Source organism: Lentzea nigeriaca, from assembly GCF_016907955.1.
Classification (GTDB): Bacteria; Actinomycetota; Actinomycetes; order Mycobacteriales; family Pseudonocardiaceae; genus Lentzea; species Lentzea nigeriaca.
Genome location: NZ_JAFBCX010000001.1, coordinates 1,149,967 through 1,380,652 on the forward strand (window position 1 = coordinate 1,149,967; position 230,686 = coordinate 1,380,652).

Genomic DNA, 230,686 nt, shown 5'->3' on the forward strand with positions numbered 1-230,686 from the left:
GGGAGAACGGTGCCTGGCGAGTGGACGACTGCTGACCCCGTTCGCTGCCGGCCGGCGTCGGATCTGGACGGAACCGGATCAGCGAGCTGCCCTATTTCGCGTGGCGTGGCATAGGGTCACGACCGGGCAGAGTCGAGGGTGGCGTTGCATGACCGCTCAGTGCTGTTGGTCCTGACAGGCAGGATCGTGGCGGCCGCGACTCCGGTCGTGGCCGCCCGTCAGGATCCGCCGTCGAGCCGACCGCAGATCCACTGTGGATGGTTCGTCCACGGTGGAAACCGCAGCGCTGCCAACCCTTCCACGTCACCGGCGGCGTCGACGGTGCCCTGTGGGCGAGCGCCTGCCGACGACGAGGCGTGGGGTGAGGAAGAGCGGTCGGTGGCCAGGCAGGTCACCGTCCCCTCCTTCGGTGTGTTGGTGCCATGAGCCGCGGCCAGGAATGCCTCGATCGCGGCTTTGGACTCCTCGGCCGGCTCGTCTTCGTCCATGTCAAGCAGGGCGTCGTAGTCCTCGGGACTCTGCATGGGGACGACGAGCACGAGGCCCTCGCGGGTGTGGCACGTCGGCGGCGCAGGTTGGCCGAGTGCGCAGCGGAGCACCGGTCTCGCGCCGTGTCTGGGGAACGCCTGCCGCAGCCATTCCGCGGGCATCACCCGGACGTCCTCGTCGGCATGCGCAGTCAGACCCCCGGAGGTGGTTCGAAGCCGATGTGGACGAACCGTGCTCGGGGGGTCTGACGGTGTTGTGGATCAAGTGGAAGTGCTGGTCAGAGCTCCCACCACAGGGCGGTGTCCGGCGGAAGGAGCAGCTGGCCGTCGCGCACCCCGTAGTACGAGGAGGCCAGCAGCACCGCACCCGGATCCGGCAGCGCGACGACCTCGCCGGACAGGTTCACCGCGCACGAGAAACCGTCCCGCTCGAACCACAGCACGTCCGCCGGCCCGTCGACCCACTTCACACCGTCGCCGGCGCCCAGCGAGGGGTGCTCGCGGCGGATGCGCAAAGCGGTGCGGTAGAACGACAACATCGAGTCCTGGTCGCCCGACTGCGCCTCCACGCTGAGCTTCGCCCAGTCCGCGGGCTGCGGCAGCCACGACCCGCCCGTGCCGAACCCGAGCGAAGGACCGGAGGACGCCCACGGCAGCGGCACGCGGCACCCGTCACGGCCGCGTTCGGTGTGGCCGGAGCGCTCCCACATCGGGTCCTGCAGCACCTCGTCCGGCAGGTCCAGCACCTCGGGCAGACCGAGCTCCTCGCCCTGGTACAGGTACACCGACCCCGGCAGCGCCAGCATCAACGCCAGCGCGGCGCGCGCACGCCGCAGGCCGGTCTCGCCGCCGCCGTACCGCGTCACGTGCCGTTGCACGTCGTGGTTCGACAGCACCCACGTAGTAGGCGCACCAACCGGAGCCACAGCCGCCAACGACGAGTCGATGACCGACCGCAACGCCTCGCAGGTCCACTCCGCCGTCAGGTAGTGGAAGTTGAACGCCTGGTGCATCTCGTCGGGACGCAGGTACAGCGCCGTGCGCTCGGCAGAAGGCGTCCACGCCTCTGCCACAAGGACGCGCTCACCGGGGTACGAGTCCACCACGGCACGCCACTCGCGGTGGATCTCGTGCACACCGTCCTGGTCGAAGAACGGCAACGGCTCCGTGCCCAGCAGCTTCAGCTGGTCCGCGTGCCCGATGTCCGGAAGCCCCGCCGCCTTGATCATCCCGTGCGCCACGTCCACCCGGAACCCGTCGACGCCGAGGTCCAGCCAGAACCGCAGCACGTCGCGGAACTCCGCGCGCACCTCGGGCAGCTCCCAGTTCAGGTCCGGCTGCTCCGGCGCGAACAGGTGCAGGTACCAGGACCCGTCAGCGACCCGCGTCCACGCCGGACCGCCGAACACCGACTCCCAGTCGTTCGGCGGCCCCTCGCCCACGCCCTCGCGGAAGATGTAGCGCTCCCGGCCACGGCCGGCCAGCGCCTCCTGGAACCACTCGTGCTGGTCCGAGCTGTGGTTCGGCACGATGTCGACGATCACCCGGAGGCCGAGGTCGTGCGCGTCCGCGACCAGCGCGCGCACGTCGTCGAGCTCGCCGAGCTGCGGGTCCACCGCGCGGTAGTCCGCCACGTCGTAGCCGCCGTCGGCCATCGGCGAGGCGTAGAACGGCGTGATCCACACCGCGTCGACGCCGAGGTCGCGCAGGTAGGGCAGGCGTGAGCGGATGCCGGGCAGATCACCGACGCCGTCGCCGTTCGAGTCGGCGAAGCTGCGCACGTAGACCTGGTAGATGACGGCGTGTCGCCACCAGTTCTGGGACATGTCCTGAACCTTCCGACGGGGTGTGTCAGCGGTCCAGGAAAGACGTTGCAAATATTTTCCGCAAGTCGACATGAGGAACACTTGAGAACATGCCTCAATCCTGCAAACTTTTGCAGCTCGAATAATGCGTTGCGGCACCTCCGTGACGTCCGTCAGAGTGGATCGCAACGAACCGGAGGAAGGAGCCCAGCCGTGATGCAGCACATGTGTCATCAGCACGTCTGGTGCTCCCCGACATGAGTTGATCCATGTCCCGGGGAGCCGTCCCGTCGCCGCTGCGACGAGACGGCTTTTTTGTTGCCCGTTGGTCCAATTGGCACGGACGCCGCGCTCTGGACGCGGAGATCGAGGTTCGAGTCCTCGACGGGCAGCTGTGACCGAAGCCGAAGCAGTCGAGGCGCCAGGTTGTGGTCCTGGTCGAAGCCGGTGCGAGTCCGGTCGGTCACCCCATCGCGCGGGACCCGGTGGTCACCTGGGCCTCATAAGCCCGGGCTGCCTGGTTCGACACCAGGACGCGCGATGCCCGACCCACGTCACGACGGCCGTGGAACGCTCTGCAAAAGCGTTGACACTGGGTTCGACTCCCAGGTGGGTCTCGACAGAACGCCGAGGAACGCGTCGTGCAGGACACCGTTGGTGGCCAGCACGACGTCCTCGGTGATCGTCACCCGGCCACCGGCCTCCTGCACGAGCACCGGCAGACACGCCAGGTCGAACTCGTCCAGCTGGGCACCGGCGACCACGATCGCGTCGATCTCTCCGGTGACGAGGCTCAGCACCGAAACGCTGTCGTCCACCACGACACATCCGTCCAGCGCGGGCTTCTTCTTGCCGTGCAAGCACACCCGAGCGCCGAACATCGAGTCCTGTGTGGACACGCGTCCCGCGGTTTCGGCGGTGCCGTCGAACACACGGCACCCGATGCCGCGCCCCGCCGCCATGATGCGGCCGAGCGACGGCAGAGCCGACACCGCGACCGCCGGGCCGCTTGTGTCCGTCATGGCCAGGTCCACCGAGTACGTCGGCCGTCCGCGCACGAAGTCGGCGGTTCCGCTGATCGGGTCGACGAGCCAGCGCCTGCCAGAAGTCCCGTACCTCTCAGGGCGTTCCTCACCGGCGACGCCGTCCTCGGGCACGGTCTCGGCCAGCCTCCTGCGCACGAGGTCCTCGATCGCGAGGTCGATGGCGGTGACCTCGCTGCCGTCCGCCTTGTGCCGCGGGTGCAGGGTGTCCGAGGCGAACGCGGCCGCCGCCACTTCCGAGGCCTCCCGCACGATTCGCAACGCCAGATCCAGATCGGTCCACATGGCGGGGAGCTTGTCGGCCCGCGCCGGTGCCGGGTAACTGATGTAGCGTTCTGCTACATGATCGAGTTCGTGCTCGGCGAGTCCGACCTGGTCGACGTGCGGTTCGCCGTGTCGCCGCTCAACGAGCTCACGCTCAGCCTGCGCGTGCTGAAGCTGCCGGCCAGGTACCCGCTGCACCTGCCGTTCGCGCGCCGGGTGCGCGACGTCGACCTCGAGGTACTGCTCGCCCTGTCGAACGAACGGGGCTGGACGCCGGACTTCCTCAGCCCGCGCCCGCTGACGCCGTTCACGAAGATCGAGGACGAGTTCGCCGCGCTGCGCGAGATCCCCACCCGCACCATGCGACGCGACCTGCGCGCGGTGCTCGGCGAGGTGCCGGCCGTGCTGCGGGACCGCAATCGCGTGTTCGACGCGCTGGAGACCTACTGGCACGTCGCGTTCTCCGGGCGTTGGGAGCGCATGCGCACCGTTCTCGAGGCGGACATCGCCCACCGCGGGAGGGAGATGGCCCAGCACGGCCTGGCGACGATGCTCTCCGGGATCTCCGAGCGGATCACGTTCGTCAGCCCCGTCGTCATCGTGCTGATCAAGGGGGTCGAGCCCAGGCGGGTCGAGGCCAGGGGGCAGGGGCTCACCCTGGTGCCCAGCCTGTTCGCGCTGCGCACGGCGGTGCCCGTCGACCCCGGCGCGCCGCCGTTGCTGATCTACGCGGCCCGCGGGCTCGGCACGGTGTGGGAGACCGGTCGCGGCCGCGGTCCCGCCGCGCTGGCGGGTGTGCTCGGCCAGGTGCGGGCGGACCTGCTCGCCGAGCTCGGCGAACCGCGGTCGTCCACCGACATCGCGCGCCGCACCGGCGTCACGACCTCGGCGGTGAACCAGCACCTGCGGGCGTTGCGCGACGCCGGTCTGCTCGCCTCGCAAAGGCACGGCCGCAGCGTCGTGTATGCCCGCACCGAACTCGGGGAAGCCCTCGTTTCCCACTCCGTGGGACAGGGAAGCAACAGCACGCGCCCGCCGTTGCCACGGACATGAGCTTCGAGGACGACTGGCAGACCTGGAAGACGGAGCGGGAGAAGAGCCTTGCCGACCCGTACGGTTGGCTCGCGCTGGTCTCGCTCGACTGGCTGGAGACCACCCCACGCGCCTATGACGGCCTACCGGGCGTGTGGTGGCAGGACGACGACGCGGCGTACTGGCAGAACGACGGCGAACCGCAGCGGTTCGAACTCGTCCAGAGCGGCCCCGGCACGCGCGTCACAGCGGGCGACGTCGAGATCGAGATCGCCCGCCGCGGCGGATACCTGATCCGGGTCCACGACCCGAAGGCAGAGGTACTGCGGAACTTCCACGGCGTGCCGTCGTACGAACCGCGGCAGCAGTGGGTGATCGAGGGCGTGTACGAGCCGTTCGACGCGCCCATCCCCACGACCGTTGGTGCGGTCGTGGAAGGACTCAGCCACGTGTACGAGGCACCGGGCCGTGTGCGGTTCACGTACGACGGCGCCGAGCACGCGTTGACGGCGTTCAACGGACGCAACGGCGGCCTGAACATCCTCTTCACCGACGCCACCAGCGGTGTGACCACGTACGCGGCGAACCGATCTCTGGCCGCGACCCCGGTGGACGGCAAGGTCGTGCTCGACTTCAACCGCGCGACGAACCTGCCGTGCGCGTTCACCGACTTCGCCACCTGCCCGCTGCCGCCCGCGGGCAACCACCTGCCGTTCGGCGTCGAGGCGGGGGAGAAGACGCCGTACGAGCGGGGTTAGAAGAACTCGTCGAGCAACCGGTACCAGGCGAGCTTTTCCGGGCGGGGGGTGAGGCCGTAGGCGCGGTCGAACGCGTCTGCGGCCTCCTCGCCCAACTCCCTGTGCGCCAACGCGATGTCGCGGTGCCGGTCGGACACGCCCAGCCGGGACACGTCGATCAGCACGGTCGTGCCGTCGGCGCGCAGCAGCACGTTCGGCGGGCAGAAATCGCCGTGCGCCACCACGAGATCCTCGTCCTCCGGCGCGGTCGCGACCAACCGCTCCAGCAGCTCCGACGGCGTGGCCCCGAGATTGTCGTCGTCGAAGTCGCCCGGATCGACAAGGCCCGCTTCGACGTTGTGCCGTGCCTTCTCGATCATGACGGCCATGCGCGCGTCGAACGGGCACGAGGCCACCGGCAGCGCGTGCAACGACCGCAGCACTTCTCCCATCACGGTCCCCGCGAGCACCGGATCCGCCGAAGCCAGCGAAGGCGCACCGACGTCGGCGAGCACCAGCCAGCCGTCCGCGAACGCCTTGACCTCGGGCACCTCGACGCGTTCGCCCAGCCACGACAACCGGTCCCGCTCGTCGACCCCGGCGCGCTTCACCCAACAGGAGCCCACTCGCCAGACGTCACCGGACAGGCCTTCGTGGGCGAGCGACCACACCGCGTCCGTGCCGACCGCGCGCACCACTTCCGCCGGAATCTCCACGCCTTGATCAAACCACCACGTCACTCGCAGGCGATGCCGTCCTTGTCGTTGTCCAGCCGGTAGATGTCACTGCCGATCACGCGGATCGGACCTTTGACGTACGCGGGCCCGTCCCCGCTGCCACCGGCGCAGTCGACGTCGGACGCGATCGGCACGCAGCCGCTGTAGTTCGGGTCGCACTTCGGCTGCGGTGCCGGAGCGGGCACCGGTTGCGGCTGCGGCTGCGGCTGGGGCTTCGGCTGCGCCACCGCCGGGGGAGTGGTGGTGGTGGTCGTCGTAGTGGTCGTTGTCGTGGTGGTGGTAGTCGTCATGGTCGGCTGCACCGTCGTGGTCGTCGTGGTGGGTGAGACCGTCGTCGTCAAACTCGACGCGGAACCCTTGTCGGAACCGCCGACAGCAGCGCCGACGATGCCGATGACGAAGAAGAACCCCAGCAGGCTGGCCGCACCGATCGCCACCGGCGCCACCCACGCCTTCGGCTTCGACGCGACCGGCACCACCGCGCTACGTGGAATCTCGCGCGGCATGCGCAGCACGATCTGCAGCAATCCGTTGGTGCCGCGCTGGACCAACGCCGCGCACCCGGTCGAGCCGCCGCCGGATTCCACGTGCATCAGCACCGGCGCATACCGTTGCGACATCAGGAAGGTGAGCTCGCCCACGCGCTGACCGTCGAGCCGCACCTCGATGCCACGCTGACCGCGGTACTTGCCGGCGGCGATCGCGCACCACGTCAGGTGCACGGCGACGTGCCGCGTGACGCCGTCCGGAACGGCGTACCTGGCCAGTGCGTCCTGGTGGTGCTCCTCGCCGGTGACGGTCACCGTCACCTCGCCGGGCACCATCACCAGACCGGCGGCCGAGTTCTCGATCACGTCGCGCTCCCTCGTGGTCGTTCGTACGCCTGACCATCGAGCGGCCGCGCCAGGTGTTACCGAGAGTGCCGTGAGGTTGTGCCGACCGGGTGAAAATCAGGCCTCAGGTGTGACGCAGAGTCGATGATCACCGATGTAAGCCCTTTCCCGGGGCTCAGGCGCTCGTCCGCAGCACGAGCGAGGTAGGCAGCAGCACGGACGGCGGCAGGCCCTCCTCGCCCTCGATCTCGGCGAGGAGGCGCCACGTCAGCATCCGTCCGAACTTCTCCACGTCCTGCTTCACCGTCGTCAACGGCGGCACCGCGGGCACCGAGTCGTCGAAGCCCACCACGGCCACGTCGTCCGGCACCCGGCGACCGGCGGCGTGCAGCACCTGCAACGCCCCGAGCGCCATGATGTCCGCGGCCACGAACACCGCGTCCAGCTCGGGCTCGCGGGCCAGCAGCGACGTCATCGCGGCAGCTCCGCCCTCCGGCGTGAAGTCCGCGTGCACCACCAGATCCGTGCGCCGGCCGGACATCGCCCGCCGCCACCCGGACAACCGGTCGAGGCCCACCGCCATGTCGGCGGGACCGGCGATGGTCCCGATCCGCTCGCATCCCAGCGAGACCAGGTGCTGCGTCGCCTCCACCGCGCCGGTGAAGTTGTCCGAGTCGACGTACGGCACGGGCCCGCCCGCCAACGGCCGCCCGCCGGCCACCACCGGCAAGCCGTTGTCGTGCAACAACGACAGCAGCGGGTCGTGACCGTGCAGGCTGATCACCAACGCCCCGTCGACGTGCCCGCTCGTGAGGTACGAGCCGACGTCGCCCGGCTGGCTCATCATCAGCACCAGCTGGGTGCGATGCCCGGCCAGCTCGGCGTGAACTCCGCGCATGACCCCGGCGAAGAAGGGGTCCGCCAGCACGCGGCCGCTCGGTTCGGAGACGACCAGCGCGATCGCGTGCGCGCGATGGCCTGCCAACGACCGTGCGGCCTGGTTCGGCGAGTAGTCGAGCTGCATGACCGCTCGCCGCACCGCCTCCCGTGCCCGAGCACTCACGTGCGGTGCACCGTTGAGCACTCGGGACACGGTGGACTTCGACACCCCGGCAAGCCGGGCGACCTCGTCGATGCCGGGGCGCCGGGTCATGAGGCGATTGCGTTGCTGCGCGCCACCGCGGAGAACCAGCGGGCGCTCATCTTCGGCGTGCGCACCTGCGTCTCGTAGTCGACGTGCACGATGCCGAACCTCTTCGCGTAGCCCTCGGCCCACTCGAAGTTGTCCATCAACGACCAGCAGAAGTAGCCCCGCAGGTCGACTCCGGCGGCGATGGCGGCGTGCGCGGCCCTCAGGTGCGAGGCCAAGTACTCGGTGCGTTCCGCGTCGTCGACTCCCGGCTCGTCCGGGTACGCGGCACCGTTCTCGGTGATGTACAAGGGAATCGACGGGTAGTCGTGGTGCACGCGCAGCAGCACGGACGTGAGCCCGTCCGGCCGCACCTCCCAGCCCATGTCGGTGACCGGCGCGTCGCGGCGCGGGAACGAGTGGTCCCCGACGCCGACCCACGGCGACGGCCCGATCTCGCCGGGCTTCGAGCTGACGAAGTGCTCGGTGTAGTAGTTGACGCCGAGCATGTCCATCGGGCCGGAGATCGTCTTGAGGTCGCCCTCGTGGATCACCGACGAGAACCCGAACGGCTCCAGGTCCTCCACGACGTCGGCGGGGTAGTGGCCGTTCAGCAACGGGTCCAGGAAGATCCGCTGCTGCAGGCCGTCGAGCCGCCGCGCCACGTCCCTGTCGGCCTCGGACGACGGATCGGCCGGGATGATCGGGTACATGTTGAGCGTGATGCCGAGCTGCTTGTTCGCGCCGCGGATCACCTCGCCCGCGAGGCCGTGCGCCAGCAGCAGGTGGTGCACCGCGGCCACGGCGGCGTCCGGCTCGGTGCGGCCCGGCGCGTGGATTCCCGCGGCATAGCCCAGGAACGCCGCGCACCACGGCTCGTTCAGCGTCGTGAAGCCGTCGACGCGGTCACCCAGCGCCTCGACGACCGACTCGGCGTACTCGGTGAACCGGTAGGCGGTGTCGCGGGTCGCCCAGCCACCGGTGTCCTCCAGCTTCTGCGGGAGGTCCCAGTGGTAGAGCGTCGGCCACGGCTTGATCCCGTGCTCCAGCAGCGTGTCCACGAGCCGGCGGTAGAAGTCGAGCCCTGCCTGGTTGACCGCCCCGCCGTCGGGCCGCACCCGCGGCCACGCGATCGAGAACCGGTAGGCGCCCAGGCCGAGCTCGGCCATCATCCGCACGTCCTGCTCGAACCGGCGGTAGTGGTCGGCACCGGGTTCACCGGTGTGGCCGCCCACGACCTTGCCGGGTACGCGGCAGAAGGCGTCCCAGATCGAGTCGGTGCGACCGTCGACGTCGGTCGCCCCTTCGACCTGGAACGCCGCCGTGGCAGCACCCCACAAGAACCCGTCCGGGAAAGCGATGTCCTTCACCTTCACCCCTTCACAGCGCCCTGCATCACGCCCGCGACGATCTGCCGCCCGAGCACCAAGAACACGATCAAGACCGGAACCGTCGCGAGAGTCGTTCCGGCGAGCACGAGCGAGTAGTCGACGTAGTAGCCGCTCTGCAGCTTCTCCAGCGCGACCTGGAGCGTCGGGTTGTCGGCGTTCAGCACGACCAGCGGCCACAGGAAGTCGTTCCAGGACTGCATGAACGTGAACACGCCGAGCATCGCGGCGGCCGGGCGGGCAGCGGGCAGTGCGACGTGCCAGAACACCCGCCAGAGGCTGCAGCCGTCCATCCGCGCCGCCTCGACGAGCTCGTCGGGCACCGCGTCGACCAGGTACTGCCGCATCCAGAACACGCCGAACGCGGTGACGAGGTTCGGCACGATCACGGCTTCCAGCTCACCGGCCCAGCCGAACTCCGCCATCGCCATGTACAGCGGGATGATCCCGAGCTGCGTCGGCACTGCCAACGTTGCCACCACGAACAGGAACAGCACGCCCCGGCCGCGGAACCGCAGCTTGGCGAACGCGAACCCCGCGAGCGCCGACAGCAGCACCACCGACAGCGTCACCGTGCCGGACACGATGAAACTGTTGCCCAGCGCCTTCCAGAACGGGATCGTGTCGAACACCCGCGCCGCGTTGGCGAAGAAGTTCCCGCCGGGCACGAGCGTGAAGTCACCGGTGAGCACCGAGTTGTCGCGGCTGGCCACGAGGTAGGACCAGTAGAACGGGAAAGCCGAGCCCAGCACGAACGCGGCCAGCACGCCGTAGACCACAAAGGACGGACGTTTCACCGCACGGCCCTCCTCGTGAGCCAGAAGTTCAGACCCGCCACCGCGATCACGACGAGGAACAGCAACCACGCGATCGCGGCCGCGTACCCGAGGTTCAGCTGCTGGAACGCCGACTGGTACAGGTAGAGCACCACGGTCTGGTACTGGTGCTCGGCGCCGCCGCCACTGCCCGCGGACGGGTCGTACAGCTTGGGCTCGGTGAAGATCTGCAGACCACCGATCGTCGACGTGACGATCACGAAGATCAGCGTCGGCTTGAGCATCGGCAGCGTGATGCTGAAGAACCTGCGCAGCGGGCCGGCGCCGTCGACGACGGCGGCCTCGTGCACCTCACGTGGAATCGCCAGCATCGCGGCCAGGACGATCAGCGCGTTGTAGCCGGTCCACCGCCAGTTGACCATCGACGCGATGGCCACATGACTGCCGAACGTGTTGGCCTGCCAGTCGATCGGCGGGATCCCCACCGTCGTCAGCACGCTGTTGACCAGCCCGAACTGCGGGCCGAACAGGTTGCCGAAGATGATCGTCAACGCGACCAGCGACGCGACGTACGGCAGCAGCACGCCCATCCGCCACGCCGTCCGCCCGCGCAGGTTGACGGCGAGCAGTGCGGCGAGCACCACCGCGACGATCACCTGCGGCACGCTGGAGAGCAGGAAGATGCTGAAGGTGTTGAACAGCGCGTTCCAGAACTGACCGTCACCGAACAGCTCGCGGTAGTTGTCGAGACCGACGAACGGCGTCTCGTCGGCGCCGAGCTCCCAGTCGAACAACGACACGTAGGCCGTGTAGAGCAACGGGAAGAGCCCGACCGCGCCGAACAACACGAAGAACGGTGCGACGAACAGGTACGGCGACACCTTGGCGTCCAAAGCGGACAGCCGGTGGCGCGGCGACCGCGAGCGGGTCTGCGCGACCCGCTCGCGGTCGGACCTGGTGAGCACGGCGGTCACTTAGCGACCTTCTGTGCCTCCGCGACGGCGGTCTTCCAGCCCTCGTCAGCGCTCTTGCCCTGCTCGACCGACTGCAGCGCCGGGCTGAACACGTTCTCCTGGATCTGGCCGTCCTTCGGGCCCTTGTACTGCGCGGCGGCGACCTTCTGGGCCTGCGCGGCGAACAGCGAGCCCGCCTTGATGTCACCGAAGTAGGCGTTCGTCTGCTCCAGCAGGGCGGGGTCCTTCAGCGCCTGGACCTGGCTCGGGAACGTGCCCTTCGCCTTGAACGCCTTGATCTGCTGCTCCGGCGCGGTCAGCCACGCCGCGACCTCGGCGGCCTTCTTCGCGTTCTTGCCCTGCTTCGGCACGGTGAGGTACGAACCGCCCCAGTTGCCGCCACCGTTCGGGAACGCCTCGGTGACCGCCCACTTGCCCTTGTTCTCCGCGCCGGCCTGTGCCTCGATCACGCCGAGCATCCACGACGGGCAGGTCTTCGTGGCGAACGCGCCGGCCTTGAAGCCGGAGTTCCACTCGTTGCTCCACGCCACGAGCTTCGCCGACTGGCCCTTCGCGACCGCGTTCGTCACCGCGGTCCAGTCGGCCTTGATGGCGGGGTTGGTCTCGACGACGAGCTTGTCGGACTTGTCGAAGTAGCCCACCTCGTGCTGGTTGTGCATGGCGTTGAAGACCTGTGAGGCGCTGTCGAACCACGCCACCCCGCCGGACTTCGCGATGAACTGGTCACCGGCGGCGAAGTAGCTGTCCCACGTGGCGAACAGCGCCTTCACGGCCTCGGGGTCGGACGGCAGACCGGCCTTCTCGAAGAGGTCCTTGCGGTAGCACATCGCGAGCGGCCCGATGTCCGTGCCGTAGCCGATGAGCTTGCCGTCCTTGGTGGTGGCGGCGTCGGTCTTCCACTTCAGCCACCGGTTGTCGACGTTCGGCCCGATCTCCTTCAGGTCGTTGAACTGGCCGGCCTTGTCCATCACCTGGCTGAGGTAGCCCTCCTCGACGGCCTCGATGTCCGCGAGACCGGAGCCGGCGCCCAGCTTGGTGAAGAGGTTCTGGTGGTGCGGCGCTCCCTGGCCGGTCTTGCGCTGGGTGAGCTTCACGTCCGGGTGCGCTGCCTCGTACTCCTTGAGCAGGTCCTCGTACCCGAACTCGTTGAACGTGGCGATGGTCAGCTCGGTCTTGCCGTTCTGCGTCGCTTCCCCGGACGAACAGGCGGTGGCGGCGGCTAACAACAGGAGCACGCTGACCCAACTGCGGTGGCGCACGGAGAACTCCCTCGGTCTCGGCGGGCGGGTTTCTGGGAGCGCTCCCAGAAGTTTCGAGGAGTGTTAACCGCACCACATGAGGGTGTCAAGGCTGGGAGGGGGTACTTTCTGGGAACGCTCCCAGTTCGTTATGCGCTGACCCGCCGAACGAGCGTGGTGGGCAGCAGCAACGACGGCGGCAGCCCGGCCTCACCGGCGAGCTCCGCGAGCAGCCGCCACGTCATGGTGCGGCCGAGCTCCTCGACGTCCTGCCTGATCGTGGTGAGCGGCGGCGACGCGCTGGAGGCGAACACCGAGTCGTCGAACCCGATCACGGCGACGTCCTCCGGGATGCGCTTGCCGTGCGCATGGAGCACCTGCAATGCGCCCAACGCCATGATGTCCGCTCCGACGAACACCGCATCGAGATCGGGCGCCTTGTCCAGCAACCGTTCCATCGCCTGCGCGCCGCTCTCGGGCGTGTAGTCCGCGTGCACGACGAGTCCGGCTGGAATCTTCGCCTCGCCGAGCCCGCGCTTGAAACCGCTCAGCCGGTCGGAACCCACAGCCATGTCCTTCGGGCCCGCCACCGTGCCGATCCGCTTGCGGCCCAACGAAACCAGGTGCCGCGCGGCCTCGAGTCCACCGGTGAAGTTGTCCGCGTCGACGAACGGGACCGACGTCTTCCCGAGCGGCCGCCCGCCGACCACGACCGGCAGGCCGATCTCGTCGAGCATCGGCACCAGCGGGTCCTCGCCGTGCAGGCTCACCAGCAACGCGCCGTCGACGTGCCCGCTGCTGAGGTACGTGACCAGGTCGCTCGTGTCCGACGGCTGGCTCATCATCAGCAACAGCTGCAGGTGCCGCCCGGCGAGCTCGGCGTGGATCCCGCGCAGCACCCCGGCGAAGAACGGGTCGGAGAGCACGCGGCCGGACGGTTCGGAGACGACGAGCGCGATGGCGTTGGCGCGATGGCCGGCCAAGGCCCGCGCGGCCTGATTCGGCGCATAGCCCAGTTGGGCGATGGCGGCGTGCACGGCCTCGCGGGCCTTGGCGCTCACGTACTGCTCGCCGTTGATGACGCGCGAGACGGTCGACTTCGACACCCCGGCGACCCTCGCGACCTCTTCGATCCGGGGGCCGGGACGTCGTTTGGCCGTCTCCGTCATGCCGTCATCTTAGGGACGTGTCGACGCATTGGTCGAACCACGTCAGCGTGCGGCCTGTCCTGTCCACGATCTCCGGTACACGGCGGTTCTCCCTCGGTGCGGCGGTGAAGGAGAAGTTTGGAAGATCGTCCGCACAAATTCCGCACAGCGGACCGATGTTCTGGCACCATGCCCCCCGATGAGGAGGGTCAGTGCGGTATCGGCTTCTTGGGCCGCTGCAGATCTGGCGTGGGGGCGTGGAACTGCGGCTCGGCGGGCCCCGGCAACGGGCGCTGCTGGCGGCGTTGGCCCTGCACGCCAACGAGACTGTCAGCTTTGAACATTTGAGTGAAGCGGTGTGGGAATCTCCGCCCGCGGCACCGGAATCGAACATTCGGACCTACGTCGCGGCGTTGCGCAAGCTGGTGCTCGACGAACTGGTCACCGTCCCAGGTGGATATCGGCTGGTCCTACCCGCCGAGGAGGTCGACTCCTTCGTCTTCGGACAGCTGTGCGCGGCCGGGGACGAGGCGCTGCGACAGGGAGATCACCGGACAGCGGTGACCCGGTATGAGGAAGCGCTCGCGTTGTGGCGCGGGCCCGCGCTCGACGGACTGGTGGTCGGGTCGCGGCTCGACGCCGAGCTGACATTGCTACAGGAGCGCAGGCTGACCGTCGCCGAGCAGCACGCGCGGCTCGCGATCGAGCTCGGGCAGGGTGAGCGGCTGATCGCCGAGCTGCGGCGGTTGACCAAGCAGTTCCCGTTGCGCGAACAACTGTGGCTGCAGCTGATGCACGCGCTGCAGCGGGCGAACAGGCCTGCCGAGGCGTTGCAGGCGTTCGAGGAACTGCGGGTCGTGCTGGCCGAGGAGCTGGGCACCGATCCGGGGTCTGAGCTGCGCGAGCTGCACGAGCGGCTGCTGCGCGGGGACGAGCCGAGGCCCGCGTTGAACACGTTGCCGCGTGACGTCGCGGACTTCACCGGGCGTGCCGCCGAGATCGAACGGCTGACGAGAGCCGTCACCGGGAAGTCGGCCGTGGTGATCTCCGCGATCGACGGCATGCCCGGTGTCGGCAAGACGACGCTGGCCGTGCACCTGGCGCATCGGCTGGAGTATCCGGACGGTCAGCTGTTCATCGACCTGCACGCGCACACCGCCGGTCGTGCGCCGGTGGAACCGACCGATGCGCTGGACGTGCTGTTGCGGGCGCTCGGTCTGGAGGAGATCCCGGTCGGCCTGGACGAGCGGGCCGCGTTGTGGCGGGCCGAGTTGTCGCGCCGCCGGTTGCTGGTCGTGCTGGACAACGCCGCGCGCGCTGATCAGGTGCGGCCGCTGCTGCCGGGTGTGCCCGGCTCGTTGGTGCTGGTCACGTCACGGGCACGGCTCGTCGAGCTGGAAGGCACGTCGACGCTCACGCTGGACGTGCTGTCCGAGGCGGAGGCGCTGCAGCTGTTCGCCACGATCGTCGGCGACGAACGCGGAACGGATCCCGCCGCCCGCGAGGTCGTCGAGCTGTGCGGCAGGCTGCCACTGGCCGTGCGTCTCGCCGCCGGGCGGTTGCGGTCCCGGCCGACCTGGACCACGGCGCACCTCGCGACGCGGTTGCGCGAGGGCCGATTATCCGAACTGGACGCTGTCTTCGCGTTGTCGTTCGGCCAGCTGCCCGCGGGGCACCAGCGGCTCTTCGGCCTGCTGGGCCTGCACCACGGCACGGACTTCGACGTCCACCAGGCCGCGGCGCTCGGCGACCTCGACATCCTCGAGTGCGACGGAATGCTCGAGGACCTCGTCGACGTGCACCTGCTGGAGGCGACGACGGTCGGCCGCTACCGGATGCACGACCTGCTGCGGCAGTACGCGCAGTCCAAGGTGGACACGGCACACGAACCCTTGACCCGGTTGCTGGACCACTTCCTGGACACCTCGAACCAGGCGACACGGCTGATGTCGCCCGCGGCCCGCAAGTACGAGGTCGACATCAGCTACCGGCCCGAGTCGCGGCTCGTGCTGCGCGACTACGACCACGCGGTGGAGTGGCTGGAGACCGAACGCCAGACGCTCGTCGCGGCCGTGGCGTTGTCGTTGGACGGTGACTGGCGCACGCACACGTGGCAGCTCGCGCGCGCGTTGACGTTCTTCTGCATGGTGCGCGGCCACACGAGAGACTGGGCCACGATCAACGAACTGGCGCTGGAGGCCGCGAAGGACAACCCGGCGGCGCTCGCGATCACCACGAAGAACTACGCGATGGTGTTCTGGCAGACCGCGCGGTACTCCGACGCCATCCACCACAACGAGCGTGCGATCGAGATGCTCCGCGAGCAGGGCGACCTGCAGGGCGTGGCGGGCACCCTGAACAACCTCTCGCTGGTCTACCGGACGCTGCAACGGCACGCCGAGGCCGCCGAGCTGCTGGAACAGGCGATCACGGTCGCGCGGCAGCTGGGCGACCGGCACCTCGAGTCGCAGGCGATGAGCAACGTCAGCAACATCTACAGCGCTCTGGGCCGCTACGACGAGGCCCTGGAAGCCTGCAACGGGGCGCTGGCGTTGATGCGCGAGATGGGCAGCCGCCGCGACGAGGCCGACACCCAGAGCGCGCTGGGCATGATCCTGCACGCCATGGGCAGGCACGACGAGGCGCTCGACGCGTTGGACTCGGCCCTGACGGCGGTGCGCGCGATCGGTGACGTCACGACCGAGACCGTGGTCTTGAACTACCTCGGCGAGGTGCTGACCGCTGCCGGACGTCCCGCTGAGGCCGTGGTGCGCCTGCACGAGGCACTGGACCTGGCCGAACGGATCGACGACCGGCGTGAGGCGGCCAACGCCCACAAGCACCTGGCGAAGGCGGTCGCGGATCCGGCGGAGGCGGCGCGGCACGAGAAGGAGGCGGAGGCCCGGTTCGCGGCGCTAGGTGCTGACTGAACGCGGTCCCGGCCTGCCTCCCGTCAGCACGGCGCCACGCGGCAACCCGTCCCGCAGCAACGGCAACAGCTTGGGGTGCTTGCTCATCAGCACCGCGGCCGTGCCGTTGCGCTGCTGGATCCTGCGGCAGAAGTGCGAAGACAGCGGGACGCCGAGGTAGGCCTCCGCGCGCGGCCCGTAGACGACGTGGTCTTCGAGCCCGCACCACCCGGCCGCGACGGGGCGGTCGTCCAGCCAGATGAAGCCCTCCACGTACACGGCGCCGCGCACACGGGTGGACTCGGTGAAGGCGACGCTGAACGTGACCTGGGGAGACAGCCTGGTGTCCGCGTCGGCGGTCCACCACGTGCCGAGGTCGAGGACCAGTCCTTCCATGCTCGCGTGCGCCCAGCCGGAGTCGTCGACGAGCGTGCGGAACGGTGCTTCGAGCACGGTGAGAGCCGCGGTGAGCTGCTCCATCCGCACATGGTGCGGCCATTCGGGCTATTTCGCCGGGCGACGTGGAATATCCGGCTGGCGATGAACGGCGCATTTGTCACCTGAAGTGGACAAATGTGCCGTTCATCGGTTGCTCGTGTGCCGCGACAGCCGCGGCACTAGCTGATCGTGACGTGAATGGTCACGTGCACCGATCCCGCGGTTCCGGTGATCGTGCCGTTCTGCGCCTTCGGCCCTGCCTGCAGCCGCACCCTGAACGTCATCTTCTGCCCCGGCGCCAGCGTCTGGCCGCCGGTGCACGTGACGGTGCCCTTGCCGGCCGGACAGCCGACCGACCCCTCCGGGACCTTGCCCGGCCCGACCGTCTTGATCTTGTCCGGCAGGTTCAACGTCAACGTTGGCACGGTGGCCGGGGACGAGCCGGTGTTGGTGATGCCGATGTCCATCTCGTCGGGCGGGCCCTCGGTGGTCATCGCGATGCTGCTGGGTGCCTCGCCGGACAGCGTGGCGTCGCTCGGCGCGCCACCGGCGGTGGTCGTGGTCGTCGTCGGTCCGTTGGGCCCGCTCGGCACGATGATCGGCGTGGCGCCACCGGTGGAGGTTCCGCCGGTCGTGGTGCCGGAGGTCTGAGAGGAGGGCGTGGTGGTCGGCGTGACTCCGGCCGTGGCGATCGTCGACGTGGACGGCGCGGCGCCAGGGGGAGTGACGGTGGGTTCCGTGGTGACGACACCGGAACCGGCGACGACCACGACCGCCGCGGCCGAGGCGGCCACGCCGAACCACGACGTCGCGCTGATCGACACGGCCGCGCTCTTGCTCGCCGCGGCCAGGTAGCCGGCGGTGCCCGTGCCGAGCACGATGGGGGCGACGAGACCGCGCAGCGCGCCGTTGACGTCGGCCAGTTCCCTGGCGAGCGACCGGCATTCGGCGCAGTCGTCGAGGTGGGCGTCGAGTTGGATGGCCTCGCGGCCCTTGAGGCCGCCGCGGGTCCAGGCGCCGAGCTTGGTGACCGTGGTGCGGCAGCGTTCCGGTGGCTCCTGGGCGACGTGCGCCTGGAGGAACGCCTTGCGCAGGCCTTCGCGGGCGCGGAACGCCATCGCCGAGACGCCGTTCGCGGTCAGGCCCAGCAGCGGGGCGATCTCGCCGGGGGACTGGCCCTCGATCGCGGTGTGCCACAACACTGTCTGCCAGCGTTCGGGCAGCGACGCGAACGCCGTGGCCGCGAGCGCCTGGTCGAGGTCCTCCACCGCCTTGTCGCGGAACGGCACGCTCGTCGCCCGCACGGCGCCGGGGACTTCCTCGACGTTGCCGGCCAGTTCGAGCCGCTTCTCCTTGCGCGTCCGGTCGTACGCCGCGTGGCGCACCGCCGTCAGCAAGTACGGCCGGAACGCCGTGCCGGGACCGCCGCCGGTGCGCAGTGCGGCGAGCACCTTGGCGAACGCGTCGGCCACCAGGTCGTCGGCGTCGGAGGGTGAGGACGACAGCTGCATCGCGAGAAGGTTGGCGGCGCGCACGTGGCGTTCGTACAGCTTGCCGTAGGCCTCGATCTTGCCTTCGCGGACAGCATCGATCAGGTCGGCGTCCGACGGCGGTCGACCACGCTGCCCGATCAAAGAATGCCGCCTCACGTCATGCCCACCACTGATATGCGGACCCTATCGAGATGACCCAACGCGAACAATCCACGCATCCGAACCTGATGTAATAAGAAACCTTTAGGCCGGGCCTAAGTCTTGACCAACTCAGGCCGGATGGCCCTGTCGCGTTCCTACTTTCGCTGTCGTGACGGACTTCCTGACCGAGTTGCCGGTGCGCGTGGCCGTGCCGATCGAACGGCACAGCCTGCTCTCCGACCGCCGTGCCCTCGCCCTTGTCACGCCCGGCGCGGACGTGACCTGGCTGTGCCACCCCTCGCCGGACTCACCGGCGTTGTTCGCCGCGCTGCTCGGCGGCTCCGGCCACTTCTCGGTGCGGCCGCAGAAGGATCAGCTGCCGCTCGGCCAACGGTACGTACCCGGCACGATGACCGTCCAGACCCGCTGGACCGGTCTTCAGGTCACCGACCATCTCGCGGCGAACCTGGTGCGAACCGTCGAGGGACGGGTGCCCGCGGTCGTGGAGTTCGCGCCACGCCCCGACTTCGGCCGCGCGCCCGTGGTCCTGGAGCGCGTCGCCGACGGTGTCAAGGTCGCGGGAACCTCGATCGTGCTGCGATCCCCAGGTGTGGACTGGGAGATCAGCGACGGCACGGCCACCGCTGTGATCATCCCGCCCTTCGTGCTGGAACTGGAGCTCGGCGGACCGTCCGAAGTGGACACCGACTGGCTGGACTGGTCGGCGGAGCTGCGGCTGCCCGCGACCGAGCCCGCTCTGGTGCGAAGATCCGCACTCACGTTGCGCGCTCTGTGCCACCGCGACACCGGCGCCGTGCTGGCCGCCGCGACCACGTCGTTGCCCGAGCAGATCGGCGGTGTCCGCAACTGGGACTACCGCTACTGCTGGTTGCGCGACGCCGCCCTGACCGTGCAGGCGCTGGTGTCACTGGGATCCACCGCCGAGGCCGAAGCGTTTCTGGACTGGTTGCACGGCGTGCTGGAAACGGTCTCCGGCCCGGAGTCGCTGAACCCGCTCTACACCGTGCACGGCACCGCGCTCGGCCCGGAGACGGTGATCGACAGCCTCCCCGGCTACGCGGGCTCCGGTCCCGTGCGTGTCGGCAACCTCGCCGACCAGCAGGTACAGCTGGACGTCTTCGGCCCGATCACCGACCTCGTCCACGACCTGGCACTGGCACGCGGCTCGCTGGCCGGCCGCGAGTGGGACGTCGTCACCGCGATGGTGCGCGCCGTGGCGGTGCGCTGGTCCGAGCCGGACCACGGCATCTGGGAAGAACGCCACGTGCCGCGCCATCGCGTCTACTCCCGCGTGATGTGCTGGCAGACCCTCGACCGCGCCATCGCCCTGGCGTCGCGCTTCGACCGTCCGCTCGACCCGGACTGGCTCGTGCTGCGCGACAAGATCGCCGCCGATGTCCTGCAGAACGGCTGGAACCCGGATGTCGGCGCGTTCACCACCGCCTACGACGGCACCGATCTCGACGCAGCCTCGCTGCACGTGGGTCTCTCCGGCCTCCTCGACCCGTCCGACGAACGCTTCCAGGCCACGGTCGTCGCGGTCGAGGAGACGTTGCGCAGCGGGCCGACCGTCTACCGGTATCTGCGCAACGACGGCCTCCCCGGTGACGAGGGCGGGTTCCACCTGTGCACGACGTGGCTGATCGAGGCGTACCTGAAGGTCGGGCGCCGGGCCGACGCCGAGGAGCTGTTCGAGAGCTTCGTGCGGCTGACCGGGCCGACCGGGCTGTTGCCCGAGGAGTACGACCCGGTTGCCGAACGATCACTGGGCAACCACCCGCAGGCCTACTCGCACCTCGGTTTGATCCGGTGCGCGCGGCTGCTGGACGTCACCGCGACCCCGCGGCCGCCAGCTTCGCGCTGATGGGTTCGAGCTCGGTGATCAGTTCGTCGAGCTCGGCGGGAGAGAGGGACTCGTACGGCGCGGCGGCGAGGTCGTCGGTGAGGGCTTCGATGCGTTGCTGCGTCTCGCGGCCCGCGTCGGTGAACCACCCGTCGGCGTCGACGAGTCCCCGCTCGCGCAGGCCGGCCATGACCGCGGCCAGCCGTCTCTTCGGCAGGTGGTGGATGCGCCCGAACGACTCCGGCGGGTGGATGCCCTGCGCCAGCGCGGAAAGCACGTGGGCCTCCGTGCCGCCGATGCGTGCGCCGACAAGGGCGGCGATGTGCCCGTCACCGCGGTGCTCGCGCAGCATGGTCGCGGAGTGCCAGAGCCGGGCGACCGGGTCGCCCGGCACCGGCAGCGTGCGCATCCCCGCGTACATCACCCGGCCCTCGGTGGGTGCGCTCGTCGCGGCCTTCGTGGTCAGGTCGGCCGCGCGCACCAGGCCGGGGGAGCCGTCGTCGCCGAGGATCCGCCGGAGAGAGGCCGCGCTGCCCCGTTCCCGTGCGGCGACGGACGCCTCTGGCGGGATCGTCTCCCACGCGCTCGGGATGTGCCGCGCGGCCTCCCCTTCCGCGAAGTTGTAGAAGGCCGCGTGCACGACCTCCGCCGGCACCCGCCCCAACGGAGCGGCGCGGCTCGCGAAGTAGCCGTCCCAGTAGGTGCGGTGGCCGAGCGCGGTCAGCTCGTCGTTGCACTCGTCGGCGAAGAAGGTGACCAGGCAGATCGGCTCCAGGAGCTCGTGCAGGCGCCGAGCGATGTGAGTCATGGCCACCATCATGCCGATGGATCAGTGGCAGTGGCCGTCCCTGCCGAGCGTCTCCACCGGCCCCGCGCCCTTCCTGCCCCACTGCGCCGCGGGCCGACTCGTCGGTCCCCAGGTCGGTTTGCCCTCCGCGTCGGTCCGCCAGTACCAGCAGGCGTCACGGCCCTCCGGCCAGCCCTCCGGCTTGTCCTCCCACTTCTCGCCGCGGCCGTAGGGCGTCATGTCGAGCAACGCGAACGTGCCGCTGAACCGCTCGGTGCCGCGGCCGGTCGTCCGGTACGTGAGGAACACGCGGTCGCCGTCACGCAGGAAGCACGAGAAGTAGCCCATGTCGCCACCGATCGGCGCGGGCACGTCCCGCACCGAGTACCAGGGCTGCGGGTAGCCCATGAACTCGACGAACGGCTTCACCTCGTCCCACGCGCCCACGGTGAGGATGGCGAACGAGACACCGCGCGCGTGGAGATAGGCGGGGTTCGTGAGGTGCACTGGCACCCAGGTGCAGCCCTCGCACTGGCCTTGGTGCGGCGCGCCGTCCCACCACATGTGCTGGTAGACCACGAGCTCGTCGCGGCCTTCGAACAACGAGACGAACGGCACCGGGCCGTTCGCCCCGGTGACGAGCGCCTTCCCGTCCACCTCCACCATCGGCAACCGGCGGCGAGCTGCGGCGATGGCATCGCCTTCGCGCGTGTGCGCCTTCTCGCGGACCAGCAGCTCTTCCCTGGCGGCTTCCCAGGTGGCGAAGTCGACAACGGGCGGTTTCATTGGCTGTCCTCCAAGCAAGTCCGTACCGCTTACCCAGAGGGGTCGAAGCTGATTCCGCCGTTTCGACATCACGGATGACCGCGCCACAACCTCCAGGCACGCGGGCTGGCCGGCGAGTGGTGGCTGTTGGCCTCTCCGAATCTCAGGCGCACCCGTGCCCCGCCCAGCCGTCCGCGTTCGAGGTGGATCGTCCCGCCGGTGGCCTCGGCGGCCGCACGGGCGATGTCCAGCCCGAGCCCGGTCGACCCGTCGCCGCTGCTGCCGCGGTGCAACGCCGACGACGGATCCGCAACGCCGGTGCCGCCGTCCTCGACCACCAGCGTCACCCATCCGGCGTGCCGCACGACCGACACCCCGACCGGCGCGGCGGCGGGCGTGTGCCGGAAGACGTTCTCCAGCAACGCGTCCACCACGGCGCCCAGCGCGTCGGGGGACAACGGGACCCAGGCGGGCTCGCCGACGTCGATCTCGCACACCCGACCCTGGTTGGCGGCGTGCGCGGACCAGAAGGCCATCCGCGCCTCGACCACCGATGCCACGTCGCACGTGCTCGACAGCTCACCCTCGGCGGGCTGCAACGCCTGGATGATCCGGTCCACGTCATGGCCCAACGTGCTGACTGCGCTGCGAATCCGGTCGGCGACGGGCCCGGATCCCACCGCGTCGGCGTCCAGTCTCAGCGCGGCCAACGGGGTGCGCAGGCGGTGCGACACGTCCGCGATCATCTCGCGTTCCTTGGCCAGCAACTGCGAGGTCCGCTCGGACGCCTCGTTGATCGACGCGGCCAGCGCCTCCAGCTCCTGTGGCCCGCGCAGCCGCACGCGCCGTCCGCCGGACGAGGCGAGCACGCGCAAGGCCCTGATCACCGGCGTGAAAGGCCTGTGTCCCAACAGCACCGCCGCTCCCAGCGTCACCAGAGCGACACCGGCGACCAGGAACACCTCGAACGGAAACCGCACCGAACCGGGCACGACCGACACCACGGCCCCGCCAGCGGAAGTCACCGGAGAGCCACCGCCCGCACCGAGCCGAGTCCCGTCGGCGAGCACCACCGAAAGCCGTCCCTCAGCCCCGGCGGCAGTGCGCGCGATCGTTCCCCGGACGTCGTCGGGGTCGGACGAGACCGCGAGCACGGCGGCCACCACCGCCGCGTCGCGCTGATCAGCGGCGGCGACCTCGGCGGAAGCCCGGGAGAACACCAGAAACCCAGCGGTGGCAAGGAACACCACCGTCACCAGCCCCGCCGCGACGAGCAGCGCGCGGGTGACGACCGATCTCATTCCGGCGCTGCCAGCTTGAACCCGACGCCGCGGACCGTGTGCAGGTAACGAGGATGCGCCGCCGTCTCACCCAGCTTGCGCCGCAACCACGACGCGTGGACGTCGATCGTCTTGTCGTCGCCGACGTACGGATGTCCCCACACGGCCTGGATGAGCTCCCGCCGCGAGATCACCCGCCCCGGCCGTTGCGCGAGATAGGCCAGCAGGTCGAACTCCCGCCTGCTCAACGCGAGCGGACAGTCACCGAGCGTGGCGATCCGCTGGGCGAGGTCGACCGAGAGATCACCGAGGACCACGACCTCCGAGGGCGCGACCGAAGAACCACCCGTCCGGCGCAGCAGCGCGTTGATCCGCGCCGCCAGGTGTTCGGACGAGAACGGTTTCACGATGTAGTCGTCGGCCCCGGCGTTCAACGTGCTCACGACCGAGTTCTCCGCCCCGCGCGCCGTGGCCACGATGACCGGCACGTTCGACACCCCGCGCAGCATCCGCAGGGCCGCGACGCCGTCCAGATCGGGCAGCCCGAGGTCGAGAATCACCAGGTCGAGCTCGTTCGTCCCGGCCTCCCGGAGAGCCGCGACGGCGGTGCCGACGGCCTGCACGACGTGCCCGAGGTCGGTCAGCGCGTGCACGAGCGCCGCCTGCACCACCGGGTCGTCCTCGACCACCAGCACCTTCGACATACACGCAGCGTAAGCAGCGAACCCGCCGATTGGGAGAGGTGTTTCGAGCTTATCGAGATCGTGTTTCGTCCTTAAATCTCCCTTAGGGCGGACGGCCCTACCGTCTGCAGTCACACCGAACCAGGGAGTTGGCGTGGCAGAAGTCGTTCTGACGGGTCTGGGCAAGGCGTACGGCGACGGCACCCGTGCGGTCACCGACCTGAACCTCGAGATCCGCGACGGTGAGTTCCTGGTGCTCGTCGGCCCGTCGGGCTGCGGCAAGACGACGGCGCTGCGGATGATCGCCGGGCTCGAGCAGATCACCGAGGGCACGATTCGCATCGGCGAGCAGGTCGTCAACGACGTGCCGTCGCGTGACCGCGATGTGGCGATGGTGTTCCAGTCGTACGCGCTCTACCCGCACCTGAACGTGTACGACAACATCGCCTTCGGCCTGACGTTGCGCAAGCTCGCGAAGTCCGAGATCGACCACCGGGTCCGCGAGGTGGCCGAGGTCCTCGAACTGACCGAGCACCTCGACCGCAAGCCCCGCAACCTCTCCGGCGGCCAGCGGCAGCGCGTCGCGATGGGCCGTGCGATCGTGCGGGCGCCCCAGGCGTTCCTGATGGACGAGCCGCTGTCCAATCTGGACGCCAAGCTGCGCGTGCAGATGCGGGCGCAGATCGCGCGGATCCAGCGCGAGATCGGCGTGACGACCGTCTACGTGACGCACGACCAGACCGAGGCCATGACCCTCGGCGACCGCGTCGCCGTGATGAGACGCGGTGTCCTGCAGCAGGTCGGGCCGCCGCAGGAGCTCTACGACCGTCCGGTGAACCTGTTCGTCGCCGGGTTCATCGGCTCGCCGGGCATGAACCTCGTGACCGCGCGGCTCGACGAGAACGACGGCAGGTTCTGGGTGTCGCTCAACTCGGACGCCCTGCTGCTGCCGGAGTCCGTGCTGCGGCAACGGCCCGCGTTGCGGCAGTACGTCGGCCGCGAGGTCGTGGTCGGCATCAGGCCCGAGGACATGGAGGACACCGCGCTCGCCGACGCTCGCGAAGGCCAGATCCTGCACTCCGTGGCCGACCTGGTCGAAGCGATGGGCTCGGACGTCCTCGTGCACTTCCCGGTCGACGTCCCGCCCGTGGTCACCGACGACACCCGTGAGCTGGCGCGGGACGCCGGCACCGACGACCTCCCGAAGACCGCCGGCAAGGGAACCGTCCTGGTTGGACGGTTCAGCCCGCGCACCCGCATCTACGAAGGACAACCCGTCGCCGCCTGGGTGGACACGTCCCGGCTGCACTTCTTCGACCCGTCGACCGGGTCCTCGATCTGGAGGTAGGAGCTTCAATGAGGAAGCAGTTCATCGCGTTGCTCGCGTTCGCCGCGGTCGCAGGTTCGGCCGCGTGCTCGGGAGGTGCCGCGGGAATCGGCGCGGAGGACCTCAAGGGCCAGACCGTCGAGATCGTCGGCCCGTGGACGGGTGACGAGCAGAAGAACTTCGAGAAGGTGCTGGCGGCGTTCACGAGCAAGACCGGCGCCGAGGTCAAGTACACACCGGCCGGTGACGAGCTCCCGACCGTGCTGCAGACCAGAATCTCGGGCGGCACACCGCCGGGCGTCGCGCTCATCGCCCAGCCCGGCCTCGTCGCCCAGTTCGCGCGGGCCAACGCGTTGAAGCCCGTGAACGCGGACGTCGAGAAGGCCGTCACCAAGCACAACGCGGCCGTGTGGAAGCAGCTCGGCAGCGTCGACGGCAAGCTCTACGGCTTCACCTTCAAGACCGCCAACAAGTCCGCGTTCTGGTACAGCGAGAAGGCGTTCAAGCAGGTCGGCGCGACGCCGCCGGCGACGTGGGACGACCTGATCAAGACCAGCAAGGCCATCGCCGAAACGGGTCTCGCGGCCGTGTCGGTCGGCGGTGCGGACGGCTGGACGCTCACCGACTGGTTCGAGAACGTCTACCTGCGCACCGCGGGCCCGGAGAACTACGACAAGCTCGCGAAGCACGAGATCCCGTGGACCGACCCGAGCGTGCGCAAGGCGTTGGAGGAACTGGCGAAGCTCTGGGGCGACCCCACGCTGGTCGGCGGCGGCGCGCTGCAGACCGAGTTCCCCAAGTCCGTGATCAACGTGTTCGGCGACCCGTCCACCGCCGCGATGGTCTTCGAGGCCGACTTCGTGGCGAGCGTGATCACCACGAACACCAAGGCGAAGGTCGGCCAGGACGCCAAGTTCTTCCCCTTCCCGTCGGTCGCGGGCAGCAAGGAGGCCGTGGTCGCCGGTGGTGACATGGCCGTGCAGTTCAAGGACGACAAGGCGACGACCGAGCTGATGAAGTTCCTCGCCTCGCCGGAGTCCGGGGAGATCTGGGCCGGTCTCGGTGGCTTCCTCTCGCCCAACAAGGACATCAAGGAGTCGGCGTACCCCGACGACGTGACGCAGGACCTCGCCAAGCGGATCGTCGACGCGGGCGACAACGTGCGGTTCGACATGTCCGACCTGGCGCCTGCCGCGTTCGGCGGCACGAAGGGCGCGGGGGAGTGGAAGGACCTGCAGGACTTCCTCGCCGACCCGAAGAACGTCGACGGCATCATGCAGCGGCTCGAGGCCAACGCGGCGAAGGCCTACGGCAAATGAAACCCAGGAAATTCGGGCTCAGTTCGAGCGTGGACGCCGCGCCGGGGCGCTCGCCCCGGCAGGCGATCCCGTTCCTGCTCCCCGCACTGGTCGTGCTCGCGGCGCTCGTGCTGTACCCGTTGGTGTTCTCGCTGATCCGCAGCTTCTTCGACGCGAGCGGTGACGAGTTCGTCGGCCTGCGCAACTACGTCGACACGTTCACCGACCAGCGCACGCTCACCGCGTTCCGCAACAACGTGATCTGGGTGGTGGTCGCTCCGGCGGCCGTCACCGGCATCGGTCTCGTCCTCGCCGTGCTCACCGAGCGCATCAAGTGGGCGACGGCGTTCCGGCTGGTGCTGTTCATGCCGATGGCGATCTCCCTGTTCGCGTCGGGCATCATCTTCCGGCTCGTCTACGAGGAAGAACCGGACCAAGGCGTGGTCAACGCCGCTCTGGTCGGGGTGCACGACCTGTTCAGCCCGTCGTCGGCGTATCCCAAGGCGCGGCCGCGTGATGGTTACACCCCGACGGATGCGGGCTACGTGGCCACCGCCCCTTCGCGGGCCGGCGACACGATCATGGTGCCGCTGGTTGGTTTTCCGCCGCAGGACGTGCCCGCCCAGGCGCTCCCCGCGTCGCAGCCGACCTCCGGCAACGGCGAACTGCGCGGCTTGGTCTGGCTCGACGTGTCGGTCGGCGGCAAGGCGGGCAAGGTCGACCCGATCGAGCGCGGCCTGCCGGGAATCCAGCTGGAAGCGGTGCGGGACGGCAAGGTCGTGGCCCGCACCACCACCGGTGACGACGGCAGGTTCACGTTCCCGGACCTGGCCTCGGACGAGGTCGTGGTGCGGCTGCCTGAGTCGAACTTCGCGCTGCCGTTCCGCGGCCTGACGTGGCTCGGCCCGTCGCTCATCACGCCGGTGATCATCTCGTCCTGGATCTGGATCATGACCGGGTTCGCGATCACGTTCATCGCCGCCGGGCTCTCCGCGATTCCCCGTGACGCGCTGGAGGCCGCGCGGGTCGACGGTGCGACGGAGTGGCAGGTGTTCCGCCGCGTCACGATCCCGTTGCTGTCGCCGGTGTTGCTGGTGGTCTTCGTGACGCTGGTGATCAACGTGCTGAAGATCTTCGAGCTGGTGTTCGTCATCGCGCCGGGCTCGGTGCAGTCCGAGGCGAACGTGCTGGCCCTGCAGATGTGGCAGGTGTCGTTCGGCACGGGCGGCGACCAGGGTGCCGGCAGTGCGCTCGCGGTGATCCTGTTCCTGCTGGTCGCCCCGGCGATGCTGTTCAACATCCGCAGATTCCGACGGGAGCGGTCGTGACCCTGGTGGCAGAAGAGGTCCGCATCGAGGTGCCCGTGTCCGGCGCTCCGAAACGGGGCGTGGTGTCCCGGCTCGTGTCCCGCCTCGGCAACGGGTTCGTGCAACTGCTGCTCGCGCTGGTGGCGCTGTTCTGGCTGGTTCCGGTGTTCGGCCTGCTGATCGCGTCGTTGCGCGACGAGTCGGCCAACACCGCGAGCGGCTGGTGGACCGTGTTCACCAAACCCTCGGAGCTGACCCTGGACAACTACGCGGACCTCGTGGCGAACCAGGCGGTGTGGCAGTCGTTCCTCAACACCTTCTACATCGCCGTTCCCGCAACGGTTCTGGTCGTCGTGATGGCGTCGCTGGCGTCGTACGCGCTGTCGTGGATCGAGTTCCCCGGCCGCGAGACGCTCACGGTCGTGGTGGTCGGGCTGCTGGTGATGCCGATCCAGGTGGCGCTGATCCCGGTCGCCAAGCTGTTCGGCACGTTCGGGCTCTTCGGCACGATCACCGGCGTGGTGCTGTTCCACGTCGCGTTCGGTCTGCCGTTCGCCATCTTCTTGCTGCGCAACTTCTTCACCGGCATCCCGCGCGACCTGATCGAGGCCGCGCGGATGGACGGCGCGACGGAGTGGGTGATCTTCAAACGGGTGGTGCTGCCGGTGGCCAAGCCGGCGATCGCCTCGCTGACGATCTTCCAGTTCCTCTGGGTGTGGAACGACATGCTGGTGGCGCTGGTGTTCGCGGACCAGGACTCGGCGCCGATCACCGTGGCGCTGCGGGCCCAGCTGCGCCAGTTCGGCACCAACATCGACCTGCTCGCCACGGGCGCGTTCCTCTCGATGATCGTGCCGCTCGCGGTGTTCCTGGTGTTCCAGAAGTACTTCGTTCAGGGCGTACTGGCAGGGTCGACGAAATGACCGCCGTCGCGCTGCGGGACGTGAGCCTCGTCTACCCCGGCGGCACGGTCGCCGTGAAGGACGTCAGCCTCTCCGTGGCCGACGGCGAGTTCGTCGTGCTGCTCGGCCCGTCCGGCTGCGGCAAGTCGAGCATTCTGCGCATGGTCGCGGGCCTGCAACGCCCGACCCGCGGCCAGGTCGTCCTCGACGGCACCCCCGCGGACGACGTGCCCGCCCGCTCGCGCGGCGTGTCGATGGTGTTCCAGGACTTCGCGTTGTACCCGCACCTGACCGTGGGGGACAACATCGGTTTCCCGCTGGACGTCAGCGGTTGTCCCCGTCCGGAGCGCACCGAGCGGATCGCCGAGGTGGCGGACGCGTTCGGTATCGGGGACCTGCTGGAACGTCGTCCTGCGGAGTTGTCCGGCGGACAACGACAGCGCGCGGCCATGGCACGGGCGATCGTGCGCGGCCCCCGCGTGCTGCTGATGGACGAGCCTCTGTCCAATTTGGACGCCGTGCTGCGTTCCGGTCTGCGAGCGGAGATCGTCGGCCTGGCGCGTTCGCTGGGTCTGACGGTGTTGTACGTGACGCACGACCAGATCGAAGCGCAGACGATGGCCGACCGGATCGCGGTGCTGCGCAACGGTGTCCTGGAGGACGAGGGCCTGCCCGACGAGGTCTACCGGCACCCCGCGACCATGCACGTGGCCGCGTTCCTCGGCAGCCCCAGGATGAGCCTGTTCAAGGCTTTCGTGCAGGTCGTCGCCGACAGCCACGTCGCCCTGCACGTCGGCGGCCAGGTGATCGACCTGCCGTGGCCGGACATGCGCGCCCGTGCCGTCGCCCACTACGACGGCGAGGACATCGCGGTGGGCGCGAGAACCGAGGCGCTGCGCCCCGCCGCACCCGGCTCGTCGGGATCGGTGCTCACGGGCCAGGTGCGCCACCTGGAACACCACGGCCACGAGACGCTGGTGTCGGTCGACGTCGGCGCGTGGGGCGTGGAACCGACGGGCCTGCACGAACTGCGCACCGGTGAGCTCGTGCTGCGGGTGCGGCCGGACGCGCGGCCCGTGCGGGGCGAGCACGTGGGCGTGCACCTGTGCCTGGAGCAGCTGCACTTCTTCGACCTGGCCAATGGGCGGCGGATAGGGCCTCGCGGCCGCCGCCGCTGAAAGTGGGGGTGTGAAGGCCGGTTGTGCTGGTCGCGCAACCGGCCTTCACTTGGACAACGCCGCAGCCAGCTCGCCCGCCGTCCTCCCGCACCGCGGACGTGTCGTACCGGTCGCACTCCGCCAACGCCCGCACCCGCAAATCCCGAGCCTCCGCAGGCAGCGTCAGCGAGTTCCGAGCGCCACCATCAGCGGGGAAGGGAAGTCCCCGGGATCAACGCGCCGGTGGCGAAGCACGCCACGACGAGCGTCGCCGCCGTCCAGAACGCCGCGCCGGCGCCTGAACCGAGGTACACGCTGCCGAGCAACGCCACTCCCAGCGTGCCGCCGAGCTGCTGCACGGCGTTGAGCAGACCGGCGGCTGAGCCGACCTCCTGCGGGCGCACCACGTTCAGCGCCGCGGTGAAGAACGACGAGGTGAACAAGCCGACCCCCGAGCCGACGACGAGCAACGCGACGAGCCGCGGCACAGGGCCTTCGACCGCTCCCAGCAGCCCGGCCAGCACCGCCACCAGCCCGGCGAACATGACTCGGATGCCGTACCGCGGCACGAGATGCGCCCCCGCGATCCACGACGAGACGGCGAGGCCGATCGACCAGGGCAGCAACGTCAGTCCCGCCGCCAGCGCGTCACCGCCCTCACCCAGCTGCCGCTGCAGCACGACCACCAGCGACACCCCGGTGGTGACGCAGAAGAACAACGTGGACGTGAGCAGCGCGGCCGGGAACACCCGGCGGGTGAACAGGCTGACCTCCACCAGCGACGTCCGGCCGCGTGCCGCCGAAACCCGTTGGTGCACCGCGAAAACAACGCAGACGACCGCACCCGCGGCGACGGACAGCCAGCCCCACGCCGTCAGGTGGATCGACTCGACCAACGGGTAGATGATCAGCCCGATGCCGATGGCGGCCAGCAGCGTTCCCGCGGGATCGAGGCCAGGCCTGCGCGGCGCCCTGTCCTCGGCGAGCTTCGGCGCGATCGTCAGAACCAGCACGGACAAGGGCACGTTGACCAGGAACACCGACCTCCACGACGACCCGAACAGGTCCGCGTGGGTCAGCACACCGCCGAGCACCGGGCCGAGCACCGCCGACAGTCCCATGACGGGCCCGATGGTGCCCAGCGCCCTGGACAGCTCGGGACCGGCGAACAGCGCCCTGATCAAGCCGATGACCTGCGGGATGATCAACGCGGCCGCCGCACCCTGCACAGCGCGGAACGTGATCAGCACTCCCGCCGACCACGCGAGCGAACAGGCCACCGACGCGAGCGCGAAACCGGTGACGCCGGCCGTGAAGACCCGTTTGCGCCCCCAGATGTCGCCCAGCCTGCCGCCGGTGATCAGCAGCACCGCGAACGGCAGCGTGTACGCGGCGCTGAACCACTGGATGTCCGACGCGCGACCGCCCAGGTCCGCGTGCATCGCCGGCGCCGCGACCTGCACGATGGTGGCGTCCACCAGGTTCATGGCCTCGGCGGTCAGCAACGCGCTGAGAGCGAGCCGGCGGTGGGCCGCCGCAACGGTCTCCTGCATGGAAAATCCCTTCGCTGATGATGTTCGGGCACCAGCGTCGGGACTGTGACGGCGTGGGTTCCAGCCAACGCCGGGACTTTGCGGATTCCTTCCACGCGAGGCCTTCTGCGTGTGGATTTCCCTCATCCGTGATCAGGAAGGTCGTGCCGGACCCGCTGTCTTGAGCGTCCTCAGCAAGGGCGCCGTCTCGAGGGAAAGGATGCCGGCCAGCGCACCGAGCTCGTGCGTCAGATATCGGTGCAGGTCGGCGGGATCCGCGCACACCGCGGTCGCCACGAGGTTCGCCTGGCCCGTGGTGGACGCGAGGAACGCCAGCTCGACGTGCTCGGACAGCGCCGTCGCCACGTCGTGCAGGTACGAGGGCGTGACGGACATCCACAGCATCGCCTGGGTCATGGTGCCGAAGAACGCCGGATCCACCTCGACGTCGAAGAAGATCGCCCCGCTGACCTGCAGGTCGGCGAGCCGGCGCGCGACGGTCGGCGGTGACCACCCGGTGGCCGATGCCAGCTGCGTGAGGCTCGCCCTGCCGTCGTGCCGCAGCGCGGCCACCAGATCGCCCGCGGCGGCGAGCGCTTCCCGCGCGGTCGGCGCCTCTTCCGGATCCGGCAGCTCCACGCCGAGCGACGACTGCTGCTCCTCGGTCAGCGTGCTCGCCCTGCGCCGCCACCCGATGCGGCCGCCCACGTACATGTGCAGCAGGCACTGCGCGGACACCGACGAGATGGTCGACATCCGCGGAACGTCCCGCAGCAGCAACGAAGGCGCGCCACCCGCGGTGTCCGATCGGACGATGGTGATGATCTCGGTGCCACCCGACGCCAGCTTCACCCAGGCCGTGTCCTCCCGGCGCACCAGCGCGTCCGCGAGCCGTTGTGCCGTCTGCGGACTGGCCGTCAGCCGCACCAGCCACTGCGACCACCCCGCCGGTTCCGGGTTCGGCAGGCCGACCACCCGCAGGGCGGCCTGGGCGCGCAGGCGCTGGTAGTGCCTGGCGACCGTCTGCGGCGAGGTGTCCAGCGTCGTGGCGATCTTGCTGAACGGCGCCCGCGCGTCGATCTGCAGCGCGTGGATCAGTCCCCGGTCGATGCGGTCCAGCATCAGTCACGCACGCGCAGCACGGACGGTTCGCCGCGTTCGAGCGCGCCGACGTGGTCGGCGACGTTGAACGCGTCACTCAGCGTCTCGTTCCTGTCGAGCCGCTCGATCACCCCGTGCTCGGCGTTCTTGATCGCCAGCGCGGCGTCGAGGAGGGACTCGGCGCGCCGCGGGTCGACCACGACGAGGCCTTCGTCGTCGGCCAGCACCAGGTCGCCGGGGTTGACCACGACCCCGCCGCACGTCACGGGCACCTGGAGCTCCCCGAGCTGCGTCGCGGTGCCGGCGCGGGGCGTCACGAACCGGCTGTAGACGGGAAGCGCGCAGGTCTTCACGTAGCCCATGTCGCGGTAGCCACCGTCCACGACGATGCCGCCCAGCGACCGCACCAGCGCCGCCCGTGCGAACATCTCGCCGCCCAGAGCGGTCTCGCGCGCGCCGCCGTCGACGACGATCACGGCACCGGGCTCGGCCGTCTCGACCGCGCGCAGCACGGCCAGGAAGTCTTCCCGGCACCGGACCGTGAACGCGGGCCCGCAGATCCTCCTCGTCGCGGAACGGGCGCGGATCGCGCTGTGCATGACCCTCGTGGTCCGGTCCGCGTCGCAGATGGCGGTCGTGTCGACGGCGAGAAACCGTTGGAGCAGTTCGTGGTTCATTCGGCCTGGTTCCCTCGTGTTCGGCGAGCCGGAGATCAGCAGGAACGATCGCACACGCGGTTCCCGTTGGGGTGACTGAGGATGTAGAAGGGAAACCGTGCAGTCACGGGTTCGCGGGCACGTCGTCAGGTTTGCCGGATGGCTCGTGTGTGTGATCGGCGGTTTCGGCGGTCTTGTCGCATACGGCGTGGCACAGCAGCCAGCGAGCGTGCCGACCAAGCTGTTGTGGGTAGGCGTGGGAATGACGGGCGTGGCGACGTTCATCGGCGGCCGACGCCTGGTCGTCCGCGCCCGGCGGCACCTGGCCGACGTCCTCGGCTCCGCCGACCAGCTCGAGTCCGGTTCGTTCGTGCTCTACCTCAGAACCTTCGACGACGACGCGGCGCGACGAGCCACCCAGCACACGCATCTGTGGGACGCGGGCGGCCTGCTCCGCCTGTTCTTCCTCTCCGGCAGGACGCAGGAGGAGCAACTCGCGGTGGCCCTGCGTCCAGCGGGTGCTCTGGTGGCGGTCGGCCGCCCCGGCGAGGACCTGCCGGAGGTGGGCGCGCTCCGGCTGTACCTGCCCGACGACGCCTGGCAGACCGCGGTCCTCGACCTGATGCGGCGGGCGCGGCTCGTCGTGCTGGCCGTGGGCGGTGGCCAGGGCCTGCTGTGGGAGCTGAGCCGGGCCGTCGAACACGTCGCACCACACCGGCTGGTGCTGTTCGTGGATCTGCTCCCGGACGGCTACGCCGAGTTCCGCGCCGCGGCCGCCGGTGTTCTGCCGCAGCTGCCGGACCACCCGCTCACGAGCCCGTTCGTCATCCTGTTCGACACCGGCTGGACGCCCGCGGTCGCCCTGCCCGCTCGTCGTTCCGGACTGGAACGCCGCAACCAGCTCGCAGCGGACCTCACCGAGGTGCTGGGGCCCGTTTTCCACCGGTTGAACGCGCGCGACTAACCGACGGCGCACACTGGAGCCGTGGACAGGAAGGCGGTTCACGACGACATCGAGCGCACGCGGGCGACGTTCCGCGCGCTGCTGGACAGCGCCACGAACGACCAGCTCCGCCGCCGCTCGAACGGCACGCTCTGGACCAATCGGCAGCTGCTGTTCCACATGCTGCTCGGGTTCCTCGTCATGCGCGCCCTGCTGGCCCTCGCGCGCGTCGTCGCCGCGTTGCCGGACTGGGTGGGCCGAGGCTGGGCGCGGGTGCTGAACGCGGGCACGAAACCCTTCGACACCGTCAACTTCGCGGGCTCCTGGCTCGGCGGCAGCGTCATGCCGCGCGCGGCGATGGTCGCCCTGTTCGACCGCACCGCCGCGGACCTGCACCGTCGCCTCGACCGGGAGGACGACCGCAGTCTGGCACGGGGCATGCCGTACCCGACGCGGTGGGATCCGTTCTTCCGCGAGTTCATGACGGTGGCCGACCTCTACCGCTTCCCGGTGCAGCACTTCGACTTCCACCGCGACCAGCTTTCGCTGGGCTGACCGATTCCTTCAGCGGCCGCTCGGAGTCTGTTGTTTCAGGAAGCTGTTCCACGAAAAAAGGGGTAGTCGGTGTCCGACCTGAAAGCACACGCCGAGCTGCTGCGCGACCTCCACCACGGCAAGATGCTCGTGCTGCCTAACGCCTGGGACGAGCCCAGCGCCCACCTCGTCACCGAGATGGGTTTCCCGGTCGTGGCGACCTCGAGCGCCGCCGTCGCCGAGACGCTCGGCCACCGTGACGGCGAAAACGCGCCCTGGCAGGAGATGTTCGCGGCCGCCGCCCGGATAGCCGCCGCCGTGCCGGTCCCGGTGACGGTGGACGCGGAGGCGGGCTACGGCCTGGAGCCGGACGAGTTCGTGGCCCGGTTGCTCGAGGCCGGTGCCGTCGGCTGCAACCTGGAGGACACCGATCACCGGGCGGGCGGCCTGGTCGACGCGGCGGCGCAGGCCGACCGGCTCGCCGGGGTGCGCGCGGCCGCCGACGCCGCCGGGGTTCCGATCGTCATCAACGCCAGGATCGACGTCTTCCTGCCGTCCAGCCCGATTCCGGAGCCCGACCGGCTCGGCGAGGCCGTGCGGCGCAGTCGTCTCTACCGGGACGCGGGCGCGGACTGCGTTTACCCGATCGGCGGCTCGACGCGCGACACGCTCACCCGGCTGGTCGCCGACGGACCGGTCAACGGCAACACCACCGACTCGCTGGACCTGCACGCGTTGCGGGAGCTGGGCGTGGCACGGGTGTCCTACGGCCCGCGGTTCTACCGGGGAGGTCTGGCCGCCATGCGGGACGCTCTGGAAAAGCTCGCGAGTTAGTGGTGCGACTTGGAACGTTGGCGAGGTAATTCACGCTCAGCAGGGCACCTCGCGGCACCGCCCCCACGCCCCCGTACAACCAGTACGAAGGCGTGGGGGCTGCACCACGATGTCACCCGTCTGACCGCAAATTCCCCGGGCACCATTCCGCGCCACACCACTGGTAGAGCGTCGCAGCTATCTCTTGGGATGTGATAGTGAGAGTGATGCCGGCAGGCAGCCGCGTTTCGATCATGAAGATCGCGCTCTCCTGGCTGCCAGCTGCACGGTTGGCAGCAGTTGGAGTGATCAGCGAACGTTTGCGTCAGCATTTCTCTACCGCCATCTCGGCAGCGGACGTGCATGAGAACGCGACCATCCGGGCTTTCGGAGACGAGCACCAGACCGCCCCTGCCCGACTCAACGGAGCACAACCAAGCCGCGACGCTCTACTAGCGATTCCTTTCGCCGGTCGCCGGAGTCCAATGAGAAGGTGACGACGAGGAGGGTGCCGTGACGTCCGTGGCCAGCGTGCCGCTGCACGACGAGTTCGAACTGGTGCGCGACGGACTGCTCGCGCACTGCTACCGCATGACGGGCTCCTACCAGGACGCCGAGGACGCCGTCCAGGAGACCTACCTGCGGGCGGTGCGCGGCGTGGCCGGTTTCGAGGGCCGGTCCTCGCTCAGGACCTGGCTCTACCGCATCGCGACCAACACGTGTGTCACCGCGCTCAGTCACCGGAGCCGGCGGGTGCTCCCCGCCGGCCTCGGCACACCGGCGACGGACCCCGGCGTCCGCGTCTACTCCGACGAGTCCATCGCCTGGCTCGAACCGCTGCCCGACGCCGTGCTGCACCACGACGAGCCGGGCGAGACGGTCGTGCTGCGCGAGTCGGTGCGGCTCGCGCTGATCGCGGCCCTGCAGTACCTGCCGGTGCGGCAACGCGCGGCGCTGCTGCTGCGCGAGGTCCTCTCGTGGTCCGCCGCCGAGATCGCCGAGACGCTCGACGTGAGCGTCCCCGCCGTGAAGAGCCTCCTGCAACGGGCCCGTCGGCGCCTCGACGAACTGGACCTGACAGGCCTCCGGCCGGAGCCACCGGACCTGGAGATCGAGCGCGCCCTGCTCGACCGCTACGTCACCGCGTTCGAGGCGGGCGACTCCGCCGCCATCCGCGCCGTCATCCACGACGACTTCAGCCTCGAAGCCGTGCCGCATCCGGTGTGGTTCAAGGGCGTGCACGTCTGCATCCCCTTCCTGGAACGCGTTTTCGCCTCTCCCGGCTGGAAAGTCCGGCTGCTGCCGACCCGCGCCAACGGCCAGCCCGCCCTGGCCGGCTACGACAGCGCGCTGCGAGCCGAATGCCTGTGGGTGCTCACCGTCGTCGACGGCCGCTTCGCCGGCGCGACGAAGTTCGAGAACCCCGCCCTGGTCACGGCCGCCGGTCTGCCTGCCCGACTCCCGGCGTGACGTGCCAGCCGGTGATGGCGATGACCTCGCTCGCGACCTCGGCGACGGTCTTGCCGCCGGTCGGCACGCGAACCACCCACGGAGGTGCGTTCGCCTTCAGGTGCTGGGCGGCGGCGGTCCCGCGGGTCACGTGCGCCTCGTACTGGCTGCCCGTCTCCCGCACGCTCAACCGCCGGTCGGCGATGTCGTTCGCGGCGGTCAGCAGAACGCCGACCACCTCCGCGTTTCCGCCCATCGCGTCGACGACGAGGTCGCGTTCCAGCACGCTGACGGTGTTGGTGTAGATGAGCCGCCGGTAGCCGAGTGCCGCGTAGTTCGCCCAGAGCGACGCCAGATTCCTCCTGGTCATCTCCGTGCGGCTCGGATCGTCCGGTGGCGCCGGGTGGGCCTGGTCGAGGAAGTCGCCCTCGATGAAGCAGTGCGCCACGGACGCTTCCTGCAACTTCGCCGAGATCTCCCAGGCGACCGTCGACTTCCCGACGCCGGACCGGCCGCCGATCAGCAACACCGAGAACCGTTCGTCCTGCATGCGAACCCCCTTGAGTCAGTGTGCGACCGCACAGGAAACAGAGTTGCGGCATCCCCGAGCCGAACGTTTACCTGATGGGCATGAAGACCTGCGGACGAGCACCCGATGCACGCTGACACCACGGTGCGGCCCGGTACCGACGCCGGACTGCGCCGCGTGCTGATCGTCCTGTGTATCACCGAGATCATCAGCTGGGGCGTGCTCTACTACGCGTTCCCCGTGCTGCTGCCGACGATCAGCACACGAACCGGGTGGTCGTTCGCGGCGATCACCGCCGGGTTCTCCGCGAGCCAGATCGTCGCGGGGCTGGTGGGAGTGCCGGTGGGCAGGCTGCTCGACCGGCACGGCCCGCGCCTGATCATGACCATCGGGTCGGTCCTCGCCGTGCTCGCGCTTCTCGCGCTGGCGACCGCGCGGTCGCTGGTGTGGTTCTCCGCCGCGTGGCTGCTGGCGGGTGTCGCGATGGCCGGGGTCTTCTACGCTCCCGCGTTCGCCGCGCTGACCCGCTGGTACGGAGCCCGCCGGGTGGCCGCGCTGACCGCGGTCACGTTGATCGGAGGCCTGGCGAGCACCGTGTTCGCGCCGCTGACCGCCGTGCTGAACGACCATCTGGACTGGCGCGGCACCTACGTCGTGCTCGCCGGGTTCCTCGCCGCCACCACCGTTCCGCTGCACCTGTGGGGTCTGCGGCTGCCGTGGCCCGCGATCGAGCACGAGACCGCCCACACCCCGTCCGTGGTGGCGCGCAGCAGACCGCTCCTCGTGCTCGTGGTCGCGATGAGCCTGGCGGCGTTCAGCGTGTACGCCGTCGTGATCAACCTCGTCCCGCTGCTCACCGAACGCGGCATGACGACCTCGGCCGCGGCGGTCGCGCTCGGGCTGGGCGGGGTCGGCCAGGTGCTCGGTCGGCTCGGCTACGCCAGACTGTCCGCGCGGACGTCGGTGCGCGCCCGCACCCTGATGATCCTGGTGGCCAGCGCGGTCGTGACCATCCTGCTGGGCGTCGTGCCCGGCCCGGCCCTGCTGCTGATCGCGGGCTCGGTGCTCGCGGGCGTCACGCGCGGGATCTTCACGCTGGTCCAGGCGACCGCGATCACCGACCGGTGGGGCTCCGTCCACTACGGACAGCTCAACGGCCTGCTGACCGCGCCCGTCATGCTCACCGCCGCCGTCGCGCCGTGGGCGGGCAGCGCCCTGGCGGCGGTGCTCGGCGGCTACCCGGCGGTGTTCGTCGTGCTCGGGCTGATCGGGGTGCTGGCGGCAGCGCTGTCGACCGCCAGCGTGCCGCGTTAGGCCGCTCGTGATCGTTTGCCTGTTCGTGCAACGGCGCCTGGTACAAGGGTTGTCCGAAGGCGCGATCAAAGGCTGATGAAGGGCTTCGATGCGACTAGACCCGTTTCTCGCCGCGAAACTGCACCTGCTCGGCAGGCTGACGTGGCCGGACCTCGCCGACCCCGCCGCCGCCAGGCGCCTGGAGGAGTTCGCTGCGGACCCCGCGCCCTGGGTTCCACCGGACATCACCGTGGCCGACCGCACGATCGACGGACCGCACGGCGAGATCCCCGTCCGCGTGTACACCCCGCAGACCGATCCGGCCACGCTGCTGGTGTGGCTGCACGGCGGGGGCTTCGCGAACGGCGATCTCGACATGCCGGAGTCCCACGTGGTCGCCAGCGAGCTCGCCGCGCGGGCGGGTGCCGTCGTGGTCGCGGTCGGCTACCGGCTCGCCCGTGACGGCGTGCGGTACCCGATCCCCGTCGACGACGCGGAGGCTGCCTGGCTGTGGGCCGTCGAACGGGAGTTCGCCGGCATCGGCTCGTGTGCTCTCGGCGGTGCCAGCGCGGGGGCGGCGATCGCGCTCTCGGTGGCGTTGCGGCAGACCTCCGCGCGGCCGCAGCGGTTGCTGCTCGCCTATCCGTTCGTGCACTTCCCGGTTCCGGCGCTGGACGACGAGACCGCGGCCGTAGTGCGTGATCTGCCGCCGCTGATGCGCTTCCACCCGTCGTCCATCGAGGACATGGTGCGCACCTACGTCGGCAGGCTCACGAACCTGCCCGCCGAGGCGATGCCGGGCGCCGCGGACCTGACCGCGCTGCCTCCCACCTCGATCGTGCTCAGCGAGCTCGACGAGCTGCGCCCCTCCGGTGAGCTGCTCGCCCACCAGCTGGAGGAGTCGGGGGTGCCGGCAAGCGTGAGCGTCGCGACCGGCATGCCGCACGGCCACCTGAACCGGACGCCCGCACTGTCCGGAGTGGACGATTCGCTTGAGTTCCTGGCCCGCGCCCTCGAGAACTAGCGCCGCCCAGGAGGACGGTCAGCTGTTCGAGCAGCCCAGCCACCGCAGCCCCTGCCGGTGCCGCCCCCGTCGTGACGGCACCGGCAGTGGATCATCATCTCGGCAAGTGCGGAATTAATTCCGCAGAGACGGGAAGTTGCCCGCGGTGCGCAGACAGACCTGGTTCGATTCCTGAATTCGGCCGATCCGGCTGATCCGATTGTCCGGCGTGACCTGGAGCCGACCGGCTCGGTCACGGTGGCCGTCCGCGACCGGAACAAACCATCTGTCGAAGAAGAGGAAAGACGAAAGTGAAGCTCGCCAGCTTGGCGGTGTGCTCGCTCCTGGCGCTGGCCGCGTGCGGCGCAGAAGGATCGACTCGGGGTGGTTCCGGTGAGGAGATCCGCATCGGGTTCGCCGTGTCCACCTTGGACAACCCGTTCTTCCTGGAGATGAAGGCAGGCATCGAGAAGGCCGCGGCCGACCTGGGGGCGTCCGTCATCGTCCTCAACGCGGGCAACGATGCCGATGCCCAGGTCAAGCAGGTGCGGACGCTCGCCGAGCAGGGTGTGCGCGCGATCGTGATCAACCCGGTCGACTCGGTTCGCTCGGCCCCGGCGGTGAACGTCGCCAAGACCGCGCTCATTCCGCTGGTGACCGTGGACCGGACCATCGGCGGCGACGAGGTCGCCTCGGAAGTGGCGTCCGACAACGTCCAGGGTGGTGCGCTGGCGGCGATCGCGCTCGGTCGTGCCGCCACCGGTGACGTCGTCCACCTGCGCGGAGTTCAGGGCACGTCGGCGAGCGCCGACCGCGGTACCGGATTCGAGCAGGGGCTGAACTCCGGTGCCATCAAGGTCGCGGTGCGGCAGACCGCGGACTTCAACCGCGACCGCGCACAGACCGTGATGACGAGCCTGTTGCGCACCAACAATCGCATCAAGGGTGTCTTCGCGGAGAACGACGAGATGGCGCTCGGTGCGATCGCGGCGCTCGGTGGTCGCGCGGGCAAGGACGTGTACGTCGTCGGCTTCGACGGAACGCGGGAGGCCATCGCGGCGATCGAGGCGGGCACGATGGCGGCGACCGTCGCCCAGCAACCCGATCTCCTGGGGCGCAAGGCGATCGAGCAGGCCGTGAAGGCGGCGCACGGCGAGCGGATCCAGCGCGTGGTGGACGTTCCCGTGAAGGTCGTGACGAAGGACAACGTCGCCGAGTTCAAGAAGTAGCCACGGCGGGGAGGGCCTGCGCGCAGGCCTCCCCGCCATACCGTCAGCCGACTCAGTCGTGTCGCCACTGCTGGCCTCGTACGTAGCGACGAGGCGACCGTTGCTCCTCACTCTGTGGGGACGGCGGCGAACACGCGCACGTCCCAGGCACCCAGCTCCAGGTGGGCGTGGGCAGGCAGGGTACCGCCCGCCAGGATGTCGGTCAGATCCACGGGCGCCGTGACGCGCACCGGTTTCCAGCTCCAGTTGTGCACCACGTGCACGCGGCGTCCGTCGGCGGCGGTACCGGTCGTCGCCGTGACGGATGGCGGTAGGTCACGCCATCCGCTCAACGGGAGCGGTGTCAGCCACTCCGCCAGCGCACGAGCCAGGTCACGGCCGGGCACCGTGCCGACGCACGTCACGCGTCCCTTGCCGTGCGCTCGGGTGGTGATCGCCGGCCAGCGGCCGAAGTGCGGGTGGTCGTACTCCGCGACGACCTCGGCGTCGATCGCGGTGAGGCCGTCGACCCAGTGCGTCGCCGTGGCGTTCTCGGCCGGCCCGCGCACGGGGATGGGCGCACGGAGGTTGCTGAACTCGTCGTACCACACGCCGGCGGCGTCGACCAGCCGGGCGGGCGCGACCTCCGGGCGGGCCCGTGCCTCGTGGTCGGCGTAGGCCGTGCGCGGCCCGAGCACGAGATGACCGCCCGAGCGCGCATAGGCCTCGAGCCAGTCGATCGTCGCGTCGTCCACCACGTACAGCGCCGCCGCGATCAGCACGGGATGCCGCAGGGCCGCCACTTCCGGTGTCATGCCGTGCAGCTGCGCGGCGTGCACGAGCCGCACCTGTCGGCCCGCGTCGAACGCGCCTCGGTAGAACGGGTCGATGATCCGGTGGTAGGAAGCGGGGTCCGGCTCACCGTCCGAAGTGGACAGCGGAGGGTACTTCTGCATGAGCCACTTGCTGGGTGTCGAGTAGACCATCGTGATGTCGGCGTCCGGTTCGAGCCCGGCCACCAGCGCGCCCGCGGTGTCGAACTCGGCGCCCAGTGCGGCGAGCTGCGCGTAGGTGCGGCCCGGTTTGCCGTTGTGCGGCAGGATTCCGCCCCAGTAGGTCTCGGCGCCGAAGTGCAACGTGTGCCAGTGCCAGTACTCGATCATGCGCGCGCCCCGCGACACGAGCGCCCACGCCGCCTGCCGCCACTGGCCGTCGTACGCGGGCCGGTTCTCCCACGAGTGGCCGATGGCACCGGCGTTGGTCTCCGTGACGAGGAACGGTTCCTGGCGCGAGGAGAACATCCAGTCCGCGGTCTGGAACAACGACCACACGCCGGTGGTCTTCCACTTCTGCTCGAAGTCGTCGGGAGTCAGGTCCGGAAGCGCCAGGCCGTCCTGCATGTCGTAGTACGGGTTGCCGGAGGCGATGTCGAGGCGCGCGCTGAGCTCGTCGTCGGCCACCGCGGGGCGGGTGTAGGAGATGCACGTGGTGACGAACTGGTCCGGGCCCGCGTACTCGCGCACGATGTCGGCCTGCCAGCCGATGAACTCCGTCACCTGCCGGGCCTGGAACTCCCGCCACGCGACGTCGTACTGCGGCTGGAAGTTGCCGTCGGGCGTCCACAGGTCCGCCCAGGTGGACAGCCGGTGCGACCAGTAGACCAGGCCCCACTCGCGGTTGAGCGTCTCGACGTCGCCGTACTTCTCGCGCAGGTGGTCGACGAACCGCTGGAACACGCCGTGGTTGTGCAGGAGCTCGTTGCCCGGCTCGTTGTCCACCTGGAACCCGATGACGGCGGGGTGCCGGGCGTACCGGCTCACGATCGCGCGGATCACCCGCTCGGCGTGGAAGCGGAACGCGGGATGGGTGAAGTCGACCTCCTGCCTCGCGCCCCAGCCGATGCGCTGCCCGGTGGCCCGTTCGCCGGTGATCTCCGGGTACTGCCGGGCGAGCCACGGCGGCACCGCGTAGGTCGGCGTCCCGAGGACCACCGCGATTCCGCGCTCGTGGGCGCCGTCGAGCACCGGCTGCAGCCAGCCGAGGTCGAACCTGCCGTTCTCCGGCTCCCAGGTCGACCAGACCGACTCGCCGACCCTGATGACGGAGAAGTGCGCCTCCACCATCAGATCCAGGTCTTCCTTCAGCCGGTCGCGCAGCTGGTACTCGTGGTAGTAGGCGGCGCCGAACAGGACACGGGCGGGCAGAACCGCCATGGGCTGGACCTCCGAATCGACTTTCGTTCCTTGCCGGCGCCGGTGGCCAGACCGGACTGCGAGCAGCGGCGACCGGCACGCGAGCCGAGCCGCGCTGGTGAAGGACGACCGCGAGTGGCTACGCGGGTGGGGGAGCGGTGGAGCCGCGGACGACGAGGTCGACCGGATGGCCTGCCGCGGCGGGCGGCGCCTGGTCGGGTTTTTCGATGGCGTGCACGAGAAGGCTGAGCCCGTCCCTGGCCACCGCGTCGAACGGCTGCCGCACGGACGTCAGGGGCGGGGTGACGTAGGGAGCGATCGGGATGTCGTCGAAGCCGACGACGCTGACGTCCTCCGGCACGCGTCGGCCGGAGTCGACCAACGCGCGGATCAGACCGATCGCCATGTCGTCGTTCGCCGCGAAAACCGCTGTGACACCAGGGGTTTTCGCCAGTTCGCGACCGGCCGCGTACCCGGAGTCCGCCGACCAGTCACCTTCGAGGACCGGTGGCTGTGGGGCCTTGCGGCCGGCCAGCGCCGCGCTCCAGCCGTCGAGCCGGTCCCTGGCGCCGTGCCAGTTGCGCGGCCCGGCGACGTGGTGCACGGTCTTGTGGCCGAGGTCGAGCAGATGATCGGTGGCGGCGCGCGCCATGTCGTGCGCACGAACGCTCGCACGCAGCACGCGGGGCGCGGCGACCGACGGTGGCGCGCCGAGCACGAGCACCGGTACGCCGATCTCGATCGGCACGGGACCCTCGTCGATCGGCTCGGAGATCACGATGCCGTCCACACCCTGGTCGAGCAGCGAGCTCACCGCGCCGGCCACACCGCTCGGGTCGCCTTCCACCGTGGTCACCACGCGCAACGCGTAACCGAGGTCCCGCGCGGCCCGTTCTATCCCGATGAGCAGCGACGCCGGGCCGTGGAGAGCGGTGCCGAGCGCGACCACGCCGATGGACCGGGTACGGCCGGAGGCGAGGGCGCGTGCGGCGCTGTTGAGCCGGTAGCCGAGCGTTTTGGCGGCTTCCAGCACGCGGCGGCGGACGTCAGCCGACACGTACGGCTCGTCGTTGAGGACCCTGGACACGGTCTTCTGCGAGACCCCGGCCAGACGGGCGACGTCGACGCTGCGCGGCATGGCAGAGCTCCCACCCGGACTCATCTGTCGCGTCATGCCAGCCCCCAACCTTGTCGCCGATCTCGCGCTGTCTCGTATGACTGCGCAGTCATAGTGCGGTGGAGAGGGGGCGTCGTCAAGTGCCCGAAGTGAGGGGTGCGGAGGCCGCATGGCCTGCGCACCCCTCGGTCACGAGCTTTCCCGGCAGGTCAGGCGGGCAGGGTGTTCCACTGTGGACTGACGCTCACACCGCGCAGGACAGCGGGCCTCCGTTGTAGGCGATCGCGTCACCGAGCGCGGCGGCGATGTTGATCTCCACACCGTCGGCGTCGGCGTAGGCGCGGTGCAGGTTGAGCACCAGCCGCTCGGCGTCCGGCAGGTCCGCGAACTCGCCGAGATCGGCGTGGGTCGCGGCCTCCAGCGGCGTCCAGCCCTGGTCCCGCCCGGTTTCCGCGGTGCGGGCGACGAACTCGTAGTACCTGCGGTGGGCGTCCAGCACCTCGGCGAAGGCGGTACCGGGAACGACCGGGCCGTGGCCGGGCACCACGACGGACGGCTCGTACCCGGCGAGCCAGTCGAGCGAGCGCAGCGCGCCGTCCAGCGACCCCATCGCGATCATCGGCGTCACCTGGTGGAACACCAGGTCGCCGGTGAACAGCACCCCGTCTTCCGGTAGCCACGCGACCGCGTCGCCCACGGTGTGAGCGGCGTAGCCGGGATGCCGGACGACGACGGGCTTTCCTCCCGCGTGGAGGGTGATCTCGTCGCGGAAGGACACCGTCGGCGCGCGGACCGCGTCGACGCCCCACTCGGGCGTCGGCGACCACGCCGGTGGCGTGTTGGCGAGGATGAAGTCCTGCAGGATGCCCTGCCGGGTGCGCTCGTGCGCCACGATCACGGTCTCGTCCGGCAGCAGCGCGTTGCCGTACACGTGATCTCCGTGCAGATGCGTGTTCACGGCGAGCCGGATCGGCGCACCACCGGTGGCGGCGTCGAGCGCGTCGAGAAACAGCCTCGTGCGGCGAGCCGTAGCGCACGTGTCGACGAGCACGACCTCACCGCCCGAGTGGACGGCGCCCGCGTTGTTGATCCACCAGGTGCCGTCCGGCTGGATCCACGCGAAAACACCGGGGACGAGCTCCTGCAGCTGGGGTTCTGAAGTCACGTCCGCAATCTACTTCCGGTGGAACTGGACGGGGACGTGCACGTCGGGCGGACGTTCACCGGTGGTCGTGGATTCCGACCTCGTCATCACGACGCCAGGAGCTACGGACTGCCGGACGGTCCGGGAGGGGTGGCAGAACCGCTTCTGGTTCGCTTTCAAGACGCGCGCGTCGGATCGCGCTTGTCCGAAGAGGACAGATGGTTTTCGCGTTCCCGAGTGGACGAGATCGAAGCCATGAGCGGCCCGGAATACCGCGGCGCGATCACCGAGTTCGGAGCTGTCGGCTACCTGGATCCGCAGTCGATTCCCCGGTTCGACGGCGGTGGACACGTTCCCGTCGATGGCGGCACTGCTGGAGCACACGGCGGCGGAACCGCCACCGCGACCGTGGAGAACGAGCGCATCAGCTGGACTGACCGAACCCGCCCGCGGCGTCACGACAGCGACGAACGAGTGACCGTCATCAACTCCGGTGACCGCGCTGCGGACGTACCGCTGGACGGCCGTTGGCGAGTGATTGACGGGAGCGGCGCGGGCGGGTGAGCGACGCGGGCTGGAGCGGATGCCCGGCCGGGTGCGCGACACCGCGCTGCCGGCGCAGCACGCGGTGGGCGAGCGCCGTCCGCCGTTGCGGCGACGCCCCGAACAGAGCCGCCGCGCTCAACGTCGTGAGCAGGGTGATGGTGCCGGCCAGCACCAACGTGGTGCCGGCTCCGAGCCGCTCGCACAGCCAGCCGAGCAGGGGAGCGCCGATCGCACCCGCGGCGGCGCCGGCGGATCCGCCGATCGCGAGCATCCGGCCACGCATGCCGTCCTCGGAGTCGAGCTGCAGACGGGTGCTCATGGTCGTGTCGATCAGCACCGCCGCGGCAGCGATGGGCACGAGCACGGCGGCGAACGCGACAGGCCCCGGCACGAGCCCGCCGATCACCTGAAGCAGGCTGGCGAGTGCCGCGGCCACGAGCAGAAGCCGCACGGACAACGTTCGCCGCGCCGCCGCGAACAGCCCTCCGAGCACGGTTCCGACGGCGAACACCGATGACAGCACTCCGTACATCGCCGCGTCGGTGCTCATCGCCGCCATGGTGACCTGGTAGTTCCGGCCGAGACAGGACAGGACGAACCCGAGCGTCACGAGCAGCAGCAGACGTCCGCTGGTGCCGACGTACCGCAGGCCGTCCCCCACGCCCGCGCGACTCGGGGCGCTCCGAGCGAGGGGATGGAGCTCCTCGCGGCGAATGGTCAGCACGGCGGTGATGACGGCAACGAAGCTGAGACTGTTGAGCGCGAACAAGACCGGCGCGCCGACGAGCGCGGTCAACACCCCCGCCATGCTCATGCCGACGATCCGCCCGACGGAGTTGATCACCGAGCCGAGTGCCACCGCGTTGGCGAGACTGTCCCGCGGCACGATCTGGCTGCTGAGCCGCCCGAACGCGGGACCGTCGAACACCGAGATCAGGCCGGCGGCGAAGGTGAGCGCGTAGATCGCCGCCATCGGCAGACCGGACCACACGGCCATTGCGAGCATGCCCGCCATCACAGCGTGCAGCGCCTGACACACGAGCACGATCCGGCGCACCGGGAACCGGTCGGCGAGTGCACCCGCCCACGGCCCGAGCAGGACGGCGGGCAGCGTGCTGAGCAGCACCGACAGCCCGACCGAGGTCACCGATCCGGTGCGCTCCAGCACCACCCAGTTCACACCGATGACCTGCATCCAGGAGCCGGTGACGGAGACCAGGTCCGCGGCGGCCCACCGGCGGTAGTTCTGCTGGCGCAGCGCACGGAACATCGGCGGCATCGTTCGCCGCAAGACACAACTCCTCGAACGGGGGGACTGGGCCAGACACCACATGGCCCGGACCGCGAGAAGCCTACGTGCGCCCACGCGCCGTCCAAACGTGAGAACGTTCACGCCTCGGCGGGTAACGCGGCCGCGGCGCCTGTTCAGTACAGGTCGAGAAGGACGAGCGTGCTCTCCTCGGTGCCGGCGTGCCCGGTTTCGATCAGATCGGCGGCACGGGCGAGGAACGCGGCGAGCGATTGCGCTTTCGGCTCGCCCAGGTCCGGGACGTTGGGACGGAACACGACCTGACCGACGGTGCCGCGCTCACCGGGATCGAGGTCCAGGAGATAGCAGTCGCCCTCGAACGCGAGGAACGGCAGCCAAGACTCCGACCACACGGTCCATCGGTAGTACGCGGGTTGCTCGACGGGGGTGGCCATGTCGCCGACCGCGTCGGTCAGCATGCGGTGCATCTCGATGATCTCATCGATGGTCAGGAAGTGGTGGAAGTTGAGCGGGCCGTACAGCTGGTCGGGGTCGTCCTGGCCGGCCGACGCACGCAGCAGCGCCACCAGGTCGGCCGGCAGGACGAGCCCGGTCTCAGCGGCGAGCCGGTCGAGGTCGTGATCGGTCGCGCCGGGCAGGAACGGCGCCGTGTCGGGTAGCAGTCGCTCGAACAGGGTTCGCAACCGGCCGAATTCACGAGCAGCGTGGTGCACGGTGGCCAGTCTGCCGAACGCTCGGCCCGGTCAGCCCACGAAGGTCGCCACGACGGAGGCGGCGGCGGGGGTGACCTTGACCTCGGCCGCGCGCAGCTGTGGATGGTTCAGCCAGTACATGCGGGCTTCGTCTGGGTGCCCCTGATGCACGGGCGGCCAGCTCGTCATCGGGGCGAAGTCGTCCAGGACGACCACGCCACCCAGCCGTAGCCAGCCGGCCGGCTCGAGCGGTGGCTCCGTGCCTTTGCCCTGACCGCCACCGTCGAGGACAAGCAGATCGAACGGAGCGCTGCCGGCCGGCTCCCGCCAGTCCCCGGCACGCACCTCCACCCGTGGCTCACCGGCGAACACCGCGGCGGCGATCTCCGCCCGCGCCCGGTCCCGTTCCACACTGACGATCCGAACGTCCGGGCGCGCCGGAGACCAACCACGCCAAGCCGACCCCGCAGCCGGTCCCGGTCTCGCCGATCACCCCGCCACCGACGCCGCCCGCAAGCGTCCGCAGCAGCCGGCCCTGCTCAGGAAGGCAGGAATGGGCGAAGCCCGCCTGGCGAGCCGCCCGCACCGCGGCCGCGACCAACGGCGGAAGATCGGCGCAGTGGTCGTAGGCGGCCGTCCCCGAATCCGTCACGAGCCAATCGTGCCCTGCCTGATCCGGCTCCGTCAGCCACAACTGAGATCGGGTCAGGTCTTGGGGTGCTGCTTGATCTCGGCGGTCGGGGCTGGTCGCACCCGCCCCGACCGCCGATCACCTGCCGGCGGTCAGACGCGGCTCCACTTCTGGTTGGTCTGGCCGTTGCAGTCCCAGATCACGACCTTGGCGCCGTTGGCGGTGCCGGTGGCGTCGAGGCACTTGGCCGCTCCGACGGCCCGCACCGTGCCATCGGTGTTCATGGTGAACCGCTGGTTGGCGCCGCCGTTGCAGTCCCAGATCTCCACCGCGGTGCCGTTGGCCGTGGCGGCGCCGGTGACATCGAGGCACTTGGTGTTGTTGTAGGCGCGCAGTTCGCCGGTGGTGGTGCTGGTGAACGCCTGGTTGACCTGGCCGTTGCAGTCCCAGACCTCGGCGAGGGTGCCGTTGGCCTGCGCGCCACCGGTGATGTCCAGGCATCGGCCGGAAGCGGTGCCGCGCAGGGCGAAGGTCGACCCACCGGGGTTGCCGCCACCACTGACCACGTACATCGCCGCGCCGTGCGGCGGAACGGAGGCGCTGATCGTGCCGCTGGTGCTGCCGGTGGTGTGCGCCCACAGGTCGCGCACCGAGTAGCTGCTCGCGGAGCCCAGTCCGATCTGCGACGCCGAGGTCGACACGGTCGTGGTGGAGGAGTTGCGGTTGAGCAGGACGACCGCGACGGAGCCGTTGGACATGGGCTTGGTCCACACCTCGGTGTTGCCGTTGTCCACGATCCGGTTGCCCTGACGGCCTCCCCAGTCCTGGTTGACGCCGATGACCTCGGTGTTGGTCAGGATGGCCTTCGTGGCCGCGCTCATGGTGCGCAGGTCGTTGCCGGCGATCAGCGGCGCGTTGAGCAGCGCCCACAGGCTGAAGTGCGCCTGCGACTCGGTGTCGGACAGGCCGTTGCCGACCTCCAGCATGTCCGGGTCGTTCCAGGCGCCGGGCCGGGACACGCCCGCCCAGTCGGGCTGGAAGTCCAGGATGGTCATCACCGAGTTCCAGTTCGCCTGGATGTCACCGGTGGTACGCCAGGAGTTGCCGGTGGCCGGTCCCCACTGCCTGACGTTGTCGTTGCCCCAGTTGCAGATCGCGAAGAAGATCTGCCGGCCGGTCCTCGCCAGCGCGTCACGCATCGCGATGTAGCGGTCCTGGCCGCTGATGCCCTTGTGGTCGCCACAGTTGTCGTACTTGAGGTAGTCGATTCCCCACGAGGCCCACAGGTCGGCGTCGCGCTGCTCGTTGCCCAGGCTCGCGGGGAACCCGGCGCAGGTGGTGGTGCCCGCCGAGGAGTAGATGCCCAGCTTCAGGCCCTTGCCGTGGACGTAGTCGGCGACCGCCTTCATGCCGTTGGGGAACTTGGTCCGCGAAGGCACCAGGTTCCCGCTGCCGTCGCGGGACATCTCCGACCAGCAGTCGTCGATGTTGACGTAGGTGTAGCCGGCGGCGGCCATGCCGCTGCCGACCATCGCGTCAGCGGTCTGCCGGACCAGGCTGTCGGTGACATCGCAGCCGAAGCTGTTCCAGTCGTTCCAGCCCAGCTGCGGAGTGCGACCCAGGCCGTTGTCGAGTGCCTGGGCGGGGGGAGCCAGCGACAGCACGACGGGTGTGATCGCGGCGATGAGCACCGCCGACAGCATCGTTCGCAGGGTTCTCGTCACAGGGATCTCCTTGCCGACGCGGCGGATGTCGGAGCAGCGGCCCCGGCTGTTTTGTTGTGTTCGAATTTGCTCGAACTTGTCATATAGATTGCTGAATTGTCAACGATGTGTCTCAATTACCGCACCGATCGGTGACATCCCGTGCCGTGAGCTGATTTCCGACCAAAAACAAGTCCTTGTGGACGCGTCGCCGTTGTGTTAATTTGCGCGCCCCGGCGCGGCGTGTGCTCGACGGAAGCCTTTGCTGGCAAGAAAACCGCTCATTGGCCGGTTCAACCACCGTTCGTGTGACATTGCCGCCGGACTTCCCCGGAACAGGCTCGGCCGGTCGAATATCAGAACTGTGACGTGTCGTTCTTGGTGGGGTCTTGCCTCCCCAATGGGGCGAGTGTTCGGGTGTCCTCAGGCTGAGGAATGCTCGTTTTTTGCGAAAACGTTTGTTTAGTCGTGTTCGCTTCATGGCCGGCTTTGCCGGGCCAGGGTAAGTCCACAGTGGACAAGGACGAGGTGATTGCCGAGGGCGAAGCGCGTCTTGCTGGTCGATGCGGAGTCGACCACATCGGTCGACTGCCCGTCAGGACCTGGCGACCTGGCGACGCGAGCGGTCTGTCCACTGTGGACTTTCAGGGGTCGGTGCGAACCCTAAGTGTCGTTCGCGCCGGCGGCAGACGTAGCTCTGGTCCATGTGCCCGGCGCGCACCCTGCCTGGCGGACGACCTCTGTGCCGCCTTTGTCCCGCCGGGCGACTGCTGAGGTGCTACGGCATTCGCCGTAGTCGTTCGTGTTCGCGAGCGCTGGCCCGCCTGCCGGCGCTGGAGTTTGGTGATCGACGAATCAGTGATCCAATGCAACCTGATCGGGTGATTGAGAGTCCCTATGGTGTGAAGTGGTGGGGATGGTTGACCACGGGGGTGGCGCTCACGCTGACCCTCGTGATGCTGCTGGTCATGGATTTCGGCGCCGAGCGGGAGGTGACCGATTCGGCGGCGACGTCGTCCGCGCAACCTGAACCTCCCCCCTCACAGCCGAGCGACCCCACCTCGGCTGTGCCCGCGCCGTCGCAGCTACCGGCCTGGATGCGCAAGCTCGCCGTGGGGGAGAAGCCTCCGCAGTTCGTGCTCTTCTCGTTCGACGGCGCGGCGTCGAAGAAGCATTGGGACCGCGTGCTTCCGTTGGCCCGGAGGAACAACGCGCATGTCACCGGTCTGCTTTCCGGCGTGTACCTGGTCCCCGACGAGGAGAAGGACACCTACCTCGGGCCGGGGCACCCGCGCGGGCGCTCGTCGATCGGGTTCGGTGGCAGCAGGCAGGACGTCGCGGAACGCGTCCAGTACCTGAACACGGCGATCGAAGCCGGGCACGAGATCGGCACCCACTACAACGGCCACTTCTGCCGGGGCGACGAACCCAGTGTCGGCCGCTGGAACACCGAGCACTGGAAGGCGGAGCTCGACGCGTTCAAGGCGATCCTCGACAAGGCGCGGGCCGCCGGGCTGAAGCTGCCGGAGGAGACGATCCGCGGTGGCCGCACGCCCTGCCTCGAAGGCGACTGGCAGAAGGCGTTCCCCGCGATGGCCTCGCACGGTCTGGTCTACGACACCAGCCACGTGAGCCTCGGCGTGCAATGGCCGTCCATCCAGAACGGGCTGTGGGAGTTCCCGATGCCCGAGGTGCGCGTGCCCGCGCTGGGCAGGCGAGTCGTGATGATGGACTACAACTTCTGGTACGTGCTCAACGGCGCCAGGGAGGAACCCGCGCGGGCAGCCGAGTTCAGCCGGATCGTCGTCGACACGTACCGATCGGTGTACCAGGCGGCGTTGGCCGGCAACCGTGCGCCGGTGGTCATCGGCAACCACTTCAACGAGTGGTCCGGGTCGGCGTTCTCGAACGCGATGGAGCAGTACCTCGGTGAGGTGTGCGGACAGGCCGAGACCGTGTGCGCGACCTACACCGAGGTCATCCAGTGGATGACGCTGCAGGATCCAGCGGTCCTCCGGCAACTGCAGCAACTTCCCGCCGCCCTGAACTGAGGGCCGGGCGCACGGCGGGAACCCGCGTCGCCTGAACCGGTCGACTCGCCCGGACGTATTCACTGGTGATGCTTTGCCGGTGACCACGCGCGCGGTCGCAGGCGCCGGGTCGGGGGAGGAGCTCACGTGAACAGTCCCCATGCGCAGATCGCCTTCCGGGTGGCTCTCGCCCTGGCGGCCGCCGGACTGGGTGGAGCGCTACTGGCGGCGCTCGTGGGTGTGGCGCTGGCCGTCGTCGGCCCCTCGGGAAGCGCTGTCACCACGTTGTGCGGCAAGACCGACGTCGCGCCCGCCGGCGGGAGTGACTACCTCGGGCAGAACAACGTGTGGGGCGCGGACACCGCGCAGTGCGTGGCCGTCGGCGACCAGTCGCTGCGAGTGGAGAGCGCCGCGCACGACCGTCCGCCCGACGGCCCTCCGGCCGCCTCGCCCTCGTTGATCAGAGGGTGCCACTGGCAGGACTGCACGGACGTCGGCGACCTGCCGGTCCGCGTCTCGGAGATGCCGGACATCACGAGTGACTGGGTCACCCGGCAGGTCGACACGGGGATCTTCAACGCGGCGTACGTGGTGTGGTTCCACAGTGGACCGGTCGCGAGCGGCACGCCGGACGGCGCCGAGATGGTGATCTGGATGCGCAGCCGGGGCGGAGTCAGGCCAGGAGGCTCGGTCGTGGCCGAGAACGTGCTGATCTCCGGCGCCCGCTGGAAGGTGTGGCTCGCCAGGGACAGCGGCCGCGTGCGCATCACCTATGAACGCCTCGGTGAGGTCACCTCGGTACGGGGACTGGACATCCGCGCGTTCACGATGGACTCGGTCGCGCGCGGCCACGTCCTCCCCGGCTGGTACCTGGTCGCGGTCGAGGCGGGGTTCAACCTGTGGCGTGGCGGCGCGGGCAACGTCATCGAGAGCTTCTCGGTTTCCATCGCCGACCGCGTGCGGTGACGCTCTCGTCCGCTCCGGCCGCCCGCCTCGACCGCGACCGCATCCGCCTACGGCTTTGTGACTGAGAGAACTCACAACAAGTCGCGGGTCATGGCCGTGCGGGGCCAGGTGAGGTACGCGGACCAGGACGGCGAGGCCAAGCTGATCTACGGCAAGGCGGTGCTCACCCGGTCGGCCAGCTGGGACCTGCACGCGTTCAAGGCGCGAGGGCCGGTTTCCGAACCATTCGACCAGTCGGCGGTTGAACATCCCGGAAGCGCTGCTGCGTCCGGTGCGCATCGTGCGAGGGTGAACGGAGGGGCGAGCCATTCGCCCCTCCGTTCTGGCGAAGCCGATACGTCACAGCATCCCGGCGGCACCCGAGGACGGCGGCTGGATGACGAAGTCCGCGTCGTTGAGGTCGAAGAAGACGTTCCCGACCGCCTCGATCTTGATCCTCGCCTTGGACGTGCCCACCCGCGGCAGGCAGACGGTCGCGCTGCCGTCGTTGGGAGTGCGGTGCGCGAGCACGTGCGGGAAGGTCAGCCCGCCGTCGAGCGACAGCGAGATCTTCACGTCGCGCACGCCGACCGGTGCCACGTTGGTACCGGCCACGTCCCAGGTGATCGTCTGCTCCGTGCCGCCCGCGAGCGTGGTCGGGGCGGCCTGCGAGGTCACGAGGAACGGGCCCGCCGACGGCGCCAGCACGAGTGCGGTGTCCGCGCTGCTGATGCCGCCGCCACCGGGACGTCCGTCTCTCGCCGTGAGCCGGAAGTGCAGGGTCCGGTCCTTGCCGACGCCGACCCAGTCCGCGGTGGGCAGGAACTCCGAGTAGCAGTCGACGAGCTCGGGCGGCACGTTCGTCCCGCCGCCGGTGGTGGGCGGCGGCGGTGCCGCGGGGCAGGCACCGGTGCGGGCGTTGGTGTTGTTCGCCGCGATCTGGGCGAGGTCCGGGAAGACCCTGGCGGGGTTGGTGGTCACGGCGTTCTCGCCCGGCGAGTGGTACTTGAGCGCGTCCTCCTTGCTGACGACGGCGGCGGTGCCGAACTGGCGGAACAGCGGCCCGTCCGTCTTGGTGTTGCTCACCAGTGCCGTGCCGGTGGTGCCGCCGAGGTCGTTCTGCTCCCACATGTACGTCACCGTGTCGCCGTCGACGTCGATCGCGCGCCCGTTCAACGCGAACGGCGTGCGGACCGGGATGGTGTACTTCGGCGCCACGTTCACCACGGGCGCGTGGTTGCCGGTGTTGGTGACGCGCCGCCCGCCGTTGTCGGGCTTGCCACCCCTGATCTCCTCACCCACGAGGCCCGACGTGCCGTGCGCGTCGGTGATGACGAGCGGTGCCACGTCCTTGCCCGCCAGCGGACCGCCGGTGAAGCTCACCCGGAACCCGGCGTCGGTCATCTCGTGACCGCCGAATCCGAGCACGTCGACCGTCGCGCCGGCGGGCCAACCGGCGATCGCCTCGATGGCCTCCTTGATGCCGGTGTCCGTGTAGTTCGTGCCGCGCACGATCGGCGCCGACTCCCTGCCGCGGTAGCTGATCCGGAAGGAGTCCGTGCCGTCGAAGTCGCGCAGCGCCACGTTCTGCTGCTCGTTCATCGCGGGCTGCGTGCTCGTCACGTACGAGGTGATCTCGGTGAAGCTGCGCTGCGACCAGTACGGGTCGCTGTGCGGCTGCAGGTTGTCCTGCCGGCAGATCCCGGCGTAGGCCATGATCGACGACCCGCTGCCGGGCTCGACGGAGGTGCTCGCGTTGCGGTTGTCCGACGCGCAGTTGTGCTGCGTGCCGTTGAACGTGTGGTTGGCGCCGAACTGATGGCCGATCTCGTGCGCCACGTAGTCGACCGCGTAGAAGTCGCCCACCGGCGTCGGCAACCCGGTGCAGCCCAGTGCCTTGTCCTCCCGGCCGACCACGCCGAGGGCCGCCAGCCCGCCGCCGTTGACCCCGAGGCCGATGTGCCCGACGTCGTAGTTGCCCGCGCCGACGAGCTGGCCGAGCACGGTCGGGTTGCGGTAGAGAGCGGGAACATCGCACGCGCTGAGGTCACCGGGCGCGAAACAGGCTTCCGCACCACAGGGCCCGTTGGGTTCGAAGGCCATCGCGGCGGTGTTGAGGTTCGTCTTGTCGGTGTCGTTGACCAGCAGCAGCCGGATCGCCGTCTCGTCCTCGTAGACCTGGTTGACCCGGTTGACGAGCGTGACCTTCGCGGCGGTGACGTTGGCGGCACCGAAGTACGTTGCGTACGACGGATCGGTGACGAGCGCGAGCCGGTAGGTGCGCAACCGCACGGGGCCGGCGACCCCGCTCGCCTGCACGTCGGGCGCCGATCCACGGACGGAGCCGCGTTCCACCAGTGACTTGGCAGGCTTGGCCAGGTCACGACCGTAGTAGCTCGCGTACAGGCCCTGACCGGTGCGCTGGTACGGGTCGACGTACCACTGACCGCGCGGCGACCGGACCGACGCGTGGAAGCCCAGCGGCGTGAGGTCGGCCCGCACGGTGGCGGCGGGATCGTCGACGCCTCTGCCCGAGTACGTCCTGATGTCGGGGTGCGCCGCGGCCAGCCCGGCCTCCATCACCGGCGCGTCCTCGAGCCGGAACCGCTGGAAGCCACCCTCCGGAGTGGGCAGGAGCACCTCACGCGCGGCCTGACTGTCCAATTTGGACGCCATTGTGGCTCGGTCGAGCGCATAACCGGCGAACCGGCCGATTCGGATCTCGGGTTGCTCAGCGGACAGGGAAGCCGCCCCCGGTGCGGAAACCGCGGTCCACGGGTTGTCCGGCGCCGCTGTGCTCACCGTGGGCAGTCCCGCGAGCGCGGTCACCGCGATGACCGCCGCGGTCACTGTCCTCAGTCGATTCGTTGACGATTTTCTTCGCACGCTGTGAAGCTCCTAGTTGCAGGGTTGGCGTGTCGCATGGACAGTTGTGCGCCAAGGACGTTATCGGCACGGTGTTGCTCGGCGATAACGTCTTCTGCAGTTGGACAGCGCTTTCCGGGCAGCGGGATCCTCCGGGTTCACCGCGCCGTGCAGGCCGTTGTCGGCAAGGGGAGGCCGGCCCCCGTGACAACGGCGCCCCAGCTGGCGCTCGCGCCCGCGGCCAAGTTCCCGTTGTAGGCCTGGTTGCTCGCCGTGACCTGTCGTCCGGTCTGGCTCACGACCGCGTTCCACGAGTTCGTCACCCGCTGGTCACCCTCGAAGGACAGCGACGACGTCCACCCGGACAGCGCGCTGGAGCCGGAGTTCCTGACGACGACCTCCAACTGGTAGCCACCACTCCAGGAACCGGTGATCGTCGCGGTGGCGGTGCACCCGTTGGCCGGAAGAGGCGTGGTCGTCGTCGTGGTCGTGGTCGTGCTCGTGGGACCGTCGCTGGTGGTGTAGGTGACGCCCGTGTAGGCGGCAGAACACGTCGACGAGCACTGGCCGGGCAACGAGAACCGGTAGGTCCGCCCGCCGTTCACCAGTGCGTCGGCAGCGTCGCGCACCCTGATCTCGTATGAGGTTCCCGCGTTCGTGGTCGGACCGATGATGAACGCCTGCCCCATGTCGCTGTTGGGCTTGGCCTGCGTCCATGTTCCGTTCTCACTCAGGTACTCCACGCCGTGAATGCCGTTCGCCAGATGCGATACCGCGATCGCGGGCCAGTACCGCTGCGCGCCCTGCAGGAAGCCCAGTCGCAGGTCACCGGTGTAGTTCGGACTCGGGACGTAGGACCAGGACACCTTGCGGTTGTTCCAGTGCGCGGGGTTGAGATCGCCGACCGGAACGCCGTTGCGGAGGAACCTGTTGAGCGAGGCGGTGGACAGGTCGAGGTGGTTCGGATCATCGCGGCACCAGGCGTTCGAGTCCCCGCAGCTGTCCGCCACCACCATGGTCAGCGTGGCGCCGTTGTAGCCGTCGGCGATCCAGGAACCGTTGCGGCAGAACGGCTGTCCGGCCGCGCCGTCATTGGTTCCCGTGCAGTAGTCGCCGATGGTGACCTGCACGAACCGGCCGCAGTTGCGCCCGTTGTCCCACAGCCCGATCTTGGCCGCCTGCGAAGGAGGTATCGGCCTCGGGTAGAAGTTGTAGTCGCCGGGCGTGTTGTAGACGTTGAGCGCCACGAAGTCCTGGGAGTCCAGCATTTCCTGGGGCAGCCCGCAACCGCCGTAGGGTGCGCCGAGCCCGTCGAAGTGAGTGGCCGTGCCGACCACCGGCGCCGCGGGGGCGGCTGCCGTGGGTACGAGCGAGCCCGCGACCACGACGAGTGCCGCGAGGGCAGCACCCGCTCCCCGTGCCAGCCGACGTGCGGACAGCCTGCTACGTCGCAGTTTCATGGCCACCCCTTGGCAACGCCGCCGACATTCTGGGAGCGCTCCCAGAATGTCGGGGAACCTCTCACGGTGTCAAGGAGGGCGAATGGGGGGTGGGCCTTCCGGTCGCCCAGGCGAAGGACGTTCGCGGGCTGGTCACGCGAGTGGCGGTGCTCGCGTGACAGCGCACGGTCGGCCCGGCGCTCAGCCGCTGACGGAGGCCGAGAAGTTGTCGACCGCCAGGCCCACACCACCGTTCCACGGTTCGAACCCGGCCTGGATGCTGGTCAGGTACCAGGAGTTCGTGATCGCACCGCGGGCGCGCACGTCGTTGATGAAGTCGAGCACGTTGAACGACCACGAGTTGATCGCCGACGGCGCGACGTAGGAGATGACGTTGTTGGAACCGTTGCTGCCGCGCCACACCTGCCAGCCGCGGCCGCCGATCGTGGTGTTGCCGACGACGCTGCCGATGGGCTGGATCGGCCCCTGGCGGTGGAACCAGATCATGATCTCCATCTGGTTCACGCCGTTGGTCTTCGGCGTGGGGTCGAGCCAGATGTCGTAGGCGGCGTCGTAGGTGCCGCCGGCGTACCGGTAGGAGATCGAGGACGTGGCGTTGCGGATCCGGCTGACCTGCATCGGCAGGGTCGAGCCGGGGGAGCAGTTGGTGTAGTGGCACCCGAGGAACACCGACGGGTACGACACGGGCGCGCCGTTGGTCGGGGCCGAACCCTGCTGGGTGGTGATCTGGAAGCCGGACGACGTGGCCCTGATGCACTGCTGCGCCGAGGTGCCCCACCGGTTGTTCTGGACAACGTAACGACCCTGGATGGTGGTCGAACCGTACTGGTCGCAGATGGTCACATCTGCGTGAGCCGGACCCGCTGTCGCGATCAACGTGCTCGCGACCAGCAAGCCGGCAGCTGTGACGGCACGGATGGTCCTTCGCATCATGACTCCTGTCGCAGACTATGGGAGCGCTCCCAGGGTAGCGATCTGTCAACAGGCGGGCAGACTGTCGAATGAGCTGCCGAATGTTCCAGAGGAACAGAAGTGGCTGGTATTCAAGGGGTTCTGGCCAGTCTTCTCCGGATGAGGGCGAGCTGTCGAACACCGCGTCGAATCGACGGTTGAATCCGGCCGGACGCGCTCAGGACGGAGTGGCTTCGATGAGCAGGGCTTCGAACTCGGCCCTGGTCCGTTCCTTGCCGCCTAGGTTGACGAGCATGTTGAGGTCGCTGAGGTAAACCGCGGGCGATGCGGCGTCCTGGACCGCGTCCGGCAGCACCGGCTCGATCACCAGCAGCCGGCAGCGCCTTTCGGCAGTGCCCCGCAGAATCGCCGCGACGCGTGTGCTGACGACCTGGGCCGACATCGAGCCGAAGACGAGATCCATCGAGACGCGGCGCGCGTCGGTGGTCGTGTCAGATGACGCCGGCATGACTTTCCCCCAGAACATCCGGCAATGATTATCAAAAACAACCATTGTCGGATGTTGCCCCGATGTGCGGCGCGTTCGGCGGATCCGCGCTCAGTGGCAGGGCCAGCGTTGTGGGCCGAGGTCGAGGGTCTTGCGCATCGAGCTGAAGCCCAGCGCGTTGGCCTCGGGGCAGAACTGCGCGGTGTCGAGCTTGTACTCGACGTGGAAGACAGCTTTTCCGGCTTTGATGAACGGGATCAGGCGAGAGCATTCACGGTACTCGGCGCACTGTTCGTCGATCGCGAAGTCGAAGTCCGCCAGCAGGTCGGGGATCTGACCGAGGTCGTTCTTCAGGCCGATGGACAGGCCGCGTTCGTGGGCGAGCGCGGCGATCATGCGGTTGTAGGTCAGCTGGTCGGCAGCCGTCAGCGGGAATCCGGTGTCGTTGGTGTAGCCCTCGACGTTGTCGGGCTCGATCGCGTCGAAACCCTTGTCGCGGCAGGTGTCGAAGCGTGCCGCCATGATCGGGCGCAGGATGTCGGATCGCCGGATGTCGAGCCAGTTCTCACCCGGCCAGCCGTCGCTCTTGCCCTTGACGGCGGCGGGGAACGCGGCAGCGTCCGGCCGGAAGTCCTCGGCGGCGCCCACGTTGACGTAGCAGATCACCTTCCGTCCGGCACGATGCAAGGTCTCGACCACGTCGCTGCCGTTGTCGACGCCGTCGATGTCGTACACCGGCACGTTCACGCTGGTGTCCACCTTGCCGGACAGCTGCCACTGCCAAGCCGTGCCCGGTGGCGGCACCCAGCGCGTGGCCGGGGGCAGCGCCGGCGGCGACGCCTGAGACGGAACATGAGACGAAACCTCAGACGGGGCCGGGGGCTGTTCCTGGGCCGCGGTGGCGCTCGGGACAGGGGCTGGGGCCGGGGACGGGGCCGGGGGTGTCGGCACGGCCGTCGGCTCAGCGGAACCGCATGTGAAGCACAGCAAAGCGACCAGGACCGGGCCGATCACGGAACGAGAGAGGCGAGCAGGCCGCCGGGCATGCGGTGCCATGGATTGCGCCCCCCTTGGTCGGTGAGGAAGAGGCTGCCGGCGTGGCGATGCTCGGCGAGTCGGCGCACCTTGCCGAAGTAGTTCTCCGGCACCTTGTACACGAGGTGGAAGAAGCGGTCCGCGGGCCATCGCCGCACCCAACGCGGCACCACGGCGTCCAAATAGGACGGCAAGGTGCCCTCGAAGGTACCCAGCAGGTCGGCCTGCGCGGCGTAGCCTTCCGCGGGATGGGCGCCGTGGTTGAACGCCACCGTCGCCATCCCCAGCTCGCGCGCCGCCCCGGCGAGCGCGGTGTAGTGGGCGAGGTCGGTGGGCAGGGCCGATGTCCGGTCGAAGAGCACGCCGGTCACCCCGTACCAGTCGGTGTAGCGCCGGATCTGGGCCAGCACGTCCTCGGCGGGACAGCTCCCGTAGCCGGTGTCGACGTACCCGGCGACCGCGATCCCGGCTTCGGTCAACCGCTCGAGCGCCGGCAGGAAAACGTCGTCGCACAGCGTGCCAGGGCCGCTCGCCGGGTTCAGCACGACCAGCCGGACCTGCTCCGGATGTCGCGCCAGCTCGGCCCAGTCGCCAGGACGGACGGCGGGGTGGAAGTACGCGGGCACGACCAGCCGGGTCACGACGACCACCACAGGTCCGCCACCGCGTTGGCGAGATTCCGGCGTGGCCGCCATTCGAGCACGGTCGTGGCCAGCGTGATGTCGGCCTGCTGCCAGGACACTCCCGCCGAGCGCGCCGACCCGCCGTCGTCCTCCCGGACGGCGCAGCTGGCACCGCTGATGGCGAGCAGTTCCTTCACCAGGTCCCGGCAGGACAGGCCACGTCCGCTGCCGATGTTGAGCACCGGCGGCAACCCCTCCGCCGTCACCGCCGCGAGTGCGGCGTCGGCGACGTCGCGCGCGTCGACGAAGTCCCGAACCGCGTCGAGGGGGCCGAGGCGCAGGTCCTCGCGGTTGGCGACGGCCACCCGCAGTGCGGCCGCGGCGCGGCCGGGCAGGCCACTGCGCCCAGCCCCGGCGCCCACGGGGTTGAACACCCGCAGCACCACGCCGTCGAGGCCGTCCATCCTGGCGCGCTCGATCATCCGTGTGCCGAGGAGCTTCGTGTGACCGTAGTCACCGATCGGTTGTGGCGGCGTCGATTCGGTGACGGGGATTCCCGGCAGCCCGGGACCGTACTCCGCCGCCGAGCCGAGGTGGACCAGCCGGATCCGGCCGCCGGCCAGTGCCAGTGCTCGCACGAGCGTGGTCACACCGTCCACATTGGTCATCGCCAGGGTGCGTTCATCACCCTCGATCGCCCCCGCGCAGTTCACGACCGCGTTCGGTTCGAGCCGGGCGATGAGCTCGGCGAGGGCGGCCGCGGTGACGGTGCCGAGGTCGATCCGGAGGTGCCGGGGCGACGAGGCCAGTGGTGACCGGCCGGCGGTCACCACGTCGAACCCCGCGTCGAGGGCGGCCCGCCGGACGTGCGCGCCGAGGAAGCCGCCGGCGCCGATCACCAGGACGCGCATCGCGCACCCCTCAACAGGTTCTCCTTGATCAGGTCGAACTCCGCGTTGGCACGGTCGTAGTCGTCAGGTCGGCCGATGTCGAGCCAGTAGCCGCTGAACGGGTACTCGTGCGGCGGGGTGCTTCTGGCGAGCAGGTCGAGGACCAGGTCGTCGAAGCCGAACGGAACCCCGGGCGTGTAACGCTTCAGGGCCCGCCGGCTCACACCGTAGACGCCCATGCTGACCCGGTAGTCGACGGTCGGCTTCTCCACGAAGTCCACCACCACACCATCCTTTGTGGACAGCACGCCGAAGTCGACCTTGACCTGGCGCTGGTAGGTCGCGACGGTCAGCGGCGCGCCGCTTTCCAGGTGCTGGTCGAGAAGGGCGCCGTAGCGGATGTCGGTCAGCACGTCGCCGTTCATCACCAGGAACTCCTCCGGGAGCCGGTCGAGCAGCTCCAGCACCGGGCCCATGGTGCCCAGCTCCGAGTCCTGGGTGTGATAATCGATCTCCAGGCCCCAGCGTCTGCCGTCGCCGACGTAGGAGCGGATGAGCTCGCCCAGGTGCCCGATCGCCAGGGTGATCCGTTCGAAGCCGTGGTAGGCGAGCTGGCCGAGCACGATGTCGAGAATGGAGAACTTGTCCCCGATCGGTACCAGCGGCTTCGGCAACAGGGTCGTGTACGGGCGGAGTCTGATGCCTTTGCCTCCGGCCATGATTACCGCGTGCATGTTGTCCTCCAGAGGTCACTGGTTGTACTCGCCGGGCCGGTAGCGGGCCAGGTTGCCGGGATCGGACATCCACTCGACGGTCTTTCTCAGACCTTCCTCGCGGCTGTGGCGCGGGTGCCAGCCGGTGCGGTCGGTCAGCTTCGTCGCGTCGCACACCAGTCGCATGACCTCGGAGTCCTTGGGGCGGATGCGTTGTGTGTCCTCGTCGATGACGGCGTCGGCGCCCATCACCCGCGCGATGTCGCCCGCGAGGGTGCCGATCGACACCTCTGTCCCGGTGCCGGCGTTGAAGACCTCACCGATCACGGCCGACGCCGGCGCGGTACCCACTGCGATGAACGCCTCCGCCGTGTCGGTCACGTAGGTGAAGTCCCTGGTGGGCGTCAGCGCGCCGAGCTTGATCCGGTGTGCTCCCGCCGCGAGCTGGGTGATCACCGCCGGGATGACGGCGCGCGCCGACTGCCGCGGCCCGAAGGTGTTGAACGGCCGGAGCGTGACAGCGGGTACCTCGAAGCTCAGGTGGTAGGACTCGACCAGCGTGTCGGCCGCGATCTTCGACGACGCGTACGGCGACTGCGCCTGCAACGGGTGCTGCTCGCTGATCGGGACCGTCTTGGCGGTGCCGTAGGTCTCGCTGGTCGAGGTGTGCACCAGGCGCGAGGTCCGGCAGGCGCGCACGGCTTCGAGCACGTGCAGCGTGCCGATCGTGTTGGTGTCCACAAAGGACCTCGGAGCGGCGTAGGAGTACGGCACCGAGCCCAGCGCGGCCAGGTGGTAGACGACTTCGGCGCCCTCCACCACGCGCAGAACCGACGCGGGGTCCCGCACGTCGCCGAAGACCACGTCGACCTGTGCCCGGATGTCGTCGTCGAGCGTGTCCAGCCAGCCACGTGAGCTGAACATGTTGTAGAGAACCATGGCGCGGACCCGATGCCCGCGCCGCACGAGCGCCTCGACCAGGTGTGAGCCGATGAAGCCCTCGGCGCCGGTGACTGCGACAAGACCCGCCATGAACCGATCCTTTCTCTGTTCAGTGCCCTACCCGTGCCGGATCGCCTTGCCCAGGACGGCCACGGCGTACAACGTGAGGAACAGCAGCAGCCCACCGGTGGCGACGAGCTGGGCGGGAACGCCGAACCCGCGGCCGGTGAACTCCGCGGCGAACGCGGCCCCGCACGCGACCAGGGGCACCAGCCGGCAGCCCATCGTCTGCAGCAGCAGTGCCAGGAACATCGCACCGCCGAGCGCCAGGTAGGCCACGACCTGAGGCGCTGATGTCCATTTCGGATCGACGAGCTCGAGTGCCGTCGCCCCCGCCACGACCGCGGCGACGAGCACGACGGTGGCGGTCAGGTACTGGGCGAGCGCGGCCAGCAGGATCAACGTGGACCGGCGGCGGAACCGGCCGATGTGGCCGGTGCCGCGAAGCAGCCTCGCGCAGCGGCGGCGGTACCAGTACAACGTCCACTCGGCGGCGCCCATGCTCAGCGACAGGGGTATCGCGGCCAGCAGTGCACCGGGGTTGACGCCCGATCCGCCGGCACCCCAGCCCGGCACCACCGGGAAAGCGATCAGCAGCGCCGCGAGAAGACCGAACAACGCACTCGGCAACGCGGCCAGCACCTCGTTGCCGGACAACGCCTTCCGTTCGCCACCGCGAGTCAGCCACAACGCGAGCGCGGCGCCCAGCAGCGGCGTCGCGGCCAGCGCGCACGCCGTCGCCAGCGCGAGTCCGGACGGCTTGCCCAGTACCAGGAACCCGGCGCCTGCCAGGCATCCGGGTGCGAGGACGACCAGCATCAGCCGTTCGGCCCGCAGCACCATCAGCACCGTCGCGCTCAGCAGGTACAGCCCTTGGCCGACAGCGAAAGCCAGCGCCGGCGGCCGCGCGGAGGCGATCGTCCCCGCCACGCAGACCGCTCCCGCGGCCCCGGCGAGCAGGACGAGCATCCCCCAGCGCAGCACGTGTCTGGTGCCGGCGTCGTCGCCTCGGCCGAGTCGCAGGTAACCCAGGTAGGCCAGTCCCTGGCTGGCCGACCAGGACGCCAGCATGGACACCAGCAGTACGGTGATCGCACCGGGACCGCCGAGAAGGCCGGTCGCCGCGGGGAAGCACACCGCGGGCAGGCTGTAGAGGAGGCCGTGCAGTGCGGGGTGGCCGAAGCCCTGTCGCCACGGGTCCGGGGGGCTTTCCGGTTCGGTCGGCCGCACGGGCACGCGCCGGTGCATCTCCTCGGCGAGCGCGAACACGTCCGGGAAGCCGTACTTCGCTTGCACGGCTTGGTCGTTGAGCCCGTCGAACTCCAGCGACGCGGCGATCTCCAGTGGATCGGTCGCCGACCGGCACACCTCGGCGAGCCGCTCGCACAGTTCGTCGACACCGTCCGGAGCGGGGACGGCGAGCGGGGCGTCCAGCAACGCGCCGGTGACTTCCGGCTGCTGCAGGCCCGACAGGGTTCCGGCGCTCATCGGCCGTCTCCGTCCGGACCACCGGGGATGAGCCCGGCGGCGACGCGCACGTAGAGGTCGTCGAAGGTTTCGACCGCCTGGTCCACGGTGAAGTACTGGAGCGCCCTGCTGCGGGCCGTGGCGCCCAGCCGCCTGCGCAGCTCCGCGTCCCGCAGCAGGACCAGACACGCGTCGGAAAGCGCTTCGGGGTTGCGAGGTGGCACCACGAGCCCGGTGTCGGCGATCGCCTCGCTCACCCCGCCGACATCGGTCGCCACGCAGGGACGCCCGCAGGCCATCGCCTCGATCACGCTGTAGGGGAAGCCTTCCGAAAGGCTGGAGAGCACCACGACGTGGCCTGCTTCGTAGGCGTCGCGGATGTTCTCGACCCGGCCTTCGAACGTGGTGGCCTCGCCGACGCCGAGTTCGGACGCGAGTTCCCTGCACTGCTGCAGATAGCCTTCGCGGCCACCGGGTGGCGAGCCGAACAGGCGCAGCCGCGCTCCCGGCAGGGCCTCATGCACCAGCGCGAACGCGCGGATCAGCGTCTCCAGGTCCTTGATCGGATCGATGCGCCCGACCCAGGAGATCGTGGGCACCGCCGGTTCCTCGTCGAAGGCAGGGAAATCGGCCGGGTTCACTCCGTTGTAGACGGTCTTGACGGACTCGGCACGTGCGCCGAGCCGCCGTTCCCACCGGGTGTTGTAGACGTTTCCCGGCGTGATCAGGGCCGCCTCGCGGTAGCCCAGTGCGCACAGGTGGTGGAGGAAACGCAGGTACAGCGCCTTGACCGGCCACCGGTACGGCCCCCTGCGGGCGTGCAGGTACTGCTCGCGCAGGTAGATGCCGTGCTCGGTGACGATCATCGGACGGCCGTGCCGCCACTTGACGGTCAGCGCGGGCAGCACGCCGAGGCCGTTGGTCACCGCGTGCACCACGTCCGCCGGAGCCGGTGGATGCGACAGCGCCCGCAGCGAGTGGTCGAGCAGCTGCAGCGCGGTCAGCATGTCGTGCAGGCTGGGCCGGCTCGGAGCACCGTCCGGCCAGCGCTCCCGCCACCGGTGCGCGAACTCGGTGAACGCCTCCTCCGTCGCGAACGCGCCGCTGAGGCTTTCCTCCTGCGCGTACTCGAACAACTCCCGCAGCACCAGGCCGAAGCGTGCGGGTGCCTCCGGGGAGTCGTCCATCAACGCGCCGACGAGCTCGGCGACCAGCGGCGTGAACCGGCGCCGCCCGGCCCGGCCAGGCTTGCGCCCGGCCGGACCGGTACCCCACAAAGGCACGCTGACGACCGAGGCGACGTTCGCCGGAAGCTCCCACGCCGGCCGTTCGGCCCCGGTGGCGACCAGCGCCACCACGTGGAAGTCGTGCTCCGGCATGCCGCGGACCAGTTGGTCGCACCACACGCTCACCCCGCCGAACTGGTGGGGATAGGTGCCCTCGGTCATCATCGCGATCTTCATCGTCAACCCGCCTCGCGGTCCGCTAGGGCGACGTCGGGAACGGCGTGGACGGCAACGTGAACTTCGCCCCTGCCGTGCCCAGCGTCGTGTAGTCGGATCGCTGACCGGCGTACGGGCTGCCGAAGGTCGAGTTGCCGAGCTTCGTCTGGTTCGGCACGGTCATCGGCACCTGGGTGCCCGCGGGACCGGTGACGACGACGGTGTTGCCCTGGATGTAACCCGAGACCGCACCGGCGTTCTGCGTGTTGGCCCAGGCGTTCTGTGCTGCCAGCGCCTGCCCTTCCTGCGTCATCGTCGCGTTCACGACCGGCGTGTTCGCGTTGTAGACGCCCCGATAGGCGCTGAGCACACCGCTCATCACCTGGTAGGCCAGCCGGTCCTGCACCAGGTTGCTCTGGTGCATGTAGAACGGCCGCGGGTCGTTCTGCAGCACGTATCCGAGCGTGATCTGGATCTGTTGCGGCAGGATGTAAGAGCCCCAGCCGGTGTTGCGGTCCAGCGGCGCGATGCAGCTCGTCGTCGGGTTGTTCTCGCAGATCCCGCTGCCGCCGTTGGCTTGTGAGGTGTAGAGCCAGTTGTACTCCGAGACCTCGTCCGCCTCTTTCGCGACGTTGTAGAACACGTTGATCGGATGCCGTGGCAGACCGGCGGCCGCGCCGACGGAGCGCAGGTTCGGCTCGCGTGAGGCGTCCAGCCCGACCCACTTGATCCCGTTGGGACCGAGCGCCGCGGTGAAGTTCGGGTTGTCCAGCGGCTGCTGCGGCAGGATGAACGTGCCGGAGTGCTCGCCGGCCACCAACTCACCGCCGCGCACCGGGATGCCGTTCTGCCTCGCCCACGAGACGTTGTTCTTGATCTCGCCGTTGATCGTGGCGCTGCTGACCCAGACGGTGTTGCCGGCCGCGTCGGTGCTGCACCGCCACGGGATCACCGTGAAGTCCTGCACGCAGCCGAGGAACGGGTGCGTGTAGGTGTGGTTGACCCAGCGGAAGCGGTTGGGGCCGGAGAGCTGGAACGACGTCAGCAGCGGGTCGAGCAGGCCGCCGTTGTCCTGGATGTACTGCGCCGACGCCCCGCCGTTGTACAGCAGGTCGAGCGTGAAGTTGTTCTGCTGCTGCCACTGCGCGGCGTAGTTGACGTCGGAGCCGGTCATCCGCACCGGTGTGGTTTCCGGGGTGCCGGGCGGGCAGGTTCCGTCGCCCGGGGTGCACTTGCCGATGTCGCTCCAGATCGCGTCGTAGCTGAACACGTCGTCGATGTGGACGCTGAAGTAGTTGCGCCAGTATCCGAAGTGGACACCCTTGGTGACCCAGTCGATGATGCCGTGCGCGAGGTAGCGGAACTGGCCCTGGAAGTAGTTGTAGCCGAAGCTGATCTCCAGCTGCTGCCGGGTTCCGGTGGTGTAGACGCCGGCGAGCGTCGCCGTCGTGCTGGTGCCGGGAATCGTCGCGGTCAGCATGGGTGTGAACGACGACGTCGCGGTGTTCGGCAGCGGCTGGCCCAGGTAGCCGTACGAGGTGGGGCCGCCGGGAGTGCCGTCGAACTTGAAGGTTCCGCCGAGATAGCGGAACGCGTCCGATCGCGCCGCGCTGGTCACGGTGACCTTCGTGCCGTCGAGCGAACCCGCGTAGGTGGGCGTGTTCATGCCGACGTTCGGGGTCGGGTAGACGAAGCTGTCGACCTCACGGATCGCATACGACGTTTCGTAGGCGGTCAGCGCGGACCGCTCGTCGGAGGACAACGCCAAGGGGGAGTCGCTCGGCAGCACCACGCCCTGGAACTTCGCGTGCGGCGTGCCGTCGGCGAGGGTGTCGGCCAGGAACGAGCTCGTGATGGCCGGGCGCGCGCCGTCGTTGAGATCGACGACGGTCGCGGCGACACCTTCGGACGCCATCTGCTTGCGAATCGCCTCCACCCACGGCGTTCCGTCGGTGACCACGAGGACGTTCAGGTCGACGCGCGGCGGGCCCGCCGCGACGGCGCTGGGCGCCGTCGCCCCCAGCCCGCAGACGCACACTGCTGCCATGATCAGAGCGGTGGCGGGACGCCACCTTCTTGGATGTTTCACGCCAACCCCTCTGGGTCGTGGTCGAAGCCCGGCGAATGGACACGCAGGCCGAAACCGGTTGCTGCGACGCTAGGCCGCGCCGCGGCGGGACAACTCATCAAGCAGGACTACTGCGGTTACGACTTCTGACCGCTCGCCCGCGAAGCGGAGGGCGGCCGCATTCCCGACGACATCGCGATCCGGATCGCGTCGAGGCTGCTGCGCACACCGAGCTTGGTCAGGATCTTGTGGGTGTGCGTGCGCACCGTGTTGGTCGATACGCTCAGTTCGCGCGCGATCTCCGCGCGCCGCTTGCCTTCCACCATGCTGGCCAGCACTTCGCGCTCGCGGCGGCTCAGCGTGTCGAGTGGCCCGGTGCGCTCGCGCGCGCGGCGGACGTCGGCCCGCAGTGCCCGCAGCACCTCACCGAGATGAACCGCCGGGTAGCTGGCCTGCCCGAGACCGGCTGCGCGCAGGACACCGATGAGATGGTCGATCGTGCTTTCCTTGGGCACCCAGGCGATCACGCCCGCCCTGGCCGCGGTCACCGCGAGCTTGGTCTGCGTGCAGTCGGTGAGTGCGACGACGTGTCCGTCGGGAATCGCGCCGGCCAGTTCGTCGAGCAGCTGCGCGGGTTCCGCGCCGCAGTGTCCTATTTCGACGGTCACGACGTTCGGGCGGAGGGCGGCGATTCGCTCCAGCAGCAACGGATCGTGCACCGCCGCCCCGCCCACGACGCACACGCCCGGTGCCAGGGACAGCCGCGCGGCGAGCGCGTCCCGCAGCATCTGGTGGTCGTCGACGAGGAAGATCCGGGTCAGATCCGGCGCGTCGAGCCGCCTGACGGTTACCTCCACGCCGTTGTGGAAGTCATTGTGCGTTCGCATGGTCCCGCTCCCGATTCCTCGCTCCGGGGATACCGCGCCGCAGCAGTCGTTTCCGTTGTGCCAGCCCCTCGTAGAGGTCGTCGATCCTGGCCGCGACGGACGCGATGCCGTAACGGTCGATCACCTCGGACACCGCCTGCCTCGGACGCGGCCAGGCTTCGATCTCCTTCGCGATCTCGCCCCGCAACTCGGACACATCGTCCGGCACCTGCCGCGCCCGGTCGGTGGCGATCCCGTCCAGCGCGGGGCAGGCGGTGAACAGCGCCGGCATCCCGTTCGCCAGCGCCTCGAGCACCGACAGGCCGAACGTTTCCTGTGCGGAGGTGGAGACGTACAGGTCGAGCGCGGACAGCATCGCGACGCCGTCGGCCTGATAGCCCGCGAAGATCACGTGGCCGGCCACTCCGGCTTCGGCCGCGACCCCCTCCAGCCGTTCCCGGTCGGCACCCTGGCCGACGATCAGCATCTTGCGGTTTTCACCGAGCAGCGGGGCGGCGGCCCGGATCGCGATGTCGATCCGCTTCGCGGCGTCGAGGCGGCCCATGACGCCCAGCACGAACGCGTCCGGTGGAATCCCGAGGCGCTGCCGCGTTTCCACGCGCTTGGCCGGGTCGAACGCGAGCTCCCCGAACTCCAGCCCGTTGGGGATCGTGACGATCTTGCGTGTCCGCACGCCCCACTTGACCAGCCGTTGCCGGACCGTTTCCGACACCGCGACACTCACGTCGGAGAACAGGTCCGTCGCCAGGTACAGCGCCCGCACGCCCAGCGTCATGCGGCGGCGCTCGATGTGGGTCTCGCCGATCGAGTGCTCGCTCGTCACCACGACCGGGGTGCGTGCCAGCCAGGCCGCGGCCCGGCCGTAAACGCAGGCGCGGAAGAGGTGGACGTGCACGACGTCGAACCGTTCCGACCGCAGCAACCGGGCGAGCCGCAGCACCGCGGACAGCTGGGTGTTGCGCCGCATCCCGAGATCCCGCACGCGACCGCCGTCCGCCTGGATCATTCCGGCCACGGTGGCGGGGTTGTAGAGGGCGAGCACTTCGGCGTCGTGGCGGGTGTGCTGGAGCAGCATCCGGACCTGCAGCTCGGCGCCGCCCACGTCCAACCCGGTGATGATGTGCAGAACTCTCACTGTCGCTCTCCTTCGGATCGGCGCAGGACGGCCAGCGGTGTGGTGAGGGTGCGGACGAGGACGACCAGGTCCGTCCACAGTGACCAGTGCTCGACGTAGACGTTGTCGAAGCGGACGCGTTGGCGGATCGAGGTGTCACCGTGCAGCCCGTGCACCTGAGCCCAGCCGGTCAGTCCGCCTGGCAGCCGGTGCCGGTCCGCGTACCGGGGGATGGTGGCGGCGAAGCGGGCGGCGAAGTACGGCCGTTCCGGACGTGGTCCGACGAGCGACAGATCTCCGCGCAACACGCACCACAGCTGCGGCAGCTCGTCGAAATGGGTCGCGCGCAGCCACCACCGCAGCCGGCTCCCGGATTCCGGCACTGCCCAGCTCGTGTCCGGAGCCGGATCGTCGAGCGTGCGCAACTTCAGGATGGGCACGCACTCGCCGTCCCGGCTCAGCCGCATCTGGCGGAACAGCACCGGGCGGCCGTGCCGGACCAGCAGCGCGGCCGACAGAACCGCCAGCAACGGTGCGAGCAGGACCAGGAGCGCGGTGCCGACGACCAGATCGAAAGCCCGTTTGGTGACCGGATTTCCCGACGGCGCCCGGAGGGTGACGAGCGGGATTCCGTGGATCTCGTCCCGGTGCCGCGCGGGGATCGTCGTGCCCAGCTCGTACAGTCGTGGCACCAGGTGCACCCGCGCCGCCCGGCGAGCGCGCAGGATCGGCACGAGTTGGGCGTCGCTCACCGCGGGGAAGCAGACGATCACGTGCCGAACCTGGTACCGCGCCACCACCGCGGCCAGTTCGCCAGGCGCGCCGAGCAACGGCAGCCCGGCAGCCGGCCCTGGCGGGAGGTGGTCGACGAAACCGACCGGGCGCAGCCCGAATTCGGCATGGGCGCACAGGATGTCCGCGAGCTCGACGGCGAGCGTTCCGGTGCCGATGATCACCGTCGGCTCGGCCAGCCGGTGCCGGCGGCGGGCCGCGCGGAGCACCGCATAGCAAAGCGGCCTGACCACCACCGCCGCCGCGCTGGTGGCGACGACGAGTGCGATGTCCACCCAGGACCGCATCAGCACGGCGGGCACCGCCACCGCGAGCGCGATCCAGGGCAGTTCCTCACCGAATCGCGGACAGATCCGCACCCGTTGCGTTCCGGACGACCGCAGCACCGTGAGCACCGCGGCCGCGTACGCGATCGCAGTCCACTTCCACCCTGTCACGCCGGCCGCCACGAGCACGGCGACCGCGTCGCCTGCCGGGATCACCGCGGACGCGGCGCTGAACCTGCCCGAGGCGTGTACCGGTTCCCGCACGCCTTGCGCACGTGGGTGGGTGACGGCCGCCCTGGAGCTCATGCGAGTTCCCGCGCAACGGTGCGGGCCGCGTAGTCCGCGCCGTAGACGAACCGCATGACCGGCCCGAACGAGGCGGCCACCGCGGGTCCGGCGAAGAACAGGCCGGGCACGTTCGAGTGGAAACCCGGGCCCACCCACGGGGCGCCGTCGATCAGCCGCAGCCGTGCCCGCAGCCCCTGATCCAGGAACGACAACTGCCGCACGGCAGGCCGGTAGCCGGTGGCCGCGATGACGTGCTGGGTCTCCAGGTCCGTGAGGCCGTCCGGTGACGACACCCGAAGCCGCACCCCGCCGAAGACGGCCTGGCATCCGAGCACCGAACGTCCCAGCAGCACCGGGAACTCTCCTTCGGTCCGCGAACGCAGCCACCACGCGCCGGCCGGTCCGAGCGCGGTGCGTGCCCGGTTCACCCGCAGGCGCGAGGGAAGGCGGCGGTACAGCCGCGGGCGCGTCGAGTAGAACCAGGTGGACCAGCCCGATCCGAGCCCCGCTTCCGGTTCGCGCCAGCGCTGCAGCAGCGGGCGGTCGGGTGCGAGCGGCCGGCCGTTCCAGACCAGCCGGTCCGCGCGGGCGACCAGCCGCACGCTCGCGCCGTGCTCGTGCAGCAACGTCGCCGACTCCAGCGCGGACTGGCCCGCACCGACGACGATCACGTCCTTGCCGTGGAAGGCGCTCAGATCGGTGTGCGCGGAGCTGTGCGAGCACACGCTCTCTGGCAGTCCGGCGAATTCCCTTGGCAGATGGGCGAAGTACTGCACGCCAGGGGCGAAGACCACCTTGCCGGCGCGGACGAGGTCGCCCCCTTCGACGGCGAGCTCGAAGCGGTCTCCCGCGGGGCTGACCAGTTCGACGAGCCGCTCGTCGAGGTCGGGCGCGTGCGCGTGACGGAACCAATCGCCGTAGGCGATGAAGGTGTCAAGCGGGACCGGGACACCGTAGTCGCCGTAGTCGCGACCGGTTTCGCGGCAGAACTCGCGCAGCGTGTGCTTGCCGTCCGGGTCGGACAGATTCGACGCGAACCCTTGCGACTTCAGGAACATCCCCTCGGGCATCGCGCTTCGCCACAGCTGCATCGGAACACCGAAGTGGCGGAATCGCACCCCGAGTGCCTGCAGGTGCGCGGCGATCGACAGGCCGTACGGCCCCGCGCCCACCACGGCGACGTCGGTATCGATCATCGGTTTCCCCTTTCCAAGTGGCTGTCTGCCCTGCCCCGCCGGTACCGCGGCGGCGCCGGTGTGCGGGACCTGCTTCCCGGCGGAAACGGCCGGCGCAGGACCCGCCAGCCCATGCGGACGCACATCAGCCCGAACGGCCGCAGGTCGTCGCGTGCGAACCACGCCAACTCGTCCACCTCGCGCAACGAACGCAGCCAGGCGCGCAGGTCCAGTTCGCCCCGCCGCCAGTACCCGGCGGCGGCGATCGGGTCGTAGTTCTCGACGAGGAAACCGCGGTCGACCGGCCGGCCCTGCGGGATCTCGCGGCCGGTGAGGTCCAGGTGCGCTGCCACCGCCACGTCCACCCCGGCGTCGTCGGTGAACAGCCGGAACTGCGCACCCAGGCGCGGGTTGAAGTCGAGCAGCTTGTACTCGCCGTCGCGCGGGTCGCGGCGCAGGTCGAGATCCATGATCCCGCGGTAGCCGACTCGCAGGAGCAGATCCCGCACACCCGCGGCGAGTTCGGCGTTCGGCTCCGCGCGGCCGAACGCGGTGAGCCCGGCGTGCGCCGGGTACGAGCGGCGCTTGCGACCGGTGAAGGCCGGGCGGCAGATCGAGCGCGCGTCGCAGTAGCCGTGGAAGAACCAGTCGGCGTCCGCACCGCCGGGCAGGTACTCCTGGAGCATCAAGGAGGTGCCACCGGCTCGGTCGAACAGCGCGCCGAGTTCCTCGCGCGTGTGCACGAGAGTGGTGCTTCGCTGCTGCCTGCCACGCCCGTGCCACGGCCGGACGAGCTTGACGATCACCGGAAAGCCCGCCGTGCTCAGGAATTCCGCGGCCTCGCCGAGTGACGATGCGAGGGTCGTCGCGGCACAGGGGACACCGAACCGGCGGCACAGCTCGTACAGCGCGTACTTGTCGGCGACCTGCCGGGGCAGGCCCGGATCGAGCTTCGGGAACAGGAACGCCTCGCGCAGTTCTGCTTCGTGCTCGGCGACGAACAGCGCACCCGCGTCGTCGGTGGGCAGCAACACGCTCCGGCGTCCGATCCGGTCGGCGAGCCGCAGCAGGCCGAGCAGTACCCGGTCCGCGTCCTCGGTGCCGGGCCGCCACACCCAGCCGCCCCGCAGGTACCGCGACGCACCGGCCGGGGTGAACCGCTCCTCCTGCACCGCGTAGACCGCGACGCCGAGGCGTCCCAGGCTCCGGATCACGCCCAGCCCGCCGTGGTGGAACACGTTCGCGTCGAGCTTGAGCACGAGCGCGGGCGTGTCCCGGTCCAGTTCGGGTGGGCAGGGCTGCGGCATGAACGGCTCCTGGAGATCTGGTGTGGGAGGACAGTCACACGGCGGTCGGGCGAGGGCCTCGTTCAACCGGATGAGGTTTCCTATGCCCAACGCATGGGTTCGTGGACCGGGCCGCGGTCTCCGTCACCTCGGCGAGGCGTGCGAACGTCTCGCGCACGTCGAACTCCCGTCGCACCAGCTGGGCCCCGGCCCGGCCCTCCGCTTCGGCGCGGGCGGGATCGGCGAGCCGGCGGAGGATCTCCTGACCGATCGCCGCGGGGGCGACCGCCGCTCCGGTACCCGGCCGGACCACCTCGGCGAGCCCGTCGACGTCCGAGGCGACCACGGGCCGGCCACAGGCCAGCGCTTCGAGCGCGCTCAACGGCAGGCCTTCCCATCGCGACGGCTGCACGACCACGTCCGCCGCGTAGAGCCACGGACGTACGTCGCCGACCTCGCCGGCACAACGCACTCCCTGCACGTCGCGCGGCCACGTGCCGTCGAACGGACCGACCAGGACGAGCCGTGCGTCCGGGCGGAGGGCGAGCACCCGTGGCCATTCGGCGAGCAGCAGGTCCTGCCCCTTCTGGCGGCAGATGCGCCCGACACAGACCACCAGCGGCACCTCGGGCTCGACTCCGACTGTTGCGCGAGCGTGCTGTCTGGACATCCCGTCCGGGCGGAACCGCCTCAGGTCCACTCCGTTCCGGACGACGGCGAACCGGCCACCGATCCCCGACCGCCGCCCCAGCCGGGCTTCTCCCTCACCCACGCAGACGACGGTGCCGGTCCAGCGGGTCGCGAACCGCTCCCAGCCGAGCGCCAGGTGCGACAGCGCACCGGTCGTCGCGAGCCACGACCAGCCGTGCGGCTGGAACAGCGTCGGCAGCGCGCCGCGCAGTGCGATCCGGCCGGCGAGACCCGCCTTGGCACAGTGCAGGTGCACGACGTCGGGCCGGAAGACGCGGATCAGGCGCGCGAGCTGGAGGGTCTCCCGCACCGTCGCCGCGCCCAGATCTCGGGTCGCGGTCCAGGGCCGGAGTGGAACGCCTTGACGGGCAAGGGTGTCCGCGAGCCACCCGGTGCCGGGAGCCGCCACCGCCACTCGCCACGACCGGGCTCGCTGCTCGGCCACGGCAGCCGCGACGTAGGCGGCGGCACCACCGGTAGTGGGCTGGATGACGTGCAGGACGGCCACCACCGGTCTCAACCCGGTACGCCGAGCTCGAGCCGGGTCCGGCGCATCGCCAGTCCGTGGCGCAGCACCTTGGCCGTCAGGCGCAGGGTCTTGTCCCGATCGCCGACGTAGGTCCTGGGGATCGCGAACCTGCCGTCGAGGTCGGAGTGCGTGACCGCGCACGCGTAGTCGTATCCGGCGTCGCGGACCGCGGTGATCGTCTGCCCGTCCACCGCGCCGTACGGGTAGCAGAAACCCGTCACCGGGGCTTCGATGATCGATTCCAGAATCGTTCGGCTGCGCATTATTTCGGTCCAAATTTCGGAATCTCCGGCAGTCGGGAGGCGGGTATGCAGCATTCCGTGCGAACCCACCTCGTTACCCAGCGTGACAATGGTCCGAAGCGCTTTCGCGGTCATGAGCTTCTTTCGCGGGCCGTCGGAGTCCCATTCGTTGACGCCGCCGAGCCGGCCGGCGACCGCGAAAACCGTCCCGGTGAATCCGTACCACGACAGCGTCCGCGTGACGTGCTCGAGGAAATCCGCGTACCCGTCGTCGAAGGTCAGCCCCACCAGGCCGGCCGCGGCACCCTGACGATGCGCCTCCAGCAACTGCCGCATCGACACGCCACGCAGCCCGCGCCGCCACAACCAGCGCATCTGCTGGTCGAAGCGGGTCGGCCGGACCGTGATCCGGTACGGATCGGACCTGTACCGGTCCACCGAGTGGTACATCAACACCAGTGGCATGCCGGAATCGGAGGTTGTCACGTGATCTCCCGGTGCGGCTCGTGGTGGCCGCGCCGCGGCCAGCGTGGGCCGACGATAGAAGTCCGGACATCGTCGTGGTTCCTTCACGAGGATGAGGATTTCTAGACCCGCCGGGGGTCAAGGTGCCCGGTCGGTTGGGCCGAACGACCCTAGTAACGCAGAGCGACAAATCTGCGATTGACAGCTCGAAAGCACGCATGCATTCGGATGAGGGCTGCCATGACATCGGAAATTCACCAATTCCGCCCGTCGGGGGCGGTCGAATGGCGTGATTCCGCCGGTCTGCTGCACGACCTCGGGCACGGCCTGTTCACGTTGTCGTGCCTCTCCGAGTCCCTGCTGGCCACGGAGCGAGTCCCCGCGTGGGTGCGCCACCAGCTGAGCCTGATCGCGGACGAGACGGAACGGCTGCTCGAACTCGTCCAGCACGCGGCCGGCGACGTCGCCGAACCGCGCCCGGTGGCCGTCCTGACGATGCTCGACGCGATCGCCGAAGTCGCACAGCACACCAGCGGAACCGAAGTGACTGTCCGGCCCGGCGCACCGGTCTGGCTGGTCACCGACGAGCTTTCGCTGTGGCGGATCGTCACGAACCTCGTCGGCAACGCGGTGCGTGCCGCCGGCCAGGGCGGGCTGGTCGAGCTGTCCGCCGAGCAGGGACCGCCGGTCGCGATCACCGTCGCCGACAACGGCCCGGGTTTCGGCATCGGCCCGCACGGCTGGACGGGGCAAGGCCTGCGAGTGGTGTCCGAGGCCGCGGACGCCGGCGGTGCCGTACTGCACTTCGGGCGGCGTTCGCCCCACGGAACCAGCGTGCGGCTCGAATTCACCAGCGCATCGCCGAACGCGGCAGGAGTCGTCGATGGCCACACTAGTGATCGGTGACGACCACCGGCTGTTCGCCGACGCGCTGGGTACCGTGCTGACCCAGCAGGGTTTCACCATCCTCGCCATCGAAGCGGCACTCGCCACGACTATCACCGCGGTCGCGCAGAAACGCCCGGACCTCTGCCTGCTCGACCGGCATTTCGCCGATGGCGAGGGCACGCGGGCGATCGCCGACGTCCGCCGCGCCGGAGGCGGCGCGACCAAGGTGATCATGCTGACCGCGGACCACGACCCGGAGGGCATGGGCTTCGCGATGGCCTCCGGCGCCGCCGGGTACGTGCACAAGTCCTGCGGGCTGGCCGCGCTCGTCGCCGCCATCCGGAGCGCCTACGCAGGCGACCCGGTCGAACTGCTCTCTCCACCGCCGGGCCATCGTGCCCCGCACGGCCGGGACATGGACGCCTTCCGGCTCGCGTCCTTCCTGACCCAGCGGGAACGGCAATGCCTGGCCTTGCTCGCCCACGGCTACAGCACGGCCGCGATGGCACAGCGGCTGGGCGTGTCGGCGGCCACGGTGCGCACCCACGTCCAGGCGGTGCTGACCAAACTCGGCGTCCACTCCCGGCTGCAGGCCGCATCGCTCGCGGTCCAGAACTCCCTTGTGGACAGTGCGGATCTCCTGGAATGGCTGGAGAAGGGGCCGCCCGCGCGTCCGAAGCGCTGACGCCCGCAGCAGTCTGCACGCGAGGTCACTCCACGCGGAGTGACCTCGCGTTCACAACAGCCCGCCCGGCGTCAGAAGTCGCCGGCGTGCTTGAACGTCCACCGCTGGTTCGTCTGCGTCTCGTCTCCGATCAGGTACCAGAGCTGCACCGGCGTCCCGTTCGACCCGGTCGTGTGGGCGTCGGCGTCGAGGACCTTGGCCGAGTCCTGGCCCATGATCCAGCGGTAGCCGGGCGTGTTCGTGGACAGCGCCTTCCAGACCTGGGTCAGGCTGGAGTTGCAGTCGAGCAGCCTGACCCTGGTGCCGTCGTTGCGGTCAGGAGCCCACAGGCAGCGGTTGGCGGCGACGTTGATCAGCTGGAAGTGGTAGTTGTCGACCCAGTGGACGCGCCACATCTGGTTGTACTGGGTGGGCGGGTAGCAGTCCCACAGCTGGATAGGCGTGTAGTTCGCGCCGTTCCATTCCGCGGGCGCGTCGAGGCAGCGGTTGTTGGCGCGGCTCACGATGTACACCACGTCGTCTTCGGCATGCGCTGTTCCGGCGCCCGCCACCACGCTGAACGCGATCACCCCGAGCGCGGCCGACAATTTTCTGAACACGGTTCCTCCCTCGTCACACCTGTAGGGCGTCCTCGACTGTCGAGTGGGTGAACCTGGTGGTCAACGGCTTGGGAAGCGTTGAGAACAGGTGAGAAGCTCTCCCGGTGGAACTGCCTGGTGACCCGCGCACGTGGCGGGAATTCCGTGCCGCTTTGAAACACCTCATGAAGAGGGCGGAGGTCACCGCGTTGGCGGTGGAGCGATTGTCCGTCGATTCCGAGGCACGGAGGCGGGGAGCCGAGAGCATCTCGGACGCCACGGTCGGGCGGAAAATCGCGGACAAAGATGAAGTCGTCGATGCGAGGGCGGTTCGCACGATCGTGGTCGTCTGCGGTCTGGCACTGGAACGCAGGGGCCGGACACCAGCCGACGTCGAGGTGTGGCTGCGGGCCCGCACGCGGCTGGTCGAGCAACCGGTCGAAGTCGTTCCCGCGGTGGCCGAAGTCGTTCCAGCGGTGACCGAACCGCCGCAACGGAAGATGCGCACGGGATGGCTGGCCGCCGCGCTGGTGATCACGGTAGCCGGGGTCGCGGCCGCGTCGGCGGATCGGCCGCCGCACAAGCAGTCGTGTGCGAGACCGGACCAGGCGGCCGGGCCCGGGTTGTCGATGGGAGCGCCGGCGGCGGGCACGATCGTGCGGGGTGACTCGGTCGAGGCGAGCGGGACGGTCGAGCTGAAGCCGGGGGAGCGGCCACCGTGGTTGCTGCTGCACGCGATCGGTGCGTGCCGGTTCTACCTCGTGCAGCCGGTGGTCGTCGATGGCACGTCGTGGAAGAGCACGCTGTACGTCAATCCCGACGAGCGCGGGATGTACGGGGCTTACGTCGTGGTGGTCGGGGCTGCTGACGACGAGCGGTTCCACGAGCTGGCCGCGGCGGGTGGATCACCGTCCATCGAGCGGTTGCCGGAGGGCGCGCGTTCGGTGCACGTCACCGTGCGGTGTTGTTCCTAGTGGTCAAGAGACTCCTGGCGGCCCCGTAACCGACGTGCGCTCGCAGGAACATCGGCAACGAGTTCGAGTGCACCACAGTTGGGTCGCTGGACCAGTCCGTCGTGCCGGTGGGGCAGCCTTCACGAGTCCAGGGCGTCGGCGATGCAGGCGAGGTAGAGCTTCAACGCGGCCCGTGGGTTTCGGACCGGCAACCCGGCTTCCTCGATCTTGCCCAGCCGGTAGATCAACGTGTTGCGATGGATGCTCAACGCCGCCGCCGCGCGCACCAGGTTGAACCCGCTCTCGCACCACTGCACGGTCGTCGACCGCAGCACCGGCCAGTCGGGTTGCTCCCGCAACGGGCCGATCAACGCGCGCACCAGCCGTGAACGCGCACCAGAGGCCGCCACGAGTTCGTGCACCCGCAGGTCGTCGATGTGCACGACGTGCGGCGAGCCCGGCAGCCGTGCCGCGAGGTACAGCGCGGTCGAAGCGTCCACATAGGAATCATGCAGCGCGGGCACGCCGCACGCCCGTCCGCCGACGCCGACCGAGCACTCCAGGTCGATCGCTGGAATCGAGCCGCTGTCCTTGTGCAGCACCACGAACCGCCCGGATCCGCCGCGCCCGATCACGTCCTGCGGGTCGACGAACGCCTTCCGCAACCGGCGCAGCACCGACGAAGGCTCGGCCGAGGTCTCCACGACGGACTGGCGGCGGGTGGTGGCGATCGCCAAGGCGAGCAGACACTACCTCGGGCCCTGGTTCGACGACCCCGACGACCCTGCCGCGCCGGATCCGGGACCCGTGGGTCGGCGGCCGGCCGTTCCTCGCCGACGGGCTGCCGGTGATCGACCGGACTCCGGTGCACGACAACGTGTTCGTGGCGACAGGGCACGGGATGCTCGGGGTGACGCTGGGACCGGCGACCGGGAAAGCGCTGGCGGAGTACTACCTCACCGGACGGCGCCCGAATGTGCTGGACCCGTTCCGGTTCCGGTGATCGGCTGAGCGGATGACCGTCGCGGGCTTGTTCGATGCCCGCGTGAATGGCTGCCCGGTGGTGGCCGCGCCGCTGGTCGGCCACGGCGGGTGGTACGGCGCCTTCGCCCACCTCTGAGGTGGACGAAGGCGCCGTTCCTCCCGGATCCGTCAGCCGGCTACTGGGTCTTCCAGTCCGCGTTGTCCGGAATCGATTTGCCGGGTACCAGGACCTCGATGAGGGACGGGCTGTTCGTGTTCGCCAGAGCGCCTTTCAGCGCGTCCTCGAGCTCCCCGTACGTGCCGGCCTTCCATCCCTGGCACCCGAACACCTCGGACAGCTTGCTGTAGTTCCACGGGTGCAGCGTGCAGGACGAGTAGAACGGCTTGTCGGTGTGGAAGACCGTTGAATCGGCAAGCCACTGTTCGACGCCGTAGACCCCGTTGTTGATGACGAAGATGATGGGGTCGAGCCCGAAGCGCGTCTGGGTCGAGAGGCATTGGGCGGTCATTTGGAAGCCGCCGTCACCGGAGAAGACCATGACCCGCTGATCGCTCTTCTTCGCCAGGCAGAGGCCCGTCGCGGCCGGTGCGATGTACCCGATCGACGAGTAGGACGATTGGGCGACGAACCCTCCTGGACTGGGCACGTCGAGCAGCAGGCTGCCGAAGTAGTTCATGCTCGGATCGCTGCCGACGATGGTCTTCTCGTCCACGTACCGTTGGATGAAGTCGTAGAATCCCTGGTAGGTGATCTCGTCGACCGGGCTCACGGCCGACGTCCCGCGAGCCGGCTTCTCCGGCACGTGCCGGACCCTCGGTGCGACCAGTTTCGCCAGTATTCCGTCGATCAGGTGCTCCAACGCGACCTGTCCGCCGAAATAGGTGCCGAACTTGACGGCGTCCAGCGACGCGAACGCCGTCTTGTCGAAGTCCGGTTCCCATCCCAACGAGTTGATGTCGGTCAGCCACACGCCGAGGGCGAGTATGAAATCGGACGTCTTGGCCAGCTCCGTGACGTCGGCCGACGACGCCTGGCCGTCGAGTACGCCGACGAACAGCGGATGATGCTCGGGAAGCACGGCCTTGCTCATGAGTTCCGTGACGAACGGGACGTTCAGTCGCTGGATCAGGCTCAGGGTCTGCTGTTGCAGCCCGAGCCGGTCGATCTCCACGCCTACCCAGATCAGGGGGTTCTCGGCGTTTTCGAGTGCTGCGCAGATCTGGGCGACCGACTGTTCGAGACTGGTCTCGTCCGAGAGGATCCTGGCGGGCTGCAGAACGCCCCTCGGCGGCTCGCACTCCAGGTCGATCATGTCCTGGAGCAGCTCCACGTAGATCGGACGACGTTCGCTCATGCACTGGGTCAGCGCATAGTCGATCACCAACGGTGCGAGGACGGGGTTGTCGACTCGGACGGTGGCGACGGTGATGTGCTCGAACGACTGGAGATCCGTTTCGCGTCCGCTGATGAAGTGATGCGAGCTGAATCCGGTCTGCTCGAAGGTGAGAGTCTTCTTGATGCTCGGTGTGCCGTTGATCAACACGAGCGGCACCTTCTCGACGTAGGCGCCCGCGACGGCGTTCACGGCGCACAACGCGCCCGCGGAGTAGGTGACGCACAGGGCCCCGATGCCCTTCAGTCGCGCGTAGCCGTCCGCCGCGTAGCCGGCATTCACCTCGTTGACTTCTTCGACGATCTCGATGTCGCTCGGTGTGACGTACCGGTTCAACCATTCTATCGAATAGTCGCCCGCGATGGAGAACAGGTGCTCCAGCCCTAGTTGGCGTAGCCGGTCCACCAGGTACTGCCCCACGGTGTATCCCTTGTGCATGGCCGACACCTTCGCAGTCAGTAGTCGCTCGCATTGCCGAACAGCCGGGGTAGGTAGATGTCGAATATCCCCGGGCACTTGCGCTCGGGATACCGCTGAAGCAGGAAACTCTTGAAGGCGTCGCCGGTCAGCCCGTCGCCGATTGCCTGGCGCGCGGCCAGTAGGTACTCGATGTTGCGGGCGACCTCGTTCTTGTCTGCCGGCAGGCCGTGGCCCGGAAGGAACAGGTCGTAGTCCTCCAGCAGCATTTCCTGGAGGACCGCGATCCAGTGGCCCATGTCCTTGGACAGGTACAGGTGGGTGCCGCTGTAGACCAGGTCCTGGGCGAAATACACTCCCAGGTCGGGCAGCTTGATGGTGAGATGGAAGTCGGTTTCGGTATCTGTCACCAGATCGAAGACGTACCTCACCCCGTCGATCGTCTCGTCTCCAGGACTGACGACCTGTTCGGGCACCACCACTCGGCCGGGAACGAGGTTGCCGAGTTTCCAGTGGTCACTCAGCGAGTCTTCTCCGTGTTCCTTGATGAAGCTCATCGTCTCGGTCAGCGCGTAGGCGGTGACGTCGCTGAACCCAACGCCCAGGCCGAACCAGTGGTCAGGGTGCCGGTGGGAGACGTAGAGCCGGTCTATCGGCTTGCCGAGACTGTCCGCGTAGTCCCGGAAGGCCCTCGCGTAGGGAACCAGGAACTGTGCGTCGACGAGGACGAGCTTGTTCTTGGTTTCGATGATGTGTGTGGCGTTCGCGATGTTGCCGTACGTGAAGGACGAGATGAACGAGTGAATGCGGACGTCACCCGTCTGCTTCGCGACGATGGCGATCGGTTCTGATGTTTGGGGCAGCATTCGTGGGCCTTCCCGACGTCATGGCGAGATGTGGCTCGGGGTCCATCAGGAAGTTCGGCCTAGGTGGCGGCCTGGCGCGACCGGTCGGAGCGGACTCGAGCGGAAGTCGTGATCCGGTCCTGCAGTTCCTTGAACGCGGCCGCGGCGACGTCGTAGGCGCTGTCGGCGTTGGGCGACGGGTCGTCCTCGCCCGGCCGCCAGAAGCGCCGGCGGGCCATTCGCATGGAGCTGTCGAACGGCGGGATCGCGTTGAACACCTCGACCAGGTACGGGCCGCGATAGACGGGCTCGATCTCGTTCAGGATGGTGTTCCACGGGATCCAGCTGTCCTGCACGGCACCCCGATCGGGTGCGGAGATGTGCACGTAGTAGAGCCGGCCCCGCTGTGCGGCTCGGGCGACGTTGGCCCTGAAGACCGATGGACCCTGGCTTTCCATGACGACCTGCGCGGTGTCGATCGTCACGCCACACCGCGTGCGGCCGAGCTCATCGAGGAAGTCCAGCACCTCCGAGACCATGTTGGGCGGAGGTGTCTCCCAGCTCTTGACCGGCTCGATGGCCAGCTTCACTTCTTTCGTCTCGGCGTACTCCGCCAGGTCCTCGAAGACGGAGCGCGCCGAGTGATAGCGGGACCTCATCCAGTCCAGGAGCGCGTCGCTCCACAACGGCTCGTTCGCATCCGTGACCGGGAAGACGCCGTAGGGGTAGAGGAACGGCCCGGACATGATCGAGTCGCCGCCCAGGACGCGGGTGATGTCGACGCGTGACTTGAGGTAGGCGAGAGCCTGCTTACGCTGTTCCGGATAGGGCGAAGTCGGGTCGAAGGTGCGCGTGGTCCCGACATTGGTCGTGAACTTCACGTCCTTCAGGCCCGCCTTGTCGAATGCCTTCTTGAGGCCGACATAGCTTTTGACCTCGAGCTTGTGGTCGACGGTCGCGGGCTGGGAGGCGATGTGCAGGTCGAAGCCGTCGTACCCCATGTCGGTGAGGGTTTTCAGATGATTGACCAGTATCTTGGTGTAACCGGAGTCCTCCGGCCTCAGATCGGCCGTGAACATGAAGAAGCTGAAGAACACGTCTCGCTTGAACGGTGCGTTCATTCCTGCTTACCTCGCAGTTCTGCGATCGGGAATTCTTTACCAGCCGAGGACGTCGGCCAGGTAGCCGCGGGCCGTCTTGGCGTACTCGAGCGGGATGGCCTTGTTCGGGTCCTGCTCGGCTTCCACCACGAGCCATCCGCGATAGTCGACGTCGGCCAGCACCTCGAGGATCGGCCGGAAGTCGATCGCGCCCTGTGGGTCTCCTGGCACCGTGAAGACACCGAGCTCGACGGCCTCCTGGAACGACAGGCCTTCGTCACGGACCTGGCTCACGACCTCGGGCCGGACGTTCTTCAGGTGGACGTGGCCGATGCGGTCGGCGTGTGCCTGGGCCAGGTCGAGCGCGTCGTCGACGTCGCCGGCGAAGGCGATGTGCCCGGTGTCGAGCAGCAGGTGCACCAGGGCCGGATCGGTCGAAGCCATCAGCCGGTCGACGTCGGCCATGGTCATGACGCCGGTACCCATGTGGTGGTGATAGCTGAGTTTCATCCCGGCCGAGTGGGCGATCTTGCCGAGCTCCTCCAGACCGGACGTCAGGTGGTCCCACTGGGCGTCGGTGAGAACCGGGCGGTTGGCGAACACGTCGACGGGGAGCAGGTGCGACGACGCTCCGAACTCGGCCACGACCAACTCGGTCCCGCCGAGCGCCCTGATGTGGGCCAGCGTCTCCTCGAAGGCGGCGATCGTCTTGTGCCGCATCTTTTTGATCGTGAAGTACGTGCTCGTCCAGGGCTCCGACACGCGCAGGCCGCGGAGATCGAGAGCGGCCTTGAGCTCGGTGGCGTCCGAGGGGTACTTGTGCCCGATGCTGCAGCCCTGGAAGCCGGCGAGCGCCATCTCGCTCACGGCCTGGCCGAAGGAGATGCCGGCGTCGATGGTGGGGAAGTCGTCGTTCCACCACAGGGTGCAGCAAACCCCGAGCTTCACCTTGTCCGGGCTGAGCCGATCACCTAGTCGTGTCATTTGCCTGCTCTTTTCAGATAGCGTTCCTCGATGCGGGGTGGCTGAGCCCACGAGCCGTAGCCGGGCGCCTTGGCACCTGGCGGATTGGCCCCGATGGCAGGCCACAGCAGCCCCTCCTGGTAGGAGGCGGCGGTGACGGTCGAGGTTTCGGCTGCGGCGCGGGCGCCGTTGCGGTCGGTCCACTCGGGAGGCAGCCCGTACCACATCCCGGCGTACCAGAGCTTGATCACATTGCGGGCCACCGGGCCCAGGGTGTCGTCGCTCAAGATCCGGTGGCGCAGGGCCCGGTCGAGCAGGGTCCGGTCACAGGTTCCGGCATCACGGGTCGCGTCTGCCCTCGCCAGCCGGTGGGCGGCCAGGAGGTCGGCGAAGATCTCGTCGCCGCAGGCTGCCCGCACTTTGGCCAGGTAGTGGTGGGCCAGACCGGTGCCGAGCAGTTCGGTCTCCCGGAATGCGGTGAGGTCGACCGACAGGTGCAGGAACCGCTCGAACGACCGGGCGGTCACCGCGGCACCGCCTGGGCCACCTCGCCGGTCGCGAGAGAAGCGTGCTGATCGGACCCGGCAGGGGCGGGGATCTCGAAGGTGGGAGCGGCGTGGAGCCAGTCGCTGCCCGGCAGGGGATTGCGCATCAGTTGGTTGATCTTGTCGCGCAGGCGGAACATGTACCAGACGGCGTCCTGCAGAAGGGTCGGCTCCCCGTTGAACGCCTCGGTGAGCAGGGCGAGGAAGACGCCGTAGTCGACGTTGAACTGCCGGGCGGTGTCGGCGAGCTCTCCCGGCGGGTAGTCGGCCAGCCGAGCACTCACCTTCACCTGGTAGACGTCGTCCCAGGTGATGCTGAGCGGTGGCCCAGAGGGCGCGTCGGGCTGGTCGCCCACCTGGTAGTAGCGGCCGAGCTGCAGCTGCCGGAACCGGTAGTAGTGGGCCAACTCGCCGTCGTCGTCGTACAGGCCTGAATCGAGGCCCTCGCCCTGGTCGGCGATGAACTGGAGCGCCCACCGCGCCGAGTCCAGGTCGGTGACGGGTTTCAGCACACCGCCGCCGGAGTAGAAGGCCTCTGGCCCCACCTGCCGGGCCGGGTTCCCGCAGAAGAGCCCTGGGTCGGCGGCCGCCACCTTCTCGAGCCCTTCGATGATCTCCGCGTAGAACTCGCCGATGCTGTAGAAGCGCATCCCCTCGACCGTCGGGCTGGACACCAGGAGCGTCTTCGCGCTGTCCGCTGCCGGCACCAGCCGTGAGCTCGCACCGTGAGCCGTGCCCGGCCGCTCGATCTTGCAGAACGTCTCCACCGCCTCGGGGGAGAAGGGCCGCAGGTCGACGGTGAAGTCGTCCTCCCCGTCCGGCAGGTAGGCCGGGTAGGACGGGACGAAGCCGGGGCGGGTCAGGTCGGGCGTCCCGCCGATGGCGTTCAGCACGTTCGCGGCGAGGGTCAGGTGCAGCATCTCCTCCACCGCGACCACCCGGATGATGTGGGCGGCGTCGGAGTTCGTGTTGGGGTGGATGGAGTAGTACGCGGTCAGGTACGGGGGGATGGTCGCGTGCTCGAGTGCCATTGCCGTGTGCAGGTAGCTGATCAGGTCGTCACGGTTGGCGATGGTCGGCGCGGTCACCGGGTGACCTCCTGGGGGATGTCGATCGAACTGATGTCGATCGGCGCGGTCTCGGAGTCGAGCTGGGCCAGCATTGCCCGGACGCTGCGCAGGCAGAGGGCGGCGACGGTGAGCGTCACGTTGGACGTGCTCACGGTCGGCATGCTGCCCCCGCCGACCAGGTAGAGGTTCTGGTGGTCCCAGCTGCGCTGGTCCGCGTTCACGACCGAGCTCGACGGGTCGCTGCCCATCATGTGCGTGCCGGCGAGATGGTTGCCGCCGCGGATCTCGTACCCCTCGCCGGCGTAGACGGCGTAGCCCCAGAAGTCCGGGTCGTACTGGGTGTGGTCCTCGGCGCCGAGGCGGGCGAAGATCCGTTTCGACAGCTGCCGGGCGTACGCCACGCCCCGCATCGTGTAGTCGGGGATGTCGTAGGTGAGGATGGGCCGCATGTTCCCGAGGTGGTCGGTGAAGGCCGGGTCCACCGTGATCCGGTTGCTCGGGTTGGCAGGGACCTCGACCATGAACGCCAGCTGCAGCTGGCGGGACACCCGGTCCACCAGGCCCTGGCGGAGGGACTCGCCGTAGCGGCCACCGGCGTCGACCAGGTCGATCAGGTCGGTCATCGGCGCCCCTCGGGCCCAGCCCCAGCCGTCGTTGTGGATGTCGACGCTGAACGCCGCCTGACGGCGGCGGAAGCTGCCCCCGCGCAGATCGGTGATGCCGCCGGTGCAGTTCGTGCCGCGGAAGGTGCCGGCCACCTCCGGTAGCAGGCCCCACGCCAGCAGATAGGCGTGGTCCATGAAGTTCCGCCCCATCAGGCCGCTCGCGCCGCGCAGGCCCGAGGCGAGCATCAGCCGCGGGTTCTCCACGGCGTTGGCGGCCAGGACGAACAGCCGGCCCCGTGCCTTCACGGTGGTGAAGTCGGTGCTGTCGGGCTTGTCGTAGCGGCGGTACTCGATCTCGGTCACCCGGCCGGTCTGCTCGTCGATGTGCACCTTGTAGGCCACCGCCTGGGCCACCAGGTCGACCCGGCCGCTCTGGAGAGCCACCGCGAGGGTCTTGCCGGCGTGGTACTTGGCCTGCACCGGGCAGATGGGAACGCAGTTGTTGTTGCCCTGGCACCGTTCGCCGACCTCGACCTGGTAGGTGCTCACCGCTCCCCGCGGCACGTAACCGTTCCCGTTGTCGTAGGCGGGGTTCGGTATCCCGTTGCGCCCCTGTGGCCACGGCCGGACCCGCAGCTCTCGCCTGTCCCCGTCGAGCTCGACCGGCATCCCGTCGACGTCACGGGCGACCATCTGGTCCAGGTAGGACAGTGGCAGGCCCTTCATCGGGAACACGTACCCCTCGTCGAACGTGATCCCAAGGTAGGCCTGGTCCTCCACGTCGGCGGAGACGCCGATCTCGCGTTCGGCCTCGTTGTAGTACGGGGCGAGGTCTTCGTAGGTGAGCGGCCAGTCGGTCCCTTCACCGTAGAGCGTGCGCATCTGGAAGTCCTCGGGCAGCATGCGAGGCGTCTTGGCCTCCCAGTGCATGGTGGTGCCGCCGAGAACCCTCGTGTAGGTGGTGTCCGTGGCGAACGGTCCACTTTGGACGATGTAGGCCGAGGAGTCGGGCACACCGGGGAAGATTCGCCGTGCGTCGGTACCGCGGGGCATCGGCGCGTTGGCGACGACCGGGTAGGGGGCCTGGTTGTCCTTGCTGGTAGCCGAGTAGAAGCGGTCGAGGTAGCCCTCGTAGCCCCGCAGAGTGAGGTCCTCGGCCGAGCCTGCTTCGAGAACCAGCACGGTCTTGCCTGCCTCGCTCAGCCGCGAGGCGATGATGGCGCCGGCGATGCCGCCGCCGACGATGACCGCGTCGTAGAGAACTTCGGCCGCCGCCGCGGGGTCCGTGCGCCTTGCCGCCCCCTCGGGGAACTTGACGTACATCTACACGGCCTCCGTCCTGGCTCGCATGGCGGACAGGTAGGCGGCGTAGCTCCACGTCAGGTTGTGCACACTGCGCTCGTAACCGGTCCAACCGTCGAACTGCTCGGAGAGCTCCAGGTTGTCGCTGTGGTAGACGACGGCCCGCACCATCGCGTCACCAGTCGCCACGAGTGCGGCGGCGGCTGCCGCGGGGGCCGTCGACGCGTCGACGCCGGACTGGGCGAAGAAGGGCGCGGACAGGTCGTCCACGGGTACCTTGCCGCTCGACCTGATCACGGACGCCAGCTTGTAGTGCAGCTCGGCGACGTTGCAGGTGGAGAGGACCCAGGGGTGGCCGCCGAGCACCGGGTGCGCGGTGTCACCGTTGTAGACGTCGCCGGGGTAGCGGCCGAACATCGGCCCGATGCCGAACTGTTCCTTGTCCACCTTGTTGATCGGGTAGAAGGCGATGCCGCCCTCCTCCCACTGCGAGCGCAGCTGGGCCGCCGTGGCGAGCAGCTTGGTGTCGGTGACGGGAACGGCGCCGTAAATGGCCGCCTGAACGATGTCGATGTTCGGGTCGTAACCGCTGACGACCGGATTCTGCGGAGATGGCTTGGCTCCGGCACCGCGGTCGGCCATCACGCTCACGTACTTGCTGCCGTCCCAGTGGTCGGCGAGGGCCTGACGCAGCCACTTGATGGCGGGCCGCAATCCGGCCGGCTTGTCGATACCGGCGATGGCAGAGGCCTGGATCTCCTCGAAGCAGCGCAACTGGGCGGACCGGGCGAAGAAGCTGAACCCGCTGTGCTCCTCCCACAGGTTCGTCGTGGGTTCCTGGTAGACACCGAGGAGGAAGGCCACGTTCGCGTTCACCAGGTCGACCGCCCGCTTCTGCGTGCCCGGATCGAGCTGGTCGAAGGCCGCCAGAATGGTGATCGACTGCAGAGCCGGGCCGTCGTTCTGCTCGGTCCACGGACGGGCGTCGCCGGCGATCGTGAAGCACGCGTGTCCCTTGGTCCACGGCGGCTGCGCGTTGGAGTGGCAGAGGTCGGCGAACGTCACGTAGTCGTTGAGCGTCTGCACCGACCCGCCGGGGCGGGTCGGCATGCCGGCCTTGACCACCTCCATGGCCGCGATGGCCCCGTCGCGCACCCAGTTGAAGACGTAGTCCTCGTCGGTGCCTGGGGTCTCCGCGGGAAAGGACGGCGCGGCGATGACGCAACCCGGCTTCGAGTCGCGGGAAACGTCGCCAGGAAACTGGGGATCGCTGAAGGTGAAGCCGTCGCTGGCGATGTTGCGGAACATGAACGTGTACATGATCGGCACGAGCGACGTGAGATCGACCGCTCCCGGAGCAATGGAGTTCTGGACGCTCGCACGTGTTCGGGAGGTGTCGGTCGGCCTGTTCGTGCGGGCAGGCTTGTTGGGCGTGGTGCTGGACTCGACCATTGCTGGACTCCGTTGTCTTCAGCGCGGATTTGTCGGAACGGCGAGCGGCGAGCTGTGTCGAGCCGCAGTCGATGAAGTGGACTTCCTTCGGGTCGATCGCAACCATCACCCCGCCGGACCCTGAACGCCGAGACCGCTGACCGGCAACCACACCATCGGATGGACTACCTGGACACTTGATGGTGTGGAGACGAACTCGAACGACGTAATAACGAGCCAAGAAATCGGCTGTCCGTCCGACTTCGTTCGAAACAAAAGCCGCCCGGAAATGCCTTCGCAGTCGCGCTGAACAGCCGCTGTCGCGTGTGGTGGCGGCGCGCTCACTCGCTGTCAAATCCTCGCCGGTTACGGTGTCACTGAGTATTCGGTCGAGCACGGAACGAAAGGGTTTTCATGTTTTGGTCAGATTCCGGTCCGTGCGTCCGCTGTGGAAGGTGACGGCAATACCGGCCGCAGAGACCACGTAGGAGACGTCGCCAATGACCATCGACGGGGAAGCCGCGCCCGCCACCACGGTCGACTCGCACGCATCGATCGAGAGCCGGTCTCGGGACGACGTGAGTGCCGAGGTGACCGCGGCCGCCGACGGAGACCGCCGGGCGATCGAGCGTCTGCTGGCGAGCATCCGGCCACTGGTGGTGCGGTATTGCCGGGCCCGAGTGGGCAGGCAGGAGCGATCCTTCGTGACGGCGGACGACGTGGCGCAGGAGGTGTGCATCGCGGTGCTCACGGCGTTGCCCAGGTACCGCCGCGAGGAACGGCCGTTCATGGCGCTCGTGTACGGCATCGCGGCGCACAAGGTCGCCGATGCGCATCGGGCCGCGGCCAGGAACCGCTGCGAACTGGTCTCCGAGGTTCCTGAAACCCCTGGGACCATGGAGGGGCCGGAACAGCGGGCTTTGCACGGTGAGTTCTCCGAACGGATGGCTCGGCTGCTGCGGGTCCTCCCGGAGAGGCACCGGGAGATCGTCGTGTTGCGGGTGGTCGTGGGGCTGTCGGCGGAGGAGACCGCCGAGGCGGTCGGATCGACGCCGGGTGCGGTCCGGGTCGTGCAACACCGCGCGTTGGCCCGGCTGCGGAGGACGTTGACCGGAGTGTGAGGACGTGAGGTCCGGTCGCGGTCAGGCGCCGCTGGGGTGGGCGGCTCGATGCACCGCCTCGAGGACTTCCGGTGCGACGTGCTCGCGCTGGGGCACGTCGAAGTGTCCGGCGCACAGCATCGTGCGCCAGAGGTTGTGGTCGAACTTCGCGGCCGCGGTGCCGGCGTGGAAGTCCGACAGCAGCGCGACGAATCGCTCTGGGTCGGCCTGGTGGGGAAAGTGCCCCGCACCCCTGAAGATCTCCAGGCGGCTGTGGGGCATGGCCACGTGTGCCAGATCGGCGTGGTCGGTCGACACGACCCGGTCCCGATCGCCCCACACCAGCAGGGTGGGAGTCCCGAGGAGCAGATAGCTCCGGTCGAGCATGGTGACTGTCTGCCCACGCCAGTCGACCGCGGATCGCAGAGTCCGCAGGAACGCCAGCCGGCTGGTGTTGTCGGCCAGCGAGCGGAACCGCTCCAGGGCGTAGTGGAGATCGGAGCCGAGTCCGAGACCGCCGATGCAGCGCATGAGCGGGGTGAGCAGCGAGGTGGCCATCAGCACCGGGGCGGCGGTGGCCAGTGAGATGACCAGGTCGGCGCCGGGAAGGCAGGCCAGCCGGAGCAGCGGGTGCACGTACCTGCCGATGCCGCCGCTGCCGACCAGGACGAGCCGTTCACACCGCTCCGGGAACTGGTAGGCGAACTGGATCGCCACGCCACCGCCGAGCGAGTGTCCGATCACGGTCGCGTGATCGATGTCCAGCACGGTCAGCAGGTCCCGCATTCCACACGCGTACCCGGCGACCGAGTAGTCGGCGCTCGGCTTGTCGGAACCTCCGTGGCCGAGCAGGTCCGGTGCGATCACGGTGAAGTGCTCGGCCAGCCTCGGCAGCACGTCCAGCCACGTAGCCGAGCTGTCGCCGATCCCGTGTATGAACAGCAGGACCGGGCCGCTGCCGGCCATCCTGAACGCACGGCGGTAGCCGTGCACGACGACATGCCGCAGGCGCAGTTCGCCCTCGGGCGGGCTGGCTGCCGCGTCGCTCATGCTCTCGTCGGCCTTCGTCAGGTTGGTCACCGCGATGACGGGACGGCTGACCTGCCGTCCGTGTCCAGGCCTTCCATTTTGCAGGCAGACGCGACAATCCGGTCTTGTGGTGTATCACCCGCTCGGCTGAACATCCTGCGTAGAGTTCAGTGTCCCTTGCTCACCGCGGCTGGCGGCCGTGGTTCAGCTCCCTTCGGGAATCTGCATCTGCATTCCGTACCGCTCCCCGATGGCGGCGACTCGCGCCAGGTCGGGCGGAGTGTCCGACGGCGGTGGCAGCTCCCGGCTCGACGCCGGTTCGCCGACCTCGGCGAAGAACCTGTCGATACCGCCGGGCAGGTAGGTCACCAGCAGCCGGGCGGTGTCCGACACGGGCTCGAACGTCTCCAGCGTGCCCGCCGGGAAGAAGAAGTAGGCCCCAGGCCCTGCCTCGACGGTCTCGTCGTTGATGTGCACGCGCACTGTGCCGTCCAGCACCCGGAACGCCTCCGAACCGGGGTGGGTGTGAGGCGGTGGCCCCATCCCCGCCGGAACCGTCATCTCCATGACGGTCATTTCGCCATTGGTGTCCTCACTGCTGACCCTGACCTCGTACAGGCCGCCCAGCACCCAATAGGCATCGCCCTCATCGTGTTGCCGCACAACGGTCTTGGCCATCGCAAGCTCCCTTCGTCCGCAACGACAGCCGCACCCTCGAGCATCCTCTCGTCCAGGCGTCCCGCCAGGGTCGTTCGTCACCCGAGCGGCCCCAGTTCGTGCGTGCCTGACCGGTGTGGACGATCCGTGTGGACGTTGCACGCCGCAAGCGCTTTGGCGCTGGGCAGGGTTCTTCGACTCGGCCGTGTCGGTGAACCGATCGTGAACCGGCTCACCGCTCGGGTCAGCCCATGATCAGTTCGATCACGGGCACGAGGACGTTCGGGCGTCGCGTCGGCAGGTGCAGCACCAACGATCCCGGCGGGCCCGCGTCGCGCAGGTGCGGCAGGTGGCCCTCGTCGTCCACGACGCTCGACGCGACCTCCGCGCCGTCGTGCAGGAACGACGCGAAGCGGACGCGATCGCCCAGTCCCGGCAGCACCAGAATGCCCGCCTGCCAGCCGAAGACGTGGACGAAGAGCCGGTTTCCCGACCGGGTGAGCCTGGTGTCGCGCGGGGTCGTCAGCCCGGCGGCGGGGCCCGCGCCGTGGATCGCGTCGCTGTGCAGCGCTGTCCACTCGCCTACTTCGGCCAGCAGCTCACGAGCACGCGGCTCGAAGGCGCCACGGCCGTCGGGGCCGACGTTGAGCAACAGGTTGCCGCCCTTGGACACGGCGTCGACGAGGATCCTGACGACCTGGCCCGCGTCGAGCCACTCCTGGAAGCCAGGCGCATACCCCCAGGAGCCGTTGAGCGTGCGGCAGGCCTCCCACGGGACACCGGGGCCGTTGTCCGGCGACGCCTCTTCCGCGGTGGCGAAGTCCTCGCTGCCGGGCAGCCCGAGCCGGTCGTTGAGCAGGGTGTGCGGGCTCAGCGAGCGGACCAGTTCGACCAGTTCGGGAGCCCGCCAGTCCGACGCGCCCTTGCCGACCCGCACCCGGTGGTCGTCGTCGTAGGTGAAGTCGAACCAGAGCAGGTCGGGCTGGTGGACGGTGATCAGCTCACGCACCTGTCCGTGCAGGTACTCCACGTAGCGGTCCATGTCCCGGCCCGCGTCGAGGGTATCCCGCTGGTCCCATTGGGGATGCCAGCCGTCGATGGTGAAGTCGGGGTGGTGCCAGTCGAGCAGGGAGTGGTAGAAGCCGACGCGCAGACCTTCGGCGCGGAAGGCCGCGACGAACTCCGCGACGACGTCCCGCCCGAAGGGCGTCCTGGTGGACTTGTAGTCGGTCAGGGCCGAGTCCCAGAGGCAGAACCCGTCGTGGTGCTTCGTGGTCAGCACCGCGTACTTCATCCCGGCCGCCTTCGCGTCGCGAGCCCACTGCGCTGGGTCGAAGCGGTCAGCGCGGAAGTGGTCGAAGTACCGCTGGTAGTCGGCGTCGCTCAGCTTCTCGCGCTGCTTGACCCATTCGTGCCGTGCTGCCAACGAGTACAGGCCCCAGTGCACGAACAGCCCGAACCGGGCTTCGGTGAACCACGCGGTCATCGGCTGTCTCCTCGACGAAGGCGCACCGTCAGCACTTGGAAGGGACGCAACGAGACGTCGAAGCCCTCCGAGGCGTGCAGCGGTCGTTCGAGCAGATCGACGATGTCCATCGAGGCCACGGGGAATTCGGGGCGAACCGTCGCGAAGGCCCTGCCGCCCAACGACTCGTAGAGCCGCACGATGACGTCTCCTGACCGGTCGTCGGCCAGCTTGACCGCCTCGACCACGATCGCGGGACTGTCCACGGTGACCAGTGGCACGGGTGGTCGTGCCGTCGAGCCGGCCACGCGCAGCGGCAGGTTGAGCGCGTAGCCCTCGGCGACCGCGTCGGCGATGGAAGCAGCGGGCAGCAGCGAGTACGTGAACCGGTGCATCCCCTGGTCGGCGTGCGGATCGGGGCTGTGCGGCGCCCGCACGAGGCTGAGCCGCACCGTGGTGACGCCACCGTTTCGCGTGATGTCGTGACCATAGGTGGAGTCGTTGAGCACGGCCACGCCGTAGCCGGGCTCGGCGACGTGCACCCAGCGGTGGGCGTAGACCTCGAATCGGGCCGCGTCCCAGCTGGTGTTGGTGTGGGTCGGCCGGTGGACGTGACCGAACTGGATCTCGGCAGAGGACCGGTCGGCGTGCACGTCGATCGGGAACGCCGCCTTGAGGATCTTCTCCGACTCGTGCCAGTCGACCACGGTCTCGACGTCGACGCGGCGGCTGCCCGCCCGCACTCGCACGGTCTGCGCGATCCGCGAGGCGCCGAAGGACCGCTCGACCCGGATCGCGCCGACGAGCGGGCCGCGCTCGATCACGCTGATCGAGTCCACCGCCGTCAGGTCGGCGTGCTTGCGGCGGTAGTGCGCGTCGATGTCCCAGGCGTCCCAGTGGTTGGGGAAGTCGGGATGCAGCTGCAGCACGTTGCCCGGCCGGGCGAGCACCTCGCGGCCGGTCACGAGGTCGCGCACGGAGGCGAACTGTCCGTTGTCGTCGAACTCGACGCGGACCAGTCCGTTGTCCAGAACGCGATCGGTGACCTGCACCTCGCCGGGCGGCGTGGATGTGCCGACGGACGCGACGCCCAACGCCGGAACCTCCACGAAGGCCGCCCCGTCCTCGGTCATCACCACCTCCGCCCGCGGACGTGGGCCCGCGTTGAAGACCAACGGCTCCGCCGAAGCGCTGTCAGTCAACGCGCCGATGGCGGTGGCGATGATGTCCTCGAGTTCCGCCTTCACGCGCGCATACGTCGCCTCGGCTTCCTGGTGCACCCAGGCGATCGAGCTGCCGGGCAGGATGTCGTGGAACTGGTGCAGCAGCACGGTCTTCCACAACCGGTCCAGGTCGTCGTAGGGGTAGTCGGATCCACAGTGGACTGCCGCGGTCGACGCCCACAGCTCGGCCTCCCGCAGGAGGTGTTCGCTGCGGCGGTTGCCCGCCTTGGTGCGGGACTGGGTGGTGTAGGTGGCGCGGTGCAGTTCCAGGTACAGCTCACCGGACCACACCGGTGCGTCCGGGTACTCGGCCTGCGCGGCGCGGAAGAACTCGGACGGCGGCTCGATCACGACCTTCGGCGAGCCCTCCAGATCGCGCAGTCTGCGGGCCCGCTCCAGCATCTCCCTGGTCGGGCCGCCACCGCCGTCGCCGTGGCCGAACGGGACCAGCGACCGGGTTGCCCTGCCTTTCTCGGCGAAGTTGCGCACCGCGTGCGCCAGCTCCTCGCCCGAGAGCGTCGCGTTGTAGGTGTCCACCGGCGGGAAGTGCGTGAAGACCCGGGTCCCGTCGATGCCTTCCCACCAGAACGTGTGGTGCGGCAGCTTGTTCGTCTGGTTCCACGACAGCTTCTGGGTCAGGAACCACCGCATGCCGGCCAATGCGGCCAGCTGAGGGAACGCCGCGGTGTAGCCGAACGAGTCCGGCAGCCAGACGCCGTCGCAGTCCACTCCGAACTCGTCGAGGAAGAACCTCTTGCCGTGCACCAGTTGCCGTGCGAGCGCTTCGCCACCGGGAAGGTTCGCGTCGGACTCGACCCACATGCCGCCGACCGGGATCCACTGTCCTGTCTTGATGGTGTCGCGGATCCGCTCGAAGATCGCCGGGTGGTGCTGTTTGACCCACGCGTACTGCTGGGCCTGCGAGCAGGCGAAGACGAACTCCGGGTACTCGGCGGCCAGCGCCGTGACGTTGGCGAAGGTTCTGGAGGTCTTGCGGATCGTCTCCCTGATCGGCCACAGCCACGCGCTGTCGATGTGGGCGTGGCCCACCGCGGAGAGCGTGTGCGCGCTCGCGTGTGCCGGCCGGGTCAGCACGTCCGTCAGCTCGGCACGTGCGGCCGCTGCCGTTCCGGACACGTCGTGGAGGTCGAGTGCGTCCAGTGCCCGCTCCACCGCCCGCAGGACCTCGTGCCTGCGGGGGTCGGTGAGCGCGAGCTCGGCCATCAGCTCGCTGAGCACCTCGAGGTCGATGGTCAGCTGCCAGACCTCCTCGTCGAGCACGGCGAGGTCGGCGCGCGCCAGCCGGTACAGCGGCTCGTCGCCCGCGGTCGCCTTGTCCCCCAAGGGGGTGGGGGAGAACCCGCCCGCGAGGATGTCGGGGTTGGCCGCGGCCTCGACCAGGAACGCGACCTGCTCGCCGCCCGCGCACGGATTCGCGATCGGCACGTGGTGGTTGCGCGGCGCGATGCCCTTCACCGGCCGTCCGTCGAGGTCGTGGACGAGCGCCTCGGCCTGGTTGCCCGGCCAGTCCCCGACGAAGCCGAGGTCGATGACCGCCTCCACGCGCCGGCCCGCCCACTCGGGAGGCACCGTTCCCCGGACGCGGAACCAGCTGGTCGACCACGGTGCGCCCCAACGCCTGCCGACCTCGAACGGCTCGTAGTCGGCGACGAGCGCCTCGGCCACCGGAACCGGTTCGTCCGGCACACGCCAGACCTCGACCTGCAACGGCGCCGACGCGGCGTACTTCACCGGCCGGATCCGCTGGTTCAGCGTCCGTTCGAGTCGTTCCTCCACCAGCTTGCGGTCGTCGTGCACGACATCTCCCTGATGTTCGGTCAGGCTCGGAGGTAGGCGAGGTCCGGTATCTGGCTCTGGTAGCCGTCGAGCAGACGGCGCGCGACGTTGACCGAGTCGACGAGAGGATGCAGCGCCAGTGCTTTCAGCGCCGTGGCACGGGATCCGCCGACAGCGGCCTCGATCACCGCGCGGTCCACCGCCTTCACTCCGCAGACCAGTCCGCGGGCGTGCTCGGGCAGCTGGTCGATCACGACCGGGCGAGCGCCTGCCGAGTCGACGACGCAAGGCACCTCGACGACCGCGTCCGCGTCGAGGATGTTCAGCGTGGAACGGTTGCGGACGTTGAGGATCAGCGTCGTCCGCTCGTCGTGGGCGATCGCCCGCATGAGCGCGAGCGCGACCTTCTCGTAGCCGCCGGACTCGAGATCGCTCTCGTCACGGCTGCCGATGCCCGCCATCGCCCGGCTTTCCGCGCCGTAGGTGGTTTCCCGCTCCAGCCGGGCGGACTCCCAGATGGACAGTGCCGATCCGGGGTCGCGCCGCACCGCGTCGTAGAAGCGGTCCTGCTGGCCGGCCAGCACCGCGCCACGCGTCTTGTCCGCGTTCCGGGCGACGGCGACCGCTTCCCGCGTGAAGTAGTAGTACTGCAGGTACTCGTTCGGGATCGCGCCGATGGTGCGCAGCCAGTCCGCCCCGAACATCTTGCCCTCCTCGAAGGAGGTCAGCGCGTCGGTGTCGGCCAGCAGCCGGGGGAGGTGGTTCTGGCCGTCGACGTGGATGCCGCGCAGCCATCCGAGGTGGTTCAGTCCCGCGTAGTCGAACCAGGCCCGCGCCGGGTCGAGCCCGAGGGCGTGCGCGACGCGGCGCCCGAGCCCCACTGGCGAGTCGCAGATGCCGATGACCCTGTCGCCGAGGTGGCGGGACATCGCCTCGGTCACGATTCCGGCGGGGTTGGTGAAGTTGATGACCCACGCCTGCGGCGCGAGTGCGGCGATGCGCTGGGCGATCCGCAGCGCGACCGGCACGGTGCGCAGGCCGTAGGCGACACCACCCGCGCCCACGGTCTCCTGCCCGAGCACACCCTCGTCCAGCGCGACCTTCTCGTCGATCATCCGGCCCGGAAGGCCGCCGACCCGGATCGCCGAGAAGACGAAGTCGGCACCCGTGAGCGCCTCGTCGAGGTCGGTCGTGGTGGCGATCAGGGGAGGGTCGGCCACCCCCTGCTCCTGCTGGGTGAGCACGTGCCCGATCGCGGCGAGCCGGCCGGCGTCGAGGTCGTGCAGCACGAGCTCGGTGATCCGGCCTTCCCCGCGATCGGACAGCAATGCCTGATGCACCAACGGCACGCGGAACCCGCCGCCGCCGAGAATCGTGAGCCTCAAACCTCGATCACCTCGACCTCCGCCTCCCGCAGCGCCCCGGCGGTCACCGGATCCGCGGGCGCGTTGGTGATCACCACGTCGATGTCCTGCGGCCCGCACACCTTCGCGATGCCGGTGCCGGGGAACTTGCCGACGTCGGCCAGCAGCACCACCTGGTCGGCCGCCGCGATCATGGCCCGTTTCAACGGCACCTCGACCGCGGTCGTGTCCATGACCTGGCCGGTCGGCCGCACACCGCTGGTGCCGAGGAAGAGGCGGTCGGCGTGGACCTGGCGCAGGTTGTCCTCGGTCAGGAAGCCGACGAGCGAGTGATAGCTGCGCCGCAGCACGCCGCCCAGGAGCACGATCTGGACCTCCTGGTCGTCCTTCAGTTCCTCGTAGACCATCAGGTTGCTCGTGATCACGGTGAGGGAGCGGCCGTGCAGCTTGCGGGCGAGGCGGTGCGCGGTGGTGCCGATGTCCAGTAGAACGGCCTCGCCGTCCTTGATCAGCTCCGCGGCCCGTTCGGCGACGGCGTCCTTCGCCTCGACCCTGACCATCGCGACCTCGGCGAACGGGTCGTCGAGGTCCTCGGCGGCCACAGCCCCGCCGTGCACTCTGGTGAGCCGGCCCTGGCGGTCGAGCTCGACCAGGTCACGCCGGACGGTCGCCTGGCTGACGCCGAGGCGCTCGGCAAGGACCTGCACGCCGGCCGGGCCTTCGGAACGGAGCGTGCGCAAGATCAACTCATGGCGTCGCTGGGGAAGCACGAGCCCACAGTAACGCAAACTCGCTCACGGCGTGCGCGATTTTGAACTGATCTTGCGCAGGTATTGCCAAATCTGCTCAACGAGCGCACGATTTTGCACACTTTGGCGGAACCGGCCCTGGAACAGGGAGGACTGGCGCGTGGCAGAGCAGCCCATCGAAGAGCCGGAGTTCGACGTGTTCCTCTCCGGTCTGCTCTTCTACGACGTCGTCTTCGCCGGCCTGGACCAGCCGCCGGCTCCCGGCACCGAGGTGTGGACCCGCGGCTTCGGCTCTGGTCCCGGTGGCATCGCGAACTTCGCCGTGACGCTGAGCCGGTTCGGCCTGCGCACCTCGCTGGCGGCGGCCTTCGGTGGCGACTTCCACGGTGACCGGTGCCGGCAGACGCTGGAGGAGTCGGAAGGTGTCGACCTCTCGCGGTCGAGGCGGTTCCCCGGCTGGCCGATGCCGGTGACCGCGTCGCTCGCCTACAACGGCGACCGCGCGCTCGTCACCCACGGCGCCCCGCCGCCGATCAGCGCCGACGAGATGATCGGCGATCCGCCGCGCAGCCGCGCCGCGATCGTCCACATCGGACCGGAGCCCGCCAGATGGCTCGAGAAGTCGCTCGCCGGGGGCAGTCTCGTCTTCGCCGACGTCGGCTGGGACCCGTCGCAGGAGTGGGCGCCCGCGGTGCTGGGCCAGGTCTCGCTGTGCCACGCGTTCATGCCCAACGCCGACGAAGCCATGAGCTACACCCGCACCAACCGCCCACAGGACGCGTTGTCGCGGCTCGGTGACCTCGTGCCGCTCGCCGTCATCACCCTCGGCAGCAACGGTGCCATCGCGGTGGACGCCACCACCGGCGACAGCGCCTCGGTTTCAGGACTCGACCTGGACGTCGTCGACACCACGGGAGCGGGCGACGTGTTCGGCGCGAGCCTCGTCACCGCCACCCTGGCCGGATGGCCGCTGGTGCAACGACTCCGGTTCGCCAACCTCGCCGCGGCGCTGTCGGTGGGGCGGATCGGCGGCGCCCCCGCGGCGCCCGGCTGGGCTGGTGTCGCACGCTGGTGGCACTCCGTCCGAACTGGACGCGAGCACCACGACCTGCGGCGCGACTACGCCTTCCTCGACAGCGTCATCCCTCACGAACCCTTTGAAGGGTAGGAGCACCATGGAACTGTCTCGGCGACGAATGTTACGGCTCGGCATGTTCGGCGTGGCGGGCATGGCGATGGGCGGCACGACCGCCTGCTCGACCTCGGCGTCCGGCGGATCGGGCGGCGACAAGGCCATGGACCTGTGGTACTGGGCGGACGGGCTCAGCAAGAAGGTCGTCGACGAGGCGGTAACCCGATTCACCGAGGTGGAGCTGCGGCCGCAGCAGATCGGCGGCAACTTCAAGGAGAAGCTGGTCACCACGATGTCCAGCGGCGGCACGTTCATCCCCGACATCACCGGCATCAAGGGTGAGGACTTCGCCTCCTTCACCCCGCAGGCGGACCGGTTCCACAACCTGCTCGAACTGGGCGCGGACAAACTCGCGGACCAGTACCTGCCCTGGAAGTGGAAGAAGGGCATGACCAAGGACGGCAAGCTGATCGGGTTCCCGATCGACATCGGCCCGACGGCGAACTTCTACCGCAGGGACGTCTTCGCGAAGGCCGGGCTGCCGTCCGAGCCGGACAAGGTGGCCGCGCAGATGTCCACTTGGGACGATTACTTCGCCGCCGGGGTCGAGCTCAAGAAGGCCGTGCCGAACACGTTCATCGTCTCGGAGGCCTGGGCGGTCTACAACGTGGCGGTCGGGCAGGCAGGTGCCCGCTACGTCGACGAGAACGAGCGGTTCATCGGCGATCAGGACCACATCCGCAAAGCGTGGGACCTGGCGGTCCGCGCGACCCAGCTCGGCATCAACGCCAAGACGAAGGCAGGCACGCCGGACTGGAACGCCGGCCTGGCGGGCGGCACGCTGGCCAGCCTCACCGGCGCATCCTGGGTCGCCGTGGACATCCAGTCGGCCGCGAAGGACACCACCGGCAAGTGGGGTGTCGCCGCCGGGCCCGGCGGGACGGCCAACATCGGCGGCTCGTTCCTCGCCATCCCGAAGGAGTGCCAGAAGCCCGACGTGGCATTCAAGATCATCAGCTGGATCCTGAGCCCCGAGAACCAGGCGAGGGGGTTCACCGACTCCGCGCTGTTCCCCTCGACACCCGCGACGTACACGATGCCCGCGCTGACCTCGCCGTCGGAATTCCTCGGCGGGCAGATCCCGACCCAGGTCCTGGGCCCGGCCGCGCAGAAGATCCCCGTCCAGTACGAGAGCCCCAACGACCAGGCGGTCTCGGCCCCCTTCGCCATCGAACTGGGCAACATCGAGGCGAGCGGCAAGGACCCGAACACGGCGTGGGCGGACGCCGTCGCCGAGGCCAAGCGGGTCGGACAACGTCTCGGGGTGAAGTGACTTGGCCGCATCGGTGGCCGAAGCGCACCGGACCACTCCGGTGAAGGCGGCCGCACCCCGGACGCGGCGGGGCCGGCGGTCGTACTGGCCTCAGTACCTCGCGATCTCGCCGTTCTTCGTGATCTTCGGCGTGTTCGGGTTGTTCCCCGTGCTGTTCTCGCTGTACCTGGCCTTCCACCGGTGGAACGGCCTCGGCGAGATGGAGTTCGTCGGACTCGACCAGTTCCGGTTCCTGGTGGAGGACAGCACGTTCTGGCTGGCGCTGCGCAACACCTTCGCCATCTGGTTCATGTCGACCGTGCCGACGCTGTGCCTCGCGCTGGTGATCGCGGCGATGCTGAACTCCGCCGTGCGGTTCACCTCGGTCTACCGGATCGCCTACTTCGTCCCGAACATCACGTCGCTGGTCGCCGTGGCGATCTTCTTCGGCGCGGTGTTCAGCACGAACTTCGGTCTGGTCAACGCCTTCCTCCAGGCGGTGGGCCTGCCCGCGGCCGAGTGGCTCACCGATCCGCTCGGGATGAAGATCGCGGTCGCGTCCGTGATGACGTGGCAGTGGACCGGCTACAACGCGATCATCTACCTCGCGGGCATGCAGGCGATCCCCTCCGACCTCTACGAGGCGGCGAAGGTCGACGGCGCGGGCCCGGTGCAGACGTTCTTCCGCATCACCGTGCCGATGCTGCGCCCGATCATCCTGTTCACCGTCATCGTGTCGACCGTGAACGGGTTGCAGAGCTTCACCGAGTCGCAGGTCCTGTTCGGCAGCAACACGACGCTGAACCCGAACACGGGCGGACCGGGGCAGGGCGCGCTGACCATGGTCCTCTACTTCTACCACCAGGCGTTCGACAACAGGGACTTCGGCTACGGCGCCGCCATCGCGTGGGCGGTCTTCCTGGTGATCGTCCTGTTCGCGGTGATCAACTGGCGGCTGGTCCAACGCCGCGCGAGCGAGTGAGGACACCGCATGCGGACCACTTTTCTGCGCAGGCTCCCCCTCCACCTGATCCTGCTCGTGGGCGTCGTCTTCTCGATCTTCCCGTTCTACTGGATGGTCGTCATGGCGACCAACACGACCAGCGACATCTACCGGTACCCGCCGAAGCTGACCTTCGGCTCCGAGCTGGCGACGAACATCGTCCACGTCTTCGAGAAGATCCCGTTCTTCGCGGCGATGGCCAACACCGCCGTGGTCGCGGTCGCCACCACGGCCCTGGTGCTGTTCTTCGACTCGCTCGCGGCGTTCTCCTTCGCGAAGTTCGACTTCCCCGGCAGACGAGTCCTCTTCGGACTGCTGCTCGGGATGTTCATGCTGCCCGCCCAGCTCGCCCTCATCCCGCAGTTCGTCATCATGGTGAAGCTCGGGTGGGCGGGACAGCTGCAGGCGCTGATCGTCCCGGCCGCGGCCAACGCGTTCGGCATCTTCTGGATGCGCCAGTACATCTCCCGCGCGGTACCCGACGAGCTGCTCGACGCCGCCCGGCTCGACGGCTGCGGATTCCTCCGGCAGTACTGGCACGTCGCGCTGCCCGCGATCCGGCCGGGTCTCGCGTTCCTCGGCATCTACACGTTCATCGCGGCCTGGAACGACTACGTCTGGCCCCTCATCGTGCTGGTCGACCCGGACCGGTTGACGTTGCAGGTGGCGTTGTCGCAGTTGAACAGGTCGTACGGCCAGGACTACAGCATGATCATGGCCGGCGCGCTGCTCGCCGTGGTGCCGCTGGTGGTCGTGTTCCTGCTGTTCGCCCGTGGGTTCATCGCCGATGCGGTCAAGGGTGCGATCCGCGGCTGACCCGTGATCGCCCGGTACGTCGGCGCCGTGTCCGGATTCTCGGGCCCTGAGCCGTCACGTCCTTCGCCCGCGAAGCCGGCTGATGAGGGCGAACACCGCCGTGGCGAGCACCAGGAACGACGGCACCAGCAGCAGAGCCTCCGGGACAACGGGTGTCGCCGACCAGCCGGCGTTGCGGGACGCGCCGTCGATGGTGGCACGAACGACGGTCAGGTAGGTCAGATGCAGGCCGACGGAGGTCCACAGTGAACCGGTGGTGATCCGCGCTGCCAGCAGCGCCACACCGAAGATCGGGTAGAGGATCGCGTACGCGACGGGATCCTCACCCGCCGGTGCGAAACCGGGCAGCGGGACCGCCTCGCCCAGCAGCGTGCCCACTCCCCAGTGCACAACGGACGACCCGGCCCCGGCAAAGGTGAACAGCAGGACCGTGACGACGACCGCCACCCATCGGCGGCATCCCCGGCTGAGTGCGTCGTAGACGTAGCCGCGGAAGACCAGCTCCTCCGGGAACGCCTCCAAGGTGACCGCGATCAGTGCGTTCACGACGAGGAACTCCAGCAGTCGTGGCAGATCGAGCTGTCCCCAGGTAAGCCAGCCCGCCCACGTGCAGGCGCCGAGCACGGCGGCCGCCGAGCCGCCGGTGATCACGACGCCGAGCGTGAACGTCCGCAAGGCCGTCACACCGCGGGCGAGCCCGAGACCGGACAGCGGCAGGCGGTCCACCCGCAGCCGGAGCCACAGGATCAACGACACCGCAAGTGCGAAGCAAAGCACCGCGGTCAGGGCTCGCGGGAGGTAGCTCGGCGCCGTTCCGCCGCGCACCGCCTGTCCCACCGCGCCTGCGATTCCGAGTGCCACCGCCATCACGCAGGTGCCCGCCACCGCTCGCCCGACGGCCCCTGGCCAGGTGACTCGTGCACCCGGCTGGCTCATGACCATGTTTCCCTCGCCCCCCAAGATTTATTTCACTCAACCGTATCAAAAAGAGAGGGTACTCGATCATGTGGAAACGTGTCGCCAAGTCGTCGACGGCGTGGCCGACCGCGTCACAGGCCCCAACTCCGGGACACGAAGGCGAACCTGTGGCTGCGTGCGAGCGGCTACGTGTACTTCGGCGCGCTGACCTTGTGGTCGCAGACCTCGATCAGCCCCGTGAGGTGCAACCAAGGCGGCGCGGACGTCGCCGCCTCAGCCTTGAAACGTTCAATTTCTGTCCCGGCGTTGTCCTCAATTGACAAGACAGGTCAGGTTCATACACGAATTGAAACGTGTCATTGACAGCCCGTGAGAGCGCGCACAACGATCGGAGATCCCTGCATCGGTTCCCTGCCGAGCCAGGCCATCCCTGGACACGCCGGCTCGGTGTGTCCCCTGCATCGGGGAGGCAGTTGTGAAGATCAAACGCGCGATCGTGGTGGGAGTCGTCGTCAGCGCCGCGCTGGCGGCACCGGCCGCGCGAGCGCAGCCATCGGACGCCGAGTCCTATTTGGACCGGAGCACCGGGGCGATGGTGGTCAACGTGACCACGAAAGCAGAAGCGCAGCGGGTACGCGCCGCCGGCGGCACGGCGAAGATCGTCAGGCACAGCGGTGCCACGCTGCGAGCCGCGACCGACGAGCTGCGCCGCTCGGCCACCATCCCGGGCACGGCGTGGGGTGTGGACCCGGTCACCAACCAGGTGCGCGTCACGGCCGACAGCACCGTGACGGGCGCGAAACTCGACCAGCTGCGAGCCGCCGTCGCCGCGCTCGGGGACAAGGCGCGGCTCGAGTCGGAGCCCGGCGTCATGCGGCCGTTCATCGCGGGCGGCAATGCCATCTACAACGGTCCGTGGCGTTGTTCGCTCGGGTTCAACGTGGCGTCGGCCGACGGCACCGCCTACGCGCTCACGGCCGGTCACTGCACCAACACCGGGCCGGACTGGACAGGATCGGACGGCCGGTTTCTCGGCTGGCGCGCGGGAAGTTCGTTCCCCGGCAACGACTACGGGATCATCCGTTACGCCGACGGCTGGGACCGGCCGGGCGGCGTGTACCTGTACGACGGGACCGTGCGGGACATCAACGCCGCGGCCGATCCGTACGTGGGCCAGGCCGTGGAACGCAGTGGCAGCACCACCGGCAGGCACGGCGGTGTGGTGACCGGCCTGAACGTGACCGTGAACTACCAGGAAGGTTCGGTGTACGGCATGATCGCGACCACGGTCTGCGCCGAGCCCGGTGACAGCGGTGGCTCGTTGTTCGCGGGCAACACCGCGCTGGGCCTCACTTCCGGCGGCAGCGGCGACTGCAGGACCGGCGGCCAGACGTTCTTCCAGCCCGTCGTCGAGGCGATGTACAACTACGGCGTCTGGGTCTACTAGTAGACCGTCGCCTCTAACCTTTGGTATGGGCCGGTCGTCCGCGTGTCGCGCGGCGTGTCGGCGATGTGATCGTGAGTTGGCTGTAGGTGGCGTGATCAGCAAACGTTTGCCTCGGCTCGCAACTACAACCAACTCAAGATCGCGGACCACACAACTAAGCCGCGACGCTCCACTAGCACGACGAGAGAGCCGCCGGATCACCGGCGGCTCTCTCGCCTCACCTCACAGCGGGCGGTGGGTCTTCACAGCTCGACCAGCGGCGCGGGCCTCCCCAGGTGGAATCCCTGCGCCTGGTCGCACCCGAGCGTCCGCAGGATCTCCAGCTGTTCCACCTCCTCCACTCCCTCGGCGATCACGGTCAGGTCGACGGCGTGGGCCATGGCGATGATGCTCGTGACGATCGCTTCCGCCTCGTCCGAACGGCCCAGCCCCGCCGTGAAGGAGCGGTCGATCTTGAGCGTGTCCAGCGGCAGGGTGAGCAGCTGGGCGAGGGAGGAGTAGCCGGTGCCGAAGTCGTCGATCGCGAGCCGTACGCCCAGGTCGCGTAACGCCGCGAGGGTGCGGGCGGCCTGCGCCGGGTCGCGGGTGAGGGCGCTTTCGGTGATCTCGAGGCACAGCGAGCTGGGGTCCAGCCCCGCCTTGTGGGTGGCGTGCCGGATCGTGGACGTGAGCCACGGGTCGTCCAGCTGGCGAGCGGAGAGGTTCACGTACAGCTGGAGGCCGGGCGCTCCCACGGCGATCTCGCGGGTTGCGGTGTGCAACATGTGGGCGCCGATGATGTTGATCAGGTCGCTCTCCTCGGCGAGCGGGATGAACTCGCAGGGGGAGATGAGTCCGTAGCACGGGTGCGTCCAGCGCAGCAGCCCCTCGACGGCCGTGCGCCGGTCCGTGCGGAGATCGACGATCGGCTGGTAGGCGAGCCAGAGCTCGTCACCCAGCGGTGCCATGCGCAGGTCCTGCTCCAGCTGCAGGCGGCGCTGGATGCTTTCGCGCAGTTCGACGTCGAAGAACGCGATGCGGCCCCGGCCCCTGGTCTTCGCCTGGTACATCGCGAGGTCGGCGTCGCGGAGCAGGTCGGAACCGTTGCGGGAGTCGCCGGGTTCCGCGATCACGATGCCAATGCTCGCGTCGACGTGCAGCTGCCGTCCCTCCACCGAGATCGGCCGGTTGAGCTCGGCGCGGATGTGGTTCGCGAGGGCGGTCGCCTCGTCCGGGCCGGTCACGCCGAAAGCGATGACGGCGAACTCATCGCCGCCGAGCCTGCCCACGACGTCGCCGCGGCGAGAACTTCGGCTCAGCCTCGTGCCGACGACCCGCAGCACCTCGTCACCGGTGCTGTGGCCGAGGGAGTCGTTGATGACCTTGAACTTGTCGAGGTCGATGAACAGCGCGGCGGTCAGCCCCGACCGGTGTGCCCGCGCGGCAGGACTGAGCCGGTCGATGGTCACCGCGCGGTTGCACAGACCGGTCAACGCGTCGTGCGTCGCATCGTGCTCCAGCCTGCTGTCGATCATGCGGCGTTCGGTGATATCGGTGAAGGAAACGACCGTCGCTGACGGCAGAACTCCGTCCTGGGTGAGTGCGCGGGCGCTCAGAGACAACCAGACGTGCGTGCCGTCCGGCCGTCGTGCGCGGAGGATCCGCCCGTGCTGCGCTCCGCCGGTCGTCCGGGTGATGGCCGAGGGGAAGAGCTCGGGCGGGATCGGCTGGCCGGCCTCGTCGTGCAGCTCGGTCAACGACGCCGCTTTGCCGATCACCTCCTGCGCGCGGATGCCGAGGATTCGCTCGGCCGCGGGGTTCACGGACTCGATGAGTCCCGTGGCGCCGACGACGAGCACACCCTCCCCGATGGCGGCGACCACCGCCGTGAAGTGGTGCTCGGCGCGCCTGCGGGCGGTCTCGTCCGCGCAGATCAGCACGTACCCCCTGTCCATCCGGGCGACCGACACCCGCACCGCCAGCGTGTCGCCGTCGGATCTGCGGTGCACCGCGTGGACCACACCTCCGGCCTCCAGCACCTCCGCCGGGTCCAGCGGCGCACCGATCACCTGGCCGATGGGCTGTCCGATCGCGTCGGCCGCGCGCAGGCCGTAGACGTTCTCCGCGCTGGGGTTCCAGCTCGTCACGACGCCGTCGGACGTGGTGGCGATGAGCGCGTCGCTGACGTGCTCGGCGAGCGCGGCCTGGTAGCGCAACGCGGCCGCGGCCGCCTTCTGCTCGGTGACGTCCCGCATGATCACCTGGAACGCCGGCCGGCCCTCCCATGTCGTGCGCACCGAGACCGACTCGATGTCGGTGGTGCCGCCGTCGAACCGGACCAGAACGGCGTCTGCCGGTTCGCTCGTCGCGCCCGGCTCGATCAGCTTCGCGATCCGCCGCAGCATTTCCGGCTGTGAGTCGGGGTGGACGAAGTCGGTGATCGGCCGCCCGAGGATGTCGGCGTCGGACCGCGCCCGCACGAACCGGACCGCCGCCGGGTTCGCGTACACGAGCCGGCCCGCTTCGTGTACCACGATCGCGTCGGGGGAGAGGTCCACCAGGAGCCGGTAGCGGTCGGCGAGATCCGCCAGTTCCCGTTGCTGGGCGTGCCGCCGGGTCACGTCGGCGACGACACCGACCAGGGCCCGTGCGGAACCGTGGGTGGAGACACGGGCGCGGAACTGGAGCCAGCGCGGGCCGGTCTTGGACTCGAGGGGCTGCTCCAGCTCGAAGTCCTGCCACGCCGGCGCCGCCTTCGCGGCCACGGCGAGCGGTGCGACCAGCTCGGCCAGTCTTGCGCGCACGGTCTGGGTGTCCGCGCCGGGAACACCGATCACCACGTCGAGGCCCGGCATCCACCCGAACTCCTCCGCGACGAGGTCCAGCCACCACACGACGGCGGTGCCGACCGAGAGCGAGAGCTCGACCAGCAGCTCGTGGTCGAACCCGGCATCACCGATCAGGCCGCTCACGTCTTGGCTCCCAGATCCGACGTCGTCCCGGATGCGCGGTGGCGTGACCATCGTGAAGTCCTACTACACACTTGACCAGAGGCGCATCCGTCTGGCGTAAACACGGTGTGCCGTTATATCCGGTCGTCTGCTCGGCCGGACTGTCAGGGTTCGCTATCAACGTCCATTGTGGACAAATGAATTCCTCCGTGCGAGGTCGTCGCCGCAGTTACCCTGGAAGTGAGGTGTCGACCCTCGGTGTGGGGGGAGCTGGATATGGTCGCGCGAGGTGTGGGTATCTGCGGAATCGGCGTGGTCAGCGCATACGGGTGGAGCCGTCGGTCGCTCTGGGAGGGACTGACGAGCGGGAAGCCTGCCGCTGCCGTCATTCCTGAACTGGGCCGTTTCCCCGGCGACACGGTCTGGGCGGCGCGGGTCGGGGAGGGCGGTGATCCGGCCGACGGACCGAGCAGGTTCGCGCGGGCGATGCGCGCCGCCGCGAGAGAGGCCATCGAGGACGCGGGTGCACGAGGCTGGAGTCCCGGCCGGCGGGTAGGCCTGTTGCACGCGGTCGTGCTGGGCGAGGTGGACCTGTGGCGCGACTTCTACGCCACACGCGGTGGCAAGCTGCCGGTGCGCGACTACCTGGCGTTGATGCCGTCCACACCCATGTCGACGTTCATGCAGGAATACGGTTTCCACGGCCCGGCCATGAACGTCTCGGCGATGTGCGCGTCGGGCAACGCCGGCCTGATCACCGCGAAAGCATGGCTGGACGCGGGAATCGTCGACGACGTCGTGTTCGTCGCGACGGATCTTTCGCTCACTCCGGAGAACGTTTCCCACTTCGTCCGGCTCGGGGTGGCGATCGTGGACGCCGAGCCGCTCGATGCGTGCCGTCCGTTCCAGCAGGGCAGCAGGGGTTTCGTGATGGGCGAGGCGTCGGTGGCGTTCGTCCTTTCGCGCCGTGCGACTCGTCCGTACGCGCTCACGCTCGGTGGTGCGATGTCGCACGACGCGTACCACGTGACGTCGATCGATCCACGGCTCGACCAGGTCATCGCGTGCTTCACCGACGCGTTGGACAACGCGTCGGTGAGCGCGGCCGACGTGCGCTACCTCAACGCGCACGGGCCCGGTACCGCGCAGTGCGACGCCGCCGAGGCGGCCGTGCTGGAACAGCTGTTCGCCCCGGAAACCGAGATCTACTCGGTGAAACCGCTGACGGGCCACTGCCAGGGCGCGGCGTCGTCGATCGAGGTCGCGGTGACCGCGATGGCGTACGACAGCGGGGTGATTTCGGCGCCACGGGTGGTCGCACCAGGACACCCGCGACTGCTGGACGGGCTCACACCGCTCAGCGCCGGTCTCACGGTCAAGTCGTCACTCGGCATGGGCGGCCACAACTCCGCGGTCGTGCTGGCGCCGCCCGCGTGATGGCTCCCGATCTGGCTCGGTCGGCCAGATCGGGCCACCTGTCACCGCGGCACGGTCGTCAGCGCGCCTGTGGCTGCGACTGCGCGGCGATCTTGGCGAGGGTGAGGACCTCGCCGCGAAGGCCCCAGCCGCCGTCGACCACCTCGTCGACGAGGACCATCGTGTTGTCCCGCACGGCCTCGCCGAACGTGGCGGCGTAGAGGTCGGTGACCTTGCCGATCAGCGTTTCCTTCTGCTCGGAGGTGAGCGTTCCGGCGGGGACCTTCAGGTTGGCGAACGGCATTGCTGCTCCTCTGTTGTCGGTGACCTCAACCCTGACGGAGCAGTCCGGGGGCATCCAGGGGTTGTGGCCCCCTCGCTGGCGGCGACGGGCTCGGCGAGACTGACGGGGTGAACCTCGCCGAACTGGGTCTGTTCCTGCAGTCGCGCCGCGCCCGCATCACGCCCGCGGAGGTCGGGCTGGTCGCCGGGCCACGGCGGCGGGTGCCGGGCCTGCGCAGGCACGAGGTCGCGCACCTGGCCGGTGCCTCCGTCGACTACTACATCGAGCTGGAACGCGGCCGCGGCGCCCAGCCGTCGGAGCAGATGCTGGCCGCGCTGGCCAGGGCGCTGCGACTCGACGCAGACGAACGGGAGCACCTGTTCCACCTGGCCGGCAGGTACGCGCACAACGTCGCCGCACACGTCTCACCGGCCATGCTGGCGTTGCTCGACAGGCTCGGTGGCACACCGGCGCGCATCATCACCGACCTGCACGAGACCCTGGCGCAGAACCGGCTCTGCACCGCGCTGCTGGGCTCGCCGAGTCCGGGAAGCTTTCTGCCGCGGTGGTTCGAGGAGCCGGACACCCGCGCGATCTATCCGGTGGAAGACCACCCGCACCACTCGAAGGTGCTCGTGTCCGACCTCCGCGCGGCCGTGGCGAGGCGCGGCCACGACGAGTCGTCCACCAAGATGATCAGACGACTGCGCGAGGCCAGCGAGGAGTTCGCGGCCTTGTGGGACACCGGCGACGTGGCGGTGCGGCGCGGCGAGCACAAGCGCATCGTCCACCCGGATCTGGGCGTCGTGGACGTCCACTGCCAGAACCTGTTCAGCGAGGACGGACGACAGCGGCTGCAGTTCTTCACACCACCGCCGGGAAGTCCGGCGGTGGCGCAACTGGAACTGCTCGGGGTGATCGGCGTGCAGGAACTCGTGGAGTAACGAGCGAACCGGAACCAGGGCCTGTTGCCGCTGGACCGGCAACGAGCGTGGGCCGATGCGCCTCACGGCGACGACACCTGGCAGGGCTGTCAGTGGCAGGTCCTTGATCCCGAATCGGTGAACGGGGTGGTGGGATCGGCCACGAACGCCCAGTCGTAGCCGGTGGGGCGCATGGTCAGCTTCATGACGCCGAAGATGTTGCTCTTGTGCGCCTGGCTGTTGGGCTCGATGGTGCCGAAACCGGTGAAGAACGATCCGGCGGTGCCCACGATGATCTCCTGGATGCCGTTCGCGTTGTCCAGCGCGCCGGATGGGTTCTGCGGCGCGAACCGTTCGTAGCTGTGCGAGTGCCCGGTCAGCAGAAGGTCGACACCTGCCGCGTACATCGTGTCGATCAACGGCGCGGTGTCCGGGAAGGCGAAGCTGTTCGAGCTCCAGCGCGGTCTGTGGAACATCGCCGCGGTGCACAGCTTCGGGTTCGCCGCCAGGTCGGCCGCGAGCCACTGCTGCTGGGGTGAGCCGACAGCGCAGCCGGTGCCGCCGCTGATGCGGGTGCACTCGGAGTTGAGCACGACGACGTGCCACTCGCCGATGTTGAAGCTGTACCAGCCGTTGCAGTTCTTCGTGCAACCCGGTTGCAGCGGTGTGGCGGCGTTGCCGAAGTACGTGAAGTACCCGCTTGCGCCGCTCGTGCCGTACTCGTGGTTGCCGATGACCGGGCGCGTGATCGTCTTCAGACGTCCCCACGACGGGTCGTAGCTGGCGTTGAAGTTCGCCAGCGATCCGCTGTTGTACTGCTCGTCGCCGAGCATGAACACCGCTGTCGGCGCGATGCCCAGCGCGATGTCGGAGACGGCCTTCATGCGGCACGCGGTCGCGGTTCCGTTGCCCCCGTTGAAGTTCGGGTCGTCGGGTGCGCAGGCGGCGTCACCGGCTGCGACGACGACCGGCGAGCCCGGTGGTGGCGGAGGCGGCGCCGCCTCGAACACGATCTCCGGCTTGTTCGTGCCCTCCCGACTGTCGAACGTCCGTGACGAGGTGCTGGCCGTGGTCAGCGCGAACGAGTACAGGCCGTTGGCGGTGACCTTGGACGTGACGTCGTAGGAGACCCACGTGCCCGCGGTCAGCGCCCCGGACGAGCCGAGCTGGGCGCCGATGGGCGGCGCGTTGTTGTATGTGACACCGGTTTCGGACCAGGTGGTGTCGGCGACCGCGGACAGCAGCACCGGCGTGGAACCGGAAGTCTGGCTGAACACCCGCAGTGTCGCCTTGGCGGGCGGTGCGGTGAGACCGGTGACGTTGAACCTCAGGTAGGCGTTGGTCACGGGGGATCCGTCGACGCGCAACGTGGTCGACGTGCCGAAGTTCGTGCTCGGCTGATCGGCCTGCACGTAGGTGTCGGCAGGCCCAGCCGGAGGTGGTGGCGGCGGAGGTGTCCCCGCGTCCTCGAGCACCAGCTGGGGTTTGTTGGTTCCCTCGCGGCTGTCGAAGGTCCGCGATGAACTGCTGGCCGTGGTCAGCGCGAACGAGTACGACCCGTTCGCGGTGATTCTGGAGGTGACGTCGTAGGAGAGCCAGGTGCCCACGGTGACCGCGTTCGAGCCGAGGGAGGCACCGATCGCGGGTGCGTTGTTGTAGTTGATGCCCGTCTCGGTCCACGTGTTGTCGGTGACCGCTGACAGCGTGACCGCGGTGGAACTACCGGTCGCGTTGACCCACACCCGCACGGTCGCTTTGCTCGGCGCGGCGGTGAGACCGGCGACGTCGAAGCGCAGGTAGCCGTTCGTGACCGGTGATCCGTCGACACGAATACCTGTCGCTGTACCGAAGTTCACCGAAGGCTGGTCCGCCTGGACGTAGGAGTCGGCGACCGGTTGAAGCGTCGTGCTCGCGGCAGCCACGGGTGTCGCGAGCATCGCGAGCCCGAGGACCGGCACGGCCATCAGCGGAAGTCGTCTCATGGCCGTCACTCCTCGTTGTCCAGGATCTCGTCGATGTGGTCCAATGCGGTGGAACGCGATGCCGCACCCTCGTCCATCCGTTGCCGCATCGTCGCGAGATCACCGGCCGTACACGCCTGGGCCGCCTGCATGAACTCGGGTAGGCCCGCGTACACGTACGGCTGGAGCTTCACCTCCGGCACGGTGGATCCGAGCCCGAACCGGAATGTGGCGACCGTGAGACGGGCACACACGGCGGAGGACGGAGCTGTGAGGCTCCGTGCCGCCTGCAGCGCGTCGTTCAGCTCGATCTGCAGCTTCTCCCGGCTCTTGAACCACCGCTGCACCGCCGGGTTCTCGCCAGGACTGACCTGCTGGCGCGCCACGGTCGGTGCCGGCGGCCGCGGCAGGGCCGAAGCGGCCGATCCGCAGCCCAGGACAGCGACGGCAGTGATCGTGACCGCTGTGCGAATACTCATTTCACCGAACACCTTCCTGTGCCGGAGTCGCCTGTCTGCACACCGGGCTCCGCGGCGAATCGCCAGTCGTACCCGTCCGGACGCAACGTCATGCCGAGCACGCCGTACACACCCTCGATCCGGCTCTCGCTGCCTGGCACGACAGTCCGGATCCGGTAGTGGCTGTCGCCGCCTGTTCCGACGACGAACTGGCGGATGCCGCCGGTCGCGTCGATGGACCCGTCCGGCCGCAGCGGTGCGAATCGCTCGTAGTCGTGGTCATGGCCCGCCAGCACGACATCGACCCCCGCGTCGTACATGGCGCGCCAGAAAGCGTCGTAGTTCGGGTTGTTGCCATGTGTGCCGGACGACCACCGCGGCTGGTGGAAGTACGCCAGGGTGCACTTCGCGGGATGGGCTGCGAGGTCCGCGCGCAGCCACTGCTCCTGTGGTGAGCCGCCGCTACAGCCGCCGATCCGCTCGCACTCCGAATTGAGCGCGATCATGTGCCAGTCGCCGAGGTCGTAGCTGTAGTAGCCGGCCTCACGGTCACCCGCCGCCGCGCCGAAGTAGTCGAAGTACCCCTTGGCGCCGGACGTGCCGTACTCGTGGTTGCCGACAACGGGGTACGAGATGTCCTTGAAACGGCCCCATGTCTTCTCGTACCCCTGCTGGTAGCGCGCGAGGCTCCCGTTCGGATACTGGTTGTCTCCCAGGGGAAGAACTGCGTCCGGCCGCATCGCGTCGACGAGATCCGCGGTGGTCTTCTCCTGGCACGGCCGCGCCTGGTCGGCTTCCTCGTCGCTGAGCCCCTCGGGGTCGGGCGGGCACGCGATGTCGCCTGCCGTCGCGATCGTGATCGACGCGGCGGACCGCACCGGTTTCGCGCCGAGGTAGTACTGGGTCTGTTGCCCCGGTGGGGCGTTGTCGCGGACTGCGGATGACTCGGAGGCGCGGGGAGAGTCCGCCGAGAGTACGCCGACCATGCACGAGGCGGTCAGCATGCCGCTCAACGCCACTATCGCGACGTGTCTGCGCCGACGCAGGAGCAGCAGCACCGTCAGGCCGAGCAGTCCGCCGCCGACGACGAGTGTGCCGGACGTGCCGGCCACGGATTCGGCGGAGCTCGAGTCGTCGGCGAGCGGACCGAGCTCCTGCACGGGAGTCGAGGTGAGGTGGCGCAGCATCGCGAGGTACCGGTCGCCGTGGTTGACACTCGGCTCGACATGGGAGTTCTCGCTGAACTCGTTCCAGCTGATCAGACTGAGCGCGTCGGGGGACGACTTCACCGCGATGTCGTACTCGTAGCGCAACGTGTCCCCGTCACGCCGGTCCACCACGCGGGTTCCCCCGATCATCCTGGCGTCGAAACCAGGCGCGAACGGAGCGAACCACAGACCGTGGTGCCTGTGCACGGCGTCGCTCATCGCCGCGAGCTTCGCCGCGGCGCCCGTGTCGCGCTGCGGGTCCATGGACGACCAGTAGTAGGCGTCGCCGTCGACGGCGTTCGCGATGCGTTCGTAGCCCTCGACGCTCCTCTCGGAACCGAGCACCAGCAGCTTGTCACGCACCGGTGCGCTCGCGCGGGCGATGTCGTCGGCCGAGAACATCCAGCTGCCCGACCAGATCACGACCGGTTTGCCGAACATCGAGAACACAGGGTCGGTGCCGTAGCGGTCGCGGAACAGCCGGAGGTCGTCGGCGACGTGGCCGATCGTGAGCGGGTTGCGCTGGAAGTCCAGAGCCTCGTAGATGATGGCGAGCCGGAAGTCCGCCGCACGCGCCACGCTGACCAGGGTCTGCAGCCTGCGGTCGTTGGCGGGGCTGGACTTCCAGCTCACGATGAAGCCCGTGATGCCCGCGTCCTTGGCCTCGCGGATGTGCTCGCGCATGATGCGCGAGTCGTCACTGGAGTAGCGACCGAGCGCGGGATAGTCCGACTTCGCACGGTCCCAGGAAGTCTTGTCGTACCAGATGTAGTAGTAGGCGAACGTCGGTTGCGCCGGTTGCGCAACGGCGGAAACCGGTGTCAGGAGGAGAACCGCGAGGATGACGGCGAACAGTCGCATCACCGCGCCTCGTCCCGGTGTGAGCGCATCCGCCGCCTGCCCATCAGGAAGAGGCCGGCGAAGATGAGCACGGCCAGCGCGACGATGACCGCTGTGTCCACATAGGACAGCACGCGCAGGTCGACCCGCTGGCCGCGGGACAACGCGAGCTGCTGCGAGCGCGCATACCCTGCCGCCGAGACCGCGACGGTGTAGTTCCCGCGGGCCAGGTTGTCCACGGCCACCGTGCCGTCCTGACCCACCGCCAGGTTCTCGGTCCGGCCGTCCGGGTAGGTCAACGCCACCTCGGCGTTCATGGCGCTGCCGAACAACAGGTCGCTGACCTGGAACCGGACCGAACGCAGCAACACGACGAACGTCACCGATGTCGCGCGTGCGGGCACGATTCGCTGTTCGCCCGCGTTGACCACGTTCGCGCCGTCGATCTCGACGCTCTGCAGGTAGTACCTGACCTCCTTGCCGACAGCGGTCGCACCTTCCTGCACCGGCCGGATCGCCGTCAGCGGCACCTCCTGCACCCCGCGCAGCGTCTGGATCTGACCCGAGTCGCTGCGCAGGGTGAGGGCGCTGACACGCGACGGCGAGACCGGGTTGTGGGCCTGGTCGACGAAGTCGTACCGCACCCGCCGGGTCGACTGGAACGCGACCTGCAACCGCCGGTTGTGCTTCATCTCCAGGTCGGTCAGCACCGGGGTGAATCCCAGGTCGCGTTCGCCCTGCCCGAACCAGCGCACGAAGTCGATGGACCCGTCGGCCAGGTCGAGCTTCGGCGTGGCGAGCTCCAGACGGTGCGCGTCGCTGTTGCGTGGCAACGTGAGCCGCACCGCTCCCCTCGCGTCGGGTACGACCTGCTGACCGTCCAGCACGAACCGCGCGGCCGGCATCGGCGGCACCGTGCTGATCTCCAACGTCCGCTCGGTCGGTGCTGCCCAGGCGGGTACCGGCAGCATCATCGCGAGCACGATCAGCACGGCGGGAAGGGCTCTCATCGGTTCCGCCTCCTGACCGCGATCGGGACGACGACGCACGTGGCGGCCGCCAGCAGGGCGAAGGCGTAGGAGAGGTAGACGACGAGCCAGGCCCTGCCGGTGGACACGACGGGCTGCCGGGTGATGTCGAGGAGTTCCGGTGGGCGGGGTGGTGAGGTGAAGTCGAAGGCGCTGAACAGGTTCGCCGACGCGGCGTCACGGGATCCCAGCGGAGCGAGTTTCCAGTTGTCCTCGACGAACTTCAGCACGGACGTGTAGTCGACCTGGGTGTGGTCGACGTGGCCACGCCGCGAGTAGGCGCTCATCAGCAGCGCGGGAACGCGGAACCCGTAGCCGTGCTCGTCGACTTTGGGTGGCGCCACGTGATCGTAGAAGCCGCCCCAGCCGTCATAGGTGAGCAGGAACGCCGAGTTCGACCAGTAACGACTGCGTGCCAGCTCGGACGTCATGTTCCGCACCAGGCTCTGACCCGCCTGGATGCGGCTCGGCGGATTCTCGCTCGACCCGGACGTCACGACGTACGCGACAGCGGGCAGCGTGCCCGCGCTGAGGTCGCGGTCGTACTCGCTCAGGTCGACGATCCTGCTCGCCAGCTCGGGATCGTTCCTGAAGCGCTGGAAGTTCAGCAGGGGCACCTTGGTCGCCTCTCCGGCACCCTTCGGGTCGTAGTGCTCCACGTAGAACTTCCACGGCAGTCCCCGTTCCCGCAGTCGATCGAAGATCGTCGGGATGTCGCCGTAGCCGCCTGGCGGAACCTCCTCGCCGCCCGTGGGCGTCGGCACGCCCGCCACCCAGTAGAAGTGGTTGAGCCTGCTGCCGGTCAGCGCCGAGCTGAAGAACTTGTCGAAGAGGGTGAACCTGTCCGCGATGTTCCAGTAGTACGGCAGGTCGGCGCCGTCGTAGTAGCCCATCGTGTTCGTGCCGTCGCGACCGTTCTTGCGGAACGCCTCGACGAAGCCGTTCATCTTGCCGTCGTTGTACTGTGCGCGCTGCGTCGCGGGCCGGTGGTCGAGATCGGACGGTGACTGGTCGCCGAGCCGGAACGGTTTCACGCACCGGTCGGCGCTCAGGTTGTCGGTGCTGTGCGGCATGCAGACGTCCGCGGGGATGCCGTCCGCGCCGGGATAGGTGCCGAAGTAGCTGTCGAACGAGTGGTTCGACTGCATCATCACGACGAAGTGCTCGATCGGTGTGGTGGTCTGTTGCCCGGCCACAGCCGTACCTGGCTGCCCCAGCACCAGCAGCCCGGCGACCAGCAGACAACGGATCATGGCCGTACCTCGTAAACGATGATCACCGGCGTGCTGACGCCGCTGATGTTGAGTGTCTCGGTGTGCAGCGCGATGCCGTGGTACTTCTCGACGTAGCCCATGAGCTGCTCGGAGAAGAAGGGCGTGCGGCTCGCGGAGTACGCGTCCCACACCACGTAGGAGAAGCCGCCCTCCCGCAGCTGACGGTCGGGATTGTCGATCGGTTCGTAGGAAGGGTTGCGTCGCAACGGGTTTGTGCTGACCGACAACGCATACGCCTTGCGGTTGCCGTAGAACCGGACCAGGTTCGCCATCGTCGGCCCGAGCGTCATCACGTTACCGCCGAGCGGGAGGTTGTCCTTGATCCACCGGCCGGCCTCGCGTCCGGCCGGCACTCCGCCCGACCCCGCGAGGTAGGTCGCCGAGGGTGCCGGGTTGACGGCGAGCCAGCTCGGCACGGCCAGGCTCAGCAGGACGACCGCGATCAGTGCCGTGCGCAGGTGCCGCCACGAGAAGGAGGTCCGGGTGATGGCACGTGCGGCGAGCAACACGAGTGCCGGCGCGGCGGGGAGCAGGTACTGGTACCCCTTCACCGGCCACACTTCGAAGAACCCCAACGGCAGGAGAACCCAGCACAACAGCAGCGTCTCGCGCCAGCTGTGCTGCCGTCGCAGGAACCAGAGTCCGCCGACGGCGAGCACCAGGACAGCCGGTCCGACAGCGGCCGGCATCTCCACGCCGTAGAATGCGAGGCTGTGGTTGGGGCGCCGGAACAGTTGCCACAGCAGGTAGTTCTGGCCCGTGCCGATGCGTCCGGAGAACAGCAGCGACACCGGATACGCCGCCGCGATGACGAGCGTGATGCCGGCGCCGACGAGTATCTGGCGAGCCGACACCCGAACGTCGTGACGCAGCAGGAAGAACGCCACCACCGCGAGCAGCAGGATGACCGCGATCTCCTTGGTCAGCACGGCGAGGCCGAGCACGGCGGCGGCCGAGTAGAGCCATCGCGCGCTGCGTTCGAGGCAGAACCGCGCGACGCAGTAGAACGTGAGCACGGCGAAGAACGTCAGCGGCCCGTCGAGCAGAACCTGGCGTGTCACGATCACGTGGTAGGGCATCACGGCGAGGATCGAGGCGGCGACGAGGCCCGCTTTCCGGCCGTACAGACGGAATCCGAGCAGGTACACCACGATGATCGTGCCGAGTCCGAACCCGACGGACAGCAGTCGTGCGCCCACATCGGACACACCGCCGAGGAATCCCACCGACAGCACGGTCTGGAACAGCAGCGGGTGCGCGCGGAAGATCGGGAACAACGACGACAGGGTGTCGTCGCCCGCGAGGCTCGCGGCCTGCCCCGCGTAGACCGCCTCGTCGCTGTTGAGGCCGATCGCCCCGAGCGCCCACACTCTCAAGCCGGTGGCGACGGCCAGGATCACGATCATGACCAGGATCGGGCCCGGCCGGAACTGCTTCCTCGGCACGGCAACGGTGGCCGTCGAGTCCTCTTCGACGGCCACCGGGGACCTGGACCCGAACCGAGTCATACCCAGCCCCCGGCCGAGGCCTCGGCGCCGACGAGTTCCGGGATCAGGTCCGCCCAGGTGAAGTCCGGGGTGGACAGCCAGCGGGCACGCAGCCTCCCGATCGCGGATTCGAGGATCAACCTCTCCTTGCGCCGCAATGCCGCGTGGTCGTCCTCACCGACGACGATCGACGGCGCGAGCTGCCGGAACGGCGGGAACTGGTAGGCGTCCTCGGTGTTGGCGAGCAGCGTCGCCATCGCCTCGGCCTCGGCCAGCGCACCCGTCCCGAACTCACCGCGTTCGATGACGAAGAGCTCGCTCACCTTGGTCTCCGGGATGATCTCGCACGGCAGCAGCCGGTCGACCGTGTACTTGGGCGGTGGCACCATCCGCTGGGTGAACGCGTTCACGCCCATGATCGGCAGGTTGAGCTGGCTCAGCACGAGCGCGAACTGCCTGCCCTCCTTGGAATGCAGCCTGCTCTGCAGCCGCAGCCTGCGCCACTCCTTCGGGCTGAGCTCGTGTGACTGCACTGCGCGCAACGTGTGGTGACTGATCGTCAGCGGCTTGGGGAAGCAACCGACCCGCCCGTCCGGATAGAGGATCGTCATGTCGTCGGACAGGAACTTGGCGTTGTGCTCACGGACGAGCCGCAGCACCGTGCCCGTCTTGCCGGTGTCGGTCCTGGCCGAGATGAGGACGCCCACCCCGTCCAGCTCGACGCAGGCCGAGTGCAGCAGCATGACCCCGCGTGACACGGCGACGAACCGCAGCAACGCCTCGAGGATGTTGGTGTAGACGACGTGCGGCGAGTGGGCGAGGGCGTGGGAGACGACCACGGTGATGGGGTCGCCGAGCCCGACCCGGAAGTTCGCGCCGAGCCTGCCGAGGTGTTCGCGGTAGCCGATGGCCGGTGGTGTGGTGAGGTGCGTGAACACCGCGCGGGACAGCGGTCTGCGGTCGCCGACCGTCCCGACCCGGATCTGGATCTCCGTGTCGTGGCCGAGCCATTGCGACCGGAAGTACTCGAGCTCCGGCAGTTGCACCTGCGAGCCGATCGTGACGATGCCGGGGATGGCGTAGCGGAACGGCAGGTAGCGGGTCGGTGGCGGACTGTGGTGGTGGCTGTTCTGCCGCTGGAGAGGGACCACGGGCTCGTACGGGATGTTGACGACGACGCGCATGGGCTCGCGGGGCCGTTCGACCGAGTCCGCGGGCTCGCCGCGACCGTAGATCGCCGAGTCCGCCACGACGAAACGCACCAGGAACAGCAGTCCTAGGGTGAACGCGTTGGCCACGAGCACGTTGATTCCCACGCCGTCGACCAGAAGGGCGAGCAGTGGCAGCCGCAGCAGCAATGCCAGGTGGTTGAGCAGGAAGAACCTCACACCGCGTGACCGGGCGGTACCTGGTTTGCCGGTGCGGTACAACAGGAGTTCCGTGAGCGCGAAGAGCCAGGACGTGGACGCCTCGGTCGCCAGCACCGCGGCGATCAGGTAGTGCATCTGCTGCAGTTCGAGGTGCAGCAGCCACAGCACGGCGGTGTTCACTACGAGCCCGGAAAGTCCGATGAGTCCGAACGCGACGGCGCGCATGACCCATGCGGCCGGTGAGGTCATCGCCGAACGGGCCGTCTGCTGCATGAGCAACGACCACCGCAAGCGTGCCATGTGCCAGGCGAAGGCGAAGCCACGGCGGAGGGTGCCTGTGCGGGCACCCTCTTCGCGGGCCTGGGGGTGGTACGGCACCTCCGCCATGCGCAACCGCGGGTGACGGACCAGCAACTCCATGAGCACGCGGAATCCGCCGGGCCGGAGGCGGTCCAGGCTGACGGCGTCGCGACGAACCGCGAAGAACCCGCTGGTCGGGTCAGTCGGCTGGGCGAGCCTGCGAGGGAACACCGCCTTGGCGAGGGCGTTCTTGATGTTGTGCACCGGTGCGCGGGTGGCGATCACGAGGTCGACGTCTCTCGACCGGCCGACCTCGGCGAGCGGTACCGCCAGCTCGGGCGGGTGCCGCAGGTCGCCGTCCATGACGACGATCCACCGACCCTGTGCCGCGCGCATTCCGGCGAGCACGGCGGCGAAGGGACGACCGTAACGCTCGCCCGGCGGGGTCTGTACCAGATGGACCGGGAACGGGGCGTCCTCGGCAGAGGTGCGGACGGCGGTTGTGCTGTCGTCCCCGTCGACGGCGAACACGATCTCCACAGTGGACGTTCCGATGGAGTGGCCCAGACGCGTCAGCACCTCGCTGACCTTCTGGGGCGCGTTCCGCGCCGGAATCACGACACTGACATCGACTTCCTGGTTCATAGCCAGCCTCGCAATCCCGGCCACGTGATGAACAGACGGTGAACCGCCGGGCGTAGCGTGCGATCCTCAAAGGCCTCGCCGCATCGCCAATTTTGGCTATGGGGCGGGTGTTCTGGCTGCGGCGTAACACTCTCGGCGTCCGCGCCGATTTGATGAACACATACCCAACACCGACTTCCACTTGTGGACCGGCCGCCATGCATCACTTCGTACTTCCGCGCGCCCGCTGGGTAGTTGTGCGACCACGAGCGGTGTTTGCCGAGTCGGGTGTGTTCGCGGTTGCCCTGGTGCTGCTGTGGTGGCAGGGAGATCGACTGGACCACATGTGGCAGACGGCCGCCGGCGAGGTGTTCACCTTGCTGGCACTGGTGTCCGCCTGCGTCGCGACCGCGGCGGCGATCGTGGCTCGGATGATCCCCAGGTCCATGGACGAGACCGACCGGCGGCTGGCCGGACCGCTCGCCTTCTACGGCGTGATCATGATTCCGGCGAGCGTCTTCGACCTGCCGAACAGACTCGAACCCGCCGTCGCGGTCGGCGGGTTCGTCGCCAGCAGCCTGTTCCTGGTGTTGATGATCTGGGCGCTCTGCCCGGAGCTCTACCTCGGCCTGCGATGGCCCACGGCCGTTGTCCTCGCCGTGCTGGTCACCGTCGTGGCCGGTGTCGTCGCGCACGTGGTCCCGTTCTCCGGAAACGAGGAAGGGCCGACGCTCGCCACCATCGCCGTGGTCGTCGGCTGGTTCATCGTCGCCGCGGCATTCGTCGTGGTAGGCGGAAAGCGGCACCAGTCGGTCACGTGGCGAGTCGGTTTCGGACTGACCGTGGTCGCCCTCGCCCACGTCGACAACCTCGCGCTGAGACCGGAGCTCAGCCAGCCCGACCTCGACTTCGCCGCGTTGCGGCTGCTCGGTCTGCTGCTGGTGCTCACCGCTCTCGCCCGCCCCGCGCTGCGTGCCATGCGTGAGGCACGGGACCACGCCGAGCTCCTCATCGCCGCCGAACACAGGGCGCGTCAGCTGGCCAGCGAGGTCGCCGAGCGCAACCACGAGATCCGCAACCTCGTCTCCGGCCTCTCCGGGGTCACCCACGTGCTCGGTGAGCGCACCCCGCTCGGCTCGGCAGTGCAGGCGGAGCTCGAACGCGTGCGTTACCTGCTCGGCCACGCGGCATCTCAGGACGGCGTCGTCCACCTGGAGCCGTTGCTCACGAGGCTCGTCGCGTTGCACCGCGCCCGCGGCACGGCCATCGAGCTGCAGGTGGCCGAGGGACTGAGGACCGTCATGCCGGCGGCCGAGCTCGCGCAGGTCGTGACCAATCTTTTGGTGAACTGTGAGCGGCATGCCGCGGGCGCGCTCGTGCGCATCCGTGCCGGCGCCCATGGCGACGGGGTGTGGATCGAGGTGTCCGACGACGGTCCCGGCTACACGCCGAACGGCCATCGTGGGATAGGGCTGCGGGTGTGCACCCGTCTGCTGGCGGAGTACGGCGGGACGTTGGGAATCGGCTCGGACGACAGCGGGCGGGGCTGTGTCGCGCTCCTTCACCTGCCCGGTGCCACTGGCTGGGCCGCAGAGGCGGTCTGATGGCGGCCCGGACCGTGCTGGTCGTGGACGACCACACGCTGATCCGGACCACGTTGGTGATGGCCTTGCGCTCCCAGGGGTTCGACGCGTTCCACGTGCCCGTCGCGCGCACCGCCGACATCCTCACCGACATCAGCGGATACGAGCCCGGCCTCGCGTTGCTCGACCTGTACCTGGGCGAGGGCGTCGAGAGCGGCGCGGAGCTCGTTGTGCCGTTGGTGTCCATGGGCTGGTCCGTGTTGATCGTGACCGGTAGCCGCGACCGCTACGCGCTCGCGAGGGCCGTGGCACTGGGCGCCGCCGGCTGGGTGAGCAAGACGGAGTCGTTCGAACGTCTGCTGGCCGTCACCGTGGACGCGGCGGCCGGCCGTGAGGTGCTGAGCCAGGCCGCACGGTCGGAGCTCGTCACCCTGTACCGGCGGTTGCGTGCCAGGCACGACGAGATCGAGAAACGCCTCGCCAGGCTGAGCACACGGGAACGCCAGGTGCTCGACCGGCTGGCCGCGGGCGTTCAGGCGGCAGCCGTCGCCGAGGAGTTCGGCATCTCGCTCGCCACTGTGCGGGCGCAGATCAGGTCTGTGCTCACCAAGCTGGACGTCGGCACCCAGCTGGCTGCCGTGGCGCTGGTCAACGAGGCGAGGACGCCGAGCTGAGCGGCCGGGCGGGGCATCACAGTTCGTGTTCCACCGCCGGCAGCAGCGACTGCTCCAGCACCGACGGGATTTCCGGCGGCAGCGTGGGCAGCGCACCCGCCTGGGAAATGAGCGCGTGCAGGTTCGCCCGCTCGGCCTCGAGCCACTCGGCCGCGGCCTTCGGCCCGGCGAACATCATTTCCCACGGGTGCTGCGGGGCGCCCTCGGGAATGTGCCACGAATCCTCGCCGTGCAGCGCCCGAAGGGCCTGCCAAATGGTGGCCGCGTACCAATTGACGACCCGTGCAATCGCGGCGGTCCGCGCCTCCGGGGTCAACAGCCGCACCGCCAGTTCCCGTGCGTACAGGCGCAGCAGGTCGTGGAACCGGTAGCGGCCGGGTGCCGTGGCCTCCAGCAGATGTGCGTCGACGAGTCGCTCCAGGTTCACCTCGGCGATCGACGGGTCCTGGCCGAGCAGGCAGCCGGCGACCGGCAGGCTGAACTCCGGCCCGTCGAACAGCGAGAGGGGAGGGAACGCCGCGGCCGCGGCACCATCCCTCGTGCTGCCGCTGTCCCGCAACGTCTCGTAACCGACCTGGAAGCTGGTCCTGACCTGCAGATCCGCTTGCTGCAGCTCATCGAGCCTGCGCTCGGCATCGGCGAGTTTGTCCGCCAGCCGCCGAATCGGCCACTGCGGGCGCGCCACCAGCCGGGCTCCGGCGATCCGCAGTGCCAGCGGCAGGTTCCCGCACTGCCTCGCCACCTGCTCGGCGGCGAAGCGGTCGTCCTCCAGCCGCCGCTTCCCCGCGATGCTGCCCAGCAGCTCGACGGCCTCCGGTTCCGGCAGCACGTCCAGGTGCACGTGGGTCGCACCGTCCAGGGTCGCGAGGACCTCGCGGCTGGTGACCAGCACCGCGCACATCGAGCTGCCCGGCAGCAACGGCCTGACCTGAGTGGCGTCGAACGCGTTGTCCAGCACCACGAGCAGCTGTCGCGTGGCGGTCAGTGCGCGGAACATCACGCCGGCCTCGTCCTCGTCGGCCGGGATGCCGGTGGCGGGAACGCCCAGCGCGCGGAGAAACCGGGCGAGCGCGGCAACCGGGGGCAGGGGCACCGCGCCGGGCGCGAATCCGTGCAGGTTGACGTACACCTGCCCGTCGGGGAACCGGTGTGCGAGCTGGTGCGCGGCATGGACCGCCAGCGCGGACTTGCCGACGCCCGCAGCGCCGTCCACCGCGCAGATCACGACCGGGTCAGGGTTGGTCGACGGCCTGATCACGGCTTCCAGCTCGGCAAGCTCACAATGCCGGCCGACGAATCCGCCGATGTCCGGGGGAAGTCCCCTCGGGGTTGCCCCATTCTCCTCGAACGACCGGGTCATGTCGCTGAACGGCGCACGCGCCCGGCGTCGTTCCTCGACGCGGTCGCGGGCCGTGGCGAGCTTCCGCTGCTCCTCGGCTGACGCGCCGAGCAACTGGATGAGCTCGTCGAACCGGTCCGTCGGCGGCAGCGCCTTGCCCGCGAAGTAGTCCCCGATCACCCCGTGGGCCCAGCCGGTCCTGGCGGCGATCGCGCGGTAGGTGAGCAGCGGGCCACCGGCCCGGCGAGCCAGCCTGCGGCGGAGGCGGCGGAGAAGATGACCGAGTTCGACGAGGTTCTGGGCGTCGTCGATGTCAGACAGCGCCCACTGCTCGGGCCACGTCATCGGTGATCACCTCACGATCCGGTCACACGCACCGGCCAATTCACCGCTTGTCCGGTCCTGTCCGGCTCTGACCGGAACTCGACGCCGAAAAAACACCGCTATGTAAACCTGTTCGGACCGCGAAAGGCGGGTGTTACGAAGTACTGCTTGATCCTTCGGGGGATCAGGCACAAATGACGCGCAGGCGCTTTTCGACTACCGAGGGCGAGCGGCCATGGTCCGGACAATCGTTGGCCTGAGTGTTCAGTTCCGCGTCCTTGTCGCCGCACTGGTCGCCGTGGTCGCCACATTGGGAATCATCCAGATCCAAAAAGCGCCGCTCGACGTCTACCCCGAGTTCGCGCCCCCGCAGGTCCAGATCCAGACCGAGGCGCTCGGGCTCTCCGCGGCCGAGGTCGAGCAGCTGATCACCGTGCCGATGGAGCAGGATCTCCTCAACGGGATCGCCTGGCTCCAGCAGATCCGATCCGAGTCGTCGCCGGGTCTGTCGTCCATCGAGCTGATCTTCGAGCCGGGGACGGACATCCTGAAGGCGCGCCAGCTCGTGCAGGAGCGCATGGTCCAGGCTCACGCGCTGCCCAACGTCGGCAGCTCGCCGTTCATGGTGCAACCGGTGTCCTCGGACAGCCGGGTCATGATGATCGGCCTCGGTTCGAAGGACCTGTCGGCCATCGACCTCTCGGTGCTCGCGCGCTGGAAGATCAAGCCGCGGCTGCAGGGCATTCCGGGGGTCGCGAACGTCGCGATCTGGGGTCAGCGCGACCGGCAGCTCCAGGTGCAGGTGAACCCGGACAAGCTGCGCCAGTACGGCGTGTCGGTGACCCAGGTGCTCAAGACGACCGGCAACGCGCTGTGGGTGTCGCCGTTGACGTTCGTGCAGGCGTCGACGCCGGGTACGGGCGGGTTCATCGACACGAACTCCCAGCGGCTCGCGATCCAGCACATCCTGCCGATCACGACACCCCAGAGCCTGGCCTCGGTGAGCGTCGAGGACACCGGTGACAAGAGGCTGCACCTCGGTGACGTCGCCACGGTCGTCGAAGACCACCAGCCGCTCATCGGTGACGCGGTGCTGAACGACGGCCCCGGACTGATGCTCGTGATCGAGAAGTTCCCGGAGTCCAACACGCGTGAGGTGACCGCGGCCGTCGAGGACGCCATGAACGCCCTCAAGCCGGGACTCGCCGGGATCACCGTCGACACGAACGTCTACCGCCCGGCGTCCTACATCGAGGACGCGCTCGGACACCTCGGCCTGTGGGCGATCGTCGGACTGGTGATCCTGTTCGTGCTGTTCGCCGCTGCTTTCTTCTCGTTGCGGATGGCCCTGATCAGCTTCGTCTCGCTGGCCCTGTCGGTGATCACGGCGCTGTGGGTGCTCCATCTGCGGGGCGCGACTCTCAACGTGATGGTGCTGGTCGGCCTCACGATCGCCCTCGGCGCGATCGTGGACGACGCGGTCACGGACGCGGAGAACATCCGCCGTCGCCTGCGCGAGCACCGGGCGTCCGGCGGCGACGCCCCGCTGCTGGGCGTGGTCGTCGACGCCTCGCACGCGGTGCGCAGGCCGCTCCTCTACACGACGTTGATCCTGCTGCTGGCGACGCTGCCGCTGTTCTTCCTCGGCGGTGTTCCGGGTGCCTTCTCGGGCCCGCTGGCGATGTCGTACGGCCTCGCGATCGTCGCCTCCGCGGTGGTGGCGCTCACCGTCACACCGGCGCTGGCCGTCGTGCTCCTCTCGCGCGGGCGGCTCGACCGGCGTCCGAGCCCGGCCGTGCGGCTCGTCCACTGGGGTTTCGACCGGACCATGCCCGCGTTCCTCGGCCGCCGGTGGCCGGTGTACCTGGCGATCGTCCTGCTGATCGCGGCGGGGTTCGCGCTGCTGCCGCAGCTCGGCACCGGCAACGGCTCGCTGCTCCCGCCGCGGCTGGACCGGAACCTCCTGGTCCGCTGGCAGACCGCGGCCGGCACCTCGCTGGCCGAGATGGACCGCGTCACCAGCGCCGCCGCCGGCGAGGTCCGCGCCATCTCCGGTGTCCGGGCCGTCGGCGCCCACGTGGGCCGGGCGATCGCGTCCGACCAGACCGTCAACGTGAACGCCGGCGAGCTGTGGATCGGCCTCACCGACACAGCCGACTACGACGCGACCGCGGCCGAAGTCCGGCGCGTGGTCCGCGGTTACCCCGGCATGCAGGTCGACCTGGCGAGCTACGCCGAGCAGCGGGTGGACACGGCGCGCGCGGCCGCCGGCGGCGACCTCGTGGTCCGTGTCTACGGCTACGACCTCGACATCCTGCGAAGCAAGGCCGACGAGGTGAAGCAGCTCCTCACGACCGTCGACGGCGTGACCGACCCGAAGGTGGCGCCCCAGCCGCCCGACGAGCCGACGCTCGAGGTGAAGGTCGACCTCCAGGCCGCCCAGCGGTTCGGGATCAAGCCGGGTGACGTGCGTCGTGCCGCGGGCACGTTCTTCTCCGGCCTGCCGGTCGGAAACCTCTACGAGGACCAGAAGGTGTTCGACGTCGTCGTGCTCGGCACGCCCACGACGCGCTTCTCGCCCAGCAACGTCGGGGACCTGCTGATCGACCTGCCCGCGGGCGGCCAGGTGCGCCTCGGCGACGTGGCCACCGTGCGCACGACCTCGTACCCGACGACGGTGCGGCACACCGGCACGTCGCGCAGCATCGACGTCATCGCGAACGTGCGCGGCCGTTCCGCCGGCTCGGTGGCCGCCGACGTCAAGGGTCGGCTGCCGAACGTGAGCATGCCGCTCGAGTACCACGCCGAGGTGCTCGACGAGGTGAGCGGCCAGCGCGACCAGGCCCTGCTCACGGCCGGGCTCGCCCTCATCGCGCTGATCGGGATCTTCCTGTTGCTGCAGGCCGCGTTCCGCAGCTGGCGCACCGCACTGCTGGTCCTGCTGACGCTGCCGCTGGCCGCGGTCGGCGGCGTGCTGGCGGCCGGGTTCTCCGGCGGTGTCCTGACGCTGGGCGCGCTGGCCGGGCTCGCCGCGGTGCTGGGTCTCGCACTGCGCAACGTCATGGTGCTCGTCCACGGCTACCAGGAAGCCGGGGCCGTGGGAGCCGACGAGATCCTCCGGGTCACCAGGGACCGGGCCGGGCCGGTCGTGCTCACCGCCGTGGCCACGGCCGCGGTCGTCGTCCCGGTGCTGGTGCTCGGCCGTGTCTCCGGCCTCGAGGTGTTGTTCCCGCTGGCCGCGGTGCTGCTGGGCGGCCTGGTCACCTCGACCCTGCTGACGCTGGTGATCACGCCCGCGTTGTACCTCCAACACGCACCTGCCCGAAACTGAAGGGGAGGCTGGAATGCGCGCACTGGCACTGATCGTGGCCGCCGCACTTCTCGCGGGGTGCCAAGAGGGAAGCGCCGAGAGCGAAGAACCGGAAGCCGCCGTCGTCGAGGCCATCGAGGGCTCGCAGGCCCACAAGCTGGTTCTGACGGATGAGGCGATCCAACGCCTGGGTATCAAGACCGAGACCGTGGCGGCCGCGGCGGCGGGTGGTCAGGCCGTCATCCCGATGACCGCGGTGCTCTACGACCCGGACGGCAGCACCTGGACCTACACCAATCCCGAGCCCAAGACCTATGTCCGGCAACAGGTCGCCATCGCCAAGGTCGAGAACGACCGCGCCATCCTCTCGTCCGGTCCCGCCGCGGGCACCGCGGTGGTCGTGGTGGGCTCCGCCGAGCTGCTCGGCACCGAGAACGGCGTCGGCGGAGGCTGATCATGTCCGAACGACGCACGGCGATGCGCTGGATCGTCGGCTCCAGCCTGAAGTTCCGCTATCTCGTGGTGGCCGCGGCCGCGGCGATGATGGCGGTCGGGACGCTCCAGGTCCAGAACATGCGGGTGGACGTGTTCCCCGAGTTCGCCCCGCCGCGCGTCGAGATCCAGACCATCTGCCTCGGACTGTCCACAGCGGACGTCGAGTCGCTGGTCACGGTCCCCATCGAGCAGGTGCTGACCGGGATCAAGGGTCTGAACGACCTGCGCTCCAAGTCCGTGCCGCAGCTGTCGTCCGTCGAGCTGATCTTCGATGAGGGCACCGACCTGTTGCAGGCCAGGCAGCTCGTCCAGGAACGCCTCACGACCGTGCAGAACAACCTGCCGACCTGGGCGAGCCCGCCGGTGATCCTGGCGCCCGTGTCGGCGACCAGCCGCGTCCTGAAGATCGGGATGTCGTCGAAGGAACACTCCCTGATCTCGATGTCCATGATGGCCTACTGGACGATCCGGGCGCGGCTGCTGCGCGTGCCGGGGGTCGCCAACGTGGCGATCTGGGGTGAGCGGCTGCAGATGCTCACCGTGCAGGTCGACCCGAAGAAGATGAAGGAGCGCAACGTCACGCTCGACGGCGTCATGGAGGCGACCGGCGACTCGGTGGACTCCGGCCTGCTGCGGTTCACCGCCGGCTCGATCATCGGCACCGGCGGTGCCGTCGAGACGTCCGACCAACGTGTCGGGATCCGGCACGTGCTGCCGATCGTGTCGCCGGCCGACATGGCGAAGGTGACCGTGCAGGGCCAGGTCGACACCGAGGACGGTCCGCAGCCGACCCAGGTCCAGCTCGGCGAGATCGCCCAGGTCGTGGAGGCCCACCAGCCGCTCGCGGGCGACGCCGTCGTCGGTGACTCCCCAGGCCTGCTCCTCGTGGTGGAGAAGCTGCCGTGGGGCAACACGCTCGAAATCAGCAAGGGCGTGGACGACGCGATCAAGTCGCTCGAACCCGGACTGCCCGGAATCACGTTCAACACCAGCATCTTCCGGCAGTCGACCTTCATCGAGACGTCGATCAACAACCTCACCCAGGCGCTGCTGCTCGGGTTCCTCCTCGTCTTCGTGATCCTGACGCTGTTCCTCTTCGAATGGCGCGTCGCGCTCGTCAGCCTGCTGACGATCCCGCTGTCCCTGATGGCGGCGATGCTGGTGCTGCGTGCCTGGGACGCGACGGTGAACACGATGACACTGGCCGGCCTCGTGCTGGCGCTGGGGGCGGTGGTCGACGACGCGATCATCGACGTGCAGAACATCGTCCGGCGGCTGCGGCAGGAACGCCTCGCGGGCAGCGAGAAGTCGACCTCGTCGATCATCCTGTCCGCGTCGCTGGAGGTCAGGAGCCCGATCGTCTACGCGACACTGATCATCCTCGCGGCGACGGCGCCGGTGTTCGTGCTGGAGGGCGTCACCGGGTCGTTCTTCCAGCCGCTGATCGCCGCGTACACACTGGCGATCCTCGCCTCGATGGTCGTCGCCCTGACCGTCACACCCGCACTCACACTGATCTTCCTGCGCGGCGCGCACGTCGAACGCCACCAGTCCCCGGTCGCCCGATGGCTCGAACGCCGCTACGACAGGCTGCTCGCCCGCATCGTCCAGCGACCACGCCGGGTCTACGCGATGGCGGGGTTGCTCGTCGTGGCCGCGATCCTCGTGCTGCCACAGCTCGGCCAGTCCCTGTTCCCGGAGTTCAAGGAGCGCAACTTCCTGAGCCACTGGATCACCTCGCCCGGAACGTCGGTCGAGGAGGAGCAGCGCATCACGCTGCAGGTGAGCCGGGAACTGCGGGAGATCCCCGGCGTGCAGTCGTTCGGTTCGCACATCGGCCAGGCGTTCCTCGGCGAGGAGGTCGTGGGCGTCAACTTCGGCGAGAACTGGATCAGCATCTCGCCGGATGTCGACTACGAGACCACGATCCACGCGATCGAGCGCGTCATCGCCCGGTACCCAGGCCTCTTCCACGACGTTCAGACGTACCTGAACGAACGGATCGAGGAGGTCCTGACGGGGGCCAAGGAACCGATCGTCATCAGGATCTACGGTCAGGACCTCAAGGTCATCCGCGAGAAGGGCCAGGAGGTCCTCGAGAAGATCGAAGGCATCCGCGGCATCTCCGACTCGCACGTCGACCTCCAGGTGGACGAGCCGCAGGTCGAGGTCGAGGTCGACCTGGCGAAGGCGGCCGTGCACGGACTGAAGCCGGGCGACGTCCGCCGTGCCGCGTCCACCCTGGTCGCGGGCGAGGAGGTCGGCGACATCTTCCGCGACGGCAAGGCCTACGACGTCATGGTGTGGAGCACGCCCGCGACGCGGCACAGCGTGGCCGACATCAGCGACCTGCTGATCGACACCCCCGCCGGCACGCCCGTGCGGCTCGGCGACGTGGCGAAGGTGAGCGTCCAGCCGGTTCCCAACGTGATCGAGCGGCAGAACGACTCACGCCGCATCGACGTGGCGGCCGGGGTCACCGGACGCGACCTCGCCTCGACGGCCAAGGACGTCGAGCGGGCGCTGGCCGAGGTCCAGTTCCCGCAGGGCTACCACTACGAGCTGCTCGGCGAGTACCAGGAGCAGCAGTCCGCGCAGAACCGCCTGTACCTCGTCGGCATCGTCGCCGCACTGGCGATCTTCCTGCTGCTGCAGGTGTCGTTCCGCAGCTGGCGGCTCGCGACCCTGAGCTTCCTCACCCTTCCGATGGCACTCGTGGGCGGCCTCATCGCCGCCTTCGCGGGCGGTGGCGTCATCTCGCTGGGATCGCTCATCGGGTTCTTCACGGTGTTCGGCATCGCCGCCCGCAACGGCATCCTGCTGATCAACCACTGCCAGTACCTGGAGCAGGAGGAGGGCGAGACCTGGGGTCGCGACCTCGTCCTGCGAGGCGCGCGGGAACGGCTCTCGCCGATCCTGATGACCTCGCTCGCGACCGGTCTCGCGGTGGTGCCGCTGGTCGTGCTCGGCGACCGGCCCGGCCACGAGATCGAGTACCCGCTCGCGATCGTGATCCTCGGCGGCCTCGTCACCTCGACCCTGCTCAACCTGTTCGTCGTCCCTTCCCTGTACCTGCGCTTCGGCAGGAGCAGCCGGCAAGCGCGTCACGTCCTGAGGAACGGAGAGCCCGATGTCCCTCGCCCAACGCCTTAGTGCGGCATTGCTGGGCTCCCTGGTCGTCGCGGGCCTGCTGACCACTCCAGGCACCGCGTCCGCCCGGACCCAGGAGTGCGGTGCTCCCCAACGGCTCGGCCAGTTCCCCAGCCATCCCAAGGTCGACAACCGGTTCTTCCCGCTCGTCCCGGGAACCGAGTACACCCTCAAGGGCACGGTCGGTGGGGCGTCGCACACGGTGCGAACCACGGTGACCGACCTGACCAAGGTGGTTGACGGTGTGCGGACGATCGTCGTGCTGGACGAGGACCTCGACGGCAAGGTGCTCGCGGAGGCGGAGCTCGCCATGTTCGCGCAGGATCTCGGTGGAACGGTGTGGGCACTGGGTGAGTACCCCGAGGAGTACGAGAACGGCGAGTTCGCCGGCGCCCCGAGCGTGTGGGTCAGTGGTACGGCCGGGGCACGCGCGGGCATCGCGATGCTTGCGCGACCGGCTCTCGGTACCCCCGCGTACCTGCAGGGCCTGGCCCCCAAGATCGCCTTCGAGGACTGCGGCCAGGTCCTGAAGACCAACCAACGCGTCTGCGTGCCGGTCAACTGCTACGACGGCGTGCTGGTGATCGACGAGTGGGCACCGAACGACCCCGAGGGCGGCCACCACCAGAAGTTCCACGCACCGGGTGTCGGCATCGTGCAGGTCGACGCGGCCGGCGACGTGAATCCCGAGGTGCTGAGCCTGGTGAGCTATCGCCACCTCGGGCCGAACGCGCTGGCGAAGGCCCGTGCGCGAGCACTGGCGCTGGACGAGCACGGCTATCAGGTCAGCCCGAACGTGTTCGGCCGGACCTCGCCCGCGGTGCCCTGCGATTGAGGAGCCTTCCGGCTCTGACCCCGTGGCGTGACCCAGAACGTCGGCCGGGTGATTCGCCTGGCGACGTTCAGGGTCACGCCACTACCCGCCTTCGGAGGTGGAGGCGGCAGCTGGATCGGCGGCAGACGACGGCAAGGTGAATGACGCGACCATCGCGAGGAACCAGGCCGTGCCGAGGGCGTACCCCGCGAGCACGTCGGAGACGTAGTGCACCGCCAGAGCGACTCGGGACAGGCCTATCCCCAGCACCATCGCTGCCGCGAGCACAACCGCGACGCGGCGTCCCGCGGACCGCATCACCGGCCAGAAGACCACCAGCACGGTCGCGTAGGTGACGGCGGCGGATTGGGCGTGGCCGCTGGGAAAGCTCAGACCGTGAGCAGTGGTCAGAGGGTCGGGCACCGTCGGACGGGCTCGTTGGACAGCCCTCTTGACCACCGCGTTCAGCAGGGCGCTGCCCGTGACGGTCACCAGGACGAACACCGCCTGCCTCGGACGGTGCCGATACAGCAGCCACGCCGCGACGAGGGCGATCGCCGTGAGGTAGACCGGTGCGGAACCGATGGTGCTCAACGTCTTCATCGCCGTGACGAAGGCAGGGTGCTCGGCGGTGTAGCGGTGCACGTCGTCCCGGACGTCGTCGTCCACGGCCAGCAGCGGGGGCCACTTGCCGAGCACCAGGAACAGGAGCAGGCCGAACGTGATCGTCGGCGCCGTCATCATCAGCACGGGGCGCCTCATGCCCCGCACGGTACGGCCCGCGGATTAGAGAATCGTGAGGATCAGGCCGGAACCTCTGCCAGCGGCAGCCGCACGTGGAAGCACGCGCCCTCTGCCGAGTCGGCCAGCCACACCTGACCGCCGTGCCGCTCGGTCACCTCGCGCACGATCGCCAGCCCCAGGCCCACGCCGCCGCTGTCACGCTCGCGGGCGCGTTGGGTGCGGAAGAACCGTTCGAACACCTTGGTGCGGTCTGATTCCGGGATACCGGGACCGTCGTCGGCGACGACCAGTTCGGCGAACCGCTCCGCCGACCACAGGCCGACGGTGATCCGGTGCCGGGCATGGCGTTCGGCGTTGTCCAGCAGGTTGCGCACGACCCGGCTCAGCTCGCCCGACCGGCCGCGCAGCCGGGCCGTGGAGAACGGGGTGAGCTCGACCTCGACGACGGCGCGGGTGCGGACCGCCTCGATCTCGGCCAGAACCACCTCGTCCAGGTCCACCCACTCGACCGTCTCCGTGACCCCGTCCGCCAGCGCCAGCACGATCAGCTCGTCGGTCAGTCCACCCAGCCGGACCGTCTCGCGGTGCAGGTCGACGGCGAGCCGCACCCAGTCCGTGTGGGACGGGTGGGCGAGACCGACCTCCAGCCTGGTGCGCAGGCTCGCCAGTGGGCTGCGCAGTTCGTGGGCGGCGTCGGCGGCGAAGCGGCGTTGCCGTTCGTGCACCTCCTCGAGGCGTGCCAGCATCTCGTTCATGGTGCGGGCCAGCCTGCCGACCTCGTCGTCGGCCTTGGGCTCGGGCACCCTCCGGTCGAGCTGGCTCGCGGTGATCTCGGTGACCTGTTCCCGGATCGCTTCCACCGGACGCAACGCGCGCCCCACCACCAGCCACGTGGTACCTCCGGCCGCGACGAGCAGGAACGGCACGATGATCGCCAACGCTGTCGTGGCCGCCTCGACACCCTCGTCGGCGTGCTCCAGAGACACGGCCGCGTACACCGCGACGGGTTGGCCGAGCACCGAGCCCGGCACACCGGCGACGGCGTGGTACTCGCCGTCGGGCAACCGCGAAGTTCCCGTCACCGCACCGCTTTCCGGCCACAGTGCGAGCAGCCGGGTGTGCGCGAGTTCCGCGCTCGCGCCGAGCACCGTGCCGTCCCGCGCGACGACCTGCACGAGCGGCGGCAGAACGGCGGGCAGGCCACTGGAGATCATCGGAACGAACGAGTCGGCCTGGTGGCGGGCCTGAACCTCGGCGTTGCCGGTGAGCTGATCACGCACCAGCGTCAGAGTCACCGCGCCGCCCGCGACCAGCCCCAGCCCCACGACCAGCACCGCCAGCGCGGTCAACCGGACGCGGACACCGGCCTGACGCCTAACCGCCATCGGCCGCCAGCCGGTAGCCGGCCCCCCGGACAGTCTCGACGGCGTGCCGGCCGAACGGCAGGTCGATCTTGCGCCGCAGGTAGGCGACGTAGACCTCCAGCACGTTCGACTCGATCGGGATGGCCGAGTCCCACACCTCGTCCAGTGCGAACTGCTTGGACACCACCTGGCCCGGCCGTGACATGAGCAGCTCGAGCAACGCGAACTCGCGCGGTGTCAGTTCGATCGCCGTCTCGCCGCGGCGGCAATGCCGGGCCACCCGGTCCAGCGCGAGATCACCGGCGGTCAGCACGTCGGCGAGGCGCAGGCCCGACCGCCGCAGCAGCGCGTGCAGACGAGCCAGCAACACCCGGTACGAGAACGGTTTGGTGAGGAAGTCGTCCGCGCCGATGCGCAACGCGCGCAGCTGGTCCAACTCACCGCTGCGGGCGGTCAGCACCAGTACCGGCACCCGGACTCCCGCGCGGCGCAGCTGAGCGCACAGGTCGAGACCGGGCAGACTCGGCAGCATCAGGTCGAGCACGATCGCGTCGAACGGGCGGGTGAGCCCGGCGTCCAGGCCGAGCAGGCCGTCGGCGACCGTCTCGACCTCGAAACCGTCCTGGCGCAGGCCGTCCGCGAGTGCGTCCGCGAAGGACGCCTCGTCCTCGACTACCAGCACCCGGCCCAACGGAGTCATGCGATCACCTGACTGGACACCAGCCTGCCTCGTCCCAGTATCAGCACATCGGTGCGGATCCGCTCGACCTCGGGTGGCCGGCAACCTGATGGCGGGTTCATCGCACCGGTCGCGTGGCCGGTTGCCAGGAACGCCCGCGACGAAGAACTCGCCGCGGCTCGGACTGACCACAGTGGACAGGCAGGCGCAGAGTCGTGGACTTGCCCGCGCCGTCCGGCCCGGCAGCCCAGGCGACGTTGCGACACCCGGACGTGGATCGCGTGCTGTGCATTTCGTGGTCCGAGATCAAGCTGTGTTCGTCGCTCCCAGGCTGCCACGGCGCCCAGCGGTTGAAATTCCATGACGGGTGCGCCCTTTCCTGGTGCCCCTCCTCTCAGTGAATCGGCTGAACCGCACATTTCGTTGCAACTCCATCCGCGTGGGTGACGGGCGGTGTGCGGGCCATCGCTGCAGGTTAAAGGTCATGTGGATCAGCCATGGGATGGTGTTCTCATTGTTCTCTCATCTCCGTCACGTCCACTTGTGGGCACTTGCTCCGAATGACGAGGAGATGCCATGCCAGGTGTCACTCTCGAAGCTCGTGAGTTGTCCAAATGGTTCGGTTCCCGGACAGCTGTCGACTCGGTGAGCTTCACCGCGTACGAGGGAGAGGTGATCGGTCTTCTCGGCCCCAACGGGGCGGGAAAGACCACGACGATCCGGATGCTCTCGACGGTCCTGCCGCCTACCGGCGGGGACTTCACCGTCGCGGGAGTGCCGTCGTCCCAGCCGGCCGGTATCCGGGCGCGCATCGGCGTGCTGCCGGAGAGCGCGGGCTACCCCATGTTCCAGACCGGATTGGAGTATCTGACGTACCACGGACGGCTCTTCGGGCTGTCTCGTGACGAGGCCAGACAGACCGCCGTGCGGCTGCTCGGCCAGGTCGGGCTGGCGGATCGCGCGCAGTCCCGGATCGCGACCTACAGCCGCGGTATGCGGCAACGTCTCGGCATCGCGCGGGCGCTGGTGAACAACCCGTCCGTGGTGTTCCTCGACGAACCGACGCTCGGCCTGGATCCCGCCGGACAGCGGGAGATCCTCACGCTGGTGCGGATGATCGCCGAGGCGCGCGGCACGACGGTGGTGCTGTCGACGCACACGCTGCCCGAGGTCGAGCAGGTGTGTTCCTCGGTGCTGATCCTGAACGAGGGCAAGGTCGTTGTGTCCGGCAGCGTCGCGGAGGTGACGAGCACGGAGGCGGCCAGCCGTCAGTCCGGCAGGCTGCGTGTCCCGCCGGAGGAGGTGCCGCGTGCGGCCGAGGTGCTGCGAAGGCTGCCCGGAGTGTCGGTCGAGGTGTCGAAGGACGTCCTGACGGTCACGTCGGCGGACGGCATGAACAGCATGTTGTCCGCGGTGCTCGACGCCGGAATCGTCCTGCTGTCGTTCGAGGTCGACGGCGCCCGGCTGAGCGACGCCTTCCTGGCAATGACGCGAGGAGGTACGTCGTGAGCGCGCGGGTCATCGCCGGCCAGGAGTGCCGCGATCTGTGGCTGAGCGGCCGCGGCCCGGTGCTGACGTTCGTCTACTCCGTGCTGCTGAGCGCCGTGACCTACCTGGCCGCCACCAACCGGATCCTGAACTTCCTGGAACAGCGGGAATCGGTGAACCTGGTGTTGCAGATCGCCGTCGCGGTCGGGGTGTTGCTGACGCTGGTCGTCGCCGCCGACGCGATCAGCGGTGAACGCGAGCGCGGCACCCTGGAGAGCCTGCTGCTGACGCCGGTGTCCCGCGGCTCGATCGTGCTGGGCAAGCTGGTGGCCGCGATGTCGTTGTGGGGCGCGGCTTTCGTGGTCGCGTTGCCCTACCTGTGGGTGCTCGGCAAGGGTGTCGCCGTGGTGGGGAAGGCGGTGCTGCTCGCCCTGGTCGTCGGGACCGTGCTGGCGCTGTCGATGGCGGCGGTCGGTCTGCTGATCAGTGCTCGATCCTCCACCAACAAGGTGAGCCTCGCCGCGTCGCTGTTCCTGTTGCTCGCCTTGTTCGCGCCCACGCAACTGCCCGCGATGTCGAAGTCGTCCGTGGGCGACCTGCTGGTGCGGATCAACCCGGTGACGGCCGGCATTCACTACATCGGGCTGGTCCTCGTCAAGGGACACACCTGGGCCCAGGACCTGTCGTACCTGATCTCGCCGGTCGTGGCCGTGGTGGTCGCAGCCGTGGCGCTCGCCTTGGCAGGGCCGCGCATCGTACGTCTCACGGGAGGGGTTGGTTCGGGATGAGACTGCTGCTCGCCGTTCTGGTGCTCGTGCTGTTCCCCGCCACGGCGTCGGCGACCGTCGAGGTGACGATGTCGGAGTCCCGCATCGCCGGCGCCGTGGGTCAGTACCTGAACATCTCCTCGACGGTCACCAACACCGGGTCGTCCCCGACCGGGAAGCTCATCGCGCATCTGAACGTGGCCTCGTCGAACGGCGTGTACGTCGACCTGGAGGACTGGACCGCCGCGCCGACGCAGTCGTTGCCCGCGCTGGGGCCGGGGGAGAGCACCGAGGTGTCGTGGGACGTCCAGGCCGTGAACGCCGGGGTGTTCAACGTCTACGCGGTCGTGCTGCCGGACGGCTCCGCATCGCTGTCGGTCAGCCCGCCCATCCACCTGGAGGTGGCCGGGCGGCGCACTCTCAGCGCCGGCGGCGCCCTGCCGATCGCCCTGATCGTGCCGCTCCTGCTGGGGATCGTCGTCTACGCCGTTCGCCGCCGTCTCCGCACCACCACCTGATCGGCCACCCTCATGGCTGTTGAAAGCGATCATCTGGACGACGGTGATACCTGCGGAGTTCCCTATGCGACCGGGAACTCGTGGGTGTAGGCGTTCCACAGCCGCACGTCGCGGCCGTCGGAGCGGCCGTCGCCGTTGAGGTCGCCCGCCGGACCGCCGTGGGGAATCGCCCTGAGGTCCTTGGCGTCGAGGGCGCCGTCACGGTTCACGTCGGGCGTGTGCAGGGTGAACAGGTCCCGGCGCACGGACAGCAGGTGGAACTTCGTGCTGCTCCCGTTGAAGCCGAAGTTGTCGTCGGCCACGAGGATCAGCGATCGGGAGCCGTCGGCGAGCCGCGGCCCCCAGGTGATGCCCTCGACGTTGTCGGGAACGATGCCGGAGCCGGTGAAGTCGTACAGCAGCTTGCGCGGCATCGCCTTCTCCCGGCCTGTCAGGGCCTGTCGGCCGCGCACGTCCGTGGCGCCGAGGGTGCTGGTCCAGTAGAGACGCACGGAGAAGCCGACGCCCGAGGCGAAGCTGCGTTCGACGGTGATGTAGTCGGTTTCGTTGGCGGCCAGGATCTCCGAGACTCCCCGGTCGGCCGCGTAGGTGTTCACCGGTGGCGGCAGCGGCGCGGTGGGCGCGTCGGCGATGGGATCGACCTGGTAGACGTGCTCGGCCTGGGGTTGGCCGCTCGCGCGATCGAGGACGAGCAGCCGGGACGGGCTCTTCGCGGTGAGCGAGGCTGCCGGGCCGTCCTGGACCAGGGCGTTCTCGGTGATGGTGACCACGCGGTCGCCGTCGGGGGAGAGGGTGAGCCCTTCGAGGGCCTGGTTGTCGCGCACCCCGGCCACGAGCGCGCCGGTGGCGGACTTCGTCGGTGCGTACGCCTGGGGTAAGGGCAGTTCGCGCAGGTAGCCGCCGGACTGCGTGGCCTCGCGGACGAACGCCGGTTGACCCGAGTTCGCAGCCCCCTCGCTGGTCCACAGCAGGCTCCCCGTGGGGGTCCACCGGATCGCCTCCGGGTCGACCGTCTTTCTGGCGAACGGCTTGCCGTTGGTGTCCGACAGCACGGTCAGGCCGTGCACCACGGGTGTGGCTGTCGCGAACCGTCCGCCGTCCAGTGGAAGGCCGAGCGAGTAGAAGCGGGCCTGGCCGTTGTCGGAGCGGTCGTCGCTGAGCGCGACATAGGTGTCCGTACCGGGGTCGTAGTCGATTCCCGACAGCCCACCGAACGGCATTCCGAACGCGCTCGTCCCGGCTGGCACCGTCAGCGTGTCCAGGAGCGTGACGTCCGCTCCGTGCCTCGGCTCCGCGGCGAGGCCGGGCAGCGGCGGCACAGCGGTCAGGGCGACAGCGAACCCGCTGCCGATCAGTGCGGCCTTGCGACGTGACAGGGGATGGCGTGGGCGTGGCACGGCGTGCTCCAGGGCGTCGTCGGGTGCTTCGGGTTTCGGGCAGCGGCCGACTTCCGCGGGCGTTCGGGCACGCGGAATCGGGGGTGGAGCTGGGGGTGAACGACGTCAGGCCCGGCTGGGCTCGGCGTTCGAGCGCCGTCTGCGCCGGTACGCGTAGGTGGCGAGCGCTCCCAGCGTGAGCACGTAGGGGATCGTGGACACGAGCTGGGGCGGGATGTCGAGGGTGCCGACCTGCACGGCGAGGGCCTCGGCGGCTCCGAACGCGAGCGCGGCCAGGAACACGCCCCACGGGCGCAGGCCGCCGAGGAACACGGCGGCGAGCGCGATGAATCCGCGTCCCGCCGTCATGTCCCGCACGAAGAACGACACGTACCCCATGCTGAGGAAGACTCCGGCGAGTCCGGCGAGCGCACCGCTCAGTGCCAGTCCGAGGCACTGGACGCGGCGCACCGGGATGCCCACCGAGCGTGCCGCGTCCGGCGCCTCACCCACCGCGCGCAGGTGGAAGCCGAACCGGGTCCGGTACAACAGCCACGCGACGACGGGGGCGGCGAGGAACGCCAGATAGGTGACGATGTTCTGGCCGCTGAGGATCTCCCCGAGCACGGGGATGCGCTCGACTCCCCAGAGGTGTAGCCGGGGCAGGCTTCCACTCTGGAGCCCGGACGTGCCTCCCTTGTCGCCGAGCAGGGCGAAGACCGCGTAGGCGGTGCCGCCGGAGGCCAGCAGGTTGAGGCCGATGCCGGCGATGATCACGTCCGCGCCCAGGTGCAGCCGCAGCGCGGCGAGCAGGAGGCCGAGCAGGGCCGCGACCGCGATCCCGCTGACGGCGCCCAGGGCGACCGAGCCCTGATGACCCGCGACCAGCGCGCCCGTGCACGCGGCGGCGAGCATCTGACCCTCCAGCGCGATGTTGGAGACGCCGACGCGTTCCGCGATCAGGCCACCGAAGGCGGCCAGGAGGTACGGGGTCGCGACCCGCATGACCGCGGCCAGGAAGGCGCTGCTGAAGACGACCCCGACGACGGCGTTCATCGCGTCACCCGCGTGCGGACGAGCCGGCGCTTGAACAGGTCTGGCAGCGCCTGCGCGGTGACCAGCAGGACGATGACCGCCTGGATGACGACCACGATCTCGGTTCCGACGTCGGTCTGCTGTTCCATGATGTCGCCGCCGACCCTCAGGTAGGAGTAGAAGAAGCCCGCGACCACCACCACGAGCGGGTTGTTCCTGGCCAGCAGCGCCACGACGATGCCCTCGAACGCCAGGCTCCCGACGAGCCCAGGCTCCAGGCGCCCGTAGCCACCGAGGACCAGGTGCGCCCCGGCGAGGCCGGCCACGGCCCCGCCGATGACGAAGCTCCACTCGATCACCCGTGGCACGGCGATACCGCCGTACTCGGCGAAGTCCTGGTTGGCGCCGACCATCCGGATCCGGTAGCCGATGGTCGTCCGGGTCATCAGCAACCACAGCGCCACGACCGTGAGCAGCATGAGCAGCAGGCCGATGTTCGCCCGGCCGAGCGGAACGCCGAACCACTCGCGCAGCGACGGCAGCGCGGCGTCGTGCTGGATGCTCGCGGAGTGCACCGCGGTGCTGCCCGGCTCCCGGAGCGTGCCGTTGACGAGGTAGTCGAAGACGCGCACGGCGATCGCGTTGAGCATCAGCGTGGCGACGATCTCGTTGGCGCCCAGCCGTGCCTTCATGACTCCGGGGACCAGTCCCGTCGCCGCGCCCGCGCCCATCGCCGCCACGACGGGGACGATCACCGCGACGACCGGCGGCATCGGTACGACGATGGCGACCACACCAGCCGCCAGCGCCCCCGCGTAGAGCTGGCTCTCCGCGCCCAGGCTGATCTGCCGGGCCCGGAACGGGATCGCGACCGACAGCCCGAGAAGGGTGAGCGTCGTGGCGTCCTCCAGCCAGCGACCGACCCTGGTGGAACGCTCCAGCGGGCCGGTCAGCATCGCGCTGTACGCCTCGACCGGGTTGTGGCCGGTGGCCAGGATGACCACGAAACCGACCAGCAGCGCGATCATGATCGTCGCCACGGCCATCCCGACGTCGATGGCGAGGCCACGCCGCCTGGTCGCCCGGTACTCGCGACGGTCCTCGGTCTCGACCAGCGTGCCGACGCTCATGTCGTGGTCACCTCGTCCAGACCCGACCCGATGTGCCCGCGGTCGTGTCGCTCGACACCGAGCATGAACAGACCCACCTTCTTCTCGGTCAGACCACGGGTGCTGTCGAACCTGCCGACCAGCCGGCCCTCCTTGATGACCAGCAGCCGGTCGGCGAGCGTGAGCAGTTCCGACAGGTCGGCGGACACCAGGAACACGGCGGCGCCATCGTCCCGCGCGGCGATGACCCGTTCGTACATGAACCGCATCGATCCGATGTCCACACCGCGAGTGAGCTGCGAGGCGACGAGCAGCCGCGGTCGGGCCGACAGCTCCCGCGCCACGACGACCTTCTGCATGTTGCCGCCCGACAGCGCGCCGACGGGCACCGCGGTGTCGGGGGTGCGGATCGCGTAGTCGGCCACGAGCCGCTCGGCGTGGGCGCGCACGGCGGCGAGTCGCAGCCGGCCCCGGCGGGACAGCGGTGGCCGGTCGTGGCGGTCCACGACGAGGTTGTCGGCTATCGACTCGTCCAGCGCGGCGCCGTTGTGCAGCCGGTCCTCGGGCACGTAGCCGATCCCGGCTCGGCGATGGCCGGCCACGCCGGCGCCGGCCAGGTCGGTTCCGCCGACGCGCACGACACCCGCGGTCGGCCGGCGCAGACCGGCGAGGATCTCGGCGAGTTCGGTCTGCCCGTTGCCCTCCACCCCGGCCAGACCGACGATTTCCCCCGCGGCCACGTCGAAGCCGACGCCGTCGAGGGGCACGCCCGCGTCCGAGGGCCGGTAGCCGAGGTCACGCACGCGCAGCACGGCACCCGAGGGGCGCGCCTGCGCCTTGACGACCTCCAGGGTCACCTCACGACCCATCATCATCGAGGCCAGTGACCGGTCAGTGGCCTCCGCGGTGTCCACGGTCCCCACCAGGGCACCCGCGCGCATCACGCTCACCCGGTCGCTGATCTCCCGGACCTCGCGCAGCTTGTGCGAGATGAACAGAACTGTCATCCCCGTCTCGCGCAGCCGCCGCACCGATGCGAAGAGGTCCTCGGTCTCCTGCGGGGTGAGCACGGCCGTCGGCTCGTCGAGGATGAGGACGCGGGCCCCGCGGTGCAGCGCCTTGAGGATCTCCGTCCGCTGCCGCATCCCGACCGACACCTGGTCGACCCGCGCTTTCGGGTCGACCTGAAGCCCGGACTCCTCGGCGAGCCTGGCTGTCTCCTCGACGGCCGCCTTCAGATCGACCCGGCCGCGTCGCCCCGGCTCGACACCGAGGACGACGTTCTGGGCGATGGTGAAGGAGGGCACCAGCATCAGGTTCTGGTGCACCATCCCCACACCGCGGGCGATCGCGTCACCTGGCCCGTGCAGGACCGCAGTGTCGCCCCCGATCGCGATCTCGCCGGAACCGGGCTGCTCCAGTCCGTAGAACAGCTTCATCAGCGTGGACTTGCCCGCGCCGTTCTCGCCCACGACCGCCCGGATCTCCCCGGCGGACACCGCCAGGTCCACCCCACGCACCGCCCGGACACCGTTGGCGTAGGTCTTGGTCACCGCGACGGCCGCCACGGCCGGTGTCCCGCCAGGGCTCTGTGCTGGTGTCATCACTGTCCTCCGCGCCGTGCTGGAGTCCGAGGCCTGTCTAGAACGCGGTCGGGACCCGCACGGTGCCTGAGTTGATCCGGTCGACGGCCTGCCGGAGATCGGTACGGACGCTCTCGGGCACCACCTGCTTGAAGTGGTCGTTGTCGACGTAGCCGACCGCGTCCTGCTTGAGTCCGATCGAGTCCACGGCGCCGTACTTCAACGACCCGGCTTTCGCCTGCTCCGCCGCCTTGTACAGCGCGTTGCCGACGTTCTTGAGCATCGAGGTGATCACGGTGTCGCGCTGCGCCTGGTCGACGAGGGTCTCGTGCTGGTCGGAGTCGATGCCGAAGGTGTAGCGCTTGTTCGCCACCGCCGACTCGAAGGTGCCGAGGCCCGACAACCCCGCGACCGGCCAGACCAGAGCCGCGCCCTGCCCGTACATCGCGTTGCTGATCTCCTTGCCCTTGGCCGGGTCACCGAAGGGCTTGTCGCCGCCGACGTACTGCACCAGCACGTCGGACTCCCCACCGCCGGCCGAGGTGTAGCCCGCCTTGAAGCCGACGACGAAGTCGTCGATGACCGGCGTCTTCACCCCGCCGATCACACCGACCTTGCTCAGCGACTCCGCTCCCTTGAGAGCCTTGGCGGCCACCAGCTTCTGCGCGAGGAACCCGGCGAGGTAGCCGCCCTCGTTCTGCTTGAACGTCACCGAGTAGACGTTCTCGCAGCGGTTGGCACAGACGCCGCCGCCACCCCGGTAGTCGACCGGCGCGTCGAACACCCAGAACTTCTTGTCGGGGTGCTCCGGCGCCAGTTTCCCGATGTAGTCGGTGACGTCGAACGTCCCGGCCGCCAGGATGTCGTAGTCGTCACCCGCCGCGGCGTCCTCGAAACCCGGCTCCCACTTCGTGCGGTCGGAGCCCAGCTCGACCACCTTCAAGTCGAAACCCAGATTCTTCTGTGCCCGCTTGAGCCCTTCGTGGGCCGAGTCGAAGAACGACTTGTCGCCGAGCCCGCCGTTGACCACCAGCTTGATCCGGAGGCCGCCGGAAGCAGCCGGCGACGAAGATCCGGCGCCACCCGAGCCACCGCCGCCACATGCCGCGAGCGCGAGCACGCCGGCCACGGCCACCACGGCGGCAACCCTGCTGCGATTCATCATCGACCTCCGTCTCACGTGCTCTCACCTGCGCTTTGAGCAGACCGTAAGTGGTGCAAAACGTTTTGGCTACGCGGCCGACCCACTTTGTTCGGCGGCGCCAGAATTTCCATGAACGGCGCTTTTGTCCACCTCAGGGCGCGGCCAGCCACCGCACGAGCCGGTCCCACAGTTCGGCGTAGCCGTCCCACGCGAGGAACGCGGGCGGTGCCCAGTGCGGCGCGACGTCGGAGGTGAACGCAGCCGACCTGCCCGCTCCGTACCCGCCGACCACGAGCAGGGGATGCCCGTCGCACTCGGCGAGCACGGAGGCCGCCGGCTTGGCCGTCACCTCGTTGAGCCCGAGCAGTGCGGGCCAGCGCTGATCGAGACCGGTGACGATCCCGTGGTCCACCAACACCTTCGGTTCGACACCGTGCGGGAGCTCGACCCGGTCGTCGCGGTCGAGGAGCGTCACGGGCAGCGCCTCGGCGAGCGGGGTCCGGCCCCACCGGGCCTTGGCGTCCACACCGCTGAACGTCAGGTAGCCGCCGATCATCAGTACCGCGCCACCCCGTTCGACGAAGTCCCGCACCAGCTCGGAGCGGTCCGGCGCGGGCACGGAGTGGGCGAAGGTCTGCGGCGGCAGCTGAAAGCTGTTGGCACCCACGTCGCTGATGACGACCACGTCGAACTGGGTGAAGCCTTCGGCCGAGTCCGGCACTTTGGCCGGGATTTCGTGCGACGGCACGTAAGTCACCTCGTGGCCCCGTGAGCGCAGCGCGTCGAGGAACACGCCGCCGCCTTCGGTGTACTCCGAGGTGTAGAAGGCGTCGAAACCCTTCTGGTGCACGGAATAGGTGAACCACGACTCACCGACGACCAGGACTCTGGGCATGGCGAACCTCTCTGTCCAGCCCTCGCGGGCAGGGTGAAGCGACCCTCCGGTCAGGAAGGCGCACTGGGATGTGGTGGGAACGGGTCAGCGGGCGGGCTGCGCCGTGCTGTCCCTCACCTGGAGTTCGACGGGGAGCGTGTGCCGCGAAGCGGGCGGCACCGCGCCTCGCGCCGCGTACTGGAGCAGCTGCGCGGTGGCGGTGCGCCCCACGTCGTAGGCGGGCTGGCGCACGGTCGTGAGCGCGGGACTGCTCAGTGAGGCCACCCTGATGTCGTCGAAGCCGACCACGGACACGTCCCGCGGCACAGCCAGTCCGGCCTCCCGCAGCGCCGCGATCGCGCCGAAGGCCATCAGGTCGTTGGCGGCGAAGATCGCCGTGGCGTCCAGATTCCTTTGCTCCGCAAGGAACTCGGCGACGAGGCGGTGGCCCGACGACTCCTTGAAGTCTCCGATCCGCTCGACCACGTCGCCGCGGAACGCCTGGCGGAACCCCGACGCCCGTGCGGTGCTGCTCTTCAGGCCCCGCGGACCCGTCAGCGCCAATGCCCGTCGATGCCCCAGCTCACGCAAATGGTTGCCAACGAAGCGGCCTCCGGCCTCGTGGTCCGCGGTGGCGATCAACGCGCCTTCCAGCCCCTCGACCTCCTCGTCGGCCAGGGCGATCGGGAAGCTGCCCAGGAGCGCCTCCAGCCGTTGCCGCGAGGGCGGGGAGCCGGCCGCGTACACCATGCCGTCGATGAAACGGCTGCGGATCATGCCGAGGTAGCGGTCCTCGCGTTCGGGGTCGAACTCGGTGTTGCACAGGATCAGGCTGTACCCGAGATCGTGCGCGGCGTCCTCCGCACCCTTGGCGAGATCGGCGAAGAAGGCGTTGCTGATGTCGGGGATCAGCAGACCGACCACGGAGGTGAACCCGGCCTGGAGGCTGCGCGCGAGGGAGGCGGGCACGTAGCCGAGCCGGTTCACCACACTGCGGACCCGCGCCGCCGTCTCCTCGGCGACGGGGCGCCTGCCGCTCAGGACGTGGGAGACCGTGGTCGGGCTGACGTCGGCGGCGGCTGCCACGTCCTTGATCGACGCCGGTTTGCGCACGGAGCGCCAGCCTGGGGGAGTCCCGCCGGGATCACGGGTCATAGTGCTGCACCGCCTTCCCGTGCGAGATGTCGAGCAGCCTGCCGACCCGCTCGTCGATCTCCGCGAGGACCGCGGGCACGTCGACGGTCAGCACGTTCCGATCCCTCATCAGGACCCGGCCGTCCACGATGACGGTGCGCACGTCGGACGCGCGAACGCTGTAGACGAGGGCGGCTCGCTCGTCGTGCAGGGGCCGGCAGTGCGGCCCCGACAGGTCGACGAGCGCGATGTCGGCCCGCATGCCCGGCTCCAGGGCGCCGACCACGTCCCCGAGCCCGAGAGCGCGGGCGCCGCCGCGCGTGGCGAGGCGCAGGGTGTCGGAGACGTTCATCCACGTCGCGTCCCCCACGGCCTGCTTCTGGGTGAGCGCGACCAGGCGCAGCGCCTCCCACACGTCGAGCGTGTTGTGCCCGGCGGCGCCGTCGGTACCGACCGCGACGGTGACCCCCGCGCCGAGCAGCGCCCGGACCGGAGTCAGCGGCGACAGCGCGTGCTTGAGATACACCTTGGGACAACAGGCCACGGCCGTTCGCTCCGCGTGCGCCGCCAGCAGCGGGAGGTCGCCCTCCCCGATCCCGCACCCGTGGGCGATGAGCGCGCCCGCGTCGAGTACGCCCGTCTCGTGCAGCACCTGCACCGGCGTGACGCCACGGCGGCGCAGGCTCGACTCGGTCTGCTCCACGTTCTCGGCCGCGTGGATGTGCATCCGCAGGCCGAGCCGCCTGGCGTGGTCGGCGAGCGTCCGCAGGTCCTCGTCGTCCACCGTGTACGGGGCGTGCGGACCCAACGAGACCGTCACCCGTCCGTCGGCACGGCCGTGCCATCCCTCCGCGAACGCCACGCTCGACTCCAGCGCCTCCTGGCCCCGGCTGCTGAAGTACGTGGGTGCGATGTCGGCCCGCAGACCGGACTCGGTGACCGCCTCGGCGATCCGCTCCGGGAAGAAGTAGTGGTCGGCGAACGTGGTCACACCGGAACCGATCATCTCGGCGCAGGCGAGCCTGGCCCCCAACGCGACGTCGTCCGCGGTGAGGTTGCTCTCGATCGGCCACACCCGCTGGTTGAACCACGCCTCGACCGACACGTCCTCGGCCGCCCCGCGCATCAACACCATCGGACTGTGCGTATGGGCGTTCACCAGGCCCGGCGTCGCGAGCAGCCCGCGCCCGTCGATCACCTCGGCGCCGTCGAACGAGGACGTCACACCGCTGGGGGCAACGGACTCGATCACGCCGTCGGCGACCGTGATGTCCTGCTCCCGCAGGATCTCGCAGTCGCCGGTGAGCGGGACGCGCAACACGTCGCAGCCCGACACCAGCAGCCGGCCGCTCGGGCTCCGCAGTGCCTTTCCCATGCTTGCGAACGTAAGTCTCCAAAACGATTTGCACAATGGAGACTTCACCGGTCGACTGGGACGTCAGTGGCTTGCAGGGGGCAGAGCGCCTGGGTGCGGGCGGCCGGCCACGCCACTCCTCAGGTCCAGGAGTGGACTCCGGGTCCAGGTCGCCAGCCGGGTCAGCAGTCCGGCGAGCAGTGTGGTCCGCGGCTGGACGGTGTCGGGATAGATGAACTCGTCCCGCGCGTGGGCGCCGCCGCCGACGGCGCCCAGCCCGCACAGCACCGGCAGGCCGAGCGCGGCGACGAAGTTCGCGTCGCTCGCGCCACCGACCGCGGCGTCGCGGAGGTCGTGGCCGTGGTCCTGGGCGGCGGCGCGGGCGAGGTCGAGCAGCCGGGCCGATGCGGCGTTCAGGGTCATCGGCGGCCGGTTCCAGCCGTGCGCGATGTCGATGCGCACGCGAGGGTCGCTGGTTTTGATCGCTTTCAGTTCGGCGTCGACCCGGTCCTTCTCCAGCTGGGTGCGGACGCGGACGTCGATGGTCGCGGTGGCGCGCCCGGCGACGACGTTGGCGCCGGTGCCGCCGTTGATCAGGCCGACGTTCACGGTGGTGCCCGCATCCGGTGCGGCGACTGCCGAAGCGGCGGTGACGAACTCGGCCAGCGCGTGGACGGCGCTGGCTCCGGCCTCGGGGGCGAGCCCGGCGTGCGACTCGATGCCGGTGGCGGTCACCGTGAACGTCCCGGTGCCCTTGCGGGCGGTCTTGACCGCGCCGTCGGCGGAGGGTTCCAGCACCAGGGTCGCGTCGGCCTCGGCGGCGGTGCGTTCGATGATCGGGCGTGAGGAGGGTGAGCCGATCTCCTCGTCGCCGTTGAAGACGAACGTCACCGTCGGCACCGGCCCGCCGGCGTCCCTGGTCAGCTTCAGCGCCCAGATGCCTTGTGCCAGACCGGTTTTCATGTCGAAGATGCCTGGGCCGCCGAGCTTCGTCCTGCCGCCGGCCGCGGGAGGTGCCCAGTCGGTGAGCGTGCCGGTCGGCCACACCGTGTCGTAGTGGCCGATCAGCGCGACGTGCCCCGGACGGGTGCCGGTGTAGGTCAGCGTGGCGGTGTCACCGTGCCCGTCGCCGCGGTGCCGCCGCCGCACGTCGGGCGGTCCGAGCCGGGCCGTGGCCAGGTCTCGCAGGTGGTCCAGTCCCGCGGCGAGGCCGGGCAGGTCGTGGCTCGAGGTCTCGTGGTTCACGAGGGAGAGGATGTCGGCGACGATGTCCGCCGTGAGGTCGTGTGTCACGAGGCGCTGACTCCGAACGGGATGCCCAGCAGGTACCACGCGACGAAGAACGCGACCCAGACGATCCAGACCACGGCGGCGATCGGGATGGTGAACGAGGCCAGCGTGCCGATGCCCGCTGACTTGCGGTACTGCTGGACGAATCCGAGTGCCATCACGAAGTACGGGCTCATCGGGGTGACGCAGTTGGTGACGGAGTCGGCCACGCGGTAGACGGCCTGAGTGGTCTCGGGGTCGATGCCGACCAGCATGAGCATCGGTACGAGCACCGGTGCGGCCAGCGACCACAGTGCCGATCCGCTGGTGATGACGAGGTTCATCACGGTGATCAGCACGGCGATGCCGACGAGCACGACCCAGCCGTGCCACCGCAGGTCCCGCAACGCCTCGGCGCCGGTGATGGCCAGGACCTCGCCGATGTTGGTCCACTTGAAGTAGGCGAGGAACTGGGAGATGGCGAAGAACAGCACGAGGATGGGCGCCATCGACCGGACCCCGTCGGCCATGGCGGCGACGACGTCGCGCGCGGCGGGCAGCGTTCCGGTCAGGCGGCCGTAGACGGTGCCGACGACCGCGAAGAACACACCGAGGACCACCGCGATGCCGGCGATCAGCGGCGAGTTGACGATGCCGCCGCCTTCACCGCGCAGCGGTGACGACGCCGGAACAAGGCAGATCACCGCAAGTGCGATGAAACCCAGCGCGAGCAGGCCGGTCACTCGTAGCGCGCGGCGCTGCTGCGGGGTCACGGTCATCGCGTCGCGTTCGGCGGCCTCCAGTTCGGTGCTGGGCCGGTCCGCCTCCAGGTCCGAGCGTCGCGCGAGGACCATCTCCACGACGACCGTGATCACGGTCGCGATGAGGAACGACGAGGCGAGGCCGAAGAAGTAGTTGGCCACCGGCGTGACGACGTAGCCCTTGTCGATCGTGCGGGCCGCGGCGGTGGAGATCGACGACAGCAGCACGTCGGTTTTGGTCAGCGACGGGGACGCGTCGTAGCCCGCGGAGATCGAGACGTAGGCGACGATGCAGCCGAGCACCGGACTGCGGCCCGCCGCGCGGAAGATCAGCGCTCCCAACGGGATCAGGGTGATGTACGCGGCGTCACCGACGACGTGGCTGACCATGGCGGTGATCGACAGCGCGAAGGTCAGGTACCTGGCCGGCACCCGCGCGACCATGCGCCGCAGCATCGTCGAGAGCAGCCCGCTCCGCTCGGCGACGCCGATCCCCAGCATCACGGTGAGGATCGTGGCCAGCGGCGGGAAACTCGCGAAGCTCTCGACGGCGTCCGCGACGACCAGCGTGAGCCCGTCCCTGCTCAGCAGGCTGGCGACCTCGACGACCTTGTTCGTCGCCGGGTTCACCGCGCGGACGTGCATCGCCGCGAGCACGGCGCTCAGCACGGCCACACCGCCCGCGAACAGCCAGAAGAGCCAGAACGGGTTGGGCAGCCGGTTGCCGGCCTTCTCGATGGCGGCGACGCAGCGGAACGCGGTGCGCAGCACTCTCGACTGCGGTTCGGCGGTGGTGGTCATCGGTACCTCGTCGGGGCGCTTGAGGGAACTTTCGGCATACGATGGCCACGAGATAGAAGATTCGCTAGCTTGTAACCGATTCAGTGGGAATTACTGGCAAATGAGGCGGGATCGTGGCTCCTCCCAAGCTCGACGAGTTCGACCGCCGCCTCATCGGCGCGCTGCACCTGGCACCGCGTGCCACGTGGGACGACATCGGCGAAGTGCTCGCCGCCGACGCGAGCACCCTCAAACGCCGGTTCAACCGGCTGCACGAAGCGCGGATGATCCGCGTGATCGGTCAGGCCGACTGGGGCGTGCACTCCACCGCGATGCCGGTTCACCTGTTCCTCGACGTCACGGGCGTCACCCCGCTCGCCGTCCTCGGCCGCCTGCGCTCCGTGCCGCACGTGCAGCTGCTGGCGCAGATCTCCGGTGACTACCCGGTCTACGCGGTGGTGCACGCCCCGTCGGAAGCGGCCACCAGCGAGGCGATCGACCGCCTGTTCTCCATCCGGGGCGTGCGCCGCGTCAACGCCCTGCCCGCCCTGACCACCCTGCGCCGAGGCTTCAGCTGGGACCCCGGCTTCCTGACCGACGCCGAACGGGCCGAGCTGCTGGCCCTGACCGGCGACCGGACCGAGGGAACCGCGACCGCGACCGGCAAACCCCTGAGCGACGCCGAGCGCACCGTGGTCGCACTGCTGATGCGGGACGCCAGAGCCTCCGCCGCGAGCATCGGCCGCGCCGCGGGACTGCCCACCTCGACGGCACATCGCCTCGTCCGCCGCGCCCTCGACGAGAAGTGGGTCCGCCCCCGACTCGAAGCCGTGTCGGAATGGCTCGGGTTCCGCACCCCGTTCCTGCTCCGTCTGCGAGTGGCCCCAGGCGAGACGCCCGCCGTCATGCGCCGCCTGGACGGGCTGCCCCAGACCCGCGTCAGCGTGCACGTCGCCAGCGACATCTCCGTCCTGTGCACGGGTCTGGTGGCCGATCGCGCCGCGCTGGCCGCGTTCGTCGACGCGGAACTGGCCGGAATCCCCGGAATCCGCGCAGTCAGTGTGGATGTCTACCTCTCGGAGCCGCGCCGTTACTGGCTGGACCGGGACACCGTCTCGGGCCTGGGGGAGTTCCACCCGCCGGCGGTCTTGTGACTGGGCGAAGTTCAGGCTCTGAACAGATCAGCCCGACAGCGCCCGGATCGCCTGGTCGCTGAGCTCGAACGACAGCGCGCCCGCGTTCTCGGCCGCCTGCCTGCCGTCCTTCGCACCCGGAATCGGGATGACGCCAGGCTGCTGGACGAGCCAGCGCAACGCGACCTGCGCGGGCGTCCTGCCGTGCGTCCCGGCCAGCTCGCGCAGCACCGCGTTGACGCGTTCGAGCTCGGCGAGCGCCGCCTTGCCGCGGAACGGTGCCCGGTACCGGCGCCAGCCCGCCGGACGGTGGGTGGCGTCGTACTTGCCGGTGAGCGCGCCCGAGGCGAGCGGCATGTACGCGATGAGCGTGACGCCGAGCTCGCGGCACGCTGCCAGCACGCCGTCGGTCTCGGGCTCGCGGTGCAGCAGCGAGTACTGGACCTGGTTGGAGGCCAACGGAATGCCGCGCTCGGCCAGCGCGGTGTGCGCGGTGCGCAGCTGGTCGGCCGAGTAGTTGCTGACGCCGACGGCCCGCACCTTGCCCGCTGCCACCGCGTCGGCCATCAGGTTCATGAGCCGGGGGATCGGCATCCAGCGCACCGGGAAGTGAACCTGGTACAGGTCGATCACCTCGCGCCGCAGCCGGGACAGGCTCGCCTCGAGCGTCTCGGGCAGACTGTCCGCGCTCGCGAAGAACTTGGCCGGGAACTTGGTCGCGACGAGCACGCGGTCGTTGCCCTCGGTGAGCTCGCCGAGACGGCGCTCGGACACACCGTTGCCGTACATGGCCGCGGTGTCGAAGAGGTTCACGCCCGCCGCGAGGCTGACCTGGTACGCCTCGCGCTGGTCGGCGAGGCCGCTGGTGGGGCCGTAGGCGTTGCGGGCCGGGTTCATCCGCGGCGACTGCGTCATGTCGCCCCACACCATGACGCCGACGCCCAGCGGCGGCACCCGGACGCCCGTCCGTCCCAGCTCACGAGCCGGGACCGGCACGCTCTCGGTCACCGGCACAGTGTGCGCCCCAGCCGGCGTAGCCGCACAGCGTCAGGCGCCGAACCGGTCCCGGAAGGTCGCACCGCGCGTGCTCAGCGGGCGGGGAGGGCGCGGCTCAGCCAGGTCAGCAGGTCGGTGACGACCTCGTGCGCATTGGTTTCGTTGAACAGTTCATGGCGGGCTCCGGGGTAGGTGCGGTAGGTGATGTCCCTCAGTCCGGCGGCGCGGTAGCGCTCGACCAGCAGGTCGCTGAGCGAGAGGCCCGCGTTCAACGGGTCGTGGTCGCCGACCAGGACGTAGACGGGTAGTCCCGCCGGGATGCCGCCGGGCTGGGCGAGCGATGCCGAGGCCGCGCCGATGTCGGCCATGCCCTGGGCGTCGAGGCTGAAGCCGCACAGTGGATCGGCGAGGTAGGCGTCGACGGCCTGGTCGTCGCGGCTGAGCCAGTCGAAGGGCGTGCGGGCGGGGTGGAACGCCTGGTTGAGGGCCAGCAGCGGGTCTCCTCCTTCGGCGGCGACCTGCGCCTGGGCGGCGAGCATCTGGTCGACCGCGGTGGTGCCGGCGAGGACGAGGGCGTCGACGAGATGGGCGTGGTTCAGGACGTAGTGTTGTGCGGCGAACGAGCCGAGGCTGTGGCCGAGCAGCACCAGCGGCACACCGGGATGGCGTTCGCGGATGCTCTCCGAGAGGGTCACCAGGTCCGCGACGAGCCGGTTCCAGCCGTCGTGGCCGAGATGGCCGGGTTCGGCGTGCCTGCTGAGGCCATGCCCGCGGTGGTCGCCTGCGTAGACGGCGAAGCCGTGGTCGGTGAGGGTCTCCGCGAGCGGGGCGTAGCGGCCGGCGTGTTCTCCCATGCCGTGGCCGATCTGGACGATGGCGCGGGGTGAGGTGTCGGGCTTCCACTCGTGCACGTGGATCCTGACACCGTCTTCGCTGTCGAAGGTGAACATCGAACTCCTCACGGCGGGGTTCAGGCGGGCTGTTCGCCGAGGTAGCCGGCGATGATCCTGGACTGGTCTGCTCTCAGTTCGGCGGCCGTGGCGTGCGTGGTGATCTCGCCGTGGGACAGGACGTAGCCGCGGTCGGCGATGTCGAGGGCGAGGCCGACGTGTTGTTCGACGAGCAGCACTCCGCAGCCGGTGTCGTCCGCGTAGCGCCGGATCACGGGCAGCAGTTCCTCGACGATGATGGGTGCGAGGCCGAGGCTGAGTTCGTCCAGCAGGAGCAGCTTCGGGCGGCGTGCCAGTGCGCGTCCCAGGGCGAGCATCTGTTGCTCGCCACCGGAGAGCAGTCCGGCCTTGCGGTCGGAGATGCGGGCCAGGACGGGGAAGTAGCGGTGAGCGGCCGCGCTGTCGAGGCGTTCGCGCCGGTGGCCGAGCCGCAGGTGTTCGGCCACCGTGAGGCCGGAGAAGATCCCTCGTCCTTCCGGGACGTGGGCGATGCCGAGGCGGGCACGGGTCGCGGCAGGGATTCTGCCGAGGTGCGCACCGGCGAACGTGATGGTGCCGGCGGAAGGGCGCAGCAGCGCGGAGACGGCTTTGAGCGTGGTGGTCTTCCCCGCTCCGTTGGCCCCCAGGAGGGCGACCACCTCTCCCTGCCCCACTCGCAGGCTGACATCGCGGACGACCGGGGCTCCGTCGTATCCGGCGGTGAGTCCGTCGACTTTCAGGACCGGGGTGCTCATCGTGTCTCCGGTGTGCCGGTGGTGGCCCCGACCGCGGACGCCCCGAGGTAGGCGGCGATGACGGCGGGGTCTGTGCGGACCTGTGCGGGCGGTCCGGAGGCGATCACCCTGCCGAACTCCAGAACGACGACGTGGTCGCAGATGCCCATCACGAGGCTCATGTCGTGGTCGATGAGGAGCAGAGCGGTGCCGGCGTCGGCGACCGCGCGCAGTCTGCGGCCGAGCTCGGCGCTCTCGGTGGTGTCCAGCCCGGCCGCGGGTTCGTCGAGACAGATGACACGGGGCCGGGCGGCCAGGGCCCGTGCCACACCGACGAGCTTGCGCCGGCCCTGGGACAGCTCGTGGGCCGAGGCGTCCGCGAGGTCCTCCAGTCCCAGGACCGCGAGGGCTTCGCCGACAGCGGGATTCGCTCGCGCGCGGCGGCCGAAGGTCTCGCCGAGACCGGTCCACCACGTCGGGCGGTCGGCCGTCACCTGGAGGTTCTCCGCGACGGTGAGGTCCTCGAAGAGCTCGCTGCTCTGGAACGTGCGGGCGAGTCCCCGGCGGGCCCGTGTATGAGGCGGCTTGCCGGTCAGGTCCCTGCCGTCCAGCGCCACCCGGCCCCTGGCGGGAACGAGGCCGCTGACGGCGTCCACGAACGTCGTCTTGCCGGCGCCGTTCGGGCCGATGAGCCCGACCAACCGGCCCTCCCCGACTTCGAGGGAGACGTCGCTGAGGGCGTGAACGCCGCCGTAGCTGACGCTCACCGACTGGACCGAGAGCACGCTCACGACACGACCTCCTTGGCTTCGACGGGGGTGAAGCCGCGGAAGACCTCCGGCGAATTCGCTTTCTTCGCGGTCCTGCGGCGGTGCGCGGCACCCGCGATGCCGTCGGGGTTGGCGACCAGCGTCACGACCAGGGAGACGCCGCCGAAGAGGAGCGCCCAGGTCCCCTTGATGCCGAACCACTTGTCCAACGCGTGCGGCAGCAGCGCCCCGGTCGACATCAGTCCCGCGGCGAGAGCCCCGGACACCCTGGTGATACCGCCGATGTAGGCGAACCCGATGAGACCGAGCGCGGCCAGTGCGGTGAACCGGGCGGCGCTGACCGAGCCGAAGTTGTAGCCGTACAGGGTGCCCGCGACGCTCGCGATGAAGGAGCTGATGGCGAAGGCCGTGATCTTCACCGCCCGCACGTCGATCCCCGCCGCCGCGGCAGCGCGCTCGTTGGAGCGCACGGCGAGCATCCGTCGTCCGAGCCCGGTGCGGCGGAGGTGGGCGACGTACAGCCCGAGGGCGACCGTGACGGCAAGGACGAGGAAACCGAACAGCGGGCTGGGTTCGTTGCCGTCCAGGCCGCGGAAGTCCGCCTTTGGCCCGAGGTCGACTCCGAACAGGGTCGGTGGGGGCACGGAGACCCCGGCCGTGCCGCCGAACGAGGTGTTGTTGAACAGCGCCTGTTCCACGGCGAGGGCCGCGGCCAGGGTGACGACGGCGAGGCTCACTCCGCGCACCCGCAGCGCCGAGACGCCCGCGCCCACGCCGAGCAGCGTGGCCACTAGAACCGCGCCCAGGGCGCTGAACGGGAACGGGACACCCCACCCGGCCGAGAGGTGTGAGAGGACGAAGCCCGCGGTGCCGGACAGCGCCAGCTGCATCACCGAGATCTGCCCGACGTAGCCGGTGATGACCACGTAGGACAGGACGATGACCATGCCGATCATGGAGTTCGTCAGTGCCTGGCGGAAGTCGAACGGCAGCACGACCAGTGCCACCACGGCGACGGCGGCGGCCACCGAGGCGGGCCGCAACAGCCTGTCGGGCAGGGGAACCGCGGGCAGCCGCTGTTCGACGGCGTCACCGCGGCGCGGCAGACTCGCGCCCCGCACGTACAGGGCGACGACCATCAGGGCGAAGACGAGGAGCTGCTGGAGACCGGGCATGGCGTTGCCGTTGTCGGTCGGGAACCAGCTCTGCGTCGACAGGTAGTACAGGATCGACTGCGACACTCCAATGAGGACACCCGCGGTGCACGCGACCCACAGCGACGTGAACCCGGCGAAGAGCGCTGCCGCCAGCGCCGGGACCACCTGCAACGGGAGCGTGATCGAGTCGACCTGGACGATGGGCGCGGCCAGGACCCCGAGCAGCCCGGCGACCAGGGCCGCCAGCAGGGTGTTGGCCAGGGAGACGCCGTTGGGGGACAGGCCCGCCAGCAGGGCGGCCTGTTCGTTCTCCGACGCCGCCCTGGTCGCGAGCCCGAAGCGGCTCCACCGGTACACCGCGCCCAGTGCCAGTGCGATCGCGACGACCAGTCCTGTCAGGACGAAGCGGTCGGACGGGATGGTGAGTCCGAGGGCGGTGGTCGTTCCGGTGGGGAGGATGCTCGGTGCCTGCTGCGGCTGGGTGCCGAAGATCAGCAGCACGCCTGCCTGCATGGTGAGCAGGACGCCGAGCGACCCGGCGAGCTTGGCGAGCGGTGAGCTCGTGCGCAACGGCCGGAAGACCGCGACCTCGGTGAGCACCCCGACGGCGAGCGCCACCGCGAGCGCTCCGGCGAGAGCGGGCCCGACCGGGAGTGTGAACCCGAAGAAACCCGTTGTGAGAGACCAGAAAGCGTAGGCGGAGGCCATGGCGACCGCGCCCGTGGACAGGTTGATGATGCCCGAGCCCCGGTAGGTCACCACGACGCCGAGCGCGATGCCGGCGATCAGTGCGCCCTGGCCGAGGCCGAGCACGGCGAAGAGCAGGATCTGTTCCATCATGACTCCAGCCATGAGTCCGTGCGGTCGGGGTGACTCATTGGACGGGGCGGATCCAGTCGGTCAGGGGCTTGAACGCGCCCTTGCCCCCGTACTGGTAGAACCGCGACTGGTCGTTGCAGACCGCCTGTGCGTCCTGGTACTTGCCGCACTGGACCTCGGCGGCGCCCATGATGACCGGGCCGGTGAACTTCTTCAGCTCTTCCGCGACCGACGCGGGATTGATCTTGTCCGCGCCGACGGTGTTGAGCACCTTGGCGTAGGTGAGGATCGTGCTCCAGCCCAGCGGCGCGAAGACCTTGGTCTGCGTGGCGTTGTCCAGTCCCGCCTGCGCCGAGGCGGTCAGGAACGCCTGCGAGTCGGCGGCCGAGGAGTCCATCGGCAACGTCTGGGCGATGCCGTACGTCCAGCCGGGCAGGTCGCCCCCGAGCCCCTGGGCGACGTCGGGGGACAGGCAGAGCGGGGTGGAGACCACCGGCTTGGAGACGTTGAGCTGCTTCAACGCCTTGGCGATCCCGACGCACCCTGCACCCAGCGAGATGGGCACGACGACGTCCGCGGTCATCGCCCCGGCCGCGGTGACCGGGCCGATCAGGTCGACCGCCTGCGCCTCGAACCCGACGGACTTCACGGTCAGACCGGCGGCCTCGAGCCCCTTCACCGCGGCGCCGGAAGCGATCTTGTCGCCGGGAGTGTTGGTGTGGATCACCGCGGCGGACTTCGCCTTGAGCACGTCACGGGCGTACGTGCCCCAGGTGCCGAAGATGTGCGGCAGGTCGCCGAAGGTGCTGTAGGTGTTCTTCGCCGTGGACATGCTCGGGCCCGTCGCGACACCGACCAGCACCGGCTTCGCCCCGGCGACCACGGAGTTGAAGGAGGCGTCCCCGAGGAAGAGGTTGCCGACCGCGATGGCGGAGACGTTCTTGTCGCCGAGCAGTTGCTGGCCGCACTTCTGCCCCTCCTCCTCGGCGGAGGCGACGGTGCAGACGTTCAGTTCCAGCGGATGCCCGCCGATACCGCCCAGCTTGTCGTTGACGTACTTGACGGCGGCATGGGCACCCAGCGTGGCCTCGGGATTGCCGGCCGGGCCGCCCTCGACGTTCACCCAGCCCAGGGTGATCGGCGCGAGCCCGGCATCGGCCGCGCCCGCCTTCCCTCCGACGTAGCCGAGGTAGTCGGTCACGACGGCGGACGACGGGCGGGAGTCCGCGCCGGCGGACGAGGCGGTCTGCGAGGCACCGGCCGGCCCGGTCGCGCTGGTGCCCGTGGCGCCGCAGGCGGTGACGGCCAGCAGGGGCGCCATGACGGCGCAGGCGAGGCCCACCGTCCGGGAGCGTGGGAATGCGGGCATGCGAGATCCTCCTTGATCGGAAACGGGCATGGCGGTGCCCGTCACGGCATGCGGAAGCGAACGCGGAAGCCAGCGGAAGGCAGGAGGGAACTCCGGGGTGACCGGTGCCTCGGACCAACCGAAAAGAGCCTGAAAGACCTGGTGAGGGGGTCGGCAGGCTTTCGTAACTTTCTTACGAACGAGGAATCTAGGTGTAGGCTGACGGTCTGTCAACGCCTCGGTTCACGCCGAATTAACGATCAAGCAATGGGAGGCGGAAGGCTCATGGCGGCGCAAACCGGGAACCGCAGGCTGCCTCGGCGCTCGCTCGACGAGACCAGGTCCCTGATGCTGGAGGCGGCCACCAAGCTCGTCTGCGCCGGCACCTCCGACACGAGCGAGGAGGCCGTCTCCGCGGCCCTCGCCCACATCCGCGTCAAGCGGGTCACCGAGGAGGCCACCCGCATCATGCGGGAGCGGCTGGGCGACGACACGGCACCGGCGATCACGACCGGATCGATCTACCAGATCTGGCCCGCGCAGGCCGACTTCCAGGCGGAGCTCCTCTTCCACCTCACCGGCAGGCAGGCCGAGCTCGTCCCGGACCTGCCGGAGAGCATCCGCCGCTTCCGGAAGGCGATCGAGACCGGCACGCCCTGGCAGGAAGCCCTCAACGACGTCCTCACGGACAACCACGAGAACCACCGTGAGGACCCGATCTATCGCGTGCTGCTCGGCTTCTACGCCAGCGCGGCCAATCCACGCGTCCGTGACGCACTGGGCCATTACGGTCAGTCCTTCACCAAGGTCGCCTGCGAGGCGTACCAGGCGCTGCTCGACGCCTACGGACTTCGAATGCGCGCGCCCTACCAGGTGGAGCACCTCGCCACCGCCATCGCGGCCCTGCTCGACGGCTTCCACATGCGGTGGATCGCCGGACATCCCAACCTCGAGGATCCGCAGGGGGAGGACGGCTGGTCCCTCGCGACCCGTACCGCCGTCATGGTGTTCGACCAGTTCACCGAAGTGGACAGCGAGTCGCGGCCGGGTTGATCGCCGCGCGCCCGGCGGCGCTGGGGGAACGGCGAGGGTGGGTCGCTCTTTCCGGCCGGACCTCGTCCGACCGGTCGCGTCTCGTCCCGTTCGTGAGGCCTGAACCTGCGCGCCCACCCGGCTGGCGGCGTTTCGTTACGCGACAACGCTCGAAGGTGTGACTTCCGCGTGGCCCTGCGACGTCTTCCACCCTCCTTTGTGGACCATGCACAGCGTGTCGCTCTTGGTGGAGAAAGGTGAACGGCCGTTCACGGCAGTGCGCAGGCCGAGCACGGTGGCGGTTCTCGCCCTGCTGGTGATCGCGGCGGGAGCCGCGCTGAACGTCGCGTTGTCGCCGGACGGCCCGCTGGTCCTGTCCGACGCGCGTATCTACCGCGCCGCCGCGGAGCTCTGGTGGCGCGACGGCGACCTGTACCGGGAGCATCTGTACGGCGGAGGCAACCCGGCGTTCTTCACGTACCCGCCGTTCGCGTTGCTGCCGATCGCCGTGGTGTTCTACGACTTCACGTTCGGCGCGGCCGTGCTGATGGTGGGCGGTGTCGCAGCGTTGTTCCACATCTGCTCGCTCGTCATCGAGCGGCTCCGGCCGAGCCTGCCCCATCGGTACCTGGTCGCGGCTGCGGCGACACTGTGCGCCACGCACCTCGAGCCGGTGACCAGCACGTTGTTCTGGGGGCAGATCAACATCTTCTTGTTGTGGCTGGTGGCGGTCGACTGTCTCAGCAGGTCGGCCCGATGGCCCCGTGGCCTGGCCGTCGGCGTCGCTGCGGCGATCAAGTTGACACCGCTCTGCTTTGTGCTGTTCTTCCTGCTGGGCAAGCAGATCCGGCCAACAGTGACGGCATTCGTCAGTTTCGCGGTCTGCGGTGGAGTCGGTTTCCTGGTCGCACCGGCCATCTCGGTCGACTTCTGGACCCGCGCCGTCTTCGATCCGGACCGCGTCGGCAACGTCCTGTTGCCCGCCAACGAGTCGCTGCGCGGCGTACTCGCGCGCCTGGACCTGGCACCCGCGACGTGGATGGTGGCGTCGGCGGCGGTCGTGGCGCTGACGGCGTTCGTGGTCTTCCGCTACCGCGCGCAGGACCACGACGTGCCGGCGTGGCTCGCGGTGGCCGCCATGGGGACGCTCGTCTCGCCGATGTCCTGGTCTCACCACTGGGTCTGGCTCATCGCTCTGCTCGTCGCCGCGACCGTGTGGGCGATCACGGACGCTCGACCGTACCCGCGCCTGGTTCCGGCCGGACTCGTCAGCATTGCGATGATCTTCGCGCCCCATCTGCATCTCGCGGCGACCTCGTGGTGGCACCCGCTGGCCGAGAGCTACGTGTGGATCGGGCTGGCGTTGCTGATTGTCCTGGCAGCGGCAGATGTTCGTCGCCGCTGCCTGCGTGGAGCCCGGTCACGACCCGTAGAGTCGCAGCGTTTCTCGATGTCGAATGTCCCCGGGTTCCCCGGTCGAGCACGCCTCGGCGATTCAGGAACACCGAGCCACTCCGGGCATTCGGCTCAGCAGTAAGCACGGACGGCCGTTGCGGTCAACGTTTCCAAACGAAGTGGCGAACCGTGGCGGCGCAAAGTCGCACGGCCGATTCCAGGAATCGCACCGAATCGCCATCGTGCAGGCCCACGCGAGCAAGGCCCGTCGGGCAGGTGTACCGAGGACGAAGGCGGGGATCGGCCGGGCACGACGAGCCCGTCCAGTCGGACGGTCATCGCAGTGAAGACGGCTGTGCCGAGTTCCACCGCGAAAGGCGGACGGAGATCCGCACACGGCAGTGGCGCACGGGCGTCGTGAGAAAAGAACCGATGACCGATCTCAGGGCGAGACCGACGGCAGCAGTGCGCCGCAATATAGCGACGATCGACGAACAGGACGGCTGGAATACCTCAAACTAGGGATGCCTTTCCGGTGGTCACACCTTCGGGTACCAGCGCAGGACCAGGCGGTCTTTCGAGGGCGGAGCTGATATTCTCGGCCGACGAACACGGGTAATCGACGCGATCTCGATGATATTCCTCGATGGATCGCGAGAATCCCCTGCGGTTTCTTTGCCAGGAACACGAGAAGGCCAGGGACATGGCGACGAAGATCATGCGTCGGCTGCGCTTGCCGCACCGCAGGCTGGGATTCCGCCTCGCCGCGGCGATGCTGGCCGTGTCACTGCCGCTGATGGTGGCTCTCGCGGTGTTCCTGACCGTCAGAGCCGCCGACAGCCTCACCGAGGCGGGCAAGCAGAACGCGGTCGAGAGCGTCAGCTCCGCGTCGCTGAGGTTCTCGGACTGGCTCACCGAACGGCAGCGCGATCTGCAGGTGACCGCAGCCGAGGCTGCGGACCAGACCTCCGCCACCGTGATCGCCGCGCTGCTGACCGAACGGGTCAAGGTGACGCCGGAGTTCACGGTGCTGGAGACGCTGGACCTCGCGGGCAACATCGTGGCCTCCAGCAGCCCCGCGGTCGTCCCCGCGGGCAACGCGGAGTGGTTCCGCACGGCCGTCTCCGGCAAGCCCGCGATGACCTCGTTCACCGAGCAGAACGGCCACCTGGACTGGATCATCGCCTATCCGATCGTCGGTGACGATGATCGGCCGCGAGGCGTCGTGGCCGCGAACCTCGCCCCCGTGACGCTGGCGAAGCTGCTGGTCAACCCGGACCTGCGGCAGGGCAGCGAGTTCACCGTGGTCGACGCGCAGCACCGGCTGATCTTCGACTCCTCGACGATGGGGGACGCCAAGGACGGCGCCGCGCTCCTGGCCGCCGGTGCGGCGCGGACAACGGTCGACAACCCCGCCACACGACAGGCCGCCGGTACGCACACCGGCTCGGCCACCTACACCGACGCCCACGGCCATGAGGTCATCGGCGCGTTCGACGTGATCGAGGCGCTGGGCTGGGTCCTGATCGCGCAGAACGATCTCGGCCTCGTGCTGGAGCCGACGGCCGATCTGCGCAACCAGGCGATCGTCATCGTGGCGGCAGGGGCTCTCGTGGCCGCCACCATCTCGATCCTGTTCGCCTGGCAGGCGACCCGGCCGATCACCCGGCTCACCGCCTCGGCCCGGCGCGCGGCGAACGGCGACCTCACCGCCCGCGTCGTACCCGCTGGTTCCGTCGAGCTGGTCACGCTCGGAGAGTCGTTCAACGCCATGGTGTCGACGTGCGAGCACCTGGTGGGGCAGGCGACGGCGGCGGGGTTCGACGTCAACTCGGCCGCCGCCGAGCTGTCCGCGTCGTCGGAGCAGCTGGCGGCGACCACGACTCAGCAGAGCGTCGCGGTCACCGAGGCGACGGCGACCACCGAGGAGCTGGCCCGTGCGGCCTCGGTGATCGCCGAAACGGTCGACGCCGTCACCCATCAGACCTCGGACACGCGGGACAACCTGGAGCAGGCCGGGAACGACATCAGGCTGTCCAGCGAGCGCACGCTCGCGCTGGCGGGACGGGTCAACGACATCGACGGCCTGCTGACCCTGATCAACGACATCGCCGACCAGACCAATCTCCTCGCCCTCAACGCGGCCATCGAGGCCGCCAGGGCGGGCGACCACGGCCTCGGCTTCGCGGTGGTGGCCGAGGAGGTCCGCAGGCTCGCCGAACGCTCCAAGACCTCCGCGAGTGACATCGCGTCGATCGTCTCGGCGATCCAGGGCGAGACCAACGCGACCGTCATGGCGATGGAGAAGGGTGCCAAGCAGCTGGTCCAGGGCCTGGAACTGCTCGACACCGTGGCCGAGGCGTACGGGCAGGTGCGCCTGACCACACAGCAGCAGCGCAGCGCCACCGCCCAGGTGGTCGAGACGATGGGCCAGCTCTCCGACGCCAGCAGGCAGGTCTCGGCGACCGCGCAACAGATCGCCTCCGCCGCGGGCAGTCTCGCCGAACTCGCCGGCAACCTGCACGAGGGCGCCAAGGTGGCGGCCGGTGAAGCACCGGGCACCGCCGGCCTGCTGCACTCCGGCAACGGGCACGGGTGACCGATCGTGCAGGCCGTACTGCTGCCCGTGCACCAGGAGCTCTACGCGCTGCCCGTGCGGTGGGTGCGGGAGGTGCTCACCGCCCCGCAGATCACGCCGCTGCCGACCGCGCCGCCGGAGTTCCTCGGGCTGTTCAACCTGCGCGGCGAGATCGTCCCGTTGTTCGACACCGCGGCGCTGCTCGGCATCGGCACCATCGACGCCGTGGCGTTCACCGTGGTACTGCTGGGGCCGCAGGGCCCCGCCGGCCTTGCCACGACCGCGCTTCCGCACCGTGCAGTGCTCGACGCGCCGACGGGCCGGTCTGAGCACCACGGCACCGCGGGCACGTTCCGGATCGGCGACCGCGTCGCGGTCCTGATCGAGCCGTCCGCGCTGCTGGCGCCGGATCGCCGGTTGTCGGCCGGGTCAGCCTGATGGCCGGGCTCGATCTGGCGCACGTGCGGGCGCTGTTCGCCCAGGAGGCGGCCGTCCGGCTGGCCAGGCTGGGGAACCAGCTGCTCCTGCTCGAGCAGGCGAGCGGCGACCGGGAGCTGGTCGACTCGATCTTCCGCGAGCTGCACACCCTGAAGGGCTCATCGGCGGTCGCGGGGTTCGAGGACGTCAGCAGGATCGCGCACGATCTGGAGGAGCTCGTCGACGCTGTTCGCGGCTCGGAGGGCGCGGTGACCGCGGAGGTGATCGACCGGCTGCTCACCGGCGTCGACGAGCTGAACGCGGCGATCGTGGCTGGCGTCGGGCCGCTCATGCCCGGCCCCGACGCGGAACCGGACGTGATGCCCGCCCAGCGCGTCGAGAGCCCGCCGTCACCCGACCCCGTGCCGCCACCACGCACAGAGAGCGACGGGAACGGCGTGGTCATGGTGCCGATGGAACGCCTGGACGAGCTCGTCCGCCTCGTCGGCGAGTCGGCGTCGGCCCACCTGCGAGTGGGCCGGATGCTCCAGGAACGCTTCCGGATCGACCCGGCCTCGTGCGCCGAGTACATCAAGCTCTCCCGGTCGCTCAACGACCTGCAGGACCGGACGATGCGCACCCGGATGGTGCCGGTCGCCACGATGACCGACCAGATGCACCGCGCCGCACGCGATGTCGCCAGGGCTCGGAACAAGGACATCAGGTGGGAGGTCCGCGGCGCCGACACCGAGCTGGACCGCGGTGTCCTGCACCGGCTGTCCGAGGCGATGCTGCATCTGGTGCGCAACGCCGTCGACCACGGGATCGAGTGCGCGGCCGAACGCGAGGCCAGCGGCAAGCCGAGGCAGGGCCTGATCCGCCTGCACGCCATGCAGCTCGGCTCCGAGGTGGTCATCGCGATCAGCGACGACGGCGCGGGCATCGACACCGAGCGGGTACGCGAGCAGGCAGCTCGCCAGGGTGTCGACGTCGAGCACATGACCGAGGAGGACCTGTGCGGGCTGATCTTCCGCTCACGACTGTCCACGGCTGCGCTCGTCACCGACATCTCCGGCCGCGGGGTGGGGCTCGACGTGGTGCGCACGACCGTCGAGGCCGCCTCCGGCCGGGTTGAGGTCCGGTCCGAACGAGGCGTCGGCACCGAGTTCCGGATCATCGTGCCGATCACGCTGGCGGTGCTGCGCTGTCTGCTCGTCGACGCGGGAGGTCAGCGGTTCGCCATCCCGTTCCACCGGGTGATCACGTCACGCAGGTACGACGCCGAGGCGGTCACCCGTGCGGAAGGGCGCCCCGTGGTGTGGGTGGACCAGCGACCGGTGCGGGTGTCCCGGCTTGCGGACACGCTGGCGATGTCGTCGGAGGAAGCCTGCGACGGGCCCGTGGTGGTGCTGGGCGACACCGCCGACTCCCACGCGTTCCAGGTGGACCGGCTGGTGGGCAGGCGCGACGTCGTCCTCAAAGGACTCGGCCCGCCCGCACCGCACCTTCCCGTCGTGGCGGGCGCGGGCGTGGAGCCGGACGGGTCGATCCTCACCGTGCTCGACCCGCCGGGGCTCATCCGCCGCGCCCAGCGGGCGGCCAGGACGGACGCGCCGCCCGCGCCGGCCGGCAGGCACAGCGTGCGACGGCACCAGGTGATGGTGGTGGACGACGCTCTGACGGTCCGGGAGCTCCAGCGCAGCATCCTCGAACGCGCGGGCTACGAGGTCAGGGTCGCAGGCGACGGCGCCCAGGCGCTGTCCTCCCTGCTGCAGCAGCCCTGCGACCTCGTGCTCACCGACGTGGAGATGCCCAACATGGACGGGTTCGCCCTGACCGAGGCGATCAGGGCCACACCGGCGCTGGCCAACGTCCCCGTGCTGATGCTCACCTCGCGCGCGGGCGACTCCGACCGGCAGCGGGGGCTCGACGCGGGCGCGGACGGCTACATCCTCAAGAGCGGCTTCGACGAGGGCAGTCTGCTCGCCGCGGTCAACCGGCTGCTGGGCAGCACGCCGTGAAGCGGCCCGCGAGTCCCGTTCGGGCCATGATCGTCGGCCATGCGCCGGACGAGAGCGCCCGGCTCACGCTTGCCCTGCAACTGGAGGGCGACATCACCGTGGTGAGCGAGGCGACCACGACCGCCGAGGCGGTGGCGGGCGTCGCCGGAGTGCGACCCGACGTCGTCGTGCTGACGCTGCGTGCGGAGGCTCGCGGCTGGTACGACGTCATCGAGCGGATCATGGCGTTCACACCGACCCCCATCCTGGTCGTGGCGAACGGCACCACGGGCCGTCGGGCGCCGTCCGCGGTGCGGGCCTTGATGTCCGGCGCGATCGACGTCCTGCCGGCGAACGGCGGCTGGACGGCCTCGTTGGCGGCAGAGCTGCGCCGGGCGGTGCGGCTGGTCTGCGGCGCGCACGTCGTGCGCCATCCCCGAGGGCTGAACCCGCGTGGCGAGTCCCAGCCCCGCACGCAGCTTCCGATCGTGGCCGTGGGCGCCTCCACCGGTGGCCCGAGTGCGCTGGCCACACTCCTGGGAGGGCTCGGCGATCTCGACGCCCCCGTTCTCGTCGTCCAGCACCTGCATCCCGAGTTCACCAGCGGGCTCGTCGAGTGGATGAGCCGGGTCTCGGCTCTGCCCGTCGTCCTCGCGGCACACGGCGACACCGCCCAGCCCGGTCAGGTGTATTTCGCTCCTGGTGGTGTCCATCTGCGACTGGCCGCGGATCGGCGGCTCGAACTCGACACCGCTCCGCCGGCCACCCACCAGCCGTCGGTCGACGAGCTGTTCATGTCCGTGGCGAAGCAGGTCGGCGCGGGTTCCATCGGAGTGCTGCTGACCGGCATCGGCGACGACGGTGCCCGCGGGCTGCTGGCGATGCGCGAGCGGGGTGGCCAGACGCTCGCGCAGGACGAGTCCACGTCGGCCGTGTTCGGCATGCCGCAGGCCGCCCTGCGCATCGGGGCCGTGAACCGGCTGCTGCCCATCTCCGAGCTCGCCGACGCAGTCCGCATCGCCGCCCGCAGGGTCGGGTCATGAACGACGACGTGGCGTTCGGCGCCGTGCTGGACCGGGTCGCGGAACTGCTGCACCGGCACATCGGCCTGCGGTGCGAGTCCGCGCTGTACAGCAGGCTCCGGCGTGCCGTGCGGGACGAGGCTGCCGCACACGGTGTCGATGTCGAGGGCTACCTGGCGATGCTCACCCCGGGCAGTCCGGTCATGCAGCGCCTGCAGAACCGGATCACGGTCCAGGAGACGGCCTTCTTCCGCCACCCCGAGCAGTTCGAGACCCTCGCCCGCCACATCCTGCCCACCCTGCGCCCTCCGGTGAGGATCTGGAGCGCGGCGTGCTCCAACGGGCAGGAGCCGTACAGCCTCGCCATGCTGCTCGATGAGTCCGGTGTGGACGGTTCGGTGATCGCGACGGACCTGTCCACCTCGGCGGTGCAGCGCGCCGCGGAGGGCAGGTACTCCTCACGCGAGCTGACCGGACTGTCGCCCGAGCGCATCGCGCGGTACCTCACCCGCACGGGGCAGAGCTGGGAGGTCAACCGGGCGATCAGCGACCGCGTCACCGTCTTCCGGCACAACCTCCTCGACCCGATACCGGAGCGCGTCAAGTCCTGCCAGGTGGTCTTCTGCCGCAACGTGCTCATCTACTTCTCGCCGCAGCACGCCAAGATCTTCCTGGACCGGCTGGCGGACGCCATGCAGCGCAGGGTTTGGCTGTTCCTGAGCTCGACCGAGACGATCTGGCAGGTCAGCGGCCGCTACGAGGCGGTCCGGATCAACGAGGGTTTCGTGCACCGCAACCGCGAAGCCGGCACCCCCGCCGCCGGACCACCGGCTCGTCCCCCGGCGATGCCGGAGAACCGGCGGTTCACCGGCAGGAAGGTGACCGCGCGAACTCCTGTCCCCGCTGCGCCTCCTGCCCCTCCCAGACCACCGGACCACGCCGAACAGGCCGCGCTGGCCGCCAGGGTCGGGCAGGAGGCGCTGAGCGCGGGCGACTGCGGGTCGGCTGTCGTCGAGTTCCGGAAGTGGGCCTATCTGACCCCCGACGACGTGATGGCCCACGTCCACCTGGGACTCGCCCTGGAGGCCGCGGGAGAACGCTCGTCGGCCCGCCGCGCCTACAGCGTGGCGCGGCAGGTACTGGTCACCGTCGACCCGGCCCACGTCGAAGGGGCCATGGAGGGCTTCGCCGTCGACGAGCTGGCCAGGTTTCTGCACGGGAAGAACCAGGAGTGCGAGAAATGATCACGATGGTTCGTTTCCGCACCGGAGAAAGCCAGTACTGCCTGGCTGTCGACGCGACGCGTGCGGTACGCACCACGAGCGGGCTTCTGCCGCTCCCACAAGGACGTTCCGATGTCGTCGGCATCCTTCCCGGTGACCCGCCACTGACCGTCATCGCACCGTTCGGTGCCGGTGGCGACAAGGTCCTCGTGGTCGAGGCGGGACAGAAGACCTTCGGTGTGCTGGTCGACTCCGTGACCGGGCTGACCCGCGTGGACGAGTCCGACATCCGCCCGGCGCCGGACGGGCAGGACCGCCGGTTGATCTGCGGGACCTTCCGCAGCGATGGCGAACTGACCCTGGTGACCGATCCGGAAGTCCTGGTGGGACGACTGTGATCACCAACTCGACGGTGCTCGTCGCCGACGACTCGCTGGTGATCCGGGCCGTGGTCCGCGCCGGCCTGGAGGACGCGGGCTACACGGTGGTCGAAGCCGACGACGGTCCTGCCGCGATCGCCTGGTGCCGCACGTGCCCACCCGACGTGATCCTGCTCGACATCGAGATGCCGGGCTTGGACGGTCACGAGGTGCTGGCCGCGCTCAAGAGCGACGAGACCACACGCGACGTTCCCGTCGTGTTCCTCACCGGCCGCACCGGCATGGACGATCTGGTCTCGGGCATGCACGGCGGCGCCCACGACTACCTGAGAAAACCGTTCGAGCCTCCGGAGCTGCTGGCCAGGGTCAGCGCGGCGGTGCACGTCAAGAAGCTGCAGGACCAGCTGCGCCGGCGCAACGCGGAGCTGGAACGGCTCAGCCGCACCGACCTGCTCACCGGGCTGTTCAACCGCCGGCACATGGAGGAGCAGCTGACCAGCTGTCACAGCTTGGCCGTCCGGCACGGTGAGCCGATGGCGCTGGTGCTGTTCGACATCGACCACTTCAAGACCGTCAACGACACCTACGGCCACGCGGTGGGTGACCTCGTGCTGCAGGATTTCTCCCGCCGTGTCGCGGAAGCTCTGCGGCAGGAGGACGTCGCCGCCCGGTGGGGCGGCGAGGAGTTCCTGGTGCTGCTGCCCCTCACCGACATCACCGGCGCCGCCGAGTTCGCCGAGCGCGTGCGTTCCTCCGTGGCCGCCGCGCCCGTCGTCGCGGGCGGACACCGGGTCCAGGTGACCCTCAGCGGTGGCTGTGCGCTCGGTCCCGGTGACGGGGTCGACGCCGTGCTCAGCCACGCCGACCAGCGCCTCTACGAAGCGAAGCGCCTGGGCCGCAACCGCATCGTCGCGTCGTCCTGACTTGGAGCACACCGCTTCCCATCCCCTGGGGGTGCTGGTCGATCTCGCACGACGTGGAGCTGCCCAGCGGTCCCGACAAACGCACCGTCACTGACGAAGGTCGGCAGGCCGCGGGTCCGGCGCACTCGATTTCTTCACGGTCGAGTGAACCTTTCAGGATTCGGCATAAGAATAGCCGCACCACGAGGTCGGGTATACGACCGGCTGGTCCTGAGGCTTCAGGTCCAACTACTCATCGAGGTTGGTCGAGATCGTGCGTGTCAACACTCGGTGAGGAGTGCTTCATCCCGAGATGTAGCAGCTGACGTCTTGCGTTCGAGCAGTTTTCGACGCCAGGCTTCCACGGCTTGGCCACGCAAGCCCAGGATTTCGGTCGAGCAATTGACAGGGCCTACCGGTGGGCATTCCAAGATATTCAGTCACCCATTCGGCGGCCCTTTCCTGAGAAGGTTTTTCCGCCCGCCAATACCGCACTTTCGGAAAGAAAGGCTGGCCATGCTGAAAATGGTGGCGGCTGCCGCCCTCGTGCTGACCGCGGTCCTTACCGCGCCCGCCGCGCAGGCAGTTCCCGATGTTCCCGATTACGTCAGGATCGACGTGGTCACCGTGAACGGTTCCGGCTGTCGCGCCGGCACCGCGGCGGTCGCGCCCGCTGACGACCGCACGGCGTTCACGGTCACCTACAGCGATTACCTCGCCCAGGCCGGACAGAGTTCGTCGCCGACGGACTTCCGCAAGAACTGCCAGCTCAACATCAGAGTCACCTATCCGCAGGGCTTCACGTACGGCATCGCCCAGGCTGACTACCGCGGGTTCGCCCATCTGGAGGCGGACGCAACCGGCATGGAGAAGGGCACCTACTACTTCCAGGGCATGTCGCAGAGCGCGAGCCGCATCCACAGCTTCTACGGTCCGAAGAACGACAACTGGCAGGCCACCGACCGCGCCCAGGTGTGGGAAATCGTCTACGCGCCGTGCGGTCAAGTCCGCCACCTGAACATCAACACCGAGCTGCGGGTGAACGCGGGCTCCTCGAAGGCCGTCAGCTTCATGACCATGGATTCGACGGACAGCAGCGTGAGCACGAAGTACCAGTTCTCCTGGAAGCGCTGCTGATCCAGGCACCGATTGCCGCCACCCGTTCACTGTTGGACCCCAGACGGAAAGGTGCCCCATGCTCAACACACTGGCCGCGGCCGCGCTCGCGATGTCGACGATCATCATCCCGACCGGTGGCGCCGCCGGCGACACGGCGCCGCCGGACCACATCACCATCGACGTCGTGACCATCAACGGCTCAGGCTGCAAGGTGGGAACGGCCGCCATAGCCGTGAGCCCCGACAACAAAGCGTTCACCGTCACCTACAGCGACTTCTTGGCACAGGTCGGGCCGCAGGCACTGGCGACCGACTCCCGCAAGAACTGCCAGCTGAACTTGCGCGTCAACGTGCCGTCCGGCTTCACCTACGGCATCGCGTCCACCGACTACCGCGGTTTCGCGCACCTGGAACGCGGCGCCACGGCCCTGGAACGAGCCAACTACTACTTCCAGGGCATGTCGCAAACGGCGTACAAGCAGCACGGCTTCAAGGGCCCGATGAACGAGGACTGGCAGGCGACCGACACGACCGCGGTCGCCGCGATCGTCTACCACCCGTGCGGTGAGAAGAGAAACTTCAACATCAACACCGAACTGCGGGTGGCCGCGGGCACGTCCGACCCGACGAAGGTCACGAGCTTCATCTCGATGGACTCCACCGACGGGTCGATCGAGACGACCTACCACTTCGCGTGGAAGATCTGCCCACCGAAGCCGTAACCCCTCACCCCGGTGCCGGGCGCCCCGTCACGGGGTGTCCGGCACGGTGGTTCCAAGATCGTTTGATGTCAGGCCGAGTGTCTGACACGACCGGCGATGGCCCAGACTCCATGGGGGTCTGACCGGGTAAGACGTGCGGCTCGCCGGGCGCGGCAGCGCTGCGGAAATTCCGTGACCACGACTGGCGAGCTTCACCACTGATTGATCCATCAGCACTGTCATGCAGTACCTTTCGGGTATGGCCACACCGCGATCCGGCAGCGCCGGGCCCACCACGCGCACGGACCGGCGTAAAGCCCAGACCCGCCAGAAGCTGATCGACGCGGCGCGTGGCTTCCTCGCCAGTGACACGCATGCCACGGTGAGCATTCAGGACATCACCGACGCCGCCGACGTGGGTTTCGGCTCGTTCTACAACCACTTCTCCAGCAAGACGGAGTTGTTCGAGGCGGCGGTGTCGGAGGTGCTGGAGGAGCTCGGCCGGTTGCTGGACGACCTGAGCGGCGACGTCGACGATCCGGCGATGGCCTTCGCCCAGTCGATGCGGTTGACCGCGCGCCTCGCGGTGACGCGGCCGGAGATGGCACAGGTGCTGGTGCGCCACGGAATGGCCTACATCGACGCGGACGAGGGGCTGGCTCCGCGGGCCCTGCGCGACATCGAGGCCGGGGTCGCATCCGGCCGCTTCCAGGTCGGTGAACCGCGACTGGCTCTCGCCACCACGGCCGGGGCCCTGCTGGCCGTGCTGCACACGTCGTTGGTGAACCCGGAGGGCGTCACCGACGCGACGTGCGACGAGGTGGCCGAACAGTTGCTGCGCATGCTCGGAGTCCCGCTGGTCGAAGCACACGAGATCGCGACGGCACCGCTGCCCGACGCCTCGGCCGTCAGCCAGGTCTGATCGTGGGTGGTTGTGGTCGTCTTGGCGATCGGCGTTGCGGATGTGGGATCAGGGTCGTTCTACAAGGTCCACGGTGCCGTGCTTGACGCATTGACTTCGGACCTCGACGACCCGGCCCAAGTCCTCGCTCGGGCATCGCGGGAATCCTGAGCTCCGTAAGGTCCTGCTGTACTTCGGATTCGATCTGTCCAGTATGGACAAAGGTCTCGTTCCGCGGGTCCGCCGCGACATCGAGGCCGCCACGCGTGCTGGTCGGTTCACCGCAGGCGACACCGGGGTCATCCACGACCCGAAACGGTCAGAGACTGGAACAGGCCGGGTCGTCGTAGTCGGCGGTGATCTCGTCGAGAAGCGCGCCGTGCTCCTCGAGTGCCTCCGCGCTGCTGCCGCGGGCTGGCAACCGCCTGGCGGCGGCCACGAGCGCGGCGCGGGTACGTGCCTTGCGCCGGTCGAGTCGGTTCACAACAGGTCTCTCGCACACGATGCGAGGTCAACACAATTCTGATGAACACATCAGCTTTGATGAGACTTGACAACTGCGCGTCGACAACTGATGATTTCATCAGTCCCGTGGAAGGGGTCATCAATGACGGCACGAGCCAGTAGTGATCGTGTAGATGTGCACAGCGGCCTGCACAGCGACCAGGGCGCGGTGCGGGGAGATCGGCCGCACCGCGCGAAGAACCCGGTCGTCAAGGTCGTGGACCTCGCCTGGCTGGAGTTCGAGAAGCCCGACCTCGACGCCGCAGAGCGGTTCGCCCACGACTTCGGGTTCGCCACCGCTGTCCGCACCGCGGACACCCTGTACCTGCGCGGGGCACTGGCCGGCACGCACTGCGTCGTCATCCGCCAGGGCGCGAGGTCACGCTTCGTCGGCCCGGCCTTCAAGGCGGTGGACGTCGCCGACGTGCACCGCCTGGCGAAGGCGACGAACAGTTCCGCACGCGAGCTCCGCGGCCCCGGCGGCGGTGTCGGCGTCGATCTGGTAGACCCGTCGGGTGTCCCGTTGCGCGTCGTCGCCGGGGTGGCCGAACTGCCGGAACTCGCTCTTCAACGCCCGCTGACGGTGAACGCCGGTGGTGAGGTCGGCCGGGCGAACGCGACCCAGCGCCCGCCACGCGAGCCCGCGCGCATCGAGCGGCTTGGTCACGTCGTGCTGGAGTCGGCGCGGTTCAACCGGGCGCTGGACTGGTACCAGCAGTACCTCGGGCTGATCGTCAGCGACTTCCTGTACTTCCCCGGGCAGCGCGACTGCGGGCCGACGATGGCGTTCATCCGCTGCGATCGCGGTGCCACCCCCGCCGACCACCACACGCTGGCGATGTCGCTCGGCCCCGGCCGCAAGTACATCCACTCCGCCTATCAGGTCGCCGACCTCGACGCGCTCGCCGCCGGCGGCGAGTACCTGAAGGAGCACCGGTACAAGCACTCGTGGGGCATCGGACGGCACATCGAGGGCAGCCAGATCTTCGACTACTGGCGCGACCCGGACGGGTTCCTCGTCGAGCACTTCACCGACGGCGACATGTTCGACCACACCGTCGAGCCAGGCTGGGCGCAGATGTCGGCCAGTGGCCTCTCGCAGTGGGGACCCGCGATCACCCGCGACTTCCTCGAGGTCAATCCGTCCATGGCCAAGCACGTCCTGGCGGCACTCGCGGACGGCGACAACGAGTTCACCGCCCAGCGGCTGCTGGGTCTGATGAGGGTGGCGCGCTCATGATCAACTTGATTCGTCACGCCGAGGGCTGGGGCGTCGTGCGCGGCGAGCACGTCCTGCCGTTGGCAGGGGAGTACCCCACCGCCGCCGACGTGCTCGACGGGGGTGTGCGGTCTGCCCGCGCTCTGCTGGCCGACCCCGGCGCCGCGTCCGTGCCGCTCGCCGGCGTCACCCCGCTCAACCCGCTGCCGGGTGCGCGGGTCTACTGCCAGGGCGCGAACTACCGCTCGCACATGGTCGAGTCCGGAATGGACCCGGACCGGGCGTTCAACATGCTGTTCACCAAGTCGACGGCGTCGCTGTCGGGCGCGCACGACGACATCGTCACACCCGCGCACGTCCGGCTGCTCGACTACGAGGTCGAACTCGGTGTGGTCATCGGGAAGCCGATCACCGGGCCGGTGCGGGTCACCGCGGCCGACCTCGCCGACTACGTAGGGGCGTTCGTGGTGGGCAACGACGTCAGCGCGCGTGACGTCCAGCTGCCGCAAGGCCAGTGGTACAAGGGCAAGAGCTACCGCACGTTCTGCCCGGTCGGACCGTACCTGTGCGTGCCGGAGCGGGACGAGGTCGCGCGGTGGAGCGAGCTGCGCCTGACCCTGTCGGTCAACGGCCGGACGAGGCAGAACGCGCTCGCCGGCGACATGGTGTTCAAGCCCGCTGAGACGCTCACGGAGTTCTCGCAGCTCGAGACGTTCGCGGTCGGCGACCTGATCCTCACCGGTACGCCGGGCGGTGTCGCGCTGCAGCCGCCGGGCGGGATCGCGCAGAAGATCGCCGGTCTGCTGCCGGAGGCCAAGAAGTGGGAACTGTTCGTGAAGGGGCAGGCGCGCAGCAGCGCCTACCTCAAGCCGGGCGACCGGTTGGTCAGCACCATCCGCACCGACGACGGCGGTCTCGACCTCGGCGTCCAGCACAACACGGTGCGGTAGTCGTGGAACACGTCCCCGTCGTCATCATCGGCGCCGGCCCGACCGGCGCGAGTGCCGCGATCATGCTCGGCCGTCGCGGCATCGGCACGCTCGTGCTCGAGCGGTGGCCGGACATCTACCCCCTGCCGCGTGCCGTCCACTTCGACGACGAGGTTTTCCGGACGTTCGCGGCCATGGGCCTGGCGGACGAGGTGCGCGTGATTTCCCGGCCGGCTCCTGGCATGCGCCTGGTCGACGCCCGGCAGCGGGTGCTCGCCGACCTGTGCCGCACGCGGAAGGTGCACGGCTATCCGCAGGCGAACATGTTCGACCAGCCGGAGCTCGAGGCGGTGCTGCGCAACGCGTTGGGGAAGTACGAGTCGGTGCGGTTCCGGGGTGGTGCCGAGGTCGTCGACATCCAGCACCTGGGCGCGAAGCGCGTGCACGTGCGGTACCGCGACACGGAGACGGGCGCCGAGCACGAGGTGTGTGCCGACGCGGTGCTCGGCTGCGACGGTGCGAACAGCATCACGCGCGGCGTCGTCGGTGCGCGCATGGAGAACCTGCACTTCGAGCAGCAGTGGCTCGTCGTCGACGTCAGCACGTCCTGTCCGCTCGACGTCTACGACGGCGTGCAGCAGGTGTGCGACAACGACCGCGCGGCGACGTTCATGCCGGTGACGCCCGGCCGCTACCGCTGGGAGTTCCGGCTCAAGCCCGGCGAACGACCCGAGGACTTCGACCACGACGCCGTGCTCGAACTGACCCGGCCGTGGCTGCGAGGTGCCGACGTCGACAAGCTCACCTTCATGCGCCAGACCTGCTACACGTTCCGTGGAGTCGTGGCGGACCGGTGGCGCGACGGGCGGGTGTTCCTGCTCGGAGACGCCGCGCACCAGACCCCGCCGTTCATCGGCCAGGGCATGTGCGCCGGCATCCGCGACGCCGCGAACCTCACCTGGAAGCTCGCCCTCGTCCTGACCGGCGCGGCCGACGAGCGACTCCTCGACACCTACGAGGCGGAGCGCCTGCCGTACGCGCGCCGCGTCGTGCGGCTCGCGATCGGGGTGGGGGCGGTGATGACCGGCGGACCGACGCGGTTGACCCGGCCGCGCAACGCGCTCATCCGTGGCGCCACCAAGCTGCTGGGCGAAGAGGACCGGCTCGTCACCACGTTGTGGCCGACGTTCGCGCCCGGTCCGCTGGTGCACGACGGCGGGCGGCTGCGCAAGCGCACCGGCGACGTGTTCGGCCAGCCCGTGGTCGCCGGTGTGCGACTCGACGACGTGATCGGCGAGGGCTGGGCGATCGTGCATCGCGGCCCTGACCGCATCACCGCCTTCGACCCGGACACCCGTGCCTTCTTCGACCGCCTCGGCACCGTCGTCGTGCGCCTGTCCGACGCCGACTCCGAAGCGAATGCGTTGCTGGACCACCTGCGCGCCGACGCCGTGCTGCTGCGCCCGGACCGCGTCGTCGCGGCCGCGGGCGACACGCCTGATCTCCGCGTCTGGCAGCGCCGGCTTGTCGCCGCCGGCATCGCCCCCACCACTGGAGAGGCCGAACGATGACCTACAGCTCCGTCGGAGAACGCTTCCTCGCGCAGTGCGCCGCATCCGGCGCGCGTGAGGCGTTCCGCGCACCCGGACACGGTGGCGGGTGGCAGTCGCTGACCTGGTCCGAGACCGCCGATCGTGCCCGCGACCTGGCCGCCGGGCTGCTCGCCCTCGGAGTGCGACCCGAGCAGCGGGTCGCGATCGCCGCGGCCACGCGGCTGGAATGGGTGCTCGCCGACCTCGCCGTCACGCTGGCGGGCGCGGCCACCACCACGGTCTACCCGAGCACCAACGCCGAGGACGTCGACTACATCCTCACCGACTGCGCCGCGGTGGTCGTCTTCGCCGAAGACCCCACGCAACTGGCGAAGCTGCGCTCCGGCAACGGTTTCGTCGGCGACGTGCACCACGTCGTCCTGTTCGACGGCGAGAGCGAGGGTGACGCGGTACTGAACCTCGACGGGCTCGCCCAGCTCGGACGCCACCACCTCGCCAAGCACCCCGATGCGGTCGACCAGGTCCTCGCCGCGATGGCCCCTGAGCACCTCGCGACGATCATCTACACCTCCGGCACCACCGGACGCCCCAAGGGCGTCGAGCTCACCCACGCGAACTGGCTCTACCTCGGCGCCGCCATCGCGTCCGAGGGCGTGATCCGCCAGGACCACCTGCAGTTCCTCTGGCTGCCGCTCTCGCACGTGTTCGGCAAGCTGTTGCTCGCCGCTCAGTACGAGATCGGCTTCGTCACCGCCGTCGATGGCCGCATCGACCGCATCGTCGACAACGTCGCCCTGATCAAACCGTCCTTCATGGCCGCAGCGCCCCGCATCTTCGAAAAGATCTACAGCCGCGTCATGTCGACCACCGGCGCGGCCGGCGGGCTGCAGGCGAGGATCGCGACGCGCGCCTTCGCCATCGGCATCGACGCCGTGCGGCGCAAGCAGCAGCGCCGTTCCGTACCGATGTGGCAACGCGCGGGACTCGCCATCGCCGACCGGCTCGTCTTCGCGAAGATCCGTGCACGCCTCGGCGGCAACCTCGAGTACCTCGTGTCCGGCAGCGCCGCACTGGCACCCCAGATCGCGGAGTGGTTCGCCGCTGTCGGCCTGCCGATCCTCGAGGGCTACGGCCTGACCGAGACCAGCGGTGCCTCCTTCGTGAACCGGCCCGGCAGCGTCCGGATCGGCACCGTCGGCGTCCCGCTGCCCGGCACGCAGGTCCGCCTCGCCGACGACGGCGAAATCCTGCTCCGCGGCTCCGGCGTCATGCGCGGCTACCACAATTTGCCTGACCAGACAGCCGCGGTCATCGACGCCGACGGCTGGTTCGCCACCGGCGACATCGGCGAACTCGACGCCGAGGGATACCTGAGGATCACCGACCGCAAGAAGGACCTGGTGAAAACCAGCGGCGGCAAGTACATCGCGCCCACCGCGATCGAGTCGGCGGTCAAAGCCGCCTGCCCCCTCGTCTCGAACGCCGTCGTGATCGCCGACGGGCGCAACTTCGCCAGCATCCTGCTGACGCTCGACCCGGACGCGGTCTCTGCCGGGACCGACCCGCACGTGACCGTGCAGCGTGCGATCGACACGGTCAACGCCGGGCTCAACAGGTGGGAGACCGTCAAGCAGTACCGCATCCTGCCGCGCGAGCTCAGCGTCGAGGCCGGGGAGCTGACGCCGAGTCTGAAGATCAAGCGCGCCGTCGTCGTGAAGAACTACGCGGCCCTCGTCGACGACATCTACTCGGGAGCCGGCCACGACCACCGGCTCGGCTGAGGTGATTCAGGTTGCCGCACGCTCGCGACGCCCGTCATGCGGGCGTGTTCCAGCATGGTGCTGAGGGCTGCCAGCCGAATGTCACCCGCCGGCCCCTGTCAGGCGACGCCGGTCTCGGTGTCGAGCGTGAGTGTCGAGGTGCAGCCGTCCGCTCCCGGCACACCGGGGTTTCCGGCAGCGTATGGCCCGTAACGATCTACGGCCGGTGATCGAAGAACTGGCGTGAAGGCGTTGTTCGTGCGGCTCCGCCGATTCACCGGTGTGCGCGGGCTGATCGTGCTGTTTGCCGGCCTGACGGCCGGGCTCACCTTGCTCGCCATGGGCGGGTTGGAGAAGCTCAGCGGTGCGGGCGGCGTGCTCGGTATGGCGCTGAGCGCACTCGTGATGATCGTGGTGGGTGCCGCCAAGTACCCGCGGTCCGCGGGTACGCCGTCGCACGAGCAGGTCGTGTCCGGGTTGCTGCGGGCCCGGAAGAAGTACTGCCTCATCCTGCGGCCGTTCGGACAGGACGCCGAGATCGTGCTGCCGAGGACGGGGGCCAAACGCCGCACCGACGGTGGGCCCTTCACCCGCAACCTGACCATGGAGCAGCTCGTCACTCGTGCCGCGCGCACGGTGCTCGACATGGACACCTACGGCATCGTCGACCAGCGCACCACGTTCGCCCCGCCGGGGCCGATCCTGATGCGTGCCGCCGACGACGTGTGGCAGGAGGTCGTCCAGCGCCTCATCGGCCGCGCACACGTGATCGTGCTGATCCTGCCGCCGGACCGGGACTTCGGCGACGGTTTCGTCTGGGAGATCGAGCAGATCCGGCAGGCCGGGGCGACGTCGCGCGTCGTCATCGTGCTGCCGCCGTGCGACCAGGACACGGAGGCGTACGAGGCGGCACTGCGCCGCGCGTGCGTGCTGCTGGCGTTGCTGGACGGCGAACTCGACCACTTCAAGGTCCACGAATACGAGCTGACGCTGCCCAGCGGCACGCTGGTCATCCGGTCGACCGCTGACGGAGCGAAGTGGTGGCAGATCCAAGACCAGCACGCGGAGCGCACGATGCTCGGCCGTAGGCGCAGGACCGTGGTGGCAGATGTGACCTATCTCGAAGTACTCGAGGTGGCGTTGCTGGAGATCGACCACGAGCAGTCGTGATCCGCAAGGGGAGGAGGTGCTGGTGCCCGGTTCCAGACCGACTGGGGCGAGAACCAGCAGCCTGCGGCCATCCGCGCGGCTTGTTTCTCGTCCTTCGTCGTGCCGGAGCCGGCGAGCGTGAACACAACGCGTTGGGGCGGATTGAGAGACCTGATCCGGTGAGCGGTGCGCGGACGCCCCGCGAAGGAGCTCGGTGCCGGCCTTCCACCATCAACGGTCGGTGCCGTCTCGTTGCTCTTTGACCCAGGCGGCCATCTGAGTGCGATTGGACAGGCCGACCTTGGTCAGGATGTTCTCCACGTGGGTTTCCGCGGTGCGCGGAGCGATCACCAGGCGGGCGGCGATCTCCTTGTTGGTGAGGCCCTCCGCGACCAGTTCGGCCACCTGTTGCTCGCGCCGGGTGAGAGTCCTCGCGAGACCGTCGGGTGACGGCGTCGCCCGAGGCGTCTCGTTCAGGGCGTACTCGTTCGCCTCTGCCAAGCTCAGGCCCAGGCCGCGCTGGAACGCGGTCTGGAACGCCTGCTCGCCCAGCGCGGCACGTGTCCGCTGCTCGCATATTTCGTGGTATCCGAGCAAGTGGGGGGATTTCGCCGGGGACGCGTCGGTGGCGTGCCAGCGTTCCGCCGCGGCGCCGAGCAGGGTCGCGGCGCGACGGGGATCCGGTCCGTCCGCCTCGATCCAGGCAAGGGCTTCCAGACACCAGGCGGCGCCGAGCAGGTCATCGAGCGGGCGCTTCAGACGCAGGCTCTGCTGCACCAACCCGACTGCCTGTCGTGGGTGGCCCTGTTGCCACAACGCCAGTCCGAGAACCCACAGCGAGATCGACCGGTACCACACCTCGCCACGGGGTTCGGTGATCGCAAGTGCCTCTTCGTGGCAGGCCAGTGCTCGAGCGGGATCTCCGAGGCCTTCGCTGGCCAGCGCGAGCGCGAGCAGGGCTTCGAGCAACATGAGCACGTCGTCCGTACCGCGATAGGCGTCGACCGCGGCTTTCAGGAGTACGACCGCGCGGTCGAGGTCACCCTGGAACATCGCGAGGTACCCCGAGGCGAGCCCGGACATCGCCGACGTCGAGGCATCGTTCAACTGCTCGGCGAGTTGCTGCTCCTCGCCCACCAGCGTCGACGCGGCAGCGATGTCGCTCTGGTGCCCGGCCAGCATGCTCGCGGCGTAGAGGGCACGGGCGAGGTCAGCACTCGGGTGCGTCCGCAGAGCCAGGGCACGGTTGAGCCAGTACCGGCCCTCGGTGAGCAGCCCGCGGCCGAACCAGTACGGGTACAGGGACGCGGCCATGCGCAGCGCGGCCGCGGACTCACCTGGTTCCACCAGACAGAACTCCAGCGCGGCCCGAATGTTGGGATACATCCGTCTCAGGCGGGCGAACCAGTCCACCTGCCGGTGACTGATCCACTCGGTTTCCGCTTGCGCCACCAGCACGGCGTACCAATCCCGATGCTGCCGGGCCAACGCGATGTCCTGTCCTGATTCCCGCAGCTTGTCCTGACCGAATTCGCGGATCGTGTCCAACAGCCGATACCGCACCACCGCGCCGTCGTTCTCGTGGATCACGATCGACTTGTCCACCAGGCAGCTCACCAGGTCGAGCACATCACCCGACGCGAGGTCGCCACCGGCACAGACACTCTCGGCGGCCTCCAGCTCGAAACCACCGGCGAAAACGGTCAGCCGAGCCCACAACAGCTGTTCCGCGCGGGTGCACAGCCCGTAGCTCCAGTCGATGCATGCCCGCAGGGTGCGGTGCCGGTCCGGGGTTCCGCGCAGACTGACGCCCAAGATCCGGAACCTGTCGGACAGGCGGTGCAGAATCTCGTCCGGTGAGAGTGCCCGCAACCAGACGGCGGCCAGTTCGATCCCCAGCGGCAGCCCTTCCAACCGGCGGCAGATCTCCGCGACCACGCCAGCGTTGCCGGACGTGAGGCAGAAGCCCGGAACCACTGCCCCGGCGCGCTCTGTGAACAGAGCCACCGCTTCGAACCGAGCCGCCTGTCGCACGGTGGGTGGCCGTCCTGAGTCCGGCTCAGGCGTCGGCAGCGGCGGCACCTGACGCGTGAGCTCGCCGCCGATGCGCAGCGGTTCCCGACTGGTGGCCAGCACCCACAACTCCGGACAGGATCGCAGCAGCGCATCGCCCAGCTTCGCGACCGCGTCCACCACGTGCCCGCAGTTGTCCAGTACCAGCAGCACGTGCCGCTCAGCCAGGTGCTCCGTCAGTCTCGCGACCGGCGTCGACGACTCGCCCAGCGGGCCTTGCTCCCTCAGGCCGAAGGCGTCCGCGACGGCGTGCTCCACCAGCGCCGGATCCTGCACCTCACCCAGTTCGACCAGCCAGACCCCGTCGTCGAAGGCTCGCTGAAGCTGCGTGGCCACCCGCAGCGCAAGGCGGGACTTGCCGACACCCCCGACTCCGGTCAACGTCACCAGCCGAGAGGCCGACAGCATCTGCTTGGTCTCGGCCACCTCACGCCGACGGCCCACAAAACTGGTGAGCTCCAGGGGGAGGTTCCCGGCCTTGCCCGGCGCAGTGGGGGACATGACACCTTCACCTGACCAAGTTTGCTACTCGATCTTCGAGTGCCCAATCGAATCCAGACGCTGTCCGCAACACTAACCGCTGTACCGGCGGCGTACGAGTGGAGCTCGCCCGCGGACGACCAGGCGTTACCGCACAGCCGCAGACAGGCGGCAGGCGTGCCGTGGAACACGGCGCTCCCGCGGAACTGGGCGCCGACGAACACGGCGACCTCGCCGAAGCGGGCGTGGTGGAACACGGCGCCCACCGAACTGGGCGTGCTGAACTGGGCGTCCCCGTCGAACTGGGCGCCGACGAACTGGCTCGACCGCACTGCCCTCTTCCTTCAGCAGCACCTCGCCGCGTCCTGAAAGGGAACATTGAGCCGTGACCGACCGACGGTCAACTCGTCGGCCCCCGCACAGGGCGACCATCGCCGGCGGAATCGCTCGTGCCGCACCGCAGTGCCGATTTTCTTGCAATAGCTGCGTCGCTGATGCTTTGGCCTCGATCGTCGGCGACAAGGGGCGGGACCTCGGGAGGTCAGGGCCACCTCCTCGCCGGAGGGGAGCGGGCTGCGGAGTCAGACCATTGGACGACAACAATAGTCCACTATAGACTGGGTATTTGTCCATAATGGACTTTGTGACCCCTTCTGGGCAGCTGGCACGCCGGTCGTCAACGGTATTTCCAAGATCATTCTGTCGGGAGGGCTGGGTGTTCTGGCACTCCACGGGTGTCCGTCAGGGCTTCGAACCGCCGGGCCACAGGTACGCGTCCGCAGGCACCGTCGTGCCGCGGAACCAGGCCTGGAAGAACCCGTCGAGGTCCCTTCCGCTGATCTGCTCGGCGAGTTGCTCGAACTGCGGCCAGGAGACGAACTGCTGATGGTTCTGTTGCGCCCACTGCCGGAGCAGGCTGCCGAACGCTTCGTCGCCGATCTGCTTGTGCAGCGCGTGCAGTGCCAACGGACCTCGATCGTACGCGGCGAAACCTGGCCGCTCACCGGGCTTGTACAGCGCGTTCTGCCAGAAGGCCGCGTCGGTCTTCCTGGCGTTCACGATGTCCCGGAACCGTGCGTCGAGGTCGACGCCGTCGATGGATTCTTCCCACATCCACGTGCTGTGGGAGGCGAAGCACTCCGACAGGCAGGCGTCTTCGGGCGAGCGGTGAGCCGCGGAGACGCCGTACCACTGGTGCGCCTGCTCGTGCACGACCTGCAGGAGGTCCATGTACTTGCTGCCGGCACCGAGGTAGACCGGACGCGTCTGGGGGGACGTGCCGGGACCGTCCTCGTTCACGTGGACGAAGACGTTGCCGGCTGAGCTGAACGGGTAGGGCCCGTAGCGGCCGGTCAGGAAGTCGAGAATCTGAGGTGTGCGGTCCGCCAGCGGTTTCGCCTTGTCCCGCAGGCCGGGCGCGTAGGCGTGGACGACCGGGGTGCCGTCCGCGAGTGTCGTCCGCTCGACGGTGAACCTGTCGATCGACACCGCGAGGTGAGCGGGAGCGACCTCCGTCTCGTGCCACTGGAAGGTGTTCGGCTCGGTAGACCTCTCCTCGCGGCCGACGGCGACGACGGACCAGCCGGCCGGCGCTGTCGCGGTCAGGCGGAACTCTGCCTTGTCCTGGTCGTCGCCGACCGGGAACCACGCGGAGGCGTCTCCCTCGAACGCGCTCGCCCCGCCCGACTCGGTCGGCAGCCACCCGTCGCCGGGCTTGCCCTCGTAGTCGACGCGGATCCGGAACGCCGTCCCGCCGGCGATCCGCTTCGCCGGTGAGATGGCGAGGTTCTCATCGCCGTTCTGGACGAACGACCGTGCCGCCATCCCGTTCACGGTGACGGCGCTGGCCTCAGGTCCCCGCAGCCGCAGCGTGATCTCGTCCAACGCCGTGCCCGCGGTCGCGGTGATCATCGCGGAGCCGCGCAGGAGGCTTTCGCCCGGCTGGTAGTCGATCGTCAGGTCGTAGGCGGTGATGTCGACCGGGCCGCCCTGCGGCGCCGCGGTGGTCGTGGTCTCGCTCCACGCCAGCAGGCCGGCGATCACGGCGGTTGTGGCGGGCAGCCTCCAGCGGAGGCCGAAAGTCAGTGGTCGGGTGTTCTTCACGTCTGGCTCCTCAACGTTCGTCAGCGGGACTGTCGGGCAGGGCCTGACCTGGCCGGTCAGCACTGTGCGAAGTGCCTGTCGGCGGACCACCCGGCATTCGCCCACTTCTGCGGGTCGGCGGGGGAGAAGCCTGGGTACATCTGCTTCAGCTCGCCCAGCAGCCACTGCGTGAACCGCGCCGCGCCCTGCGGGCAGGTGTGGATGCCGTCGGCGCTGCGGTCGGCCTTGCCGTCCTTGCGCTGCTCGTAGGACTTGCCCCACACGGCGCCGGCGTCGAGCAGGACGGCCTGGCCGGATGAAGCGTCCACAACGGACTTGGCGACGGCCGGCATGCGGTCGAGTTCGGCCAGGTGCGGCCGGTAGAAGTCGTCGGGCCTGATCGGTGGGGCGGTGACCAGCACGAGCTTCGCGCCGCCGGCGGTCACCGCCCGCAGCAGCTTCTGGTAGCCCGCGCGCTGCTCGTCCTCCGCACCCCAGTCGTAGGTGGTCAGCTGGTGGATCACGACGGAGGCCCTGGCCGAGCTGATCTGCTCGGCGATCTTCGGCCAGCTCTCCGCCGAAAAGGGGCCCACGACGTTGCCGCCGCCCTCGGCCGCGATCGACTGGAACTCGACGTGGCCCGCCTGGAACGCGGCCTTCAGCGGCAGCGCCTCACCGACGGCGATCGAGTCACCACCGAAGAGCACCTTGCCCAGGCCCTGGCCGGACCGCTCCCCGGCAGTGGTCGTGGCAGGGCCGGGGTCGGAGGAGCAGGCGGCGCTCAGCAGGACCAGTGCGGCCAGGCCTAGCGCGAGAGTTCGTGGCTTGGTCATGGACTCGACCGTGCCTGGCCCACGTCCCGGTGGCTGCGCTGTCGTGTCGCGGTTGTGTCGCAGGGGCCGCGGGGCGGGCGGCGTACGGGTGATCTTCTGTCCATACTGGGCGCTGTGGCTGTGATTCTGCTCGTCGAGGACGATCCGCTGGTCCGCAGGGGCCTCGAGCTCGCGCTGAGCAGGCTGGGACACGAGGTGGGCACCGCGCCGACCGGTGAGGAAGGAGTCGAGGCCTTCCGTTCGTCCAGACCGGACCTGGTGGTGCTGGACCTGATGCTGCCGGGTATCGACGGCTTCGAGGTGTGCCGCCGGATCCGTGCCGTCAGCGAGACACCGGTGATCATGTTGACCGCCCGCGGCGACGACTTCGACGTCGTCAGCGGACTGGCCGCGGGGGCGGACGACTACGTCGTGAAGCCGGCGAAGCCGACCGTGCTGGACGCGCGGATCCGCGCGGTGCTGCGCCGCACCTCCGGCACGGGCGAGGAGGTCCGGGCGCACGGTGATCTGCGGATCGACACGACCGGCCTCACGGTGTCGCTGCGCGACGAGCAGGTGTCGTTGACACCGACCGAGTTGCGGTTGCTGCTGACGCTGACGCGGGCGCCTGGCCGGGTGTTCAGCAGGGAGCAGCTGCTGCAGGAGGTGTGGGAGCACGACTACCTCGGTGACTCGCGGCTGGTCGACAACTGCGTGCAGCGGTTGCGCGCGAAGATCGAGACCGACGCGGCGGCGCCGAGGTACGTGCAGACGGTGCGCGGGTTCGGCTACCGGTTCGGGCCCCTGTGATCGGACGGCGGTGGCGCGGCGGGCTTCGCCCTCGGCTGCTGGCGGCGTTCGTGGCGGTGACCGCGCTCGGCGCGACCGCGGCGGCGTGGTCCAGTGCCGGATCGGCGAGCACCGCCTTGGTCGAGTCGTCCCAGCGGCGCCTCGTGGAGACCGTCACGAGCCAGATCACCGCGGTCGCACCGGGGCTCACCTATCCGCCGGGGCAGGACGCGCTGGAGCTGCTGCGCGCCGCGGTGAGTCCGAACGGCGTGGTCACCTACGGCGGCCTCCGTTCCGCCGACGGTCCTGACCTGATCACGGACTCCCTGCGCAACGCCGTGCGCACGGGTGGACGGCTGGTCTCCCAGCGGATCGAGGCCGAGGGCAGGCCGTGGCTGTTGATCGGCACGCCGGTGATGATCACCGCGGTCGACGGCGCGCGCGCCCCGTCCGGGATCGAGGTGTACGTCGCCCGCGACCTCACCGCCGTCGACGACGAGATCAACGGCATGGCGAGGAACGCGGGGCTCACCGCCGGACTGGCACTTCCGCTGGCGGTGCTGCTCGCGTTGCTGGCCGCGTCGAGCGTGCTGCGCCCGGTGCGGCGTCTTCGTGACACCGCGCGCAGGCTCGCGGCGGGTGACCTCCGGGCGAGGTCGCGGCCGCGGGGTTCGGACGAGCTGGCCGACCTGACGGTGACGATCAACGAGATGGCCGCGTCGGTGCAGTCGTCGATGACGGCGATGCGGCGGATGCAGGCCGACGCCAAGAGGTTCGCGGCGGACGTGTCGCACGAGCTGCGGACGCCGTTGAGCACGCTGACCGCCGTGGTCGAGGTGCTGTCCATGAGCGCCGACCGGATGGAACCGGACGCGCGGGAGTCGGCGCAGCTCGCGATCACCGAGACCCAGCGCCTGGTGACGCTGGTCGAGGACCTGATGGAGGTGTCGCGGTTCGACGCGGGCACCGCCGAGCTGCGGGTGGAGGACGTGAACGTCACCACCGCGGTGCGCCAGTGCCTGCGGGCGCGATCGTGGCTCGGCAGGGTCGAGCTGGTGGCACCGGACGAGGTGGCCGCAAGGCTCGACCGGCGAAGGCTGGACGTGGTGGTGGCGAATCTCGTCGGCAACGCGCTGCGGCACGGCGCGCCCCCGGTACGCGTCATCGTCTCCGCTTCCGGCGTCGAGGTCCGGATCGAGGTCGTGGACAGCGGACCCGGCATCGTGGAGCACGTGCTGCCACACGTCTTCGACCGCTTCTACAAGGCGGACGCGGCCCGTGCCCGCACCCCGGGAAGCGGGTTGGGGCTCGCGATCGCGATGGAGAACGCCCGCCTGCACGGAGGCGATCTGACCGTGAGCAACCGGGAGTCCGGCGGAGCGAGGTTCGTGCTGCGACTGCCCGGAGAAGCGGGGCGAAGGTGAAACGGATCCTCCTGACGATCGTGCTGCTGGCCGCGGGATGCGGTGTGCAGCCGTCCGGCATCGTCGACGGCGGTGAGGCGCCGACCGGTGTCGCCGCGGGAACGACCCTCTACTTCGTCGACGCAGCGGGCGAGCTCCGGCCCACGACCCGGCGGACCGAGCGGCTCGGCACGGTCTCCGAGGCGCTGTCGCTGTTGATGACCGGGCCGGGCAGGGACCCGTCGCATCACACCGAGATCGCTGAGACCCCGACGCCGAGAGTCGTCGTCTCCACCAAGGCGAACCTGATCCAGGTGATGTTGCCGCTGACCGCCGAGGACGTGACGCCACGGGGCATCGACCAGATCGTCTGCACCGCGCTGGGTGTGCACGTGCAGAGCGGCGGCGCGCGGACGATGAAGGTGCAGGTCCGCTTCACGCAACCGGCTCCGGCGTCGGAGGCCGAGCGGACCTGCCCGCTCATCAGATGATCAGCCGAGTTTCGTGAGGTCGATCGCGGGCGGAGCGGGCACCGGCAGCAACACCCACAGCAGCGCCAGCCCGGCCATCACGAGGACGAACACGACCACTCCGGTCCGGCCGTGGGCCCAGGTGGCGCGAAAGCGGACGGGGTCCTCGACCAGGTACTTCGACGCCGCCGCCAGCACGATCGACGCGGTGAACGCCCCACTGGTGCGCACCCAGCCCTGTGCAGCGCCCAGCAGCACGAAGACCGGCCAGTGCCAGAGGTAGAGGCTGTAGGAGATCTCTCCGAACCATCGCAGTGGCCGACACGCCAACCCGTGCGCGAGAAAAGTCGCCGGTGCGTGCGCGGTCAGTCCGATCAGCAGCGCCGCGCACAACGAGTGCGCGAAGAGGCCGCCGGTGAACAGCCACACCGAGTCGACGCCGTCCGCGAGCGCCCAGGTGACGGCCAGACAGGCCGCGATCAGCGCCACCACCGCGCCGATCGACCGACCGACCGCGCGGAGCAACGCCTCCCGCACCGGCCGGGTGGCCACCAAAGCGCCCAACAGCAACGAGAACGCCCTCGTGTCGGTGCCGGTGTAGACGCGTGTCGGGTCTGCCGGGTCGACCAGCAACACCATCAGCACCAGCGAGGCGACCGCTACACCTGAGGCCACCACGGCGACCCGGCGCTCGAACCGCCCGCCGCGACCGGCCAGAACCAGCACGAGCACCGGCCACAGCAGGTAGAACTGCTCCTCGACCGCGATGCTCCACAAGTGCTCGAACACCCGCCCTCCGCCGAAGCGGTCCCAGTAGCTCGCGGACTCGGCGAGCAGGTGCCAGTTGACGAGGTTGGCCTGCACCCACGGTCCATCGGACAGCGTGGTGCGCACCAGGTCGTCCGGTGCGATCGTCCAGACCACGAGGGCCACCGTGACGAGCACGGTGACGAGCGCGGGCAGCAACCTGCGGATCCGCCTGCCCCAGAACGAGACGAGCGACAGCGTGCCGGTTCGTTCCACCTCCCGCAGCAACAAGGCGGTGATCAGATAGCCGGACAGGGTGAAGAAGAGGTCGACGCCGAGGAAGCCGCCGGGCAGGAGGCCCGCGTGGAACAACAGGACACCCAGCACCGCGACACCGCGCATGCCGTCCAATGCGGGCACATGGGCTCGGCGGGCAACACCGGCGGCACGCGGGCTGGACTGGAGTTCGGCCATGACGACAACTGTGCGGAGCCGAAGTCGGCGCCTCGTCCCAGGGACGTCGCAGTTCTGCCGCAATGAAGTTCGCCCGGCACGTTGCGCTCCTGACAGAGGGACGTCGTTGTTTCCGGGTGCGCCGACGTACCGGCCGCGAGCGATCGGCCGGGTGCGGTCGGGGGAGTCTCGGCGCGCCTGTCGGAGGTAGGTGTTGTGAGGCAGGAGGCCTAGCGCCCGCCCGCAAAAACGTAAGATGTATACGTACGCGTCAGCGGTTGGCCTGTCGGTAACGACAACGGGTTTCGCGACCGCGACCCGGCGGCCGAGCGGTTCGTCCGGTTCGGTGCTGCCGCAGGGGAATTCGGCCAGCTAACGTACGGAGCGTGGGGGGACCACGCGGTGAGGTCCGGATCCTGGGGCCGGTGGAGGTGTGCGGCCCGTTCGGACGGGCCGAGCTGATCGGCGCCCGGCAACGCAGCGTCGTGGCGGTGCTCGCGCTCCGGGTGGGCACGCCGGTTCCGGTCGACCGCCTCGTGGACGTGCTGTGGGGCGACGAACCGCCCCGAACGGCCGTGCGGTCCTTGCACAGCTATGTCGCACGTGTGCGGCAGGCGCTCGCCGACTGCGGCATGCCTGGTGCGCTCATGACCAAACCCGGCGGCTACCAGCTGGACGCGGTGGTCGACGCCGAGCGGTTCGCCCGGACCAAGGACCTCAGCCTGTGGCGGGGTGAGCCGCTGGCAGGCACCGTGCTGTTCGGGTGGGGACGCGCGGAGATCGATCGGTTGCGGGAACAGCGGATCGCCGCGCTGGAGGGGCACTGGGCGGTGCGGCTCGACCGCCAGGACGCGGTCGGTGAGCTGGAGCGGCTGGTGGCGAGTCACCCGACCAGGGAACGGCTCGTCGGCCTGCTGATGCGCGCGTTGCACCTCGACGGACGGCACGCCGATGCGCTGGAAGCCTTCCGCCGCCTGAGATCCCGGCTCGCCGACGAGCTCGGCGCCGACCCCGGCCCGGAGGTCAGCGCCCTGCACACCGCCATCCTCCGCCGTGATCCCGCGTTGCACAGCGCGAGACCCGGCCTGAGACCGGCCCAGCTGCCCGCCCGTGCCGGTCATTTCACCGGCCGTACCGCGGAGTTCGCCGCACTGGCAGGCCTGCCGTCGATCGTCGTGGTGTCCGGGGTCGCCGGGGTCGGCAAGACCACGTTCGCGGTCGAGTGGGCGCATCGCGTCGCCGACAGGTTCCCAGACGGTCAGATCTTCCTGGACCTGCAACGGCTCACCCCGGCCCAGGCACTGGTCGAGGTGCTGCACGGCCTTGGCGTGCCGGCCGATCGGATACCCGCCGATCCGGCCGCGCTGTACCGGACTTTGTTGCACGGCAAGCGTGTTCTCATCGTGCTGGACGACGTCCGGCGCACGCGGGACGTGCTGCCGCTCGTGCCCGGCGACCAGGGCAACCTGCTGCTGATCACGAGCCGCGACACGTTGTCCGCACTCGGTACGCATCACGCCGTGCACACCGTGCACCTCGACCTGCTGAGCGAAACGGAAGCGCACGACCTGCTGGCGGACATCCTCGGCGCGCCAAGAGTGCGTGCGGAGTCGGGCGCGATCTCGGCCTTGGTAGTCCACTGTGGACGGCTGCCGCTGGCGTTGCGCATCGCGGCCGCGCGACTCGCGATGCGACCGGGCAGGCGGGTCGCCGACCTCGTGCGTGCACTGACCCGCAACGACCCGTTGGACGTACTGGCGGTGGACGGGGACGACCGCACGGTCCGGACCGTGTTCGCCAGCGCGCACCGCACGCTGAGCGCACCGGCGGCACGGCTGTTCCGCGTGCTCGGCGAGCACCCCGGCGCGAGCTTTCCCGCCGATCTCGCCGACGCGCTGGGGCCGGGTCTCGACGAGCTCGTCGCCACGCACCTCGTCAGCGAGGCGGGCACCGGCCGGTACGCGCTGCACGACCTGATCCGGTTGTTCGCGAGGCAGAGCGGCGACATCGGCGACGGGGTGGAGCGCCTGCTCGACCGGTACCTCACGATCGCCCACGCGGCCAACAACGTGCTCAACCCGCGCCACGACCTGGTGACGCGCCCGTTCAGCGACGATCTGCCGTTCGCGGCGAACCGTGTCGAGGTGCTGGCCTACCTGGACGCCGAACGCGACAACCTGCTGCACGTGATCAGGCTGGCGGCGAGATCCGGGCTGCGGCGCGAGACCTGGCAGCTGGCCTACCTGCTGACGAGCTACTTCGAGGCACGCGGGTAACTGGGCGGCCCGCGTCGAGCAGTGTGAGCACGCCGTCGAGGCAGCCCGCGCGCTCGGCGACCAGCGCGCGGAGGCCGAGATGCTGCGCGGGCTCGGCATCGCGTTGCAGATGACCTCACGCATCGACGAAGCCATGGTGGTGCAACGAAGAGCGCTCGCCCTCGTGCGCGAGGCCGGCGACCTGCGCGGGGAAGCCAGGCTGCACAACAACATCGGCAACGCGCACTCCGAGCTGCGCGAGTTCGGGCTGGCGCTGGAGTCCTACCAGGCGGCGATGATCGTGCACCGGTCCGCTGCCGACGAGGTGGGCGTGGCGCTGGCGCAGCGCAACCTCGGCTACACCTACGTCCGGATGGGCCGGGGAGAACTCGCGATCCCACCGCTGTGCGCGGCGCTGGAGACGTTCCGCGCCAAGGGAAACCCGCGGCTGGAGGCGGCGACGCTGATGTCGCTGGGCAACGCGTTCCACCAGCTCGCCGACTACACGCAGGCGCTGCGTCATTTCGGCGACGCGCTGCGGATCAGCCGGGAGGTCGCCGACCACCGCTTCGAGGCGGACGCGTTGGCCCACCTCGGTGTCACGCAGCTGGCGGTCGGAGATCCGGCGGTGGCCAGGGAACATCTGACCGGAGCACTCGCGGTGTGCCGTGCGCTGGGCGACCGGCACCGCGAGGCGGCGGCACTGCACCACCTGAGCGAGACCGAACTCGCCGGTGGTGACCTCACCGCCGCCCGCGACCACATCACGGCCGCTCTCACGGCCCGCGCCCAGGCGCCGGACGCGTTCGAGGAGGCTTCGGTCCACCGCACCTTCGCCGACCTGGAGGGCCGGTGCGGGCGATGGACCGAGGCCGCGCGGCACTGGGCTCAGGCCCTCGCGCTGTTCACCTCCTGCCGCCGATCGTGAACACCGCCACCGGCTTGCCGATCTTGCCCGGCTGCACCGAGGTGATCTGCAACGTGAACTGCTTCTGCTCCTTGCCAACCCGCAGCACGGTGTACGGCACGAAGGCCTGAGGTTCGCCGGCCTTGATCGTGACCATGCCGCCGGGCTCGGCCAGGTAGTCCACACCCTGCTTCGCGGTGCCGTCGACGAATTCGTAGGACACGACGACGTTCTGCTTCGCCGGGCCGTTGTGCAACTTCAGCGTCGCGGCGTACGTGCCGATCCTCTCGTGCACCGGCCCGTCGAGCGCGTCCACGACGATGCAGTCCGGCAAGTTCGGCGCGTCGCAGTCCGGTGCTCCATGTGCGGGCACGATTCCCAGCAACAGCAGTAACAACACCATGAGCGTCTTCATCGGCAACCCCCTCGGTGGGTCCGTCTCCGCTCAACGGAGACGGACCCACCGGGGCTGATACACCTACTTCTCGTCCTTCTGGTTGATGAGGTACTGCGCTCCGCCGAGGTCCAGGCCCTGTGCGTCGACCTGGTGCACGAGCAGCTCGGCAGGACCCGCCTCCACGTCGGTGGCGAACGTCAGCCCGATCTCGGCACGCTCCTTGGGCTTGAGTGCCAGCCCGTCGATGCGGGCGAGCTTCGGGTCGGTGATCAGAACCTCGGTCTCACCCACCGGCTTGACCCCGGCGCCCGGTTGCCCGGCCTCCTTCCATCGCCGCGCGAGATCCGGCCCGAGGTCGACGGTCACCGTGCCCTCGAACTTCCGCTCGCGCTGCTCCAGGATCAGGCTCTGCCTGCCTTCGAAGGGATTCGGGTTGCCGATCGTGTACGGCACGCGGATCGGCTTGTGCGGGAACACCCACACGGAGTCGACGTTGTGCCATGCGATGTTGTTGTTGTTCCGCGCGTTGTCCTGTGTGTTCGAAACCTCGGCGGATGTCATGGGATCATTGGGCGACACCCATCTGCTCAGCAGGCAGAAGTGTCCGGGACCGGGCACGTTCCAGTCAGGCCAGGTGATCATGACCGTGGTACCGCTGACCGGCACGCTCGCGCTCACGCTGTCGATGTACGTCCAGTCCCCTGACCAGGACGTGCCACCGCCGATGTTGCTGCGGTACAGGTACAGGCGCCCGTCCACCTTGCCCAGGGCGTTGGCCTTGCGACGCAGGTTGACGAACACGTAGTTGTCGAGGCCGACTCTGGGGTTCTGAGAGACGGCGCAGGGCACCGGTGTCCAACACACCGTGATGTCCGGGCTGTGGTAGATGTCGCCGGTGCTCGGCTCGCTGCCCGCGTCTGGGTAGTCGTCGCGCGTGTAGACGTCGCGGTAGTTCGGCGTGGCGCTCGCGGTCGGCACGACGAGCGTCCCGACCGCGAGCAGTCCGATCAGTGCCTTGACCAGCTTGGATTTCACGATGTCCTCCTCGGTTGCGATCTGCTCACCGAAGAGGTACCTGCGTGTTGTTGTAGCGCGGTTGTTCTGCTGTTGTCGGGAACTACTGTCGCCCGCCGCGCACCACATAGGCGGTGACGCCGCTCAGGAACAACACGCCTGCCGTCCACATCGCCGCCGCGTCGTCAGGAGGCCGCGTGGGCCACGTGACCATCCGCGCGGTCATCGACTCGCCGGGCCGCAGCATCGCGCTGACGGCCCACCACATCAGCGGTGCCACGGGCGCGAACCTCGCTGGATCCCACCGATTCACGCTCGCCTCGGCAACTCCGAGAACCCGTTCGTGCAGCGAAGATACGTTCATCAAGCTCAAGTGACCATCGGAGAGGATGCCGTGGAAGCCTTTGAGTCGTTCGTCGCCTTGACGATGGAGGCGGACACCGACGACGGCCGTCTCGTGGTGTCGGAGGCGATCAAGTTCCCCGGTTGTCCGCCAGACTGCCAAGCCTCGCACGTCGAGTTCCAGACTCACGGTTTCGAGGTCGACCTGGTCGGAGCCCCCAGGACACGCTGGTTCTTGCCACGGTGAAGTCGTTTTCGGTTCACGCGGTGTTGTAGCCGATCATGTGATGCAACTCCGTGGTCGTGATGGCGCCGCCCTGACGCGTCAGCGCTCGTGCAGCGCGGGGCCGACCCACCGGCGGACCAGGGCCCGCATCTGGTCGTCGGTGACCGCAGGCGTCGAGGGGTGTTGCAGGAACGACAGGAAGAGCCGCATCAGGACCTCGGCGAGCCCTGCGAAGTCGTCGTCGGTGGTCACGCCCGCGGCGGCCCAGTCGACCGGCACGTTGCGCAGGATCCGCGCGCCGAGGGTGAACCACTGGACGGACGCGACCGCGTCGGTGAAGAAGTCACCTTCACCGGCCTGCAGGAGCAGGCCGAGGTAGGGCTCGCGAGGCACGGCCCGGACGCCGAACACGACGGACTCCACGGCGACCTCGGCGGGGCTGCGGAACGACGTCAGGTGCCGCTCCATCCGCCCGGCGAACTCCTCGGCACCGGCGATGGCGACCGCGCTGAGGACGTCGGTCAGGCGCGGGAAATAGCGGTAGACGGTCTGCCGGGTGACGCCTGCCTCCGCGGCGACGTCGGAGAGGCTGGTCCTGGCGAGCCCGGCGCGGTCGATGCACGCCGTCGCCGCCTCGACGATCCGGCGCCGTGCCTCCTGCTCGGTGCCGGGCGGGTTGCCCTGCCATCCGTGGTGCCCCATTCGCACCATCTTTCCCGAGGAAGATCCCTCAGGCAGCGGCAGGTGCCTCGCGGCGCACCCGGTGGAGCGTCGCCAGCACCAGACCGGCTCCTGCGAAGCAGGCGAGCGCGTACAGGCCGCTTCCTACCGGGGTGCCGTCTGCGGTGATGCCGTTCTCGGCGGAGAGGTACGACGGCAGGGCGGTGATCCAGAACGCCGCCATCACCACCAGGTAGCACGCCGGGTAGATCCGGGTGAACACCGGCAACGGCTCGTCCAGGGGCTGCCGGGAGGACACGATGATCCACGCGCCCGCCAGCCATACCAGGACCAGTTCGGCACCGAGAACCCAGGCCTGCGCGGTGGTGTTCGTGCCGGCGAGGCTCGAAGGGACGCCGGCGATCACCATCGCCAGGGGGGTGAGCGCGCCGGCGACCACGGCACGGACCGGCCACCGCCCGTTGCCCGCCAGACGCACGGCGAGGTAGGTCATGGCGCCCAACGACACCGAGGCGAACAGCAGCGCGCTCTGCAACGGCACCGATGCCATCGCGGGTTGGTTCACGACGTGGTTGCCCGGGTTCCACGCCCACCACCGCAGCTGCGGTCCGAGGTGGTCGAAGACCTCGTAGAACACCTGGCAGACGAAGGCGACGGCCACCGCACCGGCCAGTGGACCACGGCGGCGGAAGATCCCGAGCGACCGCACCACCTCGTACGCGAGCTGGCTGATCATCGGGTAGAACGCCACGATGTACAGCGGCAGGCGGTCCCACATGAACTGCACGGTGAACTGGTTGTGGGCGAAGATGAAGCCGTAGATCTCGTCCAGGCCGAACCACTCCGGGAAGTACAGCGGGGGTTCGATCACGAACAGGTAGACCAGCGACGCCCACCACAGCACCAGGTTCGCCGAGTCGCCCGCGCGATGGCGGCGAACGGCGTGCAGCAGAGCGAAAACCGCGCCGCCGATGACGAGAATCTCGAGCAACGGCATCGTCGGGTGGGCGAGGTCCCAGGGAGGCCGGACCGAGACGACGGGGGAGACGTCGTGACAGTCGAAGCCGAGGCCGCGGGTGACGGCTTCGGCGTCCAGCCCGCAGGCGGTGGTCATCGTGCCACCGCCGAGTAGTCCGTGACCGGTGGTTCGGCCAGGGGGTCGAACCCGAACGGAACCCGGTGCCGCCCCAGCGCGGTGCGGCAGCGGTAACGCAGAAGCCCCGCGAGCACACGGGGGTTGGTCATCATGTCTCCCAGCGACTCGTCGAGGTTGAACACCTTGGCGAAGTGCTCGTCGACCACCGGGTACTCCCGTGCCGCACCGACGATGAAGCTGAACGCCGGCCCGGACACCGCCGCGACGAGACGGCGCTTCCACTCGCTGACCTTCTCGGTGCCTTCCGCACACGCGTAACCCCGGTCCCTGGCGAGCGCGAGGCGCCATGGCACGTTCAGCAACTTCCGTTGTGCGACCAGGAATCGCGCGGCGAACGGCCCGTCGACCCGCTCGGCGCGGGAGAGGTGCTCGCGCAGCAGCACCGCGGAACTCGCCGCGGAACTGATGCCCTGTCCGTAGAACGGGTTGAACGCGCAGATCGAGTCACCGACGAACGCCAGCCGCCGCGGCGGTGTCGCCCACCGGTCGTAGCGCCGCCATTTGTTGCCGGTCGACCGCGTCAGGTGCACCTCGGAAAGAGCTTCGCACCGGTCCATCGCGTCCGCGAACAACGGCGTCCGCACCCGTCGGGCCGAGTCGGCGAACTCCTCGGTGGTGCGGGGCATCTCATGTCCCCACGAACCCATGCAGGCGATGGCGCGGTTGCCTTCGATCGGGAAGAAGTTGACCAGGAACTCGTGCTCGGCGGGGTGCTCGCCCCTGTGCTGCGTCGGCATGATCACCAGGTGCCGCCACCACCACGACGGCGGCGGCTGGGCGGGAAGCTCGTACCAGCGCGAGGTGTAGGTGACCTTGGCGTCGAGCGTCCGCACCTCCGGTTCCGGCCAGCCCGCCGCCACCAGCCAGGTCCCGACCGGGGAGCCCCGTCCCATCGCGTCGACGACGAGGTCGCCCTCGACGTGCTCGTCAGGGGTGAAGACTCCGGTGATCTCTCCGTCGCGGGTGCTCAGCCCGCTCACCGACACGCCTTCGCGGATGACCACGTTGGCGAGCTTGCGCACCTGGTCGCGCAGCACCCGTTCGATGAGGATGCGCGAGCTGTAGATCATCGTCATGGTGCCGCGCTTGCGTGCCGACCAGCCCTCCTCGTCGAGGTAGGCGGCGTCCATGGACGGCATCAGGTGCAGCCCGCCCGCCGCGATGAGCTCGTCCTCGAAACCGGGGAACAGCTTCTCGATGGCGCGGCGGCCCGAGTTCAGCAGGAAGTGCGGATGCTTGCTCTGCGGCACGCCGCGGCGGTGCTCGGCGTCGGCCGGCAGGACGTCGCGTTCGAGCACCAGCACGTGGTCGAAGTGCGCGGAGAGCGCTCCCGCGGCGCACAGGCCCGCCGCGCTGCCACCGAGGACGACGGCGGTGGTGCCGAGGCGCATGCCGACCAACCCCCTCAATCATACAAAGTGGCTTCGAATGTATGATCGGCCGGTGCGGGCGTCAAGCGACGAACTGGCTGCTCTCGCTCGTGAGTGGACGTGAACCCCTTGCGGCACAAGGCGGTCTTCGGCGTCGGCCTCCCGGCGGTACCTGCCGGTCAGGTTCTCCCACCACGATGGCCTTTCGGGTGAACCTCTGGCCGAGGGGGCGATGTGGCGGACCTCTTCACCCTGTGGCGCAACAGCGTCGACGCCAACAGCCGCCGTGCTGTCGACGTCTACGTTCGCGAGCTGCCCGACTACCGCAAGATCGCGGACGAGTCCGGGGAGCGTGCCGCGATGCTGGACTTCGCGGTGTACCTGCGAAAACGCACGGTCGCGCTGGTGACCGCGAACGAACCGTTTCCCGCCGCCGACCTGGCCTTCATCCACGCGGTCGGGCGCAACCGCGCGGAGAGCGGGCTCTCACTGGCCTCCCAGCGGCACGCCCTGCAGATCCACACCTCCTTGACGCTGAAGGAGGTGCACGAGGCGGCCAACCCGCACGACCTCGACGACGTCATGCACACGCTCGCCGCGCTGCCGACGCTGGGGCTGGCCGCGCAAACCGCCTACACGCAAGGGTTCCTGGCAGGACAGGAGGCGGTCCTGCCCGTTGTGGACCGCGTCCAGCAGCTCGCCAGGACGTTGCTCGCCGACGATCCGGTGGCGGCGGACATGGCGGCGGGCGTCGCCATGAACCTGCCGGGCGAGTGCGTCGTGACGGTGGTGCGCGTCCCCAGGGGCAATCCCGACCGGGCGGACGTTCTCCAGGGCCTGCTGAGCCGTCACTGGACGCCGGTCTGCTGGACGGGACCCGGCGAGTTCGTCGCGCTGGTGCCGGACGAGTCCGCGAGCCTCACCGTCGTCGGGCACTTCGGGGACCTGGTGGGACTTCCGTGCGCCGCCGGTGCCGCGCGAGGCCGCGGCGGTGAGCTGGCCGAGGCGTTCGCGCGAGCACGGCAGGTGAGCCGTGCGGCGCCTGTCCGGCCCGCACCCGGCGCGGTGCACCACCTGACCGATCTGTTCCCCGAGATCGGTGCCGCCCGCATTCCTCCGGTCGACCGGTGGCTGCGCGAGCTGGCGGGCGAACTGGCCGACGGTCCCGATCTGGTGGCGACGCTCGACGCCTTCTACCGCAACGACATGGGCCGGACGCGCACCGCGGCGGCGTTGAACGTCCACCCGCGCACGCTGGACTACCGGTTGCGGCGTGTCCACGCTCTCACCGGACTGGACCCGGCTTCCGTGCTGGGTGTCCGAATCCTGAGCGCCACCGTGACCCGTGCTCTCTCCGGATGGGAAGCGGTGTGAGCGATCTTCTCGGCACCTTGAGAAAACAGGTGCCCGCCAACGCCAGACGGGTCGTCGAGATCTGCACCGCTGACCTGCCGGAGTACGCCGCTGCCGCCGGTGACCCGCGCGAGTACGCGGACATGCTCGACTTCGCGGTGTTCATCCGGCGCCGCACCATAGAACTCGTCGCCTGCGACGAGCCCTTGACCGCAGAGGACCTCGCCGTGGTCGCCGCCACCGGCGAACGGCGTGGCGAGACCGGCATGTCCCGCGCGGCCCTGCGGCGCCTGCTCACGATGCACGCCAGCGCCACCCTCAACGAGATCCAGGAGGCGTCGGGACCCGCCGACCTCCCCGTGACCATGCGGATGCTCGGCTGGCTGGGGCCGCAGGGAGCCGCCGCCCAGCAGGCCTACACCACGGGGTTCCTGCAGGGGCAGAAGCGTTTCCTGCCGGAGATGGCGCAGGTGCGGCAGTTCGCCGAGATGGTGCTCGCGGGTGAGGTGGCCGCCATTGCCACCGCCGGTGAGCTGGGTGTGCGGGTGCCCGGCCGCTACCAGGTGATCGTCGCCCGAACACCGGACGTGGCAACGGAAGTGGCCGACGAAGCCGTCCACGCGTCCTGGCGCCGGTGCGGTGCCCCGGCGACCTGGTTCGGGCCAGGCGAGTTCGTGGCGCTCGTCGACGCCGGGCAGGAGACGACCTCGGCCAGGCTGATCAGCGATCTCACCGAGATCATCGGCAGGCCGTTCTCCGTGGGCACGGCCGACGGTCCGGCAACGTCGCTCTCCGAGGCGTTCGCACTGGCCAGACGCGTCAGCCGGGTGGCACGGGCGGGTCACCTCCACACCGCGGCCGACGTGTTCATCGAGCTCGGCGCCGCGGACCTGCCGGAGATCGACCGGTGGCTGCACCAGCTGGCGCAGCGACTGACCGGCGGTCCCGACCTGGTGGAGACCCTGGACGCCTACTACCGCCACGACCTGAACCGGCCACGGGCCGCTGCGGCGTTGCGCATCCACTCGCGCAGCCTGGACTACCGGCTCCAGCGAGCCAGGGAGCTGACCGGGATCGACCCGGCCACCACGCACGGGATCAGGATCCTCAGTGCGGTCGTCTCCCGCGTCCTGACCTGACCCTCCCGGCCGCAGGAGAAAGCCCCTCACCGAGCCGGGGCGGTGAAGGGCTTCCTCCCTGCGCGAGAGCCGAATCAGAGCCTCGCGAGCCGGTACTCGTAGGGCGAGGAACCCGGCGAGGCGGAGCAGTTGCTGCCCTGCCGCGCGGAGGTGTAGGTGTAGCCGGACGGAACCCCACAGGCCCAGACGCCGGTCAGGTTGTAGTTCACGGCGTCGAGCAGGAAGTACTCGTAGCGGAAGCCGCAGTTGGGGTTGCTGCGCACCGATGACCAGGTGTAGCCGGACGGAACCGTGCACGCCCAGCTGCGGTGCAGGCTGGCGGTACCCACGTCCCCGGCCGCGGCGTGCGGTGAGGCCACCGGCTGGGCTGTGGCGGTGGCCGCACCACCGACCACGATCGACGCCGTGATGGCAGCGGTGGCACCGATCGACGCGCAGAGGCGCCCGAGTCCTTTTCCGATCACGTTGTTCCTCCGGGATGCCGAGCAGGTTCGACTGAATCGAAGCCTTCCAGCGCGGTGGTGACGCGTCTTCGTCGATTCGCGAGAAAACGGCGCCGCGCGAACGCCCGTTTTCGCGTGAAGCCGCAACCGCGTTGGGCCGCCAGGAGCAGTTGATCGTCAGCGGGGCATGTCACTCTGGAGGTGGCGCAGGTCGAAAAGGCTGGGGGAGAGCTGAACATGGCTGCGTTGCGGCGATATCGAACCGTGGTGTCCGACAGCGCCCTGTGGGCGGACTTCCCGTTCCGGGCGGGGGACGTGGTGGTGAGCCCGCCCGCGAAGTGCGGCACCACCTGGATGCAGATGCTGTGCGCGTTGCTGATCTTCGACACGGACGGGTTCGACCGGCCGCTCACCGAGATCTCGCCTTGGCTTGACGCGGTCACCTACGACACGGCCGCGACGCTGGCGACGCTCGAAAGCCAGCAGCACCGGCGGTTCATCAAGACCCACACCCCGCTCGACGGCCTGCCGTTCCGCGAGGACGTGACCTACCTCTGCGTCGGGCGCGATCCCCGGGACGCGATGCTCTCGTTCGAGAACGCCACGGCCAACATCCACCCGGACGCCATGCCCCCGGCCGGCCTCGACGCTCCGCCGCCACCGACCGACCCGCTCGACCGGTTCTGGTTGTGGGCCAACTCGGACCTCGTCGACGACACGACCTCGTTCGGCATCACCCTGGCCAACCTCGTCAACCACGTGCGGACGTTCTGGGAGCGCCGCGACGAGCCCCAGGTCGCGCTGTTCCACTACGCGGACCTGAAGGCCGACCTGTCCGGTGAGCTGCGGCGCCTGGCACGGGTGCTGTCGATCGAGGTCAGCGACGAGCGCATCGCGGAGCTCGCGGCCGCGGCGACCTTCGACCGCATGCGCGGCCGTGCCGACGACCTGGCTCCCGGCGTGGACGCGAAGTTGTGGCGCAGCAACGAGAACTTCTTCCGCTCCGGCACGAGCGGCCAGTGGCGCCGCCTGCTGGACTCCGTGGCGCTCGACCGCTACCACCGTCGCGTGGCCGAACTGGCCCCACCCGATCTCGTCGACTGGCTCCACCGGCCGTAGAGCGGCGCCACGGGCCGGCGGTCACCGCGCCGTCGATCGTGACCCGTTCGCCGACGACCGGACCTTCTGGCGGTTTCGTGCGGTCGGAGGTCTGCCGCTCGAACAGATCGGCGCGTACGGCGCGCCAGACCGGGACCCGAGAGGCCGCGTCACGTTGATCACCTATCTGACCGTAGCGCCGGATCTGCCCGGTCCTCGTGCCGGAACCGATGCCGCCGCTGCGAAGTGGGTATCAGTGCCCGAGGGCCGTCATCTCGCGTTCGACCACGACATGATTCTCGGTGGGGCTCTCGAACGGGCGTCGAAGAACCTGGAACAGACCCCGGTCGTACTGACTTCTGCCCGGAGGCCAGCCCTCGCTCACCCGCTCGGCACGCGACCGCGTTCCGCAACCTGCCGGATCACGTCGCACAGACCTCTGATGTCGAGGATTGCCCCAGACTTCAGGCTGGCCCTGAGCGCGGAGTCGAACATGGCGAACCGACGGCGCATGTTGCCGCGACGGGAGACGAGGCGTTCCAGCGCGGTCCTCATCACCTCAGGGGTCATGTCCTCCTGGAAAACGCGTTCGGCGACTCCCATCTCGGTGAGCACCTCGGCGATATGTGTTGTGTCCCGTTTTCTGTACTTGGGGTTGGTCCACCTGGACGGGCAGAACAGCAGCGGAGTCCTGCTCTCGACGGCGCGCAGTGCCGTACCCAGACCGGCACCTGTGACCACAACATCGGCTGCGGCAAGAAGACGCGAATGGGGCAGAAAGGAGTGCGCGGCACCTACCCGATCGACTGGGTCTCGCACGGACGGGATGGTCGTGGTGGCGTCCCACCCCAGCTCCTCGCAGGCCTGGATGGCCGACCACACGAAGCCATTGTCTGGCTGCCACAACGAGGAAGTGGTCACCAGAACCTGGGTCCGCTGACTGCCTCGCATCGCGTCCACTATGGATGCAAGCACGTCGGATGTGTCCGTGGGTTCCCACATCTGCGGCATAGCGACACGGGCGTACGCGGGCAACGGACGGGCCCGGTAGCGCACAACGGGATGAGTCATCAGGATGGAGGCGTCTCGAGAGTGCGGCCACCAGTGGGCTTCCGTCGCGGGCCTGGACTCCGGTGGCAGGTCGAGCTTGCCGCGCAGCTCGTTCCACCATTCGACGAAACCTTCAGGGCTGCTGGGGTTTCTTCGCATCCACACGTGCTGGTGCGGCCAGTAGTGCGAGGCGCCTTCGTCGAAGAGATGGTGGATGAGCGACACCACCGGCACACCGAGGATCTCTCCTGCCAGCGTGGTGCCCATGACAAAGGGGTCACCGAGGATTACGTCGGGCCGGACCATCTCGACAGCGGCGGTGATGTCAGCGATCTCCTGCACCGTCCGGTCGAAGATCCGCCGCTCCTTCTCATCCTGCGTCTCGATGTGCTCCAACCTGCTGCTGGCGGTGCTCTCCTCCTCTCTGCCGGTGTGCTTCACCGTGGTAGGGAAGGAGATGAATCGCACCGCAGCAGCCACTGAGGACCGTTGAAGCTCCAGCGCACCGCATGCGATCGCGGTGACGTCGTGCCCGTCGGATGCCAGCTGTTCCACGACTGGGATGACCGGCATCACCGCACCCAGTTGGCTCGCAGGCACCCACAACGCGCGCATGCCCGTGACGGTAGTTGGCAGAAGCTGCACAACGGACCGGAATTGGCCTGGTTTGGTCAGGTGGATGTAGGGCCGTTCGGGACGGGTTCGGTGATTGACACCGGCCAGCTGTCGCCGAAGCCCGGACTTCTCGTGCCGCAGCACGAGGAGCTCGGCGTCCTTCTCTGTCTCACTGCGGAGCAGCACCGAGGCGGCGGACAGCAACTTCCAGGTCACCTTGTACAGCAGGGACACGATGACCTGAGCATGTCGCCAGCCTGGGAGGGATGCGTTGCCACGCTGCGGTGACGACTTTTGGGCGGCACAGGGTTGAGTGATCCAGCGCTCTGGTCCCGGGCTGCACGTGCCGTCCTCCCCGTTGGTCAGTCCCAGTCACGCTGACCCGTGCAGTAGTGGTGCACGGCGAGTGTCCCCAGGGTCGGCGCGAGAGTGCTCACAGACCGTCCAGGGTCCCGCGGCACCTGCGCCGGGCCGGTATAGTCGACAAAAGACAAAAGGGGAGGCGGCGGGGAATGGACCGCAAGTTCAAGTGGATCGAAGACCGGACGACGACGCCGGATGGCGTCTACCGCGTGCTGCGTGCCGCCATTCTCGATGGGACCGTGCCTCCCGGCGGGCAGCTGCGTGAGGCGCACATCGCCACGGACCTCGGCATCAGCCGGTCCCCGCTGCGCGAGGCGCTGACCAAGCTGGAGGAAGAGGGGCTCATCGTCAAGATCCCCTACCGCGGGGCGTTCGTCGCGGAGGTGAGCGCTCAGGACGTCGCCGAGATCGACGCGATCCGCCTGCTCGTCGAGCCGTACGCGGCCGAGCTCGCCTACGAAGCGCTGCGCGGTCCCGAGCGGTCGAGGTTGCTGCGGACCGTCGAGGACCTCCACCGGGCCCTGGCGAAGAACGACATCCCGGCCAGCGTCGACGCGCACCTCGGCTTCCACCGGCTCTTCTACGACCTCTCCGGCAGCGGAGCTCTGCAGAACCTCTGGAACGGCTGGGAGACCAAGCTGCGGCTCTACCTCAGCGTCGATCACCAGACCTACAGCGACCCGCGCGAGCTGGCCGTCGAGCACGAGAGGCTGGCCGCGGTCGCGCTGGAGGGTGACATCGACGAGTTCCGCGAGGAGCTGGCGGCCCACTTCCAGACGGGACTGAGCGGCAAGGCAGAGGTCCATCCCCGGAAGGCGTGAGGCCGTGCCGGGTCAGAAGGCGGTGTAGCCGCCGTCGACCGGGAGGACCGCTCCGGTGATGTAGGTCGACTCCGACGATGCCAGGAAGAGCACCGCGTCGGCGACCTCTTCCGGGGTGGCGAGGCGTTGGAGCGGGATCTGGGACTCCCGTTCGCGACGGTGGGCCTCGGGGTCGGGGCTGCGCTGGAACGACGCCTCGATGATCGGCGTGACGGTGAGGCCGGGGGCGACGACGTTGACGCGGATGTTGCGCGCGGCCCATTCGATCGCCGCGCCCTTGGCGAGCATGATCAGACCGCCCTTGGCCGCGGAGTACAGGACTTCGCCCGGCTTTCCGACCATGCCGAGCCGTGAGCTGACGCAGACGAACGCGCCTCCCGTGGCGGGCATCAGCGGTGCGAAGTGCTTCATCACCAGGAACGCGCTGAGCAGGTTGCTGTCGAGCACGTTCTTCGCCGCCTCGCAGGTCATCTCGGTGAGCGGGCTGCTCGCCTGGAGGCCGTGGTTGAGGACGACGACGTCGACGGTGCCGAACGACTCGGCGGCCTGGCGGGCGAGGGCTTCGACGAACGCCTCGTCGTTGAGATCGCCGGGGACGTAAAGGTCGTCGGGCTGTGCCGTGTCGATTCGCTCCCTGCGGCTGGTGAGCAGCAGTCGTGCACCCTCGCGGCGGAAGTGGGAGCTCACCGCCTCACCGATGCCGCTGCCGGCACCGGTCACCAGGGCAGTCACGTGGTCGAGTCTCATGTCGGGCAACTCCTGTAGGTCAGCTGAGGAATCCGCGGGCGTCGATCGGCCAACGCTGCAGCGACGTGCCCGTGCTGTCGGTGACGATCAGCTCCTCGAAGTTGAGGACGACCGGGCAGACGTGGTTCGGCACCACCGGTAGCACGGTGCCGATGTCGGGGCGGAACTCACCGGCGGGCAGACCGAGGAATCCGTGGTACTCGTTGAGCTTGGTCAGAACGGCCTTCGTGCCGGCGATGCCGCCGTAGCCGCGTTCGGCGCTGCCTTCCCGGCTGAGGGCTTTGGTGCCTGCGTCGACGATGACCTGGCCGGGGACCCAGTCGCTGACCACGGTCGCGGCGACGAACAGCGCGATCTGGTCGTCGGTACAGGCACCCAGGCAGTTGTTGTTCAGGTCACAGAAGACGTACTCGCCGGGGCGGATCTCGGTGATCACGCTGCTACTGGTGAATTCGACGGTCGGGGTCGAGCCGGCACTCACCACCTGCGCGGTGATCCCGGCACCGGTGAGGCCGCGCACTGCGGTGACGAGCGCGGCGTCCTGGTCCCGCGCGGCGCGCGGGCGAGCGTCCGGACCGGCGCTGCCGTGACCCGGATACGTGAAGACGCCCACCGGCACCAGGCCGCGCCGGCGGGCGGCCAGCGCGAGGTCGCCCGCGAGCTCGGGCGGTGCCCCGGAGCGACGGGCGCCGCAGTCCACCTCGATCACGACCTCCAGCCGCTCCGGTTCGCCCGCCATCGCGTCAGCGAGTGCGTCGATCGCCGCGACGTTGTCCACGCCGACCCGCAGCCGGACGGACTCGGTCAGCCTGCGCAGCCGCGCGCCCTTGGTTCCCGAGGGCCAGACCGGATAGGCGAGGAAGATGTCGTCGAATCCGGCCGCGGCGAAGACCTCGGCCTCACCGACGTTGCCCGCGGTGATGCCGACCGCTCCCGCCGCGAGCTGGCGCCTGCCGATCTCGACGCACTTGTGCGTCTTGACGTGCGGCCGGACGTGGAGACCGTGCTGGTCGGCGAAAGCCTGCATGCGGTCGATGTTGTCCTGCATGACGTCGACCAGCACGATCGGCACCGGGGTGTCGATCCGCCCTGCCAAGGTGGCGAGCGCTCGCTGGAGTCGGCTCACGTTGCACTCCTTTCCTACACCGCGGTGCAGACCATCTGGATCTCGACCGGACTGTTGCGCGGCAGCCCCGCGACGCCGATCGCGGTGCGCGCGTGCCGCCCGTTCTCACCGAGCACGTCGACGAGGAGGTCACTGGCCGCGTCGGCGACGCGCGACTGCTCGCCCAGATCCGGTGTACTGGCCACGAAAACCAGCATCTGCACAACCCTGACCCGGTCGAGATCTCCCACCGCGTCCGCGGCAATGGCGAGTGCGTTGAGGGCGGTCTGACGGGCGAAGTCGCGCGCCGTCGGCACGTCGACGTCCCGGCCGACGATGCCCTGGCCCAGCAGCACGCCGTCCCGGTACGGCAACTGGCCCGAGATGTAGATGCTCGAGTCCACCGTCCGGTGGTTCACGAAGTGCGGGCTCGCACCGAATCCGAGGGCGGGCAGCTCCAGCCCGAGAGCCTGGAGCCGATCCGTTGCCTTCACAGCACTTTCGATCACAGTCACAGCACCCTCTCGAGGAACTCTTGGGTTCGTTTTTCGCGTGGGTTGGCGAGTACTTCGCGTGCGTCGCCGCGTTCGATGGCGACTCCACCGTCCATGAAGAGGATTTCGTCGGCGACGTCGCGGGCGAAGCCCATCTCGTGGGTGACGACGAGCATGGTCATGCCGTGGTGGGCGAGGTCGCGCATGACGGCGAGGACTTCACCGACGAGTTCGGGGTCGAGTGCGCTGGTGGGTTCGTCGAACAGCATGATGCTCGGCTCCATCGCGAGGGCGCGAGCGATGGCGACACGTTGCTGCTGACCGCCGGACAGCTGGGCGGGATATTTGTGGCCGCACCCGGCGAGCCCGACCTGGGCCAGGAGTTTCTGGGCCTGTTCCCTGGCGACCTTGCGGTTCACCTTCTTCACCAGCACCGGCCCGGAGATCACGTTGTCCTCGGCGGTCATGTTGGGGAACAGGTTGAACTGCTGGAACACCATGCCGATGTGAGAGCGTTGCTCGGCCAGCCGCTGGGGGCGTACGGCGTGGTAGGCGTTGTCTGTCTCGACGTAGCCGAAGTCTTCTCCGTTGACCCGCAGCACGCCGCGGTCGACGGTCTCCAACCCGTTGACACAGCGCAACAACGTCGACTTGCCGGACCCGCTCGGGCCGATGATGCACGAGATCTCGCCCGCCGCGACGGACAGGTCGATCCCGCGCAGCACCTCGTGACTGCCGAAGCTCTTGTGCAACTGGCGGGCGACGATTGTTCCGTCGGCTTTCACAGCAACGACTCCTTCGTCGCGACGGCCACCGGGGCGGGCCTGCGGGTCGAGCGGGAGAAGCGGCGCTCGATCATGGACTGGGGCACGCTGAGCGCCATGGTCATGATCAGGTACCAGAGGCTGGCGACGATGAGCAGCGGAATGGTCTGGTAGGTGCGGGCGTAGATGGACTGTGCGCTGTTGAGCAGTTCGGCCACACCGAGCACGCTCACGAGCGAGGTCTCCTTGAGCATGCCGATCACCTGGTTGCCGGTGGCGGGGATGATCGCGGGCATGGTCTGCGGGATGATCACGTGGCGGAGCCTGGTGAACCCGCTCATGCCCAGCGAGTCCGCTGCCTCGTACTGGCCGCGGTTCACCGACGCGAACCCACCGCGGATGATCTCGGCCATGTAGGCGGCCTGGTTCAGCGTCAGACCGACGATGGCCGCGGTCAGCGGGGTCATCAGCGCGTTGACGTCGACCGGGGTGGAGATGTCGGTGAAGGGGATGCCGAGGGAGACGTTCGGGTAGAGCGCGGCGATGTTGAACCAGAAGATGAGCTGCACGAGGACCGGTGTGCCGCGGAAGAACGTGATGTAGAGCCGGGCCAGGCCGGAGATCGGTGCCTGGTGCGACATCCGCATCACCGCGAGCACCAGCCCGAGCAGCGTGCCCAGCACCATGCTGGCCACGGTCAGGACCAGCGTCAGCACCAGACCGTCCAGAATGGACTGGGCGGTGAAGTAGCTGAACACCACCGGCCACTGGTAGTTCTCGTTCGTCACCGTCGTGGTGACCAGGCCGCCGACGATCGCGACAGCGACCGCCCAAGACACGTAGTCGCGCGGACGCTTCGGCGTGATCCGCTTCTTCTGTTCCGGCAACAGTTCAGGCACCGGCCGACTGGTAGGTGAACCGATCGTCTTGGTGGACATCACTGCCCCAGTGGGACGGCCATCGCCGCGGTCTTGATGCCGAGGCCCTGGAAGCCCCAGCGGTCGAGTGCTTCGGCGTACTTGGGACTGTCGATGATGGACTGGACGGCCGCCTGGATCGCGGGGGTGAGCGCGGAGCCCTTGGGCAGCGCGACGTTCACCGTGGCGGAGACGACTCGCTCGGGCAGGACCTCCAGCGCCTCGGGCTGTCGCTTGGCGGCCCATGAAAGCGAGGTGAAGTCGTACATCACCGCGTCGAGACGCTTGGAGGCGAGCTGGGTCAGCGCGTCGTTGACGCTGGGCAGGGTCACTGCGGTGATGGCGGATTTGCCCTGGCTCGTGCAGTCCTTGTCGTTGAGCTGCGGCAGCCACTTGAGTTCCGCCGTGGTGCCGGACTGCACGCCGACGCGGCGTCCGCACAGCTCGTGGACGTTCAGCTTCTGCGGGTTGCCGCGGGGGACGGCGACGCCGGTGCCGTTCTGGAAGTAGTTGATCATGTCGAGCACCTTGAGCCGTTCCGCGGTGGCCCCCATGGTGGTCGCGGTGAAGTCGAACCGCCCGCCCTGCAGGCCCGGGATGATGGTGTCGAACTTGACGTTGTCGATCTGCAGTTTGACCCCGAGCTTCGCCGCGATCAGCCGCGCCATGTCCGGGTTGAACCCGATCGGCGTCTTGTTGTCCGTCGCCATGAACGTGGTCGGTGGACTCGACAGGTCCATCGCCACCGAAATGGTGCCCTTGGTCTTCACCGCCTCCGGCAACAGCTTCACCGCCGCCGGATCCGGCTGCACGCCCGCCGAGATGTCATCGGTGTGCTCGACCTGATCGGACTCCTTGGGCTTGGGCTGGGAGGCGTCGACCGACCCGCACGCGACCAGCGCGACTGTCAGGGACGTCGCGGCGAACGCGGCACGCAGTGGTGTGGTGACTCGCATGGTGGCCGTCCTTCTTCAGACTGGGAACGTGGTGCGGGACGAGGCGGCCCGCTCACTTCATGAGGTCCTTGAACTTGTAGTAGGCGCCTGCGAAAGGCAGGAACCAGGGCGGTCCGAAGTGCCCGGGGATGCGGGTGAACTTCAAGTCGCGCCAAGGGTTCGCGCTCGTCGTGCCGTTCAGGTACTCGGCCATCTGCTTGCCCATGTGCGTGGCCATCTGCACGCCGTGACCGGAGTAGCCGAGCGAGTAGAACAACCCGTCGCGCTCACCGGCGTGCACCATGCGGTCCATGCTCATGTCGACCAGACCGCCCCAGCAGTAGTCGACCCGTGCCTTCGCGAGCTGCGGGAAGACTTCGGTCATCGCCTTCTGCAGGATGCGCCCGCACTTCTCGTCCGACTGCGGGTTGGACATGGTGAACCGGGCTCGGCCGCCGAACAGCAGCCGGTGGTCCGGGGTGATCCTGAAGTAGTTCAACAGGTTCTTCGACGTCGACGCCATCCGCCTGGTCGGTAGCAACTCGTCGCAGACGTCCTCGCCCAGCGGCTCGGTCACGATGATGAAGCTGCCGACGGGCGCGATCCTGACCTGCTGCCAGCGGAACGGCCGGCCGGTGTAGCCGCTCGTCGCCACGAGCACCTGGTCCGCCTGCACGGTTCCCCGCGGTGTGACCAGTTCGTGCCGCGTTCCGTTCAGCCGCCGGATCTGCTCGACCGGTGCCTTCTCGTGGATGGTGGCGCCTGTCCGCACCGCTGCCTCGGCGAGTCCTCTGGCGAATTTGCCGACGTGCAGACCCGCGCTCTTGGAATCGGCCATCGCGCCGTGGAAGCAGTCGGAGCCGATTTCCGCACTGAGCTCGTTCCTGCTCACCACGCGCGTCTCGACGCCGATCCCGGACAGCACCTCGGCGGTCTTGCGCAGGCCGTCGAGGTGGGTCGGCTTCGACGCGAGGTTCAGCTTGCCGGTGCGGGCGAAATCGCAGTCGATGCCCTCGTCGCCGACCAGCTTCTCGACGGTGTCTACCGCGTCGTGGTAGGCCAGCAGGTACGCCTTCGCGGTCTCCAGGCCGTAGCGGCTGACCGCGTCGCGGAAGCCGATCGACAGGCCGGTGGTGGCCATGCCGCCGTTGCGGCCGGACGCACCCCAGCCGACCGTTTCCCTCTCGAAGACCTGGACGTTCGCGCCTTTCCGCGCCAGGTGTAGGGCCGCCGAGAGGCCGGTCAGCCCTGCACCGACGATCGCGACGTCGACCCGCCCACCGATCTCGGTCCGCGATCGGGAAGGGCCCTGTGGCGCGGTGTCGAGCCAGTAAGGGGTGAACTTCATCGCTGTCCTCCGGCTCTTCAGGGGCGGGGCAGACCGAAGAGGACGGGGAGGTCGGCGATGTCGGTGATCCGCTTGCAGCCGAGCCACGGGTGGTCCGGCTCGAAGCCGCGGTCCATGTACACCTTGTTTTCGAAGCCCATGACGGTCGCGGAGCGGAGGTCGTACTTCGGGCTCGCCGAGACCCACACGATCTCGTCGGGCGTCGCGCCTAGCTTGTCCAATGTGTACTGCCACGCGTGCAGCCGCGGCTTGTAGCAGCCCATCTGCTCGGCGGTGATAACGACCTCGAACGGGGCCTTGAGGTTCTCCACGAGGCTCGGCGCGTGGACGTCATCGGTGTTCGTCACGATGACCAGCGGAACCTCCTCGGCCAGGCGGTTCAGGGCCTCGGTGACACCGGGGTAGGGGGTGAACGTGGGGATCTGTTCGTACACCGCCTGAGCGTCACCGGCGCGGTACTCCAGGCCGAAGTGGCGCATGGTGCGCTCCAGCGAGTTGGCGATGACCTGGTGGAACGGCTTGTAGTCGCCCAGGGTCTCGTCGTACCGGAACTCGTTGCCCGTCTGCCGGAACTGCTCGGCGATCTCGGCCGGCAGCCGGTCGCCCAGGACCTGGCGGATCACGTCGTTGATGCGGAAGTGGATCAGCGTCCCGTTCATGTCGAACGTGACGAACTTCGGCTTGCTCTCGAACTCCACTGTTCCTCCTGTGTTCGATCGTCGTTTGTCGATTGTCGACCATCTTGCGAGGGCTGTCAACGCTGCATCGCCTCGACGCGGCCGGCCGGCCGCGTCGACGGAGCGCGGAGGTCGACGAACTGGGCTCCGACAAGTGGATCGGGCGCGATGGACGTGGCGGAAGCCGCCGCCCCCATGTGTCTCTGGCAGGTTGCCATCGCGAGACGTCTCGACGAGGGCAGCGCCCGCAGGCATCGGCGTTACGACACGGTGAGGTAGATCTTGCGCACGGTTTCAATGGTCTTCCAGACACCGACGAAGCCGGGCTTCATGACAAAGCTGTCGCCCGCCGTGTAGATCACCGGCTCACCGCCATCCGGCGTGATTTCGATGACGCCGGAAATGATGTGGCAGAACTCGAAGGTCTCGCCCTTGATCGAGCGCGTCTCGCCGGGAGTGGCCTCCCACACACCAGTGTTGATCTTTTCCCCGCGGGCGGCGTCCTGGGCCCAGGTCTTATAGGTCGGGTCGCCGGAGATCAGGCGTTCCGGCAGTGGGCCGGACTCGCTAGGGGTGAAAGAGGGATTGGTGTCGATGGTCTTCAGGAGCGACATGCTTTCCTCTGCTGGTCTGGGAAAATGCGATTCTGGAGCGGACATACGAGGTGAAACCGGGTCGAGTTCGCGCATCTCGGACCAGGGCCTGACTGGCGCCCGCCGTGGTCTCGGCGCGCGGCAAGCGGCGCAGGTGGTGGGGCTGCCGGGTTTCATCGACTATCTCCGGCACCCGCTACCGAGTCCACGTGTGATCTGTCCACTGGGGGCGCGGCAGTTTGACGTTGTGTCAAGCGTGGGGCTGGTCGACGGCGTGCTCCCGCGGCGATGGGTGTTGTCTGGCCATGCGCCCCGTTACGTAGCGTGGCTCTCGGCCGACGTGGCCTCAGCCTGCGCGAGCTGCGTCTCGCCAGGCTTGGGACCAACCGGCACCAGCGCGGAAGGGGAACGGGTCATTACGCGGTCCGTTGGGCCGCCGCCGCGTTCCTGAACGACCGCTCGGCGGCATAGCGGGCGGGTTGCCCTGCAAACCATTGGTGAATCGACTTGCTCCGCTGATCTACTGATGTGCCACCGTGAGTCTGCCGCGCGACGGAGGTAGCAGTTGTGACGGGTTATGACGAGCTTGCCGAGGTGTACGAGTGGCTCATCTCCGATGCGAAGCTGGCTCCGGCCGAGTTCGCTGCGTCGTTCGACGATGCCCTCAGTCTCCTGCCGTCGAACGCTCACGTCCTTGATTGTTCGTGCGGGACCGGACAGTTGGCGGTTGGCCTCGCCGGTCGTGGCATACAGGTTGTCGCAACCGACGCCAGCGAAGCGATGGTTCGTCGGACTGCGGAGTTGTCTGAGGAGTTCGGGGCTTCCGTCCGGGCCGTGAGGGCGAGCTGGGAAGAGTTGCCTGACCATTTCGAGGACGGCACGTTCGACATGGTGTTCTGCGTTGGCAACTCGCTTCACCATGCCGCGGGCGCGACAGGCAGGGGTGCTGCTCTGGAGTCGATGTCACGGCTCTTGCGCCGTGGCGGGCGCTTGGTGCTCACCTCCCGCACGTGGGAACTCGTGAGGGCCAGAGGTTCCCGGCTGGACATCAGTGACCGACTCGTCCGCCGGAACGGTCGCGATGCCGTCGTGGTCTACCGCTGGGAGATCGCGCCGCGTTGGGAGGAGGAGCACCACATCGAGATTGCGATCGCCCAGGTTGATGCGACTGGGTTGGTTCTTGTCCGCTCGGAACTGCTGTCCTGCTGGCCCTACCGGTACGAGGAACTCGAAGTCGAGCTGCACCGGGTCGGACTTCGGACGGAAGTGAGCACGTTCGACCTTGAGGCCGAGAACTACATGGTGGTGGCGAGCAAGGTATAGACAACGGGCACTCAGCCGCTGGCCGGACCGTGCGGTTGCTCGCGGGAAGCCAGTGCTCTCTCATCGGTAGAAGAGGGCGTTCTCGGCACGAGGAGACTGGCCTCGAGCACGCAATCGAGAACGTGTTCTTACAACGCCGCCGAGCTGCGAGGTGGTCTTGTCGCTCGCAGCACGTTGGTCCCACGACCTTGGCAACTGACGGATCTCTGCGCCACCGCGCCGCGCCGTGCGTGTGGTCCAGGCGCGATCAAAGTCGCGGCATGACTTGCATGGCCGCGGCGTCGACAAACCTGCTGCGATCACTGACCGTGCAACTGGCCGCCAGCGGGGAATCCAACTGGCCGTCCGTGGGTGGCCGTCCACGGGGAATCCGACTGGCCGCTGACAAGAGTTCACCGGCCGAAGCCCCGTTCGATCATGCTCGGACAACTCGACGCTATGCCCCGCGATGATCGCCGAGTCCCGCATAGCTCCAGCCCGTTGAGACGGCAGGACAGGTCAGACTCCAGTGCGGAGAGGCCCGGAGTTGAAGGTGATGACGTCAGCGAATGCCTGTGGCAGGTCGAACGCGTGGCCGGTGATGTCGGCGTAGGCGCGATGGAGGTTGAGCACGATGCGTTCTGCGTCCGGCATGTCGGTGAACGGGCCGAGGTGGCAGGTGCGGGCTGCCTCCAGGGGTGTGAGTCCGTCGCGCAGGCCTTTCTGGGCGGTGGCGAGCACCAGCCGGTAGTACGCCTGGTGCTGCTCGAGCACCGTCGGCAGGGTGTGAGCGTCGATGACGGCGCCGTGGCCCGGCACCACGTGCTGGGGTTCGTACGAGGCGATCCAGTCCAGCGATCGCAGCGCACCTTCCAGGGAGCCCATGAACACCAGTGGTGTGACTCGGTGAAAGAGCAGGTCGCCGGCGAACAACACGCGCGTTCCGGGGAGCCAGGCGATCACGTCGCCGTTGGTGTGGGCGGGATGGCCTGGGTGGTGGAGTTCGATGCGGTGGCTGTCGCTGTGCAGGGTGAGTGCCGTGTGGATTGTCAGATCCGGGGCGCGTCGCGTCACCGCGCCCCAGTCGGGTACGGGATGCCAGATCGGTGGGCAGCCGTCGATGACGGTGTCGGCCAGGATGCCTTCTCGGGTCGCTTCGTGTGCGATGACCATCGTCGTGGCGGGAAGCAGGCTGTTGCCGTGCGTGTGGTCGCCGTGCAGGTGGGTGTTGACCAGGTAGCGGATCGGGGTCCCTGGTGCTGCCTGGTCGACGGCGGCGAGCAGGGCGCGGGTTCGTGTTTCGGTGGCGCAGGTGTCGATCAGAACGGCGTGGTCATCCGCGATGACGAAGCCGGCGTTGTTGATCCACCAGGAGCCGTCTGGCTGCACCCAGGCGAAGACGCCGGGCGACAGGGTGTGGGTGCCCGCGGCCTCCGGTGCCGCGCTGTGGCCGGCGGTCATCCGTGGCCTCCGTGAGGTGTGAGCAGGTGCGGGTGCGAACGGGCGCGCAGGTCGCCGGTGGGGCGTTCGACGGGCTCGGTCACCCGGCAGCTCTGGGTGCCCAGGTGCTCGACGGTGAGGGTGACGGTGTCGCCGGGGGCCAGCGGAGGGTGGGCGTCGGGTCCGTGGCGGCCCCACAGTTCGGCCAGACAGCCGCCGCCGCAGGTGCCGGAACCGAGGATGTCGCCGGTGCGTACCTCGGTGCCCCGCGAGGCGTAGGCGATCATCTGGGCGTAGCTGAAAGCCATGTTGCTCCACCGGTCCTCGCCGACGACGGTTCCGTTGACGGCGGCCGTCATCCGCAGGCCGTAGGCGTTGCCTTCCCGGTAGGGCTCCAGTTCGTCGGGGGTGACGAACACAGGCCCGAGCGTGGTGGCGCTGTCCTTGCCCTTGGCGGGGCCGAGACGGACCTGCATTTCGGCGAACTGCAGGTCGCGTGCGGACCAGTCGTTCATCAGCACGTATCCGGCGATGTGGGACTCGGCCTCGTCGACGGTCAGGTCCCGGCCGCCTTGCCCGATCACGGCGGCGACCTCCAGCTCGAAGTCGAAGCGTGTGCAACCGGGAGGAACGCGGACATCGTCCTGCGGGCCCTGGATCGCGTAGGGACTGGTGAAGTAGAAGGCCGGAGCTTCGTACCACTGCTCGGGCGGGCCGGCGTCGGGTCCGCCCATCCGGGCCACGCCCTCGACGTGCCGCTCGAAGGTCATGAAGTCCCGCACCGTCGGCGGCGCGGGGATCGGCGCACGTAGCTGGAGCGAGGCGTACGGGTGCACAGCGCGCGGATCGCGCAGCGCCGCCTCCCCGGCGTCGTTCAACCGCTGTGGCTCGCCGAGCAGGTCGACAAGACGGATGCCGGGCGGCAGTTCGTGGACGAGGTCGTCGGGGCCCAGTACACCGACGCGGTCGCCGTCGCTGTCGACATAGGTGACGAAGCGCATGATCACTTCTCCGGAGTCGTCTGGAGGCCGTGCGACATCCGGGCGATGAAACCCCAGCCCTCCGGCGGAGTTCCCGGCAGGGGACGTCCGGCGGCGGCTACCCGGCCGAGGACTCCCTCGGCAGAGGACTCCGCCTGCGTCAGCAGGGCCGGAAGGTCGGCCCCGGTGAGCAGGCCGTCGCGCTTGGCGAAGCGGCCGGCGACCAGAACGTGACGGACGTCGGCGGGTGTGGTCTGGAAGACGAGGGTGCCGGCCGGGTCGAGGTGGGGGTGCTGGGACATGCCCGGTCCGCCGGTGACGATGATGTCGGCCTGTTTGCCGGGGGTGAGGCTGCCGATCCGGCCCTCCAGGCCGATTGCCTCCGCCGCGTTGACGGTGGTCCAGGCCAGCGCTTCCTGCGCGGTGATGGTCACCGCGGCGGGATCCCCTCCGCCGAGGTTGAGCGCCTCGGTGTCTGCCCAGCGCTGGAAGGCCAGGCCCATGCGGGTCTGCGTGAACAGGTCGCCGGTGTTCAGCGAGACGATGTCGCAGGACAGGGTCGGCTTGATGCCGTGCCGCCGAGCCGCGGCGAAGGCCGGGCGGCCCATGCCCATGTTGAGCTCGGTCTCCACCGAGATCGACAGCTTGGCTCCATGATCGGCCAGCAGGCGCCACTCCTCATCGGTGAGGGTGTTGCAGTGCACGTGGACCAGGTCCGGCCCGAGCAGGCCCGCCGCGGCGAACTCGCGGACGCCGCTGGGCAGCGACCACACGCAGCCGGTGTGCGTGACGATCAGCGCGTCTCGTTCACGGGCGGCGGCGACCTCCGCGCGGGTGGTCTCGAACGGCAGCGTGCCGTACTCGGTGAGCGCCACGCCGAGGGTCAGCAGTGCGTCGCGGCTCGGGAAGTGGGCGTCGGCGATCCGCGCGAAGTCCGCGAGGCGGGCGGCGTGGTCACCGAAGTGCGGCGGCTGCATCGGGTTCGACTCGAAGAACCCGTAGCCGAACACCGCCCGGATTCCCGCGTACCGCAACCCTGAGATCGCCGCGTCGGTGTGCTCGGGTGTGTTGTTGCAGTGCGAGAAGTCCAGGATCGTGGTGACACCCGAGTTGAGCGCGTCCAGGGCACCGAGCTGGTTGCCCAGGTGAACGTCGTCGGCCAGGTAGGCCGGAGAGACACCGAGCCGGACGCCGAACAGGTAGTCCGCCAGGGTCCAGTCGGCACACAGGGCACGCAGCTGCGTCTGCCAGGTGTGCCGGTGGGTGTCGATCATGCCGGGTGCCACGATGTGTCCCGCGACGTCGACGATCTCCGCGTCGCCGACGGGCAGGTCCGGTGCCACCGCGGCAATCAGACCGTCCTCGATCAGGACGTCACCGCGCGGCAGGCTCCCCAGGCGCGGATCCATGGTCAGAACGGTGCCGCCGCGCAGCACGGTGCGATGCCGGGCCATGATGACTCCCTTGTCATCCGAACCACAGAGGCAGGAACCTCTCCTGGCCCCACCTCATCAGGAGGCAGGCCGACGATCATCAACCAAATCGGTTGTGAACAAGAGCTTGACGACTCGGCCCCGGTGACGTAGACGGACGTACCACGCAGGCACCGATCGGGTCACCCGAAGCCGAAGCACGGAGGGCGCAAGGGATGGACATCCGGGCACTCCGCTACGCGGTGACACTGGCGGAAGAACTGCACTTCGGCAGGGCCGCGCGGCGGCACTACATCAGCCCCCAGCCCTTCGGCCGCCACATCCAGCGACTGGAACGGGAACTCGGCACCACACTCTTCGACCGCACCAGCCGCCGGGTGACGCTCACTCCCGACGGAGCACGGCTGATCGCGGAGGCCAGCAGACTGCTCAGCACCGCGGACTCCCTCACCGCACAGCACCGCGACGGCACACCCGACGAACACCAGCTCACCCTCGGTGTCCTGGGATTCGGACTGGCCGAACGCTGGCCGGACCTGATCGAGACCCTGCACAGCGCCGACCCCGGTATCGCCTTCTCCTATGCCGAACTGGACCTCGCAGACCAGTACGAAGCCGTCCGCAGCCACCAGGTCGACGTGGGCATCGTCCAGTACGTCGGCCCGGTCGACGGGCTCGTCTTCGAGCCCGCGATGACCATGCCCCGAGTCGTGGTCGTTCCCGCCCGTTCCGCGTTCGCCGAGGCAGATCACCTGACCGAAGCCGACGTCAGAGACGCCTCCTGGCTCCCCACCGCCCTGGCCCACCCCGCCCTCGCGGCCTGGTCGGGGCCCGCCGTGCCCAGGTCGCTGGGCCGCAACGCCCTGCGCCACCCCGCCGCCATACCGGGGGCCGTGGCGACGACCGGTCTCCTGGCCCTGCACGCCGATGCCGCCCGCCGCTTCTACCCTCACCCCGACGTCCGCTTCGTTCCTCTCTCAGGACCACCCGTGGAGATCGCCGTCGCCACGCGTGCCACCGACAACCGGACCACCATCGCCGCCGTACGAGACGCCACCCGGCTGCTCCGCACAGCACGGTGAACCAGCTCGGCGATGACATCCACATCGCCCGTCCTGGGGCGCATCTGAGGCGCCACGGCAAGGGCCCCACACAGCGCATCACACCCCTGACCAGCAGCATCTCAGCCGGCCGGTCCACCGACCCGGTGTTCCCACCCGCCGAAGCCACCGGCTCCGCCGATACAAAGGAATCCGCGTCTGGCCTCACGCTCCGCGCGTTGCGGTGTCGGCCGCAGGAGCGCCTCTTCGGTTTGTGCGAGGTGGCGGGCGAACTCGGGCCCAGGCGGGACATGACGTGCTCGGCGCCAAACCGCCGCTGCGCATACCCGCCTGGCCGGTCCGCCTGCTCGCGGGCAAGGGCGCATTGGAGTTCATGACCCGCAGCCGCGGCATCACCAGCGAGAAGACCAAGCGCGAACTGGGCTGGACACCCCGGTATCCAGCTGGTGCAAGGGTTTCCTCGACGGGCTGGACTGACATGTCGATCTCGGAGCTGGACTGCGAGCTGCGGCCCAGGACGTTCGCCAGTCCGCCGGTACCTGCCGATGGCCTGACTCGATTGCGTCTGGGTAAATCATCGGTTGACGAGCTTTCATTTGAAGTCAATCCGTGGCGTGCCTAGCGTCTTCGGCATGAACCTCGTAGTCCTCGCGGCCTCGGGCCGCACGGGTCTCGCCCTCGCCCGCCAAGCCCTGCGCCGCGGCCACACCGTCACCGCGATCGCCCGCGATCCGGGCCGGATCACGCTGGACCACCCGAACCTGCGCAAGGTGGCGGGTGACGCGATCGACCCGGCGAGCATCGCCGCCGTCGTCGGCGCGGACTCCGTCGTGCTCTCCGGTCTCGGCACGGAAGTGGCCGGGATTCTGTCCGACGGAGCGAAAGCGGTGGTCGCCGCCGGGCCGCGCCGGATCATCTGGCTCGGCGCCTACGGCACCGGCGCGTCCGCCGAGGCGGCGGGAGAGGGTGCCGCCGTGCTCGCGAAGTTCCTGGGCGACCGGATCTCGGACAAGATCGCCGCCGACAACGCCGTGCTCGCCGCCGGGGGCACCGTCTTCCACGCCGGTGTGCTCACCGACGACCCGGAGAGCCCGCGCAGGCGCACGGTCGGCCTGGACGCCGCACCGCCGTTCGACCTGGGAGCGACGGTAAGCAGGGAGACCGTGGCCGCCGCCATGCTGGACGAGGCCGAGAACCCGCGCTTTCCCGGCGTCGTCGCCCTGCCGCTAGCCGGCTAGCACCTCGGCGAGGGTCGTCCGCACCTGCTCGCGCAGCCAGGTGTGGGCGAGGTCGGAGTCGTACCGCTGGTGCCAGGTGCAGTTGATCGGTGCCTCTGGGGACTCGACCGGCAGTGGCCGGGTGAGCAGACCGAACGCCTCGATCAACGGGCGGCAGACGATCGTCGTGGTGGTGACCAGCGCGTCGCCCGCCGCCGCGATCTGCAGCGCGGAGTGCACCGTCGCCACCGTCGCGATCACCTTGCGCTGCAAGCCTTCTGCTGCCAGCACGTCGTCGATCGGTGCGGTGAGACGGCCCCGCCGGGAGACGAGCACGTGCGGCTGCGCGGCGTAGGCGGCCAGGTCGAGGTGGTCCGCGCACGGGTGGCCGGACCGCATGACCACGGCCAGCGGATCGGTGCCGAGCGTCTCGGAGCGGAACTCCGGCAGGTCGGGACGGCCGCTGCCGAGCTCCAGGTCGACCCGGCCGTGCCGCAGGTCGTCGGTGTCGGCGGAGTGCTCGGCGAGTACCCGCAGCCGCACGCCCGGTGCCTGCTCCGCGAGCCTGCCGACCAGCAGCGGCACGAGCGACGAGGTGAGCGCGTCGTGGCACTGGAGCGTGAAGGTGCGGTCCAGCTCGACGAGGTCCAGCTTGCGGCTCGGCGCGAGCACGGCGTTGGCCTGCCGCACCAGCCGGTGCACCTCTTCGCGGATGCCCAGCGCATACGGCGTGGGCGTCATCGAGTGGCCGGTGCGCACCAGGATGTCGTCCCCGGTCGCCTTCCTGATCCGCCCGAGGGTGCGGCTCACCGCGGGTGACGACAGGTGCAGTCGCTGCGCGGCACCCATCACGCTGCCCTCTTCGAGTAGCGCGTCCAGCACGGTCAGCAGATTCAGATCCGCTTGCATGACAGACAATCTTGGAGGAAACCATGCTCGCTGCCACAACCGCGTCCGTCCGCCGTGCCGGAGCGCGGATGCTGAAGCGGTACTCGACGGAGTCACGCACGTCCAGCCTCGCCGAGGTCATCGCCGCGGTCCGGGCCAACGATGCGGCCGTGGCCGACGTGCTTCGGGCGGAACTGGCCGAGATCCGGCCGGAAGCCCGCTGGCTCGACGACGAACACGGTTCCGGAGCGCTCGAACCGGGCGAGTGGTGGCTCGTCGACCCGGTCGGCGGCAACATGAACGCGGTCCACGGCATGACCGACTGGAACATCGGCGTGAGCCTGGTCCGCGACGGGCGTCCGGTGCTGGCGGTCGTGTACTTCCCGTTGGCCGACGAGATGTTCACGGCTACCGAAGGCGGTGGCGCGTTCCTCAACGGCGTCCGGCTGAAGGTCTCCGGCAAGACGTCGCTGGACGGCGCGCTGGCCGGCACCGGTCAGGCCCAGCCGGGCCAGGGCTCGGAGATCGCCGACCGGATGGGCGCCTCCTACAGCGCGATGGTGAAGGAGGCCCTCTACGTCCGGATCTCCGTGCCGGTGACCCATCAGCTCGCTCAGGTCGCCGCGGGACGGATGGACCTGCACTGGCAGTACGACAACGTGCGCGCACACGCGGCAGGCGTGCTGCTCGTTCAGGAGGCCGGAGGTGTCGTCACGGATCTCGACGGCAAGCCGTGGGAGCTGACCAGCCGTGAGTACCTCGCCGCCGCGCCAGGCGTGCACGGCGCCGCGTTGGAGGTGCTGGCGTAGCGGGCGGCCCCCGCTCGTGCACAGTGCGAGCGGGGGCCGGAGGTCGTCCGCGGTGAAATGTGGAAGGAGCGGACCGGCCGGGGCCGTGGCCATCCGCAACCGGCGCAAGGTTTTCCGGACGATTCGGCGTCCATCCCGCTTCTGCGGAGGTCATCGTCGGTGTCACCGGGGCGCTTGCCGCGCTCGGCCTGACCGGCACTCCCGACACCGAATCCGGTCACGCCGATCGGACGCTGCTGAGGGCCGCCTGGACGCAGACCTGCTTGCCCGCCAAGCGAAGTCGCGACACCCATCACCTGTTCTGGGACTGTGTGCTGGTCGCGGAACTGACCACCGGCGAACGTCCCACCGACCCGCTGCTGGCCGACGCGATCGGGGGAACGGCAGCCGCCGTGCTGTGGCGCGAGCACCTGACCGCCGACGTGCTCCTGCGTCCCTCGACTACGGCAGGCGTTCAGAGCGGGACTTCGGCATGACCAAAAGGGTGTGGCCCGATCCGGTGCTGGACACCGTGAACCGTGTGGTGTGGACGATCGAAGGCCTGCGGGGTATGTGGGTTGTCTTACGGTGGTGTCACGATGATCAGTCTCATAGACCGTGACACTTCCTTAATAGCCTGGGCTTCCGAGAGAGTCGCGGCATAGGTGGGCGCGGTCAACCCGGCCCTATTGTGGGCGGTGGGGCAGGCTGTCCGTCCTGTACTGGCTGCCCGCTGCGAGCGCACGCTCAGGTCGGAGTTCGAGGCGCTGCATGCGGAGCTTCATGCGCGCTATGTTGTCTCGCCCGCGCCCGACGGCCTGATCGACTGCATTGCCGAACCAAGGCCATCGAGTTGCCGTCGTACACGCGCGGCGGCGTCGCCGCGGCCTTGTTGCCGGTACAGCTCCAGTGCCTCCTGCCACGCCTTCCGAGCCTGGTCGTGTTGTCCGAGGGCAGCGTGAGGGTGGCCGAGGTGGTCGAGGGTGTCCGCGACCTCATAGGTGTTACCGAGGGAGCGGAATATGGTGAGGGCCCGGTGGTAGCGCTTGACGGCCTTCCAGTGTTCGCCGGTGTGGTGGGCGATGAACCCAAGGCTGTCCAGGGCGGCAGCTTCGCCGTCGGGGTGGCGGTGGCGCCGGTGCAATGCGAGGGCACCACGACAGTGGTCGAGGGCGGTGTCGAACTCGCTCAGGCGTGCGGCGTACCAGCCGACGAGGTTGAGCGCGTCGGCTTCCCACTCCTGGTGGTCAAGGGTGCGGTAGAGGTCGAGGGCGTGTCGGGCGTGGTCCAGGGCCCGCCGGTCGTCTCCTCGTCGTTCCCAGGCCGCCGCGAGCGCCTGGTGCGTGTGCGCCTGCCCGGTGAGGTCGCGGTGGCGTTTGGCCAGGTCGATAGCTCGGTTCAGGTTGCAGGTGGCTTCCTCGTGAAGACCGAGCCGGGAACAAACCCGGCCGAGGAACCGGTGCGCGAGGCTGCGGGCGGCAGGGTCGGATAGGTGTGCGGCGGCGTCCACTGCGGCCCGCCACGCGGCGAGCGCGTCGCGCAGGAGCGCTCGCCGGAGGTGGAAGGTGTCCAATGTCCGAGCAAGGTGCCAGACGACGTGGTGGCGGCTGAGGGCGACGGCGGCGCGTTGGGTGGCCAGGAGGGTGGCGTGCTCAACCTCCAGCCAGGCGATCGCGGCCGCAGCGTCAGGCAGCGGGTGCGGGTGGACCCCGGCTACGGGCGGGTCGGGGGCCTTCAAGAGGTGACGGTGAGGATCCAGGAGGCGGTCGGCGGCGTGGGCGGTGTGCAGGTGGAAGTCCATCACCCGTACGAGGGCCGTTTCCCGCAGGTCACCGGGCAGGTCGTGGGCGGTGGTCGTCGCGTAGGCCCGGATCAGGTCGTGCATCGCGTACCGGCCGTGCGGTCGCCGTTCGAGCAGGGATGCCTCCTCCAGCGCCGACAAGGCTTTGCGGGCGCGGGCCGGAGGTAGGCCGGTGAGGGCGATGACGGCGGGGAGGGTGGTGTCGGGGCCGGGGGCGATGCCCAGTAGCGCGAACACGGTGCGCTGCTCGTCGGTGAGCCGTCGCAGGGACCAGGACAGCACGGTGGGCAGGCTGGCGGCGGGGTCGCTGTCGTGGTCGAGCACCTGCAGGCCCAGCTCGCGCAGCTCGCCCGCCACCTCGGCCAACGGCAGGCCGGGACGGGTGGCGGCGTTGCGGGCGGCGATGGACAGGGCCAGCGGGTAGCCGCCGCACAGCTCGACCAGCTCGTCCACCGCCGCGGGCTCGGCTGCGGCACGGCTGGCGCCCAGGCGTGCCGCCAGCAGGGCACGCGCCTCGGTGCGGTCGAGCACGTCGAGGGTCAGGTGGCGGGTGCCGTGCCGGTCGATCAGGGAGGCGAGCCTGGTGCGGCCGGTGACGAGCACGGTGCAGGTCGGCGAACCGGGCAGCAGCGGGACGATCTGGTCGGCGGTGGCGGCGTTGTCCAGCACGATCAGCATCCGCCGGCCCGCGACCAAGGTGCGGTACAGCGCGGCTTGCGCGTCCAGATCGGCCGGGATCCGGCCGGAGTCGATTCCCAGGGCGTCGAGGAATCCGCGCACCGCCACCTCGGAGGCCATCGGCTCTTGCGTGGGGCTGAACCCGCGCAGGTCCACGAACAGCTGCCCGTCGGCGAACCGGTCCAGGTGGTGGTGCGCCCACGCCAGGGCCAGCCACGTCTTGCCGGTCCCGCCGGCTCCTCCTATCGCCGAGATCATCACCGTGGCGGAGGCTGGTGTCCCCGAACTGCTCCCACGCGGCAGCGGGTCCTCCTCCGGCTCGGTGGTCAGCGCCTGGTCCAGGCGAGCCAGTTCGGCGTCGCGGCCGGTGAACCACCGCGGCAGCGCGGGTAACTGCCGGGGCACCGGCTTCTCCATTTTCGTGGCTGTCCCGCGCATGATCGCTGCTGATGGTGGGGTGAGGGCTGGGTCGGTGTCGAGGATGCGCTGATGGAGGTCCTGTAGTGCGGTGCCGGGCTCGGTGCCGAGTTGCTCGATGAGTCGGGCGCGGAGTTGCCGGTAGTGGGCCAGCGCGTCGGTGGTGCGGCCGGCGCGGTGCAGGGCCAGCATGAACTGGGCGGCGACGCGTTCGTCCACGTCTTCCTGTTCCGCCAGCGCGAACAGTTCGGGCAGCACCTCGGTGTGCCGGCCGCAGCGCAACGCGACGTCGACGCGATCGAGCCTGGCGGCGATGCGTTCGCGCTCCAGGCCGGTGCGGACCGCGGCCAGCCACGGGGTGTCCAGCCCGGCGAACGGCTCACCCCGCCACAGCCCCGCCGCCTCCTCCAGCAGCGCCAGCGCCCGCGCGTCGTCGTCTGCACTGCTGGCCTGCCGCACGAGGCGGCGGAACCGGTGCAGGTCCACCGCCTCCGGATCCACCTCCAGCACGTACCCTCCGGCCCGCCGCACGACCGCGAGCTCACCCGCCAGCACCCGTCGTAGCCGCGACACGTAATTGCTGGCCACCGACCGGGCCTTGTAGGGCAACCGATCCGCCCACACACGGTTCAGCAGCTGCTCCATCGTGACGACCCGGTTCGCCTCCACCACCAGGACCGCCAACACACATGTCTGCCGCGCGTGACCAACCTGCACGAACCGGCCATCGACCCACAGTTCGACCTGCCCGAGCACACGCAGCTCTGCCCCCACGATGCCCACCTCCCCGGCCCCTTTACTACTCCGCCCGCACACCGTCTTGCGACGGCTGACCAGGCGATTGCCAAAACGTGGTGACGTCCCGGCGAATCGGGAGTCCACCGTCTTCGTCACGTCCGAATCAGCCGACGGGACCAACAGCAAGGAAGCCTGATCCACGGAGAGGAATCAGAGAATGAAGCCGTCCCAAGTCAAGCTGTCCCGAGCCGCCGCGATCGGCGCTGCCGTACTGCTCGGCGTGGGAGGCATGGCAGTCGCGCCCAGCGCCGCCTTTGCCTCGCCGCTCGACAGCTGCTCCGTCACGGCCTACCTGCCGCAGAAATCCGGAAACACCATCACATTCTCCGCCGTCGCGGCCTGCACCGGGCATCTCGCCGTTCACCAGTACGCGATCTCGCGCTACCGAAACGGTCGATATCAGGGCAACACGTCCATCCGCTGTGTCGACACGATCGCCTGCTACGGCTCGACGACGCAGTCCGACGTGGACGGCAACCAGGAGTGGTGCACCGTGATCGAGGGATCTTCCTATATCCCAGGCGTTGGCGGCAGGCCGTTGGCGGCGAAGAAATGCGAGACCAACAGCTGGTAGCCGGGCGGAAGGACAGGTCGGGCGCGGGACCAGTTGGAGGGCGGCCTGGTCCCGCGCGAGGCGCAGTGCGATCCGGCGACGGCCTGGAGCTCGGATTCCCGGCCCTGGTGTCGTCGAGTGCGGCCAACACAAAGCCGACACGGCGAAAAACGGGGACGGCTGGGGCGACGTGCGGTGGGCCGGGGCGACCGCCGGGGGTCCTTCGTCTACTGCGCCAGCGGATTCGACGCCCACTACTTCGCCTACCTCACGGAAAGGAACTCATGACAAGGATCCGCAGCACATGCGCCACCACGGCGGTCGTGATCGCGGCTGCGGTGCTGTCCGCAGTGTCACCCGGCATCGCGCAGGCAGCACCGTCCTGCAACAGCTTCACGACGTACGCCATCGATGGTGGGTACATGCGCGTACCCACCATCGGATGGGACACCGGCAACTACAACTGCGAACTGGGCAGGGGCAACTTCGGCGACGCCGTCCGGGTCGTGCAGGTGTCGATGCGGCGGTGCATGGGCCAGAACATCGCCGACGACCGCGACTACGGCCCGAAGACCGCGCAGGCCATGAAGAACGTCCAGACCACGCTCAACGCGTGGTACCACGAGAACATCGCGGTCGACGGCCGGTACGGCCCGCAGACCCGGCGGACCGGCTTCCCGTTCGCGGTGTTCCCCACCTTCACCACCTGGACGCCGCGAGAGGGCGGCTACTGCTACTACAAGATCGACCCGTGATCGGCTGATCCCGCTGGAAGCGCTTTCCCGGACGGGCGGACTGACGGCCCACAAGTACATCGGAGGCCCCGCCCGTCGGTGAGGCCATGCGGAGGGGCACCCCTGCTCGCTGGGGGTGCCCCTTCAGATCTGCCCTTCAACGGCCGGTGCAACGCCGTATCATGATTAACTGCGGCGATGCTGGTGGCCTGAGCACGGAGGAATCGACGCCAGGAAGTGTGGGTGTCGCGGGTCGGCGTCGGCGGTATACGCAGGCGCCTGAGCACACGGCGGATGGTCACGCGGCCACTCGATACCCCAGCTTGAGTAGTTCGCCCTGAATGCGGCGGTAGCCGCAGCTGGTGTTCTCCCGCGCCATCCGCTCGATCAACGCCACGGCGCTGTCATCGACCGGCGCGCCGGTCCGGTTTGGACAAGTCCACTTCTTCGCGACCAGGTGTCGTTGCCACCGCAGCACGGCCCCTGGTGTCACCACTCGTCGTCGCGCTCGGGCCGACCTGATCACGGAGGCGGGAGGGCCCAGGTTCCCCCGGCGCCTGATCGACCTCCAGCAGGGGGCAGCTTGCCGTCGGCCGGTGACAAGAACTCCCACCGGATCGAAGCGGGCTGGCACGGCTTGGGCGACCGGCTCCTGCGCTGATCGTCCACTGTGGTCTGACGGCCGGCATCGGCCGAGCAGCCCAGCCGGCGTCAGCCAGTCGGCGTGGTACTCCACCGCGTGGATCAAAGGCGGCACCTGAGCGCCCCTGTCACGTACCGTCCACCGTCGGATACCCTTTGTAAGCATTGGTCGGGCATACTGTGCTCACGCAGGGCACGCCGCCGGCCCGACCGCGACCTCGATCCGAGCCAACGCCAACCGGTCGGAAATCCGCCGCTTCCCACCCTTCGGCGCGTCGCGGGCACTTACTCGACGATTTCGAGAGGGGACGCGTGCGCAGATCATCACGGCTGAGACGCAAGCTGGTCACCGCGGCGGTGGCCGCGTTGCTGACAACGACCGGTCTTGCGTCGCCATCGGCTGCCGCGGCAGGACCTGTGGGCACCATGGGCGCCGGCAGCACCGACTTCAACGGTGACGGATTCGCAGACATGTCCATCCTGTACGACTATGGCGGCGGCGAGGCTGGGCTCTTCGTACTGCCTGGCAAACCAGTGATCGACGACGGTGTCACCAGAAGCCCGTACATGGTCTGGTCGGTACCGAGGGGGAACTTCTGGCCCAGTGCCATGAAGATCACCGCCGGGGACTTCAACGGCGACGGCCGGTCGGATGTGCTGGCCCTGTACGACTACGGCGGCGGCGAGGCCGGACTGTTCATCTACCCCGGCACCTCCGCGCAGGGCAGCACGGCGGCCGAGCCGTACCTGGTCTGGTCGGCGCCGAGGGGGAACTTCTGGCCCAGCGTCATGAAGATCACCGCCGGGGACTTCAACGGCGACGGCCTGTCGGACCTGCTGGCACTCTACGACTACGGCCGCGGCGAGGCCGGCCTCTTCGTGTTCCCTGGCACGACCGGCCGCTACCAGGGCGCGACCTCGCCCTATTTGGTCTGGCACGCCCCGCCGGGCAACTTCGAGGTCAGCCGAGCCACCCCGGCCGCCGGTGACTTCAACGGTGACGGGCGAGCCGACCTGGTGGTCATGTACGACTACGGCAACAACGAGTACGCCCTGTGGGTGATGCAGGGGACGACCTCCCGACAACCTGACTCGGTGAACCCGTACTGGTGCTGGCACAGTGCCGGCTGGACGTCCTTCCCCCGATACCAGCTCAACACCGGGGACATCAACGGTGACGGTCGATCCGATCTGGTGGTCGCGGTCGACAACGCCACCTGGTTCCTCTCCGGTACCGCGGGTTCCGGCGACAACGCGACCTGGCCCGGTCTCTACCTCACGGACGGGATTTCGCTCAACGACAAGAAGATCACCGTAGGCGACTTCAACGGCAACGGAGCCGCGGATGTGATCACCTTGGTGGACAAGGGCAACGGGGTCGCCGAGGCGTGGGTGACGCCGGGTGGGGTACCTGCCCCCAGCCGGTACAAGCAGCGGGTCTGGCTGAGTGGTTCGGGCCAGTTCTGGCCCAGCGTCACCAAGGTGGCCTGACCGTCGACCGGCTGGCCGCCCATCACGTTGGCGGCCAGCCGGTCGCGGTGATGTCCTCGTCGACCCTCACTCGTGGTTCAGCGCGCCGGACCAGAACATTGGCGGCGTATCCGGTGTGGTGGTAATCAGCGGTGTCGATCCAGTTTGCCTGGCCTGGCCCATCGCGACGGACACAGGCGATTGCCCGCGCTCTGTGAGGCCTCAGTTGAGCATTGTGCGAGTCACGCGCGGCGGTGTACCAATACCTGTCTAGGTACGTCCATTGTGGATGGCCAGCACCGTCCGAAATAGACTTCCTGGGGCATTCTGGGGCATTTGACGTCGGGGCCCAATGAGACTCTATAGGGTCTGACCAGGCAAAACATGCCGATGGGGCCGCCTTCGGAAGATGTCCCGAAAACGGCCCCATCACGGCCTGTCAGGTCTGGTCGGACCACCACTTCTGGCCGGCCTCGCCCAGGGTGGAGATCGGGTCGTAGTAGGGGTAGCGGCGGTCCAGCGCCTCCGGGTCTTCGAGTTCGATCCCGGTCCGGTAGTTCTTCGTCCAGTAGGAAATGCCCAGCTCACGGTCGTATTCGGCGAGCTGGTGCACCCACCTCTTGCCCACGTACGGCACGTCGCACACGATGCGCGGCGTCGCGTAGCCGGGCAGGTAGCCCATGATCGCGTGCTGCAACTCCTGCGCCTCCCACACCGACACCCTCCAGTGCTCGGCGTTGGGGATCATGTCGCACATGTAGAAGTAGTACGGCAGGATGTTCGCTTCCCCTTGCAGCGCAAAGCAAAGGTCCAGCAGGTCGTCCGGTGTGGCGTTGACGCCCTTCATCAACACGCCCTGGTTGCGCACGTCCCGCACGCCGACCTCAAGAGCGGTCCGCGCCGCCTCGGCCACCAGGGGTGTCACCGACTGGGCGTGGTTCACGTGCGTGTGGATCGCCAGGTTCACGCCGCGGCGGGAGGCCGTGCGGGCGACGCGCTCCAGGCCCTCGACCACGCGCGGCTGGATCCAGTGCTGCGGCAGGCCGGCCAGGGCCTTGGTGGCCAGGCGGATGTCGCGGACGGTCTCGATGTCCAGCAGGCGCATCAGGAACGACTCGAGCTGGGGCCACGGCACGTTCGCCACGTCGCCGCCGGAGACGACCACGTCGCGCACGCCAGGGGTCTTCTTCAGGTAGTCGATCATCTGGTCCTGGCGGTCGACCGGCTTCAGGGTGAGCTTGTGCTTGTCGATCAACGGCGTCGAGTTGCCGACCAGGTCCATGCGGGTGCAGTGGCCGCAGTACTGCGGGCAGGTCGACACCATCTCGGCGAGGACCTTGGTCGGGTAGCGGTGGGTCAGGCCCTCGACGACCCACATCTCGGCCTCGTGCAGCGAGTCGCGCTGCGAGTGCGGGTGCGACGGCCACCGCGGGTCGCGGTCGGAGCGCACCGGCAGCATGTAGCGGCGGACCGGGTCGGCCAGGAAGGCGTCCGTGAAGTCGGCCGGTGCCGCGTCCACCGCCATGGTGTTGAGCATCTGCGGCGGGATCAGCATCGACATCGTCGCGAAGTTCTCCTGGTCGGCGGCCAGGTCGTCGTAGAACTTCTCGCTCAGCAGGTCGCCGGTGACCTTGCGGAGCTGCTTGACGTTCTTCACGCAGTTCACGCGCTGCCACTGGGCGTCGCGCCACTGCGCTTCGGTCACGTGCGCCCAGCCGGGGAAGCGGCGCCAGTCGGGTTCGACCAGCTCTCGGCGGACGTACGTGTACGGCTGGCGGTCCAGCCGCTCCAGCGCCGTGGGGGCGTCGTGCAGCGCAGTCATCCGTACTCCTCAGCGTCGAGGTCGCGTAAAGATATCCTGTCATACCGCTAGCCTGCCGTAAATATTTCAGATCAACGCCTGGTGGAGGCGGGTGCGGGAGCAATCCGGCGGCCTTGTGCGTTGAGGGGATATGCCTGTCTTCGCCCTGGTGCTCGTGGGGATGTTCGCCGAGATCGCGGTCATGATCGCCGTTGGCAACGCCATCGGCGGGCTGTGGATGATCGCGTTGCTGCTGGTCGGCACCCTCGTCGGTCTGCAGCTCGTGCGCAGGCAGGGTGCGCAGACGATGGCCGCGTTCTCGCAGGCCGTGTGGAAGCGTCAGCAGCCGCACCAGGAGATGGCCGACGGCGTCCTCATCGC

The 230,686-nt window shown here is 69.1% G+C and carries 201 protein-coding genes, 2 tRNA genes and 1 pseudogene (2 of these 204 running past the window's edge); 80 read left to right on the forward strand and 124 right to left on the reverse strand.

Features of this window, described 5'->3' with window-relative positions; genetic code table 11:
• Window positions 1-35, forward strand: partial view of a hypothetical protein gene (locus JOD27_RS04580; RefSeq protein WP_204760786.1) — the end only. 376 nt of this gene lie to the left of the window's left edge; 35 of the gene's 411 nt are visible here — the last part of the coding sequence; its start codon lies beyond the left edge, outside the window; its stop codon occupies window positions 33-35.
• 183 nt (window positions 36-218) lie between these two features.
• Here the strand turns inward: JOD27_RS04580 and JOD27_RS04585 are convergent, their stop codons facing one another.
• A complete protein-coding gene (locus JOD27_RS04585) occupies window positions 219-653 on the reverse strand; it encodes a hypothetical protein (protein ID WP_204760787.1) in 435 nt (144 codons plus the stop codon).
• A 113-nt stretch (window positions 654-766) separates the two neighbouring features.
• Window positions 767-2,314 carry a glycoside hydrolase family 13 protein gene (locus JOD27_RS04590; RefSeq protein ID WP_204760788.1) on the reverse strand — a complete coding sequence of 516 codons (1,548 nt, stop codon included), beginning with the start codon at window positions 2,312-2,314 and terminating at the stop codon, window positions 767-769.
• Between the two features lie 298 nt (window positions 2,315-2,612).
• Between JOD27_RS04590 and JOD27_RS04595 the strand changes: the two genes are divergently transcribed.
• A tRNA-Gln gene (locus tag JOD27_RS04595) sits at window positions 2,613-2,685 on the forward strand.
• 2 nt (window positions 2,686-2,687) lie between these two features.
• Window positions 2,688-2,764 (forward strand) — tRNA-His (locus JOD27_RS04600).
• A gap of 83 nt (window positions 2,765-2,847) precedes the next feature.
• Here JOD27_RS04600 and JOD27_RS04605 read toward each other — a convergent pair.
• Entirely contained in the window at window positions 2,848-3,621 is a 774-nt protein-coding gene (locus JOD27_RS04605; protein WP_204760789.1) for an inositol monophosphatase family protein, read from the reverse strand.
• Window positions 3,622-3,678: 57 nt separating this feature from the next.
• Here JOD27_RS04605 and JOD27_RS04610 point away from each other — a divergent pair, with 57 nt between their 5' ends.
• Window positions 3,679-4,653: an ArsR/SmtB family transcription factor gene (locus tag JOD27_RS04610; protein ID WP_204760790.1), complete on the forward strand. Its 975-nt coding sequence runs from the start codon at window positions 3,679-3,681 to the stop codon at window positions 4,651-4,653.
• Window positions 4,650-5,390 carry a DUF1684 domain-containing protein gene (locus JOD27_RS04615; protein WP_204760791.1) on the forward strand — a complete coding sequence of 247 codons (741 nt, stop codon included), beginning with the start codon at window positions 4,650-4,652 and terminating at the stop codon, window positions 5,388-5,390. Before JOD27_RS04610 ends, JOD27_RS04615 begins: the two co-directional genes overlap by 4 nt.
• Here JOD27_RS04615 and JOD27_RS04620 read toward each other — a convergent pair.
• From JOD27_RS04620 to JOD27_RS04655, 8 genes are all read right to left on the reverse strand, one after another.
• Complete coding sequence (locus JOD27_RS04620) at window positions 5,387-6,085, reverse strand: aminoglycoside 3'-phosphotransferase (protein ID WP_204760792.1); 699 nt, start codon at window positions 6,083-6,085, stop codon at window positions 5,387-5,389. The genes JOD27_RS04615 and JOD27_RS04620 overlap by 4 nt on opposite strands.
• 20 nt (window positions 6,086-6,105) lie before the next feature.
• Window positions 6,106-6,960 (reverse strand): hypothetical protein, encoded by an 855-nt coding sequence (locus JOD27_RS04625; protein ID WP_204760793.1) that lies wholly within the window; start codon window positions 6,958-6,960, stop codon window positions 6,106-6,108.
• A gap of 154 nt (window positions 6,961-7,114) precedes the next feature.
• Window positions 7,115-8,092 carry a LacI family DNA-binding transcriptional regulator gene (locus JOD27_RS04630; RefSeq protein WP_204760794.1) on the reverse strand — a complete coding sequence of 326 codons (978 nt, stop codon included), beginning with the start codon at window positions 8,090-8,092 and terminating at the stop codon, window positions 7,115-7,117.
• Window positions 8,089-9,438, reverse strand: a complete 1,350-nt coding sequence (locus tag JOD27_RS04635) for a GH1 family beta-glucosidase (RefSeq protein ID WP_307829891.1) — start codon at window positions 9,436-9,438, stop codon at window positions 8,089-8,091. The genes JOD27_RS04630 and JOD27_RS04635 overlap by 4 nt, the downstream gene beginning before the upstream one ends.
• Window positions 9,439-9,440: 2 nt before the next feature.
• On the reverse strand, window positions 9,441-10,253 hold the full coding sequence (locus tag JOD27_RS04640; RefSeq protein WP_372441665.1) for a carbohydrate ABC transporter permease: 813 nt from the start codon (window positions 10,251-10,253) through the stop codon (window positions 9,441-9,443).
• Window positions 10,250-11,197 carry a carbohydrate ABC transporter permease gene (locus tag JOD27_RS04645; protein WP_307829935.1) on the reverse strand — a complete coding sequence of 316 codons (948 nt, stop codon included), beginning with the start codon at window positions 11,195-11,197 and terminating at the stop codon, window positions 10,250-10,252. Before JOD27_RS04645 ends, JOD27_RS04640 begins: the two co-directional genes overlap by 4 nt.
• Before the next feature lie 5 nt (window positions 11,198-11,202).
• Entirely contained in the window at window positions 11,203-12,441 is a 1,239-nt protein-coding gene (locus JOD27_RS04650; protein WP_372441671.1) for an ABC transporter substrate-binding protein, read from the reverse strand.
• A 152-nt stretch (window positions 12,442-12,593) separates the two neighbouring features.
• The gene (locus tag JOD27_RS04655) at window positions 12,594-13,613 is read right to left on the reverse strand and encodes a LacI family DNA-binding transcriptional regulator (RefSeq protein ID WP_204760796.1); all 1,020 of its coding nucleotides are present in this window, start codon (window positions 13,611-13,613) and stop codon (window positions 12,594-12,596) included.
• 191 nt (window positions 13,614-13,804) lie between these two features.
• Here JOD27_RS04655 and JOD27_RS04660 point away from each other — a divergent pair, with 191 nt between their 5' ends.
• The gene (locus JOD27_RS04660; protein WP_204760797.1) at window positions 13,805-16,522 is read left to right on the forward strand and encodes an AfsR/SARP family transcriptional regulator; all 2,718 of its coding nucleotides are present in this window, start codon (window positions 13,805-13,807) and stop codon (window positions 16,520-16,522) included.
• Here the strand turns inward: JOD27_RS04660 and JOD27_RS04665 are convergent.
• Window positions 16,508-16,981, reverse strand: a complete 474-nt coding sequence (locus JOD27_RS04665; RefSeq protein WP_204760798.1) for a hypothetical protein — start codon at window positions 16,979-16,981, stop codon at window positions 16,508-16,510. The two genes, JOD27_RS04660 and JOD27_RS04665, sit on opposite strands and share 15 nt — an antisense overlap.
• A gap of 137 nt (window positions 16,982-17,118) precedes the next feature.
• The gene (locus JOD27_RS45835) at window positions 17,119-18,588 is read right to left on the reverse strand and encodes a sigma-70 family RNA polymerase sigma factor (protein ID WP_204760799.1); all 1,470 of its coding nucleotides are present in this window, start codon (window positions 18,586-18,588) and stop codon (window positions 17,119-17,121) included.
• Between the two features lie 190 nt (window positions 18,589-18,778).
• On the opposite strand from JOD27_RS45835, the pseudogene JOD27_RS04675 reads away from it, so the two are divergent.
• A pseudogene (locus JOD27_RS04675) lies at window positions 18,779-20,458 on the forward strand (glycoside hydrolase family 15 protein); the annotation flags it as partial.
• Here JOD27_RS04675 and JOD27_RS04680 read toward each other — a convergent pair.
• The 4 genes from JOD27_RS04680 to JOD27_RS04695 all read right to left on the reverse strand — a co-directional run bounded on the left by JOD27_RS04680 (window position 20,424) and on the right by JOD27_RS04695 (window position 23,973).
• A complete protein-coding gene (locus JOD27_RS04680; protein WP_204760801.1) occupies window positions 20,424-21,245 on the reverse strand; it encodes an SCO6745 family protein in 822 nt (273 codons plus the stop codon). The pseudogene JOD27_RS04675 and the gene JOD27_RS04680 overlap by 35 nt on opposite strands.
• A 21-nt stretch (window positions 21,246-21,266) precedes the next feature.
• Window positions 21,267-22,010: a DUF899 family protein gene (locus tag JOD27_RS04685; protein WP_239566317.1), complete on the reverse strand. Its 744-nt coding sequence runs from the start codon at window positions 22,008-22,010 to the stop codon at window positions 21,267-21,269.
• Window positions 22,011-22,078: 68 nt separating this feature from the next.
• Window positions 22,079-23,290, reverse strand: coding sequence for a sensor histidine kinase (locus JOD27_RS04690; protein WP_204760803.1), 1,212 nt, complete (start codon window positions 23,288-23,290; stop codon window positions 22,079-22,081).
• Window positions 23,287-23,973 (reverse strand): response regulator transcription factor, encoded by a 687-nt coding sequence (locus tag JOD27_RS04695; RefSeq protein WP_189255405.1) that lies wholly within the window; start codon window positions 23,971-23,973, stop codon window positions 23,287-23,289. The genes JOD27_RS04690 and JOD27_RS04695 overlap by 4 nt, the downstream gene beginning before the upstream one ends.
• Window positions 23,974-24,106: 133 nt before the next feature.
• On the opposite strand from JOD27_RS04695, the gene JOD27_RS04700 reads away from it, so the two are divergent.
• The 5 genes from JOD27_RS04700 to JOD27_RS04720 are packed head-to-tail and all read left to right on the forward strand — an operon-like array spanning window position 24,107 to window position 29,964.
• The gene (locus JOD27_RS04700) at window positions 24,107-25,300 is read left to right on the forward strand and encodes an ABC transporter ATP-binding protein (protein ID WP_204760804.1); all 1,194 of its coding nucleotides are present in this window, start codon (window positions 24,107-24,109) and stop codon (window positions 25,298-25,300) included.
• An 8-nt stretch (window positions 25,301-25,308) separates the two neighbouring features.
• Complete coding sequence (locus JOD27_RS04705) at window positions 25,309-26,598, forward strand: ABC transporter substrate-binding protein (protein WP_204760805.1); 1,290 nt, start codon at window positions 25,309-25,311, stop codon at window positions 26,596-26,598.
• Window positions 26,595-27,905, forward strand: a complete 1,311-nt coding sequence (locus tag JOD27_RS04710) for a carbohydrate ABC transporter permease (RefSeq protein WP_204760806.1) — start codon at window positions 26,595-26,597, stop codon at window positions 27,903-27,905. The genes JOD27_RS04705 and JOD27_RS04710 overlap by 4 nt, the downstream gene beginning before the upstream one ends.
• Complete coding sequence (locus JOD27_RS04715) at window positions 27,902-28,807, forward strand: carbohydrate ABC transporter permease (protein ID WP_204760807.1); 906 nt, start codon at window positions 27,902-27,904, stop codon at window positions 28,805-28,807. The genes JOD27_RS04710 and JOD27_RS04715 overlap by 4 nt, the downstream gene beginning before the upstream one ends.
• A complete protein-coding gene (locus JOD27_RS04720; protein ID WP_204760808.1) occupies window positions 28,804-29,964 on the forward strand; it encodes an ABC transporter ATP-binding protein in 1,161 nt (386 codons plus the stop codon). Before JOD27_RS04715 ends, JOD27_RS04720 begins: the two co-directional genes overlap by 4 nt.
• A gap of 185 nt (window positions 29,965-30,149) precedes the next feature.
• Here JOD27_RS04720 and JOD27_RS04725 read toward each other — a convergent pair whose 3' ends face one another.
• From JOD27_RS04725 to JOD27_RS04735, 3 genes are all read right to left on the reverse strand, one after another.
• A complete protein-coding gene (locus JOD27_RS04725) occupies window positions 30,150-31,496 on the reverse strand; it encodes an MFS transporter (protein WP_204760809.1) in 1,347 nt (448 codons plus the stop codon).
• Between the two features lie 132 nt (window positions 31,497-31,628).
• Window positions 31,629-32,597: an Lrp/AsnC family transcriptional regulator gene (locus JOD27_RS04730; RefSeq protein WP_204760810.1), complete on the reverse strand. Its 969-nt coding sequence runs from the start codon at window positions 32,595-32,597 to the stop codon at window positions 31,629-31,631.
• Window positions 32,597-33,253, reverse strand: a complete 657-nt coding sequence (locus JOD27_RS04735) for an RraA family protein (protein WP_204760811.1) — start codon at window positions 33,251-33,253, stop codon at window positions 32,597-32,599. Before JOD27_RS04735 ends, JOD27_RS04730 begins: the two co-directional genes overlap by 1 nt.
• A gap of 208 nt (window positions 33,254-33,461) precedes the next feature.
• Between JOD27_RS04735 and JOD27_RS04740 the strand changes: the two genes are divergently transcribed.
• From JOD27_RS04740 to JOD27_RS04755, 4 genes are all read left to right on the forward strand, one after another.
• The gene (locus JOD27_RS04740; protein WP_204760812.1) at window positions 33,462-34,196 is read left to right on the forward strand and encodes a hypothetical protein; all 735 of its coding nucleotides are present in this window, start codon (window positions 33,462-33,464) and stop codon (window positions 34,194-34,196) included.
• Window positions 34,197-34,217: 21 nt separating this feature from the next.
• Window positions 34,218-34,730, forward strand: coding sequence for a DinB family protein (locus JOD27_RS04745; RefSeq protein ID WP_204760813.1), 513 nt, complete (start codon window positions 34,218-34,220; stop codon window positions 34,728-34,730).
• Window positions 34,731-34,799: 69 nt separating this feature from the next.
• Window positions 34,800-35,543 carry an isocitrate lyase/PEP mutase family protein gene (locus tag JOD27_RS04750; protein WP_204760814.1) on the forward strand — a complete coding sequence of 248 codons (744 nt, stop codon included), beginning with the start codon at window positions 34,800-34,802 and terminating at the stop codon, window positions 35,541-35,543.
• A 492-nt stretch (window positions 35,544-36,035) separates the two neighbouring features.
• Window positions 36,036-36,992 (forward strand): RNA polymerase subunit sigma-70, encoded by a 957-nt coding sequence (locus JOD27_RS04755; RefSeq protein WP_204760815.1) that lies wholly within the window; start codon window positions 36,036-36,038, stop codon window positions 36,990-36,992.
• Here JOD27_RS04755 and JOD27_RS04760 read toward each other — a convergent pair.
• On the reverse strand, window positions 36,955-37,521 hold the full coding sequence (locus JOD27_RS04760; RefSeq protein ID WP_204760816.1) for a DEAD/DEAH box helicase family protein: 567 nt from the start codon (window positions 37,519-37,521) through the stop codon (window positions 36,955-36,957). The genes JOD27_RS04755 and JOD27_RS04760 overlap by 38 nt on opposite strands.
• Window positions 37,522-37,626: 105 nt before the next feature.
• On the opposite strand from JOD27_RS04760, the gene JOD27_RS04765 reads away from it, so the two are divergent.
• The 3 genes from JOD27_RS04765 to JOD27_RS04775 all read left to right on the forward strand — a co-directional run bounded on the left by JOD27_RS04765 (window position 37,627) and on the right by JOD27_RS04775 (window position 41,025).
• Window positions 37,627-38,814 carry an MFS transporter gene (locus tag JOD27_RS04765; protein WP_204760817.1) on the forward strand — a complete coding sequence of 396 codons (1,188 nt, stop codon included), beginning with the start codon at window positions 37,627-37,629 and terminating at the stop codon, window positions 38,812-38,814.
• Between the two features lie 88 nt (window positions 38,815-38,902).
• Window positions 38,903-39,817 (forward strand): alpha/beta hydrolase, encoded by a 915-nt coding sequence (locus JOD27_RS04770; protein WP_204760818.1) that lies wholly within the window; start codon window positions 38,903-38,905, stop codon window positions 39,815-39,817.
• A 290-nt stretch (window positions 39,818-40,107) separates the two neighbouring features.
• Complete coding sequence (locus tag JOD27_RS04775) at window positions 40,108-41,025, forward strand: substrate-binding domain-containing protein (protein WP_204760819.1); 918 nt, start codon at window positions 40,108-40,110, stop codon at window positions 41,023-41,025.
• Window positions 41,026-41,132: 107 nt separating this feature from the next.
• Here the strand turns inward: JOD27_RS04775 and JOD27_RS04780 are convergent, their stop codons facing one another.
• The 8 genes from JOD27_RS04780 to JOD27_RS04815 form a co-directional block, all read right to left on the reverse strand.
• Entirely contained in the window at window positions 41,133-43,217 is a 2,085-nt protein-coding gene (locus tag JOD27_RS04780; RefSeq protein WP_239566318.1) for a beta-galactosidase, read from the reverse strand.
• A 118-nt stretch (window positions 43,218-43,335) separates the two neighbouring features.
• Complete coding sequence (locus tag JOD27_RS04785) at window positions 43,336-44,334, reverse strand: LacI family DNA-binding transcriptional regulator (RefSeq protein ID WP_239566319.1); 999 nt, start codon at window positions 44,332-44,334, stop codon at window positions 43,336-43,338.
• Between the two features lie 223 nt (window positions 44,335-44,557).
• Window positions 44,558-45,478 carry an MBL fold metallo-hydrolase gene (locus JOD27_RS04790; RefSeq protein WP_307829894.1) on the reverse strand — a complete coding sequence of 307 codons (921 nt, stop codon included), beginning with the start codon at window positions 45,476-45,478 and terminating at the stop codon, window positions 44,558-44,560.
• Window positions 45,479-45,941: 463 nt separating this feature from the next.
• Complete coding sequence (locus JOD27_RS04795) at window positions 45,942-47,294, reverse strand: MFS transporter (protein WP_239566320.1); 1,353 nt, start codon at window positions 47,292-47,294, stop codon at window positions 45,942-45,944.
• 134 nt (window positions 47,295-47,428) lie between these two features.
• Window positions 47,429-47,986, reverse strand: a complete 558-nt coding sequence (locus JOD27_RS04800; RefSeq protein WP_204760821.1) for an SMI1/KNR4 family protein — start codon at window positions 47,984-47,986, stop codon at window positions 47,429-47,431.
• Between the two features lie 30 nt (window positions 47,987-48,016).
• A complete protein-coding gene (locus JOD27_RS04805) occupies window positions 48,017-48,376 on the reverse strand; it encodes an O-methyltransferase (RefSeq protein WP_204760822.1) in 360 nt (119 codons plus the stop codon).
• Window positions 48,324-48,617 (reverse strand): hypothetical protein, encoded by a 294-nt coding sequence (locus tag JOD27_RS04810; RefSeq protein WP_204760823.1) that lies wholly within the window; start codon window positions 48,615-48,617, stop codon window positions 48,324-48,326. Before JOD27_RS04810 ends, JOD27_RS04805 begins: the two co-directional genes overlap by 53 nt.
• Window positions 48,618-48,748: 131 nt before the next feature.
• The gene (locus tag JOD27_RS04815) at window positions 48,749-50,320 is read right to left on the reverse strand and encodes a ricin-type beta-trefoil lectin domain protein (protein ID WP_204760824.1); all 1,572 of its coding nucleotides are present in this window, start codon (window positions 50,318-50,320) and stop codon (window positions 48,749-48,751) included.
• An 899-nt stretch (window positions 50,321-51,219) separates the two neighbouring features.
• On the opposite strand from JOD27_RS04815, the gene JOD27_RS04820 reads away from it, so the two are divergent.
• Together JOD27_RS04820 and JOD27_RS04825 are read left to right on the forward strand one after the other, a co-directional pair.
• Entirely contained in the window at window positions 51,220-52,350 is a 1,131-nt protein-coding gene (locus tag JOD27_RS04820) for a polysaccharide deacetylase family protein (RefSeq protein ID WP_239566321.1), read from the forward strand.
• Window positions 52,351-52,476: 126 nt separating this feature from the next.
• Window positions 52,477-53,295, forward strand: a complete 819-nt coding sequence (locus JOD27_RS04825) for a GH12 family glycosyl hydrolase domain-containing protein (protein ID WP_204760825.1) — start codon at window positions 52,477-52,479, stop codon at window positions 53,293-53,295.
• Window positions 53,296-53,634: 339 nt separating this feature from the next.
• On the opposite strand, the gene JOD27_RS04830 is transcribed toward JOD27_RS04825, so the two are convergent.
• The 19 genes from JOD27_RS04830 to JOD27_RS04920 form a co-directional block, all read right to left on the reverse strand.
• Window positions 53,635-56,124: a M12 family metallo-peptidase gene (locus tag JOD27_RS04830; RefSeq protein ID WP_204760826.1), complete on the reverse strand. Its 2,490-nt coding sequence runs from the start codon at window positions 56,122-56,124 to the stop codon at window positions 53,635-53,637.
• A 173-nt stretch (window positions 56,125-56,297) separates the two neighbouring features.
• Window positions 56,298-57,599: a cellulose binding domain-containing protein gene (locus JOD27_RS04835; RefSeq protein ID WP_204760827.1), complete on the reverse strand. Its 1,302-nt coding sequence runs from the start codon at window positions 57,597-57,599 to the stop codon at window positions 56,298-56,300.
• Window positions 57,600-57,779: 180 nt separating this feature from the next.
• Entirely contained in the window at window positions 57,780-58,529 is a 750-nt protein-coding gene (locus JOD27_RS04840; RefSeq protein ID WP_239566322.1) for a GH12 family glycosyl hydrolase domain-containing protein, read from the reverse strand.
• A 199-nt stretch (window positions 58,530-58,728) separates the two neighbouring features.
• Window positions 58,729-59,064, reverse strand: a complete 336-nt coding sequence (locus JOD27_RS04845) for a methyltransferase (RefSeq protein WP_204760829.1) — start codon at window positions 59,062-59,064, stop codon at window positions 58,729-58,731.
• 45 nt (window positions 59,065-59,109) lie between these two features.
• Window positions 59,110-59,757, reverse strand: a complete 648-nt coding sequence (locus JOD27_RS04850; protein WP_504739933.1) for an endo alpha-1,4 polygalactosaminidase — start codon at window positions 59,755-59,757, stop codon at window positions 59,110-59,112.
• Window positions 59,758-60,008: 251 nt separating this feature from the next.
• A complete protein-coding gene (locus tag JOD27_RS04855; protein ID WP_204760831.1) occupies window positions 60,009-60,674 on the reverse strand; it encodes a spherulation-specific family 4 protein in 666 nt (221 codons plus the stop codon).
• A complete protein-coding gene (locus JOD27_RS04860; protein WP_204760832.1) occupies window positions 60,671-61,567 on the reverse strand; it encodes an NAD-dependent epimerase/dehydratase family protein in 897 nt (298 codons plus the stop codon). Before JOD27_RS04860 ends, JOD27_RS04855 begins: the two co-directional genes overlap by 4 nt.
• On the reverse strand, window positions 61,552-62,280 hold the full coding sequence (locus JOD27_RS04865; protein WP_204760833.1) for a sugar phosphate nucleotidyltransferase: 729 nt from the start codon (window positions 62,278-62,280) through the stop codon (window positions 61,552-61,554). Before JOD27_RS04865 ends, JOD27_RS04860 begins: the two co-directional genes overlap by 16 nt.
• 15 nt (window positions 62,281-62,295) lie before the next feature.
• Window positions 62,296-63,291 carry a GDP-mannose 4,6-dehydratase gene (locus tag JOD27_RS04870; RefSeq protein ID WP_204760834.1) on the reverse strand — a complete coding sequence of 332 codons (996 nt, stop codon included), beginning with the start codon at window positions 63,289-63,291 and terminating at the stop codon, window positions 62,296-62,298.
• Window positions 63,292-63,318: 27 nt separating this feature from the next.
• On the reverse strand, window positions 63,319-64,749 hold the full coding sequence (locus tag JOD27_RS04875) for a hypothetical protein (RefSeq protein ID WP_204760835.1): 1,431 nt from the start codon (window positions 64,747-64,749) through the stop codon (window positions 63,319-63,321).
• A complete protein-coding gene (gene pelF, locus JOD27_RS04880) occupies window positions 64,746-66,191 on the reverse strand; it encodes a GT4 family glycosyltransferase PelF (RefSeq protein WP_204760836.1) in 1,446 nt (481 codons plus the stop codon). The genes JOD27_RS04875 and pelF overlap by 4 nt, the downstream gene beginning before the upstream one ends.
• A gap of 22 nt (window positions 66,192-66,213) precedes the next feature.
• Window positions 66,214-68,217: a hypothetical protein gene (locus JOD27_RS04885; protein ID WP_204760837.1), complete on the reverse strand. Its 2,004-nt coding sequence runs from the start codon at window positions 68,215-68,217 to the stop codon at window positions 66,214-66,216.
• 158 nt (window positions 68,218-68,375) lie between these two features.
• Window positions 68,376-69,125, reverse strand: coding sequence for a response regulator transcription factor (locus tag JOD27_RS04890; protein WP_204760838.1), 750 nt, complete (start codon window positions 69,123-69,125; stop codon window positions 68,376-68,378).
• A complete protein-coding gene (locus JOD27_RS04895; protein ID WP_204760839.1) occupies window positions 69,109-70,260 on the reverse strand; it encodes a glycosyltransferase in 1,152 nt (383 codons plus the stop codon). The genes JOD27_RS04890 and JOD27_RS04895 overlap by 17 nt, the downstream gene beginning before the upstream one ends.
• Window positions 70,257-71,603 (reverse strand): sugar transferase, encoded by a 1,347-nt coding sequence (locus tag JOD27_RS04900; protein ID WP_204760840.1) that lies wholly within the window; start codon window positions 71,601-71,603, stop codon window positions 70,257-70,259. The genes JOD27_RS04895 and JOD27_RS04900 overlap by 4 nt, the downstream gene beginning before the upstream one ends.
• Window positions 71,600-72,781, reverse strand: coding sequence for an NAD(P)-binding domain-containing protein (locus JOD27_RS04905; RefSeq protein ID WP_204760841.1), 1,182 nt, complete (start codon window positions 72,779-72,781; stop codon window positions 71,600-71,602). The genes JOD27_RS04900 and JOD27_RS04905 overlap by 4 nt, the downstream gene beginning before the upstream one ends.
• Window positions 72,778-74,067 carry a carboxylate--amine ligase gene (locus JOD27_RS04910; protein WP_204760842.1) on the reverse strand — a complete coding sequence of 430 codons (1,290 nt, stop codon included), beginning with the start codon at window positions 74,065-74,067 and terminating at the stop codon, window positions 72,778-72,780. Before JOD27_RS04910 ends, JOD27_RS04905 begins: the two co-directional genes overlap by 4 nt.
• A gap of 34 nt (window positions 74,068-74,101) precedes the next feature.
• Window positions 74,102-75,244, reverse strand: coding sequence for a glycosyltransferase (locus tag JOD27_RS04915; RefSeq protein WP_204760843.1), 1,143 nt, complete (start codon window positions 75,242-75,244; stop codon window positions 74,102-74,104).
• A gap of 8 nt (window positions 75,245-75,252) precedes the next feature.
• On the reverse strand, window positions 75,253-75,993 hold the full coding sequence (locus JOD27_RS04920; RefSeq protein ID WP_307829897.1) for a polysaccharide deacetylase family protein: 741 nt from the start codon (window positions 75,991-75,993) through the stop codon (window positions 75,253-75,255).
• Between the two features lie 219 nt (window positions 75,994-76,212).
• On the opposite strand from JOD27_RS04920, the gene JOD27_RS04925 reads away from it, so the two are divergent.
• On the forward strand, window positions 76,213-76,878 hold the full coding sequence (locus tag JOD27_RS04925; protein WP_204760844.1) for a sensor histidine kinase: 666 nt from the start codon (window positions 76,213-76,215) through the stop codon (window positions 76,876-76,878).
• Window positions 76,856-77,545: a LuxR C-terminal-related transcriptional regulator gene (locus JOD27_RS04930; RefSeq protein WP_204760845.1), complete on the forward strand. Its 690-nt coding sequence runs from the start codon at window positions 76,856-76,858 to the stop codon at window positions 77,543-77,545. Before JOD27_RS04925 ends, JOD27_RS04930 begins: the two co-directional genes overlap by 23 nt.
• A 71-nt stretch (window positions 77,546-77,616) precedes the next feature.
• Here JOD27_RS04930 and JOD27_RS04935 read toward each other — a convergent pair whose 3' ends face one another.
• Window positions 77,617-78,144 carry an RICIN domain-containing protein gene (locus JOD27_RS04935; protein ID WP_204760846.1) on the reverse strand — a complete coding sequence of 176 codons (528 nt, stop codon included), beginning with the start codon at window positions 78,142-78,144 and terminating at the stop codon, window positions 77,617-77,619.
• Window positions 78,145-78,308: 164 nt separating this feature from the next.
• Here JOD27_RS04935 and JOD27_RS04940 point away from each other — a divergent pair, with 164 nt between their 5' ends.
• A complete protein-coding gene (locus JOD27_RS04940) occupies window positions 78,309-79,097 on the forward strand; it encodes a hypothetical protein (protein WP_204760847.1) in 789 nt (262 codons plus the stop codon).
• Between the two features lie 119 nt (window positions 79,098-79,216).
• Here the strand turns inward: JOD27_RS04940 and JOD27_RS44530 are convergent, their stop codons facing one another.
• The gene (locus JOD27_RS44530) at window positions 79,217-79,813 is read right to left on the reverse strand and encodes a PucR family transcriptional regulator (RefSeq protein ID WP_239566323.1); all 597 of its coding nucleotides are present in this window, start codon (window positions 79,811-79,813) and stop codon (window positions 79,217-79,219) included.
• Window positions 79,814-79,872: 59 nt separating this feature from the next.
• On the opposite strand from JOD27_RS44530, the gene JOD27_RS44535 reads away from it, so the two are divergent.
• Complete coding sequence (locus tag JOD27_RS44535; RefSeq protein WP_307829936.1) at window positions 79,873-80,079, forward strand: NAD(P)/FAD-dependent oxidoreductase; 207 nt, start codon at window positions 79,873-79,875, stop codon at window positions 80,077-80,079.
• Window positions 80,080-80,236: 157 nt separating this feature from the next.
• On the opposite strand, the gene JOD27_RS04955 is transcribed toward JOD27_RS44535, so the two are convergent.
• Genes JOD27_RS04955 through JOD27_RS04990 form a run of 8 tightly spaced genes read right to left on the reverse strand, consistent with a single transcriptional unit; the run spans window position 80,237 to window position 89,753 of the window.
• A complete protein-coding gene (locus tag JOD27_RS04955) occupies window positions 80,237-81,892 on the reverse strand; it encodes an alpha-keto acid decarboxylase family protein (RefSeq protein WP_204760850.1) in 1,656 nt (551 codons plus the stop codon).
• 17 nt (window positions 81,893-81,909) lie between these two features.
• Window positions 81,910-82,737 (reverse strand): MBL fold metallo-hydrolase, encoded by an 828-nt coding sequence (locus JOD27_RS04960; RefSeq protein WP_204760851.1) that lies wholly within the window; start codon window positions 82,735-82,737, stop codon window positions 81,910-81,912.
• 59 nt (window positions 82,738-82,796) lie between these two features.
• On the reverse strand, window positions 82,797-83,837 hold the full coding sequence (locus tag JOD27_RS04965) for a sugar phosphate isomerase/epimerase family protein (protein WP_204760852.1): 1,041 nt from the start codon (window positions 83,835-83,837) through the stop codon (window positions 82,797-82,799).
• Between the two features lie 36 nt (window positions 83,838-83,873).
• On the reverse strand, window positions 83,874-84,800 hold the full coding sequence (iolE, locus tag JOD27_RS04970; RefSeq protein ID WP_204760853.1) for a myo-inosose-2 dehydratase: 927 nt from the start codon (window positions 84,798-84,800) through the stop codon (window positions 83,874-83,876).
• Complete coding sequence (locus tag JOD27_RS04975) at window positions 84,797-85,306, reverse strand: hypothetical protein (protein WP_204760854.1); 510 nt, start codon at window positions 85,304-85,306, stop codon at window positions 84,797-84,799. The genes iolE and JOD27_RS04975 overlap by 4 nt, the downstream gene beginning before the upstream one ends.
• The gene (locus JOD27_RS04980; protein ID WP_204760855.1) at window positions 85,303-86,412 is read right to left on the reverse strand and encodes a ferritin-like domain-containing protein; all 1,110 of its coding nucleotides are present in this window, start codon (window positions 86,410-86,412) and stop codon (window positions 85,303-85,305) included. The genes JOD27_RS04975 and JOD27_RS04980 overlap by 4 nt, the downstream gene beginning before the upstream one ends.
• A complete protein-coding gene (locus JOD27_RS04985) occupies window positions 86,409-88,322 on the reverse strand; it encodes a GMC oxidoreductase (protein ID WP_204760856.1) in 1,914 nt (637 codons plus the stop codon). The genes JOD27_RS04980 and JOD27_RS04985 overlap by 4 nt, the downstream gene beginning before the upstream one ends.
• On the reverse strand, window positions 88,323-89,753 hold the full coding sequence (locus JOD27_RS04990; protein WP_204760857.1) for a glycoside hydrolase family 15 protein: 1,431 nt from the start codon (window positions 89,751-89,753) through the stop codon (window positions 88,323-88,325).
• 479 nt (window positions 89,754-90,232) lie between these two features.
• On the opposite strand from JOD27_RS04990, the gene JOD27_RS04995 reads away from it, so the two are divergent.
• Window positions 90,233-90,853, forward strand: a complete 621-nt coding sequence (locus tag JOD27_RS04995) for a sigma-70 family RNA polymerase sigma factor (RefSeq protein WP_204760858.1) — start codon at window positions 90,233-90,235, stop codon at window positions 90,851-90,853.
• Between the two features lie 21 nt (window positions 90,854-90,874).
• On the opposite strand, the gene JOD27_RS05000 is transcribed toward JOD27_RS04995, so the two are convergent.
• From JOD27_RS05000 to JOD27_RS05025, 6 genes are all read right to left on the reverse strand, one after another.
• A complete protein-coding gene (locus JOD27_RS05000) occupies window positions 90,875-91,882 on the reverse strand; it encodes an alpha/beta fold hydrolase (protein WP_204761182.1) in 1,008 nt (335 codons plus the stop codon).
• A gap of 183 nt (window positions 91,883-92,065) precedes the next feature.
• A complete protein-coding gene (locus tag JOD27_RS05005) occupies window positions 92,066-92,539 on the reverse strand; it encodes a cupin domain-containing protein (RefSeq protein WP_204760859.1) in 474 nt (157 codons plus the stop codon).
• 223 nt (window positions 92,540-92,762) lie between these two features.
• Window positions 92,763-94,004 carry an alpha-L-fucosidase gene (locus JOD27_RS05010; protein WP_204760860.1) on the reverse strand — a complete coding sequence of 414 codons (1,242 nt, stop codon included), beginning with the start codon at window positions 94,002-94,004 and terminating at the stop codon, window positions 92,763-92,765.
• Window positions 94,001-97,024 (reverse strand): alpha-mannosidase, encoded by a 3,024-nt coding sequence (locus tag JOD27_RS05015; protein ID WP_204760861.1) that lies wholly within the window; start codon window positions 97,022-97,024, stop codon window positions 94,001-94,003. The genes JOD27_RS05010 and JOD27_RS05015 overlap by 4 nt, the downstream gene beginning before the upstream one ends.
• A 20-nt stretch (window positions 97,025-97,044) precedes the next feature.
• On the reverse strand, window positions 97,045-98,388 hold the full coding sequence (locus JOD27_RS05020) for a 6-phospho-beta-glucosidase (protein WP_204760862.1): 1,344 nt from the start codon (window positions 98,386-98,388) through the stop codon (window positions 97,045-97,047).
• Window positions 98,385-99,137 (reverse strand): DeoR/GlpR family DNA-binding transcription regulator, encoded by a 753-nt coding sequence (locus tag JOD27_RS05025; protein WP_204760863.1) that lies wholly within the window; start codon window positions 99,135-99,137, stop codon window positions 98,385-98,387. The genes JOD27_RS05020 and JOD27_RS05025 overlap by 4 nt, the downstream gene beginning before the upstream one ends.
• 139 nt (window positions 99,138-99,276) lie before the next feature.
• On the opposite strand from JOD27_RS05025, the gene JOD27_RS05030 reads away from it, so the two are divergent.
• Genes JOD27_RS05030 through JOD27_RS05045 form a run of 4 tightly spaced genes read left to right on the forward strand, consistent with a single transcriptional unit; the run spans window position 99,277 to window position 103,379 of the window.
• Window positions 99,277-100,284 carry a carbohydrate kinase family protein gene (locus tag JOD27_RS05030; protein ID WP_307829899.1) on the forward strand — a complete coding sequence of 336 codons (1,008 nt, stop codon included), beginning with the start codon at window positions 99,277-99,279 and terminating at the stop codon, window positions 100,282-100,284.
• A gap of 43 nt (window positions 100,285-100,327) precedes the next feature.
• A complete protein-coding gene (locus JOD27_RS05035; RefSeq protein WP_204760864.1) occupies window positions 100,328-101,581 on the forward strand; it encodes an ABC transporter substrate-binding protein in 1,254 nt (417 codons plus the stop codon).
• 1 nt (window position 101,582) lies between these two features.
• A complete protein-coding gene (locus JOD27_RS05040; RefSeq protein ID WP_204760865.1) occupies window positions 101,583-102,542 on the forward strand; it encodes a carbohydrate ABC transporter permease in 960 nt (319 codons plus the stop codon).
• A 9-nt stretch (window positions 102,543-102,551) separates the two neighbouring features.
• On the forward strand, window positions 102,552-103,379 hold the full coding sequence (locus tag JOD27_RS05045) for a carbohydrate ABC transporter permease (RefSeq protein ID WP_204760866.1): 828 nt from the start codon (window positions 102,552-102,554) through the stop codon (window positions 103,377-103,379).
• Between the two features lie 54 nt (window positions 103,380-103,433).
• Here JOD27_RS05045 and JOD27_RS05050 read toward each other — a convergent pair whose 3' ends face one another.
• Complete coding sequence (locus tag JOD27_RS05050) at window positions 103,434-104,315, reverse strand: CPBP family intramembrane glutamic endopeptidase (protein WP_204760867.1); 882 nt, start codon at window positions 104,313-104,315, stop codon at window positions 103,434-103,436.
• A gap of 457 nt (window positions 104,316-104,772) precedes the next feature.
• On the opposite strand from JOD27_RS05050, the gene JOD27_RS05055 reads away from it, so the two are divergent.
• Window positions 104,773-105,744 (forward strand): S1 family peptidase, encoded by a 972-nt coding sequence (locus tag JOD27_RS05055; protein ID WP_307829900.1) that lies wholly within the window; start codon window positions 104,773-104,775, stop codon window positions 105,742-105,744.
• Window positions 105,745-105,986: 242 nt separating this feature from the next.
• On the opposite strand, the gene JOD27_RS05060 is transcribed toward JOD27_RS05055, so the two are convergent.
• Complete coding sequence (locus tag JOD27_RS05060; protein ID WP_204760868.1) at window positions 105,987-108,746, reverse strand: sensor domain-containing protein; 2,760 nt, start codon at window positions 108,744-108,746, stop codon at window positions 105,987-105,989.
• A gap of 204 nt (window positions 108,747-108,950) precedes the next feature.
• On the opposite strand from JOD27_RS05060, the gene JOD27_RS05065 reads away from it, so the two are divergent.
• The gene (locus JOD27_RS05065) at window positions 108,951-110,111 is read left to right on the forward strand and encodes a beta-ketoacyl synthase N-terminal-like domain-containing protein (RefSeq protein ID WP_204760869.1); all 1,161 of its coding nucleotides are present in this window, start codon (window positions 108,951-108,953) and stop codon (window positions 110,109-110,111) included.
• Between the two features lie 58 nt (window positions 110,112-110,169).
• Here the strand turns inward: JOD27_RS05065 and JOD27_RS05070 are convergent, their stop codons facing one another.
• Window positions 110,170-110,394, reverse strand: coding sequence for a tautomerase family protein (locus JOD27_RS05070; protein WP_204760870.1), 225 nt, complete (start codon window positions 110,392-110,394; stop codon window positions 110,170-110,172).
• Between the two features lie 107 nt (window positions 110,395-110,501).
• On the opposite strand from JOD27_RS05070, the gene JOD27_RS05075 reads away from it, so the two are divergent.
• Entirely contained in the window at window positions 110,502-111,317 is an 816-nt protein-coding gene (locus JOD27_RS05075) for an MmyB family transcriptional regulator (protein WP_204760871.1), read from the forward strand.
• An 89-nt stretch (window positions 111,318-111,406) separates the two neighbouring features.
• Here the strand turns inward: JOD27_RS05075 and JOD27_RS05080 are convergent, their stop codons facing one another.
• From JOD27_RS05080 to JOD27_RS05110, 7 genes are read right to left on the reverse strand one after another with little or no spacing between them, the layout of a single operon-like run.
• Window positions 111,407-113,278, reverse strand: coding sequence for a CBM96 family carbohydrate-binding protein (locus tag JOD27_RS05080; protein ID WP_204760872.1), 1,872 nt, complete (start codon window positions 113,276-113,278; stop codon window positions 111,407-111,409).
• Window positions 113,279-113,283: 5 nt separating this feature from the next.
• Window positions 113,284-113,736 (reverse strand): hypothetical protein, encoded by a 453-nt coding sequence (locus JOD27_RS05085; protein ID WP_204760873.1) that lies wholly within the window; start codon window positions 113,734-113,736, stop codon window positions 113,284-113,286.
• The gene (locus JOD27_RS05090) at window positions 113,733-115,784 is read right to left on the reverse strand and encodes a metallophosphoesterase (RefSeq protein WP_204760874.1); all 2,052 of its coding nucleotides are present in this window, start codon (window positions 115,782-115,784) and stop codon (window positions 113,733-113,735) included. The genes JOD27_RS05085 and JOD27_RS05090 overlap by 4 nt, the downstream gene beginning before the upstream one ends.
• Entirely contained in the window at window positions 115,784-116,773 is a 990-nt protein-coding gene (locus JOD27_RS05095) for a carboxypeptidase-like regulatory domain-containing protein (RefSeq protein WP_204760875.1), read from the reverse strand. The genes JOD27_RS05090 and JOD27_RS05095 overlap by 1 nt, the downstream gene beginning before the upstream one ends.
• The gene (locus tag JOD27_RS05100; protein WP_204760876.1) at window positions 116,770-118,044 is read right to left on the reverse strand and encodes an alkaline phosphatase family protein; all 1,275 of its coding nucleotides are present in this window, start codon (window positions 118,042-118,044) and stop codon (window positions 116,770-116,772) included. Before JOD27_RS05100 ends, JOD27_RS05095 begins: the two co-directional genes overlap by 4 nt.
• On the reverse strand, window positions 118,041-119,546 hold the full coding sequence (locus tag JOD27_RS05105; RefSeq protein WP_204760877.1) for an ArnT family glycosyltransferase: 1,506 nt from the start codon (window positions 119,544-119,546) through the stop codon (window positions 118,041-118,043). Before JOD27_RS05105 ends, JOD27_RS05100 begins: the two co-directional genes overlap by 4 nt.
• A gap of 23 nt (window positions 119,547-119,569) precedes the next feature.
• Entirely contained in the window at window positions 119,570-121,867 is a 2,298-nt protein-coding gene (locus JOD27_RS05110; RefSeq protein WP_204760878.1) for a GtrA family protein, read from the reverse strand.
• A gap of 269 nt (window positions 121,868-122,136) precedes the next feature.
• Here JOD27_RS05110 and JOD27_RS46420 point away from each other — a divergent pair, with 269 nt between their 5' ends.
• Together JOD27_RS46420 and JOD27_RS05120 are read left to right on the forward strand one after the other, a co-directional pair.
• Window positions 122,137-123,450, forward strand: a complete 1,314-nt coding sequence (locus JOD27_RS46420; protein ID WP_204760879.1) for a sensor histidine kinase — start codon at window positions 122,137-122,139, stop codon at window positions 123,448-123,450.
• Window positions 123,450-124,103 carry a response regulator gene (locus JOD27_RS05120; RefSeq protein ID WP_204760880.1) on the forward strand — a complete coding sequence of 218 codons (654 nt, stop codon included), beginning with the start codon at window positions 123,450-123,452 and terminating at the stop codon, window positions 124,101-124,103. Before JOD27_RS46420 ends, JOD27_RS05120 begins: the two co-directional genes overlap by 1 nt.
• A gap of 16 nt (window positions 124,104-124,119) precedes the next feature.
• On the opposite strand, the gene JOD27_RS05125 is transcribed toward JOD27_RS05120, so the two are convergent.
• Entirely contained in the window at window positions 124,120-125,787 is a 1,668-nt protein-coding gene (locus JOD27_RS05125; protein WP_204760881.1) for a helix-turn-helix domain-containing protein, read from the reverse strand.
• Window positions 125,788-126,001: 214 nt separating this feature from the next.
• Between JOD27_RS05125 and JOD27_RS05130 the strand changes: the two genes are divergently transcribed.
• From JOD27_RS05130 to JOD27_RS05145, 4 genes are read left to right on the forward strand one after another with little or no spacing between them, the layout of a single operon-like run.
• A complete protein-coding gene (locus tag JOD27_RS05130) occupies window positions 126,002-129,097 on the forward strand; it encodes an efflux RND transporter permease subunit (protein WP_204760882.1) in 3,096 nt (1,031 codons plus the stop codon).
• A gap of 13 nt (window positions 129,098-129,110) precedes the next feature.
• On the forward strand, window positions 129,111-129,530 hold the full coding sequence (locus JOD27_RS05135; protein ID WP_204760883.1) for a hypothetical protein: 420 nt from the start codon (window positions 129,111-129,113) through the stop codon (window positions 129,528-129,530).
• 2 nt (window positions 129,531-129,532) lie between these two features.
• Complete coding sequence (locus tag JOD27_RS05140; protein ID WP_239566325.1) at window positions 129,533-132,724, forward strand: efflux RND transporter permease subunit; 3,192 nt, start codon at window positions 129,533-129,535, stop codon at window positions 132,722-132,724.
• Entirely contained in the window at window positions 132,702-133,556 is an 855-nt protein-coding gene (locus JOD27_RS05145) for a hypothetical protein (protein ID WP_204760884.1), read from the forward strand. Before JOD27_RS05140 ends, JOD27_RS05145 begins: the two co-directional genes overlap by 23 nt.
• A gap of 81 nt (window positions 133,557-133,637) precedes the next feature.
• Here JOD27_RS05145 and JOD27_RS05150 read toward each other — a convergent pair whose 3' ends face one another.
• The 3 genes from JOD27_RS05150 to JOD27_RS05160 are packed head-to-tail and all read right to left on the reverse strand — an operon-like array spanning window position 133,638 to window position 136,343.
• Window positions 133,638-134,297 carry a phosphatase PAP2 family protein gene (locus tag JOD27_RS05150; protein ID WP_204760885.1) on the reverse strand — a complete coding sequence of 220 codons (660 nt, stop codon included), beginning with the start codon at window positions 134,295-134,297 and terminating at the stop codon, window positions 133,638-133,640.
• 41 nt (window positions 134,298-134,338) lie between these two features.
• Window positions 134,339-135,664, reverse strand: coding sequence for a sensor histidine kinase (locus JOD27_RS05155; protein WP_204760886.1), 1,326 nt, complete (start codon window positions 135,662-135,664; stop codon window positions 134,339-134,341).
• Window positions 135,654-136,343: a response regulator transcription factor gene (locus JOD27_RS05160; protein WP_204760887.1), complete on the reverse strand. Its 690-nt coding sequence runs from the start codon at window positions 136,341-136,343 to the stop codon at window positions 135,654-135,656. Before JOD27_RS05160 ends, JOD27_RS05155 begins: the two co-directional genes overlap by 11 nt.
• Before the next feature lie 555 nt (window positions 136,344-136,898).
• On the opposite strand from JOD27_RS05160, the gene JOD27_RS05165 reads away from it, so the two are divergent.
• The 3 genes from JOD27_RS05165 to JOD27_RS05175 are packed head-to-tail and all read left to right on the forward strand — an operon-like array spanning window position 136,899 to window position 139,095.
• The gene (locus JOD27_RS05165) at window positions 136,899-137,831 is read left to right on the forward strand and encodes an ABC transporter ATP-binding protein (RefSeq protein ID WP_204760888.1); all 933 of its coding nucleotides are present in this window, start codon (window positions 136,899-136,901) and stop codon (window positions 137,829-137,831) included.
• Window positions 137,828-138,598, forward strand: coding sequence for an ABC transporter permease (locus JOD27_RS05170; RefSeq protein WP_204760889.1), 771 nt, complete (start codon window positions 137,828-137,830; stop codon window positions 138,596-138,598). Before JOD27_RS05165 ends, JOD27_RS05170 begins: the two co-directional genes overlap by 4 nt.
• Complete coding sequence (locus JOD27_RS05175; protein WP_204760890.1) at window positions 138,595-139,095, forward strand: COG1361 family protein; 501 nt, start codon at window positions 138,595-138,597, stop codon at window positions 139,093-139,095. The genes JOD27_RS05170 and JOD27_RS05175 overlap by 4 nt, the downstream gene beginning before the upstream one ends.
• A gap of 62 nt (window positions 139,096-139,157) precedes the next feature.
• On the opposite strand, the gene JOD27_RS05180 is transcribed toward JOD27_RS05175, so the two are convergent.
• The 10 genes from JOD27_RS05180 to JOD27_RS05225 all read right to left on the reverse strand — a co-directional run bounded on the left by JOD27_RS05180 (window position 139,158) and on the right by JOD27_RS05225 (window position 151,535).
• Window positions 139,158-140,492 carry an esterase-like activity of phytase family protein gene (locus JOD27_RS05180; protein WP_204760891.1) on the reverse strand — a complete coding sequence of 445 codons (1,335 nt, stop codon included), beginning with the start codon at window positions 140,490-140,492 and terminating at the stop codon, window positions 139,158-139,160.
• 105 nt (window positions 140,493-140,597) lie between these two features.
• Window positions 140,598-141,527, reverse strand: a complete 930-nt coding sequence (locus JOD27_RS05185) for an ABC transporter permease (RefSeq protein WP_204760892.1) — start codon at window positions 141,525-141,527, stop codon at window positions 140,598-140,600.
• A complete protein-coding gene (locus JOD27_RS05190; RefSeq protein ID WP_204760893.1) occupies window positions 141,524-142,636 on the reverse strand; it encodes an ABC transporter permease in 1,113 nt (370 codons plus the stop codon). Before JOD27_RS05190 ends, JOD27_RS05185 begins: the two co-directional genes overlap by 4 nt.
• Window positions 142,633-144,219, reverse strand: coding sequence for an ABC transporter ATP-binding protein (locus JOD27_RS05195; RefSeq protein WP_204760894.1), 1,587 nt, complete (start codon window positions 144,217-144,219; stop codon window positions 142,633-142,635). Before JOD27_RS05195 ends, JOD27_RS05190 begins: the two co-directional genes overlap by 4 nt.
• A gap of 37 nt (window positions 144,220-144,256) precedes the next feature.
• A complete protein-coding gene (locus JOD27_RS05200) occupies window positions 144,257-145,360 on the reverse strand; it encodes a BMP family lipoprotein (RefSeq protein ID WP_204760895.1) in 1,104 nt (367 codons plus the stop codon).
• A gap of 133 nt (window positions 145,361-145,493) precedes the next feature.
• Window positions 145,494-146,237: a glutamine amidotransferase gene (locus tag JOD27_RS05205; RefSeq protein ID WP_204760896.1), complete on the reverse strand. Its 744-nt coding sequence runs from the start codon at window positions 146,235-146,237 to the stop codon at window positions 145,494-145,496.
• Between the two features lie 84 nt (window positions 146,238-146,321).
• Entirely contained in the window at window positions 146,322-147,371 is a 1,050-nt protein-coding gene (locus tag JOD27_RS05210; protein WP_204760897.1) for a LacI family DNA-binding transcriptional regulator, read from the reverse strand.
• Window positions 147,361-148,725: an amidohydrolase gene (locus tag JOD27_RS05215; RefSeq protein ID WP_204760898.1), complete on the reverse strand. Its 1,365-nt coding sequence runs from the start codon at window positions 148,723-148,725 to the stop codon at window positions 147,361-147,363. The genes JOD27_RS05210 and JOD27_RS05215 overlap by 11 nt, the downstream gene beginning before the upstream one ends.
• 63 nt (window positions 148,726-148,788) lie before the next feature.
• On the reverse strand, window positions 148,789-149,997 hold the full coding sequence (locus JOD27_RS05220; RefSeq protein ID WP_307829903.1) for a M20 family metallopeptidase: 1,209 nt from the start codon (window positions 149,995-149,997) through the stop codon (window positions 148,789-148,791).
• Window positions 149,994-151,535 (reverse strand): AbgT family transporter, encoded by a 1,542-nt coding sequence (locus JOD27_RS05225; RefSeq protein ID WP_204760899.1) that lies wholly within the window; start codon window positions 151,533-151,535, stop codon window positions 149,994-149,996. The genes JOD27_RS05220 and JOD27_RS05225 overlap by 4 nt, the downstream gene beginning before the upstream one ends.
• Window positions 151,536-151,648: 113 nt before the next feature.
• On the opposite strand from JOD27_RS05225, the gene JOD27_RS05230 reads away from it, so the two are divergent.
• Window positions 151,649-152,668, forward strand: a complete 1,020-nt coding sequence (locus JOD27_RS05230; protein ID WP_204760900.1) for an Lrp/AsnC family transcriptional regulator — start codon at window positions 151,649-151,651, stop codon at window positions 152,666-152,668.
• Between the two features lie 27 nt (window positions 152,669-152,695).
• Here the strand turns inward: JOD27_RS05230 and JOD27_RS05235 are convergent, their stop codons facing one another.
• The 6 genes from JOD27_RS05235 to JOD27_RS05260 all read right to left on the reverse strand — a co-directional run bounded on the left by JOD27_RS05235 (window position 152,696) and on the right by JOD27_RS05260 (window position 159,421).
• Window positions 152,696-153,655 carry an aldo/keto reductase gene (locus JOD27_RS05235; protein WP_204760901.1) on the reverse strand — a complete coding sequence of 320 codons (960 nt, stop codon included), beginning with the start codon at window positions 153,653-153,655 and terminating at the stop codon, window positions 152,696-152,698.
• 80 nt (window positions 153,656-153,735) lie between these two features.
• Window positions 153,736-154,593: an alpha/beta hydrolase gene (locus tag JOD27_RS05240; protein ID WP_204760902.1), complete on the reverse strand. Its 858-nt coding sequence runs from the start codon at window positions 154,591-154,593 to the stop codon at window positions 153,736-153,738.
• Window positions 154,594-154,613: 20 nt separating this feature from the next.
• Window positions 154,614-155,327, reverse strand: a complete 714-nt coding sequence (locus JOD27_RS05245; protein WP_204760903.1) for an ABC transporter ATP-binding protein — start codon at window positions 155,325-155,327, stop codon at window positions 154,614-154,616.
• On the reverse strand, window positions 155,324-156,097 hold the full coding sequence (locus JOD27_RS05250) for an ABC transporter ATP-binding protein (RefSeq protein ID WP_204760904.1): 774 nt from the start codon (window positions 156,095-156,097) through the stop codon (window positions 155,324-155,326). The genes JOD27_RS05245 and JOD27_RS05250 overlap by 4 nt, the downstream gene beginning before the upstream one ends.
• Window positions 156,094-158,073 carry an ABC transporter permease gene (locus JOD27_RS05255; RefSeq protein WP_204760905.1) on the reverse strand — a complete coding sequence of 660 codons (1,980 nt, stop codon included), beginning with the start codon at window positions 158,071-158,073 and terminating at the stop codon, window positions 156,094-156,096. Before JOD27_RS05255 ends, JOD27_RS05250 begins: the two co-directional genes overlap by 4 nt.
• Before the next feature lie 34 nt (window positions 158,074-158,107).
• Window positions 158,108-159,421, reverse strand: a complete 1,314-nt coding sequence (locus JOD27_RS05260; RefSeq protein WP_204760906.1) for an ABC transporter substrate-binding protein — start codon at window positions 159,419-159,421, stop codon at window positions 158,108-158,110.
• Window positions 159,422-159,685: 264 nt separating this feature from the next.
• Here JOD27_RS05260 and JOD27_RS05265 point away from each other — a divergent pair, with 264 nt between their 5' ends.
• From JOD27_RS05265 to JOD27_RS05320, 12 genes are all read left to right on the forward strand, one after another.
• Complete coding sequence (locus JOD27_RS05265; protein WP_204760907.1) at window positions 159,686-160,453, forward strand: TetR family transcriptional regulator C-terminal domain-containing protein; 768 nt, start codon at window positions 159,686-159,688, stop codon at window positions 160,451-160,453.
• Between the two features lie 214 nt (window positions 160,454-160,667).
• Window positions 160,668-161,969: a glycosyltransferase 87 family protein gene (locus JOD27_RS05270; protein ID WP_204760908.1), complete on the forward strand. Its 1,302-nt coding sequence runs from the start codon at window positions 160,668-160,670 to the stop codon at window positions 161,967-161,969.
• 504 nt (window positions 161,970-162,473) lie between these two features.
• On the forward strand, window positions 162,474-164,426 hold the full coding sequence (locus JOD27_RS05275) for a methyl-accepting chemotaxis protein (RefSeq protein ID WP_204760909.1): 1,953 nt from the start codon (window positions 162,474-162,476) through the stop codon (window positions 164,424-164,426).
• 6 nt (window positions 164,427-164,432) lie between these two features.
• Window positions 164,433-164,843, forward strand: a complete 411-nt coding sequence (locus JOD27_RS05280) for a chemotaxis protein CheW (RefSeq protein WP_204760910.1) — start codon at window positions 164,433-164,435, stop codon at window positions 164,841-164,843.
• Window positions 164,843-166,843, forward strand: a complete 2,001-nt coding sequence (locus JOD27_RS05285) for a hybrid sensor histidine kinase/response regulator (protein ID WP_204760911.1) — start codon at window positions 164,843-164,845, stop codon at window positions 166,841-166,843. Before JOD27_RS05280 ends, JOD27_RS05285 begins: the two co-directional genes overlap by 1 nt.
• Window positions 166,844-166,869: 26 nt before the next feature.
• Window positions 166,870-167,865 carry a chemotaxis protein CheB gene (locus JOD27_RS05290; RefSeq protein WP_204760912.1) on the forward strand — a complete coding sequence of 332 codons (996 nt, stop codon included), beginning with the start codon at window positions 166,870-166,872 and terminating at the stop codon, window positions 167,863-167,865.
• Window positions 167,862-169,088 carry a CheR family methyltransferase gene (locus JOD27_RS05295; RefSeq protein WP_204760913.1) on the forward strand — a complete coding sequence of 409 codons (1,227 nt, stop codon included), beginning with the start codon at window positions 167,862-167,864 and terminating at the stop codon, window positions 169,086-169,088. The genes JOD27_RS05290 and JOD27_RS05295 overlap by 4 nt, the downstream gene beginning before the upstream one ends.
• Window positions 169,085-169,465: a chemotaxis protein CheW gene (locus tag JOD27_RS05300; RefSeq protein WP_204760914.1), complete on the forward strand. Its 381-nt coding sequence runs from the start codon at window positions 169,085-169,087 to the stop codon at window positions 169,463-169,465. Before JOD27_RS05295 ends, JOD27_RS05300 begins: the two co-directional genes overlap by 4 nt.
• Window positions 169,462-170,370: a diguanylate cyclase gene (locus JOD27_RS05305; protein WP_204760915.1), complete on the forward strand. Its 909-nt coding sequence runs from the start codon at window positions 169,462-169,464 to the stop codon at window positions 170,368-170,370. The genes JOD27_RS05300 and JOD27_RS05305 overlap by 4 nt, the downstream gene beginning before the upstream one ends.
• 495 nt (window positions 170,371-170,865) lie before the next feature.
• The gene (locus JOD27_RS05310; RefSeq protein ID WP_204760916.1) at window positions 170,866-171,486 is read left to right on the forward strand and encodes a DUF4360 domain-containing protein; all 621 of its coding nucleotides are present in this window, start codon (window positions 170,866-170,868) and stop codon (window positions 171,484-171,486) included.
• A 58-nt stretch (window positions 171,487-171,544) separates the two neighbouring features.
• Window positions 171,545-172,189 carry a DUF4360 domain-containing protein gene (locus tag JOD27_RS05315; protein ID WP_204760917.1) on the forward strand — a complete coding sequence of 215 codons (645 nt, stop codon included), beginning with the start codon at window positions 171,545-171,547 and terminating at the stop codon, window positions 172,187-172,189.
• Between the two features lie 238 nt (window positions 172,190-172,427).
• Window positions 172,428-173,090 (forward strand): TetR/AcrR family transcriptional regulator, encoded by a 663-nt coding sequence (locus JOD27_RS05320; RefSeq protein WP_204760918.1) that lies wholly within the window; start codon window positions 172,428-172,430, stop codon window positions 173,088-173,090.
• A 298-nt stretch (window positions 173,091-173,388) separates the two neighbouring features.
• Here JOD27_RS05320 and JOD27_RS05325 read toward each other — a convergent pair whose 3' ends face one another.
• The gene (locus JOD27_RS05325; RefSeq protein WP_204760919.1) at window positions 173,389-173,553 is read right to left on the reverse strand and encodes a hypothetical protein; all 165 of its coding nucleotides are present in this window, start codon (window positions 173,551-173,553) and stop codon (window positions 173,389-173,391) included.
• 123 nt (window positions 173,554-173,676) lie between these two features.
• Between JOD27_RS05325 and JOD27_RS05330 the strand changes: the two genes are divergently transcribed.
• The 5 genes from JOD27_RS05330 (at window position 173,677) to JOD27_RS05350 (ending at window position 180,204) form a co-directional block, all read left to right on the forward strand.
• Entirely contained in the window at window positions 173,677-174,813 is a 1,137-nt protein-coding gene (locus JOD27_RS05330) for a VOC family protein (RefSeq protein ID WP_204760920.1), read from the forward strand.
• Window positions 174,810-175,742, forward strand: coding sequence for a fumarylacetoacetate hydrolase family protein (locus JOD27_RS05335; protein WP_204760921.1), 933 nt, complete (start codon window positions 174,810-174,812; stop codon window positions 175,740-175,742). The genes JOD27_RS05330 and JOD27_RS05335 overlap by 4 nt, the downstream gene beginning before the upstream one ends.
• Window positions 175,743-175,744: 2 nt before the next feature.
• Complete coding sequence (mhpA, locus tag JOD27_RS05340; protein WP_204760922.1) at window positions 175,745-177,292, forward strand: bifunctional 3-(3-hydroxy-phenyl)propionate/3-hydroxycinnamic acid hydroxylase MhpA; 1,548 nt, start codon at window positions 175,745-175,747, stop codon at window positions 177,290-177,292.
• The gene (locus JOD27_RS05345) at window positions 177,289-179,055 is read left to right on the forward strand and encodes an AMP-dependent synthetase/ligase (RefSeq protein ID WP_204760923.1); all 1,767 of its coding nucleotides are present in this window, start codon (window positions 177,289-177,291) and stop codon (window positions 179,053-179,055) included. The genes mhpA and JOD27_RS05345 overlap by 4 nt, the downstream gene beginning before the upstream one ends.
• 222 nt (window positions 179,056-179,277) lie before the next feature.
• A complete protein-coding gene (locus tag JOD27_RS05350) occupies window positions 179,278-180,204 on the forward strand; it encodes a hypothetical protein (protein WP_204760924.1) in 927 nt (308 codons plus the stop codon).
• Between the two features lie 210 nt (window positions 180,205-180,414).
• Here JOD27_RS05350 and JOD27_RS05355 read toward each other — a convergent pair whose 3' ends face one another.
• Complete coding sequence (locus JOD27_RS05355) at window positions 180,415-182,757, reverse strand: ATP-binding protein (protein ID WP_204760925.1); 2,343 nt, start codon at window positions 182,755-182,757, stop codon at window positions 180,415-180,417.
• Window positions 182,758-182,796: 39 nt separating this feature from the next.
• Between JOD27_RS05355 and JOD27_RS05360 the strand changes: the two genes are divergently transcribed.
• Window positions 182,797-183,105: a hypothetical protein gene (locus tag JOD27_RS05360; RefSeq protein ID WP_204760926.1), complete on the forward strand. Its 309-nt coding sequence runs from the start codon at window positions 182,797-182,799 to the stop codon at window positions 183,103-183,105.
• Between the two features lie 372 nt (window positions 183,106-183,477).
• Here the strand turns inward: JOD27_RS05360 and JOD27_RS46425 are convergent, their stop codons facing one another.
• Both JOD27_RS46425 and JOD27_RS05370 read right to left on the reverse strand, forming a co-directional pair.
• Window positions 183,478-184,839, reverse strand: coding sequence for a M1 family metallopeptidase (locus JOD27_RS46425; RefSeq protein ID WP_204760927.1), 1,362 nt, complete (start codon window positions 184,837-184,839; stop codon window positions 183,478-183,480).
• Between the two features lie 56 nt (window positions 184,840-184,895).
• On the reverse strand, window positions 184,896-185,651 hold the full coding sequence (locus JOD27_RS05370; RefSeq protein ID WP_239566326.1) for an SGNH/GDSL hydrolase family protein: 756 nt from the start codon (window positions 185,649-185,651) through the stop codon (window positions 184,896-184,898).
• Window positions 185,652-185,765: 114 nt separating this feature from the next.
• On the opposite strand from JOD27_RS05370, the gene JOD27_RS05375 reads away from it, so the two are divergent.
• The 3 genes from JOD27_RS05375 to JOD27_RS05385 are packed head-to-tail and all read left to right on the forward strand — an operon-like array spanning window position 185,766 to window position 188,313.
• Window positions 185,766-186,440 (forward strand): response regulator, encoded by a 675-nt coding sequence (locus tag JOD27_RS05375; RefSeq protein ID WP_204760928.1) that lies wholly within the window; start codon window positions 185,766-185,768, stop codon window positions 186,438-186,440.
• Complete coding sequence (locus JOD27_RS05380) at window positions 186,437-187,843, forward strand: ATP-binding protein (protein ID WP_204760929.1); 1,407 nt, start codon at window positions 186,437-186,439, stop codon at window positions 187,841-187,843. Before JOD27_RS05375 ends, JOD27_RS05380 begins: the two co-directional genes overlap by 4 nt.
• On the forward strand, window positions 187,840-188,313 hold the full coding sequence (locus JOD27_RS05385; RefSeq protein WP_204760930.1) for a hypothetical protein: 474 nt from the start codon (window positions 187,840-187,842) through the stop codon (window positions 188,311-188,313). The genes JOD27_RS05380 and JOD27_RS05385 overlap by 4 nt, the downstream gene beginning before the upstream one ends.
• On the opposite strand, the gene JOD27_RS05390 is transcribed toward JOD27_RS05385, so the two are convergent.
• On the reverse strand, window positions 188,314-189,513 hold the full coding sequence (locus JOD27_RS05390; protein WP_204760931.1) for an acyltransferase family protein: 1,200 nt from the start codon (window positions 189,511-189,513) through the stop codon (window positions 188,314-188,316).
• 365 nt (window positions 189,514-189,878) lie between these two features.
• On the opposite strand from JOD27_RS05390, the gene JOD27_RS05395 reads away from it, so the two are divergent.
• A complete protein-coding gene (locus tag JOD27_RS05395; protein ID WP_307829907.1) occupies window positions 189,879-191,768 on the forward strand; it encodes an AfsR/SARP family transcriptional regulator in 1,890 nt (629 codons plus the stop codon).
• A gap of 79 nt (window positions 191,769-191,847) precedes the next feature.
• Window positions 191,848-192,675, forward strand: coding sequence for a tetratricopeptide repeat protein (locus JOD27_RS44550; RefSeq protein WP_239566327.1), 828 nt, complete (start codon window positions 191,848-191,850; stop codon window positions 192,673-192,675).
• On the opposite strand, the gene JOD27_RS05400 is transcribed toward JOD27_RS44550, so the two are convergent.
• The 6 genes from JOD27_RS05400 to JOD27_RS05425 all read right to left on the reverse strand — a co-directional run bounded on the left by JOD27_RS05400 (window position 192,653) and on the right by JOD27_RS05425 (window position 197,861).
• Complete coding sequence (locus tag JOD27_RS05400; RefSeq protein ID WP_204760932.1) at window positions 192,653-193,069, reverse strand: Calx-beta domain-containing protein; 417 nt, start codon at window positions 193,067-193,069, stop codon at window positions 192,653-192,655. The genes JOD27_RS44550 and JOD27_RS05400 overlap by 23 nt on opposite strands.
• A gap of 63 nt (window positions 193,070-193,132) precedes the next feature.
• Entirely contained in the window at window positions 193,133-194,086 is a 954-nt protein-coding gene (locus tag JOD27_RS05405; protein WP_204760933.1) for a hypothetical protein, read from the reverse strand.
• An 82-nt stretch (window positions 194,087-194,168) separates the two neighbouring features.
• Window positions 194,169-194,345 (reverse strand): hypothetical protein, encoded by a 177-nt coding sequence (locus JOD27_RS05410; RefSeq protein WP_204760934.1) that lies wholly within the window; start codon window positions 194,343-194,345, stop codon window positions 194,169-194,171.
• 387 nt (window positions 194,346-194,732) lie between these two features.
• Window positions 194,733-195,335 carry a TetR/AcrR family transcriptional regulator gene (locus tag JOD27_RS05415; RefSeq protein ID WP_204760935.1) on the reverse strand — a complete coding sequence of 201 codons (603 nt, stop codon included), beginning with the start codon at window positions 195,333-195,335 and terminating at the stop codon, window positions 194,733-194,735.
• Between the two features lie 28 nt (window positions 195,336-195,363).
• Window positions 195,364-196,428, reverse strand: a complete 1,065-nt coding sequence (locus JOD27_RS05420; protein ID WP_204760936.1) for a hypothetical protein — start codon at window positions 196,426-196,428, stop codon at window positions 195,364-195,366.
• Window positions 196,425-197,861, reverse strand: a complete 1,437-nt coding sequence (locus JOD27_RS05425) for an FAD-dependent oxidoreductase (RefSeq protein ID WP_204761188.1) — start codon at window positions 197,859-197,861, stop codon at window positions 196,425-196,427. Before JOD27_RS05425 ends, JOD27_RS05420 begins: the two co-directional genes overlap by 4 nt.
• Window positions 197,862-198,074: 213 nt before the next feature.
• Here JOD27_RS05425 and JOD27_RS05430 point away from each other — a divergent pair, with 213 nt between their 5' ends.
• Both JOD27_RS05430 and JOD27_RS46430 read left to right on the forward strand, forming a co-directional pair.
• On the forward strand, window positions 198,075-199,214 hold the full coding sequence (locus JOD27_RS05430; protein ID WP_204760937.1) for a PucR family transcriptional regulator: 1,140 nt from the start codon (window positions 198,075-198,077) through the stop codon (window positions 199,212-199,214).
• Entirely contained in the window at window positions 199,211-200,332 is a 1,122-nt protein-coding gene (locus tag JOD27_RS46430) for a PucR family transcriptional regulator (RefSeq protein WP_204760938.1), read from the forward strand. The genes JOD27_RS05430 and JOD27_RS46430 overlap by 4 nt, the downstream gene beginning before the upstream one ends.
• Window positions 200,333-200,406: 74 nt before the next feature.
• On the opposite strand, the gene JOD27_RS05440 is transcribed toward JOD27_RS46430, so the two are convergent.
• The gene (locus tag JOD27_RS05440; RefSeq protein ID WP_204760939.1) at window positions 200,407-200,796 is read right to left on the reverse strand and encodes a hypothetical protein; all 390 of its coding nucleotides are present in this window, start codon (window positions 200,794-200,796) and stop codon (window positions 200,407-200,409) included.
• 216 nt (window positions 200,797-201,012) lie between these two features.
• Between JOD27_RS05440 and JOD27_RS05445 the strand changes: the two genes are divergently transcribed.
• Window positions 201,013-201,894, forward strand: coding sequence for a sulfotransferase domain-containing protein (locus JOD27_RS05445; protein ID WP_204760940.1), 882 nt, complete (start codon window positions 201,013-201,015; stop codon window positions 201,892-201,894).
• Window positions 201,895-202,254: 360 nt separating this feature from the next.
• Here the strand turns inward: JOD27_RS05445 and JOD27_RS44560 are convergent, their stop codons facing one another.
• Window positions 202,255-203,742: a glycosyltransferase gene (locus JOD27_RS44560; RefSeq protein ID WP_239566328.1), complete on the reverse strand. Its 1,488-nt coding sequence runs from the start codon at window positions 203,740-203,742 to the stop codon at window positions 202,255-202,257.
• 308 nt (window positions 203,743-204,050) lie between these two features.
• Between JOD27_RS44560 and JOD27_RS05455 the strand changes: the two genes are divergently transcribed.
• Window positions 204,051-204,722, forward strand: coding sequence for a GntR family transcriptional regulator (locus JOD27_RS05455; protein ID WP_204760941.1), 672 nt, complete (start codon window positions 204,051-204,053; stop codon window positions 204,720-204,722).
• Window positions 204,723-204,734: 12 nt separating this feature from the next.
• On the opposite strand, the gene JOD27_RS05460 is transcribed toward JOD27_RS05455, so the two are convergent.
• From JOD27_RS05460 to JOD27_RS05500, 9 genes are all read right to left on the reverse strand, one after another.
• A complete protein-coding gene (locus tag JOD27_RS05460) occupies window positions 204,735-205,469 on the reverse strand; it encodes an SDR family NAD(P)-dependent oxidoreductase (RefSeq protein WP_204760942.1) in 735 nt (244 codons plus the stop codon).
• A 19-nt stretch (window positions 205,470-205,488) separates the two neighbouring features.
• Window positions 205,489-206,595, reverse strand: a complete 1,107-nt coding sequence (locus JOD27_RS05465) for an alanine racemase (RefSeq protein WP_204760943.1) — start codon at window positions 206,593-206,595, stop codon at window positions 205,489-205,491.
• 14 nt (window positions 206,596-206,609) lie between these two features.
• Window positions 206,610-207,083 (reverse strand): RidA family protein, encoded by a 474-nt coding sequence (locus JOD27_RS05470; protein WP_204760944.1) that lies wholly within the window; start codon window positions 207,081-207,083, stop codon window positions 206,610-206,612.
• Window positions 207,084-207,085: 2 nt separating this feature from the next.
• The gene (locus tag JOD27_RS05475; protein WP_204760945.1) at window positions 207,086-207,853 is read right to left on the reverse strand and encodes an amino acid ABC transporter ATP-binding protein; all 768 of its coding nucleotides are present in this window, start codon (window positions 207,851-207,853) and stop codon (window positions 207,086-207,088) included.
• Window positions 207,850-208,731, reverse strand: coding sequence for an amino acid ABC transporter permease (locus JOD27_RS05480; RefSeq protein ID WP_204760946.1), 882 nt, complete (start codon window positions 208,729-208,731; stop codon window positions 207,850-207,852). Before JOD27_RS05480 ends, JOD27_RS05475 begins: the two co-directional genes overlap by 4 nt.
• Window positions 208,732-208,769: 38 nt before the next feature.
• Entirely contained in the window at window positions 208,770-209,705 is a 936-nt protein-coding gene (locus tag JOD27_RS05485) for an ABC transporter substrate-binding protein (RefSeq protein WP_204760947.1), read from the reverse strand.
• A 52-nt stretch (window positions 209,706-209,757) separates the two neighbouring features.
• On the reverse strand, window positions 209,758-211,032 hold the full coding sequence (locus JOD27_RS05490; RefSeq protein ID WP_204760948.1) for an NAD(P)/FAD-dependent oxidoreductase: 1,275 nt from the start codon (window positions 211,030-211,032) through the stop codon (window positions 209,758-209,760).
• A 17-nt stretch (window positions 211,033-211,049) separates the two neighbouring features.
• The gene (locus JOD27_RS05495; protein WP_307829908.1) at window positions 211,050-211,730 is read right to left on the reverse strand and encodes a haloacid dehalogenase type II; all 681 of its coding nucleotides are present in this window, start codon (window positions 211,728-211,730) and stop codon (window positions 211,050-211,052) included.
• 239 nt (window positions 211,731-211,969) lie between these two features.
• Window positions 211,970-212,323: a cupin domain-containing protein gene (locus tag JOD27_RS05500; RefSeq protein ID WP_204760950.1), complete on the reverse strand. Its 354-nt coding sequence runs from the start codon at window positions 212,321-212,323 to the stop codon at window positions 211,970-211,972.
• Between the two features lie 546 nt (window positions 212,324-212,869).
• On the opposite strand from JOD27_RS05500, the gene JOD27_RS05505 reads away from it, so the two are divergent.
• Entirely contained in the window at window positions 212,870-213,625 is a 756-nt protein-coding gene (locus JOD27_RS05505) for a class I SAM-dependent methyltransferase (RefSeq protein WP_204760951.1), read from the forward strand.
• A gap of 498 nt (window positions 213,626-214,123) precedes the next feature.
• Here the strand turns inward: JOD27_RS05505 and JOD27_RS05510 are convergent, their stop codons facing one another.
• From JOD27_RS05510 to JOD27_RS05520, 3 genes are read right to left on the reverse strand one after another with little or no spacing between them, the layout of a single operon-like run.
• Window positions 214,124-215,065 carry an MBL fold metallo-hydrolase gene (locus JOD27_RS05510; protein WP_204760952.1) on the reverse strand — a complete coding sequence of 314 codons (942 nt, stop codon included), beginning with the start codon at window positions 215,063-215,065 and terminating at the stop codon, window positions 214,124-214,126.
• The gene (locus tag JOD27_RS05515; protein WP_204760953.1) at window positions 215,062-216,045 is read right to left on the reverse strand and encodes a fumarylacetoacetate hydrolase family protein; all 984 of its coding nucleotides are present in this window, start codon (window positions 216,043-216,045) and stop codon (window positions 215,062-215,064) included. The genes JOD27_RS05510 and JOD27_RS05515 overlap by 4 nt, the downstream gene beginning before the upstream one ends.
• 2 nt (window positions 216,046-216,047) lie before the next feature.
• Window positions 216,048-217,478, reverse strand: coding sequence for an amidohydrolase family protein (locus tag JOD27_RS05520; protein WP_204760954.1), 1,431 nt, complete (start codon window positions 217,476-217,478; stop codon window positions 216,048-216,050).
• A 194-nt stretch (window positions 217,479-217,672) separates the two neighbouring features.
• Between JOD27_RS05520 and JOD27_RS05525 the strand changes: the two genes are divergently transcribed.
• From JOD27_RS05525 to JOD27_RS05535, 3 genes are all read left to right on the forward strand, one after another.
• On the forward strand, window positions 217,673-218,539 hold the full coding sequence (locus JOD27_RS05525) for a LysR family transcriptional regulator (RefSeq protein ID WP_204760955.1): 867 nt from the start codon (window positions 217,673-217,675) through the stop codon (window positions 218,537-218,539).
• A gap of 274 nt (window positions 218,540-218,813) precedes the next feature.
• Complete coding sequence (locus JOD27_RS05530; RefSeq protein WP_204760956.1) at window positions 218,814-219,140, forward strand: hypothetical protein; 327 nt, start codon at window positions 218,814-218,816, stop codon at window positions 219,138-219,140.
• Between the two features lie 10 nt (window positions 219,141-219,150).
• Window positions 219,151-219,756, forward strand: coding sequence for an NAD(P)-dependent oxidoreductase (locus JOD27_RS05535; protein ID WP_204760957.1), 606 nt, complete (start codon window positions 219,151-219,153; stop codon window positions 219,754-219,756).
• Here JOD27_RS05535 and JOD27_RS05540 read toward each other — a convergent pair.
• Window positions 219,745-220,644 carry a LysR family transcriptional regulator gene (locus JOD27_RS05540; protein WP_204760958.1) on the reverse strand — a complete coding sequence of 300 codons (900 nt, stop codon included), beginning with the start codon at window positions 220,642-220,644 and terminating at the stop codon, window positions 219,745-219,747. The two genes, JOD27_RS05535 and JOD27_RS05540, sit on opposite strands and share 12 nt — an antisense overlap.
• A gap of 23 nt (window positions 220,645-220,667) precedes the next feature.
• Here JOD27_RS05540 and JOD27_RS05545 point away from each other — a divergent pair, with 23 nt between their 5' ends.
• On the forward strand, window positions 220,668-221,432 hold the full coding sequence (locus JOD27_RS05545; protein WP_239566330.1) for an inositol monophosphatase family protein: 765 nt from the start codon (window positions 220,668-220,670) through the stop codon (window positions 221,430-221,432).
• 263 nt (window positions 221,433-221,695) lie between these two features.
• A complete protein-coding gene (locus JOD27_RS05550; protein WP_204760960.1) occupies window positions 221,696-221,908 on the forward strand; it encodes a hypothetical protein in 213 nt (70 codons plus the stop codon).
• 293 nt (window positions 221,909-222,201) lie between these two features.
• Here JOD27_RS05550 and JOD27_RS05555 read toward each other — a convergent pair whose 3' ends face one another.
• On the reverse strand, window positions 222,202-225,081 hold the full coding sequence (locus JOD27_RS05555) for an AfsR/SARP family transcriptional regulator (protein WP_204760961.1): 2,880 nt from the start codon (window positions 225,079-225,081) through the stop codon (window positions 222,202-222,204).
• 253 nt (window positions 225,082-225,334) lie between these two features.
• Here JOD27_RS05555 and JOD27_RS05560 point away from each other — a divergent pair, with 253 nt between their 5' ends.
• Window positions 225,335-225,679: a hypothetical protein gene (locus tag JOD27_RS05560; RefSeq protein ID WP_204760962.1), complete on the forward strand. Its 345-nt coding sequence runs from the start codon at window positions 225,335-225,337 to the stop codon at window positions 225,677-225,679.
• A 247-nt stretch (window positions 225,680-225,926) separates the two neighbouring features.
• On the opposite strand, the gene JOD27_RS05565 is transcribed toward JOD27_RS05560, so the two are convergent.
• Complete coding sequence (locus JOD27_RS05565; RefSeq protein WP_204760963.1) at window positions 225,927-226,067, reverse strand: hypothetical protein; 141 nt, start codon at window positions 226,065-226,067, stop codon at window positions 225,927-225,929.
• Window positions 226,068-226,080: 13 nt separating this feature from the next.
• On the opposite strand from JOD27_RS05565, the gene JOD27_RS05570 reads away from it, so the two are divergent.
• Complete coding sequence (locus tag JOD27_RS05570) at window positions 226,081-226,413, forward strand: peptidoglycan-binding domain-containing protein (protein ID WP_204760964.1); 333 nt, start codon at window positions 226,081-226,083, stop codon at window positions 226,411-226,413.
• 277 nt (window positions 226,414-226,690) lie between these two features.
• On the opposite strand, the gene JOD27_RS05575 is transcribed toward JOD27_RS05570, so the two are convergent.
• Complete coding sequence (locus JOD27_RS05575; protein WP_239566331.1) at window positions 226,691-226,885, reverse strand: hypothetical protein; 195 nt, start codon at window positions 226,883-226,885, stop codon at window positions 226,691-226,693.
• 461 nt (window positions 226,886-227,346) lie between these two features.
• Between JOD27_RS05575 and JOD27_RS05580 the strand changes: the two genes are divergently transcribed.
• On the forward strand, window positions 227,347-228,525 hold the full coding sequence (locus tag JOD27_RS05580) for an FG-GAP repeat domain-containing protein (protein ID WP_204760965.1): 1,179 nt from the start codon (window positions 227,347-227,349) through the stop codon (window positions 228,523-228,525).
• A gap of 418 nt (window positions 228,526-228,943) precedes the next feature.
• Here the strand turns inward: JOD27_RS05580 and JOD27_RS05585 are convergent, their stop codons facing one another.
• Complete coding sequence (locus JOD27_RS05585; RefSeq protein ID WP_204760966.1) at window positions 228,944-230,326, reverse strand: KamA family radical SAM protein; 1,383 nt, start codon at window positions 230,324-230,326, stop codon at window positions 228,944-228,946.
• Between the two features lie 130 nt (window positions 230,327-230,456).
• Between JOD27_RS05585 and JOD27_RS05590 the strand changes: the two genes are divergently transcribed.
• Window positions 230,457-230,686: the 5' portion of an FxsA family protein gene (locus tag JOD27_RS05590; RefSeq protein ID WP_204760967.1), read on the forward strand. The gene runs 229 nt beyond the window's last position; 230 of the gene's 459 nt are visible here — the first part of the coding sequence; its start codon is at window positions 230,457-230,459; its stop codon lies beyond the right edge, outside the window.

What these genes read in the sequence shown, in the direction of transcription:
- JOD27_RS04590 (WP_204760788.1), bottom strand. Translation starts at nt 2,314, where the DNA reads ATGTCCCAGAACTGGTGGCGACACGCCGTCATCTACCAGGTCTACGTG.
- JOD27_RS04605 (WP_204760789.1), bottom strand. Translation starts at nt 3,621, where the DNA reads ATGTGGACCGATCTGGATCTGGCGTTGCGAATCGTGCGGGAGGCCTCG.
- JOD27_RS04610 (WP_204760790.1), top strand. Translation starts at nt 3,679, where the DNA reads ATGATCGAGTTCGTGCTCGGCGAGTCCGACCTGGTCGACGTGCGGTTC.
- JOD27_RS04615 (WP_204760791.1), top strand. Translation starts at nt 4,650, where the DNA reads ATGAGCTTCGAGGACGACTGGCAGACCTGGAAGACGGAGCGGGAGAAG.
- JOD27_RS04630 (WP_204760794.1), bottom strand. Translation starts at nt 8,092, where the DNA reads ATGACCCGGCGCCCCGGCATCGACGAGGTCGCCCGGCTTGCCGGGGTG.
- JOD27_RS04655 (WP_204760796.1), bottom strand. Translation starts at nt 13,613, where the DNA reads ATGACGGAGACGGCCAAACGACGTCCCGGCCCCCGGATCGAAGAGGTC.
- JOD27_RS04665 (WP_204760798.1), bottom strand. Translation starts at nt 16,981, where the DNA reads ATGGAGCAGCTCACCGCGGCTCTCACCGTGCTCGAAGCACCGTTCCGC.
- JOD27_RS04680 (WP_204760801.1), bottom strand. Translation starts at nt 21,245, where the DNA reads ATGACTCACATCGCTCGGCGCCTGCACGAGCTCCTGGAGCCGATCTGC.
- JOD27_RS04685 (WP_239566317.1), bottom strand. Translation starts at nt 22,010, where the DNA reads ATGAAACCGCCCGTTGTCGACTTCGCCACCTGGGAAGCCGCCAGGGAA.
- JOD27_RS04690 (WP_204760803.1), bottom strand. Translation starts at nt 23,290, where the DNA reads ATGAGATCGGTCGTCACCCGCGCGCTGCTCGTCGCGGCGGGGCTGGTG.
- JOD27_RS04695 (WP_189255405.1), bottom strand. Translation starts at nt 23,973, where the DNA reads ATGTCGAAGGTGCTGGTGGTCGAGGACGACCCGGTGGTGCAGGCGGCG.
- JOD27_RS04705 (WP_204760805.1), top strand. Translation starts at nt 25,309, where the DNA reads ATGAGGAAGCAGTTCATCGCGTTGCTCGCGTTCGCCGCGGTCGCAGGT.
- JOD27_RS04710 (WP_204760806.1), top strand. Translation starts at nt 26,595, where the DNA reads ATGAAACCCAGGAAATTCGGGCTCAGTTCGAGCGTGGACGCCGCGCCG.
- JOD27_RS04720 (WP_204760808.1), top strand. Translation starts at nt 28,804, where the DNA reads ATGACCGCCGTCGCGCTGCGGGACGTGAGCCTCGTCTACCCCGGCGGC.
- JOD27_RS04725 (WP_204760809.1), bottom strand. Translation starts at nt 31,496, where the DNA reads ATGCAGGAGACCGTTGCGGCGGCCCACCGCCGGCTCGCTCTCAGCGCG.
- JOD27_RS04730 (WP_204760810.1), bottom strand. Translation starts at nt 32,597, where the DNA reads ATGCTGGACCGCATCGACCGGGGACTGATCCACGCGCTGCAGATCGAC.
- JOD27_RS04735 (WP_204760811.1), bottom strand. Translation starts at nt 33,253, where the DNA reads ATGAACCACGAACTGCTCCAACGGTTTCTCGCCGTCGACACGACCGCC.
- JOD27_RS04760 (WP_204760816.1), bottom strand. Translation starts at nt 37,521, where the DNA reads ATGCAGGACGAACGGTTCTCGGTGTTGCTGATCGGCGGCCGGTCCGGC.
- JOD27_RS04765 (WP_204760817.1), top strand. Translation starts at nt 37,627, where the DNA reads ATGCACGCTGACACCACGGTGCGGCCCGGTACCGACGCCGGACTGCGC.
- JOD27_RS04770 (WP_204760818.1), top strand. Translation starts at nt 38,903, where the DNA reads ATGCGACTAGACCCGTTTCTCGCCGCGAAACTGCACCTGCTCGGCAGG.
- JOD27_RS04780 (WP_239566318.1), bottom strand. Translation starts at nt 43,217, where the DNA reads ATGGCGGTTCTGCCCGCCCGTGTCCTGTTCGGCGCCGCCTACTACCAC.
- JOD27_RS04785 (WP_239566319.1), bottom strand. Translation starts at nt 44,334, where the DNA reads ATGCCGCGCAGCGTCGACGTCGCCCGTCTGGCCGGGGTCTCGCAGAAG.
- JOD27_RS04835 (WP_204760827.1), bottom strand. Translation starts at nt 57,599, where the DNA reads ATGAAACTGCGACGTAGCAGGCTGTCCGCACGTCGGCTGGCACGGGGA.
- JOD27_RS04840 (WP_239566322.1), bottom strand. Translation starts at nt 58,529, where the DNA reads ATGCGAAGGACCATCCGTGCCGTCACAGCTGCCGGCTTGCTGGTCGCG.
- JOD27_RS04845 (WP_204760829.1), bottom strand. Translation starts at nt 59,064, where the DNA reads ATGGTTGTTTTTGATAATCATTGCCGGATGTTCTGGGGGAAAGTCATG.
- JOD27_RS04860 (WP_204760832.1), bottom strand. Translation starts at nt 61,567, where the DNA reads ATGCGCGTCCTGGTGATCGGCGCCGGCGGCTTCCTCGGCGCGCACGTC.
- JOD27_RS04865 (WP_204760833.1), bottom strand. Translation starts at nt 62,280, where the DNA reads ATGCACGCGGTAATCATGGCCGGAGGCAAAGGCATCAGACTCCGCCCG.
- JOD27_RS04870 (WP_204760834.1), bottom strand. Translation starts at nt 63,291, where the DNA reads ATGGCGGGTCTTGTCGCAGTCACCGGCGCCGAGGGCTTCATCGGCTCA.
- JOD27_RS04875 (WP_204760835.1), bottom strand. Translation starts at nt 64,749, where the DNA reads ATGAGCGCCGGAACCCTGTCGGGCCTGCAGCAGCCGGAAGTCACCGGC.
- pelF (WP_204760836.1), bottom strand. Translation starts at nt 66,191, where the DNA reads ATGAAGATCGCGATGATGACCGAGGGCACCTATCCCCACCAGTTCGGC.
- JOD27_RS04885 (WP_204760837.1), bottom strand. Translation starts at nt 68,217, where the DNA reads ATGGCAGCAGTGTGCGTCTGCGGGCTGGGGGCGACGGCGCCCAGCGCC.
- JOD27_RS04890 (WP_204760838.1), bottom strand. Translation starts at nt 69,125, where the DNA reads ATGCGAACGCACAATGACTTCCACAACGGCGTGGAGGTAACCGTCAGG.
- JOD27_RS04900 (WP_204760840.1), bottom strand. Translation starts at nt 71,603, where the DNA reads ATGAGCTCCAGGGCGGCCGTCACCCACCCACGTGCGCAAGGCGTGCGG.
- JOD27_RS04905 (WP_204760841.1), bottom strand. Translation starts at nt 72,781, where the DNA reads ATGATCGATACCGACGTCGCCGTGGTGGGCGCGGGGCCGTACGGCCTG.
- JOD27_RS04910 (WP_204760842.1), bottom strand. Translation starts at nt 74,067, where the DNA reads ATGCCGCAGCCCTGCCCACCCGAACTGGACCGGGACACGCCCGCGCTC.
- JOD27_RS04925 (WP_204760844.1), top strand. Translation starts at nt 76,213, where the DNA reads ATGACATCGGAAATTCACCAATTCCGCCCGTCGGGGGCGGTCGAATGG.
- JOD27_RS04930 (WP_204760845.1), top strand. Translation starts at nt 76,856, where the DNA reads ATGGCCACACTAGTGATCGGTGACGACCACCGGCTGTTCGCCGACGCG.
- JOD27_RS04940 (WP_204760847.1), top strand. Translation starts at nt 78,309, where the DNA reads ATGAAGAGGGCGGAGGTCACCGCGTTGGCGGTGGAGCGATTGTCCGTC.
- JOD27_RS04955 (WP_204760850.1), bottom strand. Translation starts at nt 81,892, where the DNA reads ATGCACAAGGGATACACCGTGGGGCAGTACCTGGTGGACCGGCTACGC.
- JOD27_RS04960 (WP_204760851.1), bottom strand. Translation starts at nt 82,737, where the DNA reads ATGCTGCCCCAAACATCAGAACCGATCGCCATCGTCGCGAAGCAGACG.
- JOD27_RS04965 (WP_204760852.1), bottom strand. Translation starts at nt 83,837, where the DNA reads ATGAACGCACCGTTCAAGCGAGACGTGTTCTTCAGCTTCTTCATGTTC.
- iolE (WP_204760853.1), bottom strand. Translation starts at nt 84,800, where the DNA reads ATGACACGACTAGGTGATCGGCTCAGCCCGGACAAGGTGAAGCTCGGG.
- JOD27_RS04985 (WP_204760856.1), bottom strand. Translation starts at nt 88,322, where the DNA reads ATGTACGTCAAGTTCCCCGAGGGGGCGGCAAGGCGCACGGACCCCGCG.
- JOD27_RS04990 (WP_204760857.1), bottom strand. Translation starts at nt 89,753, where the DNA reads ATGGTCGAGTCCAGCACCACGCCCAACAAGCCTGCCCGCACGAACAGG.
- JOD27_RS04995 (WP_204760858.1), top strand. Translation starts at nt 90,233, where the DNA reads ATGACCATCGACGGGGAAGCCGCGCCCGCCACCACGGTCGACTCGCAC.
- JOD27_RS05000 (WP_204761182.1), bottom strand. Translation starts at nt 91,882, where the DNA reads ATGAGCGACGCGGCAGCCAGCCCGCCCGAGGGCGAACTGCGCCTGCGG.
- JOD27_RS05005 (WP_204760859.1), bottom strand. Translation starts at nt 92,539, where the DNA reads ATGGCCAAGACCGTTGTGCGGCAACACGATGAGGGCGATGCCTATTGG.
- JOD27_RS05010 (WP_204760860.1), bottom strand. Translation starts at nt 94,004, where the DNA reads ATGACCGCGTGGTTCACCGAAGCCCGGTTCGGGCTGTTCGTGCACTGG.
- JOD27_RS05035 (WP_204760864.1), top strand. Translation starts at nt 100,328, where the DNA reads ATGTTCGGCGTGGCGGGCATGGCGATGGGCGGCACGACCGCCTGCTCG.
- JOD27_RS05045 (WP_204760866.1), top strand. Translation starts at nt 102,552, where the DNA reads ATGCGGACCACTTTTCTGCGCAGGCTCCCCCTCCACCTGATCCTGCTC.
- JOD27_RS05050 (WP_204760867.1), bottom strand. Translation starts at nt 104,315, where the DNA reads ATGAGCCAGCCGGGTGCACGAGTCACCTGGCCAGGGGCCGTCGGGCGA.
- JOD27_RS05060 (WP_204760868.1), bottom strand. Translation starts at nt 108,746, where the DNA reads ATGGTCACGCCACCGCGCATCCGGGACGACGTCGGATCTGGGAGCCAA.
- JOD27_RS05065 (WP_204760869.1), top strand. Translation starts at nt 108,951, where the DNA reads ATGGTCGCGCGAGGTGTGGGTATCTGCGGAATCGGCGTGGTCAGCGCA.
- JOD27_RS05070 (WP_204760870.1), bottom strand. Translation starts at nt 110,394, where the DNA reads ATGCCGTTCGCCAACCTGAAGGTCCCCGCCGGAACGCTCACCTCCGAG.
- JOD27_RS05080 (WP_204760872.1), bottom strand. Translation starts at nt 113,278, where the DNA reads ATGAGACGACTTCCGCTGATGGCCGTGCCGGTCCTCGGGCTCGCGATG.
- JOD27_RS05085 (WP_204760873.1), bottom strand. Translation starts at nt 113,736, where the DNA reads ATGAGTATTCGCACAGCGGTCACGATCACTGCCGTCGCTGTCCTGGGC.
- JOD27_RS05090 (WP_204760874.1), bottom strand. Translation starts at nt 115,784, where the DNA reads ATGCGACTGTTCGCCGTCATCCTCGCGGTTCTCCTCCTGACACCGGTT.
- JOD27_RS05095 (WP_204760875.1), bottom strand. Translation starts at nt 116,773, where the DNA reads ATGAGAGCCCTTCCCGCCGTGCTGATCGTGCTCGCGATGATGCTGCCG.
- JOD27_RS05100 (WP_204760876.1), bottom strand. Translation starts at nt 118,044, where the DNA reads ATGATCCGTTGTCTGCTGGTCGCCGGGCTGCTGGTGCTGGGGCAGCCA.
- JOD27_RS05110 (WP_204760878.1), bottom strand. Translation starts at nt 121,867, where the DNA reads ATGAACCAGGAAGTCGATGTCAGTGTCGTGATTCCGGCGCGGAACGCG.
- JOD27_RS05120 (WP_204760880.1), top strand. Translation starts at nt 123,450, where the DNA reads ATGGCGGCCCGGACCGTGCTGGTCGTGGACGACCACACGCTGATCCGG.
- JOD27_RS05125 (WP_204760881.1), bottom strand. Translation starts at nt 125,787, where the DNA reads ATGACGTGGCCCGAGCAGTGGGCGCTGTCTGACATCGACGACGCCCAG.
- JOD27_RS05130 (WP_204760882.1), top strand. Translation starts at nt 126,002, where the DNA reads ATGGTCCGGACAATCGTTGGCCTGAGTGTTCAGTTCCGCGTCCTTGTC.
- JOD27_RS05135 (WP_204760883.1), top strand. Translation starts at nt 129,111, where the DNA reads ATGCGCGCACTGGCACTGATCGTGGCCGCCGCACTTCTCGCGGGGTGC.
- JOD27_RS05140 (WP_239566325.1), top strand. Translation starts at nt 129,533, where the DNA reads ATGTCCGAACGACGCACGGCGATGCGCTGGATCGTCGGCTCCAGCCTG.
- JOD27_RS05145 (WP_204760884.1), top strand. Translation starts at nt 132,702, where the DNA reads ATGTCCCTCGCCCAACGCCTTAGTGCGGCATTGCTGGGCTCCCTGGTC.
- JOD27_RS05150 (WP_204760885.1), bottom strand. Translation starts at nt 134,297, where the DNA reads ATGAGGCGCCCCGTGCTGATGATGACGGCGCCGACGATCACGTTCGGC.
- JOD27_RS05155 (WP_204760886.1), bottom strand. Translation starts at nt 135,664, where the DNA reads ATGGCGGTTAGGCGTCAGGCCGGTGTCCGCGTCCGGTTGACCGCGCTG.
- JOD27_RS05160 (WP_204760887.1), bottom strand. Translation starts at nt 136,343, where the DNA reads ATGACTCCGTTGGGCCGGGTGCTGGTAGTCGAGGACGAGGCGTCCTTC.
- JOD27_RS05165 (WP_204760888.1), top strand. Translation starts at nt 136,899, where the DNA reads ATGCCAGGTGTCACTCTCGAAGCTCGTGAGTTGTCCAAATGGTTCGGT.
- JOD27_RS05175 (WP_204760890.1), top strand. Translation starts at nt 138,595, where the DNA reads ATGAGACTGCTGCTCGCCGTTCTGGTGCTCGTGCTGTTCCCCGCCACG.
- JOD27_RS05185 (WP_204760892.1), bottom strand. Translation starts at nt 141,527, where the DNA reads ATGAACGCCGTCGTCGGGGTCGTCTTCAGCAGCGCCTTCCTGGCCGCG.
- JOD27_RS05190 (WP_204760893.1), bottom strand. Translation starts at nt 142,636, where the DNA reads ATGAGCGTCGGCACGCTGGTCGAGACCGAGGACCGTCGCGAGTACCGG.
- JOD27_RS05195 (WP_204760894.1), bottom strand. Translation starts at nt 144,219, where the DNA reads ATGACACCAGCACAGAGCCCTGGCGGGACACCGGCCGTGGCGGCCGTC.
- JOD27_RS05200 (WP_204760895.1), bottom strand. Translation starts at nt 145,360, where the DNA reads ATGAATCGCAGCAGGGTTGCCGCCGTGGTGGCCGTGGCCGGCGTGCTC.
- JOD27_RS05205 (WP_204760896.1), bottom strand. Translation starts at nt 146,237, where the DNA reads ATGCCCAGAGTCCTGGTCGTCGGTGAGTCGTGGTTCACCTATTCCGTG.
- JOD27_RS05210 (WP_204760897.1), bottom strand. Translation starts at nt 147,371, where the DNA reads ATGACCCGTGATCCCGGCGGGACTCCCCCAGGCTGGCGCTCCGTGCGC.
- JOD27_RS05215 (WP_204760898.1), bottom strand. Translation starts at nt 148,725, where the DNA reads ATGGGAAAGGCACTGCGGAGCCCGAGCGGCCGGCTGCTGGTGTCGGGC.
- JOD27_RS05225 (WP_204760899.1), bottom strand. Translation starts at nt 151,535, where the DNA reads ATGACCACCACCGCCGAACCGCAGTCGAGAGTGCTGCGCACCGCGTTC.
- JOD27_RS05240 (WP_204760902.1), bottom strand. Translation starts at nt 154,593, where the DNA reads ATGTTCACCTTCGACAGCGAAGACGGTGTCAGGATCCACGTGCACGAG.
- JOD27_RS05245 (WP_204760903.1), bottom strand. Translation starts at nt 155,327, where the DNA reads ATGAGCACCCCGGTCCTGAAAGTCGACGGACTCACCGCCGGATACGAC.
- JOD27_RS05255 (WP_204760905.1), bottom strand. Translation starts at nt 158,073, where the DNA reads ATGATGGAACAGATCCTGCTCTTCGCCGTGCTCGGCCTCGGCCAGGGC.
- JOD27_RS05260 (WP_204760906.1), bottom strand. Translation starts at nt 159,421, where the DNA reads ATGCCCGCATTCCCACGCTCCCGGACGGTGGGCCTCGCCTGCGCCGTC.
- JOD27_RS05265 (WP_204760907.1), top strand. Translation starts at nt 159,686, where the DNA reads ATGGCGGCGCAAACCGGGAACCGCAGGCTGCCTCGGCGCTCGCTCGAC.
- JOD27_RS05275 (WP_204760909.1), top strand. Translation starts at nt 162,474, where the DNA reads ATGGATCGCGAGAATCCCCTGCGGTTTCTTTGCCAGGAACACGAGAAG.
- JOD27_RS05285 (WP_204760911.1), top strand. Translation starts at nt 164,843, where the DNA reads ATGGCCGGGCTCGATCTGGCGCACGTGCGGGCGCTGTTCGCCCAGGAG.
- JOD27_RS05290 (WP_204760912.1), top strand. Translation starts at nt 166,870, where the DNA reads ATGATCGTCGGCCATGCGCCGGACGAGAGCGCCCGGCTCACGCTTGCC.
- JOD27_RS05295 (WP_204760913.1), top strand. Translation starts at nt 167,862, where the DNA reads ATGAACGACGACGTGGCGTTCGGCGCCGTGCTGGACCGGGTCGCGGAA.
- JOD27_RS05300 (WP_204760914.1), top strand. Translation starts at nt 169,085, where the DNA reads ATGATCACGATGGTTCGTTTCCGCACCGGAGAAAGCCAGTACTGCCTG.
- JOD27_RS05310 (WP_204760916.1), top strand. Translation starts at nt 170,866, where the DNA reads ATGCTGAAAATGGTGGCGGCTGCCGCCCTCGTGCTGACCGCGGTCCTT.
- JOD27_RS05315 (WP_204760917.1), top strand. Translation starts at nt 171,545, where the DNA reads ATGCTCAACACACTGGCCGCGGCCGCGCTCGCGATGTCGACGATCATC.
- JOD27_RS05320 (WP_204760918.1), top strand. Translation starts at nt 172,428, where the DNA reads ATGGCCACACCGCGATCCGGCAGCGCCGGGCCCACCACGCGCACGGAC.
- JOD27_RS05330 (WP_204760920.1), top strand. Translation starts at nt 173,677, where the DNA reads ATGACGGCACGAGCCAGTAGTGATCGTGTAGATGTGCACAGCGGCCTG.
- JOD27_RS05335 (WP_204760921.1), top strand. Translation starts at nt 174,810, where the DNA reads ATGATCAACTTGATTCGTCACGCCGAGGGCTGGGGCGTCGTGCGCGGC.
- JOD27_RS05345 (WP_204760923.1), top strand. Translation starts at nt 177,289, where the DNA reads ATGACCTACAGCTCCGTCGGAGAACGCTTCCTCGCGCAGTGCGCCGCA.
- JOD27_RS05355 (WP_204760925.1), bottom strand. Translation starts at nt 182,757, where the DNA reads ATGTCCCCCACTGCGCCGGGCAAGGCCGGGAACCTCCCCCTGGAGCTC.
- JOD27_RS05370 (WP_239566326.1), bottom strand. Translation starts at nt 185,651, where the DNA reads ATGACCAAGCCACGAACTCTCGCGCTAGGCCTGGCCGCACTGGTCCTG.
- JOD27_RS05390 (WP_204760931.1), bottom strand. Translation starts at nt 189,513, where the DNA reads ATGGCCGAACTCCAGTCCAGCCCGCGTGCCGCCGGTGTTGCCCGCCGA.
- JOD27_RS44550 (WP_239566327.1), top strand. Translation starts at nt 191,848, where the DNA reads ATGCTGCGCGGGCTCGGCATCGCGTTGCAGATGACCTCACGCATCGAC.
- JOD27_RS05400 (WP_204760932.1), bottom strand. Translation starts at nt 193,069, where the DNA reads ATGAAGACGCTCATGGTGTTGTTACTGCTGTTGCTGGGAATCGTGCCC.
- JOD27_RS05415 (WP_204760935.1), bottom strand. Translation starts at nt 195,335, where the DNA reads ATGGGGCACCACGGATGGCAGGGCAACCCGCCCGGCACCGAGCAGGAG.
- JOD27_RS05420 (WP_204760936.1), bottom strand. Translation starts at nt 196,428, where the DNA reads ATGACCACCGCCTGCGGGCTGGACGCCGAAGCCGTCACCCGCGGCCTC.
- JOD27_RS05425 (WP_204761188.1), bottom strand. Translation starts at nt 197,861, where the DNA reads ATGCGCCTCGGCACCACCGCCGTCGTCCTCGGTGGCAGCGCGGCGGGC.
- JOD27_RS05445 (WP_204760940.1), top strand. Translation starts at nt 201,013, where the DNA reads ATGGCTGCGTTGCGGCGATATCGAACCGTGGTGTCCGACAGCGCCCTG.
- JOD27_RS05455 (WP_204760941.1), top strand. Translation starts at nt 204,051, where the DNA reads ATGGACCGCAAGTTCAAGTGGATCGAAGACCGGACGACGACGCCGGAT.
- JOD27_RS05460 (WP_204760942.1), bottom strand. Translation starts at nt 205,469, where the DNA reads ATGAGACTCGACCACGTGACTGCCCTGGTGACCGGTGCCGGCAGCGGC.
- JOD27_RS05485 (WP_204760947.1), bottom strand. Translation starts at nt 209,705, where the DNA reads ATGCGAGTCACCACACCACTGCGTGCCGCGTTCGCCGCGACGTCCCTG.
- JOD27_RS05490 (WP_204760948.1), bottom strand. Translation starts at nt 211,032, where the DNA reads ATGAAGTTCACCCCTTACTGGCTCGACACCGCGCCACAGGGCCCTTCC.
- JOD27_RS05500 (WP_204760950.1), bottom strand. Translation starts at nt 212,323, where the DNA reads ATGTCGCTCCTGAAGACCATCGACACCAATCCCTCTTTCACCCCTAGC.
- JOD27_RS05510 (WP_204760952.1), bottom strand. Translation starts at nt 215,065, where the DNA reads ATGACCGCCGGCCACAGCGCGGCACCGGAGGCCGCGGGCACCCACACC.
- JOD27_RS05515 (WP_204760953.1), bottom strand. Translation starts at nt 216,045, where the DNA reads ATGCGCTTCGTCACCTATGTCGACAGCGACGGCGACCGCGTCGGTGTA.
- JOD27_RS05520 (WP_204760954.1), bottom strand. Translation starts at nt 217,478, where the DNA reads ATGGCCCGGCATCGCACCGTGCTGCGCGGCGGCACCGTTCTGACCATG.
- JOD27_RS05525 (WP_204760955.1), top strand. Translation starts at nt 217,673, where the DNA reads ATGGACATCCGGGCACTCCGCTACGCGGTGACACTGGCGGAAGAACTG.
- JOD27_RS05535 (WP_204760957.1), top strand. Translation starts at nt 219,151, where the DNA reads ATGAACCTCGTAGTCCTCGCGGCCTCGGGCCGCACGGGTCTCGCCCTC.
- JOD27_RS05540 (WP_204760958.1), bottom strand. Translation starts at nt 220,644, where the DNA reads ATGCAAGCGGATCTGAATCTGCTGACCGTGCTGGACGCGCTACTCGAA.
- JOD27_RS05545 (WP_239566330.1), top strand. Translation starts at nt 220,668, where the DNA reads ATGCTCGCTGCCACAACCGCGTCCGTCCGCCGTGCCGGAGCGCGGATG.
- JOD27_RS05560 (WP_204760962.1), top strand. Translation starts at nt 225,335, where the DNA reads ATGGCAGTCGCGCCCAGCGCCGCCTTTGCCTCGCCGCTCGACAGCTGC.
- JOD27_RS05565 (WP_204760963.1), bottom strand. Translation starts at nt 226,067, where the DNA reads ATGGCGTACGTCGTGAAGCTGTTGCAGGACGGTGCTGCCTGCGCGATG.
- JOD27_RS05570 (WP_204760964.1), top strand. Translation starts at nt 226,081, where the DNA reads ATGCGCGTACCCACCATCGGATGGGACACCGGCAACTACAACTGCGAA.
- JOD27_RS05585 (WP_204760966.1), bottom strand. Translation starts at nt 230,326, where the DNA reads ATGACTGCGCTGCACGACGCCCCCACGGCGCTGGAGCGGCTGGACCGC.